Origin of the sequence: Rhizobium sp. P38BS-XIX (assembly GCF_012641435.1) — a bacterium.
Taxonomy (GTDB): Bacteria; Pseudomonadota; Alphaproteobacteria; order Rhizobiales; family Rhizobiaceae; genus Rhizobium.
Genome location: NZ_JABAIJ010000010.1, coordinates 1 through 196,565, shown reverse-complemented (window position 1 = coordinate 196,565; position 196,565 = coordinate 1). Strand labels below are relative to the sequence as shown.

Annotated in this window: 168 protein-coding genes, 2 pseudogenes and 1 other annotated feature; of the genes and pseudogenes, 88 read left to right on the top strand and 82 right to left on the bottom strand. The window is 58.8% G+C overall.

The window, feature by feature from the left end; translation table 11 throughout:
• The 5 genes and pseudogenes from HGP17_RS27065 to HGP17_RS27045 form a co-directional block, all read right to left on the bottom strand.
• Positions 1-199: pseudogene (locus tag HGP17_RS27065) on the bottom strand (sugar ABC transporter substrate-binding protein); the annotation flags it as partial.
• Positions 200-302: 103 nt separating this feature from the next.
• The gene (locus HGP17_RS27060; protein WP_168813764.1) at positions 303-1,811 is read right to left on the bottom strand and encodes an aldehyde dehydrogenase family protein; all 1,509 of its coding nucleotides are present in this window, start codon (positions 1,809-1,811) and stop codon (positions 303-305) included.
• A complete protein-coding gene (locus HGP17_RS27055; RefSeq protein ID WP_168813762.1) occupies positions 1,811-2,590 on the bottom strand; it encodes an enoyl-CoA hydratase/isomerase family protein in 780 nt (259 codons plus the stop codon). Before HGP17_RS27055 ends, HGP17_RS27060 begins: the two co-directional genes overlap by 1 nt.
• Positions 2,583-4,196, bottom strand: coding sequence for an acyl CoA:acetate/3-ketoacid CoA transferase (locus tag HGP17_RS27050; protein WP_168813760.1), 1,614 nt, complete (start codon positions 4,194-4,196; stop codon positions 2,583-2,585). The genes HGP17_RS27055 and HGP17_RS27050 overlap by 8 nt, the downstream gene beginning before the upstream one ends.
• A gap of 38 nt (positions 4,197-4,234) precedes the next feature.
• Complete coding sequence (locus tag HGP17_RS27045; protein ID WP_168813758.1) at positions 4,235-5,290, bottom strand: LacI family DNA-binding transcriptional regulator; 1,056 nt, start codon at positions 5,288-5,290, stop codon at positions 4,235-4,237.
• A 523-nt stretch (positions 5,291-5,813) separates the two neighbouring features.
• Here HGP17_RS27045 and HGP17_RS27040 point away from each other — a divergent pair.
• The 3 genes from HGP17_RS27040 to HGP17_RS27030 all read left to right on the top strand — a co-directional run bounded on the left by HGP17_RS27040 (position 5,814) and on the right by HGP17_RS27030 (position 9,807).
• Entirely contained in the window at positions 5,814-6,713 is a 900-nt protein-coding gene (locus HGP17_RS27040; RefSeq protein ID WP_168813756.1) for a DMT family transporter, read from the top strand.
• Between the two features lie 499 nt (positions 6,714-7,212).
• A complete protein-coding gene (locus HGP17_RS27035) occupies positions 7,213-7,827 on the top strand; it encodes a hypothetical protein (RefSeq protein ID WP_168813754.1) in 615 nt (204 codons plus the stop codon).
• A gap of 255 nt (positions 7,828-8,082) precedes the next feature.
• Positions 8,083-9,807: a penicillin-binding protein 2 gene (locus HGP17_RS27030; protein WP_168813752.1), complete on the top strand. Its 1,725-nt coding sequence runs from the start codon at positions 8,083-8,085 to the stop codon at positions 9,805-9,807.
• A 171-nt stretch (positions 9,808-9,978) separates the two neighbouring features.
• On the opposite strand, the gene HGP17_RS27025 is transcribed toward HGP17_RS27030, so the two are convergent.
• Positions 9,979-10,209 (bottom strand): hypothetical protein, encoded by a 231-nt coding sequence (locus tag HGP17_RS27025; protein WP_168813750.1) that lies wholly within the window; start codon positions 10,207-10,209, stop codon positions 9,979-9,981.
• A gap of 185 nt (positions 10,210-10,394) precedes the next feature.
• Between HGP17_RS27025 and HGP17_RS27020 the strand changes: the two genes are divergently transcribed.
• From HGP17_RS27020 to HGP17_RS26995, 6 genes are all read left to right on the top strand, one after another.
• Positions 10,395-11,735, top strand: coding sequence for a hypothetical protein (locus HGP17_RS27020; RefSeq protein ID WP_246704235.1), 1,341 nt, complete (start codon positions 10,395-10,397; stop codon positions 11,733-11,735).
• 56 nt (positions 11,736-11,791) lie between these two features.
• The gene (locus HGP17_RS27015) at positions 11,792-13,402 is read left to right on the top strand and encodes a hypothetical protein (protein WP_168813746.1); all 1,611 of its coding nucleotides are present in this window, start codon (positions 11,792-11,794) and stop codon (positions 13,400-13,402) included.
• Between the two features lie 111 nt (positions 13,403-13,513).
• Positions 13,514-13,690 (top strand): hypothetical protein, encoded by a 177-nt coding sequence (locus HGP17_RS27010; RefSeq protein WP_168813744.1) that lies wholly within the window; start codon positions 13,514-13,516, stop codon positions 13,688-13,690.
• Between the two features lie 475 nt (positions 13,691-14,165).
• Positions 14,166-17,195: a hypothetical protein gene (locus tag HGP17_RS27005; RefSeq protein WP_168813742.1), complete on the top strand. Its 3,030-nt coding sequence runs from the start codon at positions 14,166-14,168 to the stop codon at positions 17,193-17,195.
• Between the two features lie 30 nt (positions 17,196-17,225).
• Positions 17,226-21,851, top strand: coding sequence for a GMC oxidoreductase (locus HGP17_RS27000; protein WP_168813740.1), 4,626 nt, complete (start codon positions 17,226-17,228; stop codon positions 21,849-21,851).
• A gap of 28 nt (positions 21,852-21,879) precedes the next feature.
• Positions 21,880-22,764 (top strand): isoprenylcysteine carboxylmethyltransferase family protein, encoded by an 885-nt coding sequence (locus tag HGP17_RS26995; RefSeq protein WP_168813738.1) that lies wholly within the window; start codon positions 21,880-21,882, stop codon positions 22,762-22,764.
• Between the two features lie 107 nt (positions 22,765-22,871).
• Here HGP17_RS26995 and HGP17_RS26990 read toward each other — a convergent pair whose 3' ends face one another.
• Entirely contained in the window at positions 22,872-24,284 is a 1,413-nt protein-coding gene (locus HGP17_RS26990) for an amidase (RefSeq protein ID WP_348648998.1), read from the bottom strand.
• A gap of 111 nt (positions 24,285-24,395) precedes the next feature.
• Here HGP17_RS26990 and HGP17_RS26985 point away from each other — a divergent pair, with 111 nt between their 5' ends.
• Positions 24,396-25,178: a LuxR C-terminal-related transcriptional regulator gene (locus HGP17_RS26985; RefSeq protein WP_168813734.1), complete on the top strand. Its 783-nt coding sequence runs from the start codon at positions 24,396-24,398 to the stop codon at positions 25,176-25,178.
• Between the two features lie 33 nt (positions 25,179-25,211).
• On the opposite strand, the gene HGP17_RS26980 is transcribed toward HGP17_RS26985, so the two are convergent.
• The 5 genes from HGP17_RS26980 to HGP17_RS26960 form a co-directional block, all read right to left on the bottom strand.
• The gene (locus HGP17_RS26980; protein WP_168813732.1) at positions 25,212-26,543 is read right to left on the bottom strand and encodes an APC family permease; all 1,332 of its coding nucleotides are present in this window, start codon (positions 26,541-26,543) and stop codon (positions 25,212-25,214) included.
• A 312-nt stretch (positions 26,544-26,855) separates the two neighbouring features.
• A complete protein-coding gene (locus HGP17_RS26975; RefSeq protein WP_168813730.1) occupies positions 26,856-28,364 on the bottom strand; it encodes a GMC family oxidoreductase N-terminal domain-containing protein in 1,509 nt (502 codons plus the stop codon).
• A 17-nt stretch (positions 28,365-28,381) separates the two neighbouring features.
• Complete coding sequence (locus HGP17_RS26970; RefSeq protein ID WP_168813728.1) at positions 28,382-29,338, bottom strand: alpha/beta hydrolase; 957 nt, start codon at positions 29,336-29,338, stop codon at positions 28,382-28,384.
• 89 nt (positions 29,339-29,427) lie between these two features.
• A complete protein-coding gene (locus tag HGP17_RS26965; protein WP_168813726.1) occupies positions 29,428-30,258 on the bottom strand; it encodes a pirin family protein in 831 nt (276 codons plus the stop codon).
• A gap of 105 nt (positions 30,259-30,363) precedes the next feature.
• On the bottom strand, positions 30,364-31,275 hold the full coding sequence (locus HGP17_RS26960; RefSeq protein ID WP_168813724.1) for a LysR substrate-binding domain-containing protein: 912 nt from the start codon (positions 31,273-31,275) through the stop codon (positions 30,364-30,366).
• A 151-nt stretch (positions 31,276-31,426) separates the two neighbouring features.
• Here HGP17_RS26960 and HGP17_RS26955 point away from each other — a divergent pair, with 151 nt between their 5' ends.
• A complete protein-coding gene (locus tag HGP17_RS26955; RefSeq protein WP_168813722.1) occupies positions 31,427-32,044 on the top strand; it encodes an isochorismatase family protein in 618 nt (205 codons plus the stop codon).
• A 420-nt stretch (positions 32,045-32,464) separates the two neighbouring features.
• Here the strand turns inward: HGP17_RS26955 and HGP17_RS26950 are convergent, their stop codons facing one another.
• Both HGP17_RS26950 and HGP17_RS26945 read right to left on the bottom strand, forming a co-directional pair.
• Positions 32,465-33,670, bottom strand: a complete 1,206-nt coding sequence (locus HGP17_RS26950; RefSeq protein ID WP_168813720.1) for a DUF3422 domain-containing protein — start codon at positions 33,668-33,670, stop codon at positions 32,465-32,467.
• A gap of 251 nt (positions 33,671-33,921) precedes the next feature.
• On the bottom strand, positions 33,922-34,920 hold the full coding sequence (locus HGP17_RS26945) for an aldo/keto reductase (protein ID WP_168813717.1): 999 nt from the start codon (positions 34,918-34,920) through the stop codon (positions 33,922-33,924).
• Between the two features lie 150 nt (positions 34,921-35,070).
• Between HGP17_RS26945 and HGP17_RS26940 the strand changes: the two genes are divergently transcribed.
• The 3 genes from HGP17_RS26940 to HGP17_RS26930 all read left to right on the top strand — a co-directional run bounded on the left by HGP17_RS26940 (position 35,071) and on the right by HGP17_RS26930 (position 38,483).
• On the top strand, positions 35,071-35,658 hold the full coding sequence (locus HGP17_RS26940; RefSeq protein WP_168813715.1) for a TetR/AcrR family transcriptional regulator: 588 nt from the start codon (positions 35,071-35,073) through the stop codon (positions 35,656-35,658).
• A gap of 138 nt (positions 35,659-35,796) precedes the next feature.
• A complete protein-coding gene (locus tag HGP17_RS26935) occupies positions 35,797-37,032 on the top strand; it encodes a putative DNA modification/repair radical SAM protein (protein ID WP_168813713.1) in 1,236 nt (411 codons plus the stop codon).
• Between the two features lie 14 nt (positions 37,033-37,046).
• A complete protein-coding gene (locus tag HGP17_RS26930) occupies positions 37,047-38,483 on the top strand; it encodes a UdgX family uracil-DNA binding protein (protein WP_246704234.1) in 1,437 nt (478 codons plus the stop codon).
• Between the two features lie 57 nt (positions 38,484-38,540).
• Here the strand turns inward: HGP17_RS26930 and HGP17_RS26925 are convergent, their stop codons facing one another.
• The gene (locus HGP17_RS26925) at positions 38,541-39,425 is read right to left on the bottom strand and encodes a LysR substrate-binding domain-containing protein (RefSeq protein WP_168813709.1); all 885 of its coding nucleotides are present in this window, start codon (positions 39,423-39,425) and stop codon (positions 38,541-38,543) included.
• Between the two features lie 129 nt (positions 39,426-39,554).
• Here HGP17_RS26925 and HGP17_RS26920 point away from each other — a divergent pair, with 129 nt between their 5' ends.
• Together HGP17_RS26920 and HGP17_RS26915 are read left to right on the top strand one after the other, a co-directional pair.
• Positions 39,555-40,985, top strand: a complete 1,431-nt coding sequence (locus HGP17_RS26920) for an MFS transporter (protein WP_168813707.1) — start codon at positions 39,555-39,557, stop codon at positions 40,983-40,985.
• A 107-nt stretch (positions 40,986-41,092) separates the two neighbouring features.
• Positions 41,093-42,268, top strand: coding sequence for a hypothetical protein (locus HGP17_RS26915; RefSeq protein WP_168813705.1), 1,176 nt, complete (start codon positions 41,093-41,095; stop codon positions 42,266-42,268).
• An 80-nt stretch (positions 42,269-42,348) separates the two neighbouring features.
• On the opposite strand, the gene HGP17_RS26910 is transcribed toward HGP17_RS26915, so the two are convergent.
• Complete coding sequence (locus tag HGP17_RS26910; protein WP_168813703.1) at positions 42,349-43,239, bottom strand: LysR family transcriptional regulator; 891 nt, start codon at positions 43,237-43,239, stop codon at positions 42,349-42,351.
• An 89-nt stretch (positions 43,240-43,328) separates the two neighbouring features.
• Here HGP17_RS26910 and HGP17_RS26905 point away from each other — a divergent pair, with 89 nt between their 5' ends.
• From HGP17_RS26905 to HGP17_RS33475, 3 genes are all read left to right on the top strand, one after another.
• The gene (locus HGP17_RS26905; protein ID WP_168813701.1) at positions 43,329-43,928 is read left to right on the top strand and encodes a LysE family translocator; all 600 of its coding nucleotides are present in this window, start codon (positions 43,329-43,331) and stop codon (positions 43,926-43,928) included.
• A 5-nt stretch (positions 43,929-43,933) separates the two neighbouring features.
• Positions 43,934-44,305, top strand: a complete 372-nt coding sequence (locus tag HGP17_RS26900) for a cupin domain-containing protein (RefSeq protein WP_168813699.1) — start codon at positions 43,934-43,936, stop codon at positions 44,303-44,305.
• A gap of 123 nt (positions 44,306-44,428) precedes the next feature.
• Positions 44,429-44,683 (top strand): hypothetical protein, encoded by a 255-nt coding sequence (locus HGP17_RS33475; RefSeq protein ID WP_205926146.1) that lies wholly within the window; start codon positions 44,429-44,431, stop codon positions 44,681-44,683.
• A gap of 148 nt (positions 44,684-44,831) precedes the next feature.
• Here the strand turns inward: HGP17_RS33475 and HGP17_RS26895 are convergent, their stop codons facing one another.
• From HGP17_RS26895 to HGP17_RS26880, 4 genes are all read right to left on the bottom strand, one after another.
• The gene (locus HGP17_RS26895) at positions 44,832-45,392 is read right to left on the bottom strand and encodes a response regulator transcription factor (RefSeq protein ID WP_348648997.1); all 561 of its coding nucleotides are present in this window, start codon (positions 45,390-45,392) and stop codon (positions 44,832-44,834) included.
• A 464-nt stretch (positions 45,393-45,856) separates the two neighbouring features.
• Positions 45,857-46,528 carry a Crp/Fnr family transcriptional regulator gene (locus tag HGP17_RS26890; protein WP_246704233.1) on the bottom strand — a complete coding sequence of 224 codons (672 nt, stop codon included), beginning with the start codon at positions 46,526-46,528 and terminating at the stop codon, positions 45,857-45,859.
• 253 nt (positions 46,529-46,781) lie between these two features.
• Positions 46,782-48,002 (bottom strand): polysaccharide pyruvyl transferase family protein, encoded by a 1,221-nt coding sequence (locus HGP17_RS26885; RefSeq protein ID WP_168813695.1) that lies wholly within the window; start codon positions 48,000-48,002, stop codon positions 46,782-46,784.
• Entirely contained in the window at positions 47,999-49,423 is a 1,425-nt protein-coding gene (locus HGP17_RS26880; RefSeq protein ID WP_168813693.1) for an O-antigen ligase family protein, read from the bottom strand. The genes HGP17_RS26885 and HGP17_RS26880 overlap by 4 nt, the downstream gene beginning before the upstream one ends.
• A 167-nt stretch (positions 49,424-49,590) precedes the next feature.
• On the opposite strand from HGP17_RS26880, the gene HGP17_RS26875 reads away from it, so the two are divergent.
• The 5 genes from HGP17_RS26875 (at position 49,591) to HGP17_RS26855 (ending at position 64,840) form a co-directional block, all read left to right on the top strand.
• Complete coding sequence (locus HGP17_RS26875) at positions 49,591-50,415, top strand: glycoside hydrolase family 16 protein (RefSeq protein WP_246704232.1); 825 nt, start codon at positions 49,591-49,593, stop codon at positions 50,413-50,415.
• A gap of 303 nt (positions 50,416-50,718) precedes the next feature.
• On the top strand, positions 50,719-52,632 hold the full coding sequence (locus tag HGP17_RS26870) for a non-ribosomal peptide synthetase (protein ID WP_168813691.1): 1,914 nt from the start codon (positions 50,719-50,721) through the stop codon (positions 52,630-52,632).
• Positions 52,629-60,710, top strand: coding sequence for a non-ribosomal peptide synthetase/type I polyketide synthase (locus HGP17_RS26865; protein ID WP_168813689.1), 8,082 nt, complete (start codon positions 52,629-52,631; stop codon positions 60,708-60,710). The genes HGP17_RS26870 and HGP17_RS26865 overlap by 4 nt, the downstream gene beginning before the upstream one ends.
• Positions 60,707-63,190 (top strand): condensation domain-containing protein, encoded by a 2,484-nt coding sequence (locus HGP17_RS26860; protein WP_168813687.1) that lies wholly within the window; start codon positions 60,707-60,709, stop codon positions 63,188-63,190. The genes HGP17_RS26865 and HGP17_RS26860 overlap by 4 nt, the downstream gene beginning before the upstream one ends.
• Positions 63,191-63,238: 48 nt before the next feature.
• Positions 63,239-64,840, top strand: coding sequence for a hypothetical protein (locus HGP17_RS26855; RefSeq protein ID WP_168813685.1), 1,602 nt, complete (start codon positions 63,239-63,241; stop codon positions 64,838-64,840).
• On the opposite strand, the gene HGP17_RS26850 is transcribed toward HGP17_RS26855, so the two are convergent.
• Positions 64,810-65,547 carry a 4'-phosphopantetheinyl transferase superfamily protein gene (locus tag HGP17_RS26850; protein WP_168813683.1) on the bottom strand — a complete coding sequence of 246 codons (738 nt, stop codon included), beginning with the start codon at positions 65,545-65,547 and terminating at the stop codon, positions 64,810-64,812. The two genes, HGP17_RS26855 and HGP17_RS26850, sit on opposite strands and share 31 nt — an antisense overlap.
• Before the next feature lie 2 nt (positions 65,548-65,549).
• Positions 65,550-66,734, bottom strand: a complete 1,185-nt coding sequence (locus HGP17_RS26845; RefSeq protein WP_168813682.1) for a DegT/DnrJ/EryC1/StrS family aminotransferase — start codon at positions 66,732-66,734, stop codon at positions 65,550-65,552.
• Positions 66,735-66,949: 215 nt separating this feature from the next.
• On the opposite strand from HGP17_RS26845, the gene HGP17_RS26840 reads away from it, so the two are divergent.
• Positions 66,950-68,665, top strand: a complete 1,716-nt coding sequence (locus tag HGP17_RS26840) for a GMC family oxidoreductase (protein WP_246704231.1) — start codon at positions 66,950-66,952, stop codon at positions 68,663-68,665.
• Here HGP17_RS26840 and HGP17_RS26835 read toward each other — a convergent pair.
• The 6 genes from HGP17_RS26835 to HGP17_RS26805 all read right to left on the bottom strand — a co-directional run bounded on the left by HGP17_RS26835 (position 68,662) and on the right by HGP17_RS26805 (position 78,245).
• Positions 68,662-69,498, bottom strand: coding sequence for a methyltransferase, TIGR04325 family (locus HGP17_RS26835; protein ID WP_168813680.1), 837 nt, complete (start codon positions 69,496-69,498; stop codon positions 68,662-68,664). The genes HGP17_RS26840 and HGP17_RS26835 overlap by 4 nt on opposite strands.
• A gap of 41 nt (positions 69,499-69,539) precedes the next feature.
• Complete coding sequence (locus tag HGP17_RS26830; RefSeq protein ID WP_168813678.1) at positions 69,540-70,988, bottom strand: oligosaccharide flippase family protein; 1,449 nt, start codon at positions 70,986-70,988, stop codon at positions 69,540-69,542.
• Positions 70,989-71,487: 499 nt separating this feature from the next.
• Positions 71,488-72,129: a sugar transferase gene (locus HGP17_RS26825; RefSeq protein ID WP_246704230.1), complete on the bottom strand. Its 642-nt coding sequence runs from the start codon at positions 72,127-72,129 to the stop codon at positions 71,488-71,490.
• Positions 72,130-72,310: 181 nt separating this feature from the next.
• Positions 72,311-73,618 (bottom strand): glycosyltransferase family 4 protein, encoded by a 1,308-nt coding sequence (locus HGP17_RS26820; RefSeq protein ID WP_168813674.1) that lies wholly within the window; start codon positions 73,616-73,618, stop codon positions 72,311-72,313.
• Between the two features lie 4 nt (positions 73,619-73,622).
• Positions 73,623-76,880 (bottom strand): glycosyltransferase, encoded by a 3,258-nt coding sequence (locus HGP17_RS26810; protein ID WP_246704229.1) that lies wholly within the window; start codon positions 76,878-76,880, stop codon positions 73,623-73,625.
• Between the two features lie 30 nt (positions 76,881-76,910).
• The gene (locus HGP17_RS26805) at positions 76,911-78,245 is read right to left on the bottom strand and encodes a polysaccharide biosynthesis/export family protein (protein ID WP_168813672.1); all 1,335 of its coding nucleotides are present in this window, start codon (positions 78,243-78,245) and stop codon (positions 76,911-76,913) included.
• Positions 78,246-78,555: 310 nt separating this feature from the next.
• On the opposite strand from HGP17_RS26805, the gene HGP17_RS26800 reads away from it, so the two are divergent.
• The 3 genes from HGP17_RS26800 (at position 78,556) to HGP17_RS26790 (ending at position 80,695) form a co-directional block, all read left to right on the top strand.
• Positions 78,556-79,755 carry a glycosyltransferase gene (locus tag HGP17_RS26800; protein WP_168813670.1) on the top strand — a complete coding sequence of 400 codons (1,200 nt, stop codon included), beginning with the start codon at positions 78,556-78,558 and terminating at the stop codon, positions 79,753-79,755.
• Between the two features lie 177 nt (positions 79,756-79,932).
• A complete protein-coding gene (locus HGP17_RS26795) occupies positions 79,933-80,202 on the top strand; it encodes a hypothetical protein (RefSeq protein ID WP_168813668.1) in 270 nt (89 codons plus the stop codon).
• A gap of 193 nt (positions 80,203-80,395) precedes the next feature.
• On the top strand, positions 80,396-80,695 hold the full coding sequence (locus HGP17_RS26790; protein WP_168813666.1) for a hypothetical protein: 300 nt from the start codon (positions 80,396-80,398) through the stop codon (positions 80,693-80,695).
• Between the two features lie 205 nt (positions 80,696-80,900).
• On the opposite strand, the gene HGP17_RS26785 is transcribed toward HGP17_RS26790, so the two are convergent.
• Complete coding sequence (locus HGP17_RS26785) at positions 80,901-81,725, bottom strand: IclR family transcriptional regulator (protein WP_168813664.1); 825 nt, start codon at positions 81,723-81,725, stop codon at positions 80,901-80,903.
• 170 nt (positions 81,726-81,895) lie between these two features.
• On the opposite strand from HGP17_RS26785, the gene HGP17_RS26780 reads away from it, so the two are divergent.
• From HGP17_RS26780 to HGP17_RS26750, 7 genes are read left to right on the top strand one after another with little or no spacing between them, the layout of a single operon-like run.
• Entirely contained in the window at positions 81,896-82,858 is a 963-nt protein-coding gene (locus HGP17_RS26780; RefSeq protein WP_168813662.1) for an ABC transporter permease, read from the top strand.
• Positions 82,859-82,860: 2 nt separating this feature from the next.
• Entirely contained in the window at positions 82,861-83,718 is an 858-nt protein-coding gene (locus tag HGP17_RS26775) for an ABC transporter permease (RefSeq protein WP_246704228.1), read from the top strand.
• Positions 83,711-84,685: an ABC transporter ATP-binding protein gene (locus tag HGP17_RS26770; RefSeq protein WP_168813660.1), complete on the top strand. Its 975-nt coding sequence runs from the start codon at positions 83,711-83,713 to the stop codon at positions 84,683-84,685. The genes HGP17_RS26775 and HGP17_RS26770 overlap by 8 nt, the downstream gene beginning before the upstream one ends.
• Complete coding sequence (locus HGP17_RS26765; protein WP_168813658.1) at positions 84,682-85,701, top strand: ABC transporter ATP-binding protein; 1,020 nt, start codon at positions 84,682-84,684, stop codon at positions 85,699-85,701. Before HGP17_RS26770 ends, HGP17_RS26765 begins: the two co-directional genes overlap by 4 nt.
• Before the next feature lies 1 nt (position 85,702).
• Positions 85,703-87,256 (top strand): ABC transporter substrate-binding protein, encoded by a 1,554-nt coding sequence (locus tag HGP17_RS26760; protein WP_168813656.1) that lies wholly within the window; start codon positions 85,703-85,705, stop codon positions 87,254-87,256.
• Between the two features lie 57 nt (positions 87,257-87,313).
• Positions 87,314-88,483, top strand: coding sequence for a mandelate racemase/muconate lactonizing enzyme family protein (locus tag HGP17_RS26755; RefSeq protein WP_168813651.1), 1,170 nt, complete (start codon positions 87,314-87,316; stop codon positions 88,481-88,483).
• 7 nt (positions 88,484-88,490) lie between these two features.
• Complete coding sequence (locus tag HGP17_RS26750) at positions 88,491-89,585, top strand: mandelate racemase/muconate lactonizing enzyme family protein (RefSeq protein ID WP_168813650.1); 1,095 nt, start codon at positions 88,491-88,493, stop codon at positions 89,583-89,585.
• Positions 89,586-89,589: 4 nt separating this feature from the next.
• On the opposite strand, the gene HGP17_RS26745 is transcribed toward HGP17_RS26750, so the two are convergent.
• Complete coding sequence (locus tag HGP17_RS26745; RefSeq protein WP_168813649.1) at positions 89,590-91,113, bottom strand: aromatic amino acid ammonia-lyase; 1,524 nt, start codon at positions 91,111-91,113, stop codon at positions 89,590-89,592.
• 336 nt (positions 91,114-91,449) lie between these two features.
• On the opposite strand from HGP17_RS26745, the gene HGP17_RS26740 reads away from it, so the two are divergent.
• Both HGP17_RS26740 and HGP17_RS26735 read left to right on the top strand, forming a co-directional pair.
• Positions 91,450-91,758, top strand: a complete 309-nt coding sequence (locus HGP17_RS26740) for a hypothetical protein (RefSeq protein ID WP_168813648.1) — start codon at positions 91,450-91,452, stop codon at positions 91,756-91,758.
• Between the two features lie 404 nt (positions 91,759-92,162).
• A complete protein-coding gene (locus HGP17_RS26735; RefSeq protein WP_168813646.1) occupies positions 92,163-94,001 on the top strand; it encodes a glycoside hydrolase family 15 protein in 1,839 nt (612 codons plus the stop codon).
• Between the two features lie 40 nt (positions 94,002-94,041).
• Here HGP17_RS26735 and HGP17_RS26730 read toward each other — a convergent pair whose 3' ends face one another.
• Positions 94,042-95,541, bottom strand: coding sequence for a hypothetical protein (locus HGP17_RS26730; protein ID WP_168813644.1), 1,500 nt, complete (start codon positions 95,539-95,541; stop codon positions 94,042-94,044).
• A 237-nt stretch (positions 95,542-95,778) separates the two neighbouring features.
• On the opposite strand from HGP17_RS26730, the gene HGP17_RS26725 reads away from it, so the two are divergent.
• The gene (locus HGP17_RS26725) at positions 95,779-96,744 is read left to right on the top strand and encodes a glycosyltransferase family 2 protein (RefSeq protein ID WP_168813642.1); all 966 of its coding nucleotides are present in this window, start codon (positions 95,779-95,781) and stop codon (positions 96,742-96,744) included.
• Between the two features lie 93 nt (positions 96,745-96,837).
• Here the strand turns inward: HGP17_RS26725 and HGP17_RS26720 are convergent, their stop codons facing one another.
• On the bottom strand, positions 96,838-97,755 hold the full coding sequence (locus tag HGP17_RS26720) for an NADP-dependent oxidoreductase (RefSeq protein WP_168813640.1): 918 nt from the start codon (positions 97,753-97,755) through the stop codon (positions 96,838-96,840).
• 171 nt (positions 97,756-97,926) lie between these two features.
• Here HGP17_RS26720 and HGP17_RS26715 point away from each other — a divergent pair, with 171 nt between their 5' ends.
• On the top strand, positions 97,927-98,649 hold the full coding sequence (locus HGP17_RS26715; protein WP_246704226.1) for a helix-turn-helix transcriptional regulator: 723 nt from the start codon (positions 97,927-97,929) through the stop codon (positions 98,647-98,649).
• Between the two features lie 29 nt (positions 98,650-98,678).
• Here the strand turns inward: HGP17_RS26715 and HGP17_RS26710 are convergent, their stop codons facing one another.
• The gene (locus HGP17_RS26710; RefSeq protein WP_168813636.1) at positions 98,679-99,590 is read right to left on the bottom strand and encodes a LysR substrate-binding domain-containing protein; all 912 of its coding nucleotides are present in this window, start codon (positions 99,588-99,590) and stop codon (positions 98,679-98,681) included.
• A 106-nt stretch (positions 99,591-99,696) separates the two neighbouring features.
• On the opposite strand from HGP17_RS26710, the gene HGP17_RS26705 reads away from it, so the two are divergent.
• From HGP17_RS26705 to HGP17_RS26690, 4 genes are all read left to right on the top strand, one after another.
• Positions 99,697-100,443 carry an SDR family oxidoreductase gene (locus tag HGP17_RS26705; RefSeq protein WP_168813635.1) on the top strand — a complete coding sequence of 249 codons (747 nt, stop codon included), beginning with the start codon at positions 99,697-99,699 and terminating at the stop codon, positions 100,441-100,443.
• Between the two features lies 1 nt (position 100,444).
• Positions 100,445-101,152: a cupin domain-containing protein gene (locus HGP17_RS26700; protein WP_168813633.1), complete on the top strand. Its 708-nt coding sequence runs from the start codon at positions 100,445-100,447 to the stop codon at positions 101,150-101,152.
• A complete protein-coding gene (locus HGP17_RS26695; protein ID WP_168813631.1) occupies positions 101,149-102,252 on the top strand; it encodes an FAD-dependent oxidoreductase in 1,104 nt (367 codons plus the stop codon). Before HGP17_RS26700 ends, HGP17_RS26695 begins: the two co-directional genes overlap by 4 nt.
• 185 nt (positions 102,253-102,437) lie before the next feature.
• On the top strand, positions 102,438-102,929 hold the full coding sequence (locus HGP17_RS26690; RefSeq protein ID WP_168813629.1) for a GNAT family N-acetyltransferase: 492 nt from the start codon (positions 102,438-102,440) through the stop codon (positions 102,927-102,929).
• 52 nt (positions 102,930-102,981) lie between these two features.
• Here HGP17_RS26690 and HGP17_RS26685 read toward each other — a convergent pair whose 3' ends face one another.
• A complete protein-coding gene (locus HGP17_RS26685; RefSeq protein ID WP_168813627.1) occupies positions 102,982-103,488 on the bottom strand; it encodes a TetR/AcrR family transcriptional regulator in 507 nt (168 codons plus the stop codon).
• Between the two features lie 104 nt (positions 103,489-103,592).
• Between HGP17_RS26685 and HGP17_RS26680 the strand changes: the two genes are divergently transcribed.
• Complete coding sequence (locus tag HGP17_RS26680; protein ID WP_168813625.1) at positions 103,593-104,360, top strand: SDR family NAD(P)-dependent oxidoreductase; 768 nt, start codon at positions 103,593-103,595, stop codon at positions 104,358-104,360.
• 10 nt (positions 104,361-104,370) lie between these two features.
• Complete coding sequence (locus HGP17_RS26675) at positions 104,371-104,721, top strand: carboxymuconolactone decarboxylase family protein (RefSeq protein ID WP_348648996.1); 351 nt, start codon at positions 104,371-104,373, stop codon at positions 104,719-104,721.
• 72 nt (positions 104,722-104,793) lie between these two features.
• Here HGP17_RS26675 and HGP17_RS26670 read toward each other — a convergent pair whose 3' ends face one another.
• Both HGP17_RS26670 and HGP17_RS26665 read right to left on the bottom strand, forming a co-directional pair.
• Positions 104,794-104,985, bottom strand: a complete 192-nt coding sequence (locus HGP17_RS26670) for a hypothetical protein (RefSeq protein WP_168813623.1) — start codon at positions 104,983-104,985, stop codon at positions 104,794-104,796.
• 139 nt (positions 104,986-105,124) lie between these two features.
• The gene (locus tag HGP17_RS26665; protein WP_168813621.1) at positions 105,125-105,754 is read right to left on the bottom strand and encodes a DUF4189 domain-containing protein; all 630 of its coding nucleotides are present in this window, start codon (positions 105,752-105,754) and stop codon (positions 105,125-105,127) included.
• A 358-nt stretch (positions 105,755-106,112) separates the two neighbouring features.
• Here HGP17_RS26665 and HGP17_RS26660 point away from each other — a divergent pair, with 358 nt between their 5' ends.
• Positions 106,113-108,203: a response regulator gene (locus tag HGP17_RS26660; protein ID WP_348648995.1), complete on the top strand. Its 2,091-nt coding sequence runs from the start codon at positions 106,113-106,115 to the stop codon at positions 108,201-108,203.
• Positions 108,204-108,245: 42 nt separating this feature from the next.
• On the opposite strand, the gene HGP17_RS26655 is transcribed toward HGP17_RS26660, so the two are convergent.
• On the bottom strand, positions 108,246-109,115 hold the full coding sequence (locus tag HGP17_RS26655; RefSeq protein WP_168813619.1) for a LysR substrate-binding domain-containing protein: 870 nt from the start codon (positions 109,113-109,115) through the stop codon (positions 108,246-108,248).
• A gap of 253 nt (positions 109,116-109,368) precedes the next feature.
• Between HGP17_RS26655 and HGP17_RS26650 the strand changes: the two genes are divergently transcribed.
• Positions 109,369-110,931, top strand: coding sequence for an MFS transporter (locus HGP17_RS26650; RefSeq protein ID WP_205926145.1), 1,563 nt, complete (start codon positions 109,369-109,371; stop codon positions 110,929-110,931).
• A 78-nt stretch (positions 110,932-111,009) separates the two neighbouring features.
• On the opposite strand, the gene HGP17_RS26645 is transcribed toward HGP17_RS26650, so the two are convergent.
• Entirely contained in the window at positions 111,010-111,522 is a 513-nt protein-coding gene (locus HGP17_RS26645; RefSeq protein ID WP_168813617.1) for a TetR/AcrR family transcriptional regulator, read from the bottom strand.
• 212 nt (positions 111,523-111,734) lie between these two features.
• On the opposite strand from HGP17_RS26645, the gene HGP17_RS26640 reads away from it, so the two are divergent.
• On the top strand, positions 111,735-112,709 hold the full coding sequence (locus HGP17_RS26640) for an SDR family NAD(P)-dependent oxidoreductase (protein ID WP_168813615.1): 975 nt from the start codon (positions 111,735-111,737) through the stop codon (positions 112,707-112,709).
• A gap of 83 nt (positions 112,710-112,792) precedes the next feature.
• On the opposite strand, the gene HGP17_RS26635 is transcribed toward HGP17_RS26640, so the two are convergent.
• On the bottom strand, positions 112,793-113,602 hold the full coding sequence (locus HGP17_RS26635; protein ID WP_168813613.1) for an SDR family NAD(P)-dependent oxidoreductase: 810 nt from the start codon (positions 113,600-113,602) through the stop codon (positions 112,793-112,795).
• A gap of 46 nt (positions 113,603-113,648) precedes the next feature.
• Here HGP17_RS26635 and HGP17_RS26630 point away from each other — a divergent pair, with 46 nt between their 5' ends.
• The 4 genes from HGP17_RS26630 to HGP17_RS26615 all read left to right on the top strand — a co-directional run bounded on the left by HGP17_RS26630 (position 113,649) and on the right by HGP17_RS26615 (position 117,544).
• A complete protein-coding gene (locus tag HGP17_RS26630) occupies positions 113,649-114,041 on the top strand; it encodes a helix-turn-helix domain-containing protein (RefSeq protein WP_168813611.1) in 393 nt (130 codons plus the stop codon).
• Positions 114,042-114,196: 155 nt separating this feature from the next.
• Entirely contained in the window at positions 114,197-114,616 is a 420-nt protein-coding gene (locus HGP17_RS26625; RefSeq protein WP_168813609.1) for a hypothetical protein, read from the top strand.
• Positions 114,617-114,930: 314 nt separating this feature from the next.
• Positions 114,931-115,434: a biliverdin-producing heme oxygenase gene (locus HGP17_RS26620; RefSeq protein WP_168813607.1), complete on the top strand. Its 504-nt coding sequence runs from the start codon at positions 114,931-114,933 to the stop codon at positions 115,432-115,434.
• Positions 115,337-117,544 carry a histidine kinase dimerization/phosphoacceptor domain -containing protein gene (locus HGP17_RS26615; RefSeq protein ID WP_205926144.1) on the top strand — a complete coding sequence of 736 codons (2,208 nt, stop codon included), beginning with the start codon at positions 115,337-115,339 and terminating at the stop codon, positions 117,542-117,544. The genes HGP17_RS26620 and HGP17_RS26615 overlap by 98 nt, the downstream gene beginning before the upstream one ends.
• 98 nt (positions 117,545-117,642) lie before the next feature.
• Here HGP17_RS26615 and HGP17_RS26610 read toward each other — a convergent pair whose 3' ends face one another.
• The gene (locus HGP17_RS26610) at positions 117,643-118,134 is read right to left on the bottom strand and encodes a ferritin-like domain-containing protein (RefSeq protein WP_168813594.1); all 492 of its coding nucleotides are present in this window, start codon (positions 118,132-118,134) and stop codon (positions 117,643-117,645) included.
• A gap of 371 nt (positions 118,135-118,505) precedes the next feature.
• On the opposite strand from HGP17_RS26610, the gene HGP17_RS26605 reads away from it, so the two are divergent.
• The 4 genes from HGP17_RS26605 (at position 118,506) to HGP17_RS26590 (ending at position 120,814) form a co-directional block, all read left to right on the top strand.
• Positions 118,506-118,721: a hypothetical protein gene (locus HGP17_RS26605; protein WP_168813592.1), complete on the top strand. Its 216-nt coding sequence runs from the start codon at positions 118,506-118,508 to the stop codon at positions 118,719-118,721.
• Between the two features lie 206 nt (positions 118,722-118,927).
• On the top strand, positions 118,928-119,116 hold the full coding sequence (locus HGP17_RS26600) for a hypothetical protein (RefSeq protein ID WP_168813590.1): 189 nt from the start codon (positions 118,928-118,930) through the stop codon (positions 119,114-119,116).
• A 200-nt stretch (positions 119,117-119,316) separates the two neighbouring features.
• Positions 119,317-120,225 (top strand): hypothetical protein, encoded by a 909-nt coding sequence (locus tag HGP17_RS26595; RefSeq protein ID WP_168813588.1) that lies wholly within the window; start codon positions 119,317-119,319, stop codon positions 120,223-120,225.
• Between the two features lie 91 nt (positions 120,226-120,316).
• Entirely contained in the window at positions 120,317-120,814 is a 498-nt protein-coding gene (locus HGP17_RS26590; RefSeq protein ID WP_168813586.1) for a hypothetical protein, read from the top strand.
• A gap of 130 nt (positions 120,815-120,944) precedes the next feature.
• On the opposite strand, the gene HGP17_RS26585 is transcribed toward HGP17_RS26590, so the two are convergent.
• Complete coding sequence (locus HGP17_RS26585; RefSeq protein ID WP_168813584.1) at positions 120,945-121,178, bottom strand: DUF2171 domain-containing protein; 234 nt, start codon at positions 121,176-121,178, stop codon at positions 120,945-120,947.
• 258 nt (positions 121,179-121,436) lie between these two features.
• Between HGP17_RS26585 and HGP17_RS26580 the strand changes: the two genes are divergently transcribed.
• The 6 genes from HGP17_RS26580 to HGP17_RS26555 all read left to right on the top strand — a co-directional run bounded on the left by HGP17_RS26580 (position 121,437) and on the right by HGP17_RS26555 (position 127,065).
• Complete coding sequence (locus HGP17_RS26580; protein ID WP_168813582.1) at positions 121,437-122,837, top strand: cytosine permease; 1,401 nt, start codon at positions 121,437-121,439, stop codon at positions 122,835-122,837.
• Positions 122,838-123,056: 219 nt separating this feature from the next.
• A complete protein-coding gene (locus HGP17_RS26575) occupies positions 123,057-123,665 on the top strand; it encodes a DUF2026 family protein (RefSeq protein WP_168813580.1) in 609 nt (202 codons plus the stop codon).
• 493 nt (positions 123,666-124,158) lie between these two features.
• The gene (locus HGP17_RS26570; protein WP_168813578.1) at positions 124,159-124,470 is read left to right on the top strand and encodes a PepSY domain-containing protein; all 312 of its coding nucleotides are present in this window, start codon (positions 124,159-124,161) and stop codon (positions 124,468-124,470) included.
• A gap of 24 nt (positions 124,471-124,494) precedes the next feature.
• A complete protein-coding gene (locus tag HGP17_RS26565; RefSeq protein WP_168813576.1) occupies positions 124,495-125,103 on the top strand; it encodes a general stress protein in 609 nt (202 codons plus the stop codon).
• 357 nt (positions 125,104-125,460) lie between these two features.
• Entirely contained in the window at positions 125,461-125,979 is a 519-nt protein-coding gene (locus HGP17_RS26560; protein WP_168813574.1) for a sigma-70 family RNA polymerase sigma factor, read from the top strand.
• 372 nt (positions 125,980-126,351) lie between these two features.
• Positions 126,352-127,065, top strand: a complete 714-nt coding sequence (locus tag HGP17_RS26555) for a Crp/Fnr family transcriptional regulator (protein ID WP_168813573.1) — start codon at positions 126,352-126,354, stop codon at positions 127,063-127,065.
• A gap of 6 nt (positions 127,066-127,071) precedes the next feature.
• On the opposite strand, the gene HGP17_RS26550 is transcribed toward HGP17_RS26555, so the two are convergent.
• Both HGP17_RS26550 and HGP17_RS26545 read right to left on the bottom strand, forming a co-directional pair.
• Entirely contained in the window at positions 127,072-127,374 is a 303-nt protein-coding gene (locus tag HGP17_RS26550; protein WP_168813571.1) for a hypothetical protein, read from the bottom strand.
• Positions 127,374-128,090 carry a Crp/Fnr family transcriptional regulator gene (locus HGP17_RS26545; RefSeq protein ID WP_168813569.1) on the bottom strand — a complete coding sequence of 239 codons (717 nt, stop codon included), beginning with the start codon at positions 128,088-128,090 and terminating at the stop codon, positions 127,374-127,376. Before HGP17_RS26545 ends, HGP17_RS26550 begins: the two co-directional genes overlap by 1 nt.
• Before the next feature lie 369 nt (positions 128,091-128,459).
• On the opposite strand from HGP17_RS26545, the gene HGP17_RS26540 reads away from it, so the two are divergent.
• Both HGP17_RS26540 and HGP17_RS26535 read left to right on the top strand, forming a co-directional pair.
• Positions 128,460-128,645: a hypothetical protein gene (locus tag HGP17_RS26540; RefSeq protein ID WP_168813567.1), complete on the top strand. Its 186-nt coding sequence runs from the start codon at positions 128,460-128,462 to the stop codon at positions 128,643-128,645.
• Between the two features lie 117 nt (positions 128,646-128,762).
• Positions 128,763-129,215, top strand: coding sequence for a hypothetical protein (locus HGP17_RS26535; protein ID WP_168813565.1), 453 nt, complete (start codon positions 128,763-128,765; stop codon positions 129,213-129,215).
• Between the two features lie 94 nt (positions 129,216-129,309).
• Here HGP17_RS26535 and HGP17_RS26530 read toward each other — a convergent pair whose 3' ends face one another.
• From HGP17_RS26530 to HGP17_RS26520, 3 genes are all read right to left on the bottom strand, one after another.
• Positions 129,310-130,638 (bottom strand): epoxide hydrolase family protein, encoded by a 1,329-nt coding sequence (locus HGP17_RS26530; RefSeq protein WP_168813562.1) that lies wholly within the window; start codon positions 130,636-130,638, stop codon positions 129,310-129,312.
• A 168-nt stretch (positions 130,639-130,806) separates the two neighbouring features.
• Positions 130,807-131,235, bottom strand: a complete 429-nt coding sequence (locus HGP17_RS26525) for a nuclear transport factor 2 family protein (RefSeq protein WP_168813558.1) — start codon at positions 131,233-131,235, stop codon at positions 130,807-130,809.
• 236 nt (positions 131,236-131,471) lie between these two features.
• The gene (locus HGP17_RS26520; protein WP_168813556.1) at positions 131,472-132,224 is read right to left on the bottom strand and encodes an SDR family oxidoreductase; all 753 of its coding nucleotides are present in this window, start codon (positions 132,222-132,224) and stop codon (positions 131,472-131,474) included.
• Positions 132,225-132,320: 96 nt separating this feature from the next.
• Here HGP17_RS26520 and HGP17_RS26515 point away from each other — a divergent pair, with 96 nt between their 5' ends.
• Together HGP17_RS26515 and HGP17_RS26510 are read left to right on the top strand one after the other, a co-directional pair.
• Complete coding sequence (locus HGP17_RS26515) at positions 132,321-133,226, top strand: AraC family transcriptional regulator (RefSeq protein WP_168813555.1); 906 nt, start codon at positions 132,321-132,323, stop codon at positions 133,224-133,226.
• A 150-nt stretch (positions 133,227-133,376) separates the two neighbouring features.
• Positions 133,377-133,790, top strand: a complete 414-nt coding sequence (locus HGP17_RS26510) for a hypothetical protein (protein WP_168813554.1) — start codon at positions 133,377-133,379, stop codon at positions 133,788-133,790.
• Positions 133,791-133,835: 45 nt separating this feature from the next.
• Here HGP17_RS26510 and HGP17_RS26505 read toward each other — a convergent pair whose 3' ends face one another.
• From HGP17_RS26505 to HGP17_RS26480, 6 genes are all read right to left on the bottom strand, one after another.
• Positions 133,836-134,771 (bottom strand): GGDEF domain-containing protein, encoded by a 936-nt coding sequence (locus HGP17_RS26505; protein WP_168813553.1) that lies wholly within the window; start codon positions 134,769-134,771, stop codon positions 133,836-133,838.
• 357 nt (positions 134,772-135,128) lie between these two features.
• The gene (locus HGP17_RS26500; protein WP_168813552.1) at positions 135,129-135,977 is read right to left on the bottom strand and encodes a sugar phosphate isomerase/epimerase; all 849 of its coding nucleotides are present in this window, start codon (positions 135,975-135,977) and stop codon (positions 135,129-135,131) included.
• Positions 135,978-135,982: 5 nt separating this feature from the next.
• Positions 135,983-136,978 (bottom strand): ABC transporter permease, encoded by a 996-nt coding sequence (locus HGP17_RS26495; protein ID WP_168813551.1) that lies wholly within the window; start codon positions 136,976-136,978, stop codon positions 135,983-135,985.
• Entirely contained in the window at positions 136,975-137,976 is a 1,002-nt protein-coding gene (locus tag HGP17_RS26490) for an ABC transporter permease (protein ID WP_168813550.1), read from the bottom strand. The genes HGP17_RS26495 and HGP17_RS26490 overlap by 4 nt, the downstream gene beginning before the upstream one ends.
• Positions 137,969-139,483 carry a sugar ABC transporter ATP-binding protein gene (locus HGP17_RS26485; RefSeq protein WP_168813549.1) on the bottom strand — a complete coding sequence of 505 codons (1,515 nt, stop codon included), beginning with the start codon at positions 139,481-139,483 and terminating at the stop codon, positions 137,969-137,971. Before HGP17_RS26485 ends, HGP17_RS26490 begins: the two co-directional genes overlap by 8 nt.
• A gap of 87 nt (positions 139,484-139,570) precedes the next feature.
• Positions 139,571-140,560: an autoinducer 2 ABC transporter substrate-binding protein gene (locus HGP17_RS26480; protein ID WP_168813548.1), complete on the bottom strand. Its 990-nt coding sequence runs from the start codon at positions 140,558-140,560 to the stop codon at positions 139,571-139,573.
• Positions 140,561-140,795: 235 nt separating this feature from the next.
• Here HGP17_RS26480 and HGP17_RS26475 point away from each other — a divergent pair, with 235 nt between their 5' ends.
• Entirely contained in the window at positions 140,796-141,854 is a 1,059-nt protein-coding gene (locus HGP17_RS26475; RefSeq protein WP_168813547.1) for a LacI family DNA-binding transcriptional regulator, read from the top strand.
• 398 nt (positions 141,855-142,252) lie between these two features.
• Positions 142,253-142,717 (top strand): hypothetical protein, encoded by a 465-nt coding sequence (locus HGP17_RS26470; protein WP_168813545.1) that lies wholly within the window; start codon positions 142,253-142,255, stop codon positions 142,715-142,717.
• Positions 142,718-142,810: 93 nt separating this feature from the next.
• Here the strand turns inward: HGP17_RS26470 and HGP17_RS26465 are convergent, their stop codons facing one another.
• The 4 genes from HGP17_RS26465 to HGP17_RS26450 form a co-directional block, all read right to left on the bottom strand.
• The gene (locus tag HGP17_RS26465; protein WP_168813543.1) at positions 142,811-143,752 is read right to left on the bottom strand and encodes an MYG1 family protein; all 942 of its coding nucleotides are present in this window, start codon (positions 143,750-143,752) and stop codon (positions 142,811-142,813) included.
• Positions 143,753-144,030: 278 nt separating this feature from the next.
• Entirely contained in the window at positions 144,031-145,470 is a 1,440-nt protein-coding gene (locus tag HGP17_RS26460) for a leukocidin family pore-forming toxin (protein ID WP_168813541.1), read from the bottom strand.
• A 33-nt stretch (positions 145,471-145,503) separates the two neighbouring features.
• Positions 145,504-145,914, bottom strand: a complete 411-nt coding sequence (locus HGP17_RS26455; protein ID WP_168813539.1) for a DoxX family protein — start codon at positions 145,912-145,914, stop codon at positions 145,504-145,506.
• A complete protein-coding gene (locus HGP17_RS26450) occupies positions 145,901-146,857 on the bottom strand; it encodes an alpha/beta hydrolase (protein ID WP_246704239.1) in 957 nt (318 codons plus the stop codon). Before HGP17_RS26450 ends, HGP17_RS26455 begins: the two co-directional genes overlap by 14 nt.
• Before the next feature lie 337 nt (positions 146,858-147,194).
• Between HGP17_RS26450 and HGP17_RS26445 the strand changes: the two genes are divergently transcribed.
• The 7 genes from HGP17_RS26445 (at position 147,195) to HGP17_RS26415 (ending at position 152,075) form a co-directional block, all read left to right on the top strand.
• A complete protein-coding gene (locus tag HGP17_RS26445; protein WP_246704238.1) occupies positions 147,195-147,635 on the top strand; it encodes a DUF305 domain-containing protein in 441 nt (146 codons plus the stop codon).
• 13 nt (positions 147,636-147,648) lie between these two features.
• Positions 147,649-149,100, top strand: coding sequence for a YncE family protein (locus tag HGP17_RS26440; protein ID WP_168813533.1), 1,452 nt, complete (start codon positions 147,649-147,651; stop codon positions 149,098-149,100).
• Between the two features lie 52 nt (positions 149,101-149,152).
• Positions 149,153-149,677 carry an RNA polymerase sigma factor gene (locus tag HGP17_RS26435; protein WP_168813531.1) on the top strand — a complete coding sequence of 175 codons (525 nt, stop codon included), beginning with the start codon at positions 149,153-149,155 and terminating at the stop codon, positions 149,675-149,677.
• The gene (locus HGP17_RS26430; protein ID WP_168813529.1) at positions 149,674-150,450 is read left to right on the top strand and encodes an anti-sigma factor; all 777 of its coding nucleotides are present in this window, start codon (positions 149,674-149,676) and stop codon (positions 150,448-150,450) included. The genes HGP17_RS26435 and HGP17_RS26430 overlap by 4 nt, the downstream gene beginning before the upstream one ends.
• 87 nt (positions 150,451-150,537) lie before the next feature.
• Positions 150,538-150,819 carry a hypothetical protein gene (locus tag HGP17_RS26425; RefSeq protein WP_168813527.1) on the top strand — a complete coding sequence of 94 codons (282 nt, stop codon included), beginning with the start codon at positions 150,538-150,540 and terminating at the stop codon, positions 150,817-150,819.
• 131 nt (positions 150,820-150,950) lie between these two features.
• Positions 150,951-151,721 (top strand): hypothetical protein, encoded by a 771-nt coding sequence (locus HGP17_RS26420; protein WP_246704225.1) that lies wholly within the window; start codon positions 150,951-150,953, stop codon positions 151,719-151,721.
• Between the two features lie 186 nt (positions 151,722-151,907).
• Entirely contained in the window at positions 151,908-152,075 is a 168-nt protein-coding gene (locus HGP17_RS26415; protein ID WP_168813524.1) for a hypothetical protein, read from the top strand.
• Between the two features lie 146 nt (positions 152,076-152,221).
• Here HGP17_RS26415 and HGP17_RS26410 read toward each other — a convergent pair whose 3' ends face one another.
• Positions 152,222-155,251, bottom strand: coding sequence for a glycoside hydrolase family 38 C-terminal domain-containing protein (locus HGP17_RS26410; protein WP_168813522.1), 3,030 nt, complete (start codon positions 155,249-155,251; stop codon positions 152,222-152,224).
• A 211-nt stretch (positions 155,252-155,462) separates the two neighbouring features.
• On the opposite strand from HGP17_RS26410, the gene HGP17_RS26405 reads away from it, so the two are divergent.
• Positions 155,463-156,599, top strand: a complete 1,137-nt coding sequence (locus tag HGP17_RS26405; protein ID WP_168813520.1) for an ROK family transcriptional regulator — start codon at positions 155,463-155,465, stop codon at positions 156,597-156,599.
• Positions 156,600-156,615: 16 nt separating this feature from the next.
• On the opposite strand, the gene HGP17_RS26400 is transcribed toward HGP17_RS26405, so the two are convergent.
• Positions 156,616-157,662: a Gfo/Idh/MocA family oxidoreductase gene (locus HGP17_RS26400; RefSeq protein ID WP_168813518.1), complete on the bottom strand. Its 1,047-nt coding sequence runs from the start codon at positions 157,660-157,662 to the stop codon at positions 156,616-156,618.
• Between the two features lie 275 nt (positions 157,663-157,937).
• Between HGP17_RS26400 and HGP17_RS26395 the strand changes: the two genes are divergently transcribed.
• The 8 genes from HGP17_RS26395 (at position 157,938) to HGP17_RS26360 (ending at position 167,423) form a co-directional block, all read left to right on the top strand.
• A complete protein-coding gene (locus tag HGP17_RS26395; RefSeq protein ID WP_168813516.1) occupies positions 157,938-159,236 on the top strand; it encodes an extracellular solute-binding protein in 1,299 nt (432 codons plus the stop codon).
• 69 nt (positions 159,237-159,305) lie between these two features.
• On the top strand, positions 159,306-160,235 hold the full coding sequence (locus tag HGP17_RS26390) for a sugar ABC transporter permease (RefSeq protein ID WP_168813514.1): 930 nt from the start codon (positions 159,306-159,308) through the stop codon (positions 160,233-160,235).
• Positions 160,232-161,074, top strand: a complete 843-nt coding sequence (locus HGP17_RS26385; protein WP_168813512.1) for a carbohydrate ABC transporter permease — start codon at positions 160,232-160,234, stop codon at positions 161,072-161,074. Before HGP17_RS26390 ends, HGP17_RS26385 begins: the two co-directional genes overlap by 4 nt.
• 40 nt (positions 161,075-161,114) lie before the next feature.
• Positions 161,115-162,353 carry an ROK family transcriptional regulator gene (locus HGP17_RS26380; RefSeq protein ID WP_168813510.1) on the top strand — a complete coding sequence of 413 codons (1,239 nt, stop codon included), beginning with the start codon at positions 161,115-161,117 and terminating at the stop codon, positions 162,351-162,353.
• 31 nt (positions 162,354-162,384) lie between these two features.
• Entirely contained in the window at positions 162,385-163,239 is an 855-nt protein-coding gene (locus HGP17_RS26375) for a sugar phosphate isomerase/epimerase family protein (protein ID WP_168813508.1), read from the top strand.
• A 22-nt stretch (positions 163,240-163,261) separates the two neighbouring features.
• On the top strand, positions 163,262-164,317 hold the full coding sequence (gene ugpC, locus HGP17_RS26370) for a sn-glycerol-3-phosphate ABC transporter ATP-binding protein UgpC (RefSeq protein WP_168813506.1): 1,056 nt from the start codon (positions 163,262-163,264) through the stop codon (positions 164,315-164,317).
• A gap of 163 nt (positions 164,318-164,480) precedes the next feature.
• Positions 164,481-165,392 (top strand): arginase family protein, encoded by a 912-nt coding sequence (locus HGP17_RS26365; RefSeq protein ID WP_168813504.1) that lies wholly within the window; start codon positions 164,481-164,483, stop codon positions 165,390-165,392.
• 177 nt (positions 165,393-165,569) lie between these two features.
• Positions 165,570-167,423 carry an ABC transporter ATP-binding protein gene (locus tag HGP17_RS26360; RefSeq protein WP_168813502.1) on the top strand — a complete coding sequence of 618 codons (1,854 nt, stop codon included), beginning with the start codon at positions 165,570-165,572 and terminating at the stop codon, positions 167,421-167,423.
• 29 nt (positions 167,424-167,452) lie between these two features.
• Here HGP17_RS26360 and HGP17_RS26355 read toward each other — a convergent pair whose 3' ends face one another.
• From HGP17_RS26355 to HGP17_RS26315, 9 genes are all read right to left on the bottom strand, one after another.
• The gene (locus HGP17_RS26355) at positions 167,453-168,196 is read right to left on the bottom strand and encodes an amino acid ABC transporter ATP-binding protein (protein WP_168813500.1); all 744 of its coding nucleotides are present in this window, start codon (positions 168,194-168,196) and stop codon (positions 167,453-167,455) included.
• Positions 168,193-169,167: an amino acid ABC transporter permease gene (locus tag HGP17_RS26350; protein WP_168813498.1), complete on the bottom strand. Its 975-nt coding sequence runs from the start codon at positions 169,165-169,167 to the stop codon at positions 168,193-168,195. The genes HGP17_RS26355 and HGP17_RS26350 overlap by 4 nt, the downstream gene beginning before the upstream one ends.
• A 62-nt stretch (positions 169,168-169,229) precedes the next feature.
• Positions 169,230-170,063, bottom strand: coding sequence for a transporter substrate-binding domain-containing protein (locus HGP17_RS26345; RefSeq protein ID WP_168813496.1), 834 nt, complete (start codon positions 170,061-170,063; stop codon positions 169,230-169,232).
• 150 nt (positions 170,064-170,213) lie between these two features.
• Complete coding sequence (locus HGP17_RS26340; RefSeq protein ID WP_168813494.1) at positions 170,214-170,603, bottom strand: carboxymuconolactone decarboxylase family protein; 390 nt, start codon at positions 170,601-170,603, stop codon at positions 170,214-170,216.
• Positions 170,596-171,402 (bottom strand): alpha/beta fold hydrolase, encoded by an 807-nt coding sequence (locus HGP17_RS26335; RefSeq protein ID WP_168813492.1) that lies wholly within the window; start codon positions 171,400-171,402, stop codon positions 170,596-170,598. Before HGP17_RS26335 ends, HGP17_RS26340 begins: the two co-directional genes overlap by 8 nt.
• A 1-nt stretch (position 171,403) precedes the next feature.
• Positions 171,404-172,480, bottom strand: a complete 1,077-nt coding sequence (locus tag HGP17_RS26330) for an LLM class flavin-dependent oxidoreductase (RefSeq protein WP_168813490.1) — start codon at positions 172,478-172,480, stop codon at positions 171,404-171,406.
• 40 nt (positions 172,481-172,520) lie between these two features.
• On the bottom strand, positions 172,521-174,032 hold the full coding sequence (locus HGP17_RS26325; protein WP_168813488.1) for an aldehyde dehydrogenase: 1,512 nt from the start codon (positions 174,030-174,032) through the stop codon (positions 172,521-172,523).
• Positions 174,033-174,042: 10 nt separating this feature from the next.
• Positions 174,043-175,026 (bottom strand): flavin reductase, encoded by a 984-nt coding sequence (locus HGP17_RS26320; protein ID WP_168813486.1) that lies wholly within the window; start codon positions 175,024-175,026, stop codon positions 174,043-174,045.
• A gap of 160 nt (positions 175,027-175,186) precedes the next feature.
• Complete coding sequence (locus HGP17_RS26315; RefSeq protein WP_168813484.1) at positions 175,187-176,992, bottom strand: helix-turn-helix domain-containing protein; 1,806 nt, start codon at positions 176,990-176,992, stop codon at positions 175,187-175,189.
• Between the two features lie 180 nt (positions 176,993-177,172).
• On the opposite strand from HGP17_RS26315, the gene HGP17_RS26310 reads away from it, so the two are divergent.
• Positions 177,173-177,766, top strand: a complete 594-nt coding sequence (locus tag HGP17_RS26310) for an amino acid synthesis family protein (RefSeq protein ID WP_168813482.1) — start codon at positions 177,173-177,175, stop codon at positions 177,764-177,766.
• Positions 177,767-177,828: 62 nt separating this feature from the next.
• Here HGP17_RS26310 and HGP17_RS26305 read toward each other — a convergent pair whose 3' ends face one another.
• From HGP17_RS26305 to HGP17_RS26240, 15 genes are all read right to left on the bottom strand, one after another.
• A complete protein-coding gene (locus HGP17_RS26305) occupies positions 177,829-179,280 on the bottom strand; it encodes a hypothetical protein (RefSeq protein WP_168813480.1) in 1,452 nt (483 codons plus the stop codon).
• 168 nt (positions 179,281-179,448) lie between these two features.
• Entirely contained in the window at positions 179,449-179,859 is a 411-nt protein-coding gene (locus tag HGP17_RS26300) for a RidA family protein (RefSeq protein ID WP_168813478.1), read from the bottom strand.
• 86 nt (positions 179,860-179,945) lie between these two features.
• On the bottom strand, positions 179,946-181,409 hold the full coding sequence (locus HGP17_RS26295) for a SulP family inorganic anion transporter (RefSeq protein ID WP_168813477.1): 1,464 nt from the start codon (positions 181,407-181,409) through the stop codon (positions 179,946-179,948).
• A gap of 69 nt (positions 181,410-181,478) precedes the next feature.
• Positions 181,479-181,534, bottom strand: a sequence feature (sul1 is cis-regulatory element that is thought to sense ions involved in sulfur or methionine metabolism; They are found in Alphaproteobacteria).
• Positions 181,535-181,666: 132 nt separating this feature from the next.
• Positions 181,667-181,792: a hypothetical protein gene (locus HGP17_RS33970; protein WP_281412792.1), complete on the bottom strand. Its 126-nt coding sequence runs from the start codon at positions 181,790-181,792 to the stop codon at positions 181,667-181,669.
• A 33-nt stretch (positions 181,793-181,825) separates the two neighbouring features.
• Positions 181,826-182,044 carry a hypothetical protein gene (locus HGP17_RS26290; protein WP_205926143.1) on the bottom strand — a complete coding sequence of 73 codons (219 nt, stop codon included), beginning with the start codon at positions 182,042-182,044 and terminating at the stop codon, positions 181,826-181,828.
• A complete protein-coding gene (locus HGP17_RS26285) occupies positions 182,041-182,796 on the bottom strand; it encodes a hypothetical protein (protein WP_168813475.1) in 756 nt (251 codons plus the stop codon). Before HGP17_RS26285 ends, HGP17_RS26290 begins: the two co-directional genes overlap by 4 nt.
• Positions 182,797-182,823: 27 nt before the next feature.
• Positions 182,824-183,864, bottom strand: a complete 1,041-nt coding sequence (locus HGP17_RS26280) for an ABC transporter ATP-binding protein (RefSeq protein ID WP_168813473.1) — start codon at positions 183,862-183,864, stop codon at positions 182,824-182,826.
• Positions 183,861-185,579 carry an ABC transporter permease subunit gene (locus tag HGP17_RS26275; RefSeq protein ID WP_168813471.1) on the bottom strand — a complete coding sequence of 573 codons (1,719 nt, stop codon included), beginning with the start codon at positions 185,577-185,579 and terminating at the stop codon, positions 183,861-183,863. The genes HGP17_RS26280 and HGP17_RS26275 overlap by 4 nt, the downstream gene beginning before the upstream one ends.
• Positions 185,580-185,641: 62 nt before the next feature.
• Positions 185,642-186,643: an extracellular solute-binding protein gene (locus tag HGP17_RS26270; RefSeq protein ID WP_168813469.1), complete on the bottom strand. Its 1,002-nt coding sequence runs from the start codon at positions 186,641-186,643 to the stop codon at positions 185,642-185,644.
• 39 nt (positions 186,644-186,682) lie between these two features.
• Positions 186,683-187,573 carry a MurR/RpiR family transcriptional regulator gene (locus HGP17_RS26265; protein WP_168813467.1) on the bottom strand — a complete coding sequence of 297 codons (891 nt, stop codon included), beginning with the start codon at positions 187,571-187,573 and terminating at the stop codon, positions 186,683-186,685.
• A 77-nt stretch (positions 187,574-187,650) separates the two neighbouring features.
• Complete coding sequence (locus tag HGP17_RS26260; protein ID WP_168813465.1) at positions 187,651-188,106, bottom strand: phosphatase PAP2 family protein; 456 nt, start codon at positions 188,104-188,106, stop codon at positions 187,651-187,653.
• Between the two features lie 370 nt (positions 188,107-188,476).
• Complete coding sequence (locus HGP17_RS26255; RefSeq protein WP_168813463.1) at positions 188,477-188,737, bottom strand: DUF1344 domain-containing protein; 261 nt, start codon at positions 188,735-188,737, stop codon at positions 188,477-188,479.
• A gap of 138 nt (positions 188,738-188,875) precedes the next feature.
• Positions 188,876-191,971, bottom strand: a complete 3,096-nt coding sequence (locus tag HGP17_RS26250; RefSeq protein ID WP_168813461.1) for an efflux RND transporter permease subunit — start codon at positions 191,969-191,971, stop codon at positions 188,876-188,878.
• Positions 191,968-193,104 (bottom strand): efflux RND transporter periplasmic adaptor subunit, encoded by a 1,137-nt coding sequence (locus tag HGP17_RS26245; RefSeq protein ID WP_205926142.1) that lies wholly within the window; start codon positions 193,102-193,104, stop codon positions 191,968-191,970. Before HGP17_RS26245 ends, HGP17_RS26250 begins: the two co-directional genes overlap by 4 nt.
• A 204-nt stretch (positions 193,105-193,308) precedes the next feature.
• Positions 193,309-193,980: a response regulator transcription factor gene (locus HGP17_RS26240; protein WP_168813457.1), complete on the bottom strand. Its 672-nt coding sequence runs from the start codon at positions 193,978-193,980 to the stop codon at positions 193,309-193,311.
• 135 nt (positions 193,981-194,115) lie between these two features.
• Between HGP17_RS26240 and HGP17_RS26235 the strand changes: the two genes are divergently transcribed.
• The 3 genes and pseudogenes from HGP17_RS26235 to HGP17_RS26225 form a co-directional block, all read left to right on the top strand.
• Entirely contained in the window at positions 194,116-194,799 is a 684-nt protein-coding gene (locus tag HGP17_RS26235; protein ID WP_168813455.1) for a response regulator transcription factor, read from the top strand.
• A complete protein-coding gene (locus tag HGP17_RS26230) occupies positions 194,786-196,132 on the top strand; it encodes an ATP-binding protein (protein WP_246704224.1) in 1,347 nt (448 codons plus the stop codon). Before HGP17_RS26235 ends, HGP17_RS26230 begins: the two co-directional genes overlap by 14 nt.
• A 231-nt stretch (positions 196,133-196,363) precedes the next feature.
• Positions 196,364-196,565 (top strand): annotated as a pseudogene (locus HGP17_RS26225) (iron ABC transporter substrate-binding protein); the annotation flags it as partial.

Below are 196,565 nucleotides of genomic sequence, written 5' to 3'. Positions count from 1 at the left end.
CGGCAACCGGAACGTCCTTCCAGCTGTAGCCCTGCTTGGCCAGCGCGTCCTTGATCACCTTCAGAGCCGCTGCCTCACCGCCCGATGTCCACCAGTGCAGCATCTGCACTTCCTTAACATCCGCCGCACGCGCTGCTCCAGCCGTCAATCCAGACAGCGCAAGAGCCAATGCCGCACTCATCATCAGAAGCTTACGCATCAATAAAAACCTCCCAGTTTAAACAGTCACCGGATACGGGAGCCATTTCCCGCGTCCCCTTTCGCCCTCCTCAGGCGCAGTTCTAAGCCGGCTAAGCCAGCGTCTACTTCTGCGGCATCCACCAGTTGGTTCTGCCGCCGACATGCATGTTGAGCGTCTTCGTCTCGGTATAGTCTTCAACCGCATGACGGCCGAGTTCGCGGCCGAGACCGGATTGCTTGTATCCGCCGAAGGGCAGTTCAGGCGTTCCGTCCATGAAGGTGTTCATCCAGACGGTTCCGGCCCTCACCTTCCTGCCGATGGTCAGGCAGGTATCGAAATCGCGGCTCCAGACCCCGGCCGACAGGCCGTAGTCGATCGAGTTGGCGATCTCGATCGCCTCGGCCGTCGTTTCGAATGTGAGCACGGACAGCACAGGCCCGAAAACCTCCTCGCGCGCGACCGCCATGCCGGGGGTTACGGCCTCGAGGATCGTCGGCGCCATGAACTGGCCCATGCCGAAGTCGAGCGTTTCGCCACCATGCGCGATCCTTGCGCCGCTATCCCTGGCGCCGGCGAGATAGCCGCCGATCTTTTCGAGATGCTGCGGCGTGATGATCGCGCCGACCTGGGTCGTCGGATCGAGGGGATCGCCGACTTTGACGTGCTTTGCCAGTTCCGCGACACGCCTGACGACATCCGATGCGATATCCTTGTGCAGGATCAGACGCGACCCGGCATTGCAGCATTCGCCGGCGTTGAAATAGGCGCCGAATACGGCGGCATCGATAAAGGCATCGAGATCGGCATCCGGAAAGACGATTTGCGGGTTTTTGCCGCCGAGTTCGAGGGAAACCTTCTTCAGCGTTTGCGCGGCATTGGTCATGGTCAGCTTGCCGACGCCCGTGGAGCCGGTGAAGGACACCATATCGACATGCGGATGAGAGGTCATGATCGCGCCGACCTCGGCACCCGTTCCGGTGACGATGTTTACGACGCCGTTGGGAACGCCTGCTTCCTGCAGGATTTCACCCAGAACGAGGGTCGAGCCGGATGTCAACTCGGAGGGCTTCACCACCGTCGTGCAGCCAGCCGCCAATGCGAAGGGGAGCTTCTGGCCGACGATCAGGAACGGGAAGTTCCACGGCGTGATGATCGACACGACGCCGATCGCTTCGCGCAGAACGACGCCGAGCGTGCCGTCGCCGAGCGTGTTGTAGCTTTCGCCATGCAGATTGCGCGCAAGCGATGCCGCATACCGCCAGATATCGACGGAGCCGGCGATCTCGCCGCGAACCTGCGAAATCGGCTTACCGGCTTCGATGGCATCGAGATAGGCAAGCTCCTCCGCGCGTGCGGCGATCAGATCGGCAGCCTTGAGCAACACGTTCGCGCGCTCCGAAGCCGTCATCCGTGGCCAAGCGCCGTTGTCGAATGCCTTGCGCGCCGCAGCGATCGCACGCTCGGCATCCGCTTTCGTTCCCGCAGGGTAGCGGCTCACGAGCACGCCATGGCTGGGTGCGACACGCTCGATCGAATGGGATGTACCGGCTTCCCACTTCCCGTCGATCAGCATCTTGAAGTCGCGAACCCGGTGATCGCTAAGAACTTTCGGAGCAACCAGAACCGTCATTACCATTCTCCCTTGAACTGTGCCGGGCGCTTTTCGCTGAACGAAGCGACGCCCTCCTTGAGATCACCGGTCTTTGCGACAAGGATGGATCCCAGAGCCTCGACAGCCGTACCGTTGTCTTCGCCGTTTGCCGACGCGATCATCAGCTTGGCAACTTCGAGTGCCGCCGGACCCCTGCTGGCGATGCGGGCCGCGTAATCACGGGCGGCGGCAACGGCATTGCCGGTTGCGGTAATCGCATCGACCATGCCGAGCAATCGCGCTTCTTCGGCCGTAAAGATCTCGCCGCCGAGCGCCATGCGCCGCACGACCTGAGCGCCGAAGCGCTTGACCAGCCGTTGCGTTCCCGACCAGCCCGGCACCATGCCGAGGCCTGTCTCTGGAAGGCCGATCTTGATCTGCTCCTCTGCAATACGGATGTCCGCCACGCCGGCAAGCTCCAGCCCGCCGCCAAGCGCATGGCCGTTCAGCGCCGCAATCAGCGGAACGCGAAGCGTGGCAAGCCTTTCGAAAATGCGATGCCCATGCCGAACCCAGGCATGGCCGAATTCTTCCGGGCGCATGCCGCCCCAGGCCTTGATGTCGCCGCCGGCAGAAAAGCCCTTGCCTTCGCCGGTCAGGATCGCCACCCGCACCTGCGCGTTTGCCTCGACCTCGTCGGCCGCCTGGGCAAGCGCCTGGAGCATCCCCAAGTCAAGTGCGTTCAGTTTCTCCGGACGCGCGACGGTCATGATCGCTATATGGCCGTCAACTTCGACCTTCACCGTGCCGTTAGCCATGGAACATCCCCTCGAGGACGCGCGCGTCCTTGCGCGGCAGCGACAGACCGATGGCCGGTTCTGCAAAGAGCACCGCATCCATGAGCTTGAGATCTTCGGCGACGATAAGCGGGAATTCCGATTGATCGAGAATATCGGTCTGCAGATCGACGCCCGGCGCAATCTCGGTCAGAACGATGCCGTTCGGCGTCAACTTCATGACGCATCGTTCGGTCACATAGGTGATGTCCTGCCCCTGTTCGATCGCCCGCTTGCCGGAGAAGGTAACGTGCTCGACTTCGTTGACGAGCTTCTTCAACTTGCCTTCCTTATCGATCACGAGCTTGCCGTCGACGATCGACAGCTTCGCGCCGGCATTGAACATGCCTGAGAAGACGATCTTCCTGGCGCGCGCCGTGATATCGACAAAGCCGCCGGCACCCGCTGTAACATGGGGGCGGAACGAAAGCTTGGAGACGTTCACCGAACCATCCCTGCCGATCTCCAGGAAGGATAGCAGCGATGCATCGAAGCCGGCCCCCTGGAAATAGGTGAACTGGTAGGGGGACGGCATGTAGGCGTCCGCGTTGGAGGCGCAGCCGAAGGCGAAATCAAGAAGCGGCACGCCACCGACGGCACCCTGCTCGATGACCCAGGTAACCGCGCCGTGAAGCCCTTCCTCCAGGAGGATGCGCGGTACGTTCGCGGAAATGCCGAAGCCGAGATTGACGCAGCTGCCAGCCTGCAGCTCCTGCGCCACACGGCGCGCAATCACCTTCTGAATGTTGAATTCCGGAACCGTGAAGCTATCGAGCGGCCGGAAAATTTCTCCCGAGATCGCGGGATCGTAGAGCGTCTGGGTCGTCTGCTTCTGGTCAGGATCTACGATGACGTAGTCGACCAGCATACCCGGCACGCGGACGTCATGCGGCTTCAGGGATCCTTCCTTGGTGATCCGCTTGACCTGGGCGATGACAATGCCGCCATTGTTGCGGGCGGCCAGCGCCTGATCGAGGCCGCCGAGATAGGCGCCCTCATGTTCGTAGGTGAGATTTCCGCGCTCATCTGCCGTCGTAGCACGAACGATGGTGACCTGCGGGACGATAGACGGAAAGAAAAGCCAATCCTCGCCTTCGAAGGAAACGCGCTTGACGACGGGTTCCTGCGCACCAAGCCCATTCATGGCGCATCCCTGCCGCTCGGGATCGACGAACGTGTCGATGCCGACCTTCGTCAGGACACCCGGCCGCTTGGCCGCTGCCTCGCGATGGATGTCGAACATGATCCCCGAGGGAATGTTATAGGCTGGGATCTCGTTATTGGTGATCATCTGCCAGATCAACGGCGGTTCCGAACTGGAAGGGCCGGAAGGGTATGAGCCGCCGATGATGCGCTTCAACAAACCTTTTTTGGCAATATGGTCGACACCCTTGATGCCGCTCATGTCTCCGGCAGCAATCGGGTGAAGCGTCGTGATGTCGCGCGGGTGGCCGGTCGCCTCGAAACGTTCGCCGATCGCCTTGAGCATGAGATCGGGGCAGCCGAGACCGCTGGATGACGAGACCGAAACGACGGCTCCATCCGGGATGAGGGCTGCGGCTTGCGCCGGGGTGATGTGCTTGCTCATGTTCACTTAAAGTCCTGTTTTCTTTGTCCCGACCAGGATCACGCCATGATCGGCGATGACTGCCGCTTCGCGATTGCACCGCTGCCGCAACTTTCGCGGACCACAAGCCGCACGGACGACACGATCGCCTCGGCCTCGGCCTTTCCGGCATTGATCTGCTTGAGAAGTAACTGTGCGGCCCTGCGGCCCATTCCTTGCGGATCGACAGAGATTGTCGTCAGAGCCGGAACCGCTGTCTTGGCTTCGATCACGTCGTCAAAACCGACCACGGCAAAGTCGCGCCCCGGCTCGAGCCCAATGGTGCGCAATCCGTCGCAGACGCCAAAGGCAACCGCGTCGTTGAAGCAAACGGCCGCCGTCGGCTTCTCCTCGATCGCCAGTGCACGTCCGATCGCATCGGCCCCACCGGCCCTCGATGGCGCGGACGGCACGATCAGACTTTCCTCCAGCGCCATCCCACAGTTCGCCATCGCCGCACGATAGCCATCGAGCCGCTCGTCAAAAACGGCGGTATCGTTGAACCCACCAAGAAAGGCGATCCGGCGATGCCCGAGCGATGCGAGATGCTGCACCCCGGCAAATATGCCTTCGCGATTGTCCGATACGATCGAAGACACCCTTGCGCCCGGAACATTTCGCACCGCGACAACCACAGGAATACCCGCCGCGACAAGCGGCTTGAGATCCGAGGCTTCGGTCGCACGCGAGGGCGAGAGAATGAGCCCCGAAATCCCGTGCTCCCGCATCGAGGCGATGACTTCGCGCTGGCGATCCAGGCTTTCACTGGTGTTGGACAGAAACTGGACGAAACCCGCGGACTGCACGACCATATCGACGCCGACAGCAAGTTCGGCAAAGAAGCCGTTGGTCAGATCGTTGACGACAACGCCGATAATCTTCGACTTGGCGCCCGACTGCCTGAGATTGGCGGCACCGCGATTATAGACGTAGCCAAGCTCGCGCATCACGGCATTGACCTTCGTCCGCGTTCCCTCGTTGACGAGAGGAGATCCTTGCAAGACGAGCGAAACCGTCGACTTCGAGACGCCGGCAGCCTGCGCGATATCAATGACGGTAACCCGCCCCTTCGCCATTACATCCTCCTCCGACAGCTCGTTGCGTGATGGCACTTAATTGGAACGTTCCAACTAAGTCAAGCGAAAACTCTCGACAAAATCCTGTAAGGCAATAATGGAGATTCTGCTGAAATCGAATTATAATTCTTATCACTTCATTGAATAATATAGGTTTATTCGAAATTTTTCCCTCGTCGCCCTTACAGGCGGCCTCCATAATTTTAGGGGATCTGGGAAAAATTTGGAACGTTCTAATTTTTTTATCGAACCAACCATTGAAGAGAAGCCGTGGCAATCGCAATTGAGAAGCACCCCCATGCTACTTGATATTTCGATGCGCCTGAGATCCTTGCACGACTGAAATCAAGCAAAGCCGTTCGGCCGTCCCTTCTCGCCAGCTTTTCGAAATAGCTGCATTCGATCTTATTTGTGCCAGGCGCTCCCGAACTGGCCGGGGAAATACTTGCGTGAGCTGTAAGATACTGCGATGCGAGGGGGCCGCCGATATTGATTCGACGCACGCAGGCATGATGGAGGCTCCATGATCTCGGGAAAGACTAAGAAAGGTCCGCTCGCGGGCATTGCGCTCGCCAGCGCCGGCTACGCTTGCTTTGCCCTGCAGGACGCCGTCGTGAAGTGGCTGGTTGCCGATTATGAAGTTCCGGAAATTCTCTTTCTGAGAAGCCTCGTCATCGTGATCGTCGCGGGCATATTCGTTCGGCGCTATCGCCATCCGTCGATCTTCAAGAGCCCTTATCGGAAAACCGTCGTGCTGCGAGCGGCTCTGATGCTTCTTGCCTGGTTACTCTTCTACAATGCGGCCAAGCACCTGGGACTCGCCGAACTGACGACGCTCTATTTTTCGGCGCCGATCATGGTCATGCCGCTGTCCATCCTCGTCCTGCATGAGAAAATCGGCATCAGCCGCTGGGTGGCCTGTGCAGGCGGCTTTGTCGGCGTGCTGGTCGCGGTCAATCCAACGCATTCGCCGAACCTCATTCCAGCAGCCATGTGTATCGTCGCCGGCTTTTGCTGGGCATGGAGCACGATCCTGATACGATTGGTCAGTCGCAGCGAGTCGACATTGACGCAGATGTTTGCGACGAGCCTGTTGTTCGGCCTCGCCTGCGCAGTGTCCTTTCCCTGGATATGGAAGACCCCCGATGCCGCAGGATGGGCAATGATGCTCGGTCTCGGCCTTGTTTCGGCGCTTGGTCAGTTTCTGCTTTATGAGGGCTATCGATACGCACCCGCATCGGCGCTCGCCCCGGTGGAGTATACAGGCCTCGTCTGGGCTTTCATTTACGGCTATCTGATCTGGGCGGAAATTCCAGCTGTGAACGTCTTCGCCGGCGCGTTGCTGATCATCGTATCGAGCATCATCCTGATCATCTGGGAACGCCGGGGACATCTGGCAGCGCGAAGCAAAGCATCTCACTGACCTCTTCTGCAGGCGCAGGACCATAAGGCGAAGCGACCCCAATCAGTTTATTGGCGTGAATAACGCGACGCGGGGAAGAAACGATCGTCGCGCGCAACGGCATACCGCCGACACCCCATGATTTCTGAATGATCAACGTATAAGTGCTCGACAATCCAGCTCCACAACTCATGCGACCTGTGCATCTTTACACCAAGTAGTGTTGCGCAAGCGATTAAGTCATCCCTGTAATACAAATCATGGATTGAACTCTATCAGTTTCTTCAGATAGGAAATCACTAGAATAAACTCCGATGTCAAACATCGAGTGGTCAGACCAAAGTTAAATGAAGCATCAATATTGCTTGATGGATCACTTTGGTGTACGGCGTTGCCCTATACAAGCCGAAAAGCAATTGCAGTATCGTGAGTGACGGCGTTTAAACTTTTCTCGCGTTCTCATCATTCGAGATAAACATTCATAAGCAGCGGCTCCACGCTGATCGTACATTCGAGCACCATGGCCAAACAGACAAAGTCCTTCATCGTCGAAATCAAAGGGTCTCGCACCAAGAGAACCAAGCCGGCGGAACAATCACGATCGATCTGGGGCAAATTCACCGAAGATCTGAAACGGAACCTGGCAGAAGCGCAGGAGACGCCAGTCAGCCCGCTCATCAAGCAGGATGACTGCGAGACCGAGGAAACCGTTCCGGAAGTAATACCCGAGCGTTTCGAGGACTTGGCGGCGCCAAACCTGCCTGACTTCGTACAAAAGTGGTCATCGAAACGTGCTGAAAAGCCGAAGGCAAACACAATGGATGCCGTCTCGACCTTTGTTGCGAGGGTCGAGCAGCAAAAGTCGTTGCTTTCCGAATTCCTGGTGGATCCCCAAGCCTTCACCAATTGGCGCGCCGCGTGGTTCCGCAGGGTTGCCGGCGGTTTCGGCGTCAAGATCAGCTACGATGCCATCGATGCCGGCGGCGGATTGCAGTACGTCGTTGTGGATACGGCCGAAGAGGTCGCGGATTTCTTCAGCGATCTTGCGCAGCACGCGCAAACCGATCCTGCGTTTCAAACTGCTTTGCAGCAAAATCGCCGCCGCCGTGCAGCGCGGCGCATTGGCGTCAAATAGGCAGCGCTTTCGAACACCCCCGGCAAACGCCGCGTACATCAAGAGCGCAATTGAGGTGCCGGCCAGATCAACCTGGGCGTTTGCCTCGATATAGCTCTCTGCTCGAGAGGTCGGATCGTGTTCTCGGAGCTATCCCTGGCCTTCAGCCGGCAAGATGCTGCCGCGCGACATTAGAAGCTTGTTAACCATCTTGATTTTATAAATTCGAGATCGAAAGGCGCCCCCGGCCTTTCCAGTTATGCGAATAAATCGGTAATGTCGATCATCCATGCCTTAAGCGCAAACAGCGGCAGGCTTGTCAGGCTAACGTTTGGTCCTGGCCTGCGCCGACGTCCTCCGGCTCAAGCGGCAGGTCATGCCAAGCTTGCCAAAGCCCGCATCATCATGCTGGGCGGCGGTTTGATCATATTTTACGCGGTCATTTTCGGCCGGTTGACCTATTTTGGCATGGAGCCACGCGACGATACATCGTCGATCCCCGCAGAGCATGTGGTTGCCTCGCGCCCCGACATTGTCGATCGAAACGGCGAACTGATGGCAACCGACATCCGCACCGTCTCGATGTTTGCCGAACCCAATCGCGTCGTCGATGCGGATGAGGCTGTCGAGAAGATTGCTCAGGTCTTCCCGGATATCGATCGCAAATCACTGTACAAGAAACTTGCCGACCATCGCTCGCATTTCGCGTGGCTGCGCCGCCAGTTGACCCCTAAGCAGCAGAACGACATCCTGGCGCTCGGCATTCCGGCGATCGGCTTTCGGCCGGAGGTCAAACGCTTCTATCCCGGCGGCCGCACCGCGGCTCACATCCTGGGCTACGTCGATATCGACAATCACGGCGTTGCCGGAATGGAAAAGTATCTCGATCAGCAGGGGTTGTCGGATCTCGACTCCACCGGCCTGACGAGCCAGGACACCTTGCAGCCGGTAAAGCTATCGGTCGATCTGCGCGTCCAGAACGTCGTCCACGACGTGGTATCGGATGCGATCGGCCGGTATCAAAGTCAGGCGGCAGGCGCCGTCATTCTCGACATCCATACCGGCGAAGTGCTCGCCATGGCGTCGGCCCCCGATTTCGATCCCAACGATCCGCAGGCGGATGGCGGCAAAGGCTGGCTCAACCGCATGTCGAACGGCACCGATGAAATGGGCTCGGTCTTCAAGACCTTCTCGATCGCGATGGCCATCGATACCGGAACGGTCAAGCTGAGTGACACCTTCGATGCCAGCGCGCCGCTGCATTACGGTGGCTTCACGATCCATGACGACCGCGATGTACCGCGGCGCGTGCTGTCGATCCCGGAAATCTTCCGCTATTCGTCCAACATCGGCACCGCCAAGATGATGGATAAGGTCGGCATGGACGTCCAGAAAACCTATCTGACGCGCTTCGGCCTGCTGTCAAAGATGCAAACCGAGCTGCCGGAGGTGAAGGCGCCAAGCCAGCCCAAGGTTTGGAAGAAGATCAACTCCATCACTATCGCCTTCGGCCACGGCGTTGCCACCACGCCGATGCAGACTGCCGTCGCCGGCGCCGCCCTCATCGATGGCGGCAAGCTGATCGAGCCTTCCTTCCTTCCGCGCACGCAGGAAGAGGCGGAAAAAACCGAAACGATGATCGTCAAGAAGAGCACGAGCGACACGATCCGCTATCTCTTCCGGCTGAACGGAGAGCAGGGCACGGGCAAAAGCGCTGACGTGCCAGGCTATCACGTCGGCGGCAAGACGGGCACCGCGAACAAGGTCATCCACGGCGTCTATTCGCACAAGTTGAGCTTCAATTCCTTCCTTGCCGCTTTTCCGATGAGCAATCCGAAATATGTGATCCTGGCTTTCATCGACCAGCCGCTGACAGGCGTGCATAACTTGAATCTCGCCGCCGAAACGGCCGCACCGATGGTTCATGATATCATCAGCCGCGCGGCGCCGATTCTTGGGGTCCAGCCGGAGTTTGGCACGAATGTACTGGCGGCCTATTGAGATTAAGCCGTCTCATCTGATTCCAGATTTATGGAAAACCGGTCTCTGCTGACACCAGCCTTCGGCAGGCCGACATATCACGCGCCATCCACGCTTGTTGCTGTCTGCTAATCGAGCAAGACCGGTCAAAAAATGCCTGCTTTGGAGTGAGGCGCATTCTTCAGTGGGTGTTTACTTCTCAACCTTTCGAAGATCAGGCGGAGGTTCCGTCGTCTCCTCGGCGCCGTCTTCATCGACCGCGTCCGGCTTCTCAAGGGCAATCTTTTCGGCCTGTTGGACGGCCATCTGGCGCTGCCACATTGTCTTGATGACAGTCAGCGCCTCTTCGGCTGGAACGCCCTTGCGATATTCGTTTTTGACAACAGCCGCCATCAGCTTTTCAAATCCGGGTGGAACTGGCATCGCCCTACTCCGTCTCATCGAGAGATTCCCGGATTAAAGCACGAATACCGGACCTTTGGGAATACTCCGGCGGGGTTCATCCGCAAGAATATGTTGTTTGCCGCTGATCAAAAATCAACTTATGCTAGCGCCATAAAGACACTTTGGGGAGCATTGCGATGAAGCCAATTGTTCTGTGTTTTTTCATGTTAGTGACATTTTGGGCTTTTCAAGCACGGGCAGACTGTCCGGCGCCCGCCGACAAGAGTTTTGCGGCGGCAGCAACAGCGTTGTTCAACTGTTCGAGCAGCCGACCACTCAAGGGTGGTGACGGCGAACGCAAATTTCAGGTCCACTACGACTTTCCGACGCAACTGCCCGACACGAGCGCATTGCCCTGGCAATCAATAGATCCCTTTGCAGATCCCTATCGTTACATGACGACGATCCTGCAATATGCCACCAAAGTGAATGCCCGTCCGGAGATCGATTGGCGCATCGAGGACAATAAGACGGAGCAATGGTGCGACGCGCCGTGGTTTCACATGCTGCGCGAACCGCTGCATGGCATGACGAGCGAGCGCTGGTCGAGACCCAAGGAACTGCATGAACTGCAAACTGCCTGGGCGCGCACATGGGCTGTTGGCATCTACAACAACGTCGCCTGTTATGGCCTTGGCCAGATGTGGAAAGATCCCAGCTTTCCAAAGACAAAAGGCTTCGCATTTGCCGACGGCGCGCTGGGCGTGAAGATGCTGTTCACCAACGCCATGCCGGCACAGGTCCCTTTCCTGACGGGATCGAAGGAATGGGACGTCGCCGCCAACGACGATGGCAGCATCATGACCATGCGACTGTTGCAAATGGACATTTCGGTCAAGGACAAGCGTTCGCCGAACGGCTGGTTCTTCGGCACCTTCATGTATGACGCAGCCCAGCCGGGCAACACGCCCTACGACCGGCTCATTCCCGTCGGGCTGATCTGGGGCAGCGATGCCGATCTGACGTCGACAAACTATCTGCAGGGCACGGCGAGCGCGAAGGAAAGCTGGGTGAACCCTGTGGCCGCCGCCCATTTCTATTCCTTGCCACGGCACACGCTGGGGCTGTTCGGACGGGCAAATGGTCCGGTCGACAATCCGCTTTCAGCCTGCATCACCTGTCATCAGCGCGCGGTGGACTGGGGCAGAGCCGTTCAGGCAAAATCGCCCGAGGAAAAGGAAGCCGAGGTGCTCCTGCCTGACGCACCCGCCGACCCGTTCGACGCGGCCGCCGCGAAGAAATATTTCCGCGATATCGGCAGCAATTCCGCCGTTCCGGACACGCAGTCTCTCGACTACACGCTACAGGTTTCCAAGGGGATCGGCGCTTTTCGAAACTGGGGCGCGGAAGCATTTCCGGACCATGCCTCGTCAACGACCGACGTACCTCCCTATCCGTTCAAATCGACTGTCGCTCATGCAATGCAGGAGTTGCCTCAAGCTGTCGATGTCGATAGATTTGAAATGGGCACGGAAGATCAGAGCAACGGTCTGTTTCAGCGCTAACGGCCATAGGCCGTGCGAAACGGGAGCGTGTGACTGGTCTGCGGGGTGGGCGAGCCATGATCAGACTTTCGGCATATGGGCGTTTCAGAATTGTTGACGAGGTCGGAAACGATCTGACACCGCGCGGGATGAAGGCGCGCGCGGTGCTTGCACTTCTGGCCCTTGCTCCAGGCCACTGTCGCCCCCGCGTCTGGATACAGGACAAGCTTTGGAGCGAGCGTGACCCGAAGCAGGGCTCTGAAAGCCTGCGGCAAGCGCTGTCGGAAATTCGCCGCAGCCTTGGTCCGCAGGCCGATCTCCTGATCGCTGACCGCGAGGTCATCGCACTGAAATCCGGCGAGTTCCGTTTCATTCGGGACGAACAGCAGCAGATCGAGCCGGATGTATCGGACGCAGAACTGTTTGCCGACCTCAATGTCCCCGATCAGGAATTCGAACAATGGATTCGAGACCGACGGGCCGAATTCGCGCGGACGTCACCGCCCGTGCCCGCATCGAGCTTGCAGACGCCGGGTCTTCATGCGCCGATCGGCGCGCCGGCAATTTTCTTTTTCGTGTCCAATCATGACGTGCGCGGCGTCGAGACGATCGTCGCGCCGCTCGTATCGCTGATGGCAACCTCGCTTCTGGACCTTGCCGATTTTCAGATTTTTCGATTTGACGACGACAGGACGGCCGTTCTCCCGACCGCGCGCGATGGTGTCATTGTCACCGTCGCCACCGGCTGGACGCCCGAGACGGCGCAATTGCATCTGGCAATCAGCGATGCACAGGACCGCAGGATTCTCTGGTCGCGCAGCTTTCGCGTGGTTGCCGACGTCTTCTCCGATGGACAGGAAAGCCTCGCACGCCCGGCCGCCGAGGCGGTCGATGCCATCCTGGCGACATTGCGCAACAGGAATGGAGGCCTGACCGCGAGCAATTGTGCCGCCTTGCTGGTCAATCGGGCGCGGCAGTCGATTTTCCGTTTCGACAAGCCAAGCCTGCGGCAGGCCGACCGTTATCTCAAACAAGCCTACCAATACGAGGCGCGCCCGCAAATTCTGGCCTGGCGTGCGTTTCTTCGCAATATAGCCAATTTCCAGCATCGAACGGCCGGGTTTCTGGCCGAGCAGATCGATATCGAAACCTTGGCGGAAGCCGCGCTGCGTGAGGCGCCGGGCAGCGCAATATCGCTCGGAGTGCGCGCCCATCTCGAATATCTGTCGGGCGGATCGAAGCGCAGCTCGCTTAACCTGGCGCGTCGCGCCGTCGACGCAGATCCGCTGAACGCAATCAATCACGCGATGCTATCCAATACGGAGCTTGTGCTCGGCAATCTCGTCGACAGTCGGATCTCCTCGCAAAAAGCGCTCAATCTTTCCGGAAGCGCTGAACATCGGTCTTTCGTCGAGTTTTTCTGTTGCATGTCGGCAGCGGCGATGGGGGATTATGAAGACGCGATCGACCATGCCGAAGCGGCATTGATGCTGAGATCCTCGTTTATCGCGCCGCTGCGCTACCTCACCGCGCTTTACAAGCACGCCGACAGGGGACCGGCACTACAGCGCACCATAGCGCTCCTGAAGATCAGTGAGCCGGATTTCCGCCTCGAGCGGCTGCTGGACAATAATTATCCCGTGACAACGCTCCGCCGTATGCCGTTGATCGATGCCATTGCGCGCTGAAGCACGAAGCCTTTGAGCCTGTGGTTTGCCGCTCGGTCCAATTCACGGTGAATTCACGGTCGCCTGTTCCTCTTCTCACCAGAAACGATGACAAGAGGCAGATATTCCAGAATGCGTACCGAAGAAGCGATTCGCGACCACCTCGAAATGGCTTTAAATCTCGCATTGAAGGCCGAGCATAACCTTCTTGCCTATATCATCGAAATGGCGCTTCTCGAGTTGGCTGAAACCGAAGTGCAGGAGGCGATCAGCTCGTTGAAGGTGGAGACTGCTGACTATCAAGCCTGAAAGCATATCGCGCAAAATTGTTCGGCGGCTTTCCGTTCGGAATTGTTTGAGAACAGAGAGAGAGCGATCATTCGGAACTTCGGTGAAGACAGCAGCGCTCTGGCACGCAGCGCGGCGGGAGTATGATGCGTGACAACGCAAGCGTTTTCCCGCCGTCGAACGGCGCCTATAAACATTAGAAGACTCGCATATAGATTGATTTCGATGCATGATACGTCCTGCAGCTCATCAAGCGGCCGACAGTATCAAGGGCGCATATCCTCGCATGGTGCGACCGAAGCAGGAAGGGCCTGCGCGGTCGGCAGGGGCATATCCGAAATTTCGTGCAGTCTGCAGCGAAGGACATCGCTGCCAACGATCTTCATAATCAATCATTCGTAAGGCAGGCAATTTCCACACGGGGGCGACAGTGGGCGGTCTGGCAATATCGGATACTTTGCGGTTCTCATCACGCAACGGCAGAACGCTGCGGAGCATGGCTGTTGTCCTGACTCTTCTGCTGACCTCTCTCCACCCGGCACAGTCGCAACCGAGCGACTATCCGGCCGCCTCGCTGACACCGCGATCGATGCCGGGCTGGGATTCCACCGCGAACGGCATCGACCTCTCCGCTCCGGCCGACGAGCCGCAAGGCGGCATGACGGAAGCCGGCACTCCGTTGAACAAGCGTGGGGAAGATTGTTTCCCGGCGGAGCAGCGCAATCTATTCAGCGATGTCGACATGGTGCCGGATGCCAGCGGCAAACTGCATCCCTTCAATTACCAGACCGATGGAGGCGCGATCTCCCCCGGTGCACGCAGCGCCATCAAGGGCAAGAATACCTGGATCCTCTGGGGCGAAGGCAACGATGTCTTCTGGAACTGGATCCAGCAGCATGGCTACGGGCTGACCGACTTTCTCGTACTGACGGATTCGCGAAACCGAAACGCACGTTTTGCAAGATTCGGCCTCATCAACCAACCCGGCATGAAGGCGCAGACAGATCGATCGAAGCGACTGTTCGGCCTATACATCGACCAGGCGGACGGCGACGCAATCAAGCTGAAGCAACCTGCATCGGACATCGATCAAAAAACCAAGGCTCTTGCCGCTCGTCCAGTGTCGAAAGCCGGTTGCGAAGCATTTGAACCATGGGATCGCGAGCAATTCGACAAGGTGCTCGCGCAGCTTCCCGACGACGGCCTGGATCCGAATGTCTATGGCTACCCGAGCGGCATTGTCGGGCTGCGGCTGGTGCCCAATCCGGATTTCTTCGGCAAGACCAAGGCCGCACAAAATGCCCGGCAATATTGGAAGACGCGCGTCGAAGACCCACCCGGAGATGCTTACTATACCGACACGTCTGTCAATGCCGACCCGAACCTGGTGCGGCCCTTCCGTGTCAGCATGTCTTGCGGCTTCTGTCACATCGCGCCGCATCCGCTGAACCCGCCGGCCGATGTCGAAAAGCCGCAATGGTCCAACCTGTCGACGACGGTGGGCGACCAATATTGGAACCCGGTCTCGACATTCGTCAATCTCAAGAAGCCGGACAGCTTTCTCTATCAGTTTCTGGCCAGCCAACAGCCCGGCACGATCGACACCTCGTTGGTCAGCACCGATCACATCAACAACCCGAACACGATCACCGCCATATTCGACGTGCCCGCGCGTCTCGATCGGGCGCAACAGAACCCGCCTGAAAACCAGAGCGCGACCAACCTCCTGATCCCCCACATCGAAGATCCGCAGCCCGGAGCCAATCCGAGACACACGCCACGCGTCCTGCTGGATGGCTCCGACAGCGTTGGCATCTTCGGCGCCCTCTCACGCGTCTACCTCAATATCGGCGCCTATTCGGAAGAGTGGAAGCGGGTGCAGAACTCGATCGTCGGCTTCACGCCGCAACGACCTTTCGCCGTGGCGACCGCGTTGAAGAATTCGGTCTACTGGCGCACCGCAGACAAATATCGCATTCCCTATCTCGCGGCCTTCTTCACCTATATCAGCCAGCAGGATGGCGCGAGCGTGACGCAGCCGATGCATCTCGTCGACACGGCTGAAGGAAGACCGATCATTGATGCCGAACGCAACGACGCCGTCAGCGGGCGCAACGTGTTCGTACAAAACTGCGCCGTCTGTCATTCGAGCAAGCAGCCGAACGGCTTTACCCTGCAGTTTTCACGCGACTGGACCAGGAAGGACCTGCCAAGTTTCGACAGCTCGCGCAGTCTGACGCTGCCGATGGATTTTGCTGAATGGCAAGATTTTACGAAAAGCGACAATTATCGCGAATACGTCAAGCAGATCGATGCGCTGGCGGGCCACCCCACCGGCGAGCAGGACGATTTTCTGCGGAACAACTTCTTGTCCACCGATATCCGCGTGCCGATCACGCTTGTGGGCACGAATTCTGCGCGGGCGGTCGGTACGAATGCGATGCGCGGACAGGTCTGGGACAACTTCTCCTCGGAAACCTACAAGTCGCTCCCCGCCGTCGGCGATGTCCACTTCTTCAATCCATTCTCAGGGAAACCGGTCGACAAATGGGGCAACAACGACACCTATGCCCCGCCGGCCGGTGGACCCGGATATTATAGACCGGCCTCGCTGATCAGCCTCTGGGCGACTGCGCCTTTCCTGCACAACAACACACTCGGCGAATATACCGGCGATCCCTCGATCAAAGGTCGCCTGACAGCCTTCGACGATGCGATCGACAAGGTTTTGTGGAGCGCCAAACGCGAGACGAGCGCCTTTCGCCTGTCCGGTGACCTCAGAGGGAAAATGGCTCTTGCCGATGGTGATCGCGGCTTCATCTATCGCACGACGCAGCCAACATGGATCGACTTTCCGGCACGGTTCATCCGGCCGCTGGTCAGCGGCATCATCGGCACGTTCTGGACATCGTTTCTGACGACCTATGTGTGGATTGCGCTCGCAATCGGCGCGGCGTTGCTCGCAATATTCGGGCAGCCGCGCCATGCGGGCTTCGTCTTCGCGGTTGTCGCCATCCTGGCTGCGGTCGTTCTGCGCTTCAGCCGAATTGACACGATCTACCCGCTGCTGTGGCTACTTCCGATTATCGCGACCGGCATCGCCGCGCTTCTCTGGTTTGCAACGCGCCGACGCTGGATCGGCAGGATCGTTTTTGCGGCGCTGGCGCTGATCAGCCTTCTTGCGAGCCAGCAGGCAAATGCCTTCATCGATGGGCGGCAGGGCGATCTGAAGGTCGGGCCCATCCCGACGGGCACGCCGGTAAGCCTCATCATGAATATGAATCCGGAGGCCGCGACGGGCGATCTGCTGCAGGCGGCCTTCGGCCTGACACGCGGTATCCTGCGCATTCGCAAGGATCAGCTACCCGACGGCCCTGCCTGGGAGGCTTTCGAAGCCGAGGCTGCAGACCCTTTGATGCGGGTCAGCAAATGCCCCGACTTCGTGCTCGATCGCGGACATTGGTTCGCCGACACGCTGCCAGATGATCAGAAGGCTGAACTGAAGGCATTTTTGAAGACGCTCTAAGTCCTTGAATGTGGAGACTGACGAGAGATCATGGCAACAGAGGCGCTGCAAGCAACAATCGACAGAGCCGTCGAGCAGGCAGGAGATCCGGAAGCGACGCCGTTTGACTATATCGTCATCGGTTCTGGCGCAGGCGGCGGTCCCCTGGCCGCGCGTCTGGCGCTCGGCGGCCGCCGCGTTCTGCTGATCGAAGCAGGGAGCGATCCGGCGATCGACAGCAATGCAAAGCCGCGAGAGGTCTACGAAGTTCCCGCCTACAATGCCGCTGCAACGGAAGATGACGCAACGAGCTGGGATTTCTCCGTCCGCCACTACAATGATCAGACACTGCAAGAGAAAGACAGCAAATACGATCCGGCCAGAGATCCCTCGCAGAACAAAGGCCAATCGGGCAAGGGCGGCATTTTCTATCCGCGAGCGGCAGCGCTTGGCGGCTGCACATCCCATCATGCGATGATCGTCATTCGACCGAACGATTCCGATTGGGACGACATTGCCAGGCTGACAGGCGATGACAGCTGGCGATCCGAGAACATGCAGGGCTATTTCCCGAAGATCGAGCAGTGTCTCTATTACAAGGTCTATAAGGGTTTTTTTGGCAGAATTCTCGGCGGTCTCTTGAGTTTGGTGCAGGCGGTCGGCGCATTTATCAATCCGCGACGAGACCTCGATCCGAACGGTCACGGCTTCAAAGGCTGGCAGCCGACAAGCTTCATCGATCCCCTGGTCATTGCAGCGGTCGCACGCGGCGATCGCACATTTCTCGGCCTCATCTTCAATGTCGTCTGGTCGGCGCTTGCCGGCAAGGGAGAGCAATCGATCTTCCGGCGCGCTTTGGCTCACCTGCAGATCATTCAGTTCCTCGATCCGAACGTGCGCGCAGCCGATATCGACAGCAGAGCACGCCTCTCGCTGATATCTATCGGTACCAACGGCAAGACCCGTTACGGATTGCGGGAATGGCTTCTCGACGTTGCTTCACGGCATCCGGATCGGCTTGTTTTGAAAACCGGAGCTCATGCAACGCGCCTGCTCTTCGAAAGACACGCAGGCGACGAAACTCCGCACGCCGTCGGCGTCGAAATCGTTATGGGCGAATTTCTCTACAAGGCATCAAAACGCAACAACGAAGCAAAAGCCGGCGAAACAAAACAGTATTTTGCGAGCCGCGAAGTCATCGTCTGCGGCGGCTCGTTCAACACGCCGCAATTGCTCGTGCTGAGCGGCATCGGCAGCGCGAAAAAGCTGCAGGACATGGGCATATCCGGGCCGCGTGACAGGGATGGCGGGCAAATCGCTCCGGTGGTCGATCTGCCCGGTGTCGGATCAAACCTTCAGGACCGGTACGAGGTCAGCGTCGTTAGCGAAATGCATCGAGACTTCGCGACGTTGAAAGGCGCAAGCTTCCAGCCGGGCGACCCCAACGATCCGCTGCGCAAGAAGTGGCTCGTCGACAGGACAGGGCTTTACGGTACGAATGGCGGCGCGCTGGCGATGATGATGTCGTCCTCGGCCAACAAGAGCCAAGACAATCCTGATCTGTTCGTTTTTGGCGTGCCTGCCGCTTTCCGCGGCTATTACTGGAACTGGTCGAAAGAGCTGCTCAGGCCGACGAAAGGCGCTCTGCAAGATCAGCGCAATCTGTGGACCTGGGTGATCCTGAAAGCCTACACCGACAACAACTACGGCACGGTGACCCTGCGCAACGGCGATCCTTTCGACGTGCCCGATATCAATTTCCGCTCCTTTTCCGAAGGCCCGCCCGGCCACGTCGGCGATCTCGACGCTGTCTGCGATGCGATCCAGCGCGTCCGCGAGATCAATGGCAAGATCCGCGGCATGAAACTGGAAATTCAGCCCGGCAACGGCGTGGGGAGCAGCGTTTCCGCCATCAAGCAATGGATACAGGACGAAGCGTGGGGGCATCACGCGTGCGGCACCTGCCGGATGGGAAGCGATCCCTGGCGGGCGAATGTCAAAGCTTTGCGCGACAAAAATGCGGTGCTGGATAGCAGTTTTCGCGTGCACGGCGTCCGCAATCTTCGCGTTGTCGACGCTTCGATATTTCCAAGAATTCCGGGTTATTTCCTCGTGACGCCAGTATTCATGATCGCCGAAAAGGCTGCGGATGTGATTCTGGCGGACTCGCCCGCCTATCCCAGCGAACTGGAACAACGCGAAGCTGCCGCGATTCATCGCCGCCGTCAGCAGGTCGATGAGGCGATGCCTCTCGATGCGTTGGCCCCGACGTCACTTCCAAACGATTGCGTCGGCCTGGCGTTTTCAGGAGGCGGCATTCGCAGCGCCACCTATTCGCTCGGCGTCCTGCAGGCGCTGGCAAAGGCCAAGATCCTCCGGCGAGTCGATTTTATCTCGTCCGTGTCCGGCGGCGGCTATCTTGCCGGCTTCCTGGGGCGCCTCTACACCCGCACCCTGTCCGACACGCCCGACAAGGTCGAGCGCGTCGAGGCGATGTTGGCCGATCCGAACTCCGCCGAAGTGTGGTGGCTGCGACGTCATGCCGATTACCTGATCGGTGGCGGCCGATCCGACGTGGAAACGGATCTCGCCATTATTGCCCGCAACCTGGCCGCCGTCCTGTTTTGTATCGGCGTTCTGGGCGCGGGCTGTCTCGGCTTGCTCAGGTGGAGCTCGCAGGCGTTTTTCCCCACGGCGGGAAGCGATTGGATGATTGCCGGCCTTTCGGTATCGCCCTGGTGGCTTGCGCCGATAATTGTCCTGCTGCTCGCCGTCTTGCCGATCTCCATCGGCTACTGGCTCACGCCGGATAGCGGCGCGCCGAGGCCCTATTCCCGCTTCGGCATCCTTGGCTGGGCCGTCCTTCTTGGCTGCGCGATCGCCGCCGTCGATCTTGGCAGCCTCGCTCCGATCGCTCTCATAGCAACGGCCGTGCTGACCTTGAGCTGGCTTTGGCAGGAAGCGGTCCGCTGGAACATTCCGCGCCGCGCCGCCAGCCGCGACTTTGCAACTCTTTATCGCAACCGGCTCTCACGCGCGCTTGGAAGCGCGCTGCTGATCTTTGTTGCGATGGTCGGCTTCGTCATCATCGATAGCCTGGCTCGCGCGCTTGCGGCAACGGACTATAGTCCGATCATGGCCGCATCCATGCTGGCCGCCTCCCCGCTGTTGCTTTTCCTTCGGAAGATCGTCATCGGCCTCATTCCGCGCGATAGCCTTCAAACGAGCGGTGCAATCGGCGGCAAGTATGTCATTGCCGCCTTTGCCTTTTCCTTTGCAGCGCTCTTGCTTCTCGGTTTGGACATGCTTGTGCATGCCGCCTTCGACAAAGCCGTATCCATCGGCATCTGGGCGACATTGGCGGGGCTTGCCGTTTCCCTGGCAGCCGGCCGCGCAACCAATTTCCTCAATCTCTCCTCGCTGCAGCAATCATTGACGCAGAAGATCACCCGCACATTCCTCGGTGCCTCGAATGCATGGCGAACCCATCCGGTCGGGACAAGCACGCCCGTGCCGATCCAGGTTTCCGACGACAATGACGATATCTCGCTGAGTGACTATCATCCCGAAGACAATGGCGGCCCTCTGCACCTCGTCAACGTCTGCATCAATCAGACGGTCGACCATGTATCCGGCCGTCAGCTTCGTCAGAACAAAGGCCTGCCGATGTGCCTTGGCCCAGGCGGCATCAGCGTCGGCCAGCAATACCATGCCATTTGGGAGCCGCGCAGCGACGACCTGGCTGGCAACAAGGCCATCGTCCGAGCCCTTCCCGTTTCGCCCGATCCGCACAAGTTTCATGTCCTGGCGCAATGGTCGGGCGAAACAGCGACGGTCGAGCAATTGACGCTCGGACGCTGGCTGGCCATCTCGGCGGCGGCCGTTTCGACCGGCGCCGGACGAACGACGAGCCTGCCCATGTCGCTTCTGCTCGGCTTGCTCAACGTGCGGCTGGGATATTGGTGGAACAGCGGCATCAGCGCCGGCCAGCGCCCGGGACGATACCCTCCCAATCTCTGGCAGCGTATAAAATCGCTGCCATCGACGATCTTTGGCGTACAGGCGATGGTGCTCAATGAATGGCGCGGCTATTTCGAAGGTCCATCGGCGCAGCGCTGGTATCTGAGCGATGGCGGTCATTTCGAAACGACCGGCCTTTATGAACTGATCCGACGCCGCCTGCCCTTCATGATCGCCATCGACGCATCCGAAGATGCGCAATACGAGATCGGTGACCTTGCCATCCTGATGCGTCAGGTCAGGCTCGATTTCGAAGCGGACTTTCTCTGGCTTGATCCCGCACCTGGTGCGGCCGCGAACCAGCCATGGCAAGCTTTGGACGCCGCCGCCTCGCCTGTAGCGATACCCGCATGGATCAAGGCCCTCGTTCTCAACCCGCAGCGGATCGGCAACCTCGATCAGCTGAAGCGCGAAGGTCCCGCCTGTGCCGCGCTCGGATATATCACCTACCGCGACCAGCCAGGCAAGATTTCCTGGGTTCTCTGGATCAAGGCCAATCTGGCGCCCACCATGCCCGCCGATGTCAAGAACTATGCCGAAACACATGCGAGCTTTCCCAATCAGTCGACCATCGACCAGTTCTTCGATGACGATCAATGGGAGAGCTATCGATCGCTCGGCCAATGCGCCGGGCAGGCAATTTTCGGAGATCGATGAGTGATTCCAACGCGATGGGGAATACGAGATGAGCGAATTTGCGGAACCAACTGCTGAAGACATCCGGCTTCGGCGCAGAAAGATCTTTGCCTTTCTCTATGGCAGCTTCATCTACATTATCGGGGTCTGGGGTATCCTGCTTTACACGGTCGGCTTCGTCGGCAACTACTTCGGACCGATCATCAACAGCAGATTTGGCGGCGTGTTGCCGTGGAAATCGATCGATATGGGCGTGGTGGAGCCGTTCTGGACCGCGTTGGCAATCAATATAGTGCTGCTCATCATCCTCGGTCTGCAGCATTCCGGCATGGCCCGGCCGACGTTCAAGAACTGGTGGACCAGGATCGTCCCGAAGCATCTGGAAAGATCCACCTATATCGTCGTTGCGATCGCCGCCCTCGTCTTGCTGCAATGGCAGTGGCGGCCGATCCCCAACGCGCTTTGGGATGTGCAGGATCCATTCTGGCGTCCGGCGCTCAATTGGATCTCGTTCGCCGGATGGCTGACAGTGCTTTGGGCGACGATCCTCGTCGGCCATTGGAAGGTTTTCGGCGTGGATCAGGTGATCGACTTCCTCGAAGACCGGCCCTACACCAAATTGCCGCAGACCACGCCTGAATACTACAAGGTCGGTTGGCCGACAACCATGAAGGGGCTCTGGTACTGGTCCCGCCACCCGGATTTCCTTGGCTTCATCATTGCATTCTGGGTGACGCCGACCATGACCATCGGACACCTTACCTTCGCCATCGGTTTGACGATCTACATCATGATCGGGATCTACTTCCTGGAGCGCAATCTCATCAAGCTCTGGGGTCCCGACTATGAGGAGTATGTAAAAACCCGGGCGAAGATCATTCCATGGTTCGTCAAACAGCGCCCAATCGTCCTGTCGCAAAGAAAGACGGAGTGATTACCCTCCAAGGAGGACAAAGACGGCGGAATAGCCGGCTTGACGGGTCCCGCGCCTGCTCTGGCAGGAGAGGGCACGCAGTCCCTTCAAAACTCTCCGTGCCTATATCATCGGAGAGACAAGGCAGCCTCCATTGCCGCGCCGAACGACAGGACCTCTTCGTCGGCAAATCGCCGACCGACGATCTGCAGCCCGACCGGCAGGCCATTGGATGCGCGTCCGGCGGGCATGGATAGCGCGGGAAGCTGCGGCAGAAGATTGAACGGGCAGGTCATGTCGAGGCCGGCGAAACGGCCATTCGGCAAGGTCGCGACATAGTCGTCGTCACATTCGTCCACCGATGGCGCCGTGATGGCACAGGTTGGGCACAATAGAGCATCGTATGTTTCGAAGAGCTTGGCCATGTCCCGCCACATCGCCGTACGCAGCAGCTCCACGCGCTTGTAATCGGTGGCGTTCGCATCTTTGCCGCGTTCGATCATCGCGACCACGACAGGGTCCATATGGGATTGGTGCTCAGCCAGTCTCTCACCGAAAAATGCCGACATGAACACGCACCAGAGATCAAACCATTGATCGTTCACATCTCTGGTCCAATGCATCGGCACCTCGTCGACGATGGCGCCCAGGTCGCGAATTCGGCGGATCGCCTCGCGCATGACCGCGTCGACCTCCGGTTGGATATGGTAATATCCGAGATCCATGGAGACGGCGAACCTCCGGCCTTCCAGGCTGCCGCTTCGGGCGGCCTTTCCGGAGAAATTCAAGGGCAGCGACATGATGTCTTCGTCGCTGGGGCCGCTGGCCGCTTCCATGAAGGCGACAGCATCGCCAATGGTCCGCGCCAAAGGCCCAAAATGAGAGATATTGTCGAACACGCTTGGCAAGATGGTCATGGGGATACGCCCAAGGCTCGGCTTCAATCCGACGACACCGCAAAAGGCGGCTGGAATTCGGACCGAACCGCCCATGTCGGTGCCTTCCGCGAATGGCACGACGCCCATCGCTACGGTAGTTGCCGAACCGCCTGACGATCCGCCCGGCGTTTTTTCATAGTCCCAAGGATTGAGGGTGGCCCCCCAGCGTGGGCTTTTCGTAAAGCTTGCATAGGCAAATTCCGGCGTCGTCGTCTTGCCGATCAGGATGCCTCCGGCCTCTTCGAGCCGGCGGATGCAAAGCGCAGTTTCTTGCGGCACCCAATCGCCCGAGCTCCAGGAGCCGAGCGTCGTGAGATCGCCCTTCGTCGGCGTAAGATCCTTTGCCGCGAAGGGGACGCCATGAAGCGGGCCGCAAATCCTGCCTTCTGAAACGGCACGATCGGCCGCCCGAGCCGAGGCAAGCGCTTCGTCTTCCCGGATGATCGTGAATGCGTTCAGCGTCGCATTGACGGATCTTGCCCGGCGCAGCGACTCGCCCACGATCTCTTCCGCGGTGAAGCGCCCGGAAATAATACCGGTCGCGATCTGCTCCGCGGGAAGATCGAGCGGATGGCTTGAAGCATTGTCCGGATGTTTGTTCACGAGATCGGTTTCCATTTTTCGGGCTGACTCCGTTTCACGGATAATTGGAGCGTGCTACTATCCACGTGTTCCTGTCCTTGAGAGGGCAGCAAGGAAAGGTCCACGTTTTCGATGAATTTTGCTGCGACATCGGACATCCGGACGCCGAGTTTCGATGTCTGGAATGTCAGTCTCGGCGCTGCGACAAGCGCCATCGGCTCGCACGACTTTCCTGATGCCCTGGCTGCCGCGCTCCGTCTGCTGTGTCCATTTCAGATGATGAACGGATTTCTCTATTCTCCCAATGGGAGCGCATTCGATCTCTATAACGAACGTATCGTCGCGGAGCGCTCCATCATCGTCGGTCGATATCTGGCCGGAGCCTTCGTGCTCGATCCCTTCTACGATGCCGTACGCAGCGACAGCAGCGAGCGTATGATCGTGATGCGTGACTTGGCGCCCGATGATTTCACCCAGACCGAATATTTTCGGCTGCACTATGCCACGACCGAGATCGTCGACGAGATCGGCTTCGTGCTTAAATTGGAAGCCGGCTTCGTTGCCGTTCTCTCCTTGTCGAGAACGGGTATCGCGCCGCTGTTTTCGGCTGAGGACCTGCAAAGGCTGAAGGCTGCGGCACCCATCGTCTGTGCGCTTGGCGAGAGACACTGGTTTCAGCTTCCAAGCCTTTCTCCCGAGAGCCGGGCTGCTTCGCCGGCCGTGAAGATCGACCACCCGTCGCTTACCAAGCGCGAACTGGAGATCGTCACGCTGATCCTGAAAGGACATTCCACCCTCTCGCTTGCGGCGGTCCTTTCCCTATCTCCGAATACGGTCAAGGTGCATCGCCGCCAGGTTTACGCAAAGCTGAACATTTCGAGCCAGGCGGAATTGTTCCGCCTGTTCCTTGCATGAGGCTCGGCAACAAACCGAGCCCCGTCTGCTAGCCTACTCGGCGAAATCCATTTCCGGAGGCGGCGTCTGGAACGCGCGGGTCAGATAGGCGAGATAGGCAATGCCGATCACCAGCCAGACAAGCCCGAGGATCTTCGCGTTGCCGTCCAGATTCCATAGCAGGAACAGGTCGCATACAGCGGCAGCCGATGGAATAACCAGACCAACCAGAACACCGAGCGGCTTAACCTCGGGATTGTTCTTCAAGTAGAGCGCGATCACCGAGATGTTGACGGCAGTGAAAGCCAGGAATGCGCCGAAATTGATGAACGAGGTCGATGTCGTCACATCCATGGTCAATGCAAGCAGACCGACGATGCCGACCAGAGCGAGATTGAGCACCGGCGTATGCCATTTCGGATGCAGGCTGCCGAAGAATGTCGACGGCAGGACCTTATCGCGTCCCATGGCATAGAGCAGGCGACCGACGCTTGCCTGAGCGGCGAGACCCGACGTGAACTGCGCAACGACAAGCGTTGCCAAGAAGATCGTGACGAACAGGTCGCCACCAATGGTCTTGGCGATCTCGGAGGCTGCGGCATCGACGGAGGCAAATTCGAAGCCCGGATGCGCAAGCTGCGTGACATAGGCCGAGGCAACAAAGATCAGACCGCCGGCAAGCGCGGTGATCAGGATCGCTTTCGGCATCGTGCGCCTGGCATCCTTGGTTTCTTCCGTCAGCGTGGAGACCGCATCGAAACCCAGGAATGAATAAGCGGCGATCGCAGCACCGGCGACGGACGCGGAGAATGGTACATCAGCTTTAAAGAACGGGGTAACGGAGGCAAGACCACCGGGACCATTCAGCGCTACGACATATCGGGCCGCCAGGAACACGAATGCAGCAAGAACGGCCAGCTGCACAACCATCAGGATGAAATTGACGCGGTTGGCAAAGGCAATGCCGACGACATTGACGAGGGTCGTTACGGCGATGAATCCGACGATCCAGATCCAGCCCGGAATACTCGGAAATGCCGAGGTGAGATAGGCAGCGCCGATCAGCCATATTACCATGGGCAGGAAGAAGTAGTCGAGCAGGACGGCCCAGCCGACCAGAAATCCAATGCTTGGGCTTATCGATCGGCGTGCATAGGTGTAGGCAGACCCGGCAACCGGATAGACCCGCGCCATCACGCCGTAGCTGATGGCAGTGAGAAAGATAGCGCCTGCCGCCACGAGATAGGCCATGGCCGTCGTTCCCTGGCTTGCCGTTGCCAGCGCGCCGAAGGTGCCGAAAACGATCATCGGCGTCATATAGGCCAAGCCGAAGAGCACGACGGACCACAGTCCGAGCGTACGATCGAGTTTCACAGTATTATTCATGTTCCGCCTCCGCGAAGAGCTTGTTTATCTTCTCGGAAACTGCGCAGTGCAGATATCTCAGCTATTCCCGCGCAGGTCTCCGCCCGCTGCTTTTTATTTATGAAGAAAACATGACCGAGCCGGCGGCGGGTTAATATAACCCCAAAGTACTATATCGCGCGCATCGAGAAAGGGCAGAACTCAGGGGATTGCAACGGTAATCGGAGCCTACTTTTTGCCCAATTGCGGGTGTGTCGTTCATTCCGACAAGCAAGTATCCATCGATGACCAATGTCCGCTGGCATCGATGGATCCGTGGATGCGTCGGATCTGCTAGAGCCGACCGCTGATCGCTTCCGCCATCATGATGGTCGTTACGTTTGTCGGCGCGGAGACGATATCCGGCATGATGGAGGCATCGATGACGTGAAGACCCTCGATACCACGGACCATGCCGTTTTCATCGAGGACCGCGCTGGGATCACTCTCGGGTCCCATCGGCACCGAAGACGTCGGGTGGGAATAGCCGTCGACATTCGCAATGATCGCCTTCTCAAGTGCAGCGGTGTCCTCGACATCGTGACCCGGCGTCATTTCGAATTCCACCACATCGCTGAATGGCGCCGTCCGGCCAATGCGCCGGGATAGTTGAACGGCCTCCATCATGCGACGCAAATCGCTGCGATCGTCGAAGAAGTTGAAACGGATCAGCGGCATTGCGCGCGGATCGCGGCTTGCGAGGCGAACGGATCCGTTCGACTTCGGCAAGGTCACCGAGCAAGCAAGCACGATCGCGCCGCCGGTCGGGCTTTGCAGCGGATCGAAAATATGCGTTGCCGAGACATGGAGATCCAGTTCGTCCGGGCCGGCCTCGCTTGAGTTGGTCCAGATGATGGCACCCGCCACTGGCGCCATGGCCTTCGCTTCTGGTTTGAGGGCATAGATATTGTAATAGAAGGGATGCTCCTTCAATCGCTCGCCGACAGGCCTATCGAGAAGGACAGGAATATCCAGCGCCTTGAGATGGGTTGCCGGGCCGATACCCGAGCGCATCAAAATGGCCGGGCTTCCGAACGTGCCCGCCGACAGGATGACCTGACCCGCCGTGATCGTTTCGCCGGTGACAAGGCGCACGCCCGTCGCTCTAAGTCCATTGAAGACGATCGTATCCACCTCACCCTGCCCGCGAATGGTCAGGTTCGCGCGCCGGCGAACTTCATCGGTCAAATAGGCCATTCCGGTGTTGATGCGTCGGCCATCGACGACGTTCAGCGGATAGGGCGATACGCCGTTTTGCTGCGCACCGTTGAAATCGTCGACTCTCGCCAGACCGCAGGCCTGTGAAGCCTCGACGAAAGCGCGCATGGAAGGCGTGTTTTCTTCCATGGTCCTTTGGCGAATGGGAAATGGTCCGGAGCGTCCGCGCCAGGCGCTATCGCCTGTCGGCGTGTTTTCCATCGCCTTGAACACAGGCAGGACATCATCGAAAGTCCAGCCTTTGACGCCCCGCATCGTCCAACGGGCGAAGTCGGAAGGCCGCGCCCTTATGGCGACTGCGGCATTGACCGCCGAGCCGCCGCCCAAAACCTTGCCGCGGATCGCCGGAACATCATGACCAAGGGTGACGTGGTCCTGCGAATGGTAACCCCATCCATGCGCGGCATCGCCGCCGACGCGGTTGGCATTTGCGATGACGTCCGGAAATTCGGATGGCGCATAGGCGGGGCCCGCCTCAAGCAGCAGGATCTTTTTCAATCCGTCTTCGCTCAGCCGGTTTGCAAGCACGGCTCCAGCAGATCCGCCACCGACGATGATGACATCGAACAAGTTGGAATTTGACATGATCGTTCTCCCCGTGCTTACCGGCTGATTGGATGTTCGGAGGCGTTACGCAGAAAGGCAGCCGCGCGATCAAGCGCCAGACGGCTGCTCTCCAGATGAGCAATGTCCAGCTGGAAAACATGGTGCATGCCTTCCCATATCTCCAAGCGAACTGGTACGCCTGCAGCGGCCGCGCGGTCCTCATATTGGCGGGAATCGTCGAGCAGCTTTTCGTCCGTTCCGACCTGGATCAGGATCGGCGGCAACCCGCCAAGGTCACCATGAAGCGGAGAGGCGAGAGGCGAGTCCGGAGACATTGTTCCGACGTACTTCGTTGCGCAATCCTGCAGATAGTCGTAACCAATGAGCGGATCCACCACATCGGGATCCGTCATCGAGCGGCCCGTGAACGCAAGGTCGGTCCACGGCGAAAAGACGACGCCGCACAGTGGTTTGATACCGCCGTCTCGCTGGGAAAGGCTCGCGATCGTAACCAGGCTTAGGCCACCGCCGGCCGAGTCGCCGACGACCGCCACGCGCTCGAAGCCTTGCGAGAGTAGCCAATTCCATGCCGCGAGCGCCGCGTGCGGAGCCGCCGGCAGAGTTGCCTCCGGTGCAAGCGGATAGTCGATGACAAGAGCGGGGATTTGCGTGCGGGCAACGATCTGGCTGACGAGGCCACGATAGGCCTTAGCACGCCCCTGAACATATCCGCCTCCATGGAGGAATAGCAGCGCCGAGCCGGTTTGGCTGCTTTCAGGCCGCACCCACCATCCATGAACGGCCTCAGTAATGACGGGCTCGAAGCTCACGCCCACAGCGATCGGTGTCGCCGAGACGAAGGTGTCGTAGATATCCCTCGGCTCACCCGTTGCCGACCCCCAGAACGACGCAAATCGAAGGCGAAGCGCTGCTTCGCGTTCCCGCTCGTCGTCGGAAATTGCAATGAACTCAACCTGATGGTTCTCTGAACCCGCTATCGAAAAATTGGACATGTTGCTCTCCCATGTTGAGGTGCTGCCAGGCAGCGTTCTGCCGTCCGCAGGCCGGCTGCGGCTGAAAATTGTCGATGAGACGTTGGCGGCTATCTGCGCCGTTGATCGATTGGATAGGCAGCCGATGTGGCCAGGCGCTCGGGCCGCAGAGAGTGTCGAGCGTGCCGGACTGCCATCAGGAAGAAATGAGCACCCGCCTCGGTCCCCAAAGCGACATGCGCCTCCTCGCCTCCCGAGATTGTCAGCGCAGTTCCTTCGGGCAGAAAACGCAGTTCGCCGTCGAGGCGAACAGTCAGAGCGCCCGACACCGCATAGAGCCACGCCTGGTGCCCATCAGGAAGTTCATGAGAGAAGGAGCCATTCGAATAAAGGAAGCCGTCGAGCACCGTGATGTCTACCGGTACTCCGCGCGCTGCGGCCTCCGGCGCGCGATCATCGAGAACAACGCGCACTCTGTGCCCCTCCGCCTCGATGATCGTGACATCCTCGGCCTTGACGTGGAAGGCGCGCGCAGGCTCGCTCTTCAAATGGCCCGGAAGATCGACAAAGATCTGCAAAGCGTGCGTCCTCGCACTACCCTCCGGCAGCTCTTCATGAACCGCACCGGAACCTGCCGTCAGCCAGTAAAGATCTCCCGGCTTCAGGACGAGATCGCTTCCCAGAGTGTCGCGATTGCGAAAGCCACCCAGCGAATCCTCGAACATGACGGTGACCGCAGAGATCCCCGCATGCATATGCGGCGGAAAGGTCGGTGACGTCATGACGAAATCGTCGACCATCAGGATCGGCTTCATATCGCCGGAGAACATCTCCTGCGAAAACTGTCGGGCGACAAATCCTGACCCGATCTTGCGAACCGCGCCGGAAATCGCCGACCCAATCCGCGCTGTCGAATGACTCTTAATTGCAATGCCACTCACTGCTTGATCCTCCTGAAGATCCTTGTGTGATGTGGATCTTGGCGGATGCGCAATGAGACGAAAAGCTGATGATTTCGCAACAAACCGTCCGATTAATTGGACGATCTAGATCAACACGGCTTTTGGCAATTCGATTGCGAGATGGTCAAGGAAAGCACGAACGGAGGGCAGAAGTCCCTGCCTGTAGGGGATGAGAGCCGTGATCGTAGCATCCCCCGCGATCCAGTCGGGCAGGATACGCTTCAATGTGCCGGCACGGATGGCATCCCGGCACACATAGCTTGGAAGTGCTGCGACGCCCAATCCCTGTATGGCCGCGTTCTGCAACCCCTGCATGTCGTCGCTCAGCAGGCGCGGGGTGAGCGGAATCACAATCTCGTCCCTCGTTTGCCTGGAGTGTCGAAGCCGCCATACGGGCGCGACACCGCTTCGCATCAGGAAAAGTGACCGGTCTGGACGCAGGTCCGCCGGTGTTTCGGGGACACCATTCGCCTCGAGATAGGCCGGGGACGCGAAGAGAAACCATGGAGATGGTGCGAGCGTACGCTGCACGAGATTGGAATCGGGCAATGGGTCGGTATGCGCCCTCACCGCCACATCGAAATTCTCACCGACAATATCAACGATGCGGTCCGATGCGTGGGCGACCACATCCACCTTAGGGTACTGAATGAGGAAATCGTTGATGACGCTCGACAGGGTGAACTGCATCGTCGCAATGCCTGCGGTGCATCGCACGGTGCCGGTAGGCTCGGTCAAGCGATGACGGATCGCCGTTTCGGCAAGCTCGGCTTCGCGCAGCATCGCCACCGCGTGATGATAAAAATCCTCCCCGGCATCCGTCATGCCAAATTTGCGGGACGTTCGGTTGAGAAGCCGCACCCCGAGATCGCGCTCCAATTCCTGCATGCGGTGGCTGAGCGTTGATTTCGGAACGTGCAGCGTGCGCCCTGCCGCCGTAAAGCCTCCACGGTCGACAATCTGCACGAAGTAGAAGAAATCGTTGAGATCCAGCATGACACTTGTTCAACCCATTGGACGTTCTGTTGCAGAAATGACGTCTTTTAGTCCATAAGTCCAGCCGCTACCTTCCTTCTCGTCACCATGAATTGCTGGCTCCGTCCACCTGACGGGCGGCATTTCCATCTACGCGTCCAAGGAGGATAACATGACAAACCGCACCTATAGCCCTCTGACCTCAGACAATGCAGCCCTCGTTCTTGTCGACCACCAGGTCGGCCTCATGACCGGTGTCCGCGACTACTCGACCGGCGAATTGAAGCACAATGTCGTGGCACTGGCCAAGGCCGCGAAGGCGCTGAACATTCCGATCGTCGTCACCACCACGGCTCGCGACAGCATGTGGGGTCCGACCATTCCGGAACTGGTGGAAGCGTTGCCGGGCATTGAGATTATCAACCGTTCGTCAGTCAACGCTTACGACGATCCGAAGGTCGCCGCCGCGATCGAAGCCACAGGCCGCAAGAAGCTGATCTTTGCCGGAATTTCTCTTGAAGTCTGCGCCGCCTTCCCCGCCATGACCGCGGTGGCACGAGGGCTCGATGCTTATGTTGCAGTCGATGCCTCCGGCACCTTCAGCGACACCAAGCGACAGGCGGGCCTTCTGCGCATGCAGCAAGCCGGCGTCGTTCTCTCCGACTATGGGACGATGATGGTCGAGATCCTGAAAGACAACGGCCGCCCGGAGGCTGCAGCAGTCTATGCCGCGCTCGACATGCCGTGGGCGACCTTGGTCGGCCAGATTGCCCAGGCATTTGGCAAGTAAGGCCGCTCGCTCGAGGCGACGGCAACCTCATCTTACACAAAAGGGGGTCCGGCGCATGCAGGGCCACCCAAAGGGATCGTCACGTACCGTCCATTCGGGTAGCTTAATTAAACCTGTGGTAGGTGATATACATTTTCACACTGGCTTGGACGCCACCCCCGAGCCAGCAATTGCAGCGTCCGACGAAACTGCATGCCCTCGTAGTCTCGTCGGACACCCCGCCCGATGCCAAGGCTGGCATCAACCGGAGCAATTGTGTCCGCTATTTTCTCACCGGACTTAAGCATACTCTTCTCTTCGCAGGTCGCCGTTAGAGTAAATGGTACTATGGTGCTAGCGATTGATAAGCGAATTGTATCGGCAATTACCCTCAAATTTCCAATGACAGATCGATATCATCGTACATCACGCTGATAACGCTCACGCATTCAATGCGTGCTTCACCCTCAATATAGCAAGAGCAACTGCACCAATCACGGCAGGGATAGAGATTAGCATATAGATTGGATTGATGTGAATGCCTGCGTGATCTGCCGTTTCGAACGCCACCTTGATCAGACTTAGAAGATAATAGCTGATCGCGATGATCGACAGTCCCTCGACCGCGCGCTGGATCTTGATCTGGGTCGCAGCACGCTCAGCCATCGCTTGAATCTGCGCGGCATTCTGGACTTCGATATCCACCTGGATGCGGGTCTGGAGCAGATCGATCAGCAGCATCGTTGCATGCGAGAGCTGTTCAAGGCGCAATGCGGTCGCCTCGCAGCTTCTGATCGCCGGCTTGAAACGGCGTGCGACGAATATCCCGAAACGTTGAAAGCCGGGAACATGGGTTTCGCGTAGTTCGACGATACGTTCCTCGACGATCTTGGCATAGGCGGCAGTCGCGCCAAAACGATTGCGCGTCCTTGCGGCGGCAGAAATTATCTCGCCGGAAAGCTGTGAGATCTCGTCGAGCAATTGCCTGTGTTCTTCCGGAGACGTCGTGACGTGCCGATTGGTCAGGTCGACAAGCTTGCGGTCATAATCGAGGATGACCGGATTGAGCCGCCTTGCCTCGGGCAGGCCCAGAAGCGCCATGACGCGGTAGGTCTCGATCTCGTATATGCGCCGAACCATGCGGCCGAGCCTGTAGGCATTGAGCTCAGTGTTGAACAATATGCTGCGGCTGACATTGTTCGCACCGACACGAAAATCCGAGCAAACGAGCGCCGCTCCGCCGCCAATCATCGAGGCGGCGGTATCGCCAAATTCGAGAGCGGACAGAAAGGGGCCGATCTCAGCCGGTGCCCGCCCGCAAACCAGGATTTCCAACCGGCAGATGCAAGAGCAATCCGACAAGCCGGCCAGTCCCGCCGCCTCATCGACAGACAGGCTCCCCGTTGGCCAGTCTGTCGGATCATCGTCCAGTGAGGTTACCCGGGTAATCGTGACGAACTCCGTGTGAAACTCGACCTGGGTGCGAGCATCGGCGGAGCCTTTTTCTTCGGTCACGTGAGGGATCGGATGACGATCAGGCGCCGCGCCCCCAAAAAGCGCGATATGCTCGACGATCGCAGGCCCCGAAAAATAGATCGACGGCCGCGCGTGAAGCTCGGAATTGAAATCGAGTACACTATCCTGCATCTAGCCCTCCCCGGCGACCATCGACGCTATAATTGGCGCGGCCCCGCGGCAAACGGCAATATGCGGATTCGATGCGGCAGAATGTCTCGAAACGGATGCTAGAACGGTTCTTCTGCGCTTATAGTGCCGCCGGCACGTCTCGCCGGCCTTCGGTTTCACAGCAGACCGAATTCTATCGGAAGCCTCGCACGAGGCGCCCGATACTATGTTCGACGAGAAAATTCAGCCCTCTTATCGCCTTGCGATGAGGCTTAGCGCCCGGCATCACCCTGGCGATAGACAGAAGTGAGTTCATCGAGCTTGGCCTTAAGCTCCGCGGAGATTAAAAAATCAGCCGCCGCCAGCGTGTCCGTGAGCTGCTCGGTTCTGCTGGCGCCCAGAATAACGGATGTGATGGCCGGATTTGCCATGATCCATGCAATTGCCAGCTTCGGCAAAGGCTCCCCGATCTCCTGCCCGATCGCACGCAACTGTCGGATGGTTTCGAATTCGCGCTCCTTCCAGTAGCGCGCCTTGTACATGGCGCCGAACTGACCCATTTCCGTGGTCGAGAAGCGGCCTTGATCCGGATTGTCATCGAGCTTGTAGCGGTTCGTCAGCAGACCGCCGGCTAGCGGGTTATAGGGTATGACGGCAAGATTTTCCTCTTGCGCAAGCGGCAGAAGGTCACGTTCGATCTCGCGGAAGAGAAGATTGTAGCGCGGCTGGACCGACACGAAACGTGCAAGCCGCAACGTATCCTGACGCCCGATCGCTCTTGCCAGCCGGTAGGCAAGAAAATTGGAAACGCCGATGTAGCGAACCTTCCCGGATCGGACGATCAGATCGAGTGCTTCCGCCGTTTCATCAAGCGGAGTTGAAGGATCGTCCATGTGGATCTGGTAGAGATCGACATAATCTGTATCCAGTCGCTTGAGCGAGGCATCGATCGCATCTAACAGGTGCTTGCGCGAAGCGCCGCGATCCCACTGCGAAGGCCCCATAGGGCCGCCTGCCTTGGTTCCCAGAATGAACCGCCCCCTCTTTCCCTTGAGCCAGCGCCCGGTGATCTCCTCAGAGCTGCCGACTTCGTGCGGGAGCGCCCCGCCCGGATACATATCGGCCGTATCGATGAAATTGACGCCGGCATCGACGGCGGCATCAAGAATGCGCACCGCTTCCGCCTCGTCCGTCTGATGACCGAAGGTGCCGGTGCCGAGACAAAGGCGCGAGACCGACAGCCCGGTACGGCTGAGTTGTTTGTACTGCATGGGAAACTCCGTTGTTCGAGACGACGATCTGGATAGGTTATATATCAATCGCTATATTATTAGCGAAACCTCTGTCAAGAAGTTTTATAGTGATCGCTACAATGAAAATGTGCTAACGCGTTTTCAGCAAGGAATTTCGGGAGCAAGGCAATGGCACGGCCAAGAGTGTTCGATGTCGACAAGGCGGTTCACACGGCGATGGACCTGTTCTGGCGTAACGGTTATGAACGGACCTCGCTCGCCGACCTGACGAGCGCCATGGGCATCACGCCACCCAGTTTCTATTTCGCCTTCGGCAACAAGGAGAGCCTGTTCAAGCGGGTCGTCGATCACTATGGCGCAACGCGGTTGAGCCAGGCGCATGCCGCGATCGACGAACCGACTGCACGCGATGTCGCCGAAAACATGCTCTACAAGTTCGCCGATCTCTACACCGATGACGATCCCTCTCTGCCGCGCGGGTGCCTTGTCGTCAATTGCGCACTTCCCAGCGCAGATGGCGAAGGCACTGTGAGGGCTGAATTGAGCGTGGCTCGCGAAAAACGCCGGGAGCGCCTGCGGGACCGCTTTCAACGCGCCAAGGACACCGGCGATCTTCCGTCCGATGCCGATCCGGATGCGCTGGCGCGCTACTTGATGGTTGTCGGGTGGGGCCTGGCCTTTGCCGCGCAATCCGGCGCCACGCGGAGCGATCTTTACCGCACGGTCCAGCTTGCTCTGGCAGCCTGGCCAACATGATTGAGGTGAGTTGAGGCCTGTCTTTTGACGACCGAGAGGTGGTCGCCTGCGCACGAGATCATCTACGCGGACAGATATATTTTAGACGGCTTGTCTTTTTTAAATTGATATCGAGAAGTGAGAACGTATAGTGAACGCATGGTTCACTTGCAACTTCGAGACAAGCTGGCAATTCTGAGTGACGCAGCCAAATACGATGCGTCCTGCGCATCCAGCGGCACGACAAAACGACATTCGGCGGATGGAAAGGGCCTGGGATCGACCGAGAGCATGGGCATTTGCCACGCCTATGCGCCGGATGGACGCTGCATCTCGCTTCTGAAGATCCTGATGACCAATTTCTGCATGTATGACTGCGTTTATTGCGTCAACAGGGTGTCGAGCAATGTGCAGCGCGCGCGCTTCACGCCGGGTGAAGTCGTGTGGCTCACGCTGGAATTCTATCGTCGCAATTATATCGAAGGGTTGTTTCTGTCCTCCGGCATTATCAAATCGCCGGACGAGACAATGGGCGACATGGTGCGGATCGCTCGGGATCTGCGCCTGACCCATCACTTTCGCGGCTATATTCACCTCAAGACCATTCCCGACGCCAGCCCGGATCTCATCGAGCAGGCCGGTCTTTTTGCCGATCGTCTGTCCGTGAATATCGAGCTGCCCAGCGATGCCTCGGTCGCGCGGCTGGCGCCGCAGAAAAGCCCGCAGTCGATCCGCAAGTCGATGGCCGATCTGAAGATGAAGATCGCCGAGCATGGCGAGCCGACCATGGTCACCAAAAAGACCAAGCGCTTTACGCCGGCCGGCCAAAGCACCCAGATGATTGTGGGCGCCGATGCCAGTACCGATGCCGACGTGCTGGCGCGCAGCGCTTCTCTCTATAGCGGCTATGGCTTGAAGCGCGTCTACTATTCCGCCTTCAGCCCCATCCCGGATTCGTCGAATGCGCTGCCGCTCATCAAGCCCCCGCTGATGCGCGAGCATCGGCTCTATCAGGCGGATTGGTTGACGCGCTTTTACGGCTTCTCCGTGCAGGAGATCATCGCCGCCCAGCCCGAAGGCATGCTCGATCTGGCGATCGATCCGAAGCTGTCATGGGCTTTGGCAAACCGCGACAAGTTCCCGATCGATGTCAACAAGGCCAGCAGGGAAATCCTGCTGCGAGTGCCGGGCTTCGGCACCAAGACGGTCGGCCGCATCCTGTCCTCGCGCCGGAACAAGACGCTGCGCTATGATGATCTGGTGCGGATTGGCGCCACGATGGCGCATGCAAAGCCGTTCATCGCCTGCGCCGACTGGACCCCGGGCCAATCTCTCGATCGGGAGGGCCTGAAGCAGCGCTTCATGCCGCCTCCCAAGCAATTGTCGCTATTCTGATGCGAAGCGTGATCTTGCCAAGACTGGGATTTGCCGAGGCCTGGCGCATTCAGGCGCGGCAGTTGCTTTGCGAAGGTGTGGTGCCCGACAACGTCCATTGGAGCGTGGAAGGCGCTGAGACCGACCTGTTCGGCGCGTTGCAGTCATCGGCAAAGTCCGTGCGGCCGGTGGAACGGCCCAGCGTTCCGGCCTCATTCGTGCCGTTGGCAGAGGCGGCGCTCTGCCATGTCTCGCCCGAACGCTTTGCCCTGCCTTATCGGTTGCTATGGCGTCTGCAGAACGACAGGGAGATACTCGGCGATCGATCCGACAAGGATGTTGCCGCCGTGCATGCGATGGAAAAATCCGTTCGCCGTGACGCGCACAAGATGAAGGCCTTCGTGCGCTTTCGCGAGGTCGGCATTTCCGATGCCGGTCGGCGGCAATTCATCGCCTGGTTCGAGCCCGAGCACGTCATCCTCGAGCGCACGGCGCCGTTCTTTGCACGCCGGTTTGCCGATATGGATTGGCTGATTGTCACGCCCGGCTATGCTGCGCGCTTCGAGCGCGGCGTGCTCGACATGCAACTGTGCAACGAACGTCCCGACCTGCCGGACGACAGCGCCGACGATCTCTGGCGCACCTACTACGCCAGCATCTTCAATCCAGCGCGATTGAAGGTGAAAGCGATGAAGAGCGAGATGCCGGTCAAATACTGGAAGAACCTGCCGGAGGCGCGGCTGATTCCGGACTTGATCGCCAATGCCGAGAAATCCGTGCAGGCCATGCGCGAGGCAATGCCGACCACCCCGCATATCAGAACCGACCGCATCGTCGCCCGCCTGCCTTCGCCGTCAGAGATTGCGCCGGATGTCGTTCCCGAGACGCTGGACGAGGCACGCCAAGCGGCCGCCGGTTGCAGCCGTTGTGACCTTTGCAGATACGCGACACAGACCGTATTCGGCGAGGGCGCGATCGGCAGTAGCGTCATGTTTGTCGGCGAGCAGCCTGGCGACATCGAGGATCTGTCGGGACGCCCGTTTACCGGCCCTGCCGGCCAGCTGTTCAACAAGGTTCTCCATGAAGTGGGGGTGGATCGCAGTCGCGCCTACGTCACCAATGCAGTCAAGCATTTCAAATTCGAGCCGAGAGGCAAGCGCCGCATCCATCAGCGTCCGGATGCCGGCGAAGTGGTACGCTGTCGCTGGTGGCTGGGGTTGGAGCGCAAGTTCGTGCAGCCGAAGCTGATCGTTGCGCTTGGCGCAACCGCAGCACTCGCCGTCACCGGCAACGGTGCGAACATCCTCAAACGTCATGGCACGATGGAGCTGGCCGACGACGGCCAGACGCCCGTTCTGCTCACCATTCATCCATCCGCTGTCTTAAGGTCGGGAAACGCGGCCCAGCAGGACGAAGCCCGCAAGCTACTGGTCGAGGATCTGCGTCGCGTATCGGCCTATATGCCGGATTGACGCACAGATCGTTTGCAGAATCAGCAAGCAAGTCATCCACCCCGAAAAGCAACAACGTCACTTATGAGAGGTCAGATGCTCGGCAAGCGCCCTTGTCGTGGCGGCAATATTGTCGTCGGCACGAGTGCAGACCGAGAATCGGCGCGTGGCCCAGTCGTCCACAAGTCGGATCGCCGCGATCTTCATGATGCGGCGGCAACTTTGGGCAACCGTAGCCGGCACGATCCCCAGACCGACGCCACCGGCCGCCATCCGGCAAATACCTTCGAATGTTCGGGTTCGAATGCGCGTTTTCAGCCGGCCACCTGCGATCTGAGCCCGCCCGTCTAGATTTTCCTGCAGGGCACCTTCCGCCAGTCCGATAAAGCTCTCATGGACTACATCGGCGAAAAGAACTGTCTTCCGCTCCGCCAAAGGATGGTCGGGTGATGCGACCACGACCAGTTGATCGACCGCAAACGGCCTTAACATCAGGCCCTCGGTGTTCACAGTGTCGGAGATTATGCCGATTTCCGTCAAACCCGCGAAGAGCGCCCTGACGACCTCGGAACTTTGGCGTTCCTTCAGATCAATGTCGATGTTTGGATTGGCCGACATCCAGGAGGCAAGCCGCTCGGGCAGGAATTCGGTGATGGCCGCTGTCGGCGCCATGAGCCGAATGACGGTTCTCAGTCCCTTGGCGTGCTCGTCGAGCTCGCTGCGCATCTGTGCCATTTGCCGCTGCACCACCATGGCATGATGGGCCAGAGCTTCACCGGCATTGGTGGGCGACACACCACGCCGGCCGCGCTCCAAGAGCTTGACGCCACTGGCCATCTCCATGGCACGTAAACGCTCGCTGGCAGAGGGCAACGATATACCGACCGCAGTCGCACCATGCGTGATGCTGCCGGCATTCACCACGGCCAGAAACAGGCGAAGATCAACAATGTCGAAGCGCATGCCTGACTGATAACAAATCCGTTGCCTTCGGACCAGCCGAAGCCTGAGCATAAAACATCCGCATTGTGCCTGCGCAACGCTGTTCTCATTGTGCCGCGAATTATTTCTGATGGCCAGGGAAGCATCGGTATGCAGGCTTTACCAAACACCAACAGCAATCTGGGAAAGAGCAGCATCGTCCTTCCCTTCATCGTGGCTGCGACCTATTTCATGGAAACGCTGGATACGACTGTCATAGCCACCGCCCTGCCGCAGATGGCTCATTCCTTTCAGGTCGGACCCAATGAGGTCAGCCTCGGTATGACGGCCTACATGCTGACACTTGCCGTCCTTGTGCCGATCAGCGCGTGGATTGCAGACAGGTACGGCACACGGACTGTCTTCGCAGCCGCCGTCCTCATTTTCACGATTGCATCCATTCTGTGCGGATGCGCCGACAGCGTGCTTTCGTTCACGGCGGCACGCGTGCTTCAGGGTGCAGGCGGCGCCATGATGGTACCTGTCGGACGAATGATCGTCGCTCGCAATACCGAGCAGAAATACATGATGCGCGCGATTTCGACCATCACATGGCCTGCGATCGTCGCACCCGTCATCGGCCCCAGCGTGGGCGGCTTTATTACGACCTACGCGTCCTGGCACTGGGTTTTCTTTCTGAACATTCCCTTCGGCCTTGCAGCACTCACAGCGATCGCGGCCTTCGTTCCCAATCAATTCGCCGAAAGCTCTCGAAGGCTCGACCTCAAAGGTTTCCTGCTGAGCGGCATGTCACTGGTATCGTTGCTGTACGGCACGGAACTGGCAAGCCGTCCTGATACGAACCTTGCTTATGCGACAGCGATCGTCGGTGCCGGTCTCTTCATCGGGCTTATTGCCATCTCCCATCTTCGCTCGACCCCGCACCCCATCCTTAATCTGGCGGTCTTTCGCATAAGAACCTACAGGACCTCTGTCTTGTGGGGTGGCTTTGCGCGTGCCGGCATAGAAGCCATACCCTACCTTTCGCCTTTGCTGTTTCAGATCGCCTTTGGCCTTTCGAGCTTCCAATCCGGTTTGCTGCTGCTGGTCACGGCAATCGGCAACCTTGGTATGAAAGCCTTCACGACACCGATTATCAGGCGCTTCGGCTTTCGTGCTGTCGCGATTGGCAATGGCACATTGGTCGGCGTGAGCATTTTGGCCTTCGCCACCCTGGCCCCGTCTACGCCATGGCTTCAACTCTTCCTGGTCCTGTTCGCCTACGGGCTTTCCCGTTCGCTGCAGCTCTCCGCGATGACCACCTTGAGCTACGCTGACATCGAAACGGACTTGAAAAGTGCGGCCAGCACTCTTTGGAGCACGATGCAGCAGATGACGACAGGGCTCGGGATCGCATTCGGTGCCGTATGTCTGCGCCTGTCGAACCTGATGCATGCGGGTGGCAATCTCTTCGGCGAGCATCGCTTCGCGATAACGGATTTTCATTGGGCGTTCACCGTCACCGCGCTCCTGACCGTCCTGCCCACGATCGCCTACTGGCGCCTTCCCCACGATGCGGGGCGCAGCATCGCCCATGGATAAACCTCTAGGGTGCAGGTAAGCCTGTGCGCTGGAAATGGACGCCCTATAATAATTGCGGTGAAAGCCCGGCGTAGTCTTCCGGGCATGGAAGCCATTGGGAGCAAGTAATGACGAGCGTCGACACCGACCTTCTGGAAACATTTATATCCGATGAGGAGGCCGCATTTGCCGAGAAGCGTCAGGGGAAATTCTGGCCAGCCAATCACCACCGTATCGCGCCACTGGCCACGAAGCTGTCCGGCCTGCTCAACCCCAACCAGAGGACGGCGTTCTATTTTCATTTCATGCGGGTCGCCGGCGGCGCTCCGGCGGTCAACGACAAGGAGATGCCGTTGCTGACCGAAGCGTACCGCCGGATGCTGCCTGATCTGGATCTTAAGGGCGTGATCCAGATGTCGCGGCGGCATGAGTTGCTGTTCGTATTCGGGTTCGACGATACAGGCGCGCTCTCCGCGGGCGAAACGCAAATCTCTACGGCATTGAAGGCCAGATTGAAGCTCCTCGGTCAGGTCGGCGCCTACACGTCGATGCCAGCGCAAATGGACAAGAAGGCGAAGTTTGCCGCCTTCACGTCGGAGGCGCCACGTATCCTGGAAACGCTGCGTCACCTGGAGTATCGCCACGATCGCCGCTATAGCGAGGATCTCTACGATGTGACCAATCTTCGCTTCTGGGGCATGGTGTTCATCTGCCTGCTGAACAAGGATACAAGGGCCGACATCGTTGCCGATATGTTCGAGGGTCCGTACCAACTGATGCGCCGCGTCGAACAAATCGCGACGCTTCATCGCTATGTCCAGGTGGTACTTCCGGACGCCACACCGGATGAAGCCCGGTTCCTATCCCTGGCGGCGAAGCTGGCGGATATCGAAAGCGCGCGGCGCAATACGGCGGAATCCGTCGCCTTGTCTCGAAAGCTCGGCCTGCCATTTGCTGACGACGAGGATTGGGAAATTAATATTGCGATCCCGATGCGCGGCGCGCAGGGCCACGCTCTCATCGCGCGCGACGTTGTTCGCTTGCAAATCCGCCCCAAGCCGGACTGGCAATGGGAGCTGCGTGTGCGCACATCAAGCCGCGGCGAATTTTCGGAACGCGAACGCGGCAGCAGCCGCAACGACCTTAAAATACCGGCGCTCGGCAAGGGAAATCTTGCAAGCTTTCCCGATTGGCTCAAGCAATTGCGCCATCATGACTTGGACTTCGACGTAGACGCTGCGGACATTCGGGTCGGCCGCAAGCGCGCCGCGGCAAAGATTGTCTCGGCGTGGCTTGCCGGCTGAAGCACCGTCATCGAAGGCGACGCTCATCTTTCAATTGCTCCGGCGCCTCAATCACATTGATCGATAAGGTCGTTGAGGGGCTACATCGCCTTTGCCAGGCGGCCATCGATGGGTTGCGCCCGAACGCCGAAGCTCGTTCGGATCTTATCGGCAAGATCGCGGGCTGCGGGCGTCAGCGCACCGTCCGCTCGAAAGAGCGATATCGTAAACGATGGCAGGCCTGGAAGGTCGCTGCAATCGGCGACGGGCTCCAATCCCAATGGGATCGCGGATGTCAGCCAGGCGGACACGGCGAGATCGGCCCGCACGGTTGCGGCAGTCGCCTCGTAGCCGCCGTTTTCGAAGACGGATCGCCATTCAGTTCCATGATCGGAAAGTGCGGCCAGAACCGGCTGCCTGAAAATGCAATCCGAGGAAACCAGCGACAAGGGCAACGGGCGCTTTGCGTACGCCCCCCCTTCCGCCGCCCCAACCCATACGAGACGGTCGACGCCAAGAACCTCGCCACGCGCCTCCTCGGGGATTTCCTGAAGAACCGCGATATCGACTTCCCTGGCGGCAACCTGGCGCTCGAGCGAGGCGGAGGATGCGCAGACCAAAGCGATATCGACATTGGGCCGCAGCAGCGCATAGGCGCGAATGATGCTGGCAACGCCCGCCGACATCAGATCGAAACAGACGCCGAGCCGAACCGTGCCGCTGAGATCGCTGGCTGCGAGATCCTCGATAAGATCGTCATTCATGGCAAGCAGCTTGCGCGCGCGAAAAAGCAGCTTCTCACCTGTACGCGACAGAACAAGCCCGCGACTGGAGCGATGAAAAACCTGGTCGCCCACCATGTCTTCAAGGCGGGCCATCTGCTGGCTGACGGCACCCTGCGTGAGGTTCAGCAGCAACGCCGCCGATGTCATGCTTCCACGCTCCGCGACAGCAGTAAAGGTCCGTAACAGGGCCAGATCGAAATGGCGCATTAGAGATCCTAATGACTAGCAATTAGTTTTATTAGCTTTCAATATGCATGCTTGCAGCCTTAGAAGAAAGCCCTCTTAGGAGAGAAACCATGGCTTTCGCCGACATCGCGTCGCTGCTCGCCTTCACCTTGATCGCAACGATTTCGCCAGGCGGCGCCACGACATTGGCAACCGCCTCCGGCGCAAGGTTCGGCTACCGGCGTTCGCTGCCACTGATCATCGGAATTGCCGTCGGGCTCGGCACGATGGCCGGCGTGGCGGCGCTGGGTCTGTCGCAGACGCTTCTTGCCTTTCCTGGCTTGCAGGTTGCCATGCGCGCCGCGGGCACAGCCTATCTGCTATGGCTGGCCGTTCGGCTGATCCGGCAACGAGCGCCGTCTTCGGGTGGAAATACGTCGAGCCCTCAGAGCCTCATCGGCGGAATATGGCTTGTCTGGCACAATCCGAAGGGCTGGGCCATTACGACCAGCGCCTCTGCCGCCTATGTCGCCATAGCACACAACCCGGTCGATCTTGCGAGTATCCTTGCGTTCCTGTTTGCATCCATGGCGCTGGTCTCCCTGTCCGCATGGTGCCTTGCCGGCCAAACGCTTGCTCGAAAGCTGAAGAGCAACGCGCAATGGCGGCTCTTCAATATAGGCCTCGCAGCGATCCTTATACTGTCAATCATCACCCTCTGGTTCGAGTAAAAATCATGCTTACAAAGAATATCGCAGCAGAATGCGCCACGCTTGAAGACTTCTGGTTCCCCAAGGTCATTGGTGAGGTCAATGGACAATTGTTGAAAGTCGCGAAGCTGAAAGGCCAGCTGGTCTGGCACGCCCACGACGAGGAAGACGAGCTTTTCTATATCGTCAAAGGGGAACTGAAAATAGAATTGCAAGACCGGACCCTGCATCTTGCCGAGGGTGACTTTGCCACCATCGCAAAGGGAACGATGCACAATCCCATCGCCGAGGAAGAGTGCTGGATCCTGCTCATCGAGCCGGCGTCGACCAAGCATACCGGCAATGCGCTCACTCCAAGGACGCGCAGTTTGGAGCAACAACTAAACGCTGCACGCTGAGGAGTCCGCCAACTCCCGAGCACAGCTTGTCTAGCCAGATGATATCGTATCATCAACGAAGCGCCCTTGCCCTTAGGAGGATGCACGAGAATATCGGCATTGCCTCGGGCATGTTCTTCGTACATGGCTTTGCAGCAACTTGGCATCGAGCGTCCTTTTTTGCGGATGACCGCCCAGGATCCGATGAAGTTCGCCGGAATTGATGTCGATATAGTATTTGCCGCTGCTGCTTGCCTCTTTTATCGCATCGACAATTGCCTTCCGAAAATCCTCCATATTCGGCAAAGTCTGCCCCTTAACTTAGTTCATGCGCCGGGATTGGGTCGATCGAGAATATCTGTTAATATTTCGACCATGCCTATTTACCGGCGCAATTAAACTGATACTACTTACCGCAGTTCAATCGATTTAGGAACGAATGTATTTGACATGAAGCGAATATAGCCTGCCCGGTTTATAGCTTCGCCTTAAACGATACAGACGTTACAGAAATATATGCAACGATGATGAGGTAGTTGCGTCAATATCAGCGTACGAGTTCTCTGATCTTGTACGCAACTTCCGTTCGGTTCGTTGCATTCAGCTTCTTCATGATGTTACGAATATGAACCTTCACCGTGCTTTCGCACAGATCCATTTCATATGCGATAATCTTGTTTGCCTTACCGCGCCGAAGGGCTTCCGCCACGACCACTTCACGCGGGGTAAACATGCTGTCGAGGCAGCAATTGCGGCTGGCAACAGGCGCTATTGCTTCCTTTGCGGCCAAAAGACTGCTTGCAGGTACGAACACACCGCCGGCACGAGCAAGCGAAACCGCCTCCGCTGCAACCTTAATGCCGACACTGGTTGGTATATAGCCGCGAGCGCCGCATTCGAGCGCATGCAGCAGCTGCGCCAACTCGTCACCATCTGCCCCGACGATGACTGGGCTTGTCTGGAATCTTTCCACCAGAGCGCAAATCTTGGTGCTGACATCGGAGTCGGACACCTTCCGGCCGCCGATCATGAACAGAATTGCCGAAGGCAATGTCTGCATGTTCTGCATCTGCCATTCTTCGAGCGACGCAACGGTGACGATATGCATGTTGCCATCACACTCGGTGAGCATTTTCGACAGGCATTCGCGGTCGAGTGCGCGGGAATCTATCAGAAGTACGTAATCATCCCATTCGGCAACATTGGGCGTGCCGGATGCTATAAAAGGCCTGAGGGTGTCGGATGCCCGAACTGAAATAATGCGTGCCCCTCCATTCGATGCGAATTTTTCACTTGTGAGCGACTGTCCATTCATGGCCGATACCCCCTACTTTAAAAAAGGCCGTTATATTTCTTGCAATTATTTTAGTATTCGCCCCATCGGGGGAGTGTAATCCGCATTCCATACAAATCTGCTGGCCTGCTTCCATATCATTCCCCTCAATTAGGTTTATCTTACCGTAGTAATTGCTTATTTTGCTTTTGTGTGCATTAACATATGTTAATAGTTGGTTGAAATAATGATTAAATTGATTCAACCCAGCTCTATCCGAAATAGAGACAAAGTATTACTCAAACAAAAGTTGTGTCGAAACACGTCTCGTCGAAGTCAACCAGGTCTGCAAGACGAGGACGATCGAGAAAAGCAACGATTCCATTGCGAAAAGAAAGAAGCCCGGCTTCGCGCATATCTCTGAGAACGCGGTTGATATGCACTGTCGAAAGGCCGACGGCATCACCAATATCTGCCTGGGTTAAGGGGCAATCGAAATACTCGCATTTGGCGTAGTCACGCGATGTGCCGATGCGGGCGCCGAGCTCAAGCAGCAAATGACCAGTTCTCTCCAGGGCATCTCGGCGGCCAATATTGGCCAGACGCTCCGACATGCGCGCCTGATGACGCACCAGCTCGGCAATGACGATGCGGTAGAAAAAAGTCGGCGCTTCCATTTTCGGAAGGAAGATGAAATCCGGAAAACTCAAGACGGTGACGTCGGTGATGGCCGGTACGGTCTCACGCGCAAGCGCCGTCAGCGAGGTCGAAATCATGTCGCCGCGAAGGACGAATTCGGTCACGAAACGCGTGCCGTTGGGCATCATCTTGCTGCAAGCCGCCCACCCCTCCAGAACGAAGAGGAGACGCGGCGTCTCATTGTCATAGTCGCATATGACGCTGCCCGCAGGAAAGGTTCGCGTTACGCCACCGAGACTCCGGACATGCTCCATCGAAATCTGCGTTGCCATTCATCATCCCCTCAGACAAAAAGCATATTTCGAGAGCTCGATTCGCTGTCCGAAAATATAATTTTCGCGAGTTATAAGTATTCAATACCATAAAAAATACGCTCTGTCTTTAATGTAAATCGATATAAATATTTCATCGAATTTACATCACAGCCGCATCAAAATCAGCTTCGTATTTTCATGATAGAAAGAATATCTTGGGAGCATATGAAAATTATATACTATGCGTACTTCGTTCGGATTAGCGCACGAATTATACTTGCAACATGACGGGTCGAGCGTAGTCGACGAGATGCCGACGCATGTTGGAAATTCCGGCGCGGGCCTCCGCAATGATGGCCTCATGACGAAGAGCATCGATCCCTTCGTTCTGAGCTGCTTTCAGCATCGATGCGATCTGATCCGGCGGCAGCAAAGCGTCCTTCACGAAATAGTTTTCGCGCCCCACCGAGTTGAAGAAACCCTCGACTTTCTTGTCCCAGCCCAAGCCGACATGCGGAACGCCAAGCGCATAGGCAGCGATGCACGCATGCAGTCTGTGCGCGAGAACAACGTCCATCGACTGGATTGTCCGCACCAGATCATCAGGCAAGAGAGGTCGGCGCGAAATATCCATGGCGCCGTGCTTGACTGCTCGATGCTTTGAAACGGAACTGATAATGCGCTGCGCAAAAGCCTGATCTTCGCACGCTCCATTGCAGAAAAGGGTGACGCGATGGTCATCGTCGAGCAGCACGCCAATCAAATCCCGGTAGGCGGAAACCGCCGAGAACGGAATGGAAGCGGTCCTGGCGTCGGCATGTCTTTGCAGAATAACCGGATCCGTCACGCATATACCGACGGTCATCTGGCGCTTGGGCAAGGCCAGAGGTTTTACATTGGTTGGCAGAGCTTGGACCAGCAAGCCTGGATCACGGACGAGCTTGGGATCCGGCCCCTCCGGGAAATGATCCCGCCAGGCATCCTGAGCGAAGACGTCACGGACAGAGAGGTGAGCGAGACGAGCGCGCTTCAGACGCGCGAAAAGATCGTAAGCCTCTTTCGACCAATGCTTGCTGACGCCGACCGCGTAAATGGCAAGGGGACGATCGTGCCTAAGCACGCAGTCGAGCACCGTTGCGATCTTCAGCGGAAAATTGAGGTCGTCGTCCTGAAACAAATTACCGCCGCCAATCACCACGGCATCCGCCGCAGCAATTTTGGCATCCCATTCTGTCTGCAGCCTGCTCAATCTATTCTCAAGCGCTGCTCGAACGAAACGGCGGCGAGCATGGGAAGGCAGTTGACTGAGAAAGCCGAGTGCCAGGCGTCTGCGCGCACCGTGACCGGCAGCGAAAGCCCTGCGTCCGGCGAGATCGATGGTCTCGACCTCGATCTCGCCGCCGCGGCTCGCCAAGGCGGCTTCCACGCATTCGGCCAGCAATCCATCTCCGAGATTTTCGCTATACTTCACGTTAAAGACGAGAACTTTCATCGCACTGATCCAATAGGACGGAGCTCTGGGCTATATTCGACGCGCGCGCCACGCGTTCCCACGCAGAACGCCGAGATGCTGCCGGCAAGGATGTAGAACATCAATCCGAGGTCGTAGACCGTGCCTGAGGTAATTGCCGATATCAGCACCGTGATGATTCCGGCCTTGGCGGCACGAACGATGGCAAAGCTCTCTCGCGACGCCAGCTCGGCCAGTCGCATCTCTGCCACGAGCAATCGGAATACAAACAGCATGAACAAAAATGTGCCGAAGACACCGATGTTGGATAGCAGGACGAGAACGAAGCTCGAGGCGCGCGCACTTCCAAGACCGGCGCCAAAGCCATTCGTATCCAGGAACGCTTCATACGCCATGGAATTCCACATGAAGCGTTCACGACCCGATTGACTGTCGGCTTTCGAGAACAGCATCTCATCCAGGAAATCGTGGAGATTATGCGCGAGATCCGGCATGGCGATGAGAACGAAAAGGATCGCTAGCGGCATGCTCGCCAGAATGGAGACGATGAGTACGGGCCGCCCCGCCCCCGGCTCGCGCCTGGAAGCGAGAAACGACTGAAGGCACAGGATCGGCAATATGATCGCAAGGCCGACAAGAGCGGTCGCCGACGTCGATAAGACAAGCGCGATTAACAGCAATCCGGCGATGATGCCGGTTGTGCGCGAGCGCACTCCGCTCAGCCATAGGCTGGCGACGATGGCAAACAGCACGAGCGTGAAATCGGCAAAGGCTGACGCTTCCGGAAAGGTGCCGGAAATCCGTTTCAATCCGCCCTTTTCGGCGTTCGTCAGCAATGCGTAGTTTGCTGTTCTGACGAAGCTGAGCAGAAAATCCGTGTGCGTGAAATAGGTGATGATATCGGCGAGAGCAAAAGCCAGATTGACGCTTGCAACAATGATGACGCCCTGGATGAACAGGGCTGGCGCGGAGCTTCTGCGAAAGAAGGCAAATGTCGAGATAAAGCAGATAAGGCCACCAGCCGCATACACGGACTGAGTAATATTGTTCGAGGAAAAGCGAAGCGGCACCAGCGCAATCAGGCTTCTCGCGCCGATCGATCGCTCAACTGTCATGGTTTGCGCCATTCCCTGAAACAATCTCGGAAAGAAGATAGCCGAAAAGAGGGCAAATGCCGTGAGCAGCAAAAGGAAGAATCCCGGCCCCCAGGGAGAAAGCGCTGCGAGAAATGGCCCCTCTCCATAGGCCGAAAACAACCTGACGGCGAAGAAGATCAAAAACAGGCTTGGAACGAGTACCGAGGCGCCGCCGAGGCCTGGAACGCTGAATGCGGCGGCGGCTCCGAAGACGGTAGACAGAATCATGATGAAGAACGACCATCGAACAGGTACAGCCAGCGCAACGACACCGACAATCAATGTTAGAAGCCCCATGAGATTCATGTGTCGACCCAGATATCCCGTCTTATAGTTGCTGCACGCTAGCATGCGGCCATGGGGGTGTATCTCCACCGTTGTCTAAGCCCTTTGGTTGATCAACTGGCCGAAATAGCTGCTGTACCGTATGAACTGGGACGTTCATGCTCACTTGCATGGATAAGATCCCGTCAATGATGATCAGAGACAGCAACAACAACCGACGCGCATTTCTGCGCGCGACGATTGCAATCGCAATGTTAGCGTTCACCGACATAAAGGTATCTCATGCGGGCGATACCGGCGATGCTCTCGACTTGAGCAACATGACTTTGACCTTCGAAGATCCCTTTGACGATCTAAGCGTTTCGGCCTGGGGACCAGGCACACGCTGGATTGCGCATACGCCGTGGAATGGCGATTTCGGCGGCGCGCGCTTCTCCGATCCGAAGGACGACTTTCCCTTTGCCGTTGAAGATGGCATGCTGCGCATTACCGCCGCGCGTGATAGCGAGGGGGCATGGCGCTCTGGTCTGATCGCATCGGTCGATTCCAAGGGCAACGGCTTTTCGCAGCAATATGGTTACTTTGAAATGCGGGCGCGGCTGCCCGATGGACCTGGCGTCTGGCCGGCCTTTTGGCTGATCGGCAAGGACCGTTCGAAGGCAACGGCGGAAATCGACGTCATCGAATATTATGGGGACAAGCCGGGTGCTTACTCCTCCACGGTGCATGTCTGGCATCGGGATGGGCGGCACGATTCCGATTATGCCCGGATCAAGGTATTCGACACGGCCAATCCCTCCGACATGCATAGCTACGGCGTCAAGATCGACTCCGATTTCATACGCATGTATTTCGATGGAAAACTCGTCTGGAAAACCAAGGTTTTACCGGAACATCGCCAGCCTATGTACATGCTCGTCGATCTCGGCATCGTCGATGGCGTGACGAAGATGGCCGCCACGGATCCATCCTTCCTGTTCGTCGATTACGTCAGGGCCTATCAGTTCAAATAGCCGCCCTTTAATCGACTTTTCCACAATTGAACTGCATCCATCCCATTGATGAGAGTACGCCCGACCGCCTCTAACGAGAGAGCGTCATGGCGCGCCTGCGTAATGCTTTTGGCCGAATTTTTCCGGTCGTATCGGGTGGCTCCGACAAAAGGCTACGGCCTCTTAGGACTTACGACTTTCGGTGGTGAACCAAATTATCCCAATGATCAACTAGTGCTTTTGCGGCAGCGTGAAATTCTGCGATGGACGACGAAGCGTGCATCCCATGCCGTCGTCTGTCTTAGGACACACCGGAGGGCGACGATGATTGACCGCGAGGCTCAGGCAGAAACAAGTGGCATGGCAGGCCTGCATTACGACCGCAACCTATGCCTTCACGAAATGGTACGTATTCAGGCTAAGCGAACGCCAAAGGCCGTAGCCCTTGTTTCGGGCGACACGAGGATCGATTACCACGATCTCGATCGCATATCCGATGCGCTCGCGTCTCATCTGATCAGAATCGGCGTCCACAAGGCCGACATCGTCGGGCTTTTCCTGCCCCGCAGCGTCAACGCCGTCATCTGCACGCTGGCCATCCTCAAGGCCGGCGGCGCCTATCTTCCCTTGGACCCCGCCTTCCCGATCGAACACCTTGATTTCGTCATCGGTGAGACCGCGCCGAAGGTGATTTTCGTCGATGCCGATTATGGCGACAAGCTTGGCAGCGTGCCGAGCATGAATGCCAAGGTCATCGAGGCAAATGCAATCATCACGGAAATGTCCGGTCGCCCGCGAACGGTAGCGCCTGCACCGGAGATATCAGGCGGCGACCTCGCCTATATCATGTACACGTCGGGCTCCACGGGACGGCCTAAAGGCACGATGATCTGCCATCGCAGCATTTCACGCGTGGTCCTTGACCAGAATTATGTCGAGTTCCGTGCTGACGACGTCGTGCTGCATGCGGCCACCATATCCTTCGATGCATCGACGCTGGAGATCTGGGGCGCGCTTCTCAATGGCAGCACATTGGCCATCATGCCGGATGCGGATTTTTCGATTTCGCGCCTGTCCGACTTCATGCAGGAAACCGAGGTCACCATCGCCTTTCTGACGACGGGGCTCTTCAATCTCTTTGCCGATCACGCCCGCGCATCCCTTCCGAGGCTTCGGCACATCCTCTTTGGCGGCGATGTCGGTTCGGCCGTTCACGCACGGCGCTTCCTGGACCTTCATGCCGACTGCAAGGTGACCAATGCCTACGGCCCGACCGAAACGACCGTGTTTGCAACGGCCTTTCAGGTCCTGCCAAGTTTTTCGGGAGCCGAGCTGCCGATCGGCAAGGTGATCGCCCATACCGGCATCGCCATTCTGAACGAGGAGCTGCACATCGTTCCCCCGGGAATCGAAGGACAACTTGCCATATCGGGCGACGGTCTGGCGATCGGCTATTTCAAGCGCCCGGAGCTGACGGAAGAGAAGTTCGTTACGATCGAAACCAAGGACGGCAAAACGCGCTTCTACCTCACAGGCGACGTTGCAAGCCTCAAGCCGGACGGCACCGTGACCTTTAAGGGACGCCGCGACCGACAGGTCAAGGTCAACGGCAAGCGCATAGAGCTTGATGAGATCGAGGCCGCTCTTCGTCGCGATCCGCGCCTTGCCGACGGCATCGTCCTTTGCCACATACAAGGCGAAAACCTCAAACGCATCGTTGCCTATCTGTGCCCGAAGGAAAGCTATACGGGCGCTCCGTCAGACCTTGCTCAGGTCGTCATGGCAACGCTGCGCGCAGCACTTCCAGCTTACATGATCCCAAGCGCCGCTGTCGTCGTCGACCGCCTGCCGCTGACGACAGCCGGCAAGGTCGACCGCTCCAAACTGCTTCCGCCGCCGATCGAAGCCCAGACGCGACCCACGGATACGCGCAGTCGTACCGAAGAGCTGCTGATGACCCTTTGGCAGGATGCTCTCGGCCTGCCGAGTGTCGACCTCGACAGAAACTTTTTCGATCTCGGAGGCACATCGTTGCAGCTGATGGAAATTCACGCCGGCCTCGAAGAAGCGCTCGGCAGGTCGATCGACGTGGTCGCGTTGCTGCGTCACCCGACAATTCGGGAACTGGCACTTTATCTCGACGGCCGCACACCAGGCCCAACGCGCATCGCCGCCGCCGCCCAGCGGGCGGCGATGCAGAAGAAGGCAATCTCTCATATCCGCAGGAGCTCTGTATGAAACGGAATCACCAGGAAATTGGCGATCAGCGTGATTTCGACGGCGATGAAGACTTGAGCGGGCAGATCTCCGGGCACATTGCCATTGTCGGCATGTCCGGCCGGTTTCCGGGCGCCTCGTCGGTGCAGGAATTGTGGCACCTAGTGCTGGAAGGGAAGACCGCCTTTTCGCTCTTCTCGCCGGATGAAATCGAAGACGCATTCACCGACGAGGAGCGGGCGCAGCCGAACTATGTCGCGGCAAGACCTCATCTCGAAGGCGCCGACATGTTCGACGCCGAGTTTTTCGGGATGTTTCCGCGTGAGGCTGCCGTCACCGACCCCCAGCACCGCATCTTCATGGAGATATGTTGGGAAGCGCTCGAGGACGGCGGCTACGATCCGCAGCGCCATCCGGGCCTTATCGGCGTCTTTGCCGGCTCTTCCATGCCGACCTACCTGATCAACAATGTTCTGCATGATCGCGCCAAGGCGGAAGAATTTACGTCGAATTACCAGATCGGCTGCTTCCATGAATTGGTCGGTGCATTGAATGACACGCTGGCCACCCGCGTCGCCTACAAGTTCAACCTGCGCGGTCCGGCTTTCACATTGCAATCCGCGTGCTCCAGCTCGCTGCTTGCGATTTCGCAGGCCTGCCAGAACTTGCTGACCTACAGCTGCGACATGGCTCTTGCCGGCGGCATCTCGGTCACCATCCCGCAAAAAAGAGGTTACATCTATCAGGAAGGCGGCATGGCCTCGCCCGACGGTACCTGCCGGCCGTTCGATGCCACTGCTGCCGGAACGGTTTTCGCCAGCGGCGCCGGCGTCGTTCTTCTAAAGCGATACGAAGATGCACTTGCGGATGGAGACAACATCTATGCTGTCATCCGCGGCTACGGCATCAACAATGACGGCAGCGACAAGGTCGGCTTCACGGCACCGAGCGTGGAAGGGCAGGCCGAAGCGATTGCGACGGCTCTTGCCAACGCGGCCGTCGACCCCTCCAGTATCGGCTATATCGAGTGCCACGGCACGGCGACACCGCTTGGAGACCCCATCGAATTCAACGGGCTGACACGTGCCTTCGCACAGGAAGCGCCGGCGTCGGCCAGCTGCGCGCTCGGCTCGATCAAGGGAACAATCGGCCATACGGACGCAGCAGCGGGCGTAACAGGGCTTATCAAGGCGGCACTCGCCCTACGCAGCGGCAAGATCCCGCCGATGCCCAATTATCAACAGCCCAATCCGCGCATCAAGCTCGACGGAAGCCCCTTCTATATCCCGAAGACAACGATCGACTGGCCAAACGAAGGACCACGGAGAGCAGGTGTCAGCGCTTTCGGCGTAGGCGGAACAAACGTTCACGTCGTTTTGGAGGAGGCGCCCTACTCGCCGCCTACATTTAAAGACGTAGAGGGGCATTACATCTTGCCTCTTTCGGCGCGCAACAAGCCGGCCCTTGCCCAAATGCGCGCCAATCTGAGCAATCATCTCGCCAGCAATCCGGAGCTTTCGGTTGCGCAGCTCGCCCATACCCTACAGACGGGACGGCGGGAGTTCAGCCACCGGCTGGCCTTTGCCGCCGAAAGCGTCGAGGAGGCGATCCTCAAGCTGACGACGGAAAGCTACCAGCCGCTCGTCGCCACCGATCAGCCATCGGTCGCCTTCATGTTCCCCGGACAGGGCGCGCAATATGTCGGCATGGGCGCCGGGCTCTACCGCTCGGAGCCGGAGTTCGCCCGCTGGATCGACCGAGGCTCAGAGCTCTTGAAAATGACGTTGGGGCTCGATCTGCGTGACTACATCTGCCACACCGGCCAGGCGACGCAGGCCATCATCGACGAGCAGCGCGAGACCCGGATTGCGCAACCGTGCCTTTATCTTGTCGAATATGCGCTGGCCCGGCTTTGGCTCAGCCGCGGCGTAAAACCCTATGCCATGATCGGGCATAGCGTCGGCGAATTCGTTGCCGCAACGCTTGCCAACGTCATCTCGTTCGAAGACGGTTTGCGGCTGGTCGCCAATCGTGGCCGGCTGATGCAGCACCAGCCGCAGGGTGCGATGGTATCCGTGCGCGCCGATGCAGAAACGACTGCCTCCTATTTGCAGGGCGAAGTCGAGATCGCGGCGATCAACGCCCCGAAACTCTGCGTCATCTCCGGGCCCTTCGGCGATATCGAAAAGGTTTGTACAAAGCTTTCGGAAGCCGAGATCGCTTTCAGTCGGCTGCACACATCGCATGCCTTCCACTCCGCCATGATGAACGATGCGGCTATGGCATTGCGCCAGGAAACCGAGAAGGTGACCTACGGCACGGCCACCATCCCCTTCATTTCCGGTGTGACGGGCGACTGGCAGACCGGCGAACTCGCCACATCACCCGATTATTGGGCCATGCATTGCCGCGACGCTGTCCGCTTTGCCGATGGGCTGGCAACGCTCTGCCGCGACCGCAAACCGATCCTTCTCGAGGTCGGGCCGGGGCGGACACTATCGGTCTTTGCCGCCCAGACTGTCGCACGCGACAACCTTGCCGCCGTCGTGCAAACCCTGCCCGAACATGATCGGGCAACGGCTGCGGTGGCAACGCTTGCAGAGGCCCATGGCAAGCTCTGGATGGCGGGCTGCAGGCTCAATTGGCCGACGCTTCCTGCAGCAGCACATCTGCGGCTGCCGTTGCCGACCTATCCGTTCCAGCGGCAGCGCCACTGGATCGATGCTCCACCATCCGCACGCCGCGCCTCGAACAGGCGTGTCGAAGCCGAAACAGACAATCGGCCGCAAGCCGAACCTCTCGTCTCTGATGTCAACCTCAACGGGGAGAATCGAGCAATGAATGTTGCCGCACCCATTTCCGCCAGCCGTGTACCGCAATTGGAAACGGCCCTTCTCACCCTGCTCAGCGACATGTCGGGCGAAACGCTCGGGCCGGATGAGCGGGCAGCGACATTCCTGGAGCTTGGTTTCGACTCCCTGTTCGTCGGCCAGTTCGCGCAGCGCATCGAGAAGGACTTCAAGGTCAAGATCTCCTTCCGCGAATTGCTGAGCGACATTCCGTCCGTTGTCGATCTGGCTGCCTATCTCGACCGGCAAATGCCGCCGGATGCGGTGAAAGTGGCCGAGCCAACGCCTGTAGCTCCCGCCGCTGCCGCGTCGATGCCGGTCGCAGCACTCTCGGCACCAATGCCAGTCATGGTGCCGGCTCCCCAGGTCGCATCGATGCCGGCCGGCGCGTCCGATCTCGCGACGGTATTGCAATCGCAGATCCAGATGGCGCAAACACTGTTTTCCCAGCAGCTGCTGATGCTGCAGACCATGCAAGGCGGCTCTCCGGTTGCCGCAGCGCCAAGCGCGATGATCGCAGCCCCGACTGTGCCGGCTCTGCCGGTTGCGGCAGTGAGCCAACCTGCGCCCCCTCCTGCCGCTGCCGCTTCTACAGAAACCGATTTCGGCACCGAGCGCATCAAGCTCTACCGCCCGAACGCCAAGAGCGTGACCTCGGAAATCTCCACCGCCAAACTGGATTTCATCGCCAACCTCACCAAGGCCTATGAAACCAAGAACGCAAACTCGAAATCGTTCACGCAGGAGCATCGCGGACACCTGGCAGATCCCCGCTCCGCATCCGGCTTCCGGGCGGATTGGAAGGAAATGGTGTTCCCGATCGTCTGCGATCATTCCAAGGGCGCGTATATCTGGGATATCGACGGCAACCAGTACGTGGATCTGGTCAACGGCTTCGGACAGACGGCGTTCGGCCATGCGCCTGAATTCGTGATCGACGCCGTCAAGGAGCAGGCCGACCGTGGATTTGCAATCGGCCCTCAGACGCCGCTCGCCGGCGATGTCGCCAAGACGATTGCCGAAATGACCGGCCATGAGCGCGTGACCTTCTGCAACACCGGTTCCGAGGCCGTCATGGCTGCGATGCGGCTTGCCCGTGCCGTGACCGGCCGGGACCGCGTCGTGGTCTTTGCCAATGACTATCACGGCCAGTTCGACGAAGTTCTGGTCAAGGGCCGCAATCGGGCCGACAAGCCGATCGCCCTGCCCGTTGCCTCGGGCATTCCGATGGCCTCCGTGTCGAATATGACAGTGTTGCGCTACGGGGCGCCGGAAAGCATGGATTTCATTCGCACGAACGCGAGCGATATTGCGGCTGTCATCATCGAACCGATCCAGAGCCGCCATCCGGAATTGCAGCCGCGCGAATTCGTTCAGGAATTGCGCGCCATCGCCACCCAGTCCGAATTCGCGCTTGTCTTCGACGAAGTGGTCACCGGTTTCCGCGTCGATCCGGGCGGCATGCAGGCGATCTGGGGCATCAAGGGCGACATGGCAACCTACGGCAAGGTCGTTGCCGGCGGCATGCCGATCGGCGTCCTCGTGGGCAACCCGCGCTTCATGGATGCCCTCGACGGAGGTCATTGGGCCTATGGGGACAGCTCCGTTCCGATGACGGCGCCGACCTTCTTTGCCGGCACCTTCGTGCGTCACCCGCTAACGCTCGCTGCCTGCAATGCCGTGCTGCATCACATCAAGGGCGAAGGTTCCGCCTTGTACAATCGCGTCGCCGAACGCACCGAAGCATTGGTGGCGGAAATCAGGGCCGATCTTGCCAGACGCGGCATCGCTGATGTCGTTCATGGCTACAAGAGCTGGTTTGCCACGGATTTCTCCAGCCAGGATCCGCTCGGTGCATTGTTTTACGCGCAGATGCGACTGAACGGTGTCCATATTCAGGACGGTTACCCATGCTTCCTGACGACGGCCCATATCGAAGACGATTTCCGCTCCATAGCCAAAGCCTTCCGCGATAGCCTCGATGCCATGCAGGCGGCCGGGATCTTCTCCTCGAAGGAGGAGCCTTCTTTGCCGACAAAGCAAGCGCCGGCAGCCGCCGCCAGGCCGCAGTCCGCGCCACTGACGGAAGCGCAGACGGAAATATGGCTCGCAGCCCAGGCGGGCGACGAAGCCTCCTGCTCATTCAACGAATCCTTTTCGCTGACGCTGGAAGGAAAGCTCGATGAGCCGGCGATCCGCGAAGCGTTCGATGCGGTCATCGCCCGCCACGACGCATTTCATATTCGCTTCGATCGCAGCGGCGAACAGTTCCAGTTCATACCGGACTTCACGGTCGACCTCCCGGTGCTTGACGGCTTCGATCTTGAAGGGCTCGCTGACCTCATCGACGATGAAGCCCGCACACCTTTCGATCTGATCAACGGTCCGCTTGTTCGTGCAAGCATCGTGAAGCTGGCTCCCGAAAAGCATGTGCTGGTCTTCACCGCACATCACATCGTCTGCGACGGCTGGTCGATCAACACGTTGATCGAAGAGTTGGCGACCGCCTACCAGGCTTACAAGGCAGGCAAGGCTCCGGAGTTCGAGCCCGCCCTCTCCTTCGCCACCTATTCCACGGATCTGTCTCCGAGACCGGAAAAGTCTGCTGCAACCGAGCAGTTCTGGCTCGACCAGTTCAAGACGGTTCCGGATCTGCCCGATCTGCCGCTCGATCGCCCGCGTCCTGAGTACCGCAGTTTTGCCGGCGGCAGCTGCACCGGGTTCATCGACGGCGAAACCTATAAGTCCCTAAAGAAACGAGGGGCGAAATCGGGAGCGACGCTGTTCTCGACACTGCTCGCGACCTTGCAGGTGATGGTATCCCGTCTGTCCGGCCAGGACGATATCGTCATCGCCATTCCTTCAGCCGGCCAGAGCCTACTGGATGGCCAGATCCTCGTCGGCCACTGCGTCAACCTGCTGCCGCTGCGTCAGACCATATCGCTGACCGAGTCCTTCGCAGCGCATCTGAAGGCGACGCAGCAGCTCGTCTTCCAGGCGTTCGAACACCAGGACTATACGTATGGCACGCTGGTGCGGAAGCTGGAGACCAAGCGCGACCCACGCCGGCTGCCGCTGACGGAAATCCAGTTCAATCTCGAGCGCATGGCTGGCGGATCGTCCTTCGGTGACCTCAAGCCCACCGTAGAGCCGAACGCAAAGGCCTTTTCCAACTTCGACCTGTTCTTCAACATGATCGAGGCGAACGACCACATCCGCATCGACGTCGACTACAATGCCGATGTCTTCGAGCGCACGACGGTGGAGCGCTGGATCGGCCATTTCTCGACGCTGGCCGCCGCCCTTGCCAAGGACATGGACCACAAGATCGGCGAGTTGTCGCTGCTTTCGGCAAAGGAGAAATCCTGGCTGATCGATGATCTCAATCAGACAGCTGCGCCATACGATCACGATGAGTTCGTCTTCTCGCTCTTCTCGAGGAAGGCCGCGGAGCAGCCAACCGCCATCGCCGCCCAGCATGATGGCCAGACGATCACCTATGGCGAGCTGGAAACGCGGTCGAACCAGCTCGCGCTCTATCTCCAGATGGCGCTTCCCGATCCCGGCCAGCGCATTGCCATCCTGGTGGAGCGCTCGCTGAACATGATGATCGCGCTTATCGCCGTCATGAAGGCTGGGCACACCTACGTACCGATGGATCCGGCTCATCCGGAGCCACGCCTGCTGCAGACGCTCGATATCGCCCGCATCGGCGGAATGATCTGTGATAGCGACAGCATGGCTCGGCTTGCCGCCGCAGAGACCCCGGTCATCCGGCTCGATCAGGATGTCAAGGCCATCGCCTCGATGACGGGCGCTCCCCTGAAGACCTTGCCCGTCGATACAACCGCATCCGCGTACATCATCTTCACCTCCGGCTCGACCGGCATGCCGAAAGGCGTTGAAGTCTCGCACCGAGCCCTGACGAACTTCCTTCTCTCCATGGTGAAGGAACCGGGTTTCAGCGCCAGCGATACGCTGGTTGCGGTCACCACGATCTCCTTCGATATCGCCGGGCTGGAACTCTACCTGCCGCTGATATCGGGCGGGAAAGTCGTGATCGCCAGCCGTAGCCAGGTACAGGATGGTTTTGCTCTGGTGAAACTCGTCTGCGACGAGGAGGCCACCGTTCTGCAGGCAACGCCGACGCTCTGGCAGATGCTCCTTGAGGCCGGCCTCAAGGATCGCCCGAAGCTGAAAATGCTGAGCGGCGGCGAACCACTCCCCAAGGAACTCGCACGCTCTTTGCTTGGCATAGGCGGCGAACTCTGGAACATGTACGGCCCGACGGAGACGACGATCTGGTCCTCGCTTCAGCGCATCACGGATGCCGATCAGCCGATCACGATCGGGCATCCGATCGCCAACACCCAGCTCTTCATTCTGGATCAGGGTGAGAACGTCGCACCGATCGGCGTCATCGGCGAACTGCACATCGGCGGCGATGGGCTTGCCGAGGGATATTTCGATCGTCTCGACCTGACCGAAAAGGCGTTCGTGCCGCATTGCTTCGCGATCGGCAAACCGATGCGGCTTTACAAGACCGGCGACGTCGGACGGCGGCTGGCGGACGGTTCCCTGCAATTGCTTGGCCGACGCGACCAGCAGGTCAAGCTGCGTGGCTTCCGCATCGAACTCGGCGATATCGAAGCCGTCGTCTCGAAAGCTCAAGGCGTCTTCCAGTGCGCCGTCGTGGTCGCTGAAAACGCCAAAGGCGATCGCTCGCTGGTCTGCTATGTCGTGCCATCGGTCAACGGCGGCGACCTCTCGACGACGGATATCGCGGCCCATGCCAAAGCCAATCTGCCGGCGCATATGGTTCCGAGTTTCTGGGTGACGGAAAGCGAACTGCCGCAGACCGGCAACGGCAAGCTCGACCGCAAGACGCTGCAACAGCGGGGCGTGCCGCAGCGCGGCTCAGCGCCAGCCAAGGCCCAGCCGAAAACCGACATGGAACAACGGCTGCTGGCGATCTGGCGGGATGTGCTTGATCTCAGCGACATCGGTGTCGACGACAATCTCTACGCGCTGGGTGCGGACTCGCTTGCCATATTCCGCCTTGCCGCCCGCATGCGCGATAGCGGCTTGCCGCTGGAGGCAAAGCATCTGCTGAAGCATCCAACGGTTGCCGCACTGGCAGGCTTTGCGGAAAGCCAGGGTGAGGAGCTTTCCGATCCCTTGCAACTCCACATTCCATCACTTCGAGATTTTCGTAACGGCGCACGCCGCGGTCTGGGGGCATCTCTATGAGTACAGTTGATAACAGTCCAAGCGGCCCTCTCGTCGAGCCGCAGATCATCGGCGAATTTCCCTGTACCCAGACGCAATTGCGCTGCTGGATTCTCGATCAGCTCAATCCCGGCAATCCGGCGCTGAATGTCGCCGTCCGCTGGGAAATTCGAGGCACCTTTAAGGTTTCCACCCTGGAAGCCGCCTTTCGGAAGGTGATCCAGCGCCACGAAATACTGCGCACCCGCTTTATCGAAAAAGGCGGCCGTCCGTTCCAGCAGGCCGTCAGTGACGTCAATTTCAAGATGTCGGTGATCGATCTGCGCGGAATGGCGCCGGAACAACGCCAGGCAAGAATCCTGTCGATCGGCGAAGAAACGGCGCAGGCGCCCTTCGATCTCAGCATTCCCGGGCTATTTCGAGTGACGCTGCTGATGGCGGAGAACGAGCGCGGCTACCTGCTCATCACGGCGCATCAAAGCTGCTTCGACGGCTGGTCGATCCGCGTGCTTGGACGAGAGGTCGGCGAAATCGCCGCAGCGATCGATGCGGGGCGGATGCCGGCGCTGCCTGAGTTGCCCTTGCAATATGGCGACTATGCCCTTTGGCAGCAGGAATATCTGCAAAGTTACGGCTTCGAGACGGAAAAGACCTTCTGGCGCGAAAAGCTGGTGGGCGCTCCGTATTTCGAGGTCACGCCCGACCGTCCGCGCGGCCAGGTCAAGACAAGCCGGGGTGACATCCTGTCCATTGTGCAGCCGGCGGCCTTCACTGACCGCATGGATGCTGCCGCACGCGCGCATCGCGTGTCGCAGTACAGCTTCGGCGCCGCGGTTCTGAGCGCTGCCCTCCATCGACTGACGGCAGCTCCGACCGTGCTCTTCGGATCGCAGATCGCCGGGCGCGAACACAGCGATCTGGAAGACATGATCGGCGTGTTCATCAACAATCTGGTTCTGCGTTTCGACTTCGGTTCCGACGTGAGCTTTGCCGAACACATCCGCGCGGTCGGCGAAGCGATCGAAGGGACACTGAACCATCAGCGCATGCCCTTCAACAAGCTGGTGGAGCTGGTCAACCCGGTGCGCGACCCCGCTCGCAATCCGCTGATTTCGGTCAACTTCAATCTGCAAAAGGCATTTCTGGAGGACCGCCGTTATGGCGGCTTCGAACTGATCAGCTCGCCGTCGCAATCGCCGGGCGTCATCTACGATCTCAGCTTCATCATGATCGGCCGGCCGACAGGCTGGCGGATGTCGATCGAATACAACGCGGATCTGTTTGATCCCCGCACGATCGAAAGCCTCCTTCAGCTATGGAAGAATGCTTATGAAATTGCTCTCGATCGCCCTGAGGCGCCGCTTTCTTCGCTTGTTGCGCCGCAACGGCACGAAGCATCTCTCCCCAAGGCTGCGGCGGTGGATGGCGTCGTCGCAAGCAGAGCGCCGCGCGATACGCGAATGGAAACGCTTGCTGAAATCTGGAAAGATGTCCTACAGGTTTCGCAAATACGCCCGGATGATGATTTCTTCGCGCTCGGCGGTCATTCGCTTCTCGCGCTCCGGCTCCTATCGGAAGTCCGCTCAAAATTTGATGCCACCCCGACACTCCAGCTTCTATTCAAGCAGCCGACGTTTGCGGGCTTTGCATCTGCCATCTTTGACGCCGACGAAGCGGCGCCCGCGGGGCAAAAAGCGATAAATCCATGGGAGTTGGTCACGTGCAAGCACGGCACCGGGAACGGCGCGGTCTACACGCTCAACCACCCATTCCTGTATTATCGCCTTGCCAACGAGTTGCCTGAAAACGTCTCGGTGCATAACGTCAACATGTTCCACGCGGATATGAAAAGCGGGCTCGACCGCTTGAGCATCGAGGAGATCGCCAGCCAAGCGATCGACGCCATGCAGATCGACAGGTCGATCGGACGCATCGCCATCGTCGGCCTGTGCGTCAATGGCATCCTTGCTCTCGAGGTCCAGCGTCAGCTCCACGAAAAGGGCATCGACGTCGGCATCACGGCGATGATCGATGCCTGGGCGCCCGGCTATTTCGCCTCGCTGCCGAAGCGCGAACAGAAGCTTTGGAACAGGGAACGGAGGCGCAAGCGGCTCGCCTACTTTACGAAAAAGCTCTTCGCACGACGCATCCGTCTGATCGACTACCTGAAGGAATTCGAGGTTTCCCTGAAGCTTCTGAAGCTGTTCGGCGTCAAGGCGGGTCAATACACGGCCGAGGAAGAAACCAACGAGAGCGTCACGCAATTGCTGGTCGGGGCGGCACGTCGCTACAAGGCGCCGCAGACCAGGGATCCCACCATCGTTCTGCTTCGGAGCAGCGCAACGCATCCGCGGGCACGCAAGCTGCGGTTCGGGTGGGGTGATGCTGTCGCGGACGATTGCATGGTGGTCGATATCGACGGCTGGCACGAGGATTCGCTCACCAGCAACGGTATCCGCGACCTGGCGGCCACCCTCTCGCATAAACTCGCCGATGGCTAGTTGTCCATTGAATGGCCTGCAAGGCAGCGAGCCATAGGAGCAGGATTGATGAACGAGACCAAGCCGTTGCGTATCGGCATCGTCGTTGCGCGCGAGCGTTCGCTCGAAAATTGGGAATTGATGGTCCTTGACCGGATTCTTGCAAATCCCCGACTGGAACTTGCGGCCGTCTTTACCCATCCCCAAGCTTTTGGGGATAATCAGACGCCGAAGCTCTTGTCCTGGGCAGGACATCTGGAGGCAAGGGCGCTTGCTGCCCAGCCGACCTACAAGCCGAAACATTTCAGCAGCCGGCGGCAGTTCTTCGATTGCTTCGATGCCGATGGCGACAAGTCACGCTCCGTCGACAAGATGACGGAAGCTTCTCTGCGTCGATTGAAGCTCGATCTCGTCATCCGCACGACGCCGAAGGGCATCCCGGCCGAAGCGGTTCCTGCGCTGCCGTTTGGCGAATGGGCTTTCAATTTCTCCGATCAGCGATCGGCGGAAACCGATTGGTTCGGATATGCCGAAGTGCTTGCCAAGGCTCCAACGGCGGATGTGACGCTCTATGCGCGTTGCGGCCGTGCAGTCGACAAGCTTGAGATCGCGCGGGCCGCCTTCAACATCAAACCGAGTGCGGCAAGAATTCGTGCCTTCGTCAGGGAGCGAAGCGTAACTCTTCTGATACGCGAGTTGACGCGGCTGGCCGATACGCGGCAGTTCAGCCCGCAGCCTCTCGCCAATATTGCAGAGAAGCCTGCACCCTCTGTCGGCGAGCTTCTGCGCTACGGCTCCATCCTCGCGGGATCGGTCTCGGGCAAGGCATTGAAGGCGGTGAAGACAAAGCTTCACGCCGACGCCGCCATCTGGACCCTGTATACAGGCCGGGGTCACATTGCGGATTTCGACCCAACCAAGGCCGTCGAGATTCCCCCCTCTGACGATAGCATCAAGGCCGATCCATTCCTGTTTCAGCATGACGGTCAATGCTATCTTTTCTACGAGGCCTATTCCCGCGCCGATCATAAGGCGCATATCGCGGTCGGTCGGTTCGACGGGGACGCGCTCACCCATGTCGGCATCGCATTGGAGCGGCCATACCATCTGTCCTATCCGTTCATATTCCGGGACGGCGACGAGATCTACATGATCCCGGAAACGCATCAGGCGCGGCGCCTGGAAATCTGGCGGTGCCGTGAATTCCCGCTGAAATGGGACCTGCATGCGACAGCGTTCGAGGGCCAGTCGCCGGCCGACAGCATCCTCATCCGCCATGCCGATGCATGGTGGCTTTTCACGAACCTATCCGATTTCCACGCCTACGAAGACCATTGCAGCGAGCTCTATGTCTTCCAGGTAGATGGGCCGGCGCTGACTGGCATCAGGCCTCACAAGCGAAACCCCGTCGTCATCGGCAGCACCGAGGCGCGCGGCGCAGGCCGTATCTTCACGCATGAAGGCAGGCTGCTCCGTCCATCACAGCATAATTCCCATGGAATCTACGGCTACGGGCTGAATATCATGGTGATCGACAGACTTACGCTGGATGACTACAGCGAGCGCTGCATTCGCACGATCACACCGGGCTTCAAGACGGGCCTGCATGGCTGCCATCATTTCGATGCAGCAGATGGGCGCTACATTCTCGATGCCAGATTGACCATCTGACGGATATCTTCTCTGCGATAGCGCAGGGATACTTCATGTCCGCCTGACGAGACGACGACCGCGCCGGCGAAATTGATCGGCGTAGAAAGCTCCAGCATCATCCATTTTTCCGGCGCGTCCGGATCGCCTTCCAGCCGCTCCAATCGCGCCTGGCTCGACGTGTCGAGCGTGACGTCAAAACTATCCAGGGGAAGCGAAAGGCCGGCGCCATGCGCCTTGATAAAGGCCTCCTTGCGCGTCCAGCATCGATAGAAACCATCCAGATAATGCTCGGCCGGCAGCGACCGAAGCGTCTGATATTCCCGGCGCGAGAAGAACCACTTGGCGATATCTTCCTTCAGGAAACGTATTTCCTCGATATCGATGCCAAGCTCGTAGCAGTCGGAAACGGCAAGGACCGCCAGATCCGCGCTGTGGCTCAAATTGAAATGAATGGGGTGATATCCACTGATCGTGACGGAAGGCTTGCCGTTGTCGCCGTAATCGAACCCGATCGCTTCAGGCGAGACACCCAGATAGCGCGCCAGGATCACGCGCATGCCCGTCCTGGCGGCAACGAAGCGACGACGGTCGCGATCATGAACGAAATGAATTGTCCGGACGCATTCGTCAAGCGATAGCAATGCGATCGACATTCCGACGTCGGATGTCGGAATGTCGAGCTTCCAGCTCCACACATCGATAGTGTCGGGGCCGATGGCTTCCATCTTCAAATTGTTGCGTAAAGGAGATTGTCGCTGTTCGACCTGGCCTGCCGTGACATGCGTCTGGCTATGTGAGCAACCAGCGCCACGGGATAGTTTTCACCGAGACTGATGCGGCAGCTGCGTTTCAGGATATCGAGGGTCTGCGCACACAGCTCCGGCGTATATTCGATCGTCCGATCCGTCCAGTGGAACGGATTCATCGCCGGATGGCCGGTGCGCTGCTGCAGGATGGGCTGCCAGTTGGTGTAGACATGGCGGCTGGAGTCGAAGAGACGGTAGACGCCTCTCTTGTTTTCCTCGGCGAATCTCTTTGCGTCTTCCGACGTCTCGAAGATGACGTGCAGACCTGCAGCATTGTCGACGTCATTGTGCGGTCCGATCATCATCATCGAGCTTTTGCCAAGAATATCGCTGATGACATTGTAGCGTTCGCGCATGCGCGCGATCATGGGATCGAGCTTTTTCAGCTGCACGTTGAGCATGGCGCCCTGAATCTGACTTGCCTTGAAGTTGATGCCCAGCATCGGTGCCTCATTGGCATTGTCGAGATGTCCGCGAAACATCGAACCAATATCGTGATACATGCGGGCCCGTGAAAATAGCCTTGCATCGTTTGTCGCGATTGCACCGCCCTCGCCGCAATTGATATTCTTGAACTGATTGAAACTGAAGGCGCCACAATCACCTATTGTTCCCACACGCTTTGACTTGTATTGCAGCCCAACTGCCTGGCATGCATCCTCGATGACGACGAGATTGTTCTCGCGTGCAATGCGCATGATGCTATCCATATCGCACACCATATTCGACATATGGACGGGAATGATTGCCTTCGTCTGCGGCGTGATCTTGCGCAGGATATCATGCGGATCCATGGTGAGTGTATGATCGATATCGACCAGAACTGGAACGGCGCCGGCAGCAAGCGGCGCCGCCGCAGTGGCAATCCAGGTGTAGGCCGGCACCAGAACTTCGTCACCTGGACCCACTCCGGCAGCCACCAGCGCCGAAATCAGAGCGCCCGTTCCACTGCTCATCGTCAGCGCGTGCTGCACATTGAACTTGTTGCAGAAGTCAGCCTCGAACCGTCCCAGCGGGCCGCCGGTCTCGTCGCTATATCGTGCCAACTTCCCCGAAGCAAACACCGGCGCGAGCGCCAACCATTCCCGTAACCCCACCTTGGCCATGATTTTTCGCTCCCCAGGAAACTCAACCTTGTACTGGAGCGTATCGCGGGAACGCGCGCTTTTCAGCATGGCCATCCGACTAAAAAAAGAACATGCGCAAGAGCATAGCCACCTATCCGAAATCGGTAGATTTCATCCCTGCCTATACCAATCGAACAGTTATCCGCACTCGCGCGATGCTGGTAAAAATCGAAGAAATGGACGGGGAAAGAGAGATGATGAACCGCGATTTGAGATCGTTGCCGGAAGCCATTGAAATCGATTGCGATATCGCGATCATAGGTGGTGGACCAGCGGGAATCGCCATTGCACGCGAGCTTGCCGGCACGCGCATTCGCGTGCTCGTCATCGAAAGCGGCGGCAGCGATTACGAGGCCGAAATCCAGGCTTTGAATAGCGTGGAGAACATCGGCGCGCCCGACGCCTTGCCTGATAATGCCTTGGAAGGACGCGGCTATACGGGCGCCTTGTCATGGCTCAACGACATCGCAGCATTTGAACTGCGCAACCGAATGATAGGCGGCAGCAGCCATACATGGATCGGCAAATGTGCAGCCTTCGACGAAATGGATTTCGCCATACGTCCCTGGCTTCCCCTTTCAGGCTGGCCGATTTCGCGCAGTCAGCTGTTGCCCACCCTGCAGCGCGCCGCCCATCTGCTCAACCTTGGTCCGAATGTCTATGATGAGATGCTCTTCTCTCTGCTGCACACAGCGCCGGAAGAACTTGACCTGGATCGTGAGATCTTGCGAGCGTTCTTCTGGCAGTTCAGTCACATGCGAAACCAGCGCGCGGAGCCGACGCGCTTCAATCGTCTCGCGCGCGATATCAAGGCGGCCAATATCGATTTTCTGACCCATGCCACCGTAACCAGCATCAATATCGACAGCCAGGCGCGGCACGTAACGTCTTTGGACCTGAAAAGCTCGACCGGCAGAAGCGCCAGCGTCCGCGCAAAAACCATCGTCCTGTGCGGTGGTGGAGTCGAGAATGCACGTCTGCTTCTGGCATCGAATGCCCAGCTGCCGGCAGGCATCGGCAACAGGCATGACGTCGTCGGCCGGTATCTGTGCGATCATCCCCGAACATCGCTCTGCCGTTTCACGGGTCGCGATATCCAAACCATCGCGCAGCACTTCAATTTCTACGGATTGAACCACGGTGGCGGAACGCATTTCTACCTTCGAGGCCTGTCTTTGAGCCCTGAAATCCAGATGCGCGAGGGCTTGACCAATTGTGCGGCCTATCCCGTGCAGGTTCACGCCGACGATGATCCGTGGGCATCGCTTAAACGCCTCAGGAAGGGCGCTGGAAAGACTTTCCTGCGCGATCTGCTGTCGGTTGCCAAATCGGCGGATATGATCACCACCGGGCTTTACAATCGCCTTGTGCAAAAGCGCGGCCTGCCGCATCGCTCCACCGAATTGCGCTTCGACGTGATGGCCGAGCAGGAGGTCAACTCCGAGAGCCGTATAACACTTTCCCAAAAACGAGATCGCCTCGGTCAGCCGTTGCCTCGCATCGACTGGAAGATCGGCGAGCGCGAGACCAACAGCGTCAGGCGGCTTGCGCAGCTGATTTCGCATGAATTCGTACGCGTTGGCTTACCAAAACCGCAGTTGCCGGACTGGATGGGCACAGATGATGCAAGTGGTGCAACCTTCATGGACATGGCACACCCTTCCTGCACCACGCGAATGGGAGCGGATCCGCGCACCAGCGTGGTTGACGCCGACGCCATGGTCCATGACTTGGATGGCTTGTTCATTGCCGGCAGCTCGGTGTTTTCGACGCCCGGCCATGCCAATCCGACATTGATGCTGCTTGCGCTATCGATCCGGCTCGCCGATCACCTCAAGCAGCGGCATACGGCAGCGGAGCCGCTCCGGTTACGGTCGACGGAACCCGACCTGTCGCTTCATCAGGGTTAAGCCAGCCGGAAATAGAACCCGGCGCTCTCACTGCGGCCAAGCTCCGGATGCGTGTCGATGACATGTGCCAGGGAAGGTATCGACCAGCGGTCGACCTGCTTGTAACCAAGCCGCGCGACGTCGCTTAGGAAATCGTTCTCATTGCGCATTTGATAGGGCACATAGGACCCGCCGATGCGCTCGAGCGTAACAATCGGATCGCCCTTGCGCAGGGCGACCTTGTTCAGCACCAGATGCGGCGGCAGGGACGGCATTTGCTGAAGCAGGCTTGAGAGCGGCATGTCGAGGTACTGCATCAATCCGGAGCCGAGAAACAGCGGCGTCGCGCCGGCATCTTCGATGCGATCGACGAAATGCAGGCCCGTAACGCCCTGCTTTGCGGCAAGAGCCTGTCCGGCCCGAACAATGGCCGGAAGATCATAGACGGTCCAGCGAAACGAATGGTCCAATGACAGCAGCGGACCGAAGGCGCGATATTTCGTGCCCATGTGGCCGCCCGCATCGACAAGGCCATCGATCTCCTTCAGCAGGCTGCGGATCCAGAATAAAACTGGATAGTCCCAGGGTGCCACCTCGCACATCTTGGCAAAGGAAACGCTTGCGATCTCGTCGTGATCGTAACCGGCCATCGATCGGCGGCGCGCGGCCGCCATAGCCGCATCGTAGGATGGGTAGGCGCCCGTGAAGCGTCTTGGAAACGGCGAGAGATAGGCGAGCCGCCCTTTGGCCGCGTGCAACGGCGACAAGCCCTGGGCAACGCTCTGTGCCGCTCCCTTGAGAGCCGATCGTGCCTGGCTTGACCATGATGAACCGGTTCGTAACGACGCTACCATTCCACATCCCCCTGTTTATCGTTGCGTGCCGGACGCCGCCGCTATTGCCTGATCGACAGGACCGAGCCTCGATCTCCCGCTATTCTCTCAAGGATCCACAGCGTGCCGAAATAAATGCCGCCGCCACAAACGACCTGCAGCAGCACCGTCAGGATGCGTCGCATGCTCACGGTCTGAGCGAGGTAGCCGAGCCCGTAAACTGCGGTAGCCATCAACAGGATGGCAATAGCGACATAGCCGCCCTTGCGAATGACCTTGCCCCAGCGAAGGCCGCCGTAATTCTGTTGGAGATGCATCGACGTCAGAAAGGAAATCAGCGACGCGAGACATTGGCCCCAGGCTGCCGCCGTTACCCCGAAAGGGGCAAGAACGAGGATCAGCGAAATGGAAACCAGCGCATTCAGAAGCAGTGTCGGCGGCATTCGCTTGATATTGCCCGACAGCGACAGCAGGGCTTCGGTCACGTAGCCCGGTGTCAGCAGCACCTGCTTCATGGAAAGGATCGCCACCAGAATAGCCGCCGGAGCCCATTTGTCGCCCAGCACGATATCGATGAGATCAGCTGAGATCAACGACAGCCCTAGATAGATCGGCGTCGAGACCGCCATCAGAACCGTCATGAAAACCGTGGCCGAAGAGCCCGCATCCCGGACCGGCCGGCCTTCGCCGTTCATCACCAGGGTCGCGCGCCGGAACAATGTCCAGGCAAGCATTCGTGCCGGCTCGCCGATCAGCTCGGAGAAAGCGGCGATGATGCGCTCGGCGACGCGATAGTAACCGGCCTCGGCAAGCCCGAGAAAACTGCCGATTGCCAGCGTTCCGGAATAAGAGCGGAGAAAGACGATCAAGCGGTTTGAAAGAATGTGGCTCGAGAATTCGAGAATCTCGCGGGCGAAGGCCCAGGTCAGGTGTATTTGCGGACGCCAGCCAAGTACGATCGCCGATGCGCCGAGACTGACGAGTTGCGAGACCAGACGGCCGGCGGCCAGTGAAAACACATTCCATCCGAGCCACAACCCCAGCATCGTGACGCAGAGCCCGGACACCTCGCTCAGCATGCGAATGACCGCTTGCTTGCGCAACATGCCACGGGCGACCAACAGCCCGTCATAAACCGCATACAGCGACGACGGCAGGAACCAGCAGCTGAACAGAGCAAGCAGAAGTGCCTCGTGTTCACGCCCGAAGGCAAGCCAGGCGGCCGCCGCCGCCAGCAGACCGACGATGGTTACGAGCACGCCGGCAATGATCGAAATCGTGCCGATCTGATCGAGTTCACGCTCGGTGCATTCCGCCTTCATGACGAACTCGCCCCAACCGCCCTCGGCGACCACGACCAGCATGACGACGATCGCGGAACTGAAAGCGTAAAGCCCGAACTCTTCCGATTCCAGCACACGCGCGGCCACAAGAAATATCAACAGCTGCACGACCTGCGAGACGATTTTCGACACGAGCGTCGAGGCCCCATCGCCGACGACGGACGGCATTCGCGAACGAATCCAATGCCGCAGCCCGTCCCACCCGCGCTTTGGGCGAAGCGAGAAACTGTCCATCAGCGCACCGCCATGGCATGCCGGCCACAACCATACTTTGGCTCAGGCAGGCCCGATTGTTGTCCTTTTGCAACGGCATGCATGTAATCGCGAAATGATTTCCAGTTTTGCACCAGATAAAATGTGTATTGTTCCCATTCAGGACATGATTCCGTGCAATGAAGCGCCGCCTGTAGGTTGGGGACGTCGAAATTAATCGATTTCGTAGCATGAGAATATTTGACCGTAACACCGGATTCGGATGGGCATGCTCGACCGACAATAAGGACCTTGCAGGCATTTATTATGAAACACCATGCAGAGCCGCTTATGAATGAAGACGACCGTGACCGCATCTCCTCCAGGCAAACGGAGAGATCCCGCCAGAAATATCTCATCCGCTGGATAGTGGTGATCTTCTGCCTTGTTGCCTGGATTGCCATAGCCGCGTTCTTCATTTGGTGAGACGTTCTTTTTCATTGCGCGCAAGCAGCACGACGCCGACGGTTTTGACGAGGATGGAAATATCGGTGCGCAGCGAACGGCTGTGGAAATAATCCAGGTCGAACTGGATGCGCTCCTCATAGGTCGTGTCGGCGCGGCGGCTGACCTGCCACAGACCGGTAATGCCCGGACGTAATCCAAGATAGCAGTAGAGATCGGGGCCGTAGCGCTCGAGTTCGGCCGCCACGACCGGACGAGGCCCGACCAGGCTCATGTCGCCACGCTGAACGTTCAACAGCTGCGGCAGTTCGTCGGCGCTACTCATGCGCAGATACTTTCCGAGCCAATGAACGCGCGGGTCGTTGGTCAGCTTCTGCGTCGAAACCCATTCCTGCCGCCGTGCCTCATCGCGCGCCAGCAAATCCGCCAGCTGCCGATCGGCATCCTTCCGCATCGTGCGGAATTTCAGACAATTGAACGGGCGGCCATCGCGGCCGATGCGGGTATGGCGATAGATGATGGGACGACCGTCGACCAGCAGAAGCGCAATCGCGATCACCGCGAGCGCGGGCGCCAGGAACAGCAATCCTGTTCCGGAAATCAGAATATCGACAATGCGCTTCGCGCGACCCAGCCGCGCGATTTGCCTCATGTCCCGCCGCGTTCGTTCCCGGTGGCCAACGCCGTCCAACGTCGATAACATCCTCGGACCCCTTAACAATTCTATGTTTCTTCAAAGGCTGCCAGCTGGCCCAATCCTTGACAATTGACCCTACGGGCATTGTGCTAATTCCAATGGCGTAAGCCGTCTGGCGTGGGTCTAACCACAAGCCTCAACTCGTCTCATCGATCAGCCGACCGTCGGGTGGAAAGGTGGTGTTTGCAGCCATCGAAGGGCTCACACTGACCGCACTTGAACGCTGCAATATCCCGTCGTAGAGCTTGAGCAGCGCGTCCAGCCACGAGGCCGGCGTATGGGCGAGATCACCCGATCGACGTATGCAATTCACGCTCATCAACCGCAGCAGCATGTCATCGCTTGCAAGCTGGCGCATTCCACTTGCCAATGTCTCGACCTTGCCGCTCTGGAACGTCAATCCGCATCCAAGCGACACGAGCTCCTCGCCGAGGAGCGCCGTATCCGGCAGGATGACCGGTATGCCGCTCGTCACTGCTTCGAGTGCCGCTAGGCCGAATGGCTCGGGCACACGCGAAGACACCACCAGGGCACGCGCCTGAGCGATGATATCCCGGATCTCGGCCTTGGATTTCCAGCCATGAATGACGACCTCGGGAAAATCCTTTTCCAGGCGCGCCCGCCCGGCGCCGTCGCCGATCACGTTCAATCTGACGCCGGCAAGGCGGGCCGCGATAGCGGCATCCTCGAATCCTTTTTCCGGCTCCAGCCGGCCGACAAAGAAGAAGTCGCGCTTTTTCCAGGGATCCGCCGGCTGATCGAGAAACGGCTCGACGGGATTGCGGATCGTCTCGATATTGTCCGGCTGGATTTCCCCACGCGCGAAATAATCCCGCATGCGCTGATGGACAATCACGATATTGGCCGCGACCTGCCGCACGGGGTAGTAATGCTCCCGCAGCATATGGCGGGCAGACCGCCATATCTTCTCATGGTAGCCGCGTTTGTCGCAGTTCGTCGCCAAACACCCGATCGACATCGGCCTAAGCGGGCATACCTGATTGCGCCGATAATTGGCGTACCCCCCATTGGGGCAGGAAAGGAAGTAGTCGTGCGCATGCAGCACCACGCGCTCGCGCACGGGCCACAAGGCGCGGAAAATCGAAGGCGACAGGATCTTCGACCAGCCATGCAGGTGGTAGATCGTGCTCGGTGTGTCTCTGCGCGCCACCAGATCCCTCAAGGAGATGAATGCCTCTTGGTTATAGAGACCGCTGGCCAGCGCTCGCAGGCGCCCCTGCTCCATGAGAGGCACCGACGCCAGATTAATGGTTTCCAGGGCCGGCGGATCGGAGCCGGCGACATCACCGGCAAAGTAGGTCACGGCGATCCCGGCCTCCTGCAGCAAGCCGGCGGAGAGGATTGCCAGATTCGACGCCCCGCCCACCCGGGCGGAGCGATCGTTGATGACGACGACGCGATCAATGGCGGAGGAACGAGCCACTGGATCAATCCATCGCTTCGATGTTCTGCGGCGACAGCCTGCCCTTCAGCAAATCGCGAAATGCGATGACATTGCCTCTGAGCCGTCCCTTGCGATCGACCCAGGGTTCGGGCCGCCAGACCTTGATCATGTTCGCGACGAGGTTGCGGGCAATCTGCATCGTTGCCTGCGGCACGCTCATGGTTTGCTTGCGCATGAGATAGAGCGGATTGGCGATCTGCGAGTAGCCGAGCCTCAAACCGCCTGAGCGGCCGCCCTTTGTCCCCAGGTGAACACCCTCGAGCTGCCGGGCACTGACGACCTGACCATAATGAGCGAGCAGCCTGCTGAAATCGACATCCTCAAGCCAGCCGTAGAAAGGCAGGTTCTCATCGAAGCGCAGGGCGGCGGCCCGGACGATCGACATGCGGATCGCCATGTTGCAGCCGTAGGCATTGTAGATCGGCCGTATCTGCATGGCCGGCTCCGACCGCCGACGGCGATTATGATCGACCAAGCGTAAGCCGTCACGAACAGATATTCCAGGCCCTGTAATGCCGTCCGCCAGGACCGTGCCCGTGCACATGGCAATATCAGGCTGGAACTGGAACAGCCGCTCGGCCTCTTCGATGTAGTTCGAGGTCATCAGAAAATCGTCATCGAGGAAGAGCACGATATCGGCATCCTGAACATTGTCGAGGATGCGATTGCGCTGCCGGCAAAGGCCGCGCTCGGAGATCAGTACGCGAACCGGGAAATCGAGGTTCCGCAGGCAGCTGGGATCGATATCCTCGGGCGAGGAGAGACATACGACCACCTCGTCCGGCTTGCGGGTCTGGTTGGCGATATGTGGGAGAATGGAGGACAGGATATCCCGACGTCCCATGCTTGCAATACCGACCGTGATCTTGAGATTGCGGCCGATCGCATGCCCCGTCAGGCGCCTTGCGGACGCGCGCACCAGGCGCTCATTTGCCTTGCGACGCCACAGTCGCTCATTCTGCGGATTGCGCCGCTCGTAACTGCGGTTGGCGATGATGCCGAGAATATTGATCGCCGTGGTGCCAAAGCTCGCCAGCGCATCCGACAGTCTTTCGACCGTCATCTTGTTCGTCTGTCCGACGACCACGACGATACCTTCGAGATAGGTGCAGATCACGCGGGTATCTGCCGAGTCTTCGAACGCCGACATGTCGACGATGACGACCTTGTATCGCCGCCGCAGCAGGTCGATTTCCGATTTCAGTGCTGGAAGATGGCCGTAACGCTGCGAAGTGGCGACCGATTTTTCGGTCTCGTCGACCGTGACGACCGGAACGCCGCCATGACCCTGCAAGATCTCGCCATCCGGCTCGTGATCGGCCTTGGCAGCCAGAACGCCGCTCTCATGAGCCACAGCGTAGCGACGCGGGACCTCATTGATGCTGAGCGCCTCCATTCCGAATTCCATACCGGACTCGGTCACGACGCAGCTGAGCCTTGCATTGAGAAAATCGGCGTCGACCAGGACGACGGAGGCACCTTCATGTTGATAGAGCTGCGCAAGGTTGGTCGCGATCGTCGTCTTGCCTTCGCCGGTGCCGACCGAGGTGATACCGATCACCATTGGGGCATTGGGCGGAAATGCGGAGTCGATCGAGTGCTTCACACCGCGCAATGCTTCGGAAAATTGCGAATAGGGCGTATCGAGCACGGATCGCAACGGCAGCATCGTTCGTCGCCAGGTCGAATTCGTCGCGGCCCTGCCTCCCGGGATGAAGGACGGGCTGGAATAGACCGGAACGTGGCCGAGCGAGCTGATGCCCAGCTCCCGTCTCAGCTTCTCGCTGGAGCTGACCCGCCGATCGAGACCGTCACGCAGGAGTGCGGCAATGACGCCGGCCGCAAGGCCAAGCATGGCTGTGAACGGCAGCACGAAGGAGGATTTCGGCCAAGTCTTGGCCAGCGGCACGGCCGCTGCCGTCACGATGCGGACATTGCCGAGCGGAAAGGATTCCTTTTGCAACGCGCCGATCAGCTGCTGCAATATGCTCTCATACATCCGGCGATAGGTCGTGGCGCGGCTTTCCATTTCGGATAGCTCCACCCGAGCCAGGTTCTTGTCGGTTCCCGCCTCCTTCAAGGAGGAGAGTTCGTCGCTGAGCAGCTTTTCGCGGGTCTTGGCGATATCGAGGTTTGCCTTGTAAACAGCCTGGATGCGCTCGAACTCCTTGCGCATGTCGCCTTTCACCCGGTCTATTTCCTGCTGCGCTGCAACGACGGCCGGGTTATCAGCGTCATATCTGCTGGTGAGATTGTTGAGCTTCGTGGTTGCCGCGCCGAGATCTTCCTGCAGCTTTTGTATACGCGGATTGTTCATCGTCTCATCGACATCGCCTTCAACCTTACCCCCTGCCATCAGCTGATTAAGGGTCGCGAGCTTGGCCGATTCCGCGGCGGTCTGTGCTCTAGCCGTCACCGCCTGGCTGCTGATCTCGGATAGTTGCTGCTGGTCCAGAGAGGACGAGGTGCTGATCTCCATGATGCCGTTCTTGGCGCGGAACTCCTCGACATTCATCGCCGATTCCCGTGCCTGGCGACCGACCTCGATCAGACGAGTCTCCAGCCATTTGGCGCCGCTCTGCGCGGCAGAGGCGCGCTCGGAGAGACCAGTGCTGATATAGGCCTGTGCAATCGCATTGGCCGTGAGCGCTGCCTTGTTGGGATCGACGGAGCTGTATCCGATTTCGAGAATGTAGGATTGGCCGACGCGGTTGACCGATACACGCGACAGGAACGACGCCATCGTGCGGCGCATCACATCGTCTTCGGTGGTCGCCGTTTTGGCGCTCCCATCATCGCCGTGGCGGAAATAGCCGACGAACGCGCGCAGCTTGTCATGCAAAGCGGACTGCCACGACATGCCGCCGATGATTTCCGGATCCTGGGTCAGATTCAGTTTCTCGACGACAGCCCTTGCGATCGCTTCCGATTTGACGATCTCCACCTGGCTGGCAATCTCGGCAGCCTCGATGATGACCGTACCGGTGAATGCATCCTGGGAAACGATGCGCCCTTGATCGGGGTCCATGACGAGCCGCGTCGTCGCCAGGTAGACCGGCTGCGTTGTGGCCATGTAGATGCCGCCGACAGCGAGCCCGGTGACGGTGAAAAGCGCAAAAATCACCCAATGGCGCTGCAGGAAACACCAGACGTCGCGAAAGGAAATATATTCGCTGTTTCCGGCGCTTTTGCTTTCCGATGGCGTGCCGCGCAAGCCTTTACCGATCTCGTGAACTGCCATGTTCGTCTTCCCCACTCCTACGCTTTATCGTTATTGGGACTGAGCGGTATCGGCCGATGTCAGCGCCGTACCGTCCAGACTGCCTGAAATGTTGTAGCGGACATCAAGGACATCCCCCGGCTGCAGCTCGGTCGCCTCCGACACCTTCACAGCGTCGGCTTCATCGTCTTTGCGCGTGACCCAGTATTCCAGCGGCTGAAGAGCGAGCGCCTTCATGCTTTGGCTTCGCGAAAGCGAGGCGCCCGAAATCTGCAGAAGCTGCAGCGTCGTATTTCGCTTGAGCTTCGTGTCCTCGATCTCTGTCTCTGTGGTCTGAAGCTGCTGGCCGGCGTCGGTTTTGCGCAGGCCCTTGAGATTGAGGGCATCGCGTTCTGTCTCGCTCAGCTTCTGCTTTGCCTGCATGGAGGCAACGACGAGATCCAGCTTGCCGGCTTGCATCTCGGCGACGATCCGCTCCAGCGATGTCTTGCGCGAGGTCGTCAGGATTTTGGTGTCGACCAGCTTGGAGATATCGCTCAACTCGTCCTGCGCAATTTTAACCTGCTCGTCCTGCGAGGACATTTTCTCGTCGAGAATGTTGATCTCGTTGCGCAACAGCGTTTCCAGGTCGGCCGCGGCGGCGAGTTGCTGACGCAGAGCATCGGCCCTGGCATTGAAGAGATCGACCTCGCTCGTCGCGATCTGGGCCACCGCCGACCCCTGCGGCGCAGCCTTGATCTCCGGCGGAAACACGATCGCCGGCTGATCGTTAAGCTCGGCAACAAGCCGGGCTCGCCGGGCTCCCAGCTGTTTCAGCTGCAGTTCCATGCGGCTGATCTCGCCGGCATAGCTGATCTGCTGCGCTTCCGAATAATCCCCCGTCTGCGCGGAGCGTCGCTCCCGGCCGCCGGCCATCGCCATCGCCTGCCGGACCGTCAGGCCGGGCCTGTATTCCAGCTCGCTCGGCTTGTCGACGGCACCGGACACATAGATCATCGGATATTTGATGACCTCGACGGATGCCGTCGGCGCCACGGCCAGACCGGTAATCTGCTTCAGCCTGACGCCGATATCGCCGCTGATCTCGTCGACCGTCTTGTCGCCGACCTGCATCTCACCAATCATCGGAATTGAAATGGCGCCAGACTGCGAGACGACGTATTCGCCATTAAGCGCGGTCCACTCCTTGTATTCCCCGGTGGCGGCGATCCATTCGACGATCGCGACCTTGATGCGTGTTTGAGGCACCACATGATAGACTTGTCCGGCGGCATAAGCGCCGCCGGACAAGCTTGCACCCGCGAGCATCATCGCCAGCACGGGGGGCGCCAGCAATCGCGATGATCTCGGGGTGAAGGGGTAAGGCAAAGCGGAAATTCTAAACATCGGCCGCAATCTCGCTTTCGTGTCGCTTGCGCCATCACGCAGATGAAGCGCTATGCCACGAGATCAGCAGCTGAACGCATAACGTGTAAATGCCCCGCCGCAGCAACAGGGCTTATCATTTCTGGCGAGCAGGGCGCTGTTTTCTCAGTCTCTTTGACGGGCGGGCACATCCTTGTGTGCAGGCGGAGCCCGCGCATTAAATCTTTTGGCTACTCTTCTCGGCCATTTGGATGTCGCCGTGAACCGATAGGGGCGCTGTCGCAAAAGTTGCCGCCTACCCAATGATGTCTCGACCGAAGGAGGAAGAGCCATGCGGGTAGCAATCGTGCATTATTGGCTGGTATCGATGCGAGGCGGTGAAAAGGTCGTCGAAGCGTTATGCGACATGTATCCGGACGCCGACATTTTCACCCTCGTCTACGATGAAAGCCGCGTGTCGGAGAAAATCCGCAAGCACAAGGTCTTCACGTCCTTCCTGCAGCGCATTCCCGGTGCGATCAGGGGATATCAATCGCTGCTCCCCCTCATGCCCTTCGCGCTGGAGAGCTTCGATCTCAGCCGCTACGACCTGATCATCTCGAGCGAATCGGGTCCGGCCAAGGGCATCATCCCGCCGCCGCAGGCGACGCATGTCTGCTATTGCCACTCGCCCATGCGTTACCTTTGGGATCACTATCACTTCTACCGTTCGCATGCGGGCCTCGCGTCACGGCTGATGTTGCCGATGCTGGCGCCGCTGTTGCGCACGTGGGACGTCAATACCAGCCTGCGCGTCGATCGCTTCGTCGCCAACTCGCACCATGTCTGCGACCGGATCGGCAAATATTACCGCCGTCCCGCAACGGTTCTCTACCCGCCGGTCAATGTCGATGACTTCACGCCGTCGGCATCCCGTGAGGACTTCTATCTCTGCGCCGGGCAACTGGTGCCCTATAAGAGGGTCGATCTGGCCGTTCAGGCCTTCACCCGAATGAATCGCAACTTGGTCGTCATCGGCGAAGGCAAGGAGTTGGACGGTCTGAAACGGATCGCCGGCCCCACGATCACCTTCCTCGGCCGTGCGCCGTTTTCGGTGCTGAAGGAGAAGCTGGCAAGCTGCAGAGCGCTGATCTTCCCCGGAGAGGAGGATTTCGGCATCGTACCGGTGGAAGCCATGGCAAGCGGAAGACCCGTCATCGCCTATGGCAGCGGCGGCGCGCTGGAAACGGTGGTGCCCGACATCAGCGGCGTGCTCTTCGAAGAGCAAACCGTGGATGCCCTGATCGAGGCCGTGCTCGGCTTTGAAGCAATCGAGCATCGCTTTCAGCCTGATACGCTGCAATCCCACGCCCAGAAATTCAGCCTGCACAAATTCACCTCAGGTATGCAGGCGATCATTGATGAGGAGTTGATGGTCCGTAGAGCAGGCAGGCCGCTGCAAAATGAAAGAGCTGCGCCGGTCGTCCAGCACAAAATCGAAACGCAGCTGCCCGTGCTGGCCGTGACGCCACACAATGCTACGCTCCAGTAACCTCAAGCCGGCGAGCTGAGGAAGGAATACACTTGGGGATCGGATGACTTCAGCAAGGTCACCAGAACCCTTCAGGAATCCATCCTGTCGCCGATATGGGCGATAAAAGTGCTGGAGATCGTCGCGCGTGGGAGATAATCTCGCTATCTCCAACGCCTGACAAAAACGGAACATGACATGGCTTTCAGGATCATCATGATTGCCTTTCTCGGCATCATCGTCTTGCTGCTGATCGCGCTCTACCTGCTTTTTCAGCAGCCAGGCCCATCCTATCAGACATCTTCCGCACCGCTTGTATCTCAGCAGGCAGCAATCGGCAGGGCCGTCATGGATGCGGCTCGAAAGGATCCGGCCGTGGCGACAATGGTGCGTGACGCCATCAAGGCGGCATCGCCAAAGGATCAGGCCCTGGCAGCCGAGCCCGTCGGTCAGTTGCCGAAACAATAGCCACAGGCCTTCCACCCGACAAAACTCTACAGAGTTCCGATTGGCAAAGACTTCGAATGATATGCGTCGACCAGCTCACACTTCCCCTTCCGTGTGACTTGAGGACGTCAACGGAAGGTTACAAAAGTTTGGGTTGACCGCTTTCCGCGCCAAGGCGACACTTGCAATGTGAAGCAAGGCAGGAGAAGCAGCGATGGACGAACCGGAACGCTGGCGCAACATGGCAAGTGCGCCGAAAGATGGTAGCAGGATCCTGGTCACGATCCGCCAATCCGAGCAGGGACCGGCAGAAGTCGACCTTGCATACTGGTCGAACGGCGATCAGTTTGCGACCGAGGGCTGGCGCGCATCCGACTCCTCGCCCGGGCACATCATTCAATATGCCGACCCCGAATTGAAGTGTTGGATGCCGATGCCTTCCGCCAATCGCGCCGCAATGCCCTCACCCTGGGAAGGCACCGACACGCAGCAACTGGACGGGTCCGGGATTTAACACCCGGCGCCGGCCACACTGATGTTCACGACACCATCATTAGGCGCGTGGTGGAACGCGCGCCTCCTGCTGAATTCGTCAATGTCGCCGACATTGGTCTTCGCTGTTCCAGCAGAAGCCCCGCATCGACGGCCGAAAGGATGGTCCGGATTTAGATGGACTGATCCGCGCCGATTTTTAAGACAGGCGCCAGTTTTGTCCGACTTCAGTCTCCGCTGAGTTCGCGCGCGGCGGTCAATGCAAGCGGTCCCGCTCGTCTTGCGAATTCTTCGGGCGACCAGTCCCCGGTTCCTCCGCCCAGATGGACGGCGCCCACCGGACGACCTTTTGCATCCAGGACAGCCGCGGCCACGGTGATGTCTCCGATCAACAGTTCTTCGACGGACATTGCAAAACCATCCTCTCGAGCGCGCTCAATCAGGCTGAGAATATCGGCAATCTCGGTTGCCGTTCGCGATGTCAGCTTTCGTCGCTCCGAGCGCTCAAGAATATCGAGAACCTCACTCTCCGGGAGATGACTCATGATCGCCCTGCCGCCTGCCGTGCAATAGGTCGGCAGCCGACGACCGATCAGATGCGCATGCGACATTTCAGGTTTTCCGTGCATTCTTGACACGTACATGATCGTGAGATCATCGAAGAGGCTTAGATCCACGCGCTCGTTGAAGCTGGTCCGCAGATTGGCAAGGACGGGGACCGAGCGCCGAATGAGGGGCGAGCCTTTCAGGTAATCGTAGGCGCGATCGAGAACCCGGCGTCCCGGCGTCAGGCCGTTCTTGTGCCGCTCGAGATATCCGAGCTTCAAAAGCGTGTGGGCCAACCTCTGCACCGCACTCTTGTTCAAGCCGGCAATTCCCGCAATTTCAGAGAGCGACATCGGCCCCGGCTGCTGCGCAAAGGCCTCCAACACCATCAAACCGCGCGCGAGCGACGAGGTGAAGAGCGCATCGCTCTCCTCCTTATCGATATCAGCGGCCTTGGCGCTCTCATTCGATGCCGCATCGCGTCCGCCCCTGGACAACACCACCATAACACCCACCCCCGCATAGCAAACGCCAACCACGGAATTGACAACGTGGAAGAAATCTTGTTCGATACAAATAACGATACGTTCGTATCGTATATCGATACGATTTGCAAGCGCGATTGAGTTGATCCAATCGCAAACCTGTCAAAACGCAAAAACGGTGGCACCGGGCGATGTTCAAGTTGACGACGCAATCTCGCTACCTGCTGGGACGGCTCGTCACCGCAGTCTTCTCCGTTTTCGGCGCCATGCTTTTAATATTCGTGCTGCTGAGCCTTGTCCCCGGCGATCCCGCCACCGCCCTTCTCGGGCCGATGGCAACCCCGGAATACGCGCGCCAGTTCGTTCAGGAGCTCGGCCTCGATCAGCCGATACAGATCCGCCTTTGGCGATTTTTCCTGCATGCAGCTACCGGCGATCTCGGCACGGATGTCATATCGGGCCGAAGCGTGGATGAAATCATCTGGGCGGCACTGCCCTCGACCTTCACGCTCGCCCTCGCCGCCATGGCGCTTGCCTGTCTGATCGGTATCCCCGCCGGCGTCTTCAGCGCGGTGCGCAAGGGGTCGATCCTCGACATGCTCATCGCGGCCGTGTCCGTCGTCTTCGTATCGATTCCAAGCTTCATTCTCGGCATCTTTCTTCTTGTGATATTCTCGGTATGGCTGAACTGGCTCCCGGTCCTGGGGACAGGCCCTGTCAGCCTTTCAAGCCAAATCGCCGGCATGATCCTCCCGACCGTCGCCTTGTCGCTCGGCTGGATCGGCCTGATTGCACGTCTCATCAGGACGTCGATGCTGGAAACTCTGGGCGAGAATTTCATCCGCACGGCACGCGCATATGGACTGCGCGAAAATCTGGTTCTCTACAAATATGCCTTGAAGAACGCGATCATCCCCGCCTTGGCCGTTATCGGCATGGGGATAGGACGCCTACTCGGCGGAGCGATCCTGATCGAGATCCTTTTTGCGAGACAGGGCCTCGGAAGCGTTCTCTACAACGCCCTCCAAGCCCGCAATTTCTCGGTTTTGCAAGGAACCGTGTTCGTGGTCGTCGTCATTTTCGTCGTCGTCAATCTGGTGATCGAGCTTTGCTACTCCTTCTTCGATCCACGCATCCGTTCGGGGAGGCACTGATCATGGCGGTAGCGATCTACAAAAGCCTGCGTCGCGTCCTCAGGGATCCAAGTGGTGCAATTGGTCTCATCCTCGTTGTGGTCATTCTGCTGATCTCGATATTCGCACCGTGGCTTGTACCCTACGATCCAAACAAGCTCGATGTCCTGCACAGGTTTTCCGCGCCCTCCGGCCTCCATTGGCTCGGAACCGATCAGCTGGGCCGAGACCTTCTGAGCCGCCATATTCTGGGACTGCAGATCGCCATGGTCGTCGCCCTTTCCGTGACGGGAGCGGCGCTCATCCTCGGCACGACACTGGGGATTCTGTCCGCCTACATCCAAGGGCCAATCGAGAAACTCATCCTCATCGCCTTCGACTCGGTCTCCTCGTTTCCGAGCGTAATCCTGGCGCTTGCCGCCGTCGCGGTTCTGGGATCGTCGCTGCCGATGATCATCGCCGTGATCGCGATCAGTCTCATTCCGCATTTCGGCCGGGTGGCACGGTCTCAGGTTCTGTCTGTGAGGAGCGAGCCGTTTATCGAGGCCGAAGCGGTTCTGGGTGCTTCACAGGGGCGCATCCTGCTGTTTCACGTCGTGCCCAACATCCTTGCCCCCCTCATCGTTATCGCTTCGCTGGATCTGCCGATCGTCATCGCAACCGAGGCTGGCCTCTCCTTTCTCGGGCTGGGATTGCGACCGCCGCTGTCGAGCCTCGGAGGCCTGCTGCAGGACGGATACCAGAACATGTCACACACCGTGGTTCCGGTCCTCGTGTCCAGCAGTGCGCTCGCCATCGCCACCCTCGCCTTCACGCTTTTTGGGGAGGCGCTCCGGCAGGCGACCGACCCCCGTTCATCCAAGGAGATCCAGAATGCCTGACGCTCTCCTCGAAATTCGCGATCTGAAGCTCACCGCCGCGACCGATCGCGGCCCGGCCCACATCCTGCGAGGAATCGACCTCGACGTCAGACGTCGAAGTATCCTGGGGATCGTCGGCGAGTCTGGCTCGGGGAAATCCAGCCTGGCGAATGTCGTCATAGGTCTTCAAGGCGCGGCATTGCGCACTCAAGGCACCGTCAGCTTGAACGGCGTGGATCTGCTGGCGCTCAACCCGGCTCAGATGCGCAATGTTCGTGGACGGGAGATCGCGATGGTCTTCCAGGATCCCATGACCGCGCTCAATCCGGTCCTGCGGGTGGGTACGCAGCTAGTCGACGTTGCCCGCCGCAGGCATTCCGCATTGGGAAAAGCAGATGCCGCAAACCTGGCGGCCGAAGCGCTTGCCAAAGTCGGCTTGTCCGATCCACAGCGTCGGCTAAGGGAGTATCCGCACCAATTTTCCGGCGGGATGCGCCAACGCGCCATGATCGCCATGGCGCTGCTTGCCCAACCCGAGCTTTTGATTGCAGACGAGCCCACGACGGCGCTCGATGCGACCATTGAAGCACAGATTGTTGATCTCCTCATTCGGCTGCGGGACGAATTCTCCGGATCGATCGTCTTCATCTCACACCACCTGGGAACGGTCGCGCGGCTCTGCGACGAGGTCGCCGTGATGTATGGCGGTCATCTCGTAGAATATGGGCCTGTCCGGCAGACGCTTTCATCGCCATTGCACCCCTATACGCAGGCGCTGGTCGGCTGCGAGGTCGACGAGGCCGCGCCTGATATTCCCCTCAAATACATTCCCGGCAAGGTTCCCGATACGACCGACCAGCCACAAGGCTGCATCTTCCGCGCCCGCTGTGAATACGCGATCGAGGCGTGCGCCACCAAAATGCCGGAACTTCGCAACTTTGGGCAAGACCGCCGAGCAGCCTGCATCCGGGCCGAGGAGCTGTCATGAGCCCCAGGGAGATGATCGCTCTTGATGGAATAGCCGTCGCCTACGATGGCCGCACCCGCGTTCTCGATAATGTCTCGTTCTTCGTCGAGGCCGGCGACACGGTGGGTATCGTCGGCGAATCCGGCTCGGGCAAAAGCACGATGTGCCGCGTCATAGTGGGTTTGGCGGACATCGTCGACGGCTCGCGCCGCATACAGGATCAACCGATCGAGCAGACGCTCAAACGGGATCGACGCGCCTTTCGCCGTCGCGTGCAGATGCTGATGCAAGATGCGGTGGCAACGTTGTCCCCCCGAATGACCATCGGCAGCCTTATGATGGAGGCCGTTGCCATTCATGGGCTCGACCGCGAACGGACGAAGGCTCGTGTGACGGAGCTGGCCGAGCGTCTGCGGCTTCCGCCGTCCATCCTCGATCGCTATCCCCATGAAGTCTCGGGCGGTCAGGCCCGCCGGATCGGTGTCATCAGGGCGCTTCTGCTCGAACCTTCCCTGCTGGTCGCCGATGAGCCGACAGCAGGCCTCGATGTGTCCGTGCAAGGCGAGCTGTTGAACGTTCTGCTCGAATTCCAGCGCGAGATGGGTCTGACCTTCGTGATGGTCAGCCACAATCTGCACGTCGTCAGGCGCGTCACGAACCGCACTCTCGTCATGTATCTCGGCCAGATCATCGAAGATTGCCCGACGCGCCAGCTCTTCGATCAGCCCGCTCACCCCTATACGACTGCGCTTCTGTCCACCAATCCGCGCCTTTCGGAGCTCGACGCGAAACCTATCGTCCTCAAGGGCGAGATTCCCAGCATCGCCTCGCCGCCCACGGGATGCCGCTTCCATACGCGCTGTCCGGTCTCCCAGCCGCGATGCGCATCGGAAATGCCGCAGCTCATGCCGATCGATCACGTTCGCAAGGTGCGATGCCACTTTCCCTATTCGCTTGAGCTGCCTAGCGGCATCCACGCCGCGCCGGCCAACGACGCCATCCATTCAACATCAACCTCATCACCACGGAAGGTTTGACATGACCAGTAAATTCGAGATCACGCGTCGAGGAGTGCTTGTCGGGGCTGCCGGTCTGTCGGCCGCGGCCATCTTCCCGGGCAGCACAGTCCTGGCCGCCGACGGCAAGCGTGTCGTCCTGCGGATCGCAAAGCAAATCCAGAACATCGATCCGCCCTTCCGCACCGGGGTCTCGGACGGAAATGTCATCCATGCCGTCTTTCAGACCTTGGTCGGCTACAAGCCCGGCGAATTTACGCATGTGATGGATGCCGCATCCAAGGTCGAGCAGGTCTCTCCGACGGAAATCGCCTTCACGCTGAAGCCCGGACAGATGTTCAGCGGTGGCTACGGCGAAATGACGGGCGATGACGTGAAGTTCTCCTTCGAACGCTATCTGCACCCAGACGCCGACGGCAAGGTTTCGAGCTATAAGAGCGATTGGGCCAATCTTGTCGAAGTTCGCGTCCATGACACATATTCCGGTAGCCTGATCTTTTCGAAGCCAAGCCCGGCCGTGTGGGACGTAGCGATCGTCGGCAGCTCGGGCGCCATCCAGTCGCGCAAGGCGGTGGCGGCGCTCGGCGCAAAGCATAGTCAGACACCCATCGGATCCGGGCCTTACAAGGTGGCGTCCTTCGAGCCACAGCAAGGACTGACGCTCGTTGCCCATACGGACTATGCCGGCGAGAAGCCGTTCTTCGATACGTGCGACCTGCGTTACATCGGCAATGAAAAGACTGCTCAGCTCGCCCTGAGGGCGAAGGAGATCGACTTCACGGAACTCTCGACGGAAGCGGCCAACGAGATCGCCAATGTCGCCGGGCTGAAGGTCACGAAGCATCCGAGCCTGCGCTTCATCTGGATGGGCATGAACATGCAGCGCGGCGCGCTTGCCGACATTCGCGTCCGCCAGGCGATCCGGCTTGCCGTCGATGTCGATCAGATGATCCTGGCCGGCTACCAAGGCGATGCGCAGCGTCTGAACTCGATGATCCCGCCGGGAATTCTCGGCTTCTGGACCGACGCTCCCGTTTACCAGCGCGACGTCGAAAAGGCCAGGGCACTCCTGGCGCAAGCCGGCGTGAAGACGCCGATGACACTGAAACTGACGATCCTCAACGAACCTTCGTTCCAGAACATGGCGCTTGTGGCGCAGGCCCTGCTTGGAGAAGCAGGCATCAATGTCGAGATCGATCAGCGCGAAGCCGGCACCTACTGGTCGTCCGGCAAGGGCCAGTCCGGTGAAGAACTGGAGCTCTTCTTCCTTCGCTTCAACGCCGTCGTCGATCCCAATTTCAACACACGCTGGTTCCTTCCCGACCAGATCGGCGATTGGAACTGGCAGCGTTTCAGCGACCCGCAATACGCCAAGCTGCACGAGGAAAGCTCGGTCAATACCGACAAGGACAGCCGCGAAAAGCAGATCATCGAGATGCAGAAGCTGATGGACGCGAGCGCAAGCATGGTGTGGCTGACGAACGACGTCTTCGCCTTTGGCGCCCGGGAGGGACTTCAGCCTGCGGTCCTGCCCAATGGAAACGACTGGCAGATGCGCTTTTTCAGGCAGGTCTGACGGCGGATTTTGCACATCAAAGCCCCGATCTGTGGGGCGCTGTTTCTGGAGGACGTTGTGAAAAGGTCTACTATAGCTCGGGTCACGCCCGTCACTGCGGACAAGTACCTGTTCGTCGAAATCGAGACCGCCGATGGCCGCATCGGCGTCGGCGAGTCCGGTGCCTGGGCTCATATCGAGGCCACCCGAACCGTCATCGAGAAATTCGCCGAATATCTGGTCGGCCGGGACGCGGAGGAGATCGAAAAGCACTGGCAGATCCTTTGCCGCTTCGGAAGCTACGCGGGATCGCTGGTCATGGGCGCTCTGTCGGCGGTTGACGTCGCACTCTGGGATCTGAAGGGCCAGCGGCTCGCAGAGCCGATCTATGCGCTCCTGGGAGGACCATATCGGCAGAAGATGCGCGTCTATGGTCATGCCAGGGGAGCGACGCGCAAGCAGCTGGTAGAGAGATCGACCCTGCTTAAGGCCGCCGGCTTCAATGCCGTCGGACACGTCAATCCATTCCTCGACGAAGATGTCGACAAACCCGTGTCCGGCACCTTCGCATCGCGGCTGCGATTTGCCGTCGAAACTCTCGAGGAGGTGCGTTCGGCCATCGGTCCGGACACCGATCTTTGCATCGAGATACATAGACGGCTCAGGCCCGCCGAGGCGATCGCCCTCGGTGACAGTATCAGCCACATCATGCCGCTGTTTTATGAGGACCCCATCCGCCCGGATTCCGCATCCGCGATGTGCATGGTGCAAAACCAGCTGAAAATACCGATCGCGACGGGAGAGCGTCTGTTCACGCTGCAGCAGTTCCATCAGTTGCTCGAATCGGGTGGCGCGCGCTACCTCAGACCATGTCTGAGCCTATGCGGCGGCTTCACCGGAGCGCGCAAGGTGGCCGCATTGGCGGAGGTCTACGATGTGGATCTCATTCCCCACAATACCTATTCGCCTATCGCCACCGTGGCCTCGATGCACCTTGCGGCGTCTATTCCAAACCTTCTTATCCTCGAGTATCCCACCGCCCGATATACCGATGACATAGCGTCGACTGGCCTCGTCGCTCAGGAGTTGGCGGTCCGCTCGCCGGTGCAAGAAGGCGGCTATGTAACGGTCGAAGACCGTCCGGGCCTGGGCACCAGTCTGGTCAAAGGTGTTGCCGAGGCGTTTCCCTACCGCCCAATTCCCATCTACACGCGATTGAACATAGACGGCTCGCCCACCGAGCACTGAGGCTTTCATGACAAAAATTACCGGCGTCCGTTGCGAATACTACGCCTGGCCGCACCAGACACCCATTCGCAACGGAACCCACACCTGGAGCGAGGTCAGGCGCTGCGTTGTCCATCTGGACACCGATGCCGGCGTGACCGGCATCGGCATCGGCGGAGCCTCGCCCGGCGAAGTCGCAATCCTCAAGGTGCTGGCCGAAAAGCTGATTGGCTTTGACGCCGATTTCATCGGCCAGTTCTGGAGCCGCTTCGAAGATCCGAAAATGTTCGGACGAAAGGGGCACGAGCACTACGCGTTGTCTTCGGTCGATTGCGCCTTGTGGGACCTGAAGGCCAAGCTTGCGGGCATGCCGCTGCACAGGCTCCTGGGCGCCGTCACGGATCGGGTGCCGTTCTACATTGCAGGGGGGTATTATGGCGAAGACAAAACCCTGGCGGATCTGCAGCGGGAGATGGAATCCTACGTTTCTCTCGGCGCGCGCGCCGTAAAGATGAAAGTCGGCGGCGCGACGATGGCCGAAGATGTCGAACGCGTGCGCTCCGTGCGAAGATCACTGGGCGACGACATCGCCCTGATGCTCGATGCCAACGGCGCCTACCATGCACATGAAGCGATTCAGTTCGGCGAGCGTGTCGCAGATTTGAACATTGCCTGGTTCGAGGAGCCTGTCGGCCCGGATGATTATGAGGGATATGCTCGCATCGGAAGCCGGCTCAATATTCCGCTGGCAGCGGGAGAGCAGGAATACGGGCTCAAAGGCTTTCGAGACCTTCTCGCCACTGACGCCGTCGCAATTTTGCAGCCAGATGCCCGATGGACTGGCGGCGTCAGCGAGTTCATGAGAATCTCGGTCCTGGCCGACGCCCATGGCCGACTGGTTTCAAGTCATGGCGACCAACAGGTTCATGCCCCTTTGATGGCTGTCGCCCGAAATCCGTCTTTTACCGAATATTATGCGCCGACGGTCGATCCGCATTCCGAAACCTTTTATGCGCAACCGGTGCAACGCGACAATGCCGGCAACCTTCTCCTGTCAGACAAGCCCGGAGGCGGCTGGGATGTCGACGTTGCAGCGATGCAGCGATTCCGCATCTCCCTCTGAGGCGCTATCTTAGATCGTCTTCCCGCAGTGTACGGCGAACCGCGGCAAGAATCGTTCCATTGCGGATGAGTTCTGTCACGCGCTCGATATCCAGTGTCGTGCTTCGATCGTCATCCAAGCGGTCGACCACGGCGCGAACGGTCTGCAGCAAAGTTCTTGCGACCGCCGCCGTGGTGTCGAGCTGTCTAAGCTCGAGTGCCTGGGCCGCGACGATCAACTCGCAGGCAAAAACCTGACGGATATAATTGATCTGTTCGAGAGCACGGCGCACGGCAACCGGGGTGAACGGAGCCTGATCCTCGACACTGTCGGAGGTGTTGTCGTCATTGGAGGCCGGCGTTGAGTAAAAGCGTACCTCGCGATTGAGGCTACGCGCAGCCACCCTGATGAGCCCCAAACCAGTCCGGCTCGGACCTTGCACATTGAAGCGATCCGGAAGGCCAGTCAGTTCCGATTGCATCAACCGGCTGACACGCTCCGAAGACATTGTCGACACTTCCGCAAGAGCCAGCCGCAGGGCATCGAAGGCGACGGCCATCGCCGGCGCGTGGAAATTGCCCGTCGAAAGGATCAGATCCTCATCGGCAAGGATCAGTGGATTGTCGGAGGCACTGTTCAATTCAATCTCGACATTGGGTCGTGCGAAATCGATCGTCGCGCGCAAGGCGCCATGAACCTGGGTCGCGCATCTCAGACTGATGGGATCTTGAAGACGTCGCGGCTCGGCCGGATCGAACAGCTTCGTGCCCCGCAACATGCGCCGCAGGGAGACGGCCGCGTCGTGCTGGCCAGGCGCCGGGCGTGATGCCACCACACGCGCGTCGAACGGGCTTGGATTGCCGCGAAATGCCTCGAATGACAGCGCAAGAATCGCATCTGCGAGTTCGGCGAGATCGATCAGCTCATGAAGGACGAGAGCGCCCAGCCCGATGCTGATGGAATTGGCGCTGCACAGGGCGAGCCCTTCTTTTTCAAGAAGGCTTATTGTCGGTATCTTCGCCCGGCGCATCGCCTCGTCGCCCGGCAGGATCTCTCCCTCAAATTCCGCGCGGCCTTCGCCGACCAGCGGCAAGGCCATGTTGGCGCAAAGCGCCAGATCGGAGGCGCCGAGCGAGCCGACCTGAGGAACGAGCGGATGGACGCCCCGCTCCAGCATGGCCAACTGTGTATGCACGATGAGCGGCCGCACACCGCCACCGCCCTGAGCGAGACTTGCCGCACGTGCAAACAGGGCTGCCCTGACATGAAATGGCTCCAGATAACCGCCGCCACCGGTTGCCCTCGCGCGCACCACGGACATGCTGAAATTGCCCCGGTCCTCTTGCGAGATCTCCGTCATGGCACGCGCACCGAGACCACGCGTCAAGCCATAGGCCGGGCGATTTTCCCGGGACCATCGCTCGACGACATCCCTTGCCCTCAGCAATCTGGTTTCCGCCTGCTCCGCCAGATGCACTCCCCTCTCACGCCGCGCCACCATCGCGACGTCCTCGACCGTCACCTCATCCTCGCCCAAAGCTATCGACACCGGTTTCTCCCGTGTTTTATGGATCCGATCCCCTTGGTCATTTGCTTGCCTGCAAGATGCACCGATCGATGTCATCAAACTATACATAAAGCGTCACATCGAACCACCTTTTCGCGGCGCTGAGATTCAGAAAATGCGCTTGGGCAAATGGGGAAGAACGGGCACGTCCATAGATGAGAGCTCGGCGCAACGTACCGCGGATAAGGCCCATGCATCGGTGCGAGCTTAGGCTGCCTCTTTCCGCAACAGAGCGACCGCTCCACCAAGTCCGTAGGGCGATCGCCGACGACAATCCGGAACATTGTTCTAATTCGACCGTTCATTCTCTTAGAAATCATGGAGGATATGCAAATGCGAAGAACAATTATTGCCTGCGCGACCGCCCTGATTGTCGGCGGATCCGCTCTGCCAGTGCTCGCGGATGAAGTGATTGTCGACGGGCCGTCCTATGATCAGGATTATCATTCCCATCGCCATCATCGCCCTCAAGTTACTTTGGGCGAAGACGGAATAACCGTTGGATCGATCCGGGATCGCGATCGCCCTGACCGGCGGGACGACCGCGGCCGATGCATGACAAAAAGCGTCACCCGCACGGACGAAAACGGTGATCAGGTCACCAAAACCATGCGCCGTTGTGACTAATCACAGCGTTGGCGGCGATTGAGATTTGCTATTTCTTTCGCCGCTCGACGCACGATCGGATTCCTCATCCAACAAGGATGGACGATGCGTTATTTGAAACGTGCGTGACTTTCCGGACTTTTGAAACGAGGCATTTTCAGACGTTTCATGAGCAAACAATCTCACCATCTGCTTTCCAACATCTCGCGCACGGCATGATCGGGTCGTCACCCGCCTAGATGCGATGCGCATGATGAATGATACGCGCGCGAAAATCCGTACCGAACGCCCACTCCCAGACTACTCGAACCTTTGTCGCTCTGATTCGTTCCCACACCAGAGAAGTGAAAGTTTCCCAATCCCTTTCACCGACAAAGACCGATGACCACGAAGAAGATGGATTGCTTATTTTGGACTCGCAAACAATGACCGGTTCGACTTCCCACCAACTCGACTCGACCCCGAACATTCCTCGACCGATAGCAGAACACGGCATCATAGGAGACTTGGCGACGCTCGCCTTGATCGGGCGTGATGGCGTCATCGACTTCATGTGCTGGCCAAATTTCGACAGCCCGACGATCTTTGCCGCTCTTCTTGACCCTGACAGAGGCGGCGCCTTCGAGCTTAGACCCGATATCGAAGATGCACGGATCACGCAGCAATATCTGCCTGATACCAACGTGCTGCTCACGCGATGGATGGGCAAGGACGCGAGCGCGGAACTCACGGATTTCATGGCCGTCAAAACCGGCGATGACGATACGCCGACGACTGTTGCACGCCGGCTCCGCGTCACACGCGGCGAGGTCCGTTTCACGATGCATTGCGCACCGCGCTTCGACTATGCGCGAGAGGCCATTTCACCACGCGTGACAGAGCGCGAGGCATTCTGGAACCCCGCCAATGCCGAAGGCTTCAAATTGTCGGCAAACGTACCGCTGGTGCTGGATGGCCACGATGTTCGCTCAACGGCTCGGCTGAAGGCTGGCGAGAGCGCCGACTTCATCCTCAGTGGCACGGATGACGAAACGATAGAGATAACCGAGTTCGACGAATTCGAGGCTGCAACGATTGCGTATTGGGAAGATTGGGCCGGGCGATCGACCTACCGGGGCCGTTGGCGCGAAATGGTCAATCGCTCCGCCTTGACGCTCAAGTTGATGACGTCTCGCCGGCACGGCTCCATCGTTGCAGCCGGGACATTTGGCCTGCCGGAAACACTGGGCGGCGGCCGCAACTGGGATTATCGCGCAACCTGGATTCGGGACGCATCCTTTACCGTCTATGCCCTCATGCGGCTTGGCTACAGCCAGGAGGCCGAGGCTTTCAACAAATGGATCGGCAAGCGGGCTCGGGCAAGTCATGCCGGCGGAAGGCTCAATATCATGTATGCCGTCGATGGCGGCGACGTTCTCAAGGAAACGAATCTTGACCACTTGCAAGGCTACGGCGGCGCACGCCCCGTGAGGATCGGCAACCAGGCGGCGGAACAGTTTCAGCTCGATATCTACGGCGAGTTGATGGATGCGGTCTATCTCAGCAACAAATACGGCCACGCCGTCTCTCACGATGGATGGCAAGGCATACGGGAAGTCATCGACTATGTATGTGAGCATTGGCAGGACCCGGATGCAGGCATATGGGAGATGCGCCGTGAACCGCAGCATTTCCTGCATTCACGCCTCATGTGCTGGGTCGCTCTCGACCGCGCCATCCGGCTTGCCGGCAAGCGATCTCTCGCCGCGCCTTTTGCCAAATGGCTGGATGTTCGCAATGATATCTACGAGGATATCTGGCTCAACTTCTGGAATGAGGAGAAAGGCCACTTCGTGCAGACGAAGGGCGGAGAAAACCTCGATGCTTCCCTGCTTTTGATGCCACTTGTGCGATTTGTCAGTGCAACCGACCCACGATGGCTGGCAACTCTCGATTCTATCGGCAAAACCCTGGCCGACGACGGCATTGTTTATCGCTATCGCAGCCCCGACGGGCTAAAAGGTCATGAAGGCGGATTTTCAGCCTGCTCTTTCTGGTATGCGGAATGCCTCGCACGTGCCGGCGACCTCAAGAAAGCGCGTCGCATTTTCGAAGCGGTGCTCAACCGCGCCAATCACCTCGGTCTTTATGCCGAGGAGTTCGACGAGCGCTCGGAGCTATTGGGCAACTTCCCCCAGGCATTCACACACCTCGCCCTGATCAGTGCCGCCTTCTATCTCGATCGCGAACTCGATCATCGAAATGACCAGCAATGGCGTCCCTAGGCTTGGCTGCCGGCGGATGTCGGAATACGCCCGCGGTAATTTAACCGATCGTCGATCGCAGAGGCTGGATCATCCAATCGCTTGCGAGATAGAGAACATCGGGCACGCTCATCCGATAGAGCATCATAGCGGCGATCACGAGGATCAGCAGCACAATCGCAATTCCCATGCGCACGGGCCGACGCGGCGCGGGCGGGCCGGCGCGTCTGAACTGCATTGCAGCGGCAGCGACAACGGCAACCCCTCCGGCCAGGCCGTAGCGGGGATCGTTTGCCACACCGATCAGCAGAAATGCACCGATATAGGAGGCGCCCGAGAGTGTGAGTGCCAACGAAAGCGTATCGACCGCATCCATGCGTCGCGCCGCATCATGCAAGAGCAGAAGCAGTGCAAGCCCGAGAGCCAGCCAGACGGCCGGCGTCGCCCACGGGCCGAAGCGGACGAGATCAAGTATCTTGCGGGCGCCATGCAGCGGTTCGATGCGCTCACCCGGCGTACCGTCGACGACGGCATGGATCGCCGGAACGGAGGCTTCGTGACCTGCGATCAGAAACTGCATCGCGGCATTGAAATGGCCAAGCCGATGCTCGGCATAGGCGAGCGGATGTTTGCGGATCGCCGCTATCCAGAGCGGTGTCAGGCTGACCGACGGGCTAGGTGCCGTGTTCGACTGCTCGGTCGCCAGACCCGAAGGCGTATCGGCTGAGCCGGCGATTGCATCCCAGAGAAAGCCGCAGCGCCCCCCATGATAAAATATGTCGGCGATGATGGGCGAATAGCATTCATCGATCTGCGCCAGCGTGATCTTGTCTTGAGCAACCGTCGTATCGCGCGAAAACCTGACGATACCGGCAAGATCAAAAATCTGCAGGGTCCGCAACGCACCGGCCGGCCGGGCACCAAGAACACTCTGGTTGACAAGGCTACTGACAGGCACCAGGGCAACCGCGACAATACCGCAGGCAAGCGCCAAGCTGATGGGCCGTTTCAACAGGCTGGGCCAAATCATCCAGACAAGCACAGGCATGACGGCAAACCAGCTATTGCTGCGCACCAGACCTGCATACAAAAGCAGAGCTGCAACAATCACGCCGACAAGAACAGGCACTTTTCTGTCTTGCAGACGATATTGGGCGACCAGGGCAACGGCAAGCATCAGCGTGGCAACGAGGCCGACGTCCTTATGAATATTGACTATATGCATGAGAAACGGCGGGAACAGGGCAACGACGACAGTGGCCCAGGCGGCAAGCCGATCCCCACGGCGCTCCAGCGCCAGCGCCAGAATGGCAAACGCCAGCGCCCAGCACAGCATCTGAAAGACGAACATCGTCCAAACACCGCCGCTGAACAGCATGAAGAACGACCACAGGCGCGCCATGACAGGCGGATGCCAGTCGTTGTAAACACCGCTTACGGCCTGCTCAAACTGGCTTTGGCTATCCGGATTCATCTCGCCCGGGAAGCGTAAGGCCGTGAAGAGGCCACACGCGAGCAAGATGACAAGGAAGATCGAAAGGCGGTGGCTGAAACGCGGCATGACAAGGCTCTCGCCGGGATGAAGATGGTCATGGGAATATCAAGCCCTGCCGGGAGAGCAAGACTTTGAATATTAATTAGATAAGTAAGGTAAATTACTTCAACAAATTTTAATAAAAACGACAGCAGATTAACGATCCGAGAGTATCGTTGTTAATATTAATTCCTACAAAGATTTGACGAGTATTGGCGTTTATCATACGCCCTTGCTGAAGACACCAATATCGGAACGCTTCTCATGAGCAATTTGCAGAATGTCGATCTTTCTTCCGGCGGTCCTGTTGCCGGCCAGTACATTCAACCGCGTCTGGCGGTTCTGATCCCCTGCTACAATGAGGAATCGACGATAGCGACGGTCGTTGGCGACTTCCGGCTCGCGCTGCCGACGGCAACGATTTACGTTTACGACAACAATTCGACCGATCGCACGATCGAGGAAGCCAAGCGCGCAGGCGCTGTCGTCCGCTCCGAATATCGACAGGGCAAGGGGCAGGTCGTGCGCCGCATGTTCGCCGATATCGATGCCGACTGCTATATTCTGGTCGATGGCGACGATACCTATTCGGCTGCAGCCGCGCCGCGCGCCATCGAGCATGTGATCAAGGACAGCATCGATTTCGTCAACATTGCCCGGATTTCCACCGTGACGGAGGCCTATCGCCTCGGTCATCGCTTCGGCAACAAGATGCTGACGAATATGGTTCGCTTCTTCTTCGGACGCCAGTCGAGCGACATGCTCTCGGGCTACAAGGTCTTGTCGCGCCGCTTCGTCAAATCCTTCCCCGCGATGTCGAGCGGCTTCGAAACGGAAACCGAACTGACGGTGCACGCGCTTGAAATGCGCATGCCGATCGCAGAGATCAGCGCGCCCTACAAGGAGCGCCCGCCGGGCTCCTTCAGCAAGCTCAGCACCTTCCGCGACGGCTGGCGCATTCTCATGCTGATCGCGCGCCTGATAAAGGACGAGCGCCCGCTGAAGTTCTTCGGCACGATCGGCCTGCTCCTTTGCCTTCTGGCGTTCGGCCTTTCACTGCCGCTGCTTGTCACCTATGTCCAAACGGGCCTGGTGCCGCGCCTGCCGACTGCCGTTCTAAGCGTTGGCCTCGTCATCACCGGCTTCCTGACGATTTTTGCGGGCCTCATTCTCGACGTCGTGACCAAGGCGCGACAGGAGATGAAGCGCATGGCATATCTCGTCGCCTGACACTTTGCGGCGCAATTCGCTATCCAGCAAATTGCGCAACGCTCTGATCATCGGTTTCACGTATGGCAGGAGGCGACTCCTGCCATTTACGTGTCAAGCACCGACATCCAGGACGATCTTGCCGCGGGTCCGGCCAGCCTCCGACAGTTCCAGCGCCGTCCTGATCCCTTCGAATGGAACGACCGTGGTGACGTGGGCCTTCAGTCTGCCGTCTTCGACGAGTTCGCGGATGGAGGTCAGCTGTGCGGCATTTGGCTTGCACTGCACCCGCGCGACGCCAACGCCATGCTCGCTCGCCTCGTTTTTCGGAAAAGCCACCGCGGTGACGAGGAAGCCGCCCTTGCGCAAGGTGGCGAACGCGCGTTCGAAGGTCTCGCCTCCCACCGTGTCGAAGACAACGTCCATGTCGTGCACAAGCTCTTCGAAGGGCTGCTTGGTGTAATCGATGAATTCGTCCGCTCCGAGGCTACGCACATAGTCCTCATTGCGCCCGGACGCGATCGCGGTGACATGGACGCCGGCGACCTTCGCCAACTGCACCGCCAACGAGCCGACCCCGCCGGAACTGCTTGTCACAAGAAGGCGTTGGCCACTCGCAAGCCTGGCGAGATCGAACATCGCCTGCCACGCGGTCAAAGCGCCTAGCGGTACGGTAGCCGCATGGACGAAATCAAGGTTCGCAGGCTTGAGCGCGATGTCCGCGGCCTTGGCGATCGCGTACTCGGCAAAGCCGCCGGATTTTATGATTCCATAGACGGCATCGCCTTGCTTGAAGTCTGTGACGTCCCGCCCGAGCATCTCGACTGTACCGGCGATCTCTCCACCGAGATGGATGGGCAGGGTCATGCCCATACGTTGACCCGCACCGCCGCGGATTTTCCAATCGACCGGATTGATGCCGGCGGCCCTGACTTTCACCAGAACCTCGCCGGCTTGCGGTTGAGGGCGGCCGACTTCCTCATATCTCAAGACATCATTGGTACCGTATTCGTGAATTACCACTGCCTTCATTTTTTCGCTCATGACTGTTCTGACCAGCTTTGATTTGTTCTCGATCATTGACGAGTGTCATGATAGATGAGCGGCTTAACGATGTGGCGCCAATCCGCATCGCGCAAAGGCCAATCGATGTCGCAACCTCCTTTCAGCATTCAACGTGGCTTCAAGCAGCGTGGCGGAGGTATGCCCACGCATTCGCATCACGAGGCGCAGCTGACCTTTGCCGCATCGGGCATGGTGCAGGTTTGCACGGGAGAAGGCCGTTGGCTCGTGCCGTCGCAGCTCGCGGTCTGGATTCCGGCGGGTCTCCTTCATCACGTCGAAGTGCTTTCCGATGCCGATCTCTGGATGGTGCATTGGGATCCATCGGTGGCGCAGGCATGGGCGCCGCCCAAACCGCTCGATCGGACGTTCGCGCTGCGGGTTACTCCGCTGCTGCGCACCTTGTTCGATACGGCGTTTGCGGCTGATACCGGGCCGGAAAAAACCGAGCTCGTCGTCAGGCTTATGCTTCACGAACTCGCCGAAACGGCGCATGCTCCGACATTTCTCCCCATGCCCACAAGCCCAATCTGCCAGCGAGTGGCCGATCTGGCGCTGAGCGATTGCCAAAACAGATTGAGCGTCAGCGAGCTTGCATCGCGCTCGGCAACATCGGTGCGCACCTTGAGCCGATTGTTCCCCATGGAGACCGGGCTGACCTTCAAGTCCTGGCGGCAGCGTGCGCGGATCGTGCAGGCGATGGACCGGCTGGCGCGGGGAAAGGAAATCGCCCGCGTCTCAATGGAATTCGGCTTTTCCAGCACGGCGGCGTTCTCAAGCGCATTCCGACAGGTGACTGATATGACGCCGACGGCCTTCATGAACCAGGCGGGAGCCGCACCTGAAGCCGCATCGGCGGCCTAGCTCAAGCCGATAGTCTTGCTTCCAACGTATTAGGGGATGGCAGGATGTCCGGCCAGCCAATCGTGGAATGCATTCACCTCATATCGACGCAGTGCCTTTGCCGAGGCGACCACATAATATGCCCATTTCACCGGCCAGCGGACCTCCGGCATGAGATGAACGAGGCGGCCGCTTTCCAATTCCTGGGCGACAAGCGCCTTTCGAACCAAAGCAACGCCCCGCGCCGTCACAGCGGCCTGGATGACGGCAGCAGTCGAATTGATTTTCAATCCGCCGTCGCTTGGCGGATGATTGACGCCGGATCGAGCAAGCCATTCAGTCCATGTCGGAAAATCGCCGCCCGGATGGGGCGTTCCATCGTGAATAAGGGTCTGCTCGGCGATCCATCCGGCCGTCGCCGTCTGATCCGGCGGCAAGAACTTATTGTGGCACACGGCGATAATTTCCTCTCCCATGAGGAATGTCGACTTCACGCCCTTCCATGATCCAAGCCCGCAGCGGATGCCGATATCGGCTTCCCCTTGCGACAGATCGATCACACGATCCGACACATCGAGCCGCACATCGATGTTGGGATAACCAGCCGAAAAATCCGCAAGCCTTGCCAGGAGCCAGTTGGCGACGAGCGCCTGTGACGCTGTCACCACCACGACCGACCGGGCCTTGCGGCCACGCAATTTTCGTAGGCCGGATTCCAGCATGTCCAGCCCCTGCGAGATGTCGTCGAGTGCATCCCTGGCCTCCTCGACAGGCGTCAATCGTTCCGCGCCGGAACGAGCTCGCTTGAACAATGGATAGCCTACCCAATCCTCCAGCGAGCGGACGAGCTGCCCGACAGCCGGCGGCGTGACATCGAGCTCCGTGGACGCGCCGACAAAGCTCCCATGCCTTGCGGCAGCTTCCAGTGCCTGCAGCGATTTCAGTCTGGTCAGGTTTCTCATGGCGCCAACGACAAAGATTTTCTTTCTGTTCGATATGGCGCCTTTTCCTCGCGATTGCAAACGCCGGGGCCTAGGTTGTGGGGATCGAAGAAATGAGGATTGTGTCATGGTTGTTGAAGGAAAGACCGCGCTTGTGACAGGCGGCTCGAGCGGTATCGGACTGGCCGCGGCCCGCATGCTGCGCGACAACGGTGCGCGCGTCGCCATCACCGGACGCTCTTTTGAAAAGCTGGAGAGCGTTGCCGCCGAGCTTGGTGGCGACGTTGTCATCATCCAAGCTGACATCACGTCGGCGGCCGACCGCGCCCGAATGAAAACCGAGGTGGAGAGAGCATTTGGTTCACTCGACATTCTATTCGCCAATGCCGGCGTCGCCCTCGGCACGCCGCTCGCAAGCGCGGACGAAGCGACTTACGACACGATCATGGATGCAAACGTGAAGGGCGTCTTCTTCACCGTACAGGCTGTGCTGCCGCTCATTCGAGAGGGTGGATCGATCATCCTCAACACATCATGGCTCAACCAGGTCGGCACACCTGGAAGAGCGGTTCTATCGGCCTCGAAGGCGGCAGTTCGCTCCTTTGCAAGGACGATGTCGGCCGAGCTGATCGACCGCAGGATCAGGGTCAATGCCGTCAGCCCAGGGTCGATCGAAACCCCGATCCATCGCGGGCGCGACCAGACAGAGGAAGAGTTTCGCGCGTATGTGGAGCGTGTCGGCGCCCAGGTGCCGATCGGGCGCATGGGCCGACCGGAGGAAATCGCCGCCGCCGTCCTTTTCCTGGCCAGCGATGCATCCAGCTACATGCTGGGGGCCGAGATGGTGATCGATGGCGGCAGGGCGGAGCTTTGACATGCTGCTCAACGAGGACCTAACCAAACGCACCGTAGTCCATGCCGGTCGTCTCGACTGGGTTCCCAGTCCGATGAAGGGCGTCGATCGACGCATGTTGTTTCGCATCGGCGACGAAAAGGCGCGCGCCACATCGATCGTTCGCTATGCATCGGCGAGCAGCTTTTCGCATCACCAACATCCAGGCGGCGAAGAGTTTCTGGTTCTCGAAGGGGTATTTCAGGACGAAAGCGGCGACTTCCCGGCCGGCACTTATGTGCGCAATCCGCCAGGCACAGGGCATGCGCCGAAGAGCGCCGAGGGCTGCACCATCTTCGTCAAACTCTGGCAATTCAAGGAGGCCGACCGCAATCGTATTGTCCGATATCCCAGTGAGGGCGAACCGACCTTTGCCCGCGACGGCGTGGCGTCCGCGCGGCTCCTGTTCGACGGATCGAACGAAACGGTCGTGATGGAAGACTGGCGGCCGAACTCAGACGTCGAGGTCGATAACTCCAAGGGATTGGAATTGCTGGTGCTGGAGGGCGACTTCGTAGAATCAGGGGAAGCATTCCTGCGCTGGAGCTGGCTACGGCTTCCGCCAGAGCAAGAGTTCCGCGCGAAAACCGGCCCAGCCGGAGCACGCGTGTGGTACAAATCCGGTCCGCTTCTTCATGCGGACGTTTGCGCTTTCGAAGCGCCGCAATCAAGAGGGAGCAAGGGACGATGAGCACGTATCACGTCGCCATCATTGGCGGAGGTCTTGCGGGCCTTTATGCGGCTCAAGCTCTTCATGCCTCCGGCATCGACACGGTCGTCATCGAGGCTCGTGACCGCCTCGGGGGCCGCATCCTGTCTGCAGACGAGACCGGACATCCTTCCGAGGATGGCTTCGATCTCGGCCCCTCGTGGTTCTGGCCCACGATGCAGCCGGCGATGGCAGAGCTGGTCGATGAGCTCTCGCTTCAATCATTTGCGCAGAACAGCGTAGGCGACGTGGTTTTCGAGAGAATGTCTCGCGAGCGGCCGCAGCGCTTTTCGCCGGCGATGGAAAACCAGCAATCCATGCGGATCGCCGGCGGCACCGCGGCGGCGATCCGGGCTTTGGCAGGCAAACTCCCAGCCGACCGCATTTTCCTTCGGACGAAGGTGATCGCGATGACCTTGATGGACAAAGGCGTGGAACTCAACGTTGAGGCGGGCGACACGGGTATCCGAACGCTGACGGCTGCACGTGTGATCGCCGCCCTACCGCCGAGGCTCCTCGAAACATCCGTCACCTTTTCGCCGGCGCAAGACGAGGCAACCGTAGCACGTTGGCGCGGCACACCAACCTGGATGGCGCCGCATGCGAAATTCTTCGCTGTCTACGACAGGCCATTCTGGCGCGCCGACGGCCTTGCGGGTACGGCGCAAAGCATGGTCGGACCGATGGTCGAGATCCATGATGCGACGACTGCTTCCGGGAAACCGGCATTGTTCGGATTCCTCGGAATCAGCGCGGCGCAGCGGGCAACGTTGGGCGACGCCTCTTTGAAGCAGGCCTGCATTGCGCAATTGGGCCGCCTGTTCGGCTCCGAAGCCCTTAGCCCCAGAGCTACATTGCTGAAGGATTGGGCCGCGGATCCTTTTACGGCGACGACGGCAGATAGTGTCGGCGGAGATCATCCGATGCCGGGCAGCCCGAAATGGGTTTTTGGTCCCTGGGAAAAGCATCTTCTTCTTGCCGGCAGCGAGACCAGCGACACGGAGCCCGGCTATCTGGCCGGTGCCGTCGAGGCCGCCAAACGGGCCGTCGCCCGCATTCTTTCCGATGTGGAAACGCCATGACCATGGCAGTTCGGAACCCGGCAGCAGTTGGGACCAATGGCATATTCTCAGCGTGCCTGGATCGTGCTTCCGGCTGCGACTATGGTACTGGTGCCGCTGGTTTGCCGCGCAGCCCGTCCCTCTCGCGATTCGGGCTCGAGCGACTGACAGACTTGGGAATCGGATCCATAAAACGGGATAAAAACATGCCTTCCACGCTTTTCCGCCAACCTCTCCTCAACGACGCTTCCCGATGCTTCGAAATCGAGACATCCGCCTATGAAGGCGACGAAGCGGCGACCCTGGAGAAGATCGAGAAGCGTATCGCGCAGTATCCCGAGGGATTTTTGCTTCTCGAGGCCGATGGCAAGATCGTGGGCTTCATCAATAGCGGATGCGCGTTCGATGTCGTCATGTCGGACGAGGAATTCAAGGAATTGATCGGCCACGATCCGGCCGCACCCAATGTCGTCATCATGTCAGTCGTCGTAGACACCGCCGAGCAGGGCAAAGGCTACTCCAAATTGCTCATGCAGCGTTTTATCGAGCAGATGCGTGCGGCAGGCAAGAAGACCATCCATCTCATGTGCAAGGAAAAGCATGTCCCACTCTACGATCGAATGGGTTATCGCTACGTCAAGCCCTCCGCATCAGATCACGGTGGCATGGCCTGGCATGAGATGATCATGGAGCTATGACGGCGGGCGCTCCGTCCCCGCTATCATTCGCCCCGAACAACGAATAGCACGGTCACGAAGCAAGCGCGGCGCTGCCGCTCTCGAAGAGTGACTGATCGTCAAGAATGTTCGCGGTCAGCATCGCACCTTCGAGCGTCGCCAGGACTCGCACCGCGGCGTCGTGGCCAAGGCCGCCTTCCTGCAGCTTGTCGATGCCTAGCGCGAAAAACCGCTTTACCTCTACCCTGACCTCTTCGGCGAGATCATGCGACGTCGCGGCGAGTGCGCCGCAGAGGCACATTCGCCCATCCCGCACCAAAGCAGCCCGGAACACTTGTCGCCATGCCTGAACCACGTCGAGACCGGCCATGACTTCCGCATCGACGGCGGCCATGAAGCGATCCGTGTAGCGACGAGCGACCGCCGCCGCCAGTTTCTCCTTGGCGGGAAAATGATAGTGCACCGAAGACGCTTTCACCCCGACATCTGCTGCGACATCGCGAAAGCTGAAGCCGTTGTAACCCCCGCCCCGAATGCGCTTTTCGGCAGCGTCCAGGATGGCACTTGTCGTATCACTCATCTCACACCTCTCTATCTAATGTTAGATAGGGCTTGTATCTTTCAAACACAACGCCTAAGTCTCATTCATCTATCTAACGTTAGATAGACAAAAGGAGATAGCAAATGCGTTTTCAAGACAAGGTCGTTGCGATCACAGGCGGTGGTTCGGGTATCGGAAAGGAAGCGGCGGCAAGGTTCGTAGCCGAGGGAGCGAAGGTGGCCATCAACGGCCGGGATTTGGCGAAGCTCGAAACGGCTGCGAGAGAGATCGATCCGAGCGGCCGCAACGTTGTCGTTTCCGCCGGCGACATTGCAAAGCCGGAAACCGGCGCCGCACTCGTCGACCTCGCGGTCGCGCGCTTCGGGAAGCTCGACATTCTCGTAAACAATGCCGGCGTCTTCAACCCGAAGCCGTTCATCGAGCTGACGGAAGCAGACTATGATTGGTATCTGGACACGATCCTAAAGGGCAAATTCTTCACGGCTCAGGCTGCCGCGAAGGCGATGAAGGACAAGGGCGGCGCAATCGTCCAGACGGGCTCGATGTGGGCCATCCAGGCGATCGGCGCAACGCCATCGGCCGCCTATTCCGCCGCAAATGCCGGCGTCCACGCCATGGTCCGCAACCTTGCGATCGAGCTTGCGCCCTACAACATCCGCATCAATGCGGTTGCACCGGCCGTCGTCGAGACGCCGGTCTACAACACTTTCCTGTCTAACGAGCAGGTGAAGGAAGTCCTTCCGACCTTCAACTCCTTCCATCCGCTCGGCCGCAACGGCCAGCCGCGCGACGTCGCCGAGGCGATCCTGTTCCTCGCATCGGATCAGGCCTCGTGGATCACGGGCACGATCCTTCCCGTTGACGGCGGCGTGACTGCCGGACGCCAGTGAGGAGACCGAGATGAACAACATGCAGGACTGGAACGCCTATCGCGATGCTCTGATCGGTCGGGTTGGAGATTTTGCCAAACTGAGCCCCGATGTTCTTCGCGGCCTGACGACGATAGAAAACAGCGGCCTTAAAACAGGGAAACTCGAACCCAAGATGCACGAGATCTTAGCGCTTGCAGTGGCTGTCGCGACCCGCTGCGATGGCTGCATCGCGGTTCACGCCCAGAAGGCAATCGAACTCGGCGCAACGGAAGGCGAGATTGCGGAGGCCCTGGGCGTCGCCATAGCGCTCAACGCAGGTGCTGCGCTTACCTATTCGGCCCGCGTTTTCGATGCGATCGAAGCCCTACCAAAGAAGTAGGAAAATATGGGCGAGCGCCATTCAAGCACTCGCCCATTTATTTTTCCGCAGATTCCCTTTCGTTCGGGCAAGCTAGATCGGCTGCACCGGTCCTTCGGCCGGAACCAACCCGGGCTCGACAGGCGTTGGATCATTTGGATTTTTCGTATCGCCGGGATCCTGGGCGGGGGTCAATGGCGGCTTTTCCTGGACACGATCCGGAATCCCCGGCGTTGATGTCGGGCCACGCGGTGCCTCTGCGGGATCTGGAAGTTCGGTCGGCATATTGGCCTCCTATCCATCGGTTGGCTCATCAATGACCAACCCACCGCAACTCGGATTGTTCCGATCCGAATTGCGCTCGAATGGAGGATGGAGCCGCACACGGTCTGCACCGCAGTCGAAGCCGCGCCGTCGCCAGCGCTCAGTGCTTCGAGCGATAGCCTGCCGAAATCTTCTCTAGATCGGCCGGCGTTGAGGCCTGCGCGCGCCTGCTTGTCTCCTCGACATACTGCGTGGTGAAATCCATGCCGGTGCAAATCCCGAAGCTGACCAGGCGGCACTCTCCATTTGGATTTTTCTGCTCGCAATCGTTGATCGCCGATTGCTCCGCCGCCCCATACCACGTGCCCCAGCCCATATAGAGGTTTCGCTCCGAATCCGCCGCCGGCGCCCCGCACACATTGGTAAAGCTGTCGATGATACGGCAGCCCCTGGCGCCCATATCCCGGCACGACGACATCGCGTCGCGCTCCGCCGAGCGCGCATCCTGATGCAGGAAGGTCCAGGCGACCTGTCCATTCGAGTTGATGGCGAAAGCAGCCCAGGTATCCGTTCCAGGGCCCGACGGCGCCTCCGCCTGCGAATTGTCGTCCTCGCTCGGCTGGGTGTTATAGTCGCCACTGTGGGTATTGTAGGGCGAATTGGGGGCGTCCGGGGGAATGCCCATCGGATTGCCGCCGCAAGGTATGCCGGGTGCACATTGCGCCCAGGCGGCTGGCGACCCAAACAGAAGCAGCGGCAGCAGCAACAAACCATGCTTCATCAATGTCATATCACTCTTGCCTCGCCTCTTGACCATCTCGGCTGGTGCCTCGACAGGGCCTAGCGATAGAATATTAATACAACCGAAGCAATCATCAATCGCCTATGAACAGCCTATCCGGGTCTTATCCCGCGCGTTGTTATTCTATCCGATACTCCGATTCTGATTCAAATGCCGCCGGCTTCTGGCGTGTGTTGCACGAAAAATTGCCCTGTATACGGGTAACAAATAAACGGCACGACAGCGACCGTCATGGTCGTCTTTATCTTGCATCATGCGCGCCAAGATCACGTAACAATCCCATTGTCTTCGTGACGCTGCGGCTTATTTTGGTGTGAATTGACGATGCACTCATAAAGGACCGGCAGTGACCACGGAGATACCGTCCGCGCTCGAAGAGCATAAGGAAGACGATCCTCTCTTTCGCAGCGAAGCACGACGGCGTGCGCTGTTCGAGGCCATCGACGATGGCTTTTGCATCATCGAGTTCATCGACAGTCCCGAAGGGCCGTTGAGCGACTATGCACACATCGAATCAAACTCCGGCTATGAGCGGCAGACCGGCATCAAGGACATTGTGGGCAAACGGCTTCGCGAGATTGAGCCCGACAATGCGGATGTCTGGCTAGAGATCTACGGCGGCGTTCTAAAAACCGGAGAGACGGTTCGCTTCGAGCAGGAATTCAAGGCAATCGGCCGTCACATCGAGGTCTCAGCCACGCGTCTCGAGCCTGCGAGCCTCCGTCAGGTCTCGGTTCTCTTCCGCGACATCACCGCGCGCAAGGCCGCTGAAGCCGCTCTGCGCGAAAGCGAGGCGGTCGCGCGCGAGAACATACAGCGGGTTCAGCTCGCGCTTGCAGCCGGTGCGATCATCGGGACCTGGTCCTGGGACGTCCAGGCGGACAAGTTCACGGTCGATGAGGCTTTCGCAAACGCCTTCGGTTTCGACCCATCGCTTGGGCGCTTCGGTCTCAGTCTTTCTCAGGTCGTCGAGGCGGTTCATCCGGACGATCAGGCAGGCCTAGCAACTGCGATCAGCGACGCCTTGAAACGAGGCGGACCCTACGCACACCAATATCGGACGCGAAGGGAGGATGGAAATTACTATTGGCTGGAGGCCAATGGCCGTGTCGATCTCGACCCGGATGGCAAACCGTCCTTATTTCCCGGCGTCCTGATCGACATCGACGCGAGGCGCGGTGTGGAGGAGGAGCGCGATCGTGCCGCCGCCGAACTTCGCGCCTTGACGGAAAGTCTTGAGCAACGCGTCGAAGAGCGCACGGCGGCCCTGCTTCATGCGGAAGAAGCGCTGCGACAAGCCCAGAAAATGGAAGCGGTCGGCCAGCTGACAGGCGGTCTGGCCCATGATTTCAACAATATTCTTGCCGGCATCGGCGGCAGTCTCGAGCTGATGAAAACGCGGCTCACGCAGGGCCGCATCGGCGATATCGATCGCTATCTGACCGGCGCGCAGGGCGCGGTGAAGCGCGCAGCCGGCCTGACCCAGCGCCTGCTTGCCTTCTCGCGCCGCCAGACACTCGATCCGAAGCCGTCTGATATCAACCGGATCGTCGTTGGCATGCATGATCTGATCACCCGCAGCGTCGGTCCGGCCATCGAGGTCGAGATGGCCGGCGCAGGTGGCCTCTGGACCGCATTCGTCGATGTCGGGCAGCTTGAAAATGCACTTCTCAATCTTTGCATCAACGCACGCGACGCCATGCCCGACGGCGGCAAACTGACCGTCGAAACCGGAAATCGATGGCTGGATGAGCGTGCCGCGAGAGAGCGGGGCGTCGAGCCGGGTCAGTATGTCTCGATGTGCGTCAGCGACACCGGAACGGGGATGTCACAGGACATCATCGCCCGCGCGTTCGATCCGTTCTTCACGACGAAGCCGACCGGTCAGGGCACGGGGCTCGGCCTCTCGATGGTCTATGGTTTTGCCGGTCAGTCGGGAGGCGCTGCGCGCATCTATTCCGAACTCGGCAAGGGAACGATGATCTGCATCTACCTGCCACGCTATATCGCGGACGGAACGCAGGACGAGGTCGCTCCGGTCGAAGCGCCGGCGCCGGCCGCCTCCGGGCAGACAACCATTCTCGTCGTCGACGATGAGCCGCTGGTGAGGATGGTGGCCGTCGAGATCCTTGAGGAGCTCGGTTACTCCGTACTGGAGGCCGACGATGCGCCCTCGGCCCTGAAGATCTTCAGGGCAAGGCCAGACATCGATCTCATCGTGACGGATGTCGGCCTTCCGAACGGCATGAACGGCCGGCAGCTCGCCGATGCCGTGCGCATCGACCGGCCGGATTTTCCGATTCTTTTCGTGACGGGCTATGCCGAAAACGCAGTTCTCAACCACGGTCACCTGGATCGCGGCATGCAGGTTCTGACAAAGCCCTTCGCGAGCGATGTCTTCGCACGACGCGTCGCCGATCTGGTGGGTGGGCAGTAGATCTCCAAAGCAGACTGAACCACGACAATAGCTCCCTGCGCGTCAGTCCTTCCGCATCAGGGCAATCAGCTGCCTGACCGCCGGCGAGCTTTCGTTGGCGCGATGGACTGTGGCGATCTCCGAAATGATGGCTTCACCGGCCAGCGGCCGGAAAACGACGCCCGGCATCCGAATGACATCCTCCACAACGCTTGGAACGATCGAAATGCCGACGCCAAGGGAAACCTGTGTCAGAACGGCGAGAAGGCCGCCGGGTGTCGAGACGATGCGCGGAGTAAAATTACCCCGCCTTGCCACCTCATATGTACCGGACTGTTGCTCGGGAGCGATAAATCGCTCTACGGCAAGTCGTTCAGGTTCCACGGGCTCTCCTGATCCAGCTTCGGCGTGAAAACTGGAGAGTGCGAGGGAGAAGCAGTCGCGCAACAGAATGTGGCATCTAAGCGACTTTGGCAGCACCATCGGGAGACGCAGAAATCCGACGTCGACACGACCATCGACAATGAGACCGGGCAAATCATCCATGGGAAACTCCCTGGCGTTGATCTCGACCTCGGGTGCGATCTGACGAAAGCGGTTCGTCAACTCCTGCAACACGCCGCCATAAGCTGCGGAACCGACATAGCCTATCTCGATCCGGCCGATCTCCCCTCGCCCAGCCCGGCGCCCGGCACTTTCGGCCTTTGCAAACTGAGCAAGGACATTGCGCGCTTCCGCGAGAAAAACGTCACCGGCAGTCGTCAGCGCCACGGATCGCTTGGTTCGCACGAACAGGCGGGTTGCCAGCGTTCGCTCGATTTCCTGGATTTGGACCGTGAGTGTCGGCGGCGCGATGTTGAGCTTTTCCGCCGCCCGGGCAAAGTGCAGCTCTTCCGCAAGAGTGACGAAATATCTTAGATGACGGAGTTCCATCGGAGACCCATAATTAGGCTGGACCTAATTATAAATCAGAATGCCACGAATGAGAAGAATTCAAGGATCCGATTGAATGCATGCGAATATCCAACTCACAGGAGACGAGCATGTATATCCTCCCATTTGCCGCCATGACCGAGACGTCAGCGCCTTATGCGCATCCCACCCTTTCCTTTGGCCACTCATCCGAACCCGAATTCATCGGGCTGGATACACGGAACAGAATATCAGGCGTTGGGGCGCAGCCGCGATGAGTAGCGAATCCGAAACGCTGAACGGCGCACGCACCACAAATTCACTTCTGATTTTGCTGACGGCGTCGACCGGTTGTACGCTGACCGTCCTCGACACCAATATCGTCGCCGTGGTGCTGCCGACGATCGCGCGCAATTTCAACGCGACTTTTGCCGAAATCGAATGGGTCATCAGCACCTACGTCCTGAGCTTTGCGTCGCTTCTCCTGCCGGCCGGTGCGATTGCGGATCGCTTCGGACGCAAGCGTATCTTCCTGGGCGGCATTGCCATCTTCACCCTGGCATCACTTCTGTGCGGGATCGCGCCGACGGCGCGTGATCTTTATCTCGCCCGTGTCCTGCAAGGCGTGGGCGCGGCCTTCCTGCTGGCGCCGGCGCTCGCCATCATCGGCCATACGTTCCATACGGAAAGCGAACGCAACCGAGCCTGGGCGATCTGGGGCGGCATGATGGGACTGACCATGGTGCTGGCACCCGTCGCCGGTGGCGTCATTACTTATGCGCTCGGCTGGCGCTGGGGCTTCCTGATCAATCTGCCGGTCTGCGCGCTGCTTGCAATCGCGGTCATATGTTTCGTCGACGAATCCAGGGATGAAGCGGCGCGCAGGCTGGACCCCGCCGGCATCGTTTTCTTCACGGCAACCATGTTTGGCCTGACCTGGGGTTTGATCAACGGTCAATCACACGGCTGGTCTTCGCCAAGCGCCCTGATCGGATTTGCCGCCGGCTCCGGCGCGCTGATCGCCTTCATCATTGCCGAACGGTCACAGGAGCGGCCGATGCTCGATCTCGGCCTTTTCGCAATCCCGCGCTTCGTCGGCGCCGTCCTTGCCATGTTTGCCTATGCGGCCTGTGCCCAGGTCATGGCGTCGCTGCTGCCGCTCTTTCTTCAAAACGGATTGGGAAATGGCGCATTGCGCGCCGGCCTTCTCATGCTGCCGTTCGCTCTGGCGATGCTGAGCTTTCCCTATATCGGTCGCCGGCTGGGCCAGAAGCTCGGCTCCGATCGCATCCTTCCGCTCGGCCTGCTTCTGGTCGCCCTCGGCAGCATGGTGACGGCTTTCGGTGCGTACAACAGTTGGCAGGATACTGTCCTTGCGGGCATGTTGATATTGGGGAGCGGCGGCGGTCTGCTGAACGGCGAAACGCAGAAGGCCATCATGAGCTCCGTCCCGCGTGGACGCGCCGGCATGGCATCCGGCATCAGCACCACGGCCCGGTTTTCCGGCATCCTGCTTGGTTTTGCCACCTTGAGCGGCATTCTCGCGACTGCCGTGCGCAATACGCTTGAAGCGACAGTCTGCAGCACAATGGCACTTCATTGCGAAACCTCCGGCTTTGCCGACGCCGTTGTTGCAGGCGATCTCGAGAAAGCCGTTCAGGGCCTTGCCGAGCCACAGCGAAGCTCGGCCCTTGCGCAGGCGATGCAGGCCTATTCTCACGGCTTTTCGGTGGCACTGACAATCTCGGCGATCGCTGCGGCCTTTTCCGCGATTGCCATCCTTGTACTGATGCACGGAAAGTCCGCGAAGACATCGTCGGACCAAGTCCCCCGATAGTCGAAGCGCACGCTTGTATTACGTGATCTGGACGGCAGCACATTGCCGTCCAACAGCCAGTCATGGCTTGATTTGCATCTATTCGGGGCGAACCTCTATGCCGGCGATGATGATATCAACCATGCGCCTGGCGGCATCTTTCCAGTCCGGCCCGTTGTTGCTGGCAAGGCCGCTGACGGCGCGCAGGAGATCCAGCGGAGGGATATCGAGCCTGATGTCGCCGCTTTCGACGGCGCGTGCCGTTAGCATTTCCATGGAGCTGCTGATCAAGGGGCCGGAAGCCGCATAGAGCGTTGACGTTCCCCCCACCAGAGAATTCAGCACCGGATACATGCCCTGTTTGGTGGCTATGTAATCGATAAAGACCAACATCCACTGCCGTAACGCCTCCTTGGGCGGCAGACGTTCGGCAAGATCGCGCGCGGCTCTCGCCAGCTGCTCGGTTTCATTTCTATAGACGTCACCAATCAATGCGTCTCGAGTTGGAAAATGGCGATAGAGCGTGCCGATACCCACGCCGGCAAGACGTGCGATTTCTTCGAGGCTGGCCTCTGCACCCTTTTTTGCAAAGGCGTCCTTGGCCACTTCCATCAGCCGGATCCGGTTGCGTTCCGCGTCCGCGCGCGGTTTGCGCGGAACTGGTCGCTCACTTTTTATCGTCACGTCTTCAAAACACCCCTTGATAAACGGAGGGTGCCTCCGTATTTAATTCGGAGGCACCCTCCTCTTAATCCATTCGAGGGCGGCGGGCAATCGCTCGCCGCTATGGCGTGCCCGTGTATCCACGGTTGAAGGAGATATTCATGACCGAACCTTTTGGAGCGACTTCCACCACAGATGAAGTTCTTGCCGGCATCGATCTGAGCGGCAAGCGCGTGCTCGTTACCGGCGTTTCGGCAGGTCTCGGCGTCGAGACGGCGCGGGCGTTGGTCGCTCACGGTGCCCAGGTGGTGGGCGCCGCCCGCGATCTGGCCAAGGCGCGCGCGGCAACTGCACCGGTTGCAGCCGCCGCCAAAAATGGCGCGAGCCTCGAATTGATTGAACTGGATCTCGCCTCGCTTGCCAGCGTTCGCAAAGCCTCACAGGCGCTGGTCGCGGACGGACGCACCTTTGATGTCGTCATCGCCAATGCAGGCGTCATGGCATCTCCCTTCGGCCATACCGCCGACGGCTTCGAGACACAATTCGGGACCAATCATCTCGGCCACTTCGTTTTCGTCAACCGGATCGCCTCGCTTATTGCCCCCGGCGGTCGCCTGGTAAACGTCTCGTCCTCCGGCCATCGCTTTGCCGACGTCGATCTCGACGATCCCAACTTCGAACGCGGCGATTACGATCCTTGGCAGGCCTACGGACGCTCCAAAACCGCCAACATCCTCTTTGCGGTGGAATTCGACCGTCGCCACCAGGCGCGCGGCGTTCGCGCAACTGCCCTTCATCCAGGTGGTATCCAGACCGAACTTGGCCGCCATCTTCCCGAGAATGCGCTGGAACAAATGCTGGAACGGATCAATGCCGAACTTGCCGCCGAAGGCAAGCCGCCCTTCCAGTTCAAGACAGTACCGCAGGGTGCGGCGACCTCCGTCTGGGCCGGCGTGGTTGCCGATGCCGCCGATGTCGGTGGCAAATATTGCGAAAATTGCCACGTCTCCGCCATCACCGATGGGCTGATCAACCCTATCAGCGAAGGCGTGCGTTCCTACGCCCTCGATGCAGAGCATGCAAAGGCGCTTTGGCGCAAGAGCGAGGAAATGGTCGGCGAGGTCTTTTCAGCTTAAAGCGCTGACAGCACCCCCTTTACGGCCATGTCGCTACCGGCAGATATCCCCTGCCGGTAGCGATTTTCAAACATCAAAAAGCGCTAGATAGTGGGCAGCATTCCACCATCCAGCCGCAGATTGGCACCGGTTATATAACCGGCTCGCGGGCTGACGAGAAACGAAACGGCGTCAGCGATTTCCTCCAGCGTTCCAACACGACCAAGGGGCACCTGCGCAAACAGCGGCAGTACCGCCTGCTCGATCTCCACCCATGGCGCGTCCTCGTTGAGCCCCCTCTCGACGGCCACCTCCCTAAACCGGGCGTCCAGCCGGCCACTGTGAATCGTGCCCGGCGACACGGTGTTGACGGTAACGCCATCAGCGGCAGCGGCTCTTGCCATCGAAACGGTCATCGCGTTCATTGCCGCCTTACAGGCTGCATAGTCGGGCCGGGAGGCCGGAGGCATCAGTCCGGCGAGGCTTGAAATGTTGATAACGCGGCCCCAGCCGGCCTGCCGCATGCGCGGCAAAAGACGCGTCGTTACCCTCACCGCAGCGACAACGTTGCGATCATAGGCCGACATCCATGAAAGCGGGCGACTTTCCGACCACTCCTCGGCCGCGCCTGATCCGCCCGCATTGTTGACCAGAATGTCTATCGGTCCGGCAACGGCGTGCGCTTCGTCCACGAGCGCCGACACATCCTCATCCACGGTCAGATCTCCGACAACGGCATGAGCACGGCCTCCATCGCGCACGATGTCGCGAGCGACATCTTCCGTCTGTGTCCTGTTGCGGCCGTGGACGACGACGATCGCCTTCTCACGCGCAAGGCCTCTCGCAATCGCCTCGCCAATGCCTTTGCTGCTACCGGTGACGAGCGCGATCTTTCCGTCCAGTTTTAAATCCATGTCATTGCACCTATTTAGAGCCGATGGCGCAAAGAAGAACAAAACGATGATCGAGACAATTACGCACTTTAAGGTGCCTGTAGACCGTGAAGAGCGGTCGGTCTGCCTCGGCCCGGATGGATCCGTGGCAGAGGTCAGCCGCCTGCTTCGGATGATCAGCGGACGCTGGAAACTTCCGATCCTGTTTCGCCTCTTCGCGGAACCGTCGATGAGAACGCTGCAAATGAAGCGGGATATACCCGGCATTTCGCAAAAGATGCTGACGCAGCATCTCAAGGAACTGGAAAAGGATCGTCTCATCGAAAGGAAGGATTTCGGCGAGCAGCCGCCGCGTGTCGAATATCAACTGACGGATAGCGGCCGCAACCTGATGCCGGTCTTGATGGCGGCCCGCGAATTCTCGCGACGCCATTCCGCCCAGGGCGAAGTCAAGCAGTAGAGCGTTGAACCTGCCGGGCTGACCAGATCCTGATGCACTGGCCACAGATACCTGCATGGCAAAGCAAAAGAACCTCAAAATGAGCCTCTGAATTGTGCGTGAAAGATGCGATGGATGGATCTGCAACCCGCTCATCTTCTTCTGCGAGACACTCCATGCGCCGCTTCGCCCTTTCCAGCATCCTGATCGCCCTCTCCGCCTCGGCGGCTTTCGCTCAGCAGGCCGATCATTATACCGCGATGAGCAACACAGCCGTCAGCATCACCGGCGATGTCTGGATGGACGATTCCGGTATCAAATTCGAGAACGGGGAATCCCTCGACTTCTCGGACCTCGTTGCCGATCACTTCAACGTCGATGGCCAGAAGGTGCCGGCCTCGGTCTATCGAGTCAAGGACCCCTCCGACCCGGAGCTGCAAAATGGCAATCAGCTGTGCGGTTCAGGGGATGTGACCTATCTCGCATCCTGGGCGGACGGATCGGGCTCGACCGCAATCGCCGTCTTCACCAGCCAGCGCGCTCCGAGGAGCAGCGGCGAGATGTGCGCGCTTTATACCTATGAGGATCAGAAGTAAAAACTGTCTGTCTCGGTCGCGGACCGAGCAATATCGACGGAAAAAGCTGACTGAGAGCGGGTCGGATCCTCAAAGCGAGGCCGCGCGCTAAATAGAACCAAAATCTAAATTGTCGATCCGTCTGGAACAAAATCCGGACCCTTGAGTTTGTTATGCGGTTAGCTATGCAATGAACTCATTCGGGCACGATTCTCGGTGGGGCGAGGTATTTAATTTAGATGTTGCAAACTGTTTTATCAGGACGACGGTGGCGATTGAAAGCGGCGACCGATGTCCACCATCGACGGCTTGACGGTTTGAACCACGAATTGGCGATGTTTCAATCGCGCGACGCCTACCGCAAATATTTGGCGGCAACGCTTGTGAGCCGCGGTCTCCTGGAAGCGAAGCTCGAGGCAGGCGGGGTCGAAAACCTGGTGCCGGACTGGGGAGACCGCAAGATCATAAGCCAGCTACGGAAAGATATTGCCGACCTTTCGGACGAGCCAATGGACGACGAGATACCGGTCGAGACTGCCGAAGCCGCTTTGGATCTCTCAGACATGATCGGAACGCTCTATGTCCTCGAAGGCTCGGGGCTTGGTGCGACAATCCTTGCCAAGAAAGCAGCCGAACTCGATCTTTCCGCGGAATTTGGAGCGCGGCATCTGGCGACCCAGGTTGGCAATTTGCGATCCTGGCATGAAATTCTAAAGCTCATCGACACCACGCCAATCGAAGATGAAGAGCGCTGCATTGCAGCCGCTATCTCCACGTTCGGCGTTTTCGAGGAAAACTACGAAAAGGTGTTTGGAAATGTCTCCAGACGGACCTCTTGATCAAACGGCCTGCGACCGCGAACCGATCCATATTCCCGGGTCGATCCAGCCGCACGGAATGTTGCTGGTGGCAGAGTTGGCAACCGGCAGGACGATGGGTGGCGCAGGCGACATCGAAGATTGCTTCGGAGACGACTGGATAGGAAGAGGGATCAACGATCTCCTCGGCTTCGATGCTCTGTCGCGCACAGCGCAGGCGCCGCGTGCCCACGAGGTGATCCTCGGCAAGCACGAGGTCGGTGGGGCCGTTCTCGACATACTCGGACATATTTCGGACGGCTATCTTCTGGTCGAACTCGAACCGGCCGGAAGCTCCCCGATAACACCCGAGCAATCGTTGTCCAATCTCGACGCGATTGCTCATCGCTTCGAGATAGCGGCCGATACGGCCACGCTCTTCCAACATGCGGCGACCGATTTTCGCAAGCTGACCGGCTTTGATCGGGTGATGATCTATCAGTTCATGGAGGACGCCTCCGGCGTTGTCATCGCCGAAGATCGCAACGAGGCGTTTCCGGCCTTTCTGAACCACCATTTTCCGGCAAGCGACATTCCCAAGCAGGCGCGCGCGCTTTATCTGCGCAATCGCGTACGAGCCATTCCCGATGCCACATACTCGCCCGCTCCGTTGCGCTGGGCCGGCGCCGGCGCACCTGTCCTCGATCTGAGCGACGTCGCACTCAGAAGCGTTTCGCCTATTCATCTGCAATATCTGCGGAATATGGGTGTGCGCGCCAGCGCATCTGTCTCGATCATCAAGGATGGCATTCTCTGGGGCCTCGTCGCCTGCCACAATGCGACGCCCCTTGAGATGCCGTTCGCGATCCGCGCAGCGGCCATGGCGCTTGGCAGCAGCCTCGCACGGCAGATCAAGGCCAAGGACGAGGCCGAAAACGCTCGCGAGCGCCTGAGATTGCGCGCTCACGAGGATCGTCTCGTTGAAAGTCTCCTCATCGATGCTCCGCTGGACGAGCAATTGACGGCTGCGGCGTCGAACCTGCGCCAGATGATGCGATCCGACGGCTTTGTGGCCATTTCTCCAAAGGGCATGATCGCACAATCAGGTACGCATCCGGAGATCGACGATATCAGGACGCTACTCGATCTCGTGACGCCGAAGCTCAGGGAAGGCATCTTCCATTCGCATGAGTTTGGACGCACGCCTCGTCTGCCGAACCATCTGATCTCGCTGGCGAGCGGCATTGCCGTGCTCAGGCTGGCGCTTGAAGAAGAGATATTCCTCGTCTGGTTTCGGGCGGAGAAGGTGCAGGTCGTCGAATGGGCCGGCAACCCGCATAAGAACCCGGGGGATACCATTACGTCCCCTCTGACGCCACGCGCTTCGTTCGCGGCATGGTCGGAAGAGGTCCGGGGCCGCTCGAACTACTGGAACAACAACAAGATCGATGCGCTCCACCGTGTCGGCCGCGTGATTTACGACAGCGATCAGCGCCAGCGTATAGATCGCCTGAACCGCGCCTTGCAGAAAACTCTCGAGCAGAAGGAAGAGTTGCTCAAGCAGAAGGATTTCCTGATGCGAGAGATCAACCATCGTGTCCAGAACAGCCTGCAGCTCGTTTCGACCTTTCTGAAGATGCAGACGCGCGACATCGAGGACCCCTCGATCATTCAGCATCTCAACGATGCCAGAAGCCGCATTTCGGCGGTCGCGCTGGTACATCGACGCCTTTACTCCGACAATCATGTCGGCTCGGTCGATTTGGCACGCTATCTGAGCGAGCTTTCAAACGAGCTTTTCCTGTCCATGGGCGAAGAATGGCGCAGCCGTCATACCAGCAACTTTTCGCCGGTTCTGATGGATGCCGACCGCGCAATCAATCTCGGGCTGATTTTCTCCGAGTTGATCACCAACGCCAACAAATACGCGTATGGTGGCGCGCCTGGCCCGACCAGCGCATCACTCGATCACCACTTCAATCAGGCTCGCCTCGTCGTCGCCGACAGTGGCGCTGGCAAAACGCGGCTGACGTCGGGTTTCGGTAGCAAGATGCTGAATGCCATCATCGTGGGTCTGGGCGGAGAGCTGCAGGAAACGGACAACAATCCCGGCCTCAGGATCATTGTTACGGTGCCCATACAGTTTCAGTAGGAAACTGCCTGCTCAAACGCCTGAAACTCGATGAAGCCTTGCAGATGGCAGAGCGCCGATGGCGGCGCGTGATCTGCCATCTGTCCCGAAGGATGCTTTTACTTCGCCTTCGAGTTGGCCGACGCCTGCGCCAGTTTGGTCAGCTTTTGGTCGGTTGCCTTCTCTTCTTCCAACGTCTGTTGCAAGAGCGGCACCGCGTCCTTCATACCCAATTGCTTGGCCCATTCGATCAATGTGCCGTATCGTGCAATCTCGTAGTGCTCGACAGCTTGTGCTGAGGAGATGAGGCCGGCATCGAGCGCCTGCGTGCCCTTGAACTCCTCGGTAATCTCGTCGGCCTCAGCGATGATGCCCTGAATGGCTTCGCATGTCTTGCCTCTTGCCGGCTTGCCGAGAAGCTCGAAGACCTGCTCAAGCCGCTCTACCTGCCCCTGCGTCTCCTCGCGATGATGGAGAAAACCCTGTTTGGCTTCCTCCGCCTGTGCCGCGCGCGCCATTTTCGGAAGCGCCTTCAAGATCTGCTTTTCGGCGTAGTAAATGTCCTTCAACGTATCCAGAAATAGATCGTCGAGCGTTTTCGTCGCTGCCATTTTCATCCTCCAACAATTGGGGGCAAGGTCGTCAGCTATGACGATCTTCCCTGTCTTGGTTTCGTTTTTCTGCTTGTTGAGTAGAGACCGCTGACGCGACTCCAACCATGACGCTGATCGAGAGTGTTCAAAGCTCAGCCAAGTCTTTGCCGGCCGACCGATAAAGCTGCCTCGATCACCCGCTCCGAACAGAGCATAAGAGCTTTGGTTCCGACATTTTACAAATGCGCGTTGAATCAAACGAATCTGGCCTGTGCCCGGCAAGCACCTGGTCGTAAGGCCAATGTCCGCTTTTTTACTACTCTTTGCTCTGCGCAGGGAACTTTATGCGTTGTTGTTCATTAGGTTAGCCGAAGCAAGAGGAGTAGCACATGACAACTGAACGAACTTCCGAACGACGTCGACCTGTTCGTGGCGCCGCTTACTCCCTGGCAGAGTTTCAGCAAAAATACGGGCTCGAAGGCGGCACGGCTGAAAACCTTTTTGAACGGTTCGGTCCTTCGTCTATCGAGCTCGACCTGCTGATGGCAGCAAAGCGGCGTGTGCCCTCCATGCAGGATCTCACGAAGGACATGCCGCATCGCTAAGGCGACGGCTTGGCGCGAAAACCTATGCAATCGGGCCGATGAAACAGTTCCCGCTTCGCGGTGGCGTGGCGGACGACGCCTGCGCAGGGCGTAGTCGATCTAGCTGGCTAATAAAAGATCTGAGGAACAGAAGCCGCAACGCCTTCGTTATTCATGCAATCGCAATCGTACGTCCAGAACGCTAATTCCCACAGAAGGAGCAAGCTATGACGAACGAAGATCAGAAAGCTCAGAAGGCCGTCGAAGCGCAGCCGAAGAAAAAAGCGCCGAAGGCTCCCGAACACCCCGCGCCCGGTCCGCATGCGAAAGATCATCTGATCGACGAAACCAAGACGCCCGGCAGCGGCGCCTTGCCCGATGCCAAGGAAGGGAATGTCGACCCTGGCTCGGGCTGAGCGACGCGCGCCCGTTTCGTTCGGAAGCGCGGTGACACTCGTCAGAATGCGGTGGAACAAAACTTCTGAACTCGTGTTTGAGTAGCATCAATTCATCACTGGAGGATTTTCAAATGGGTCGCGGTATCCTGCTCTGGCTTCTCGGTATCCCACTGCCGATCGTCATTCTTCTCGTTCTTTTCACCCGATAGGAGGCCTCGATGTCCTCTGTCGAAGACGCTCCCGCAGGCCTTGCGCCTGTCGAATCTTCAAAGCCTGCCATTGTCTGGGGCCCGATCGTGGGCGGCGCGCTCGCCGCAACCGGGACAGCGCTCATCCTTCTGCTTTTGGGGTCGGGTGTCGGGCTGACGATGGTATCGCCATGGTCCGGTCAAAGTAGCTCTGCAGCGACTGTCGGTATTACGGCGGCCATCTGGCTCGTCGTGGTGCAATGGCTTTCCTCCGCGATCGGCGGCTACCTGACTGGCCGACTTCGCACCAGCTGGGTTGAAGTTCACTCCGATGAAGTATTCTTCCGCGACACCGCGCATGGCCTGTTGAGCTGGGCTCTGGCGACTGTCTTCGTCGCGGGATTTCTTGCCTCGTCGCTGACATCGCTTGCGGGCGCAACGGTCGGCGCGGCCGGCAGTGTCGTCCAGGCGGCAGGCCAAGCTGCAGCACAGGCAACACCGACAAGCGGCGTGGACCAGGCGACGGGTTACTTCACCGATGCCTTGTTGCGGCCGGCGAAAGTAGCCGACAAGGCCCAGAGCAACGACGGAGCGGCGGCAACGGAGATTTCACGAATTCTGATCCAGGGCGCGGCCCAGGGACAGGTTCCCGATAGCGATAAAACCTATATCGCATCGATCGTCTCGGCCCGCACCGGACTGTCGGATGCGGATGCCAAGAGCCGCGTCGACACTGTCTTCAAACAGATCGACGACGCCAAAACCGCAGCAAAGGTGGCCGCCGACAAGGCCCGGAAGACGGCAGCGACGACAGCGCTTGTCGGAGCGCTCTCCCTGTTGATCGGCGCATTCATTGCTTCTGCCGCCGCAGCCCTGGGTGGCCGACAGCGCGACGAAGAGGAAGATCTGGTTCTGCAGGCACGTCGGCCGCGCATTTGAGGGACCGGACGCCTTAGTAAGTATAAATATCTCTCGGGATCGCCTCAGCTGGCGGTCCCCATCCGGACAGAATAGCAATAAGGAGCAGAAGATGCCCGCCCGAAAGGAATCCCCAGCGGTCCAGTCGATCCGCAAGGAACAGAAAGAGCAACGAAAGACCAAAGCAGTCAATGAGCTGGACAAGGCACTGGAAGATACGTTCCCTGCCTCGGACCCGATTTCCACCACCCATACGGCGGTGTCATCGAAACGCGTTGCTTCCGATCAAAAGAGTGAATCGGTCCGGCGCTCGCATGTCGACACGTTTGAAGACGATCAGCCCGTTAAAGACAAAGCGCCGCGCGCAGCGCGTAATCGCAGCAGCCAAAGTGCCGACGCACGCGCCAATCGAGGTGAAGTCCGTGCGCTTTATCGGGCTGCACGACAAGTCACGAGATCTTATCCTGAGAGATCGCTCATCGAAGACGATGCAGCGCCGTCGGATAGCCGAGATATTGCCAGCGAAATTCAGCAGCGCATTCGCGAGAAGCCGGTCGCCAGCTTGCTGGTAGCGGCCGCTATTGGATTTGTCTTCGCGTTGCGACGCTGAATTTGGTCGCGTCTCGCGCGGCGTGGCAGCGACCTTTTGAGGATTTGCATACTGCCGCAGTCCGGCTTTGACACCACATAGTAAGCCTCATGCCAAGTTGCGCGCCGCGATGAGCGGCGCGCAACTTGCGTCAATTGACAGCAGTCCATTTGCTGCGAACGTCATCGGCATCCTTGCTCAGATGCACATGCGCGTCGACGTGATCCACCCAGTCCAATGGGATCAGATGATGCTGGCCATCGTCGGAATCCGTCTTGGTCAGCCTGATGCGACTGGACCCCTCCATATGGTCGACCGTGCCGATATGGCTTCCGTCCGAGGCCCTGACTTCCATGTGTTCCTGGATTTGTTCCGGACTGATCATTGCTTTCTCCTTCCGCCGATTGTGGACGATGAACTCAAACTACGGCGACCTCGACTTGTTCCTGCCGTGTCCATCGAAAGCTCAAAGCGGTTCATTGATGATCCCGCCCGATATCAGACCTTCGAAAAGGTGCCGGATCCCTTCGCTGTGATCCGGTGCCAAAATTGCTCATTCGCACGCATGCAAAATGTATATACAAATAAATGCCTTCATCTGTATAAAACGGTGAGCATTTCATTTCCCCAGGAGGAGTACGCGATGAGCAATGCAGGAGAGGGGTTCGCAGAGCGCAGAACCATTGACAGAATACCGGAGACGGAACGCCACGGCTTTCCGCGGGATCAATTCACCCTGTGGTTTGGAGCCAATCTCCAGATCACGGCGGTTCTGGACGGGGCGCTCGCTGTCGTCTTCGGCGCGGAAGCTTTCAGCGCGATCGTAGGATTGGCTCTCGGCAATATTCTGGGCGGGATCGTGATGGCGCTTCACTCCGCTCAGGGTCCTCGCCTCGGCCTGCCGCAGATGATCAGCAGCCGCGCCCAGTTTGGCGTCAAGGGCGCCACTCTCCCATTGCTCCTCGTCATTCTGATGTATCTCGGCTTTGCCGCCACTGGCACCGTATTGGCCGGCGAAGCCACGAACCTTCTGATAGGCTCCTCCACCCCGGCGGTTGGCATGATCATCTTCGGCGTCCTGACGGCCGTGATCGCGCTTGTCGGTTACAAGGTTATCCACATCATGGGCCGGATCGCCACGGTGATCAGCATCCTCGGCTTTGCATATCTGGCCTATCAGCTCTTCCAGCAGTATGACGTTCACTCCGCCTTCGGCCAGAAGCCGGCGACGATTGCGACCTTCCTGCTCGCGGTGTCGCTTTCGGCCGGCTGGCAGTTGACCTACGCTCCCTACGTTGCGGATTATTCCCGCTATCTCCCGTCTTCGACATCAGACGGCAAGGCGTTCTTCTATACGCTTCTCGGCTCCGCGATCGCATCGCAGCTCGCCATGACGTTCGGGGTTCTGGTCGCTGCGCTCGGCGCGAAATTCCTGTCGAACCAGGTCGGATTTCTGGGAACGCTGGCCGGGCGAGGCGCGGTTCTTGTCTATATCGTCATCATCTGCGGAAAGCTGACGATCAATTGCCTGAACGCCTATGGCGGCTTCATGGCAATCCTGACGACCTTCACGTCTTTCAGCAATCAGACCCGCATCTCCAAGGGCGCCAGAGCGGCCTATATCATCGGGTTCGTGGTCCTGTCGGTCCTGATCGCTGTGCTCGCCAGTGCTGACTTCCTCTCGGCATTCAAGAATTTCGTTCTGATGCTTCTCGCCGTTTTCGTGCCGTGGAGCGCGATCAACCTTGTCGACTATTACCTCATCTCGAAAGAGAAAGTGGACATCCCGGCCCTTTACGATCCCAATGGACGCTATGGCGCCTACAACTGGACGGCGCTCGGATGCTACGTTCTCGGCGTCGTGGTCCAGATACCGCTGCTCAACCAGCCTCTCTATGAGGGACCGATTGCCGTCATGCTCAACGATGCAGACATCTCATGGGCCGTCAGCCTCGTCGTGACCAGTGTGGTCTACTATCTGCTGCAGCGGAACGCGAAAATCGCGCCGAGCGAAATGATCCTGGACGCCAAAGCCCGGGGCTGATCGCGAATTAAAGATCCCGGCGTTCGGTGAATTTCACTCCACGCCGGCTCACGTGACGAACGGCCGCCCGACGACATCGGGCGGCCGTTTGCGCTTTGAGGTAAGGTACTGAAGACAGCCTGCGCCGTCTGGCTGGCGCCGAAAACCAGCCACAGCGTTTACAGGACAGCCGTCATCACTTACGGGATGGCCTGGCGAACGAGTTTGAGGAAATGGACCATGTTGATCAAGCAAAGCGACTACCACCGGATTTATCGGGTCATCAACAGCCTGCTGATCAACGAGAATGCCAACCCCACGACGGCTTCCATGTATTTCAGCACCTTCGGGGCCTTCATTCTCGAGCAACACTACAAGCTCAAGGCCAAGCCGAAGAGCGGGCTTGCCGCCTATAATCTTGACGGGAAGCGCATTCTTTTCGCCGATCATCGCCCGGACGGCTATGTCTCGGGTGCGGGAGAGAACTTTCATTGCTGGGTCGAGGCAAACGATTGGGCAATCGACTTCATGGCGCCCGCCTTTCGCGAAAGCGCTCCTGACCTCGCACTTCAAGCAAAAATGTTCCAGCGGCCGCTCTCATCCATGGCCGCGTCCGTCAATGACCTCAATCAATCGGGCGATTTCTTCTATCAGTCGGAACCCGAGGCCGCCAACCGGCGCTTTGCCGATTGGAAGAAGCAATCCATGATCGGCGACCTTGCCATCGTCGCCACGAACTGGTTTCGGAAATCTCCGAAGCAGATGCAATCGTCAATCACCGTGCGCGATCAATCGGGCAAGTCAACGACCGTTCCGCTTGTCGGCAATTCTCTGGTCGGCGCCTGGTAACAGGACAACAATTCACCGACCGGAAAAGCGTGGATCATTACGACGATACTGATGGGCTTTGCGCGCCGGTCGTCACGAGTTCCGGCTTGTCCCGCTAGCTGAAAATCAGCTCTTGTTGATCCGACAAGAGGTATAAAACGCGTCCTCGATACCGCCAAGATATAGCTGTTGACATTTACTAAGGTTATCTTATCATTAGGGTGCTGAATTTGATTGACCTCCAGTCCAGCAAAAGACGGTTCAGTTTTTCCCTAGACTGGACCGTTTTGCGTTTGGCCCACCCCTTTGAAAACTGACCCGTTTTCTACCGCAGTCTGAGGCCCGCCTCGGCTTTTTCGGTCATGCCTCCCCACATCTTTCATCCTTCCGCCCTCCGAAGGGACATGCGCGCATCGCAGCATGTGCTCGATGCTGATCCGATCCTCACCCCATACGTCCGGGAACATTGGTCCGTTGGCATTGTTTGAACCTCACCAACAAGGGAGGTTTGAACATGAAGACGCTTATGCTTGCTTCGCTCGGCGCATTACTCTTCGCGACTTCGTCATTTGCGCAGAGCGAGACGCCTAAAACGTCGCAGACGACACCTGCCATCGATACCGAAAACAATCCGGGAGCACCCGTTGCGGGAAAGAACAGCTTCACGGAAAGCCAGGCAAGGTCGCACATCGAAAAAGCCGGCTACAAGAATATTCAAGGCTTGAAACTGGACAGCCAAGGTGTTTGGCGTGCCACCGCTTCCAAGAATGGCAAGTCGGCAGCCGTATCCCTGGATTTCCAGGGCAATGTCACGATGGCGAAGTAACCAACCCAATCGAGGAGATTTGCTATGAAAACAGTGACCGGACTTTATGACAGCTATGATGATGCCCGCTCGGCGGTGAAATCGCTGGAGGATGCCGGCATACCGTCGAACGACATCAGCATCGTGACCCGCAAGGCAAACGGCGTCGATGTCGAAGGACAAGGCAGCTATGGAGCGGAAGGCGCCGGAACGGGGGCCGGCATCGGTGCGGTGGCCGGCGGTGCCGGCGGATTACTCGCCGGGCTCGGAATGATTGCGATACCTGGCGTGGGGCCGGTTGTCGCCGCAGGCTGGCTGGCAGCAACAGCCGCGGGCGCTGTCGCCGGTGCTGTGGCGGGCGGAGCCGTCGGCGGCGTCGTTGGCGCGCTGATCAAGGAAGGTGTTCCCGAGGAGGATGCCCACCTTTACGCCGAAAGCGTCAGAAGAGGCGCATCCTTGGTAACGGCCCGCGTCGAAGACGATCGTGTCTCCCAGGCACAGTCGATCATCGAAAGCCACCGCCTCGTCAATCTCAGCGAACGTCGCGCAAGTTACGCTGAAGAGGGATGGAGCCGCTTTGACGAGAGCGCGGATCCTTATACGGACGAGCAGATCGCTATGGAACGGGAGCGCTATCTCGCGCACCGAGCCTAGATTTGAATTCGCGGTGCCGGGCTGACATGTGCCCGGCACCGTCTTTCCCCTACCCCGCAGTTTTGCCGAGCCTTCCGCACAAGAGAAGCGATCGGCCCGCTACGCACAGTGCCGCCACGGCACGAATCTCCATCATTCTCAACTAACCCATTTCCGACCAGCAACAATCTTTCAGCACGCAGCTTGAGCAAACGGCTGCACGGCATGCTCCACGCACGCACGCTATCGTTAGTTGGATAACAGCCCTCAGCCGATCGATCGGAAACCACCACTGTCCGCTTGCGTACCAACGGGTTTACCGGCGGAACATCGGGTCTTCAGGAGCATTGCTCTCTTATCATTTTAGGAGGAAATGAAATGCTCGCGACCGCTCAAGCTTCTGTGCAAAACGATTTGATCGCCTTGCTCCCCGCCCTGCGTAATTTTGCACGGCGTTTCGTTTCCAATCAGACTGATATCGATGATCTCACGCAGGAGACAGTCACCAAGGTACTCGGTCATCTGGATAGTTTTACGCCCGGAACCAGTCTCAAGAGCTGGGCTTTCACCATCATGCGAAACACCTTCCTGACCGATTACAAGCGGCGGACGCGCGTTCAGCTCCGTGCAATGGATGACAGACTTTTCGAGATCGCCATTCCATCCTGCCAGCAGCATTCCATCTACGTCGCCGAAGTCGGCCTCGCCCTCGATCGACTTCCCAACTACCAGCGCGAAGCGCTTTTGATGATCGTGGACGGCGTATCTTATGAAAGGGCGGCGCAGCGTTGCGGCTGTGAAATCGGTACGATCAAGAGCCGTGTCTCGCGGGCAAGGGCAGCTCTGGTCGAAATGTTGGGCGAAAGCTCACTGCATGGCGCCGCATCCATCCATTAATGTCGCCAATGCATCTGTAACCCGGCTGCAGAAACATGTGCAGGCTAAGTAAACCGTTAAACCCGCCGGCAAGCCAATCGGAAGAGAGCTGGCAGTTCGCTCCCCTAAGCTTGACTAGCATTCGCAAAAGAACAGGCTGGCCAGCCACAGATATTTCCATAAAACCTTGTGCAAATAACCGCTTATCGCGCCGACGACGGGCTTCGCCCCCAGCACGAAATATCCTTTTTGGCGACAGCCAGTGCGCGAGCGTCCGCCAGCGTACCTAAAATCATAGTGGATGCTGGGATGCTATAGAATCGTTGTCCATACAAAGAAGTTTAGGGCATGCCGGTCAGGACCCGATCTCATGCCCGCTCTCAAGCGAGAACCATGCCTGATCTAAAGCGCTCAATAACAAGAAACCGGCTTTTAGCGCGCCTGCCCGAGGACGAATTCGAAAGCATCCGCCAGCAGCTTGAACCTGCCGATCTCGCGCGCGGTTTTGCGATCGCCGGTGCCGACAGGCTGATAGAGGATGTCTACTTCCTCTGCAGCGGCATAGCGTCGGTGGTCACGATTTCCGCAGACGGCCAGCGGGCAGAGGCAGGCATGTTCGGGCGGGAGGGCTTTTCCCCAATGCCTGCCGGTGTCGGCGGTACGATGAGTGTTCATGAGGTCTTCATGCAGGTGGAGGGTGACGGCTTCCGCATGCCGCTGCAGCTTTTGTTGCAGGCCCTGCCGGAACATCCGGTTTTCGCCAATCTGCTGGCGCGATTCATACAAACCTTTGCATCGCAGATTTCCTATACCGCATTGTGCAATGCCAATTGCCAGGTCGATGAACGCCTCGCCCGGTGGCTGCTCATGTGCCACGACCGTGTCGACGGCGACGAGATCGCTCTGACGCATGAATTTATTTCCGCAACGCTCAGTGTTCGGCGACCGAGTGTCACGACGGCGCTGCATGTTCTCGAGGGCAAGAAACTCGTTCGGGCAGAGCGCGGTCGCATTACCATCCGCGACCGCAAGGGAATGGAGGAGTTCGCCGGAAGCTCTTACGGAAAGCCCGAGGAAGAATATCGCCGGCTGATCGGCGATTTCTGACGGATCTCATTTCAGATGGTCGCGGACCACATCATGAAATGAGATCGAGAATTGCGGTTCATTTGCGTCATTTTGCACGTCGATATATTCGTCGGGCACGATCTGACCATTCTTGATGCTGGCAGCCACGAGCTCTTGAACGGCCCTGAGCGCGCTGACACGCGCGTCATCGACGGAGGCGAATTCGTCTCCTTCCCGGTCAGGGACCGTTTCGCCATTTCGGCGGATATGGAAAAAATAGCGGGTCATAGGGGCTGCTTCGGTTTCAACGTTTACCGCGAATGCCGCCGGCGCGATTCCAAACGACATCAAAAGAGATCCTTCATCAGGCGCTTATACTCCTCTTCCGGTTTGCCATATGCATCATGAGCGAACTCTTCTAGCGCCGGTCGGTTCCGGATTGTGATGTTTCCCCGCTGCGACAGAATAAACCCGTTGCCCTCGAGCACGTGCAAAGACGTCGTCACGCTCGGCCGGCGGACTGCGAGCATCAAGGAGATGAATTCGTGCGTGAGGGCGATCTCATTGCCGGAAACACGATCGTGGCACATCAACAGCCATCGCGCCAATCGCTCGCTGACTTCGTGAAGCGCGTTGGAAATCGCCGTATAGGCCAACTGAACGGCGAATGCCTCGATCGAACGGATCATCAGCTTGTTCAGATTTCTGTTCTTCTCCATGAAATGACGAAACAGGTCGTAATCCATCCGATAGGCTTCGGCATCCAGCTGGATGATGACGTCATGGGCGTTGAATTCAGTGCCGGCGACGGCGGATGTCGGGACGTAGCCATCGAAACCGAAAACACCTGCTTCGGCACGCCGCCCCTCCGGCGTGGTTGCGATGATCGAGCCGATGCCGGTTGTCAGGAAGTAGACATAATCTATCGGCTGGCCGGCTTCGCCAAGCAGGGTGCCACGCGGCAGCACGACACGCTCCAGACCTGGCGCAATTTGCTCGTAGTCCGGCGAAGGGAGTATCGACAACAGCTTATTCTGCATCATCGACTGTTGGGGAGCTGGCATTCGTGCGCTTCCTCCTGGTTTGGCAGGATCACGCAACGCGCCTACCGTTTAAGCTCTGGCCAGTCTCCAGACGTGGCCAGACTACTCTTGTCCGTAAAGCGATACAACAAATGTACGCTATCGGACTGAGGCGCGCATATTGTGGCAGCCACGAAATAAGGCCCGCCCAAAAGGATGCATACGCCGTATCGACATCCTGTCGCCGACATCGCGTGCAAGCAGACGCTCGCCGAAAGCGATTGCTCGACTTTAACGCGACGAAGATGGATTGGAAAAACATTTCCTCCAATTTTTCAGCGAATTGGGAACACTGACCACGGTTCGGCGTTTGGTGCCCATCGATCATAAATAGCGTGTAGGAGTGGCATCATGGAGCGCGTTGAGCCGGCGAAAACAGGGGTCGAAATCTCCATCAAGGTTTGGTCGGTCACCGAGTTTTCAAAGCGGCATAATTTGAAGGCCGATGAGGAGCGGAGGCTCCTTCAACTGTTTGGTCCATTCGCTACTGCCGCCGAACTTCACCACAATATCGAGCGCAAACCACGATGGCGCTGAAAGCACGTCAATTGCTGAGCAGGACGACCTGCAGTTAAAGCGCCATACGCGTCGAATGTCCCTTTTTAAGGAACAGTTGAATGCCGGGGTCGTTATTCCAGTCTCAAGGAGATTGATATGTCGAATGTTTCCAAAGCGGGCAATGACGACGTTAACAACGCCACAACCTCGAACACGTTCGGGTTATCCGTCGAAAGCAAAGCCCAGATTGCGGATGCGGCGGCCGTCGGTGCCTCGGGTATTGGCGGTGAACCATTGAACATCTATCGCCTGGAACCTATCGCCGCCCCTGACGATCCGCGTTGGGCAAATTCACCGGGACATGGCGTGATCGTGGTTGCAGCAAGAACCAGCGGCGATGCGCGGATCGTGGCGATGAGCCGTGAACTCGATTTCATGGAGGTCGATTCAGCGCCGGCTGATGACGTGACCACCATGAATGCCAGCGCATTCAGAGACGACAAGCTTTATACCGTCATCGAGATCGACCGCAACCGCACCGACGTATCGCGCGGCGTCATCGAAGGTCAGGTCTCGGTGGATACGATCCGGCCCGTAGAGCCGGACTGATCGACACGATCACCACATTCGATGACGATCGTGCCGATGTGTTCAAGCCGATATGAAGGATCTCAGAATCCGACCGTCATTCGGCTTCCAGCGTTTAGCGAACAGACTTGAAGGCTGCGCGTAGCTCTTCCGAAAAGAGCTGTGGCTGTTCCCACGCTGCAAAATGCCCGCCTTTTGCGACCTGATGATAGTAATAGAGCGAAGGATAGGCTGCCTTGCTCCAGCTTTCAGGCGCGCGATAGATTTCGCCCGGAAAGACGGAGATTGATACTGGCACCTTGATATCCCGGGTCTTCTGGGCATCGGCGCTGAAATTGTTGTTGTTGTTTTCCCAGTAGAATCGCGAGGACGATGCCCCGGAATTCGTCAGCCAGTAGAGAGTGATATCGTTCAGCATTTCGTCTCTCGACAGAACCCGCTCCGGAACGCCGTCGCTATCGCTCCACTGCGCAAACTTTTCGTACATCCATGCGGCAAGGCCTGACGGCGAATCCGACAGCGAATAGCCGATGGTTTGCGGTCGCGTGACCATCATGGCGCCATAGGCAGCGTTTCGCCCGAAGAAGCTGCTGAGCGAGTGGAATGCTTCAGCTTCGGGTTTAGGAAGATTTGCCGGCGTCGGATCGCCGTTATTGATGGGCTTTACAAGCGCGGCCGGGATCGTGGCGGGCATATTCAAATGTATAGCGAGCAAGCCCTTCGGCGCCTGACGCGCGAGTGCATCGGAAATGACCGAACCATGATCGCCGCCTTGGGATACATAATGCGTGTAGCCCAACCGCTTCATCAAAACGTCCCAGGCATGCGCTGTCCGCTCAGGCCCCCAGCCAAGATCGGTCGGCTTGCCCGAGAATCCGTATCCCGGGATCGACGGGATGACGACGTCGAATGCATCTTCGGCGCGGCCGCCATAGGCCGTGGGGTCGGTCAACGGCCCGATGGTCTTGATGAATTCGAAAGTCGAACCCGGCCAGCCATGGGTCAGGATGACGGGAAGTGCATTGGGATGGCGGGAGCGGACGTGAATGAACTGGATGTCGACGCCATCGATCGTCGTCACGAATTCCGGCAGGGCATTGAGCTGCGCTTCGGCCTTGCGCCAGTCGTAGTCCGTACCCCAATAACGCACGAGTTCCTGAACACGCGCCAGCTGGATGCCTTGCGAGATATCGTTGACGGTCTCCTTGTCGGGCCAACGCGTGTCGGCAATTCGCCGGCGCAGGTCGTCAAGTTGCGATTGCGGAACGTTGATCTTGAACGGACGTATGCTTTCATCGGCGCCGGCGCTCTGGGCGGGCGCGCCGGAGGCAGTGTCTGCGGCATTGGCCGGCAAAACATATCCGAGCATCATCGAGCCGACAGCGATTGCCAGGGCTCGATGAGCGAGGTGATACCGAGCGGAAACCTTATCGATCTGGGTCATGAAACACTCTCCTGTGGTTGCGGTGCGAACTGTGATGTCCGCTGACAGGAGGAGTTTTGACGGGTCGACGTATCCGCCATGTTTCCGGAAATAGCCGGAAATGTATCAAATCGTAGAAAGGGAAGCGGTTAATACAGAGCCGACGAACAAAGCACCGAAAACGGCCGATCAGATAACGCCGTGTTTATGTAGTTCGGCTTCCTCGTCACCCGTGATCCAACCGAATACACGCGCCTTTCCGTCGACCACTCTGGTGAGATAGGCATTGGAGAAATCGATCGTCCTCAGTGCATCGTCCAATTCATACCTCGCCCGCCAATCGACATGAACGACTGCGTGGATCGTATCGATCGGTTCGATCCGCATGGCCTCTATTTCCATGCGCCGCGCGCCGATCTGGCAATTGCGGGCGAAGCCAGCCGTCAGCGCCTTCTGGAATTCCTGATCTTTCTTTCCGGTCATGACACCGGTCGGCGACGATCCGATGAACACATCGTCGTAAAGCTCCAACAACGCCACGATATCGGCTTTCCCTGCGAGCGCAGCATTTGTCTGTCGCTCGTATTGCTGAAACAGATCCTGGATAGCCTGTTGCATGGCTGATCTCGCGCTGGCTGATGGTCCTAGACTGTATCCATCTAGATCAACGCGCGCTTGCCGGAATAGTTCTGTCGCAGCAGCTAATATATAGGCTCGATAGCGCGGGGATCCGCCTTTCGGGCCCTGCTTCGAGTTCGATTGCGAAGGAGGCCAACGCGCCTTCGTGACGAGAGCGTTGGCCTCACCCTGCAAGACTAGGTAGGCCGCCTATTGCGCTGAGGCTTCCGACAACTTTATCGGCCCGCCTCAGCCATCCAGGCCTCGGCATCCGCACCGGCCGGGATCCACAGGGGTGCGGCAGGATCTGTGACCGCATGCCAAACTGCCTCGGCGACATCCTGCCCGTAAGTCACAGGCCCTGAACTATCCTGAACCATCCCCACGAATTGCTGGATCAACGGCGCATAATCCGGGTCGTCCAGACCGCGCAGATGCGGGCGAGCATTGGCCCCGAAGCGTGTTTCCGGCGAACGGCCCGGCAGAACGATGTGGACGCGCACGCCGAAAGGCTTCATCTCGACCGCCAATGACTCGGTAAACGCATTCACCGCCGCCTTGCTCGCCCGATAAACACCGACCACCGGCAATGGCTTCAGGGTAACCGTCGAAGTGACATTGATGACGACACCGGCCCGACGAGCGCGCATCTGCGGCAATATTGCCTGCGTCAGCGCGAGAGTTCCGATCGTATTGGTCGCGAAGAGGTCGTTGATCGTTTCGGGAGCCGTCAACTCGATTGGAGACGGCGCGCCGAAGCCGGCATTGTTGACAAGCACATCGACATCGCCTGCCGCTGCAGCCGCCTTGGCGATGCTCTCTGCATCAGTGATATCCAGCGACAATATCCGTAAGCGATCGGACGCCGGTAGCAATTCGGCATTCGGCGCGCGCATGGTGGCGATGACGTTCCAGCCTCGATCTAAGAATAGTTTCGCAGTGTCCAGGCCAAAGCCGGATGAGCAACCTGTAATCAATATGGTGGGCATGAGGATCTCCAAAAAAATGAACGACCCTATGGTAGGGAGACGGCGAAAGACTTTATATATTCTGCAGTCCTCATTTCTTTAGCGTCAGTCCTGATCATGACCATTGACCCACTTGCCGAGATCGTCACCCTGCTGCAGCCGGCCGCTCGTTATTCCAAGCTGGTGGAGTGCGCGGGGTCATGGCGCATTCATCGGGAGTCGACCGGCGAACCATTCTATTGCGCCGTTCTCGAAGGACAGTGCCGCGTAACGTTCAGTGACCATGAACCGATGACCCTGCAAGCCGGCGATTTTGTCCTTGCGCCCGCCATGCGCGACCTGACCAGCGAAAGCATGAGAGCGCCGCCGGGACAGGCTACCACGAACCCAAGGCAAGTCAGCCAAAGCCATTTTCGCGTGGGGCCGCAAGATGGTCCTGTCGACTTGCGGATGCGCATCGGGCATTGCAGCTTCGGTTCGCCAGATGCAGCACTTCTGGTTTCTCTGCTGCCGAAAGTCGTGCTCGTCAGGAACGAGCCGCGACTGGTGACGCTGATGCAATTGGTCGGAGAAGAAACGCATGCCCGGCGACCAGCCAGAGAGATCGTGCTCGAACGACTTCTGGAGGTCCTGCTCATCGAAGCCTTGCGCTGCGGCACGGGAACCGCCGCGACACCGGGCCTGAGCCGCGGACTTGCGGACGAACGGCTGGCGGCGGCGATCTGCGCCTTGCACGCTCGCCCGGAGCACCCCTGGACCATCGCGGAACTCGCAGCCGAGGCGTCATTATCCCGTTCCGCCTTTTTTAGCCGCTTCAGCCGCACCGTCGGCCTTGCCCCGATGGAGTATCTGCTGGCCTGGCGGATGGCGCTCGCCAAACAACTGTTGAACAAGCGCGAGCTGGGGATCGATCAGGTCGCGGAGCGGGTGGGCTATGGATCGGCAAGCACCTTCAGCGTCGCCTTTGCCCGCCATGCCGGAGTGCCGCCCGCCCGATATGCGCGGATGCAACTGAACGATTAAGTCCCGATGGGCGCCATCACCATCCAGGATACAATATCCCCGCCCGTGGTTTCGGGAACCTCGAGCCTGGGCAGGAGTTCCTTCCATGATCTGTCAACGGGAATGCTTCAGGTCCCACAATCGGCCGTCCAGCAGAGGGAAATAGTCGCGATGGAACGAAACGATATCACACCCGCCAACTCGGACGGTGAACCCCAGGTCGAAACCGTGGTGATCATTCCGGAGGAGGCCGTTGCCGTCGAGGTCAATGCGGCAATCTATGAAGAGAGCAGCGCCCGCGAGGCTTTTGCCCTACAGTTAAACGAGGTGCAAACGGAAATCGCCATCATCCGTGCCCGTCTGCAGGCGATCCGTCATCAGGCGGAGGTGGTTACGCGCACGAATATCGGATGGGTCGATGCCTGCGCGCATGATCAGCTCGGTTCTTATCCGTGGCTGAAGCTCTCCGGAGCGGCAGCCGTGGCGTTCATGACGGGAAAGCTGCTTCGTCGAGTGCCGCTCGGCCTCATGGTGATCGCCGCAAGACCGCTTCTCAGCGCGGCCATGAGAGATGGCATGCGCTGAGAGAGGTAAGAAGACCTGTGAGGATCGGCCTTCTTATTGGCAGGCCTATTCGTGTGACAGGTTAAAGCGCCTTTTGCCACGCTTCTGCGGGGTGACCGATGCATTGCGGATGGAATAGGCAACCTCGGAGTGGACGGCATTTCTCCCGGCATGTTTGGCATCGTAAAGTTTGCGGTCGGCCACAGTCAGCATCGCTTTCAATGTCTCGCGAGTGGGATCTCCGCGATAGACGCCAAAGCTCGCAGTCACACGCCCCCTCGGCAGGGGCCCGATGGCTTTCGATTCGAGCTGCGTCCTTAAACGATCGGCGATGGATCGTGCGGCGTCGATATCGGTACCCGGCAGAACGAGGCAGAACTCCTCACCGCCGATCCGCGCGGCAATATCATAGGGGCGCAGGCAGTGCTGGATGGTGGCGCCGGTTGCCATCAGCACCTGGTCGCCGACATCATGGCCGAATTTGTCGTTGATCCCTTTGAAATGATCGAGGTCAAAAACGATGACCGAGATCGCTCTTTGCTCACGAGCAGCACGATTGAGTTCCAAACCGGCGATTTCATTCAGCCAACGGCGATTGCCGAGCCCCGTGAGCACGTCGGTATTGCTCTGACGGCGAAGCTGCAGCAGCGTCGAGTTGAGCTCGCTGACAAGCTGCGACACACCGTTCGTGACGATACCGACTTCATCGCGGCGTTTGCTATAAGCGGTCGTGACCGTCCCGGTTGACCGATAGGTTTCGACGATGCCCGCCACTTCGCGCAACGGGCTGATGAGCATCCACATCGATGCAAGACAAAAGGCCGTTCCCACGAGAGTTGCGCCCAGGACGATCAGAAAAACCAGCGTCGCGTCAGCCTGCAGACCCATGAAAAGATAAACGACAAGTGCCAGGAGCGGCACATGGACAGACAGAAAGCAGATGGAAAAAATCTTGGCGGTCAGCGAAGAATTCAGCATCACTTTAAATCTGGACAGGCGCATTCAAAATTCCTCCGTGTCTACCTTCGCGGAAGCGGAAAATGCCGTTCTCGTCTTATTGGTCCCTTACGAATTTATCTAGGATTTTAGGCAACTAAGCGCCCTTCCAAGGCGCGGATAGCGTAAGGGCCTACAAACCAGGAAATGAAAGCGGATGCTAAATTAAACAAGCAACAGAAATTGTGAAGTTGCCCGAAGACCGCTTCGCTGCGGCTGCGATCCGCCTTCGCTGATGGAGGAGCGACACAATTCACACGAAGAAGCACGCGAACGCTGATGTGATCGCGTGCGTGTAATAGGTCATAGCGCCAGAGGCCGCCCTTTTCGACGGCATCCCGATACGGAATCGTCAGTGCGAGCTTAGATCAGGCCGTACTGTCCTGCCTTGTTTCGCAAAAACGGTAGGCCATTGCCCATGACTTCGGCCTCGTCCTTTGCGACGGGTCGCCAGACCGAAAGACCGTATGCAAGCTCGGGCGGCATGTTGATGAAGCTCTCCATGGCAAGACCGCCCTTGAAGCCGATCGCCGCCAGGGTGGCGAAGATTTCATCCCAATCGCAGGTGCCATAGCCGGGCGTCCCGCGGTCGCTTTCCGAAAGATGGATGTACTTCAGATGATCGCGGGCAGCCAGAATGCCGTTGGCCGCGCCCTTTTCCTCGATGTTCATGTGATAGGTGTCGAGATGGACAAAGACATTTTCCGCGCCGACACGCTCGATCAGTTCGACGGCCTGCCATCCGGTGTTGATCAAATGGTTCTCGTACCGGTTCACCGCTTCGACCCCCAGTTCGATGCCGCGGCTCTTGGCGTGTCTTGCCGCCGCCGCCATCACGCGGGTGATATTATCATATTCAGCCTGCGTCGGTGGAACGCCGGTTCTTTCGCCGATGCCGCCATAGATGACACCGGACAATGCCTCGCCGCCGAGATCGGCCGTCTTGTCGATCGCCACCGTCAGGTGCTCGATGGCGGCGTCCGGACGCACCGACGCCCAGGCGCTTTCCGGAAGGCCGAGCGAGCACACCGCACGCAGTCGATGCTTTTCCAGAAGCGCCTTCGTGTGTGCGGTGTCGACCGCCGGCGGGTTCAGCATCGGAATCTCGATGAAATCCACCTCGTATTTGACGGCGGCGGCGACCGCTCGCTCAGCGCCGGCCCGATCCCAATTCATGGTCCACATGCTCGTGTGAACGCCAAAACCTTCCATAGGATCTATCCTTTTCGACTATTGAGGAATTTGAGATGAGACGCGACCCAACGCAGGATCATCACGCCGACGAGAAGCAGGCCCCAGACGGCGGTTGCCAGATGCTGGTTGGCTCCCAGCAGGTTCAGCCCGGAAGACAGCAGCTGCAGGACGACGAGAGCCAGAAAAACCGGCAACACCCGGCCAAAGCCGCCAAATGGATTAATGCCGCCGAGGAAGCACGCGAGAACCGTGATCAACAGGTAGGATTCGCCGTGACCAACACGCACCGAATTGAAGCGCGCCAGCATGATGATGCCGGCGACGGCGCACATGGCGCCTGACAGCGTATAGACGAGCACGACGACACGACGGGTGCTGATCCCCGAATATCGCGTCGCCTCGATGTTGGAGCCGATCATGTAGGTGTTGAAGCCGAGCTTCGTTCGCGTCAGCAGCACATGCCACAATCCGACACAGACGATGAGAACAATCAGCGGCACGGGGATGCCGAGCACGGACCCGTGTCCCAATGGCTGGACGAAGTCCGGAAACCCGGAGACATCGCCTCCCCGCGTCAGGAATTCGCCAAGCCCGCGTACGAAAATCATCATGGAGAGCGAAACGAGAATGGGATGGGCGCGGGTATAGGCAACGACCAGACCCATGATAACCCCTGCCGCCGCGCCGACTGCAACCGCACAGACACATCCCAGCGCGAAGGCGGCGGGCGTTGCGTCGATGCCGCCGTTCGCCTGAAGGACCCAGGCAACGGTCAGCCCGGCGATATTCGCCGTAAAGGTAATCGCAAGATTGAGCCCTCCCGTCAGAATGGGAAGGAGCATGGCAAGCGTCAGCAACCCAAGCTCGGGAAGCTGGAAGGCAACCGATCCGAACGTTGCCTGGCTCAGAAATTGCGGCGAGGCGATCGAGAAGAAGATCACGACCGCGATCAAAGATACAAGCGGCCCCGCCATTTCGGCGCCGAAGCGCTTCTTGAAGCTTTCGACAATCGTGCTCATGGCCTCTTATCCCTCGCGCCGAGAAAGGGCATCAGTCGGTCGATGCGCGTGTTGGAAAGGGTGATGGCGATGAGAATGATGGCGCCGATGATCATCTTGAAGGCAAAGGGTGAAATGCCCATGAGGTTCAAGCCGTTTTGCGTGATAGAGATCAGCATGACGCCGAGTACGCAGCCGAGCACTGTGCCCTTTCCGCCGCCAAGTCTCGCGCCGCCCAACACGACGGCTGCCAGCACATCGAGTTCGCGGCCATAAAGGGCGTTGGGCACCACCTCCTGGGCGTAATGCGCCTGGACCAATCCACCGATGCCGGCCATCAGTCCCAGCCAGCCAAATGCAATGAACTGCATGGCGGCGATATTGATGCCGAAGCGCCGGGCTCCTTCCGGATTGTCGCCGAAGGCATAGAGCTGACGGCCGATCGTCGTGCGGCTGACGAGCACCCAGGTCGCGATGACGCACAGCACCATGACGAGAACCGGCAGCGTGATCTCGATCCAGTTTCCATCAGGCATCTCGTGCTCGAACAGCACGACCTTCGTCGTCAGCCAATCTGGCAGATCGTAGATCGACACGCCCTTGGTGAAGAACATCAAAAGCCCGAAGAAAATGTTGAACGTCGCGATGGTCGCCACGATCGAGATGATGCGGAATTGGTGGATCAGAAAGGCGTTGAGGCAGCCGAGCAGGATGCCGAGCGATCCCGCAATGAGCAGCCCTGACATCCAGCTGCCTCCGCCGATCGCCCCCAGCGCAAGCGCGGCGAGATACTGAACGACGGACGCGGCAACCGCAAAGGAGATGTCGATGCCGCCGGCAATCAGCACGACCAGCAGACCGACGGCGAAGATGATGTTGACCGCACTCGTATTCAGCAGATCGAAGGTGTTTTCGAGCGAGAAGAAATTGTCCGTCGCAAATGACAGGAAAATGCAGATGAAAGCGATGACGCCCAGAAGCGAGCTTTCGGTCGCGTGGGTTCGGATGAAGCTACGCATAAACAGCCGCCTCGATATCCTGGAGGGAATTTTGACGGGGATCGAAGGCTCCGACGATCCTGCCCTGTTTCATGTGCAGTACCCTGTCGGCATTGAAATAGACCTCCGGCACCTCATCGGAAATCAGGATGATCGCCAGACCCGTTGCCGCCAGCTTGGCGACGATATCGAAGATGCCGGCGCGCGCGCCGACATCGACGCCGACCGTCGGCGCATCCAGGATCAGAAGTTTCGGGCTGGTCGCCAGCCATTTTGCGATGGCGATACGCTGCTGATTGCCGCCGGAGAGTGTCGAAACGGCATCCTGCTGCTGCCCGATCTTGACGCCCAGTTCCCGGATCCAGCCGGCAACCAGCGTCTCTTTCTTCTCGTCGGACAGGAAGCCGCCAGCCTGGATCTTCGGTAACGAAGCGATCACCAGATTGTCGGCGATCGATTGCGGCTGGATAAGGCCGAGCGACAGACGATCTTCGGAAAGATAGGCGACGCCCGCCTTGATCGCATCGCGATTGGAGGAGAATTCGACCTGCTTGCCATCGAGGGTGATCGTGCCTGCATGCGGGCGCGTCATGCCGAAGAGGGCAAGCGCAAGTTCGGTTCTTCCGGCGCCCAGAAGGCCGGTAATGCCAAGCGTCTCACCTCTTTTGACGGTGAGCGAGATATCCGCAAACTGGCCGTGTCGGGTCAGCGACCGCACGTCGAGAACGACCGGCTGATCGTCCTTGGGCGCGGCCCGGACGTGATTGTCGAAATTCTTGCCGGTCATCAACTCGGTGATGCGGGATTGGGTCATGCCGCTTGTCGGGTAAACACCGACCATCGCGCCATCGCGCAGCACGGTCAATCGGCTTGAGATCTCGAGCACTTCCGCAAGCCTGTGACTGACGAAGACGACGGCCACACCCTCGGCGGACAGAGTGCGAACGATATCGAGCAAGTGATCGGTTTCGGATTGCGTCAGCGAAGCGGTGGGTTCGTCCATGAAAACAATCTTCGCTTCTCCGACGAGTGCGCGAGCGATCGCCACGATCTGCCGCTGAGCGATCGCAAACTCCTTGAGTGGCAGATCGACATCGAAGGCCACGCCCAGCCTCTTCAAGGCGTTGATCGCAAGACTCCTGATTTTCCTGTAATTGACGAGGCGCGGCCAACGGCCGAGCACGGTCTGAAAGGCGATATTTTCCGCTACGCTCATCTCGGGAAAGAGAGCCAGATCCTGCCATATGACCTGGATACCCTTCTGCTGCGCCGTGACGGGCGACATGTGGGAGTATGTCTCGCCGTCATATTCGATCTGTGCCCCCGGTGCCGGGCGATAGACACCTGTGATGATCTTGATCAGCGTGCTTTTTCCGGAGCCGTTTTCGCCGGCAAGGCAGTGAACTTCGCCCGGGCGCACCTCGAAGGAAACGTCCTTGAGTGCCCTCACGCCGCCGAACGTGATGTTTATGTCTCGCAAGGAGAGCAGCGGTCTGGTGCCGTCGCTTGCGATTTCAGCCTGAGACATGCGCGTATTCCCGCCAGGTTCATTTGGTCACGGACGAGCCGGGCCGGCCGTAGCCAGCCCAGCCTGCCGGGAGGAAACGCTTGAGCCTTAAAGGCCCATGGCCGCCAAATCGGCAACCGTATCCTTGTTGATCTGCACGAGTTGATCGACGATGATATTGTGGTTTTCGTAGTCCGGATGGACGACACCGAGACCTTCGATCGTTTCACCGTCCTTGATCTTTTCGCCCTTCATTAGCTTCTGAGCGAGCGTCACGAAGACTTCGCCAGCCTGCTTCGGATTCCACATGAAGCCGCCGGAGATCGCGTCGGATTTCAACAGTTTCTGCCCCTGGCCGGGAGAGAACGGGCCGAGCACGAAGATCTTGCCGATCTTGCGACGCTCTTCGACGGCACGTCCCGCGCCAATCGGTCCCTGGCTGCCGAACGCGAGGAAGCCTGTGAGGTTCGGATGGGCTGATATCAGGTCCAATGCCGTGCTGCGGCTCTTGTCGACATCCTCGGCAACGCCGTAACGGTCGCCGACCAGCTTCATATCCGGATAGTTCTTCTTCAGATAGGCAATGGCAGCATCCGCCCAGGCATTGTGGAGAGGCACGGTCAGCGAGCCGACAAACACGGCATATTCGCCCTTGCCGCCCATCTTTTCGGCCAGCAATTTACCGTAGGCCTCGCCAAATCCCTTCGAGGATGCGAGTTCGAAATCCCAATCGGCGCCTTTCTGGCTGGGCGATTCATGGGTGATGACGATAATGCCTTTTTCCCTGGCCTTGCTTAGAACCGGTTCCAGCACCTTGGCGTCATTCGGGACGACGCCGATCACCTTCACGCCCTGAGCAATCAGATCCTCGATGGCGCGCACCTGCAGCGCCGGGTCGGCGCTCGTCGGGCCGATCATAGACGCATCGACGCCGAGTTTCTTGCCCTGCTCCTTGATGCCGGCTTCCATTGCGTTGAACCACGGAATGCCGCCGATCTTGACGACGACGCCGACCTTGCCGGTCTCCTGCGCGAAGATAGGCGAAGCGGTGGCAAGCGAAAGCGAAGCCGCAAGCGCAGCTACAATAAATTTCCTCATGATGTCCTCCACTGGTCCCCGATCGGGAACGCCCGACGTCTTGTTGACGTCCTCCTCCAGAGCATGGGTAGCGTATGATGCCCGCTTCCCTTCGGCGGCCGTCTCCTCAAACGGCCCCATCAACCTGCACAATCGATATTTCTAAGTTGCACAATCGATGGTGCAAATAATATCGACTCGAATTATTCTTTCGTCAAGAGGCGTCGGAAGATAAGAAACATGCGAGGAGAAGCGCATGAAGAAAGACAGCAAGAAAAAGGCCACCATTTACGACCTGTCGGTCCTGTCCGGCAGCTCGGCATCGACGGTCAGCGCCGTGCTGAACGGGACATGGCGCAAGCGTCGCATCAAGGAAAGCACCGCCGAACTAATCCGAGGTCTTGCCGAGGAGCATCAATACACAGCCAATCAGCAGGCGCGCGGCCTGCGCAGCTCCCGCTCGGGTCTCATTGGCCTGATGCTTCCGGTCTACGACACCCGTTATTTCTCCTCGATGGCGCAGACCTTCGAGGCGCACGTGCGCCAGAGAGGCCAATGGCCTATCGTCGTCAGCTCGCTGCGTGATCCCGAAGAAGAGCGCCAGATGGCGGAAAGCCTCGTCTCATACAACATCGACCAGCTCTTCATCTGCGGCGCAACAGACCCCGACGGCGTGCACGCGGTTTGCGAGGCAGCCGGCCTGAAGCATATCAATATAGATCTGCCGGGAACCAAGGTCGCGTCGGTCGTCAGCGACAATTATCAGGGCGGCCGGATCCTGACGGAGGCGATCATCCGCCAGTTTTCCGCCGACGATCCCCTGAAACCGCAAGAACTGTTCCTGTTCGGCGGAAAGGACGACCACGCCAGCCGCGAACGCATTCGCGGCTTCAAGGACATGAAGCGCGAACTGCTGGGGGGCGACTTCGACGCATCCATACAGCCGACGGGATATTCGCCCAATATGGCGCGAATTGCCTTTGAAAATTTCTTCGAGAAGAACACCCGCCTGCCCCGCGCGCTTTTCGTCAATTCATCGATCAATTTCGAAGGCCTTCTGCGCTTCATGGCGGCGCATCCGACGGAAACATTTTCCGACCTTGTGGTCGGTTGCTTCGATTATGATCCGTTTGCATCCTTCCTGCCCTTTCCGGTGCTCATGATGCGCCAGGACGTAGAGGGGATGATCACGAAGGCTTTCGAGCTGATCGAGCAGCCGCACGCCATGCCGCAGATCCACCTGCTGCCGCCGCAGCTCGTCTCGCCACGAACGGCATTACCCGGCCCGCTCGATGGGATTAAGGACGCGGGCTAAACATCTGTGGATCGACGGCGCGCCGAAGCGCGCACTCAGCCATTTCCGAAACAAATTGCCCTTTTGAATCTCGTTCAGTTCCGTTTCAGGCAGCAGTGATACGAAGTGCTCGTGCGCCACTTACGCCCCCAACTGTAGTGTCGCACAAGGCGCCCAAAAGGCTCCCGCTCTGCCTTGTTCGCGCAAGGCAGAGCCTTTACTTTCAGGGCCGAGCCTCTTCCGCTCGCTGAATCTAAGAGCCGTCCACCATATTTTCCATCAATATTGCTGGTTGACAAAGCCCGACACGCAACCATGTTTCGGCTCGCCGGACATGACCTTTGGCTGCTGCCCGAACGGGAGGCTTTCCTGAGGTCGGCGGCTTTGTAGGACATAGGAGAAAGATCATTTTCGCGCGCATGATAGTTTGTCTGTGCCTGCTCTCCACGGCAGCCCTCGCCGCTGACAGCAAGCCCTATTTCAACTCCCGCTTCAATTATCAGATCGACCTTCCATCGGAACTGAAGACCGTTTCGGAAGCTGACAATGGAGACGGCATCACTTTGGAATCCGCCGACGGCAAGGCCAAGCTGGCAGTCTGGGGCGCCTATATCATGCAGGATAATTTCAAACAGGAAAGCGATAGCCGCCATACCTACTATGTGCATGACGGCTGGAAACTATCTTACGAAAAGCATTCTGCAACCTGGGCAAGCTTTTCGGGCAGCCTGAAAGATCGCATCCTTTACGTGAGACATATCGTGCTGTGCGACGACGCAATCGGCATGTTCTCGATCGAATACCCGAAAGCCGAGCAAAAGCACTACGGCGAAATCGTCGACGGGCTCGTCAAGAGTTTCAAATCCGGCGGGAAATGCCAGTAAGGCGATCGCCGCTCTCAAGCTGCTGCGTTTGAACCCGTCGTTTCAGCGAAAGGACGGGACATCATCCGCAAGCTATGAATGGCTACGACCGGCTCAGGCGGCCGGGCTTTCTCGGCCGGAAAGTGCCTCTTTCACCGCCAGCTCGGCCATAGCGAGAGCTGCCTCGCGCGTTTTGGCGGCAGCAATGAAGCGGCCATTGTGGCAAAAGCTTGCACCTTCCACGCCGCATGCCTTTTCCAGGTCGCCGTTGCTCAGGCCGGCCCAGGCTGCGGGCAGATCCGCACGCAGCTCGAAGCCCTCCTCGGCACGGCGAATGCCGGTCAGGCACCAATCCTTCTCACGCGGATGAACGACGAACAACAGATGATCGGCGCCCGCCTTGACGATAGCCGGGCGGAACGGCATGCCCATGGCCAGCTCAAGCACGCGCCCCTCACCCGTTGCCAAAATAGCTTTATGCACGAGGCCCTCGGCACGAAGTTTTGCGGCGATCTGGGCGATCTTTCCTTCAACGAAATGGCGAGCGACCGTAAGCGCGGCGTGAAAGCAGCGATTATCCGCTTCGGGATCGGCCTCGTCAAAGACAGGCTTCAAGGTCTCGAGGAGCGCCGGCAACGTGAGGCCGGCAAGCTGCCCGGCCGTTGCGGGACTGAGAGCGCCGTTGTCGGTCAAATCGATGGGCAGGACGAAGCTCTTGTCAAAGGAAGCATGCACGGCGTCGAGATGTGCCTCAGGAATACCAAGGGCTGCGAGATAGTCGCGGCCGTAATGTTTCCAGATCAATCCGAACGAGCTGTAGGGCTGCTCATCCGGTCGCAACGGCGCGCCGCGCTGATGATGATCGAATATCCGTTCGGCCGCGTTATATTGGCCGCCGACATCATAAACGATGCGGTCCGTGCCTGGCGCGATCCATTCCGGCGCCCTGCTGCGCACGATGCGGGCCTGCGGGAAAAGCCGCGTCAGGATCACGCTGGACAGCACCTCATCGGCATGGAAGCCACCGGAATGGGTGACGAGAAAATCTATGGTCATGCCGATATGCGCCTTGTCGTTCGCGATGAGCCTTTTAGTCGGCCTCAGATAGCTGCTGTTGGATGTCAGCTCAAGCCGCCATTTGCTTATTTGCCCAGGCAGGCCGGGCACCCCGTAGCATGTAAAGTTCCAGCGCATAATTGAAAATTGTGCGTTCAAAACGTTTGAAATAACAGGCTTTCTCCCAGCACAGAAATGAGCGCTGCGATGGCGTCCGCCACATCATCGATGGGGAGAGATGGCCAAGCGTAGCGTCCTTGTATTCAATGTCCTCGATCTTAGTTCGAATGAGGAGCCGGCGGCATCGGAGCGTTAAACCAGTGCTCGATCCAAATTCCTTCCGGATTGCTGTTCGGAACGATTTTAGCGAGCGTCTTGAATGGGCTGCTGGCCTGGCTCGCCTCGGGTGCCCGCGTCAGTCGAAAGACCTCCTGCATGTACGGCTGGAATGTCGTGTGAGCGATCGTATTTTTCAGATAATAGGTCCACATCACATGCGAGGCATCGGATTTATTCTCCGTTGCGACATCTGGTGAAGAATAGCTGACCTCCTTGCCCCAGGTGCCGGACACTCCAATCCCACCGCCCAACGCAGCGCCTTGAAAGCCTATGTTGCCGGAAACCGTGACGCTTGTGCTGCTGGTTGTCGTCGTCTCGCCCTCCGTGGTCGAGGGGCTGCTAACGATGACCACCGGGGCCACGTCGCCGGATTGTTCAGACCAGACATTGAAATCATACCACCGCATCGTGGCGGGAGCATCGCCGCAACTGAATACTGCTTGATGAGCCAGGTAATAATAGTCCCAAAGATTATTCGAACTATCGAGGCACGATACCGGTATGGCGATGTTAGTCACCGTGTAGGTCGAGGGCGAACCCTGGCCATCGACAAAATGCGATTGGGTGAAAACATCCGTTACGTTCTGAACTTCCTTCATGAAATCGACAGGATCGATGGAAGCATTGAGCAACCGCGCCGTGGCAACAGGCGCCTTATTCAGATCGACAGCCGGCCAGCGTGATTCGGCATCGTGCAACACGGCCGCCAGTTGGCTCACTTGATGCGCATTTCCAATATCCGTCTCGTCACGAGTCCAGTTACCAGCTTGCGCGGGCGCGGCATTCAGGTTCTGCGTTACCGCAAGCATTGACGCCTGACGCATAGGCACCGCCAAAGTCGTCTGACGAAAACCACCATTGCTATCGCGTTGAACAATCCACGCGTCGATAATCTCTACTGGATCGGCGCAAGGAGAAGGTTGGCCGACACCGTGCAGAAACGAAAATGCGGCAGCGATGATATCGGCGTTTGAAGGGTGAAGAACGGTAATCGATTTGCCAGCATCATAAGCTTGCTTCACAACCGCCTTCTCGTCATCGGATAGCGACGATACGCCGTTTGCGCCGAGAACGAAGTTCTGCGTCATGGACTGCGGATCGGACCAAGACGCGGCGGAAATGTCTGACAAATACGTCGCAAGTCGCCCTGTAAGCTCCCCAACACGGGCGGCCGGTAGGGCTTTTACCGTGGTGCCGCTTGCGCGGCTGATCGTATCGACGGCACTATCACTCAACGTTGCTGCGCGATTTTCGCTTTCCAGGTCCTGCATCGATATTCCTCGCTTTGCGGAGGCAACAAGCGCCATCCAAGATTGTGACAAAGCGAGGATAAGAGCAGCTTCTGGTAACGTCGCCGTCCATTTTTGATCAGCACGCATCGCACCTAGTTGCCTGCGGATCACGCGTAATAATCAACGTCTGTTTTGAAACGGCCATAACAGGACACCGCCGGCGAAGAGGGCAAGCCAAACCAGAAAGGGTTGCAGCGCTAGGCGTGGAACATGGTAACCCCATGCCCACGCTGAATGATCGGCGGCCCCAAGGCTGTCTAGCGCGTGCTTGATATTCGCGGGAAAGACGCAGACAGCATAGAGCGCCAGCCCGATCGCAGCAGATTTGCGCAGCGCCGGGAAGAAAAGTCCCAAAGCACCGGTGATCTCGCATAGTCCCGTCAACAAAATGACTGCCTCGGGATAAGGTACCCAGGACGGCGTGATGCTTAGAAACGGCTTGGGCAACGCAAGGTGAAGAACGCCGGCGAGACCATAGAAGACGGACAACACCGGACGTATACGTCGCCGCCATGTTTCAACCTTTGCCATCGCCTGCGATCCGCTTTTCCGTGATTTTAGCGACGGCCGACAAATTCGTCTTTTTGCCCGCCACATGCTCGATAGCGGCGATTGCGAGATCGCTGGCAACATAGTCGGATTTATGCCCGAGATTGTGGATCATGATGAGCCGCGCACCCTTTATGTTTCTGGCGAGCTGCTTCGCATGAACCTCGGGGGAAACAACCTCGTCTGCATCTCCGCTGATGATGACGGTTGGCTTCGCAATCTTGCGATAAGCCGGCGAAGCTTTTTCCGCCCAATCGCTGAGCGCAGCAATTTCCTGTGCATTTCGCCGGAAGGTTCTTGGTCTCAGAGCCTGCATCGCCCGTGTCTCTCTAAGATAGTTTGACGGTCGATTATTGGGTTCGAAAACCGACTTTGTCGCCTGATCGATCGCGAGCAGCCCCATGGGCGGTACTATGAGCGTACTAAACAGGTTGCCGGTCAGGGGAACGCTGGCGGCATTGTAGTACCACGCAACGCCGCCTTTCCATGGATAGACGGCAGGCGAGAGAAAGACGAGACCGGCGACCATTTCCGGGTGACGAACCGCCAGCGCGGCCGCGATCGCGCCGCCAAACGAATGGCCGACAATGATTGCCTTTCGAATACCGCGCGCATGCATCAGGCGCGCGATCGCATCGGCCTGCCCGTCCGGCAGGATATTTTCGCTCCCGCCGAAATCGGATTGTCCATGGCCGGGCCGGTCGACGAACAACAGTTTTGCCCTTCCCTGCAGCAAACGCCGGAAAGAGAACATCGGATCATAGAGACTGGTGCTTGCTCCATGAAGGAAAACGATCGGCGGCAGATCCGCCGCCCTGCCCGGTTCGATCAGGACGCTGTTGAGCTTGAAGCCGCCGACATCGATGCGAACCGGCTCATCATCACCGGCCCGGCTGGCAGCAGTGCCGGCAAATACCGCAATCATGACGAATGCAACAAGACGGATAGGACGGAACAAGGCAATGGGCATGTGACCTCAATAAAGCCTGACCCGGCGGGTCACCTGATTTTTAGTGAATACGCGCGCGACTGACGACTGGTTTCATCGGATGTGAGAAATCGACTTTGAGCTGACGGCCGCCGGCCAGAACGCCGGCGTCCGTTCGGTAATGAGAGCCATTGTAAAAAAGCTGATGGCGTTCGGAATAAAACGCAAAGTGCGGTGTCTACGCTTCTGAACTCGTCGAGAAGATCAGGAGCCTAACATGACCGCCTTCCTTCACAGCACACGCATTCTGCTGACGACATCTCTTCTTTCCATCATGTCCGTGCCGGCCTTTGCCGACGACCAGGCCGCTCACCAACATACGGCAGCGCAGACATCAGAAGAGGCGCCGTACCTTCAGGAAAACGACGCGGCCATGACGAAGATGATGGACGACATGGCCGTCAAGCCAACCGGTGACGCCAATCGCGACTTCGTCGAGATGATGATCCCCCACCATCAGGGCGCCATCGACATGGCCGTGGCCTATCTGCGCTACGGCAACAACGAGCAGCTGAAGCGTATCGCGCAGGAAATCATCGTCGATCAGCAACAGGAAATCGCCGCCATGCGCATGGCACTGGGCGACCCACTGCCCGCATCGACCGCCGCGCCGACACAGGCCGATCCGAATGAGGCGGTCGCCAATCCGAACACCAGCGAGAAGACCTCATCCGGCGCACCGGCCATGCGGATGATGATGAAAATGGCCAACTGAAGAGGACCGCAATATGAGACCGAAGCTTAAGATCCTTGCTCTACTTGCAAGCACCGTGCTTTTCCCCGCAGCTGTCTTTGCGGGCCAGGCGCCCGGCTCGGCGAGCGATCCCGACATTCCGATCAGTCACAAGGATCGCATCTATGCTGCGGAGCAGTTTTCCAACACGGTTTCCGTGTCCGATCCGGTCGACAACAAACTCCTCGGCGTCATCAAACTGGGCGATCCGCAGCCCGGCAACCTGAGCCCCCTCTATAAGGGACAGGTTCTCGTTCACGGCATGGGCTTTTCGCCGGATCACAAGACCCTGGCTGTCGTGTCGATCGGCTCCAACTCCGTCACCTTCATCGATACGGCAACCAACGCCGTCAAACATACGACCTATATCGGTCGTTCGCCGCATGAGGCCTTCTATACGCCGGATGGCAAGGAAATCTGGGTGACGGTGCGCGGCGAAGACTATATTTCCGTGATCGACGCAAGCAGTTTCGAGGAAAAGACCCGCATCAAGGTTGCCCCTGGCCCCGGCATGCAGATTTTTTCGCCGGACGGCAAATATGGCTACATCTGCTCCTCGTTCAACCCGGATGTCGCGGTGGTCACCGTCGCCGATCACCAGATCGTCGGTCATGTGAAGCAGGAAAGCCCGTTCTGCCCCAACATTGCGGCCTCCGCCGACGGAAAGCAGGTATGGTTCACCCTGAAGGACATCGGCAAGACCCAGGTCTTCAACGCACAGCCACCCTTCGATCTGATCAAGACCCTTGATAGCGGACCGATCACCAATCACGTCAATCTCGTCGTCAACAGCAAGGGCAGCTTCGCCTATGTGACGGTCGGCGGCCTGAATGTGGTCAAGGTCTATCGGACCGACAATTTCGAGCAGGTCACGACCATTCCCGTCGGCAATCTTCCGCACGGCATCTGGCCGTCGGGCGACGGCACGCGGGTTTATGTCGGGCTTGAGAATGCCGACCAGTTTGCCGTCATCGACACGCTGAGCAATAAGGTCATCGCCAATATTCCGATCGGTCAGGCGCCGCAGGCTGTCGCTTATGTCCCGAATGCCGTTCCAGACGGCGATGGCACGCAGAACCTCGTTCCGCTCGGAACGGCCGGAGATGCATCTCATCTCAAGCTCGCAGCCAAGGGCGACAAGAAACCTGTCTCCAGCGTCACTCTCTTCAACCAGGGACTGACGCAGGTCTTGCAGGCGGCCGTGGCGGGGCTTGATCCCAAGAAGCCTTATGTTCTCGCCCTCGCGGAAAAGCGCGATGGCAGCGGCGAGCTTCAAAGTCTCGCATCCTTCGTGACAAATCCGGCCGGCTCGGCGATCGTCAACGCCGTCGGTCCGATCCGGCAGATCGTCGAAGCCAAGCACAAGGACGAAAAGCGCTATCTCGTGGTGACGGCTTTCGGCACCGACGGCAAGCCTGGCGAGGTTGTGCAGATACAGGCGGATTGACACGAATCGGCCCGCTCTTTCAGGGCGGGCCATTTACGAGGTAACATGCGTCATGGATGACCTACTGGCTCAGGTCGAACCGCTGATCCCGGCACTGCGGCGTTATGCGCGCGGCCTGCTTCACGACGTCGTCACGGCGGATGACCTGGTCCAGGATTGCCTGGAACGGGTGATCACTCATTGGCACCGCCGACGCAACGACGACGCCCGCACATGGGTCTTTGCAATTTTGCACAATCTTGCCGTCAATCGCCTCAGGCAGGCCTCCAGGCGCGGCCAGCACATCGCCATTGAGGATGTCGGCGAGAATTTGCTGGCAAGACGAGCCACTCAGGAAGACGGGCTGGTGGGAACCGAGATCATGTCGGCGCTACAGCAATTGCCCGAGGAGCAATGCAGCGTCATGCTGTTGATCTCGGTTGAAGACCTTTCCTATGCTCAGGTCGCCGAGGTATTGGGAATTCCGATCGGAACGGTCATGTCGCGGCTGTCGCGCGGACGCGAGCGCCTGAGATTGATATTGGAAAATCCTGCCACCGGCACGAAACAGGGATCGCATCTGCGGAGGGTGAAATGACCGAGAGGCCGATAACCGAGGACGATCTCCACGCCTATGTCGACGGCCGGCTGGACGAGGCGCGCAGTGCCGAGATATCAACCTATCTGGAGAGGCATCCCGAGATCGCCGATCGCTTTGCCTCCTACTCCGTGCAGCGGGGCGAGCTGCGCTCCTTTTTCGACACGGTGGCCGAAGAACCGGTTCCGACCCGATTGAATCTCTCGCATCTGGTCACCGCCTCGCGCCAAAAGACCGCTTTCTCATGGCGACTTGCCGCGGCAGCGGTCATCCTTTTGTTCGCCGGCGGCTCTGGCGGCTGGTACATGCATGATCAGATGGCGCCCGCCAGTGAAGGTGTCGCCGCCCTTGCTCGTGAAGCGTCCGAGAACTATGCGACCTATGCGTCCGACACGATCCGGCCGGTCGAGCTTCGCGCCGAGGATGTGCCTCAACTGTTGGACTGGGCAAGCCAGCGCATGGGGCACAAGCCCGTCGTTCCCGATCTGTCGAAATCCGGATACCGGTTGATGGGTGGCCGCGTCGTCTCGACGCCGCACGGCGCCGGTCTCATGTTGATGTACGACAATGATCGCGGCACCCGCCTGGTGATGCTGACACGGCCGATGATCGTCGATCAGACGCGGACCATGACGCCGCATGTCGAAGGCAAGGTCGGCAGCTGGAGCTGGGCATCGAATGGAATGGGTTACAGCCTCGTGGGCTCGCTTCCCTCGGATGCGCTGCATCCGCTTGCCGATGACATTCGCCAGCAGCTTCCGGACCGGGCATGATCGAACGCGGAAATGACCATCAGCCGCGGCCACGCTCCACTTGCCTGGCAACGCAGGCACTTTGGGACCGAATAGAAGGACAATGCCGTGATCTGCCATACCTGCGCGTCCGAACAGCCGGAAGCCATCGTTCAGGGCGGCTCCTATCTGTTGCGCTGCGGAGCTTGCGGCGAACACATGGTGGCCACCTCGTTCATCGCAGTGTCGAACACGGATGGAGAATTCTCGGCCTATTGTGATCCCGGATACGGACGGCCGCCGGCGCCTGAAGCGCGGATTGCCCGTGGGCCGTTGCGAGATATCTCGGCCACCGTTCTCGCCGAGACGGATCGCGGCACGATCGTTCTTCTGATAGCTGAGACACAATAGGTTCAGTCATCGCGGTCTGCACCAAAGCGATCCTAAAGCTTTTTACTCCCGTACCTCCAAATTCCGTGTCATGATCCACGAAGGGTGAGGGGCGCTTTCCGATGCAGCGGGAAATAATCTGGACACTGGCCTTGTTGGTTCTTCTCGTGGCGAGCGCGACGGTTGGTTCGCTATTGCGCGCGAGACTGCCGGCTCCCCATCGCGGCGGCGAGACGATGGATTTCCTTCGCGTCGTCACGGCACTGCTCGTGACATTCGCTGCGCTCGTCATGAGCCTGCTCCTCGCATCCGAGCTGACGGCATTCACGACCGCTTCCCATGATCGCAATCACTATGCCGCCAGTCTCTCCGAAATAGACCTTTGTTTGAAAAATTACGGTCCCGCGCTGGACAATGAGCGGCAGCTCTTGCGCGGTTATACAGCGGCCGTCATCGCCAGCACATGGCCGGGAGAGCCGCTTCCGCCAGGCGCCGAGCATCCGGACATATCAAAATTGCCATTGACCGGTGAAGCGCCGAAGCTTGGAGACATGCTGAACTCCGTAGGACTTGGCATATTCCATCAGCAACCGACGGATACCTTCCACCAGACGCTCGTCAATCGCTGCAACCAGCTCTACGGCAATCTGACGAATGGACGATGGACCGTCATAGAAGACGCACACGGCTCGCTTTCCACGCCATTTCTGGCAGTCCTTATTTTCTGGTTGATGCTGGTTTTTCTGAGCTTCGGTCTGCAGGCACCGAGAAACCTGCTTGCGGGCTCGATCATCGCGGTCGCAATCATCTCCGTGGCGAGTGTCATGTTCGTCATCCTTGATCTCGATCTGCCCTATGGCGGCCTCTTCGGCATTTCAAGCAGTTCCATGCGTCATGCATTGACCGACATGCTTGCCCAATGAAGGCGGATGAAGCGGTCGACCGGGACCCCTCGGAAGGGAGGACGTTCCGGTGCCCCAGCGCGGAAATCCGATAAGCAAACCTTACGAAAATGTAAGAATAAATTCACATACTGTTCACCTAATCTGGCGCATCTATGAGGTGTAGCGACCATGCTGCGTAGACCCCCAATGCTTGAGAGGTTCGATATGAAAAATCTGGTTCTTGCTTCCGCCATTACCCTGGCTTCCGTCGTCGCCGTCAGCGCGCCTTCGCAGGCTGCTCCGTTCCATCGTCACCACGACTGCGTTGTAAAGACCGTGAAGCACAAGGTTCACGGCCATTGGGTCATTCGCAAGGAACGCGTCTGCCGTTAATTCACGGGCAGAATTGAAATATTCGAGCCGGCCGCCGCCACGCTTCTGGCAGCGGCCGGTTCAACATGAAGATCGGCGATATCTTTGCTCCGATTGCGGAGCCGGCCACCGTGCCTGGAAGCCGCGAGACCGTCCTCCTCGATCGCTCATATGGCTTTGGTCAGCCTCCATGTACGAATCTCATACGGCATGATGTCGGCGTTGCCAGCACGCTGCATCGGTTCCTCGAGGATATTGATCGCACCCGATGCCTGCCATGCAGTAGGCAGGTTCAACTGCAAGCGACCGCGTCGGCCACAAGGCTCATAGAGCCGCAAGACCAGGCCCTCTCCCTCTTCCGCAGGCTTCAATCCCGAAAAGGCAACAGGTATGCCTTCGACCGCGATTGGCGTGTACGTTCCCGCCGAAAGACCGGCCGCCTCAAGAGTGACGAGAGGCTGGTTGAGATCGATCGCCTCTGACAGAACGCCGCCTTGATGCCATGCGCCGTCATGCGGCATAAGCGCGTAGGTAAAGCTCTGCTCACCTTCGTCGGCAAGAGGATCGGGATAGATCGGCGCACGCACCAGGCTCATTCCGATGACATTGTTGCGGGCACTGTGCCCATACTTGGCGTTGTTGAGCAAGGCGACGCCGAAGCCCGGCTCGCTGAGATCAACGAAGCGGTGCGCCACGGCCTCGAACATTGCCTGCTCCCAGGAGGTATTGGTGTGCGTCTGGCGCTCGACGACGCCAAAGGCGCATTCGAAGGTCGCGGTGCGGGATCGTACGGCGACCGCATTGAGGGTTCTCAGCAAGGTACGCCGATCGTGCCAGTCGATCGTGGTCTCGATATCGAGCCGGCGAGCATTTGCTGTCAGCACATACAGCTGGGTAACGGTCGAATTGCGATATCGGTGAACGACGCGGATAACGGCGCGATGCGGGCCCTCTTCAACCAGTGTGATTTCGTCCGGTCGATCGAGGCGAATACCCTTTTCCGCGTAATCGGCATCGACATCCCATGCATCCCAGTTGCGGGGCTTGTCGGCCGGATAGACCCAAAGCTGGTTGGCGGATCCTTCGATCGCCTCGCGTCCGCTTGCCTTGTGAACAAGGCTCGACACCGCACCATCCTTACCGATCACAACGGACAGATGCTCGTTTTCGAGACGGTTGGCGCTCGCCTTGAGCATACCGGCAGGCTTGAGCACGCCACGATCGAAAACAGCGACAGACAGCGGCGCGACGACATCGGCGGTCGCCAAGACCGTCCCATCGGACAGGACCGTTGTCAGCGGCCGCGGCGAAAGCGACGGATTGACGGCGATCACCGCATCCCTGACCTCACCCGCAGGCAGGTTATCCGATAGGCTCTCGAGAGCCTCGGCCTGCTTTGTCTTGGCGCTGTCAATCACTGCATCCAGTTCGCGCTCGGCATCGATATAGACTTCGCGAATGCTCGAGCCCGGCAGGATATCGTGAAATTCATTCTTGAGGACGATGCGCCAGTCTGTTTCCAGGCTCTTCGGTGCGTCGGCGCCCAGCATATGGGCGAGCGAGGCCATGGTTTCAGCCGTGATCAGCGCTCGCTCGGCTTGCCGATGCTTGCGCTTCACGCCACTTTGGCTCGTCAACGTCGCTCGATGCAGCTCGAGATAGATTTCGCCGTCCCAGACCGGAAGATCCTTTTCCTCGGCGATCCGATGTGCCTTTTCATAGTAGCCCTTGACGGTGCCCCAACGCGCTTTCGGGATCGCCGGGAAGTCGCGCAGCTGCACTTCACGCTCGACCATTTCCGGCGTTACCCCGCCGCCGCCATCGCCGTAACCGACGGCCAGCAACGATGTGTCGTGCTCTGTCTTTGCGCGGAAATTCTTCCATGTCGGCACGAAGCAATCCGGCTGAACGAAGCCATTATATCCGTGCATGGGATTGTCGAACGTATGAGTTAGCACCTTGCTGCCGTCGAGCCCCTTCCACCAAAAGAGGTCGGAGGGAATGTGATTGGTCTCGCTCCAGTTTACCTTGATGGTGAAGAAGCTATCGATGCCGCCGAGCCGCAGGATCTGCGGTAGCGCGCCCGAAAAACCGAAGCAATCCGGCAGCCAGCAGACGGTGTGGCGCTGGCCGAAATGCTTTTCAAAATAGCGCTGCCCGTAAAGCACCTGACGGGCGAGGCTCTCGCCGGTCGGCATATTGGTATCCGGCTCGACCCACATGCCGCCGAGCGTCTCCCATTTGCCCTCCTCAACCTTTGTCTTGATCCGCTCCAGCAATTGCGGATCGTCTTCCTCCATCTGCGAGTAGTAATGGGCGGTCGACTGATTGAAGCGGAAATCGTCCGAGCGCTCCATGAGGGACAGCGCGGTGTGGAAGGTCCGGCGCATCTTCCGACGAGTCTCGTCATAAGGCCAAAGCCAGGCCAGATCGATATGGGCATGGCCCGTCAGAAGCAGTTCGCCATTCTGCGGGAAGCGCTTTTGAAGATCCTTCAATTGCGCAAGCAGGCGGTCATACGCCACCGAAGCCGAGCCGCTCTGCTCGTCGGACAGGCCGGCGGGGTTTTGCTCCAGGTCCGGCAATTCCCAGATTTTCTGCTGCATCGGCGCGGTCGCCGTTCGCGCGACATAGGCCGACGTATCCGAAGGCCAGTCGAGGCTGCGCAGCGCCTTTTCGCCGGCATCGATCAGATGCGGCAACACATCATGCCCATCAAGAACGTCGGCGGCCTCGGCAATCTGCCGCAAGAGCAGATGCAATCGATGAACCGGCTCGTCCAGCCAAATCAACCGCGCCCGGTTCAATCTTGGCGCCCGGTTGGGCTCGCCGAAGGGAAACCGCGCCACGCTCTCGGTCGCGATCGAGAATTCCCTGTTCTTGATCGGAAACTCCTGATGATAGGGGTCAAGTCCGAACGCTTCGGTGGTTCCATCGGCATAACGCAGGGTGACAAGGCTCTCTCCGCCGAGATCGAGCTGCAGGCGTGTTTGCGAGAGTGGCCAATCGGCCGGCGTCACGGCCTTCGCTGCGAAATGCACGGTCCCCTTGCGATGCGGCCAATCCTGATGATGGGCGATCGGCTCACCATCAAACGTCCAACTATCGATCACATGACTGTGCCTGTCGCGCCAGTGCGCAAGCTCTGCAATTCGGACTTTCAGACGGTCAAGGCGTTGGGCAATGGTCAGAGACATGGCGGGTCCTATCGCAAAATCGGCCGGGAATAGCGAAGGAGAGACAGTTCGTCGCGAAGACGCGGCAGGAACCATGCTCCGTCTCCTCCCTGCGAGGCATGGCCTTCGTCTTAGATTAAGTAACTTTGTTTTTAGGTCAAGCATCGAAGAAATTTGTTGCGAGAGTTTTGCCGCTGATACACAAGCAACAGATTGCGCAAGGAAGTCGGTCATGCGGTATCTTCGATCCGGACCGCGGCGACGTCAGCCAGAAGAAACGGACGTGACGCGGAGTAAAACATTGGGATTGCGGTCGGGAGAAATCGCCGACAGGAATATCCGCGTCATTCTCGAGGCAATCCGGCGTCACGGCCCCCTGACCCGCATGGAGCTTGGCCGGCATTCCGGCCTGACCGGCCCCGGCATCACCAATATCCTGCGTCGACTGGGAGACGAGGGCTTGGTGAGCTCGCATCGCCGGAACGGCGCCGGCAGCAGCGCGACAGCAACGGAATTTGCACTGCGGCCCGATGGCGCCTTCTCGATCGGCGTGCGGGTGCGCTCCGCCCGAGGCGAAGTCGTCCTCATCGATCTGAGCGGACAGGTTCACGATCGTGCCTATTTCCCGATCGTCACGACGGAAAGAGTATCTGGCGTGCTCTCGGCCGTCGAAGCCATGAAAGCACGCCACGGCGGACGGCCGATCATCGGGCTTGGGATTGGATCGAATGATTGGACGCAGGAAGAAGGTGACCGGCTGGATGCCGGTTCCGGTCTTCCCAGGAGCCATGTCGAAAACGAGTGCATCGCGAGCCTGCTTGCCGAGCGCACCATCGGCTCACCGGCCCCCGAGGGCGGGCTTGCCATGATCATCATCGACGAGGACGTTCAGGCCGGCTTCCTCGTTCGCGGCATTCCATACTCCGGCGTTCACGGACGCGCCGGCAATATCGGCGACATGCGCACCGGCCCGGACAATGTCGCGCTGAATGCCGTCGTCGGCTTTGGGGCGTTGCAGCGTCAGATCGGCGAAAGCGAGTTCCAACGCCTTCTGGATGGCGAGGAGCCTTCCTCCGCGCTGATTGGCGAGTGGATACGCGAGACTGCGAGCCATCTGCTCGATCCAATCATCGCTATTGCCGGCTTCATTGCGCCAAGCGTCATCATGATCGGCGGTGACCTGCCCAGAGGCACCATCGAGGCACTGATCCACCAGCTTTCAGCCGAACGCCGTGACACGTCGAAACGCCCCTTCCTGACGCCCTGGATCTCGCCGATGAAACCAGCCAGCTTCATTGGCGGCGGCGTGGCATTGGGAGCGGCACTTCTGCCGTTCCTCAACACATTGCTGCCGCCGGTCACCGGCTGATTTTCACCGACCCAATTCAGCCAAGCGCTTCATCCGCATGGCTGCTGTCGGAAGCCATCGCCTTATCAAGCACTTTCTGGATATTTGCCGCACGACGGAAGGAAGGCTCCTGCGTCTTGCCAGCCCGGACCGCCTGCACGAACCTCTGATAGTTCGTCTCGACCGTATCGAAAGGCACATCGTGCCATGTCGCAGTGTGAACGTCTTCTCCCAGGCACGCGCGCAAGATCGATTTGCCGGTATCGTAGATCATCTCGATAGAACCGGTTTCACCGTAGACCCTGAGGCGCAGCTGATCCATCTGGCCGGCGGCTGTGCGCGTTGCCTGGATGGTGCCGATCGCACCCGAGGTGAAATCGACATTCATCGTGAAGCTGTCGTTGGCATCGAGATCATATTCGCCGATCTTGTGATCAGGCGCCTTATTGAACGTCTTTAGCCGAGCAAAGACATGGGCCACTTCTTGACCCGAACCATAGGACGCGAAATCGACAATGTGGATGCCGATATCGCCGAGCGCACCGTTGGAACCATGCTTCCTGCTCAGGCGCCAAAGCCATTTGCTTTCGGTTTTCCAGTCCCCCCAATGCCGACCGACGAGCCAGCTTTGCAGGTAGGAAGCCTCGACATGGCGAACTTCGCCAATCTCGCCCGCAAGGACCATCTGCCGCCCCTTCTGCAGGGCCGGCGAGTTGCGATAGGTCAGGTTGACCATCCCGACTTTACCGGACTTTTCGATCGCCTCGGTCATTTCCATGGCCTTGACCGCATCGGTCGCCAGCGGCTTCTCGCAAAAGACGTGCTTGCCGGCGGCTATCGCCTGCAGCGTGGTTGCATAATGCACGGCGTCTGGCGTGACATTGGCCACCGCATCGAACTCGCCCCAGGCAAGCGCCTCATCGAGCGAGCTGAAATGATTGGGAATGCCGTGTTCCGAGCAGAAGGCGGCCAGGCGATCGGGAACGACATCCACACCGCCGACGACGCTGACCCCTTCGATCTCCTTGAAACTCGCCGCGTGCTTGTTGGCCATTCCACCCGTACCAAGAATAAGTAGGCGCATAAAATCCTCCATAAACGTCAGATTCAGCCGCATGTGCGGCCAAGACAAGACCTCGCCACCCATGGCGGATATCCGCCGTGGCTCGGTTATTCCGTGATTGGGAAATGCCGCTTGGGGCCGTTAGCTGCTGTTGAATGTCGCCGGCATCTCAATCCTCCTAAGCTGCGGCTTGACATCAAATCAAAGTAACTTAATCTAATTAATGCAGCATGGAAATGAGGAGAGGTCAACTGGCCACCAGGCTGTATCCGTCTAAAATGGGGAGGAGACCCATCATGAAGAGAGCGTTCGTCAGCGCATTCGCGCTGAGCACAATGTTGTTTTCAGTGCCTACCGCATTTGCTCAGGAACTGGCGACAAAGGACCGGATCGGCCTTGCCGATGCACCCAAAACCCTTGTCGTCCGGCTCACAAACGACAGCCCGAACAATGCCGATCCGGCAATTGCTCAGGGCTATCAGAAGATATTCGTCGACTTCATCAAGAAGCATCCCGACTGGAAACTGCAAATGCAGTTCATGTCGGCCGATATCGGAACGGAACAGGCCAAGATGCTGGAGCAGGCCAAGGCCGGCAACGCTCCCGATTGCGCCGCCGTCGACTCCTTCGTCCTATCGCAATTCATGGTCAACCACGTGCTGGCGGATTTCACGCCATACTTCTCGAAGGATGAAGTCGCCGATCTCTTCCCATTTATCCGCAGCGGTATCACCGACAAGGACCAGACCATCCGCGCCTGGTGGTGGGATACTGACCTTCGTGTTCTTTATCGCAACAAATCCATCGTCCCTGATGCGCCTCAGACCTGGGACGATCTGCAGAAAGCTGGTCAGGCATCAGTAAAGCAGGGCATGGAAGGCGTCCTGTTCAATGCCGGCCGGTATGAGGGCTCGACCTTCGATTGGCTTGCCAATTACTGGGCGCTCGGCGGCAAACTCGTCGATGACAGCGGCAAGCCCGTCTTCGGCGAGGGCGAGAACAAGGAAAAGTTTCTCAAGGCCCTGAACTATTACAAGGGCCTGGTCGATTCCGGCGCAGCACCCAAGCGCGTGACCACGATCGCCAACTACGACGATCTCAATGCCGCAGCGGCGGCCGGAACAACGGCTCTTTTCATCGGCGGCAACTGGCAGCTCGCCCAGTTGAAGGCGACCCTGGACCCGGACGAATTCGCCAACTGGACCTTCTCGCCCATTCCCGGCCCGACTGCGGACAAGCGCTCCACCGGCACCGGCGGCTGGACGATTGCCTCGTTCAGCAAGGACAAGGATAAGGTCGAGATGTGCGCGAACCTCGCCCGCGACGTCTATATGGGGCCGGGCAATGAGCTTCAGCAGCAGTTGCCGACGCGCAAGTCCCTGTTCGACAAATACAAGGTCTTTGCCACGCCCGAGAACAAGACCTTTGCCGAAGCGCTCGCCAATGGCCAGGCTCGTCCGGGTGCCCCCATCTATCCCGAGATCTCCAACCAGATCCAGATCATGATGGGCGATGTGCTCTCGGGAACGAAACAGCCGGAGGCCGCTCTGGACGCCGCGTTCAACGCGACGATGGAGGCCTACAAGCGTCTCTAACGATTGTGATCGCGGCGGCGCCTTGAAAGGGGCGCCGCCTTCAGCGTCAAACCCGGACAGAGAAGCCCAATGACCCCTATCGTCATCGAGGCCGCCACCCGGCCTCACAGCAGATCGTTCATGCGCCGTTTCGCCGGGGCCCCCCTGCCCTGGATCATGCCCGTGATCATCGTCATCGGCATTTTCTACCTCTATCCCGTCATCGACGTGTTCCGCCTGTCGTTCACGAACGCGACGCTGATCGGCAATACGCAGGATTACACGCTGGGCTCGATCGCAAACGCGCTATCGTCGCCGCAGCTTCCCGATATTTTGTGGGCAACCCTTATCTTCGTCGGCGGCAGCGTCATTGGCCAGCAGATCTTGGGTCTCGCCGTCGCGGTGGTCGTCGTTCGCGGCGAGCGACGCGGCCTTTTCGGCACGACGGTCCTTCGAACCACGGCGCTTGTCGCCTGGGTGGTTCCGGGCATTGCCGGCGGCATCATCTGGCAGATGCTTTTCTCCGAAGCGCCATACGGAGCACTCAACAGCATCCTGCGGCTAATGCACATGCCGATGGTGGCCTGGCTTTCCGATCCTGCAATCGCCCCGTGGTCGGCGCTGATTTCGAACATCTGGCGCGGCACTGCCTTTTCGATGGTCGTGATGTATGCGGCGCTCAAGGCCATCGACCCCTCGCTCTACGAAGCGGCCGATGTCGATGGCGCGACAGGCTCGCAGCAGTTCTTCTTCATCACCATCCCGCAGCTGCGCGCCGCGATGCTCGTCAACATGATCCTCATCACAATCATGACGCTCAATACGTTCGATGCCATCATCACGCTGACAGGCGGCGGACCAGGGCGCGCAACCGAAGTCATATCGCTCTACGTCTTCAACATCGTCTTCCGAAATTATGATCTGTCCGGCGGCAGCGTTCTGTCCGTGCTGATGCTGATCATCAGTCTGGGACTGGCCTTTATTTATGCGTCATTCCTGCCGAAGGAGGATCAGCAATGAGCAGGCGAACCGGCACGCGCTTCGGCGATTTCCTGAGCTACCTTTTCATGCTGGCGATGTTCGTCTTTTTCGCCGGGCCTCTCACCTATCTTTTGTCGATGGCATTGCGTGACCGTCGCGAGATCTATCGCGGCGCGTCGCGCTACATTCCGCACAATCCGACCATCGACAACTTCATCGCGGTTCTCAATAACAGCTATTTTCCGATCTATCTGTGGAACGGCCTGAAGCTTGCCGCCTTCAGCGGCCTCGGCGTGCTCATCGTCGCCCTGCCTGCGGCCTACGCCTTCTCGCGGTTCCAGTTTCGGGGCAAAGGCCTGTCGATGATGGGGCTGCTGCTGTTCCAGATGATCTCGCCGCTGGTGATCATGGTGCCGCTCTATCGCTACATGAACCGCCTCGGTCTGCTGGATACGCATTTTGCCGTGACGATGGTCTATATCGCCTTGGGCGTGCCGCTTGCGACGTGGCTCCTGAAAAGCACGATCGACGGCATTCCGCGCAGTCTCGACGAGGCGGCCATGATCGATGGCTGCAATCGGTTCTCGGTGTTCTGGCGCATCGTGCTTCCGCTCTCGGCGCCCGGCATCGCTTCGGTGTTCATCATCACCGTCATCGCCGGCTGGTCACAGTTCCTCGTGCCTTTTTTGCTGCTGACGCAAAGCAATTTGATGCCGATCGGCGTCGGGATCTTTAACTTCCGCGGCATGCAGACCGACTCGTCTGTCCAATTGCTTGCGGCCGCCTGCCTGATTTCCGTCGTGCCGGCGATCGTCGCGTTCCTGGCGCTCCAGAGATTGATTCTCGGCGCCATGACAAGCGGTGCGGTGAAGGGTTGAGGTCGGGTTTGCGTCCATGATTGAAAGAGGATCCGCGACCATGAACCAAAGGCCCGGCGCAAGGCTGTCCCCCGACCTGACGGGGGCGAATGTCGAAGATGCCGGCGAGCACAATCGCGCCGTCGTCCTGCGCCGCATCCATCGGCAGGCGCCGATCTCTCGGGCCGAGATTGCCCGGCAGACCGGCTTCACCAAACCGGCCATCGCCCGGATCGTCGATCGGCTTCTCGATGAAGGCCTCATCATCGAGGCGCGCCGCCGCCATGGCCTGCGGGGCCAGCCGGCAATCGAACTGGAGATCAATCCGGACGCCTTCTTCGCTATCGGCATCAACATCGATCGCGATCACCTCACGATCCTGGCCGTCGATGCGGTCGGGAACGTGCGCGCCCGCGTACATCATGAAAAGCGCTACATCCTGCCGGCGGAATTCATGCAGCTGACAGGCGATGCCATCTCGCATTTTCAGCGCAGCCGTCTCATCGACGAGGCGCACCTCGCCGGCATCGGTCTCGCCATGCCCGATTGGCTGGGCGAAATTTCCTTTCTCGGCAAACCGGACGATTATGGAGCCTGGCTTGAGTTCGACGTGCGCGCCGCACTCGAAAACCTCACCCACCATCCGGTCTTCATCGAAAACGAAACCAATGCGGCAGCACTTGCGGAACTCGACTACGGGCTTGGCGCCGAGAGCCGGAGCTTCTTCTATATTGCCATCAATGCATGCCCCGGAGGCGGCCTTGTGCTCGACGGCAACGGCCATCGCGGCGCCATGGGGCTCAGTGGCGAAATCGGCTGGCTGCCGATTGCTGACGCACAGAACAAGAAGATCCAGAAGATCGAGCTGCTGGGGGAGATATTCTCGCTGTTCTTCCTCTACAGGTTCCTCGGCGAGCATGGCATCGAGGTGAGCGTACCGCAGGACCTGCTGACGCTCGATGGCCGAGGTAAATCGCTGGTCTCGAAATGGCTGAAGGGCATGAGCGCCCACATCGCGGTTGCGGTCAAGCACATCGGCATGATCGTCGATCCCGATGCCATCATTTTGGGCGGCCGCCTGCCCATCCGCATGATCGATGAGCTGCTGCGATATGTCCACGGGCACCTGACCGCTGAAGATGCCGTCCTGCCCTCTCTTCATCGAGCCTCGATTGGCGAAGATGCTTCCGCAATCGGTGCTGCCGCAATGCCAATGGCGGCAGCTCTCATGCTTGCGTCGGCCGACGAGGTTCAACGCACCCGTTCACCACTCAAATTCATGGATCGCCTGAACAACTGACACGGCCTGAGCGGCCATTGGGAGGATTTTGATGAAGATCGGTTTTTATACGTCGACGTTCAATGACCGGCCGTTCGAAGAGGTGGTGGAGTTTGCCGCCTCGGCTGGCTTCGATGCCATCGAAATCGATGTGCGCGGTCACATAAAGACACCGGACAAGGTTCAGGCGGCGGTTGCTCTTGCCCGCGAGCACAATCTCTTCGTTTCCTCCATCGCCTATTTCGGCAACCAGCTCGACGCCGACCGCGACAAGCGCGGAGAGCTTAGAGCCAGCACGGAAGAATTCGCCCAGGCAATCGGCGAAGCCGGCGTGCCGATCTTCATCATCTTTCCCGGCCGCAACGACGAGGCGGATGAGGAGGCGAACTATGACGATTTTGCCGAATACGCCAACAGGCTGATTGCCAAGACGACGGCGAGCGGCCTGATCTTTGCGATCGAAAACTGGCCCGGCCCCAAGGACAACTTCATCGGGACGACGCCCAAGGGATGGCAGGAGCTGTTCTCGCGCATCCCTGACCGCCGTTTCGGTCTCGAGTTCGACCCATCCCACCTCATCCGCATCGGCGTCGACCTTTACACCGCCATGGATGCCGTGAAGGACCGTATCGCCATTCTGCACGCCAAGGATACCGCGATCGATGCGGACGTCCAGCAATCTGTCGGCTACCATGGCAAGGGGTGGTGGCAATACAAGCTGCCGGGCCACGGCCTGCTCGACTGGCCGCGTTTCCTGCGCCAGGCGCGCAACAACGGCTTCGACGGTACACTGTCCATCGAACATGAAGACGCCGCCTATGGCTGGCCGGGCAAAGACCTTTCGCAGCGCAAGGAAGGCGAACGCCTCGGCCTGCGCTATCTCAGAAACGTCTTGGACCAGATTTGATCGTCGCTTGGGGAGGACGCAAATGGCTCATGTCAGAGTGAACAACGCGCGCAAGGATTATGGCGCGTTCAAAGCCATCAAGGGTGTATCGGTCGATATCCGCGACGGCGAATTCGTCGTGCTGGTCGGGCCGTCGGGCTGCGGGAAATCGACCTTGCTGCGCATGATCGCTGGTCTGGAAGGCATCACGTCCGGCGAAATCCAGATCGGTACGCACATCGTCAACGAACTCGCGCCGAAGGATCGCGATATCGCGATGGTGTTCCAGAACTATGCGCTCTATCCGCATATGACTGTCGCGAAGAACATGGGATTTTCGCTGCGGCTGAAGCGGATGCCGAGAGCGGAGATCGACCAGCGGGTCGGCAATGCCGCAAAGATCCTGGGGCTCGAAAATCTTCTCGAACGCTATCCGAAACAACTCTCGGGTGGCCAGAGGCAGCGCGTTGCCATGGGTCGAGCGATCGTCCGCGATCCCGCCGTGTTTCTGTTCGATGAGCCCTTGTCGAACCTCGACGCCAAGCTGCGCGTGCAGATGCGCTCCGAGATCAAGGAGATGCACCAGCGCCTGCAGACGACCACGATCTACGTGACGCACGACCAGATAGAAGCGATGACCATGGCTGACAAGATCGTCGTCATGAAGGATGGCGTGATCGAACAATCAGGCTCGCCACTTGAGCTTTACGACCGGCCGAACAACCTCTTCGTTGCCGGCTTCATCGGATCGCCGGCCATGAACTTTATCAAGGGCGGGATGACGCCTGACGGCTTTCGCACGGATGACGGCATCGTCTTGCCGGGCGAACGTCGCTCTCCTGGCGCTACGACCTATGGCATTCGGCCGGAGGACATCAGACTCGATCCAGACGGCATCGAGGTGAAGACCGTGGTCGTCGAGCCCACCGGATCGGAAACGCTGGTCATTACCCGCCTTGGGACACAGACGCTCAACTGCGTGTTCCGCGAGCGAATTCGTGCGGCACCCGGGGACGTGCTGCGGATCGCGCCGGTCGGTGATGCCATCCATCTCTTCGAAGAGAGTGGACAACGGATAAAGGCTGAAAACGTCCATTAGGACCCATTACAGCCCAGCGTGACGAACCTTGGCGTCGAAAGCGGAGGCGCCTCGGTTGCGATTCCATCGAAAATTGCCAGGTCGATCGCGCGCGTTGGTATGGCTCCGGCCGGCAAAACGCTCTAGATATCGTCGGACGATTTTCGATGCGGGGCGAGCGACCATGACGAAAGATGCAGGCTTTTTGGGATTCCCGAGCCAGTTGCCTGATGACGCCAAGCCGCGCATCGTCCTTTTCGGCGCACCGCATGGCAGCGATTACCCCGGTAAGGACGGCAGCGGCTATGTCCAGGCTGCAGCGGAGATCCGCGCCGCCATCGAACAAGATGCCGGCCTTGTCGACAACTGGGATTTCGATCTCGGCGGCCCGCTTTTTTCCGAACAACCGGCATCCTGTGTGGATATCGGCGATCTAGCCACCCGCCCGCAGGACAATGCCGGCAACAGAGCCTTGATCGAGGCAAAGACCAGAGAAATCGTTACCGCCTCGGCTGTCCCGATGATGATCGGTGGCGACGATTCCGTACCAATTCCCTTTTTCGCCGGCTTTTCAGACAGCGGCCCGATCTGGATCCTGCAGATCGATGCGCACATCGATTGGCGCGACGAGTTGCATGGCGAGCGCTTCGGCTATTCGAGCCCGATGCGGCGCGCCAGCGAAATGGCCCACGTCGCCGGGATCGTGCAGGTCGGTATCCGCGGGCTTGGGAGCGCCCGTTCAACGGAGCTGGACGCCGCCCGCCAATTCGGCGCCCGGATTGTCACGGCCCGGGAAGTGCATGCCCGGGGCGTTGCAGCCGCCGTCCGGCATATTCCCGAAGGAGCAAGGATCGTCGTTACCTTGGATTGCGATGGTCTCGACCCCAGCGTGATGCCGGGTGTGGTATCCCGCACCCCGGGCGGGTTGACCTACACACAGGTGATCGAACTCATCGAGGGTGCCAGCCAGCGCGGCCGGATCGTCGGCTTCGACCTGATCGAGCTCCATACGCCCTCCGATATCGGCGGCATTTCGGCACTGACGGCGGCTCGCATCCTCGTCAATGCGATCGGCAGGATTGTCCGGCAGCCTTAAGAAGGCAGGCAGCCACCCTGCAAAAGACCAAACACAACCAAATTATTAGCCGACTTATTACATTTACGAGCCATCCTCTTGTCACGATTTCTGGTTGAGATCGCCGTTGGAAGATGTTCCAATAGACTCAGGCATACCTGATTTTCTCGACCTTCGATTTCACAATCCGAGTGGCGCATGTCGATTTCAGATGCAATTTACCGACCATTCGAAAGACTGATCCAGCCGCTCGATATTCCCTATCGGCCCCTGCCGTCGAAGGGCCCTGTCACGGTCCTGCTCCACTTCATCTCGATGTTTCGTGGCGTCCTGATCACGCTCGCTTTATCGTCGATGGCGAACGAGGCCATCAGTCTGACGATCGTCTGGGGGCTTTCGGTCATCGTCGACGGCGTGACCCAGCAAGGCGCTTCTGCCTTTTTGCACAATGACTGGCGGCTGCTGGTTTTCCTTGGTCTGCTGATCTTTCCGGCAACACCGATCGTGTCATTTCTTCTCAACACTCTGACCTTGCACACTCTCGGGGTCGGCATGCCTGCCGCCATTCAGTGGCAGGGACACATGGCGGTGGAGCGGCAGGATCTTGCGTTCTTTCAAGATCTGTTCGCGGGTCAGGTTGCCTCGCGCTTGCAGCAAGTCTCCTCCGCTGTCCAGCAACAGATCATCGCAGCCTTCCAATCCATCCCGCGCTTTATCTTGCAGATGGTCGGCTCGGTTATCCTGTTATCGAGCCTCGCCTGGCAACTCGCGATCCCTGTTGTCGTCTGGATTGTCCTGAACGTGCTGCTCGCTGTTAAAATGGCACCCATCTTTACGGAACGCTCGCGCCGCACCGCCAAGCAGCGCAGTCTGGTGGCGGGAGCCATCACCGATCTCTACACGAACATGCACATGATCAAGCAGTTCGCCGCCGAAGACAGCGAGGCTGGAGCCATCCGTCGCATTATCCAGAAATCCATCCATACGCAGCATAGCGAACAGCGCATCTATCGCACCTCCGAGCTGACTGTCGTAGCCCTCAACATGGCCCTCTGGCTTTCCATGCTGATGGTCGGCTTTTCGGGCCTTCTCAAAGGCTTCATCACCATCGGCGAATTTGTCGGCGCGATCTACATCCTCCACCGCCTGTCCGGGCAAACCTATACATTTCTGCAAATGGGCATGCAGATCTTCCAAGCGATTGGCACCATCAAGGATGCCATGCCGGTTATGACGACACCGCCGACCATCTTTGATCGGCCCGGCGCGCCCTCTCTCCTGGTCGATCGTGGCGAGATCCGCTTTGAGAATGTTCGCTTCGCCTACAAGGCCGGCAAACCTGTCATCGATGACCTGTCTCTAACGGTACGAGCGGGGGAAAAAGTCGGGCTTGTCGGTCTTTCCGGCGCAGGCAAGACCACGCTCGCAAATCTGCTGCTGCGTTTTTACGATATTGAGAGCGGCTCAATCCTGATTGATGGTCAAGATATCCGCGCGGTCACGCAAACGAGCCTTCGTCGCTCCATCGGCGTCATTGCGCAGGATGTAGCATTGTTGCATCGCTCGGTCGGCGACAACATCCGGTACGGCCGACCTGGCTCGGACGACGACGAGGTTAGGCGCGTTGCCGAGATGGCGAGCGCCGATGCCTTCATTGCCGACCTCTCCGACAGCGAGGGCCGGAAGGGCTACGAGGCTTTTGTCGGTGATCGCGGCATCAAGCTTTCCGGCGGCCAGCGCCAGCGCGTCGCCATCGCGCGCGTGCTTCTGAAGAACGCGCCTATCCTGGTGCTGGATGAGGCGACGTCGGCGCTCGACAGCGAATCCGAAGCCGCCATCCAGGAAAAACTCTCGCTGGTGATGGAGGGAAAAACGGTGATTGCCATAGCCCACCGCCTTTCCACCATCGCCAGCATGGATCGCATCGTCGTTCTTGATAGCGGCCGTATCCTGGAGGAGGGCAGGCCGGATGAGCTCATAGAGGGCGACGGATTGTTTGCCCGTCTGTGGAAACGGCAGACGGGCGGTTTCATGCCGGAGGAGATCGATTGACCCGTCAAGCGGTCCAGCGAGCGCCGCAATCAGTGTTTCAGGATCTGGCTCAGGAACAGCTTCGTTCGCTCGTGGCGCGGATTGGCGAAGAACTCTTCCGGAGCGCCCTCCTCGACGATCTGGCCGGAATTCATGAAGATCACCCGATCGGCCACGGCGCGGGCAAAGCCCATTTCATGGGTCACGCAGACCATCGTCATGCCATCCTTGGCAAGGCTCGTCATCGTCTCCAGCACTTCCGAGACCATTTCCGGATCAAGCGCCGAAGTCGGCTCGTCGAAAAGCATGATCTGCGGCTGCATGCACAGCGAACGGGCGATCGCGACGCGTTGCTGCTGGCCGCCGGACAGCTGAACCGGATATTTGTTTGCCTGCTCCGGAATGCGCACCCGCTCCAGGAAGCGAAGTGCGGTCTGCCTTGCTTCGGCTTCCGACTTGCCCTTGATCCACATGGGTCCGACCATGCAGTTCATCAGCACCGTCATGTGCGGAAAGAGATTGAAGTGCTGAAACACCATGCCGACATTCTTGCGCACGTCGCCGACGTTTCGCATCCGATCATGAAGCGTAATGCCGTTGACGGTGATTTCGCCTTCCTGATGTGCCTCAAGCCGGTTGAAACAGCGGATCAGCGTCGACTTGCCGGAGCCGGACGGACCGCACACGACGATGCGCTCGCCCTTGCGGACAGTCAGATTGATATCAGTCAGCACCTTGAAGCTGCCATACCATTTCGAGACGTTCTTGACCTCGATGATCTTGTCGCCGTTCATCGCACTTTGCTCCTGGCGTAATGGCGCTCAATGCGCGACTGGACGAGCTCAAGGCAGATCGACAGGATCCAATAGAGCATGGCGGCGGAAATCAGCATTTCCATGTGCTGGAACGTCTTCTGTCCCAGCGTCCGGGCCAGGAACATCAGTTCCCAAACGCCGATCACCGAAACGAGCGAACTGTCCTTCAGCATCGAAATGAACTGGTTTCCAGTCGGCGGAATGATGACGGGAAGCGCCTGGGGCAGGATGATCTTGCGCATGGTAACGCCGAAGCCGAAGCCCATCGAGCGCGAAGCTTCCCATTGCCCACGATCGATGCTTTGGATGCCCGAACGGAAAATCTCGGTCATATAGGCGCCGTAGCAAAGCGAGAGCGCCAGGATGCCGGCCGGAACGGCGTCGATCACGAAGCCCAGCTGCGGCAAGCCGAGATAGATCAGGTAGACCTGCATCAACAGCGGCAGGCCGCGGAAGAACGAGGTATAGAAGCTTGCGATGGCGTAGGCGAAACCGTTGTTGGACAGTTTTGCCACCGCGCCGAGAACCGCAATCGCAGAGGCGATGACGATCGATATCGCCGAGACGTAGATCGTCGTGACGAGCCCTTGCGTGATCATGAAGGGAAGTTTTTCCTCGATGAACGGCAGGCTTAGATGAAATGTCGCGAAGAAGGTAAGAAAGAGGATTATCAGCTCGAGCCACACGATGGCGATCTGTAGCCGGAGCGGCGCGAAGCCGATGAGGACGACATTGAGGGCGAACATGACCGCGATGGCGAATGCCACGGCAAAGCGCCCATAGAGACCCGACGTCGCGGGATCACCGATGACGGGACGCATGAGCTCGCCAAAGGACGTCCCGGTCAGATTGAATAGCAGAAAAACAGCCAGAACCGCCGCGAAGAGTGTGGCGACGAACCAGGGCTTATGAACTAGAACTTCGGATTCGACCGTATCGGGATAAAGCATCTCTTTCCCCTTCAATCAGTTCGGCGGCTCGATCGTGCGAGCCGCCGGGATTGATCTGTTTTTTACTTCACGACCGTGTAGTCGATGCCATACCATTTGACCGAGAGCTTGCTCAGCGTGCCGTCGGCCTTCATGTCCTTGATGGCATCGGCGATCTTGTCGTTGAATTCTTTGTCGCCGTGCTCGATGGCGATGGCGAGGGGCTCGTAAAAGACGGGTTCACCCAGCTGCTTGATCGGATAACCGGCCTTGACAGCATCACGCACGCTCGGCAGCGAGGAGACGACCGCATCGAGACGCGTGCCGTCACCGAGACGAAGATCGTCGAAAGCCGTGGTCGAGTTCGCATAGGATTTGACGTCCTTCGGCTTGAACTCGTATTTGAAGGGAGGTGCGCCAGCCGCATCAAGCGTCAGATCCTGCTTGGCATAGGCTTCGAACGTCGACGTTGCGGTCGTGCCCACAACCTTGCCGTCGAGATCGGAAAACTTGGTTGCTTTGCTGTCCTTGTGAACGGCGACCACCGCAGGCGTATAGTAATAGACGGCGGGAAAGTCGAAGATCTTGGCGCGCTCCTTGCTGGGCGTCATCGAGCCGACATCCACATCCCAGCGGCCGGCCCACTTTCCGGCGGTAATAATATCCCAGCCCGGGGTGACAAACTCAACTTTGACCCCCAGACGCTGGCCGACATTTTTGGCAACGTCGATGTCGAAGCCATCGAGCTCGTTCTTGTCGTTCATGAAGGATTGCGGCGCCCAGTTGGCGTCAGTTGCCACCTTCAGGGTTTTCGCGGCCATTACACGGTCCAGCACGGCACCGGCATTGGCGGGTATGGCAGCCAATACGACGGCGAGCGATGCGGCGACTGCCGCCATTCTTGCAAGTCTTGTCATCAATTTGTTCCCTTTGTTGTCATTATTGTATCGTCATGCCGATGCGGATCTCATCCGCACCATCGCCTCAACCTTGATCCTTGTGAGGATCTCGCGTCGTCCGGCAATACCGAGCGGCCATAAGCCGTTTCTTCCGTCGGAAATGGGAATTCAAAGCTCCCCTTTCTGCTTCATGTCATCGCGAACGGACCGCGCGACGCGAAACGCCTCCACGCCAGCCGGGACACCGCAATAGATCGCGATCTGAACCAGCGTGGCCCGAAGCTCGTCATCGGTTAGGCCGTTGCGGATCGCACCGCGGAAATGCACACCGAACTCATGCATTCGATTTGAGGCTGCCAGCATCCCCAGATTGAGAAGGCTGCGCTGCTTCAGATCGAGCGCGTCGTCGGTCCAGGCAACACCCCAGCAATATTCGTTGAGCAGATCCTGAAAGGGGCCCGAGAAAGCATCGGCGCCGCCAATCGCCCGATCGACATAATCATCTCCCAGCACCTTGCGCCTGACGGCCTCACCCTCGCGCTTCAAGATGTCATCCATGAGCCGGCTCTCCGATCAAGAATTCACGCAGCAGCGCCGCAATTGTCTCAGGCGCTTCGATGAGGATCGAGTGACGTAAGCCGGGCAAGATCCGAAGCTCGGAACCGGGAATGCGATCATGCATGTAGCGAGCCATGCGCGGATTGGAGCCGAGATCGTCCTCGCCCGTTGCGACGAGCGTCGGGCAGCGGATCTGATCCAGAAACCCGCCGAAATCCGTCTCCGCCAGCACCCGATAGGCAGAGGCGTAACACTCGGGGTCGTTCTCCGCGTCGCGCTTGCGCAGCCAGGCAATGATCTGGGGATTCCGCTCCTGAAACTCCTCCGTCAACCAGCGCGAGAGCGAGGCATTGTGGTGATCTGCAGGCGTACCGATGCGCAGCGCCGCAAGTCGCTCCAGGACGCGGGAGCGCTCCTCTGGCGTGCGGCCTGCAACTGTCGAAAGCAAGACCAGCTTGCGCAGCCGGGTCAGATGCGTCAGAGCCAGACGCTGGGCAATCAGCCCGCCAAGCGAAAAGCCGGCGAGATTGAAGGTCGAGAACCCCGCTTTGTCGGCAAGCGCCAGCGCCTCGTTGACGAAATCGTCGATCTCGTAGCGTCCCTTTATCCGGCTCGAATGACCATGGCCGCGAAGGTCGAACGTCAGGACCGTGAAGCGGTCCTTGAGACGATCGACCACGCCGGCCCAGGCCTCGAGATAGGAGCCGACGCCGTGGATGCACACGAGCGGCTCGCCGCTGCCATCGATACGATAGTTGAGCGTGACATCGCCGACGGTATGGCGCTGGGTCTCTGCCATGTCAGCCCACCGCCGTCTTGCGCTTCTGCTCTTTTTCGCGTGCGGCGAAGAAGGGCAGGATTTCCTTGCTGAACAGTTCCAGCGTGCGCTTCTGCAGCTCGAAAGGCAGGTTGAACGTCAGGCCGAGACAATATTGGTCGACACCGGCGGCCTCATAGACCAGCAGTTTCTCGATCGCTTCGTCGGGTGTTCCGAACATCAGGTTGGTGCGAATGTTATCCGGGTTATAATTGTCCTTGCCCTTCACCGCCTCGTAGGGGACGGCTTCGGGGAAGCCTTCGCGGACCGTGCCGATATTCTGCATGAGGTTTTCAAAAGCACGGCCATAATCCATGCTGTGCTTTACAGCGAGTTCCCAGCCATCCGGCTTGTCGTAAACACAGGTGCGACGCTGCATCATGAAGCGGGGACGCGGCACTTCCGGGTGGTCGGCGACAGCCTTTTTGAACTTGTCGGACAAAACCTGGATCTCGGCTGCGGGCGCCGAGAGTGGCGTGGACAGAATGCTGGCGCCATTGGCGATCGCCCAGTCGAACGAACCGGGATCGCGAGCAGCGACCCAAATCGGCGGATGCGGCTGCTGCAGCGGCTTCGGCACCGAGGTTGCCACGGGGAACTTCCAGTAATGCCCGTCATGGGCATAGTCACCGGCCCACAGTTTCTTAACGGCGGGCACGATTTCCTTCATATAGGCCACGCCCTCCTGCTGGGGCATGCCGCCGGCCATCCGGTCGAACTCGTACTGGTAGGAACCGCGCGCGATCCCGAATTCGAGGCGACCGTTGGTCAGGTGGTCGCAAAGTGCGGCCTCGCCGGCCAGACGAATGGGGGTCCAATAGGGCGCGACGAGCGTCGACGTTCCCAGGCGGATCTGCTGGGTGTGCTGGGCCAGCCAGACAAGCGTCTGGAATGGATTGGGCGAGATCGTACATTCGATCGTATGATGCTCGGCCGTCCAGAGCGCCTCGAAGCCGCCCTCATCGGCGAGCCGCGCAAGCTCCAGCAGATTGCTCTTCACCTTGGACATCGGAACGTCGGGTGAGAACCGCTCCATGGTCAGCGATACCGCGAATTTCATCTGTCTGCCTCCCTTTCCGGGTCTGTTTTCTTCTGGATCATCACTTCAGACGGATCACGAATGGGTCCTGCATGGCGCCGGAATAGTCGATGATGATGTTCTTGAGACGCGTGAATTCCCGCATGACTTCAAAGCCGCCGCGCCGGCCGTAGCCGCTTTCCTTGAAGCCGCCATTAGCGGACATGAAGGAGGATGCGCGATACGTGTTGATCCACACGGTTCCGGCTTCGATCTGGTTGGCGAAGCGCATGGCGCGGTCGATATTCTGCGTCCAGATGCCGGAGGCCAGACCGTAGTTCGAGTCGTTGGCGAGCTCGATCATCTCTTCTTCGGTTTTGAATGGCATCACGCCGACAACCGGGCCGAAGATTTCGTCACGCATGAAAGCCATGTCGTTCTGCGCCTCGACCATGACCGTCGGCTCGAAGTACCAGCCACGCGACAGATCCTGGGATTGCGGCCGCTTTCCGCCGGCCGCGATCTTTGCGCCTTCCTTCACGCCGGATGCGACATAGCCCTCGACCTTGGAGAGCTGATCGGCGAGCGCCAAAGGACCGATATCCGTCTCCGCATCCATGGGATGGCCGACCCGGATACGTTGCGTGCGGGCGACCAGCGCGTCGATGAAGCGATCATAGACATTCGCCTCAACAAAGCAGCGGGAGCCGGCGACACAGGTTTGCCCGGCAGCCGCAAACACGCCCGACACCACGCCGTTGACGGCATGTTCGATATCGACGTCGCCAAAGACGACATGCGGCGACTTTCCGCCGAGCTCCATCGAGCATGGGACCAAGTTCATGGCTGCGTTGCCGGCGATGCGGCGGCCGGTGTTGGTGCTACCCGTAAAGACGTATTTGGCGATGCGAGGATGGCGGGTCAGCGCCTCGCCGGCGCTTTTGCCGGTTCCGGTGACGACGTTCACGACGCCATCGGGAAAGCCCGCTTCAGTAATCAGCTCCGCCAGCGCCAGCGTTGAGGCCGTTGCGTGCTCCGAAGGCTTGATGACGACGGTGTTGCCGATTGCCAGGCAAGGCGCGAGCGTGCCGGTCAGCAGCATCAGCGGCGAATTCCAGGGCGTGATCATGCCGACGACGCCAATCGGTTCCCGCATGTTGAAATTCAGCATATCGAGCTTGTTGACCGGGATCGTCTCGCCATGCAGCTTGTCGGCCATGCCGGCGAAGTAGTGATAGCTGTCAGGCATGGAGCGCATCTGGGCGCGCATTTCCTTGATCAGCTTGCCATTGTCGCGCGTTTCGATTTCGGCAAGCTCGTCGGCGTGCTGCAGGACAAGATCGGCCAGCTTGCGGACCAGCCGGCCGCGGTCGGTCTGCGTCATGCGTCGCCAGGCGGGATCGCGAAATGCCTTGCTGGCAGCGGCAACCGCGTCGTCCACATCGGCCGCATCGGCCTCGGCGAATTCATACCATGGCTCGCTGGTGGTCGGGTCGTAGCTTGCGATGTAGTTGCCGTTTTTCGGCGCAACGAAACGTCCGTTGATGAACAGGAGCTGCCGCGAGCCTTCGAGTGATTTGACCGTCGTCTTCATATTTGTCGTCCTATTCGTGGGAGCTTTGCATCCAGGCGTGAGCCTCGCCGTCAATCATCGCGACGCGGCCGCCGTCATCGGAATCCATGTAGATGCCGAAGCGCATTTCGCGCCGCTCACGCACATAGCGGCGCAGCATGGAGCGCAGTTCGTGCGTCGGCACCTGTTCGTAGGGGATTTCGTCGACGTGAAAGAACTTCAGCCCGGCGGGGAGATCGGCCGGCATGCCCTCATCCGCAAGGCGTGCGCGATAGATAAGATAGCCCGGATCGCTGTCGGCGACGTCGAAGACGGAATAGAGGAACGTGTTGTCGGGCAGCAGCCGAAGCGCACCACCCTCGTCAACGACAAGCTGGCTGTCCGCCTTTCTCCGCTTGGCCGTCGGCAGCACCCAGCCGCCCTTGCCATCGGAGCGCAACAGAAGATGATCCGTCGCTTCGATCAGATAGCCGATGATCATCCCGTGTGAGGCGATCCATCCGGCCGGCAGCGGATCCTTCACACTTGCATAGCGTCCCCGGCAGAAGCCGAGCGGCGCCGTAGGACTTGTGCCGAATGCCCGCACCTCTCCGATCAGAATGGCATGATCGCCAGCATCCATCCGATTGAAGACCGAGCAATCGAACCAGGTGAGGCTGTCGGTCAGGACCGGTGCGCCGGTGTGGATGCGATCATGATTGACCGACTGGAACTTGTCCGGCGATTTCGAGGCGAAGGTGGCCGAGACATCGACCTGCCCTTCGTGAAGAATGTTGACCGCGAAGCAATCGGAATTGGTGAAAGCCTGATAGCTCGAAGCCGATTTGGCAACGCAGACGAGAAGCAGCGGCGGATTGAGGGAGACGGAGGTAAAGGAGTTCGCGGTCATTCCGCGCGGCGTGCCATCTTCGTCCACCGTCGTAATCACGGTCACGCCCGTGACGAAGGTTCCGAATGCCCGGCGCAGTGCTATCGGATCGATGGAGGTCTCCATCATTGCCGCCGTGTCCGCCATGCCCGCTTGCCTCCTCTTCTGTCGTTGAGAGAAAGCTAGCGATGCCAGCCTTTCGGTTCTTCCTCATCATCAACGGAGGAGGATGAAAACTTCTGCTCTGGTTCGTAGGAGATGGAAATAGGGTGGAAAATGCCGCCTCAGGGCCGGATATCGCGAAGATTCAGGCTTTCGCGCCGGCAGACCTGTTATCGATGACACCATGAAGACGAATTGCCAATTCGACGGCAAAGCGTTTGTCGGGACTTTCCACATCGACGCCGAACAGCTCCTGAATGCGCGACAGACGATAGCGAAGCGTCGTCACATGCAGGCCCATCGTATCGGCGCAAGCCTGGCTGCGGCAGCCCTCCTGCAGATAGGTCGACAGGGTTTCGAGATAGGGGGTGCCGTTTTCGCGATCATGATCGGCGATGGCGCCGACGCTGTCCTGCACGAAGCTGCGGATATCACCAGCTTCGGAAGCCGCCACCAGCATCGGCAACGGCCCGAAATCCTGCGCGGCAAGCGCTCCCGTGAGACCGAAGGAACGGCCAATACGGATCATGCGGCCACATCGCTCCCAGGCGGCGGGATAGTCGGTCAGCGACAGGCATCGGCTGCCCGCAACCACGATCGGTTCTTCGTCGAAATAGCGGCCGAGCTCTTCGGCGATGCGCCGCGTCAGCTTGGCCGTGCGCTCCTGTTTGCGGCCCGCATCGTAGGGAACGAGACAGACGACCCCGCCATCGATCGCAACGAGACTGGCCTGCAGCTGCGCCTGCTGCATGATGCGTGAAAGCGTATGCTCGACATCGACCGATGCTCCGCCGAACGCCTTGGTCTTGTCCGGAAAGTCGACGACGATCATCTGTTGGGGCTGAGAAAAGCTCAGGCCCAGACGCTGCGCGCGCTGCCCGATGTCGTTGGCATTACGCCATCTCGCTTCAACAACCTCAAAGAACAGCTCGCTCTGCGTTCTCGTTTCGAAGCGAAAGCGGATGAAGCTGCGCATCATCTGGACGCTGAGTGCGAACTTGGCGCTATCGAGCATCAGCAGGTCGAGATCGCTGAACTCCCGTTCCGTCGGGAAAATGATCAGCGCACCGACCAACTGCATATCGACGGTCAGCGCCTCTATGCGAGCGGACAGTTTGAAACGTTTGCCGCCATCGTCGAGAAACAGGCTCGTCGTCTCCGACACACCGTTCTCGACCGTCTCGCGGGCGGTTTTCATCAACGATCTGGCAAGACCGCTCGAGGCCAGCTCCTGCCATGCGTCGTCGCTCAAGGATGTTGTGGGTGATCGGCCCGCGATCAGCTGATTGGCCGTGAAGTCGACCACCACGAGCGGATTTGCGAACATGGTTCCCACCATGGCCGACAATGAAGAGACGGAACCGTCGCTGAGCACATGCTCGAGAAGGGACGTGTGCGTCTTGAGCGCGCGCTCCAGTCTCTGGGCCGATCGCTTTTCCGCTTCCAGCCGATGCTCGCGCTCGACGGCGATCGCGCCGAGGTGAATGATGGTGCCGAGAAAGGCAAGATCTTCCTCAGAAACGTCGGTGACCTGTCGAGCGATGACGCTCAGCACCATTGGCCGCCCTTCCGCATCCCGGCAATTCATCGGCATGACCAGCACGGTTCGGTAATCGCGCTCGAAAGCCTCGTTTCTATAGCCTGGAAACTCGGAGGATTCTCTCACGTCGCGGATATAGATGGGCTCGTTTCTCTGCAGCGCGATCAGGGACGGGCTCGTGGCCAGCTCCCACCGATCAGGCAATTGTCGCTCGATCAGCGTCGGATCGTGACGAACGATCACGTAAGCATAGCCGTGGGCGGCGTCGATACTCATGATGGAGCCGAGCGCCCAGTTGGCATGACGGCAGGCAGCGGCGATGAGATGTTGCAGGACGGTCTGCAGGTCGCCGCCGCTGTTGATCTGGCTTGCGACGTCACGCAGGGACAATATCTGAGACTTCTGATCCAAATGCCCTTTTCTCCCAGGTCTGTCTCCCCGGCTCTCGGCGCGCATCATGCGTTCGGGCGCGCATGATGTCTACTTCGCTTCGGTGGAAGTTTTTGCCAGCATTTCCCCAAAATGGAGGATGAAGAAAGTGACGCTCCGGCTAGTCTTCAGCCAACTTCAATTTTTGGGCGGCGCGAAAGCATGGCACTCGAGATCAGAAAAATCTGCACATTTTTAGAGGAAACGCTGGTGGAAGGCGGCAGGGTGGCGCCGCGGCCGGTCAATATCGTGGTCGTTGCGGCCATCATCCCCAATCCGTGGGCAGGCCGTGGTTTCGTGGAAGACCTCAGGCCAGAGATCATCCGCATCGCCGGCGAACTCAGTCATGAAATGACAGACAGATTGCTGCGGCAGATGCCGGGGGAAAAAATCGAGGCCTGCGGCAAGGCAGCTGCGGTCGGCGTCAACGGCGAGATCGAACACGCGTCGGCCATGATCCACACCTTGCGCTTCGGCAATCCCTTCCGCGAAGCGATCGGTGGCACCAATTATCTCGAATTCGCCAACACCCGAAACGCACCGGGCGCGCTCCTGTCTCTGCCGATGATGCACAAGAGCGAATCCGGCAAACGATCGCATTTCCTCACGGCCAACTTCCAGATCGCCGACGCACCGGGTCCTGACGAAATCATCGTTGCGATCGGCGCATCGGACAATGGTCGCGCTCACGCGCGCATTGCCGATCGCTTCCAGGATATCGCCGAAATGGAAGCGGAAAAGGCCAAGCTGGCCTGACGCTCTCGATCAATCTTCATCTGATGGCCGTGCCGGACGCCGGTGCCAAACGCTGCCTCCGCTTATTGCGGGCTTAGCTGCACGCGGATTTTGGCGTTCGGCACGGCCAATTGCTTCGCCATATCCTGCAAGGCAGAGACATTCGCGCCGTCGCTGATCGTGATGCGTCCGCCCATGATCGGTTCCCTTATCCAAGGCTCTATGACAACCTTGCCATCGATCAGGACCTGTGTCTGCCGCCCTATGGCCGCCTGCGTGAAATCGCGGAACTTTGCGGCACCGTCCGCAGTGAGTTCGATGCTCAGCTGAGAGGCGTAGGAGGAAACAGGGGATCGTTCGATCTTTGCGCTCTTCACCTCGAGCTCGATTGGCTCAATCACAGCGGCTGTATTGCCATCCGCGGGCGATGCCGCCGCTTGCGTGTCGGCTGCCGTGGCTTTTGACGGATCACCGACAACTTTCTGGTCCGCATCGCTCGGCAACACGGGAGCGACTTGGGGTGGCGCCATCGCCGGTGTCGTCAACACGGATGGGATTGCGAGGGTCGTCGGCAAATCCGCACGCTGAATATGGGTATAGGTGCGTAGCGTCGTTCCGCCGGAGACGACGGTGACGATTTCCGACGCTTCGAGTGTCGAACCATCCTTCAGCGACATCACGAACTTGGCGTTTCTATTTTTACTGGCCTGCTTGGCAGAGGTGAGCTGCTCGACCGTCAGGCTTTTCACCCGCTCCGGGAATGCGTCCATCAATTTGGCAATCGCCGCCTGCTGAGACAGACTGAACGTTGTGGAATCGTATTTTTCAACAAGAGACAGAACGGCCGTATGCGCGGAAGGATCGCTCGACTCCAATTTCCAAGTCGATGTAATCGGGACACGAACACCGCCGTAATCCTCCTCTCGCGTGGCCACCAGCTCCTGCCCCATGTCCATAATCTGGTCCTGATAGGCTTGGCCCATGGCGATCAGCCCGGCTTCGGGCACCAAGACGTTCACCACAAAAAGCGGGTTTGCCTCGACATTCCGAACGATGGAGGACACCGTGCTGTCAGATGCGCCAGCGTCTCCGGATGTGGTCGCGGCCATCTTGCGCAGGTTCGCCTTGATCTGATCAGCTCCCGAAAGCGCGCGCGGATATCCGTTCAGATCCGTCTCTAGCTCAAGCTCTTCAACGCCATAAGCTGCAAGAGAATTCTGATAGAGCGCGTTCATCTGATACCCGTCCGCGGCCCCCGCAAGGTCACCGGGAAGATCAGCATGCAGAGACCAGACGACCCGCAGGCCGTTTGCGTCTCGCGACAGAATACGCATGCGCTGATTGAAAACACCGCGCATCGTAACGGAGGAGGCTCCAGGCTTGTCGAACCAGAGCGACATATCGGTTTCGGTCGCCTTCTGGATCTTATAGCCTTGCTCGACACCCACGGCCGGCGCGTAAGCCGGGATCGTAATGCTCTCGGCCGACCATGCCGGCATGGAAAGCGCGCAGCAGGCGAAAAGCCATAAGACCATTCTTTTCAACTTTGCCGCCCCCATCCCTATCGACAGCCTGCGCTTCTGCAGGACGTTACGGTCAGCCCCAAAAGGCTTCCTCAACTCAGAATAGGTATGGCGACGGCCGCAATCGACCAGCCCCTTCGGCATGGACTCTTTGCAAGCAAGCTGGATAAATCCGATCGGTTAAGCCGCAACGTGGCCGATCGCTTCGATTTCGATCAGAAATTCCGGACGAAACAGGGCAGAAACCTGAACGAGCGAGCTTGCCGGCACGCGCGGACCCGGCTTGATGAAACGATCGCGTACTTCCCGAAATATGGCCAGCGCGCCGACATCGACCATGAACACCGTCAGCTTAACGATATCGCCGAGGTCGCCGCCCGCCGCCTGCATGGCTGCCTGCAGGTTGCGAAAGACCTGTTCCGTCTGTGCCCGGATGTCACCAGCGCCGACGAGTTGGCCTTGCGCGTCCAGCGCGATCTGGCCCGCGACATAAACGGTTCGGCCCGGGCCTGTCACCACTATCTGGCTGTATCCGAATGGTTTCGGCATGGATTGCGGATTGAGGAAATTCTTGTCTTCCAACTGGCTCATGGCGGATCATCCTTCAAAGGTATTGGCGGTATCGGCAACCTGAAATTCAATCCCAGGAACGACATCCCGGGGATTGCCAGTTCCCATCAGACCTCTTTCAACTTCATCGACCCATCGAGACTTCCGATCAGTGTCGAACTCGCCTGGTTGAGCCCAAGGACTTCGACGGAGCTTGCATGGGCCTTGAAGCGTTGCACGACTCTATCGAGAGCGGCAACCGCCGTGATATCCCAGAAATGCGCATGCGACACGTCGATAATAACGGCCTTTTCGCTTCCGTCCTGGATATTGAAGGCCTCGATGAAAATATCGGCCGATGCGAAAAACACTTGCCCCGAGACGCGGTAAGTGACCCGTCCGGACTCCTCCTCTTCGGTTTCGACCTTGAGCAGGCGCGCTACCTTGAAAGTGAAGAATACGCCGCTCAGAAGCACTCCAACCGTCACGCCGAGCGCCAGGTTGGCGCTGAAGACCGTGACCAGCACCGTGACGACCATAACGATGCTTGAGGTCTTCGGATGGACGATGAGGCTTCGCAGTGACGACCAGTCGAATGTATCGATCGACACCATCACCATGATGGCGACCAGCGCGGCGACCGGCACTTGAGAGACCCAAGGCTTCAGCAATACCATCAGAATAAGCAGAAGCGCGCCGGCAAACAGCGTCGATAGTCGCCCGCGGCCGCCGTATTTCACGTTGCTGACGGTTTGCCCGATCATGCCGCAACCTGCGATCCCGCCAAACAGGCTTGCTGCGGCATTGGCGATGCCGAGGCCGGCGCATTCGCGGTTTTTCGCGCTGGACGTATCTGTAAGATCGTCGACGACGCTGGCCGTCATCATCGATTCAAGCAGGCCGACCATGGAAATGGCCAATGCCGGACCGGCGATGATTGTTAGTGTTTCCATGGTCAATGGAACTGTGGGCCACGCAAATGATGGTAGAGAATCCGGCAGTTTGCCCAGATCGGCAATGGTCAGGACAGGCAGATGCAGCGAGATGGATACGACCGTCAAAATGAGGATGCAGATCAGCGGCGACGGAATAGCCGTCGTGATCCGCGGCGCTACGTAAATCACCACCAGACCGGCCGCCAGCATGGCATAGGCGAGCCAGTCCCCGCCGATGATATGGGGAAGCTGTGCCGAGAAGATCAGGATTGCAAGCGCATTGACGAAGCCCGTGCGGACGGATTTCGACACGAAGCGCATCAGCACGCCGAGGCGCAGCAGGCCGAAGGCGATTTGCAGCACACCCGCGAGCAGGCCGGCTGCAAACAGATATGGCAAGCCGTGCGCATGAACCAACGGCGCCGCAACGAGCGCGACCGACCCGGCGGCTGCGGAAATCATGGCGGGACGGCCGCCCGTAAACGAAATCACAATACCGATGACAAAGGAGGCAAACAGCCCGACCTGAGGATCGACGCCGGCCACGAAGGAAAAGGCGATGACTTCGGGAATAAGCGCGAATGTCGCGACAGCACCTGCCAGCATTTCGCGCATGGGATTGGCGGACCAATCACGACGAATGGATGAAAATTGCATGGAGTAAATTCTCGCAAAGCATAGCTCGGCCGCCCATGGAGCGGTTGATTGGATTGCATGCTGTTTTTGCGTGGTCTGGCGGATCGGCGGCCAGAAGAGCCACCCGGAGTTTCACCGGGTCCGTGGTGAGTGAGCGTTTTATGGCGGCAAATGTTCCGCAATGCAATATAAAAGGACATCCCGGCGGCATGAAACCGCAATGCCAGACGCAGCAATTGCCTAGCACGTGCAGATCGCACGAAGGTCATGGCGGCCGCTTAGGCCATGCCGTGCAGGCGCGCTCCCAATGCAACGGAGGCTTCCGCAGCGTCAGGAAACTTCTTGAGAAGCTTCTCCTCGGGCATCGGCCAGTGCTCACGCAGAATTTCTCTCTGCCTGGGCACCCGCCGTTCCGGCGGGCGCCAGAATTGTCATGGCTATCGTTGACGCCAATTTCGTGCCGCGCGCGTCAGGCTTTCTGCAAGAATGAGAATGCACCCCATGAGAAGTATGAGCGCAGCGATGAAACCCGAGAAGAGGCCGGCATAGACCGCTATTGCGATGACAATGATGAGAGCCAGCGAGAGCAATGCCAAGGCACCATCATCGATGAACATCCCCAGCAATTCCGCAATGATCGATTTTAGCAGGTTCATGATGCGATCCTTTCGGAATGGGTAGAGCGGAACAGCCGCAGCCTGTTCACGGCAACAAATGCAAATACGGCAAGCACGGCAAAGATCGGAAGCAGCGATAGATCCGCACCGGGCCATTCCGCGCCGAGCCCTTCACCAACCCAGAAGATGCCGAAGGTGCTCAACAGCAAGCCGACGACGAACTTGAGGCTGTTTTCCGGAACAGCGGTCAGCGGCTTGTGAAGAAGCAGGCCGATGAGGATAACGAGAACGCAGGCGATCAACGCGCCGAGGCTCGCATAACCGATCAAGCCTTGGCCAGCGCCTGTCGCAAGCACGATGAAGACGACCTCGACACCTTCGAGAAGCACGGCCTTGAATGCCGCCATGCCTGCCATGAAGTCGGCCCGGCGATCCGAAGACTGACGCTTGAGGCTCTCGGTCTCCGTCGCAAACGCCTTCCCTTCGTCATGCAGGGCGATGAAGCCGGAGGCGCGCAAAATTGCCTTTCGCAGCCAGCGCAGTCCGAACAGGACAAGCATGGTCCCGATCACCAATTGCATGATCTCGATCGGAATGAGACCAAGCAGCGGCCCGAGGGCAAAAACGAGTATGGCGAGCACACCGAGTGCCAGGCCTGTTCCTATGAAGGCCGGCCGCCAGCTTTGGGTGATGCCGACAGCCAGAATGATGGTGAACGCTTCGACGACTTCGACGAACGAGCCCAGAAAGGAGGCCGTCATGGTCGATGTTATGCTTGTTATGGTGGTCATGAGTGTCTTCTTCTTTTGATCATTGAGTTACGCAGGCAAGACGGTGCATCGTTCGGGGGGAAGGGAAAACGAGAGGAAGGAGCCTCTCTCCTCTCTGCGTGGCCAATCGAGGCGAAGGAGGTCGCTGCCAACGCGGACCTGAACCCGCCAGCACCTGCCCTGAAACGCACTGTCGACCACCTCACCCATCAAGTCGTTCTGTCCGGCGGCCGGCCTTCCGTCTTCAGGACGAACAACGAGTACGGCAGGACCCTGGATAGGATGAGAGGCATGCTTCATGACGCTCCCGTCGGATGCGACCTGGAAGTTCGCATCCGACGCAATGCCGCTGAGCAGAGAGAACCCGCCAAGAAATTTGGCGACGAACGCATTGGCGGGCGCCTCATAGATCGCCTGAGGCGGAGCGAACTGTACGATGGATCCATTTTCCATCACCGCCAGCCGGTCGGAGACCGCCATCGCTTCGACCTGGTCGTGCGTCACATAAACCGCGCTCATTTCCTCCGAGCGGATGAGCCGCATCATCTCTGCGCGCAGGTCGTCACGGAGGGCCGCATCAAGATTGCTCAGCGGCTCGTCAAGAAGAAGCAGGCGCGGGCGCATGGCCAGGCAACGTGCAATGGCAACGCGTTGCTGCTGACCGCCCGACAACTCGCTCGGCTTGCGGCTTGCGAGCTGTTCGAGGTGGGTAATGGAGAGCGCATGATCGATGCGGCGACTGATTTCGTTGCGGTCGAACCCTTTCGCTTCAAGACCGAAGCTCAAATTCTTGCGCACCGTCATATGGGGCCAGAGCGCATAGTCCTGAAAGATCAGTCCGACATTTCGCTGCTCGGCTGCCACGCGATTGCGGCGCGACCAGACGGCTTCCCCTTGGATGTGAATGTCGCCATCGTCCGGATCGACGAGACCGGCAATGGATCGCAACAGGGTCGACTTGCCGGATCCGCTTGCACCGACGAGAGCGATGACTTCCCCGGCCTCCAGCGTGAAGCCAAGGTTATTGAGCACCGCTTTGCCGCCGAGAGACTTGCCCAGGTTTACGCATTCGAGCGCAGGCGTCGTCATGGATCGATCTCCTTTGGATGAGCGTTCAGCCTCGTCGAAGCAAACACGAGGCCCCACGTGATGCTAACGGCCAGCAGGGCCACCAGAGCCATCGCGCAGGCGACGGCATCTCGGTCCTGGGTGAAGTCATCAACGATCAGCGCCGGCAATGCCGGCCCCGCCTGAGGCATGAGAAACTGTGACATCGGCAATTCGAAAATGGTGCGGACCATGGTGACACCGAAAGCGGCCGCAATAGCACGTCCGATCAGAGGACCGACGATCCGCCGAAGGTGTTGCATGGGACTTGCGCCGGCAAGACGCGACGCCTCGCTGATCGATGGACCAAGCCGATCGAGCGCCGACCACATGAAAATCAGGCAATAGGGCAGCGCGGCGGCGCAATAACCAAGGACCAACAGCGTCCGCGTTCCGTACAAGCCGAGATCAGTGAAGCCCGGGACGCGGTCATAGAGAAGTATATAGCCGAACGCGAGTATGATGCCGGGTACTGCGACCGTTATCATGGCCAGCCCGACTGCGATTGCCCGGACGCGCTTGGACGCGAACGAGACCTTGAATGCGAACAGCGCCGAGAATGCCACCGTCATCAGTGCTGCCACCACGCCATAGAGGAAACTCGACATCAGCGCCTGCCCCGCAACATTCGACATGTCGAATACCGCCCTCACCGCGCTCAGAGAGAAGTTCGTGAGGGCGAGGCCGCCTCCGAGCGAGGTCGTGAATGCCCTGAGTGTCACGGCGAGTAATGGCAAAACGGCCGAGAGGACGACAATCAGCATGAGCAGGACGACTGCCGGCAGTTGCCAGGCTCCGAGCCTGTAGCGCCGCAACGGCCGATTGCGACCGGATACGAAGCGGGCGTCTCGCTGTGTGCCGCTCGCTGCCGCTGCCATGACTGATCCGGAGACGAGGACGGCCAGAAGCAATGCCTGTGCACCCGCTGCCGGAAAATCGACCGGAAAGCTCGAGGTCGCGGCGTAGATATTGTAGGTCAGCAACCCGAAATTCATGGATCTTGCGATCGTGTTGGCCAGTCCGAAATCGCCGATGATCTCCGCAAAGGTCGTCAGCAAGGATAAGCCGATCGCAGGCATCAGCATGGGAATGATGATCCTGGAGATGGTGCGCATGGAGCCGGCGGATGCCATCCGCGCGGCATCGATGTATTCGCCGCCAATACCTTCCAGGCGGGCACGGATGATAAAATACGGCACCGGGAAAAGCGAAAGCGCCATGACGAGCAGCAAGCCGGGCGGCCCGAAGAAGGATGAGGCCTGCGGCGGCGACAGGATGCCAAGATAGACGAGGTAGCCGCCCTGCGACATCAGCAAAACCCAGGCAAGGCCCTTCAGGTAGCTCGGCGTCGCGAAAACGATCCAGGGCAACGCCATCCAGAGCTTGCGCAAGCGAATATCGCTCAGATGGACGACAAGCGCCAATGCCGCACCCAGAAGGGTCGACGCCAAGGCGCCGACGATGCCGAGAACAATTGTATTGACGATGCCACGCAGCAGGCGCGGAGACGTGACCAGGCGCATCACGGCATCCAGCGAGGGCGCAATACTGGGGTCGGTGGCGTCAAACAACTTCGGAAAGATCGCCTGCGCCAGGACGAGAAGCATCGGCAAGCCGATCAGGATGAAAGCGGCGAGCCAGAGCAGCGGCGCACCGCCGCGCCAATTCCCGCTGAGCCTTGGTCTGGATAAGCGCAAAGCGATATTCCCGACGGACCTGTTGTCAAAGGAGGCGCGGACATCCCCCGCCTCCGGCCCGATTAAGGTACGAATTGATCCCGGAACCATTGCTTCCACTCGGTTTCGTTTGCAGAGGCGACCTTGTCGTCAAGAACCTGCCAGCTGGATGTATTGTCGACGCGAGCGCCCTTGCCCTTTACGCCATCGATCAACGGCGCGAAGAAACCATCGCCTCCGTCCGTCTGTTCCATTGCCGTATTCGCCTCCTTGGTGAGCAGGAATTGCACGAACGCTTTTGCGTCCTGCTCATGCTGGGTCGTACGGGCAATGCCGGCGCTGGAAGGGATCGCGACGACGCCTTCGGTCGGGTAGACGATCGAAATCGGCTCCTTCTGATCGATCAACGCATAGATCGAGGTATCCTGTTGGATCGCGACAGCCGCATCGCCGGTGATCAACGACTTGTTGACCGCCCCGCCGCTTGGAATTCCGCTCAACTTCTTGTTCGTCAGAATACCCAGGAGTTCCTGCTTGCCGGCATCGACGCCCTTGGCGGCGAAATAACCGGCCAGCCACTGAAACGCCGGACCGGACAGGTTTGGATCCTTGGCCGCGACCGTGCCTGAAAAGCCGACAAGATCACGCCAGGAGCGAGGCAACTTTGCACTTCCCGTCTTCTTCGTGTTGACCGCAATCGCCGTCGTCGAGACTGTAATGGGAAAATAGGCCTGACTGGCTGGGACAAGGCGCTTGCCGAGGGCAGTATATTCGACCTTATCGGCAAGACCCGGCTCGGGCTTGAGGATATTCTGATCTGCCAGCCTGTGCATGACGGCCGAGCCCTCGACCCAGAGGACGTCAAACTTCGGATTGTTGCCTTCCGCAGCGACTTTTCCAAGGAGTTCACCGGTGGAAAGCCGTACGAGATCGACCGCTATTCCGGTCTTTGCGGTGAATGCCTTGGTTGCCGTGTCGACGCTATCCAAAGCGGAGTAAACAACGAGATGGTCCGCCGCATGGGCGAGGCTGACCGTCGCCGTCACACCGAACATGACAGCGCCTGCGAATGAAAGCTTCTTCATCGACTTATCCTTAGGGGCTTGAAAATATTGAGCTTGAAATCATTTTTTCACACCGCGCTTCAGCCAGTGTTTGTCGATAGCGCCACGCAGAGCGCCAAATTTCGCGAGAGACGAAAGCGCCGCTTCACGGTCTTCCGCCGCAAGCGCCACGATCATGGCCTCGATCAGGACGATCGTTGCGCCATGCATTGCCAGATGATCGGCTCTCCCCCGCGATATGGGCAGAACCTCCGTCACCTGTTTGCTGACAAATGGATAAAGGCTATCGCCGACAAGCAAGACCGGCACCTCGTTCGCCTCGGCGTAGTCAAGAACGACCGACACTTCCCGATAAACGGGCGCATGAGCGATCATCAGGATCGCATCGCCTTTTCCGACGGAGATGAGTTGGTCCGCCAGACCGATGCCGCTATCCGAAAGACCTGTGGTCGGCAGACCGAGCCGATTGAACTGCAAGGCGGCATATTCGGCAACGCTCCCCGATGGGCCGATGCCGAAAACGAAGCGTCGCCGCGCCGAGAATAGAATACGTATGGTTCGCCCGAAGGCCTCGGAAAATGCGGTCGACGACATCGCCTCCAGACTTTCCCGATGAGCTCGCAGGACAAGCCCCAACGCCCCATCGGAATTCGCTCCGAGATCCTCGAGCGTTCGGCTTAGGCGGCCTTCCGGGCCAGATCCTGTCAGATCGGCCAGGATTGCCTCGCGCAAATCGGCAAGCCCTTCAAAGCCGAGGCTGCGGGCAGTCCGTACGACCGTCGCGTCACTTGTGCCGGCTTTCAGGGAAATCTCTGCCGCCGAGTTAAGAAGAACCGCCTGCTTCTGATTTCGGAAGAAGGACGCCATCTTCTGTTCGGCCGGCGGCATCGACGGGAGTGCCGCGTCGATTCGTTCATTCAAACTTGGCTGGTCTGTCGTCTGATCATTCATCACGCTACTCGGTCGCAAACACTTCATGATAGCTATCTATGAAATGTTTATTTCAAGACAATGACAATTGGCAGCTTTCAGCGATTTAACGTTCCACTCTTGGTCGATGATCCCGGCGCCAAAAATCTCCACGCCAACAAAGTCCAGCCCGCCCCAAGCGCCCATCCCCCGATGACGTCGCTCGGAAAGTGAACACCGAGAAAAATGCGCGAGAAGCCGACGAGGCCCGTGACGAAAATTGCCATCGTCATGCAGGCGAAGCGTCCATTGCGGGATGCGATCCGCGATGACCATAAAAGAGCCAGGCCGAGATAGACGGCGGACGATAGAGTGGAGTGGCCGCTCGGAAAGCTCTCGCCGCTCGCTTCGACCAGATGGGGAACAATGTCTGGCCTCAACCTGCCGATCAGAGGTTTGATGCCGTTGCCCAGCAGTTCAGCGCCCGCGAAAGCAAGCGCAATAAAGATAGCCTGCCGAAAGGCTGCCGCTATGAGGAGCAGCGACACTGCGATCACTGCAAGCAATCCGGTCACAAGGGAGCTTCCAAGGTTCGTCATAACGACCATCGCCTGGGAAAACCAGACAGGTCCGAGGGGCAGACCAAGATCGTTGCTATTGCGCAATGCAAGAAGAACTTCGTCGTCAAGAGACCATGTTATGCCAAGGCATATGCTCAATGTGATCAGACAGCCGACACCGATGCATACCGCAGCTGCAATCTCTACCGAGGACGGCTTGTTATATGTGGGATGATCGAGAGCCACTCAATTTCTTCGCTTTTGCCATTTGCGTTGATATGCCCGAAAGGACTGACAGCTCCCTGAAATCCTAGCCATGGACGGCAGTTTTGCTTCGCGCGAAAAGATCAGGGGCGCCGTAAGGCAGCGCCCCTGATCAGAATTGCTATTTTGCCGGCGTCACCTTCGAAGCCATGGCAACGCCCGATTTCTGGATTGAATATCGAACGGCTACGCGCTCGCCGACCTTCAAACTTTCGACTTCTATATTCTCCGGCAGATTGACTGTCGTCCCCGTCGAAAGGGTGAACTGGTCTGCCTTGGCGTTGATGTTGGTGATCGTTCCGGTCTCATCGCGAGCCATCGCGACGCCGGCGACCAACGTCCAGATCGCGATAATGCCAATCGGCAAAACGTTTTTCAGCATGATTTACTCCTTGTGTTGGCGGGCATGATGCTGTGGTGCTCAGACCACTGATCGGTATTTCCGATCCGTCTGGAGGTTGCGCCTCAAATCTTCCCGGCAGTTTGCGGAATTCTTACAAATCGGACATTCCGGAAGGCCTCAAAGTGAGGCGATGGCGGCCTGGACATGAGATTGTTTGCGGGCTCTGTTGCCCTGCAACCTGTCAAAGGCGAGGTAAATGACCGGCGTGGTAAACAAGGTCAGCGCCTGCGAGACAATCAGCCCGCCGACGATCGCGATTCCGAGCGGGACACGCAATTCGGAGCCTGGACCCGTTCCCAAGGCAAGCGGGACAGCGCCGAACAGGGCGGAAAGCGTTGTCATCATGATTGGTCGAAACCGCAACATGCATGCCTGCCGAATGGCATCGAGAGGCGTCAGATTCTGCGTTCGCTCGGCGTCCAGCGCGAAATCGATCATCATGATCGCGTTCTTTTTGACAATTCCGATCAGGAGGATGATGCCGATCATGCCCATGATGGAGAGATCCAGATTGGCAAGCTTCAGCGCCAGCAGAGCGCCGAGGCCCGCGGATGGAAGCGTCGAGATAATCGTCAGCGGATGAATGGCGCTTTCGTAAAGGATACCCAGCACGATATAGACGGCAACGACGGCCGCCAGAATGAGCCAAGGCTGGCTTCTCAGTGAATCCTGAAAGGCCTGCGCGGTCCCCTGGAACGACCCTATGACGGTTGCCGGCATGCCAGCGCTGGTCTCTGCCGCCTTGATCGCCGTGACCGCATCGCTCAGCGCATTGCCGGGGCTCAAATTGAAGGAGATCGTCGTGGCCGGCATCGAGCCTTGATGATTGATGGATACCGGCAGCACGCCGCTTTTCAGCGTTCCAAGCATGCTCAAAGGGATGAGCTTGTTGGTCGTAGCCGACTTTACATAAAGGTGCGACAGCGCTTCCGGTGTCAGCGCAAACTCTGGCGCGAGCTCCATGACGACGTGATATTGGCTAACCTGTGTATACAGTGTCGCGACCTGACGCTGTCCGAAGGCGTCGTAGAGCGTCTGATCGATCTGAGACACATTCACGCCGAGGCGCGATGCCGTCGACCGGTCGATGTCAAGCGTAACGCTCGTCGCGGCTTTCTGCTTGTCGGAGATCACGTCCTGCAGCTGGGGCAGCCCCTTGAGAACCTTGGTCATGGTCGCCGCCCACTTGTCGAGCTCCGCCGTGTCCGGATCTTGAAGCGTATATTGATACTGGGAGGCTGACGCGCGGCCACCGACCTGTATGTCCTGGCGAACCTGCAGGCCAACCGTCAAACCCTCCAAACCCGATGTCGCGCTGCGCAGACGCGCCAGTACCACGGCTGCGGGGCTGCGGCTCCCCATTGGCTTCAGGTTGATCTGAATTTGGCCGACACTGGCAGAGGGGCTGGGATTGATCCAATAGGCGGCGTTGTCAACCGCTGGATCAGCCAGGACGATTTTTGCCAGCGACTGCATCTTTGCGGACATGTCCGCAAAGGAAATGTCGGTCGCGGCCTGCGCCTGCCCCTGCACCCAGCCGGTGTCCTGCTGGGGCAGGAAGCCTTTGGGGATGGACACATAAAGCCAGCCCGTGACGGCCATCGTGGCAACGGCGACAACGAGTGTAATCGCACGATACCGAAGGACGACATCCAATGCCTTTCCATAGGCTGCCGTGCAATTTTCAAAAAGCACCTCACTCCATCGAAACAATGCGCCATGCGGACGATCGTGATCATGCTTTATCAGCCAGGCGCACATCATCGGCGTGACCGTCAATGACACAAGGCCGGAGATGATGATCGCAACGCTGATCGTCACGGCGAATTCACGAAACAGGCGCCCGACGATCCCTCCCATCAGCAAAATCGGGATAAACACGGCGACAAGAGATACGGTCATCGAAACGATGGTGAATCCGACCTCTCTCGAGCCCTCGGTCGCCGCCTCAAGCGTTGACTTCCCCTCCTCCACATGGCGCATCACGTTTTCAATGACGACGATCGCGTCGTCGACGACAAATCCGACCGCAATCGTCAGGCCCATCAGCGACAGGTTGTCCAGGCTGTAACCGGCAAGATACATGATGGCGAAAGTCCCGATCAGCGACAGGGGGATCGTCGCCGCTGGAATGACCGTCGCCCACAGATTTCGTAGGAAGCTGAAGATCACCAGCACGACAAGACCGATAGTGATCAAGATCGTTGTCTTCACATCGTCCACAGAGGACTGGATCAGACCGGATCTGTCGGCCACCACAGAAAGCTTGACACCAGGCGGCAGCGCGGCCTCCATCTGAGGCAACCTCGCCTTGATCCCATCGATGGTGTCGAGAACATTGGAACCCGCCATCTTGTGGACGTCGAGCATGACGGAACGCGTATTCTGCAACCAGGCCGCCTGATTGACGTCCTCGGGAGCTGAGATGACGGTGCCAAGGTCATCTGCTCTAATTGGCGAACCGTTCTTGTAGGCGATAACCATGGAGCGGAATGCCTGAACATCCATGATCTGATCGGTGGCATCGAGAACTGTCGTTCTTCCGTTGCCGACCAGTTGTCCCTTCGGTTGATTGACCGTCTGTACGCCAATGGCGCTTCGAACGTCCTCGAGCGTCAGACCCCGCGCCGCCACCTTGTCCGGGTCCAGTCGGATACGGATCGCCGGTCGTTGCGGGCCATGATAGTCCACCAGGCCCACGCCGTTCATCTGGGAGACCTGCTGCGAGATGATGTCTTCGGCGTAATGGTCGAGCTCGGTCGTTGGAATACGGTCCGACGTCAGCGCCAAGGTAAGGATCGTTGCCTCGGCGGGGTTGCTCTTGTGAAAGGTCGGCGCGGCCGGAAGGTCTTTGGGCAATTGTCCGCTGGCGGCACTGATGGCGGCCTGTACATCCTGGGCGGCGGCGTTGATATCTCTGTTGAGATCGAATTGCATCGTAATCGAGGTTCGCCCGGACGAACTTGTCGATGTCATTTGCGAGACACCGGAAATGGTCGACAATTGATTTTCGAGCGGCGTCGCAACCGAAGTTGCCATGGTTTCGGCGTTTGCGCCGGGGAGCGAGGTGGAAATCTGGATTGTTGGAAAATCGACCTGGGGGAGAGATGCGACGGGTAGCAATCCGTAGGCGATCGATCCGACGATCAGGAGCCCCGCCGCCAACAAACAGGTTCCTATCCGGCGCTGAATGAAGATCGATGAAATGTTCATTGGATCTTCTCCTCGCCGGCTGCCGCCAGCTTCTTCGCATCGTCATCTCGCGCGGATACCGTTGTCCCGTCGGTCAGTCGGGACTGTCCCGATGTAACAACGGTTTCACCGCTTGCCACGCCTTTCGTGACGGCCACCAGCCCGGCATAGGAAGCGCCCGTCGAGACGGAAGCGGTCGCCACCTTGTTGTCGGGACTCACGACAAAAACGTAAGGCCCGGACTGGCCGTTTTGAATGGCCGATGTCGGCACGACGATCGAGCCTAGATCGGTCCGCAATGTTATGTTTGCCGTCACAAGCTCGCCCGGCCAAAGCGTCAGATCATCGTTTGCAAACACGGCCTTCAACTTGACCATGCCGGTAGACGAGTCGACCTGACTATCGATGGCGCTCAGTTTTCCGTCGGCGAGATGTTTTGCTCTGTCCCGACTGAACGCCTGAACGATCAGCTGTCCCTTCGATTGCCCGGCGGTCAGATCTGGAAGATCGTCCTGGGTAAGCGTGAACTCGACAGCAATGGGATGCATCTGTGTGACCGTTACGATGCCTGTCGCATCGGTCGCATGCAGGATCGCGCCCTCCTGTTGTTGACGCAGCCCCACTCTTCCGCTGATCGGCGCCGTTATCGTCGCAAATTCCAGATTGAGTTTAGCCGTGTCGAGCGCAGCCCTTCCCGATGCCGCCGTCGCGTCCATAACCTTGACCTGTGCGGCGGCAGTTTGAGCCGCCTGAGTGGTGCCGCTGCCGGTCGATGTCAGTTTCTGCGCCCTCGCCTCGTCAATTTTTGCCTGTTCGAGCTGAGCCAGTTCCTTGTCGTAATCCGCCTGTGCCTGCGCCACCGCCGCCGCATAGGGGCGTGGATCTATGGCCGCCAAGGCGTCCCCCGCCTTCACGTCCTGCCCCTCGGAAAAGGCGATGCGTTGCAGTTGACCTTCGACCCGGACTTTGACGTCGACTGCCGTCAAGGGCGATACGATGCCGAGACCGCTGCGGACGACGGGGAGATCCTCGGTTGCCACCCTGGCTGTTTGAACCGGGATCGGCGCGGAGGCGGCAGCAGGCGTGTTGGTCTTGCCCAGTCCGGCCTTCGGCCATGACACGACATAAACCGCAGTTGCTCCCGCCAGAAGCAATGTGCTTATTCCAAAAATATAATAGGCTCTACCCGACCTGTTTGACCCATTCGGGGAACGATCCACGGCAATACTCCATCAAGCGTTTATACTTGCACGGCAAGGACGGGTCCTTCCGAGCACGCTTTGGAATGTGAGGGATCGCATGTGGCGGCGAATTCGCGCCAGGATGAAAAATATTTTATGTTGAGTCCGACGGAGAGGTCAGGGCTTGATGATGTATCCCGCGCCTTGAACGGTAGCGATCATACTCGTTGCTTCCCCCGCATCGATTTTTTTTCGCAATCGGTGAACGTGCATGTCGACGATGTTCCCCCTCGGATCAAACGCATAATCCCATGCGGCTTCAAGCAACATGCTGCGTGTCACGATCGAACCGGCATTGCGCATGAGAGCCTGGAGAAGTAGGAACTCTCGAAATTGCAGATCGATCACGCGGTCCTTCCTGCGTGCGATGCGTCGCCTAATATCCAGCGACAAGTCTCCGACAACCAGCGTATTTTCATGCCCGTCCGCAATGAAGTGCTTTGTGATTGCCTCAATGCGTGCAAGCAGTTCGGAAAAAAAGAAGGGCTTGGGAAGATAGTCGTCGCATCCGGCGCGAAGCCCTTCCACCCGATCCATAGAACTTCCAAGCGCGCTCACCATGATGACAGGGACATTCACCTTCATGTCCCGAAGGCGCTTTACCAATTCGATGCCGTCGAGTTTCGGCAAAAGCCTATCGACAACGAGGCCATCGTAAATCAGCTCCATTGCCAGGGCGAGACCGAGTTCGCCGTCGGCAGCTATGTCAACGACATGCCCGGATTCGGAGAGGCCGCGCTTTAGATAGGCCGCACTTCGGTCATCATCCTCAACTAGGAGTAGGCGCATTCAATCCTCATTGAACTAGGCATGTCGTTCGGGACGCGGGCGAAGATGAAATTGATTTAATGTCCAGGCGAAAGGACATTCACGATCGCTTACCTAGATAATGCGCAACAACTATAAAGCGTTCTTGGAGGAAATGTGTCGAAGATACTGGTGGTCGAGGATGATGTGGGCACAGCATCGGAGATCGAGGCAGCTCTCGTCGATCACGGCTGTACCGTCACCCAAGCGCCGGATGGCCGCGATGGTCTGGTCAAGGCGATCTCGGGCACATTTGACGCCATTGTCCTCGACCGGATGCTGCCGGGAACTCTGGACGGGCTTGGCATGCTTGCGGCGCTGCGAGCGGCATCTGTACAAACCCCGGTCCTCATCCTCAGCGCTCTGTCTGCCGTTGACGAAAGGGTGCGTGGGCTGAAGGCAGGTGGCGACGACTATTTGACGAAGCCTTTCGAGGCGTTGGAATTGACCGCCCGCCTGGATGTTCTCATGCGCCGCAGAACGCAGGCGACCCAGGAAACGATGCTGAAGGTCGGCGATCTCGAAATCAACCTCTTGACCCATACGGCCAGTCGCGGCGGCAAGGTCATCGATCTGCTGCCGCGTGAATATCAGTTGCTTGAATATCTGGCCCGACATTCCGGCCAGATCGTCACGCGGACGATGATGTTCGAGGAAGTATGGCATTATCGCTACGGCGAGGCGACCAACGTCATCGACGTTCATATCAGCAAGCTTCGCAAGAAGCTGGATCTCCCCGGGCTGTCACCGCTCATCCGAACGCTTCGTGGTTCAGGCTATGTCCTTGATGCGACCGGTTGAACTTCTTCGGACAAGCGGTTTCCGGCTGGCGCTTGCCTTTCTGCTGGTATTCGGCGCCGCTGCCGGCGCCCTGTTCCTGTTCGTTGACTGGCAGATGCAGAGATTTCTCGACCAGCGGACGGACGAGTGGCTGCAGCGTGAAATGCAATCGCTTCAGATACTGCCAACGGATGAAATCGCATCACGACTGTCGCTGCGCAGCAAGGATTCAACAAGCATTGAACGGCCATTTTCGCTTTTTGACGCGAATGGGAGCCTTTTGTCCGGGATGGCGCTTTCCTATCCGCAGCCGCTGGCATTCGACATGCCGATGGATTTTGCCAGCAGTATCCTTGGAAAACGGGATCATTATCGCGGCCTGCTGCATCGCCGCGCCGACGGCAGCACACTCCTTGTGGCACAGAGCCTGCACGAGCAGCGCGAGTTTCGCGAGCGCCTCGAAAATGCAACGCTATTTGCATCGCTGACCACCGCAGTACTGGGGCTCCTTGGCGCGATAGCCGTGGGCTTCGGCGCGGTCCGGCGCCTTGACGCGATATCCGACACGGCCGCGCAGATCATGAAGGGCGACCTGACCCAGCGACTGCCAACCGGTCGTGCCGGCGGTGATATCGACCGTTTGGCCACAGTGGTCAATGAAATGCTCAATGAGATCGAGCGCCTGATGCACGAAGTCAAAGGCGTCTGCGATAATATCGCACATGATATGCGAACGCCGCTGACGCGCCTTCTGGGCAGCCTCGAACGGGCGCGCCGGCGCGCCGGCAGTGTTGAGGAATATCATGGCTATGTCGATGAATCGCTTGAGGAAGTCCGCAATATACTCAAGACGTTTGGCGCGCTGCTGCGCATTTCCGAGGTGGAAGACGGCTTGCGCAGATCCGGCTTTGTCGAGGTCGACCTGAAAACCATCGCACGCGATGCAGTGGAATTCTTCGAGCCCGCAGCCGAAGAATGTGGGGTGAGTCTGGTTTACACATCGAGCAGCGATGAACCCGCGGTCATCTCCGGTGATCCGAGCCTTCTATTCGAAGCAATCGCCAACTTGATCGACAACGCGATCAAATTCACGCCAAGAAACGGCCAGGCGATCGTCCGCGTCGAAGGTCAGGGACACGCGGTGACAATGACCGTCGAGGATACTGGCATAGGTATTCCTGCGGAAGACGCCGAGGCTGTACTTCGCCGGTTCTACAGGGCCGAGAAGAGCCGCAACACCGCCGGAAACGGTCTGGGTCTCAGTCTCGTTTCCGCGGTTGCGAGATTACACGGGATGCGTCTCGAAATATTGGCGAGGCCCGTCGGCACTTGCGTGCGTCTTTCGGCCGAGTAGCCGGCATCTTTCGGACGACAGCCTGTCTCCGGCGGGGCCGATGCAGTCATACTCACCTGAAAGGAACCTGAAACCCGTAGGTGAAAACCCGACTTAAATCTCTCTCCGGTGCAAATAAATTTCTTGAATATAATAGTCAAGAATGGGATGCCTGAAGCGTTCTTCAACCTAGCTCGGGGTCTTTATAAACTAATGAAATCTTTTGGCTTTATCACCGCTTCGCTGTTTGCGATGACGACGGTGTTTACAAGTACGACGCTTTTTTCCACCATGGCATTTGCTGCCGAGACTGATACCATCGTGGTTTACAACGCGCAGCACGAGACGCTGACGCAGGCCTGGGCGGATGGTTTCACCAAGGAAACCGGCATCAAGGTCACGATCCGCAACGGCAGCGACATGCAGTTCGCCAACCAGATCATCCAGGAAGGTG

Coding starts and splice junctions, on each gene's coding strand:
- HGP17_RS26825 (WP_246704230.1), bottom strand. CDS start 72,129: ATGAGGCAAATCGCGCGGCTGGGTCGCGCGAAGCGCATTGTCGATATT.
- HGP17_RS26920 (WP_168813707.1), top strand. CDS start 39,555: ATGCAGGCTTTACCAAACACCAACAGCAATCTGGGAAAGAGCAGCATC.
- HGP17_RS26800 (WP_168813670.1), top strand. CDS start 78,556: ATGCGGGTAGCAATCGTGCATTATTGGCTGGTATCGATGCGAGGCGGT.
- HGP17_RS26670 (WP_168813623.1), bottom strand. CDS start 104,985: ATGCCGACCGAACTTCCAGATCCCGCAGAGGCACCGCGTGGCCCGACA.
- HGP17_RS26780 (WP_168813662.1), top strand. CDS start 81,896: ATGTTCAAGTTGACGACGCAATCTCGCTACCTGCTGGGACGGCTCGTC.
- HGP17_RS26700 (WP_168813633.1), top strand. CDS start 100,445: ATGCTGCTCAACGAGGACCTAACCAAACGCACCGTAGTCCATGCCGGT.
- HGP17_RS27050 (WP_168813760.1), bottom strand. CDS start 4,196: ATGAGCAAGCACATCACCCCGGCGCAAGCCGCAGCCCTCATCCCGGAT.
- HGP17_RS26410 (WP_168813522.1), bottom strand. CDS start 155,251: ATGTCTCTGACCATTGCCCAACGCCTTGACCGTCTGAAAGTCCGAATT.
- HGP17_RS26295 (WP_168813477.1), bottom strand. CDS start 181,409: ATGCAATTTTCATCCATTCGTCGTGATTGGTCCGCCAATCCCATGCGC.
- HGP17_RS26850 (WP_168813683.1), bottom strand. CDS start 65,547: ATGGAAGCCATCGGCCCCGACACTATCGATGTGTGGAGCTGGAAGCTC.
- HGP17_RS26630 (WP_168813611.1), top strand. CDS start 113,649: ATGATCGAGACAATTACGCACTTTAAGGTGCCTGTAGACCGTGAAGAG.
- HGP17_RS26735 (WP_168813646.1), top strand. CDS start 92,163: ATGACCGGTTCGACTTCCCACCAACTCGACTCGACCCCGAACATTCCT.
- HGP17_RS26890 (WP_246704233.1), bottom strand. CDS start 46,528: ATGGCAACGCAGATTTCGATGGAGCATGTCCGGAGTCTCGGTGGCGTA.
- HGP17_RS26255 (WP_168813463.1), bottom strand. CDS start 188,737: ATGCTGAAAAACGTTTTGCCGATTGGCATTATCGCGATCTGGACGTTG.
- HGP17_RS26310 (WP_168813482.1), top strand. CDS start 177,173: ATGGCACTCGAGATCAGAAAAATCTGCACATTTTTAGAGGAAACGCTG.
- HGP17_RS26680 (WP_168813625.1), top strand. CDS start 103,593: ATGCGTTTTCAAGACAAGGTCGTTGCGATCACAGGCGGTGGTTCGGGT.
- HGP17_RS26835 (WP_168813680.1), bottom strand. CDS start 69,498: ATGGTAGCGTCGTTACGAACCGGTTCATCATGGTCAAGCCAGGCACGA.
- HGP17_RS26640 (WP_168813615.1), top strand. CDS start 111,735: ATGACCGAACCTTTTGGAGCGACTTCCACCACAGATGAAGTTCTTGCC.
- HGP17_RS26605 (WP_168813592.1), top strand. CDS start 118,506: ATGACAACTGAACGAACTTCCGAACGACGTCGACCTGTTCGTGGCGCC.
- HGP17_RS26625 (WP_168813609.1), top strand. CDS start 114,197: ATGCGCCGCTTCGCCCTTTCCAGCATCCTGATCGCCCTCTCCGCCTCG.
- HGP17_RS26320 (WP_168813486.1), bottom strand. CDS start 175,026: ATGGCGGACACGGCGGCAATGATGGAGACCTCCATCGATCCGATAGCA.
- HGP17_RS26980 (WP_168813732.1), bottom strand. CDS start 26,543: ATGAATAATACTGTGAAACTCGATCGTACGCTCGGACTGTGGTCCGTC.
- HGP17_RS26840 (WP_246704231.1), top strand. CDS start 66,950: ATGATGAACCGCGATTTGAGATCGTTGCCGGAAGCCATTGAAATCGAT.
- HGP17_RS26345 (WP_168813496.1), bottom strand. CDS start 170,063: ATGACAAGACTTGCAAGAATGGCGGCAGTCGCCGCATCGCTCGCCGTC.
- HGP17_RS26985 (WP_168813734.1), top strand. CDS start 24,396: ATGAATTTTGCTGCGACATCGGACATCCGGACGCCGAGTTTCGATGTC.
- HGP17_RS26555 (WP_168813573.1), top strand. CDS start 126,352: ATGCCTGATCTAAAGCGCTCAATAACAAGAAACCGGCTTTTAGCGCGC.
- HGP17_RS26690 (WP_168813629.1), top strand. CDS start 102,438: ATGCCTTCCACGCTTTTCCGCCAACCTCTCCTCAACGACGCTTCCCGA.
- HGP17_RS26560 (WP_168813574.1), top strand. CDS start 125,461: ATGCTCGCGACCGCTCAAGCTTCTGTGCAAAACGATTTGATCGCCTTG.
- HGP17_RS26340 (WP_168813494.1), bottom strand. CDS start 170,603: ATGGATGACATCTTGAAGCGCGAGGGTGAGGCCGTCAGGCGCAAGGTG.
- HGP17_RS26730 (WP_168813644.1), bottom strand. CDS start 95,541: ATGCCGCGTTTCAGCCACCGCCTTTCGATCTTCCTTGTCATCTTGCTC.
- HGP17_RS26400 (WP_168813518.1), bottom strand. CDS start 157,662: ATGCGCCTACTTATTCTTGGTACGGGTGGAATGGCCAACAAGCACGCG.
- HGP17_RS26805 (WP_168813672.1), bottom strand. CDS start 78,245: ATGTTTAGAATTTCCGCTTTGCCTTACCCCTTCACCCCGAGATCATCG.
- HGP17_RS26435 (WP_168813531.1), top strand. CDS start 149,153: ATGGATGACCTACTGGCTCAGGTCGAACCGCTGATCCCGGCACTGCGG.
- HGP17_RS26620 (WP_168813607.1), top strand. CDS start 114,931: ATGTTTCAATCGCGCGACGCCTACCGCAAATATTTGGCGGCAACGCTT.
- HGP17_RS26595 (WP_168813588.1), top strand. CDS start 119,317: ATGTCCTCTGTCGAAGACGCTCCCGCAGGCCTTGCGCCTGTCGAATCT.
- HGP17_RS26600 (WP_168813590.1), top strand. CDS start 118,928: ATGACGAACGAAGATCAGAAAGCTCAGAAGGCCGTCGAAGCGCAGCCG.
- HGP17_RS26575 (WP_168813580.1), top strand. CDS start 123,057: ATGTTGATCAAGCAAAGCGACTACCACCGGATTTATCGGGTCATCAAC.
- HGP17_RS26960 (WP_168813724.1), bottom strand. CDS start 31,275: ATGCTGGATCTCAACGATTTCTTCTACTTCGTGCAGATTGTCGACCGT.
- HGP17_RS26415 (WP_168813524.1), top strand. CDS start 151,908: ATGAAAAATCTGGTTCTTGCTTCCGCCATTACCCTGGCTTCCGTCGTC.
- HGP17_RS26675 (WP_348648996.1), top strand. CDS start 104,371: ATGAACAACATGCAGGACTGGAACGCCTATCGCGATGCTCTGATCGGT.
- HGP17_RS26490 (WP_168813550.1), bottom strand. CDS start 137,976: ATGCGTAGCTTCATCCGAACCCACGCGACCGAAAGCTCGCTTCTGGGC.
- HGP17_RS26710 (WP_168813636.1), bottom strand. CDS start 99,590: ATGAGAAACCTGACCAGACTGAAATCGCTGCAGGCACTGGAAGCTGCC.
- HGP17_RS26590 (WP_168813586.1), top strand. CDS start 120,317: ATGCCCGCCCGAAAGGAATCCCCAGCGGTCCAGTCGATCCGCAAGGAA.
- HGP17_RS26300 (WP_168813478.1), bottom strand. CDS start 179,859: ATGAGCCAGTTGGAAGACAAGAATTTCCTCAATCCGCAATCCATGCCG.
- HGP17_RS27040 (WP_168813756.1), top strand. CDS start 5,814: ATGATCTCGGGAAAGACTAAGAAAGGTCCGCTCGCGGGCATTGCGCTC.
- HGP17_RS26895 (WP_348648997.1), bottom strand. CDS start 45,392: ATGCATATCGTCACCGTTGCGTCGCTCGAAGAATGGCAGATGCAGAAC.
- HGP17_RS26480 (WP_168813548.1), bottom strand. CDS start 140,560: ATGAGGAAATTTATTGTAGCTGCGCTTGCGGCTTCGCTTTCGCTTGCC.
- HGP17_RS26460 (WP_168813541.1), bottom strand. CDS start 145,470: ATGCGTGCTGATCAAAAATGGACGGCGACGTTACCAGAAGCTGCTCTT.
- HGP17_RS26360 (WP_168813502.1), top strand. CDS start 165,570: ATGTCGATTTCAGATGCAATTTACCGACCATTCGAAAGACTGATCCAG.
- HGP17_RS26325 (WP_168813488.1), bottom strand. CDS start 174,032: ATGAAGACGACGGTCAAATCACTCGAAGGCTCGCGGCAGCTCCTGTTC.
- HGP17_RS26440 (WP_168813533.1), top strand. CDS start 147,649: ATGAGACCGAAGCTTAAGATCCTTGCTCTACTTGCAAGCACCGTGCTT.
- HGP17_RS26975 (WP_168813730.1), bottom strand. CDS start 28,364: ATGTCAAATTCCAACTTGTTCGATGTCATCATCGTCGGTGGCGGATCT.
- HGP17_RS26230 (WP_246704224.1), top strand. CDS start 194,786: ATGCGACCGGTTGAACTTCTTCGGACAAGCGGTTTCCGGCTGGCGCTT.
- HGP17_RS26375 (WP_168813508.1), top strand. CDS start 162,385: ATGAAGATCGGTTTTTATACGTCGACGTTCAATGACCGGCCGTTCGAA.
- HGP17_RS26950 (WP_168813720.1), bottom strand. CDS start 33,670: ATGCAGGATAGTGTACTCGATTTCAATTCCGAGCTTCACGCGCGGCCG.
- HGP17_RS26430 (WP_168813529.1), top strand. CDS start 149,674: ATGACCGAGAGGCCGATAACCGAGGACGATCTCCACGCCTATGTCGAC.
- HGP17_RS27035 (WP_168813754.1), top strand. CDS start 7,213: ATGGCCAAACAGACAAAGTCCTTCATCGTCGAAATCAAAGGGTCTCGC.
- HGP17_RS26925 (WP_168813709.1), bottom strand. CDS start 39,425: ATGCGCTTCGACATTGTTGATCTTCGCCTGTTTCTGGCCGTGGTGAAT.
- HGP17_RS27045 (WP_168813758.1), bottom strand. CDS start 5,290: ATGGCGAAGGGGCGGGTTACCGTCATTGATATCGCGCAGGCTGCCGGC.
- HGP17_RS26615 (WP_205926144.1), top strand. CDS start 115,337: ATGAAGAGCGCTGCATTGCAGCCGCTATCTCCACGTTCGGCGTTTTCG.
- HGP17_RS26470 (WP_168813545.1), top strand. CDS start 142,253: ATGATAGTTTGTCTGTGCCTGCTCTCCACGGCAGCCCTCGCCGCTGAC.
- HGP17_RS27005 (WP_168813742.1), top strand. CDS start 14,166: ATGGCTGTTGTCCTGACTCTTCTGCTGACCTCTCTCCACCCGGCACAG.
- HGP17_RS26645 (WP_168813617.1), bottom strand. CDS start 111,522: ATGGAAGTGGCCAAGGACGCCTTTGCAAAAAAGGGTGCAGAGGCCAGC.
- HGP17_RS26250 (WP_168813461.1), bottom strand. CDS start 191,971: ATGAACATTTCATCGATCTTCATTCAGCGCCGGATAGGAACCTGTTTG.
- HGP17_RS26540 (WP_168813567.1), top strand. CDS start 128,460: ATGGAGCGCGTTGAGCCGGCGAAAACAGGGGTCGAAATCTCCATCAAG.
- HGP17_RS26945 (WP_168813717.1), bottom strand. CDS start 34,920: ATGCAGTACAAACAACTCAGCCGTACCGGGCTGTCGGTCTCGCGCCTT.
- HGP17_RS26585 (WP_168813584.1), bottom strand. CDS start 121,178: ATGATCAGTCCGGAACAAATCCAGGAACACATGGAAGTCAGGGCCTCG.
- HGP17_RS26535 (WP_168813565.1), top strand. CDS start 128,763: ATGTCGAATGTTTCCAAAGCGGGCAATGACGACGTTAACAACGCCACA.
- HGP17_RS27010 (WP_168813744.1), top strand. CDS start 13,514: ATGCGTACCGAAGAAGCGATTCGCGACCACCTCGAAATGGCTTTAAAT.
- HGP17_RS27060 (WP_168813764.1), bottom strand. CDS start 1,811: ATGACGGTTCTGGTTGCTCCGAAAGTTCTTAGCGATCACCGGGTTCGC.
- HGP17_RS26285 (WP_168813475.1), bottom strand. CDS start 182,796: ATGACCACCATAACAAGCATAACATCGACCATGACGGCCTCCTTTCTG.
- HGP17_RS26240 (WP_168813457.1), bottom strand. CDS start 193,980: ATGCGCCTACTCCTAGTTGAGGATGATGACCGAAGTGCGGCCTATCTA.
- HGP17_RS26335 (WP_168813492.1), bottom strand. CDS start 171,402: ATGGCAGAGACCCAGCGCCATACCGTCGGCGATGTCACGCTCAACTAT.
- HGP17_RS26720 (WP_168813640.1), bottom strand. CDS start 97,755: ATGAAGGCAGTGGTAATTCACGAATACGGTACCAATGATGTCTTGAGA.
- HGP17_RS26305 (WP_168813480.1), bottom strand. CDS start 179,280: ATGGTCTTATGGCTTTTCGCCTGCTGCGCGCTTTCCATGCCGGCATGG.
- HGP17_RS26405 (WP_168813520.1), top strand. CDS start 155,463: ATGCGGTATCTTCGATCCGGACCGCGGCGACGTCAGCCAGAAGAAACG.
- HGP17_RS26765 (WP_168813658.1), top strand. CDS start 84,682: ATGAGCCCCAGGGAGATGATCGCTCTTGATGGAATAGCCGTCGCCTAC.
- HGP17_RS26450 (WP_246704239.1), bottom strand. CDS start 146,857: ATGATTGCGGTATTTGCCGGCACTGCTGCCAGCCGGGCCGGTGATGAT.
- HGP17_RS26855 (WP_168813685.1), top strand. CDS start 63,239: ATGAACGAGACCAAGCCGTTGCGTATCGGCATCGTCGTTGCGCGCGAG.
- HGP17_RS26750 (WP_168813650.1), top strand. CDS start 88,491: ATGACAAAAATTACCGGCGTCCGTTGCGAATACTACGCCTGGCCGCAC.
- HGP17_RS26870 (WP_168813691.1), top strand. CDS start 50,719: ATGATTGACCGCGAGGCTCAGGCAGAAACAAGTGGCATGGCAGGCCTG.
- HGP17_RS26330 (WP_168813490.1), bottom strand. CDS start 172,480: ATGAAATTCGCGGTATCGCTGACCATGGAGCGGTTCTCACCCGACGTT.
- HGP17_RS27025 (WP_168813750.1), bottom strand. CDS start 10,209: ATGCCAGTTCCACCCGGATTTGAAAAGCTGATGGCGGCTGTTGTCAAA.
- HGP17_RS26695 (WP_168813631.1), top strand. CDS start 101,149: ATGAGCACGTATCACGTCGCCATCATTGGCGGAGGTCTTGCGGGCCTT.
- HGP17_RS27000 (WP_168813740.1), top strand. CDS start 17,226: ATGGCAACAGAGGCGCTGCAAGCAACAATCGACAGAGCCGTCGAGCAG.
- HGP17_RS26940 (WP_168813715.1), top strand. CDS start 35,071: ATGGCACGGCCAAGAGTGTTCGATGTCGACAAGGCGGTTCACACGGCG.
- HGP17_RS26265 (WP_168813467.1), bottom strand. CDS start 187,573: ATGAATGATCAGACGACAGACCAGCCAAGTTTGAATGAACGAATCGAC.
- HGP17_RS26395 (WP_168813516.1), top strand. CDS start 157,938: ATGAAGAGAGCGTTCGTCAGCGCATTCGCGCTGAGCACAATGTTGTTT.
- HGP17_RS26905 (WP_168813701.1), top strand. CDS start 43,329: ATGGCTTTCGCCGACATCGCGTCGCTGCTCGCCTTCACCTTGATCGCA.
- HGP17_RS26510 (WP_168813554.1), top strand. CDS start 133,377: ATGGAACGAAACGATATCACACCCGCCAACTCGGACGGTGAACCCCAG.
- HGP17_RS26795 (WP_168813668.1), top strand. CDS start 79,933: ATGGCTTTCAGGATCATCATGATTGCCTTTCTCGGCATCATCGTCTTG.
- HGP17_RS26355 (WP_168813500.1), bottom strand. CDS start 168,196: ATGAACGGCGACAAGATCATCGAGGTCAAGAACGTCTCGAAATGGTAT.
- HGP17_RS27055 (WP_168813762.1), bottom strand. CDS start 2,590: ATGGCTAACGGCACGGTGAAGGTCGAAGTTGACGGCCATATAGCGATC.
- HGP17_RS26865 (WP_168813689.1), top strand. CDS start 52,629: ATGAAACGGAATCACCAGGAAATTGGCGATCAGCGTGATTTCGACGGC.
- HGP17_RS26790 (WP_168813666.1), top strand. CDS start 80,396: ATGGACGAACCGGAACGCTGGCGCAACATGGCAAGTGCGCCGAAAGAT.
- HGP17_RS27015 (WP_168813746.1), top strand. CDS start 11,792: ATGATCAGACTTTCGGCATATGGGCGTTTCAGAATTGTTGACGAGGTC.
- HGP17_RS26530 (WP_168813562.1), bottom strand. CDS start 130,638: ATGACCCAGATCGATAAGGTTTCCGCTCGGTATCACCTCGCTCATCGA.
- HGP17_RS33475 (WP_205926146.1), top strand. CDS start 44,429: ATGGCTTTGCAGCAACTTGGCATCGAGCGTCCTTTTTTGCGGATGACC.
- HGP17_RS26570 (WP_168813578.1), top strand. CDS start 124,159: ATGAAGACGCTTATGCTTGCTTCGCTCGGCGCATTACTCTTCGCGACT.
- HGP17_RS26475 (WP_168813547.1), top strand. CDS start 140,796: ATGAAGAAAGACAGCAAGAAAAAGGCCACCATTTACGACCTGTCGGTC.
- HGP17_RS26380 (WP_168813510.1), top strand. CDS start 161,115: ATGAACCAAAGGCCCGGCGCAAGGCTGTCCCCCGACCTGACGGGGGCG.
- HGP17_RS26515 (WP_168813555.1), top strand. CDS start 132,321: ATGACCATTGACCCACTTGCCGAGATCGTCACCCTGCTGCAGCCGGCC.
- HGP17_RS26525 (WP_168813558.1), bottom strand. CDS start 131,235: ATGCAACAGGCTATCCAGGATCTGTTTCAGCAATACGAGCGACAGACA.
- HGP17_RS27020 (WP_246704235.1), top strand. CDS start 10,395: ATGTTAGTGACATTTTGGGCTTTTCAAGCACGGGCAGACTGTCCGGCG.
- HGP17_RS26860 (WP_168813687.1), top strand. CDS start 60,707: ATGAGTACAGTTGATAACAGTCCAAGCGGCCCTCTCGTCGAGCCGCAG.
- HGP17_RS26715 (WP_246704226.1), top strand. CDS start 97,927: ATGCCCACGCATTCGCATCACGAGGCGCAGCTGACCTTTGCCGCATCG.
- HGP17_RS26520 (WP_168813556.1), bottom strand. CDS start 132,224: ATGCCCACCATATTGATTACAGGTTGCTCATCCGGCTTTGGCCTGGAC.
- HGP17_RS26915 (WP_168813705.1), top strand. CDS start 41,093: ATGACGAGCGTCGACACCGACCTTCTGGAAACATTTATATCCGATGAG.
- HGP17_RS27030 (WP_168813752.1), top strand. CDS start 8,083: ATGTCGATCATCCATGCCTTAAGCGCAAACAGCGGCAGGCTTGTCAGG.
- HGP17_RS26385 (WP_168813512.1), top strand. CDS start 160,232: ATGAGCAGGCGAACCGGCACGCGCTTCGGCGATTTCCTGAGCTACCTT.
- HGP17_RS26665 (WP_168813621.1), bottom strand. CDS start 105,754: ATGACATTGATGAAGCATGGTTTGTTGCTGCTGCCGCTGCTTCTGTTT.
- HGP17_RS26545 (WP_168813569.1), bottom strand. CDS start 128,090: ATGCCAGCTCCCCAACAGTCGATGATGCAGAATAAGCTGTTGTCGATA.
- HGP17_RS26290 (WP_205926143.1), bottom strand. CDS start 182,044: ATGAACCTGCTAAAATCGATCATTGCGGAATTGCTGGGGATGTTCATC.
- HGP17_RS26270 (WP_168813469.1), bottom strand. CDS start 186,643: ATGAAGAAGCTTTCATTCGCAGGCGCTGTCATGTTCGGTGTGACGGCG.
- HGP17_RS26610 (WP_168813594.1), bottom strand. CDS start 118,134: ATGGCAGCGACGAAAACGCTCGACGATCTATTTCTGGATACGTTGAAG.
- HGP17_RS26910 (WP_168813703.1), bottom strand. CDS start 43,239: ATGCGCCATTTCGATCTGGCCCTGTTACGGACCTTTACTGCTGTCGCG.
- HGP17_RS26995 (WP_168813738.1), top strand. CDS start 21,880: ATGAGCGAATTTGCGGAACCAACTGCTGAAGACATCCGGCTTCGGCGC.
- HGP17_RS26580 (WP_168813582.1), top strand. CDS start 121,437: ATGAGCAATGCAGGAGAGGGGTTCGCAGAGCGCAGAACCATTGACAGA.
- HGP17_RS26500 (WP_168813552.1), bottom strand. CDS start 135,977: ATGGAAGGTTTTGGCGTTCACACGAGCATGTGGACCATGAATTGGGAT.
- HGP17_RS26655 (WP_168813619.1), bottom strand. CDS start 109,115: ATGGAACTCCGTCATCTAAGATATTTCGTCACTCTTGCGGAAGAGCTG.
- HGP17_RS26705 (WP_168813635.1), top strand. CDS start 99,697: ATGGTTGTTGAAGGAAAGACCGCGCTTGTGACAGGCGGCTCGAGCGGT.
- HGP17_RS26955 (WP_168813722.1), top strand. CDS start 31,427: ATGACAAACCGCACCTATAGCCCTCTGACCTCAGACAATGCAGCCCTC.
- HGP17_RS26550 (WP_168813571.1), bottom strand. CDS start 127,374: ATGTCGTTTGGAATCGCGCCGGCGGCATTCGCGGTAAACGTTGAAACC.
- HGP17_RS26485 (WP_168813549.1), bottom strand. CDS start 139,483: ATGTCTCAGGCTGAAATCGCAAGCGACGGCACCAGACCGCTGCTCTCC.
- HGP17_RS26970 (WP_168813728.1), bottom strand. CDS start 29,338: ATGTCCAATTTTTCGATAGCGGGTTCAGAGAACCATCAGGTTGAGTTC.
- HGP17_RS26280 (WP_168813473.1), bottom strand. CDS start 183,864: ATGACGACGCCTGCGCTCGAATGCGTAAACCTGGGCAAGTCTCTCGGC.
- HGP17_RS26565 (WP_168813576.1), top strand. CDS start 124,495: ATGAAAACAGTGACCGGACTTTATGACAGCTATGATGATGCCCGCTCG.
- HGP17_RS26685 (WP_168813627.1), bottom strand. CDS start 103,488: ATGAGTGATACGACAAGTGCCATCCTGGACGCTGCCGAAAAGCGCATT.
- HGP17_RS26830 (WP_168813678.1), bottom strand. CDS start 70,988: ATGCCGTCCGTCGTCGGCGATGGGGCCTCGACGCTCGTGTCGAAAATC.
- HGP17_RS26350 (WP_168813498.1), bottom strand. CDS start 169,167: ATGCTTTATCCCGATACGGTCGAATCCGAAGTTCTAGTTCATAAGCCC.
- HGP17_RS26650 (WP_205926145.1), top strand. CDS start 109,369: ATGAGTAGCGAATCCGAAACGCTGAACGGCGCACGCACCACAAATTCA.
- HGP17_RS26455 (WP_168813539.1), bottom strand. CDS start 145,914: ATGGCAAAGGTTGAAACATGGCGGCGACGTATACGTCCGGTGTTGTCC.
- HGP17_RS26465 (WP_168813543.1), bottom strand. CDS start 143,752: ATGACCATAGATTTTCTCGTCACCCATTCCGGTGGCTTCCATGCCGAT.
- HGP17_RS26740 (WP_168813648.1), top strand. CDS start 91,450: ATGGAGGATATGCAAATGCGAAGAACAATTATTGCCTGCGCGACCGCC.
- HGP17_RS26365 (WP_168813504.1), top strand. CDS start 164,481: ATGACGAAAGATGCAGGCTTTTTGGGATTCCCGAGCCAGTTGCCTGAT.
- HGP17_RS26880 (WP_168813693.1), bottom strand. CDS start 49,423: ATGAATCTCATGGGGCTTCTAACATTGATTGTCGGTGTCGTTGCGCTG.
- HGP17_RS26505 (WP_168813553.1), bottom strand. CDS start 134,771: ATGCGCCTGTCCAGATTTAAAGTGATGCTGAATTCTTCGCTGACCGCC.
- HGP17_RS26900 (WP_168813699.1), top strand. CDS start 43,934: ATGCTTACAAAGAATATCGCAGCAGAATGCGCCACGCTTGAAGACTTC.
- HGP17_RS26725 (WP_168813642.1), top strand. CDS start 95,779: ATGAGCAATTTGCAGAATGTCGATCTTTCTTCCGGCGGTCCTGTTGCC.
- HGP17_RS26785 (WP_168813664.1), bottom strand. CDS start 81,725: ATGGTGGTGTTGTCCAGGGGCGGACGCGATGCGGCATCGAATGAGAGC.
- HGP17_RS26495 (WP_168813551.1), bottom strand. CDS start 136,978: ATGAGCACGATTGTCGAAAGCTTCAAGAAGCGCTTCGGCGCCGAAATG.
- HGP17_RS26885 (WP_168813695.1), bottom strand. CDS start 48,002: ATGAAAGTTCTCGTCTTTAACGTGAAGTATAGCGAAAATCTCGGAGAT.
- HGP17_RS26760 (WP_168813656.1), top strand. CDS start 85,703: ATGACCAGTAAATTCGAGATCACGCGTCGAGGAGTGCTTGTCGGGGCT.
- HGP17_RS26845 (WP_168813682.1), bottom strand. CDS start 66,734: ATGGCCAAGGTGGGGTTACGGGAATGGTTGGCGCTCGCGCCGGTGTTT.
- HGP17_RS26635 (WP_168813613.1), bottom strand. CDS start 113,602: ATGGATTTAAAACTGGACGGAAAGATCGCGCTCGTCACCGGTAGCAGC.
- HGP17_RS26935 (WP_168813713.1), top strand. CDS start 35,797: ATGGTTCACTTGCAACTTCGAGACAAGCTGGCAATTCTGAGTGACGCA.
- HGP17_RS26810 (WP_246704229.1), bottom strand. CDS start 76,880: ATGGCAGTTCACGAGATCGGTAAAGGCTTGCGCGGCACGCCATCGGAA.
- HGP17_RS26390 (WP_168813514.1), top strand. CDS start 159,306: ATGACCCCTATCGTCATCGAGGCCGCCACCCGGCCTCACAGCAGATCG.
- ugpC (WP_168813506.1), top strand. CDS start 163,262: ATGGCTCATGTCAGAGTGAACAACGCGCGCAAGGATTATGGCGCGTTC.
- HGP17_RS26445 (WP_246704238.1), top strand. CDS start 147,195: ATGTCCGTGCCGGCCTTTGCCGACGACCAGGCCGCTCACCAACATACG.
- HGP17_RS26775 (WP_246704228.1), top strand. CDS start 82,861: ATGGCGGTAGCGATCTACAAAAGCCTGCGTCGCGTCCTCAGGGATCCA.
- HGP17_RS26770 (WP_168813660.1), top strand. CDS start 83,711: ATGCCTGACGCTCTCCTCGAAATTCGCGATCTGAAGCTCACCGCCGCG.
- HGP17_RS26875 (WP_246704232.1), top strand. CDS start 49,591: ATGATGATCAGAGACAGCAACAACAACCGACGCGCATTTCTGCGCGCG.